The organism is Ensifer sp. GW821-FHT05G01 (genome assembly GCF_059419585.1).
Genome location: NZ_JBWKSC010000015.1, coordinates 1 through 220555 on the forward strand (window position 1 = coordinate 1; position 220555 = coordinate 220555).

At 61.0% G+C, this 220555-nt stretch carries 197 protein-coding genes and 11 pseudogenes; 122 read left to right on the forward strand and 86 right to left on the reverse strand.

The genetic code is table 11. The features are described 5' to 3' along the window. The 4 genes from AC07UR_RS28730 to AC07UR_RS28745 all read right to left on the reverse strand — a co-directional run. The coding region (locus AC07UR_RS28730; RefSeq protein WP_494700218.1) for a recombinase family protein at positions 1-1623 on the reverse strand (1623 nt) is incomplete at its 3' end. An 89-nt stretch (positions 1624-1712) separates the two neighbouring features. Next, complete coding sequence (locus tag AC07UR_RS28735) at positions 1713-2549, reverse strand: recombinase family protein (protein WP_209792228.1); 837 nt, start codon at positions 2547-2549, stop codon at positions 1713-1715. Positions 2550-2757: 208 nt separating this feature from the next. Next, complete coding sequence (locus tag AC07UR_RS28740; protein ID WP_234942017.1) at positions 2758-3687, reverse strand: hypothetical protein; 930 nt, start codon at positions 3685-3687, stop codon at positions 2758-2760. A gap of 624 nt (positions 3688-4311) precedes the next feature. Next, positions 4312-4647 carry a hypothetical protein gene (locus AC07UR_RS28745; protein ID WP_209792225.1) on the reverse strand — a complete coding sequence of 112 codons (336 nt, stop codon included), beginning with the start codon at positions 4645-4647 and terminating at the stop codon, positions 4312-4314. An 844-nt stretch (positions 4648-5491) separates the two neighbouring features. Here AC07UR_RS28745 and AC07UR_RS28750 point away from each other — a divergent pair. The 5 genes from AC07UR_RS28750 to AC07UR_RS28770 all read left to right on the forward strand — a co-directional run bounded on the left by AC07UR_RS28750 (position 5492) and on the right by AC07UR_RS28770 (position 11515). Beyond that, positions 5492-6703: a hypothetical protein gene (locus tag AC07UR_RS28750; RefSeq protein WP_209792222.1), complete on the forward strand. Its 1212-nt coding sequence runs from the start codon at positions 5492-5494 to the stop codon at positions 6701-6703. 333 nt (positions 6704-7036) lie between these two features. Further along, positions 7037-8101, forward strand: coding sequence for a hypothetical protein (locus AC07UR_RS28755; protein ID WP_209792219.1), 1065 nt, complete (start codon positions 7037-7039; stop codon positions 8099-8101). 117 nt (positions 8102-8218) lie between these two features. After that, positions 8219-8752, forward strand: coding sequence for a hypothetical protein (locus tag AC07UR_RS28760; RefSeq protein ID WP_209792217.1), 534 nt, complete (start codon positions 8219-8221; stop codon positions 8750-8752). Continuing rightward, on the forward strand, positions 8745-10742 hold the full coding sequence (locus AC07UR_RS28765; RefSeq protein WP_209792215.1) for an AAA family ATPase: 1998 nt from the start codon (positions 8745-8747) through the stop codon (positions 10740-10742). Before AC07UR_RS28760 ends, AC07UR_RS28765 begins: the two co-directional genes overlap by 8 nt. After that, positions 10739-11515, forward strand: a complete 777-nt coding sequence (locus tag AC07UR_RS28770) for an ATP-dependent metallopeptidase FtsH/Yme1/Tma family protein (RefSeq protein ID WP_209792213.1) — start codon at positions 10739-10741, stop codon at positions 11513-11515. Before AC07UR_RS28765 ends, AC07UR_RS28770 begins: the two co-directional genes overlap by 4 nt. 577 nt (positions 11516-12092) lie before the next feature. Here AC07UR_RS28770 and AC07UR_RS28775 read toward each other — a convergent pair. From AC07UR_RS28775 to AC07UR_RS28815, 9 genes are all read right to left on the reverse strand, one after another. Then, positions 12093-13355 (reverse strand): benzoate/H(+) symporter BenE family transporter, encoded by a 1263-nt coding sequence (locus tag AC07UR_RS28775; protein WP_173422321.1) that lies wholly within the window; start codon positions 13353-13355, stop codon positions 12093-12095. Between the two features lie 78 nt (positions 13356-13433). Continuing rightward, positions 13434-14240 carry an enoyl-CoA hydratase/isomerase family protein gene (locus AC07UR_RS28780; protein ID WP_209792210.1) on the reverse strand — a complete coding sequence of 269 codons (807 nt, stop codon included), beginning with the start codon at positions 14238-14240 and terminating at the stop codon, positions 13434-13436. 38 nt (positions 14241-14278) lie between these two features. Beyond that, complete coding sequence (locus tag AC07UR_RS28785) at positions 14279-15796, reverse strand: AMP-binding protein (RefSeq protein ID WP_209792208.1); 1518 nt, start codon at positions 15794-15796, stop codon at positions 14279-14281. Further along, entirely contained in the window at positions 15789-16301 is a 513-nt protein-coding gene (locus AC07UR_RS28790; protein WP_173422318.1) for a (2Fe-2S)-binding protein, read from the reverse strand. The genes AC07UR_RS28785 and AC07UR_RS28790 overlap by 8 nt, the downstream gene beginning before the upstream one ends. Then, positions 16289-17116 carry an FAD binding domain-containing protein gene (locus AC07UR_RS28795; protein ID WP_173422317.1) on the reverse strand — a complete coding sequence of 276 codons (828 nt, stop codon included), beginning with the start codon at positions 17114-17116 and terminating at the stop codon, positions 16289-16291. The genes AC07UR_RS28790 and AC07UR_RS28795 overlap by 13 nt, the downstream gene beginning before the upstream one ends. Then, entirely contained in the window at positions 17113-20088 is a 2976-nt protein-coding gene (locus AC07UR_RS28800; RefSeq protein ID WP_209792205.1) for a xanthine dehydrogenase family protein molybdopterin-binding subunit, read from the reverse strand. The genes AC07UR_RS28795 and AC07UR_RS28800 overlap by 4 nt, the downstream gene beginning before the upstream one ends. A gap of 90 nt (positions 20089-20178) precedes the next feature. Beyond that, on the reverse strand, positions 20179-21045 hold the full coding sequence (locus AC07UR_RS28805; protein WP_173422315.1) for a helix-turn-helix transcriptional regulator: 867 nt from the start codon (positions 21043-21045) through the stop codon (positions 20179-20181). A gap of 54 nt (positions 21046-21099) precedes the next feature. After that, a complete protein-coding gene (locus AC07UR_RS28810; protein ID WP_209792203.1) occupies positions 21100-22131 on the reverse strand; it encodes a substrate-binding domain-containing protein in 1032 nt (343 codons plus the stop codon). Positions 22132-22141: 10 nt separating this feature from the next. Next, positions 22142-23494 (reverse strand): ROK family protein, encoded by a 1353-nt coding sequence (locus AC07UR_RS28815; protein WP_209792201.1) that lies wholly within the window; start codon positions 23492-23494, stop codon positions 22142-22144. A 182-nt stretch (positions 23495-23676) separates the two neighbouring features. Here AC07UR_RS28815 and AC07UR_RS28820 point away from each other — a divergent pair, with 182 nt between their 5' ends. The 10 genes from AC07UR_RS28820 (at position 23677) to AC07UR_RS28865 (ending at position 32218) form a co-directional block, all read left to right on the forward strand. Continuing rightward, the gene (locus tag AC07UR_RS28820; RefSeq protein WP_173422312.1) at positions 23677-24489 is read left to right on the forward strand and encodes a sugar phosphate isomerase/epimerase family protein; all 813 of its coding nucleotides are present in this window, start codon (positions 23677-23679) and stop codon (positions 24487-24489) included. Positions 24490-24537: 48 nt separating this feature from the next. Then, complete coding sequence (locus tag AC07UR_RS28825) at positions 24538-25656, forward strand: substrate-binding domain-containing protein (protein WP_412728405.1); 1119 nt, start codon at positions 24538-24540, stop codon at positions 25654-25656. A 110-nt stretch (positions 25657-25766) separates the two neighbouring features. Beyond that, entirely contained in the window at positions 25767-26933 is a 1167-nt protein-coding gene (locus tag AC07UR_RS28830; RefSeq protein ID WP_209792198.1) for a levoglucosan dehydrogenase, read from the forward strand. Beyond that, positions 26930-28504: a sugar ABC transporter ATP-binding protein gene (locus AC07UR_RS28835; RefSeq protein ID WP_173422309.1), complete on the forward strand. Its 1575-nt coding sequence runs from the start codon at positions 26930-26932 to the stop codon at positions 28502-28504. Before AC07UR_RS28830 ends, AC07UR_RS28835 begins: the two co-directional genes overlap by 4 nt. Then, positions 28497-29432, forward strand: coding sequence for an ABC transporter permease (locus tag AC07UR_RS28840; protein ID WP_077967017.1), 936 nt, complete (start codon positions 28497-28499; stop codon positions 29430-29432). Before AC07UR_RS28835 ends, AC07UR_RS28840 begins: the two co-directional genes overlap by 8 nt. A gap of 4 nt (positions 29433-29436) precedes the next feature. After that, a complete protein-coding gene (locus AC07UR_RS28845; RefSeq protein WP_209792190.1) occupies positions 29437-29742 on the forward strand; it encodes a putative quinol monooxygenase in 306 nt (101 codons plus the stop codon). Next, on the forward strand, positions 29703-30278 hold the full coding sequence (locus AC07UR_RS28850; protein ID WP_209792188.1) for a winged helix-turn-helix domain-containing protein: 576 nt from the start codon (positions 29703-29705) through the stop codon (positions 30276-30278). Before AC07UR_RS28845 ends, AC07UR_RS28850 begins: the two co-directional genes overlap by 40 nt. 144 nt (positions 30279-30422) lie before the next feature. Then, the gene (locus tag AC07UR_RS28855) at positions 30423-31649 is read left to right on the forward strand and encodes a sensor domain-containing phosphodiesterase (protein ID WP_209792186.1); all 1227 of its coding nucleotides are present in this window, start codon (positions 30423-30425) and stop codon (positions 31647-31649) included. A gap of 63 nt (positions 31650-31712) precedes the next feature. Further along, positions 31713-32069 (forward strand): FAD-dependent oxidoreductase, encoded by a 357-nt coding sequence (locus AC07UR_RS28860; protein ID WP_234902780.1) that lies wholly within the window; start codon positions 31713-31715, stop codon positions 32067-32069. Then, positions 32066-32218, forward strand: a complete 153-nt coding sequence (locus tag AC07UR_RS28865) for a hypothetical protein (protein WP_291159301.1) — start codon at positions 32066-32068, stop codon at positions 32216-32218. Before AC07UR_RS28860 ends, AC07UR_RS28865 begins: the two co-directional genes overlap by 4 nt. Before the next feature lie 274 nt (positions 32219-32492). Here AC07UR_RS28865 and AC07UR_RS28870 read toward each other — a convergent pair whose 3' ends face one another. Next, a complete protein-coding gene (locus AC07UR_RS28870; protein ID WP_209792184.1) occupies positions 32493-33563 on the reverse strand; it encodes a LacI family DNA-binding transcriptional regulator in 1071 nt (356 codons plus the stop codon). 227 nt (positions 33564-33790) lie between these two features. On the opposite strand from AC07UR_RS28870, the gene AC07UR_RS28875 reads away from it, so the two are divergent. The 21 genes from AC07UR_RS28875 (at position 33791) to AC07UR_RS28975 (ending at position 56556) form a co-directional block, all read left to right on the forward strand. Further along, positions 33791-34627, forward strand: a complete 837-nt coding sequence (locus AC07UR_RS28875) for an ABC transporter substrate-binding protein (protein ID WP_209792182.1) — start codon at positions 33791-33793, stop codon at positions 34625-34627. Positions 34628-34687: 60 nt separating this feature from the next. Beyond that, on the forward strand, positions 34688-36196 hold the full coding sequence (locus AC07UR_RS28880; protein ID WP_173419424.1) for an amino acid ABC transporter permease/ATP-binding protein: 1509 nt from the start codon (positions 34688-34690) through the stop codon (positions 36194-36196). 21 nt (positions 36197-36217) lie between these two features. Continuing rightward, positions 36218-37225 carry a Gfo/Idh/MocA family protein gene (locus tag AC07UR_RS28885; RefSeq protein ID WP_209792180.1) on the forward strand — a complete coding sequence of 336 codons (1008 nt, stop codon included), beginning with the start codon at positions 36218-36220 and terminating at the stop codon, positions 37223-37225. Between the two features lie 42 nt (positions 37226-37267). Continuing rightward, positions 37268-38395, forward strand: coding sequence for an NAD(P)/FAD-dependent oxidoreductase (locus AC07UR_RS28890; RefSeq protein WP_173419426.1), 1128 nt, complete (start codon positions 37268-37270; stop codon positions 38393-38395). 302 nt (positions 38396-38697) lie between these two features. Then, positions 38698-39525, forward strand: coding sequence for a transporter substrate-binding domain-containing protein (locus AC07UR_RS28895; RefSeq protein WP_173419427.1), 828 nt, complete (start codon positions 38698-38700; stop codon positions 39523-39525). Positions 39526-39586: 61 nt separating this feature from the next. Next, entirely contained in the window at positions 39587-40867 is a 1281-nt protein-coding gene (locus AC07UR_RS28900; RefSeq protein ID WP_173419428.1) for an NAD(P)/FAD-dependent oxidoreductase, read from the forward strand. A gap of 30 nt (positions 40868-40897) precedes the next feature. Beyond that, entirely contained in the window at positions 40898-41869 is a 972-nt protein-coding gene (locus tag AC07UR_RS28905) for an amino acid ABC transporter permease (RefSeq protein WP_209792178.1), read from the forward strand. A gap of 7 nt (positions 41870-41876) precedes the next feature. After that, on the forward strand, positions 41877-42746 hold the full coding sequence (locus tag AC07UR_RS28910) for a DMT family transporter (protein ID WP_327795886.1): 870 nt from the start codon (positions 41877-41879) through the stop codon (positions 42744-42746). 353 nt (positions 42747-43099) lie between these two features. Beyond that, positions 43100-43831, forward strand: coding sequence for a GntR family transcriptional regulator (locus AC07UR_RS28915; RefSeq protein WP_173419431.1), 732 nt, complete (start codon positions 43100-43102; stop codon positions 43829-43831). Positions 43832-43939: 108 nt separating this feature from the next. Beyond that, entirely contained in the window at positions 43940-44962 is a 1023-nt protein-coding gene (locus tag AC07UR_RS28920) for a LacI family DNA-binding transcriptional regulator (RefSeq protein WP_209792176.1), read from the forward strand. Positions 44963-45131: 169 nt separating this feature from the next. Then, the gene (locus AC07UR_RS28925) at positions 45132-46145 is read left to right on the forward strand and encodes an SIS domain-containing protein (RefSeq protein ID WP_173419433.1); all 1014 of its coding nucleotides are present in this window, start codon (positions 45132-45134) and stop codon (positions 46143-46145) included. Positions 46146-46229: 84 nt separating this feature from the next. Then, positions 46230-47555: an ABC transporter substrate-binding protein gene (locus AC07UR_RS28930; protein WP_209792174.1), complete on the forward strand. Its 1326-nt coding sequence runs from the start codon at positions 46230-46232 to the stop codon at positions 47553-47555. Positions 47556-47568: 13 nt separating this feature from the next. Further along, positions 47569-48534 carry a carbohydrate ABC transporter permease gene (locus AC07UR_RS28935; RefSeq protein ID WP_173419435.1) on the forward strand — a complete coding sequence of 322 codons (966 nt, stop codon included), beginning with the start codon at positions 47569-47571 and terminating at the stop codon, positions 48532-48534. Further along, on the forward strand, positions 48531-49391 hold the full coding sequence (locus AC07UR_RS28940) for a carbohydrate ABC transporter permease (protein ID WP_209792172.1): 861 nt from the start codon (positions 48531-48533) through the stop codon (positions 49389-49391). Before AC07UR_RS28935 ends, AC07UR_RS28940 begins: the two co-directional genes overlap by 4 nt. 11 nt (positions 49392-49402) lie before the next feature. Then, entirely contained in the window at positions 49403-50170 is a 768-nt protein-coding gene (locus AC07UR_RS28945) for a sugar phosphate isomerase/epimerase family protein (RefSeq protein WP_209792170.1), read from the forward strand. Further along, positions 50167-51030 carry a PfkB family carbohydrate kinase gene (locus tag AC07UR_RS28950; RefSeq protein WP_173419438.1) on the forward strand — a complete coding sequence of 288 codons (864 nt, stop codon included), beginning with the start codon at positions 50167-50169 and terminating at the stop codon, positions 51028-51030. Before AC07UR_RS28945 ends, AC07UR_RS28950 begins: the two co-directional genes overlap by 4 nt. Before the next feature lie 2 nt (positions 51031-51032). Next, on the forward strand, positions 51033-52436 hold the full coding sequence (locus AC07UR_RS28955) for an NAD(P)/FAD-dependent oxidoreductase (RefSeq protein WP_173419439.1): 1404 nt from the start codon (positions 51033-51035) through the stop codon (positions 52434-52436). 48 nt (positions 52437-52484) lie between these two features. Then, on the forward strand, positions 52485-53612 hold the full coding sequence (locus AC07UR_RS28960; RefSeq protein WP_209792168.1) for an ABC transporter ATP-binding protein: 1128 nt from the start codon (positions 52485-52487) through the stop codon (positions 53610-53612). A gap of 1165 nt (positions 53613-54777) precedes the next feature. Then, complete coding sequence (locus AC07UR_RS28965) at positions 54778-54897, forward strand: hypothetical protein (protein ID WP_486599032.1); 120 nt, start codon at positions 54778-54780, stop codon at positions 54895-54897. 245 nt (positions 54898-55142) lie between these two features. Continuing rightward, positions 55143-56150, forward strand: coding sequence for an alpha/beta fold hydrolase (locus AC07UR_RS28970; protein WP_173419441.1), 1008 nt, complete (start codon positions 55143-55145; stop codon positions 56148-56150). Then, positions 56137-56556: a DoxX family protein gene (locus AC07UR_RS28975; protein ID WP_209792166.1), complete on the forward strand. Its 420-nt coding sequence runs from the start codon at positions 56137-56139 to the stop codon at positions 56554-56556. The genes AC07UR_RS28970 and AC07UR_RS28975 overlap by 14 nt, the downstream gene beginning before the upstream one ends. Positions 56557-56601: 45 nt before the next feature. Here the strand turns inward: AC07UR_RS28975 and AC07UR_RS28980 are convergent, their stop codons facing one another. Further along, the gene (locus AC07UR_RS28980; protein WP_173419443.1) at positions 56602-57390 is read right to left on the reverse strand and encodes a DUF4394 domain-containing protein; all 789 of its coding nucleotides are present in this window, start codon (positions 57388-57390) and stop codon (positions 56602-56604) included. Positions 57391-57587: 197 nt separating this feature from the next. On the opposite strand from AC07UR_RS28980, the gene AC07UR_RS28985 reads away from it, so the two are divergent. The 3 genes from AC07UR_RS28985 to AC07UR_RS28995 all read left to right on the forward strand — a co-directional run bounded on the left by AC07UR_RS28985 (position 57588) and on the right by AC07UR_RS28995 (position 60123). Further along, a complete protein-coding gene (locus AC07UR_RS28985; protein WP_173419444.1) occupies positions 57588-58139 on the forward strand; it encodes a sigma-70 family RNA polymerase sigma factor in 552 nt (183 codons plus the stop codon). After that, positions 58136-58840: an anti-sigma factor gene (locus tag AC07UR_RS28990; protein ID WP_173419445.1), complete on the forward strand. Its 705-nt coding sequence runs from the start codon at positions 58136-58138 to the stop codon at positions 58838-58840. The genes AC07UR_RS28985 and AC07UR_RS28990 overlap by 4 nt, the downstream gene beginning before the upstream one ends. Positions 58841-59814: 974 nt before the next feature. Beyond that, on the forward strand, positions 59815-60123 hold the full coding sequence (locus AC07UR_RS28995) for a substrate-binding domain-containing protein (protein ID WP_494700224.1): 309 nt from the start codon (positions 59815-59817) through the stop codon (positions 60121-60123). 194 nt (positions 60124-60317) lie between these two features. Here the strand turns inward: AC07UR_RS28995 and AC07UR_RS29000 are convergent, their stop codons facing one another. The 4 genes from AC07UR_RS29000 to AC07UR_RS29015 all read right to left on the reverse strand — a co-directional run bounded on the left by AC07UR_RS29000 (position 60318) and on the right by AC07UR_RS29015 (position 63443). After that, complete coding sequence (locus AC07UR_RS29000; RefSeq protein WP_173419446.1) at positions 60318-60698, reverse strand: c-type cytochrome; 381 nt, start codon at positions 60696-60698, stop codon at positions 60318-60320. 109 nt (positions 60699-60807) lie between these two features. Then, entirely contained in the window at positions 60808-62379 is a 1572-nt protein-coding gene (locus AC07UR_RS29005; RefSeq protein WP_173419447.1) for a GMC family oxidoreductase, read from the reverse strand. Between the two features lie 80 nt (positions 62380-62459). Beyond that, a complete protein-coding gene (locus AC07UR_RS29010) occupies positions 62460-62990 on the reverse strand; it encodes a gluconate 2-dehydrogenase subunit 3 family protein (protein WP_173419448.1) in 531 nt (176 codons plus the stop codon). A gap of 57 nt (positions 62991-63047) precedes the next feature. Then, positions 63048-63443 (reverse strand): VOC family protein, encoded by a 396-nt coding sequence (locus AC07UR_RS29015; protein ID WP_173419449.1) that lies wholly within the window; start codon positions 63441-63443, stop codon positions 63048-63050. Here AC07UR_RS29015 and AC07UR_RS29020 point away from each other — a divergent pair. Both AC07UR_RS29020 and AC07UR_RS29025 read left to right on the forward strand, forming a co-directional pair. Beyond that, positions 63430-63591: a hypothetical protein gene (locus AC07UR_RS29020; protein WP_494701962.1), complete on the forward strand. Its 162-nt coding sequence runs from the start codon at positions 63430-63432 to the stop codon at positions 63589-63591. The two genes, AC07UR_RS29015 and AC07UR_RS29020, sit on opposite strands and share 14 nt — an antisense overlap. A gap of 62 nt (positions 63592-63653) precedes the next feature. Continuing rightward, positions 63654-63962, forward strand: coding sequence for a ribbon-helix-helix domain-containing protein (locus AC07UR_RS29025; protein ID WP_173419451.1), 309 nt, complete (start codon positions 63654-63656; stop codon positions 63960-63962). Positions 63963-64130: 168 nt separating this feature from the next. Here the strand turns inward: AC07UR_RS29025 and AC07UR_RS29030 are convergent, their stop codons facing one another. The 5 genes from AC07UR_RS29030 to AC07UR_RS29050 form a co-directional block, all read right to left on the reverse strand. Continuing rightward, positions 64131-65108 (reverse strand): winged helix-turn-helix transcriptional regulator, encoded by a 978-nt coding sequence (locus AC07UR_RS29030; RefSeq protein ID WP_234942016.1) that lies wholly within the window; start codon positions 65106-65108, stop codon positions 64131-64133. 114 nt (positions 65109-65222) lie between these two features. Then, positions 65223-67619, reverse strand: a complete 2397-nt coding sequence (locus AC07UR_RS29035; protein WP_209792163.1) for a xanthine dehydrogenase family protein molybdopterin-binding subunit — start codon at positions 67617-67619, stop codon at positions 65223-65225. Further along, positions 67616-68377, reverse strand: coding sequence for an N-acyl homoserine lactonase family protein (locus tag AC07UR_RS29040; protein ID WP_209792162.1), 762 nt, complete (start codon positions 68375-68377; stop codon positions 67616-67618). Before AC07UR_RS29040 ends, AC07UR_RS29035 begins: the two co-directional genes overlap by 4 nt. Then, positions 68374-68853 (reverse strand): (2Fe-2S)-binding protein, encoded by a 480-nt coding sequence (locus tag AC07UR_RS29045; protein ID WP_173419454.1) that lies wholly within the window; start codon positions 68851-68853, stop codon positions 68374-68376. Before AC07UR_RS29045 ends, AC07UR_RS29040 begins: the two co-directional genes overlap by 4 nt. Continuing rightward, on the reverse strand, positions 68846-69733 hold the full coding sequence (locus AC07UR_RS29050) for an FAD binding domain-containing protein (RefSeq protein ID WP_173419455.1): 888 nt from the start codon (positions 69731-69733) through the stop codon (positions 68846-68848). The genes AC07UR_RS29045 and AC07UR_RS29050 overlap by 8 nt, the downstream gene beginning before the upstream one ends. Before the next feature lie 235 nt (positions 69734-69968). Here AC07UR_RS29050 and AC07UR_RS29055 point away from each other — a divergent pair, with 235 nt between their 5' ends. Next, the gene (locus AC07UR_RS29055) at positions 69969-70778 is read left to right on the forward strand and encodes an SRPBCC family protein (RefSeq protein ID WP_173419456.1); all 810 of its coding nucleotides are present in this window, start codon (positions 69969-69971) and stop codon (positions 70776-70778) included. A 56-nt stretch (positions 70779-70834) separates the two neighbouring features. Here the strand turns inward: AC07UR_RS29055 and AC07UR_RS29060 are convergent, their stop codons facing one another. From AC07UR_RS29060 to AC07UR_RS29075, 4 genes are read right to left on the reverse strand one after another with little or no spacing between them, the layout of a single operon-like run. Further along, on the reverse strand, positions 70835-71806 hold the full coding sequence (locus tag AC07UR_RS29060) for a branched-chain amino acid ABC transporter permease (RefSeq protein ID WP_173419457.1): 972 nt from the start codon (positions 71804-71806) through the stop codon (positions 70835-70837). A gap of 2 nt (positions 71807-71808) precedes the next feature. Continuing rightward, positions 71809-72696 (reverse strand): branched-chain amino acid ABC transporter permease, encoded by an 888-nt coding sequence (locus AC07UR_RS29065; protein WP_173419458.1) that lies wholly within the window; start codon positions 72694-72696, stop codon positions 71809-71811. A 33-nt stretch (positions 72697-72729) separates the two neighbouring features. Beyond that, positions 72730-73437, reverse strand: a complete 708-nt coding sequence (locus AC07UR_RS29070; RefSeq protein ID WP_209792161.1) for an ABC transporter ATP-binding protein — start codon at positions 73435-73437, stop codon at positions 72730-72732. Continuing rightward, positions 73430-74188, reverse strand: coding sequence for an ABC transporter ATP-binding protein (locus AC07UR_RS29075; protein WP_209792160.1), 759 nt, complete (start codon positions 74186-74188; stop codon positions 73430-73432). The genes AC07UR_RS29070 and AC07UR_RS29075 overlap by 8 nt, the downstream gene beginning before the upstream one ends. A 279-nt stretch (positions 74189-74467) precedes the next feature. Between AC07UR_RS29075 and AC07UR_RS29080 the strand changes: the two genes are divergently transcribed. The 10 genes from AC07UR_RS29080 to AC07UR_RS29125 all read left to right on the forward strand — a co-directional run bounded on the left by AC07UR_RS29080 (position 74468) and on the right by AC07UR_RS29125 (position 84066). After that, positions 74468-75664: an ABC transporter substrate-binding protein gene (locus tag AC07UR_RS29080; protein ID WP_209792250.1), complete on the forward strand. Its 1197-nt coding sequence runs from the start codon at positions 74468-74470 to the stop codon at positions 75662-75664. Between the two features lie 96 nt (positions 75665-75760). Next, the gene (locus tag AC07UR_RS29085) at positions 75761-76528 is read left to right on the forward strand and encodes an enoyl-CoA hydratase-related protein (protein WP_173419461.1); all 768 of its coding nucleotides are present in this window, start codon (positions 75761-75763) and stop codon (positions 76526-76528) included. Between the two features lie 85 nt (positions 76529-76613). Beyond that, the gene (locus AC07UR_RS29090; RefSeq protein WP_234902783.1) at positions 76614-77357 is read left to right on the forward strand and encodes an SDR family NAD(P)-dependent oxidoreductase; all 744 of its coding nucleotides are present in this window, start codon (positions 76614-76616) and stop codon (positions 77355-77357) included. A 21-nt stretch (positions 77358-77378) separates the two neighbouring features. Next, positions 77379-78908: a class I adenylate-forming enzyme family protein gene (locus AC07UR_RS29095; RefSeq protein ID WP_173419463.1), complete on the forward strand. Its 1530-nt coding sequence runs from the start codon at positions 77379-77381 to the stop codon at positions 78906-78908. A gap of 26 nt (positions 78909-78934) precedes the next feature. Continuing rightward, entirely contained in the window at positions 78935-80095 is a 1161-nt protein-coding gene (locus AC07UR_RS29100; protein WP_209792159.1) for an iron-containing alcohol dehydrogenase, read from the forward strand. Next, entirely contained in the window at positions 80095-80538 is a 444-nt protein-coding gene (locus tag AC07UR_RS29105) for an acyl-CoA thioesterase (RefSeq protein ID WP_173419465.1), read from the forward strand. The genes AC07UR_RS29100 and AC07UR_RS29105 overlap by 1 nt, the downstream gene beginning before the upstream one ends. Beyond that, complete coding sequence (locus AC07UR_RS29110; RefSeq protein WP_209792158.1) at positions 80495-82021, forward strand: NAD-dependent succinate-semialdehyde dehydrogenase; 1527 nt, start codon at positions 80495-80497, stop codon at positions 82019-82021. Before AC07UR_RS29105 ends, AC07UR_RS29110 begins: the two co-directional genes overlap by 44 nt. A gap of 2 nt (positions 82022-82023) precedes the next feature. Next, positions 82024-82608 carry an adenylate kinase gene (locus tag AC07UR_RS29115; protein WP_173419467.1) on the forward strand — a complete coding sequence of 195 codons (585 nt, stop codon included), beginning with the start codon at positions 82024-82026 and terminating at the stop codon, positions 82606-82608. Between the two features lie 44 nt (positions 82609-82652). After that, positions 82653-83585, forward strand: a complete 933-nt coding sequence (locus AC07UR_RS29120; RefSeq protein ID WP_173419468.1) for an XdhC family protein — start codon at positions 82653-82655, stop codon at positions 83583-83585. 124 nt (positions 83586-83709) lie between these two features. Continuing rightward, positions 83710-84066 (forward strand): hypothetical protein, encoded by a 357-nt coding sequence (locus tag AC07UR_RS29125; RefSeq protein ID WP_173419469.1) that lies wholly within the window; start codon positions 83710-83712, stop codon positions 84064-84066. A 78-nt stretch (positions 84067-84144) separates the two neighbouring features. Here the strand turns inward: AC07UR_RS29125 and AC07UR_RS29130 are convergent, their stop codons facing one another. Beyond that, positions 84145-86010, reverse strand: coding sequence for a sigma-54-dependent Fis family transcriptional regulator (locus AC07UR_RS29130; RefSeq protein WP_209792157.1), 1866 nt, complete (start codon positions 86008-86010; stop codon positions 84145-84147). A gap of 232 nt (positions 86011-86242) precedes the next feature. On the opposite strand from AC07UR_RS29130, the gene AC07UR_RS29135 reads away from it, so the two are divergent. The 6 genes from AC07UR_RS29135 to AC07UR_RS29160 all read left to right on the forward strand — a co-directional run bounded on the left by AC07UR_RS29135 (position 86243) and on the right by AC07UR_RS29160 (position 92847). Then, entirely contained in the window at positions 86243-87295 is a 1053-nt protein-coding gene (locus AC07UR_RS29135) for an NAD(P)-dependent alcohol dehydrogenase (RefSeq protein ID WP_173419471.1), read from the forward strand. Between the two features lie 36 nt (positions 87296-87331). Then, positions 87332-88888: an ABC transporter substrate-binding protein gene (locus AC07UR_RS29140; protein WP_173419472.1), complete on the forward strand. Its 1557-nt coding sequence runs from the start codon at positions 87332-87334 to the stop codon at positions 88886-88888. Between the two features lie 90 nt (positions 88889-88978). After that, entirely contained in the window at positions 88979-89860 is an 882-nt protein-coding gene (locus AC07UR_RS29145) for a carbohydrate ABC transporter permease (RefSeq protein WP_173419473.1), read from the forward strand. After that, the gene (locus tag AC07UR_RS29150; RefSeq protein WP_209792155.1) at positions 89860-90693 is read left to right on the forward strand and encodes a carbohydrate ABC transporter permease; all 834 of its coding nucleotides are present in this window, start codon (positions 89860-89862) and stop codon (positions 90691-90693) included. Before AC07UR_RS29145 ends, AC07UR_RS29150 begins: the two co-directional genes overlap by 1 nt. A gap of 10 nt (positions 90694-90703) precedes the next feature. Further along, positions 90704-91786, forward strand: coding sequence for an ABC transporter ATP-binding protein (locus AC07UR_RS29155; protein WP_209792153.1), 1083 nt, complete (start codon positions 90704-90706; stop codon positions 91784-91786). Beyond that, positions 91786-92847 (forward strand): ABC transporter ATP-binding protein, encoded by a 1062-nt coding sequence (locus AC07UR_RS29160; RefSeq protein WP_173419476.1) that lies wholly within the window; start codon positions 91786-91788, stop codon positions 92845-92847. The genes AC07UR_RS29155 and AC07UR_RS29160 overlap by 1 nt, the downstream gene beginning before the upstream one ends. Positions 92848-93433: 586 nt before the next feature. Here the strand turns inward: AC07UR_RS29160 and AC07UR_RS29165 are convergent. The 4 genes and pseudogenes from AC07UR_RS29165 to groES all read right to left on the reverse strand — a co-directional run. Continuing rightward, positions 93434-93684: pseudogene (locus AC07UR_RS29165) on the reverse strand (transposase); the annotation flags it as partial. A 76-nt stretch (positions 93685-93760) separates the two neighbouring features. Further along, a complete protein-coding gene (locus AC07UR_RS29170) occupies positions 93761-94063 on the reverse strand; it encodes a DUF982 domain-containing protein (RefSeq protein WP_173419478.1) in 303 nt (100 codons plus the stop codon). Positions 94064-94202: 139 nt separating this feature from the next. Further along, entirely contained in the window at positions 94203-95831 is a 1629-nt protein-coding gene (groL, locus tag AC07UR_RS29175) for a chaperonin GroEL (protein WP_209792148.1), read from the reverse strand. A 55-nt stretch (positions 95832-95886) separates the two neighbouring features. Continuing rightward, on the reverse strand, positions 95887-96201 hold the full coding sequence (gene groES, locus AC07UR_RS29180; RefSeq protein WP_173420985.1) for a co-chaperone GroES: 315 nt from the start codon (positions 96199-96201) through the stop codon (positions 95887-95889). Between the two features lie 282 nt (positions 96202-96483). Between groES and AC07UR_RS29185 the strand changes: the two genes are divergently transcribed. The 4 genes from AC07UR_RS29185 (at position 96484) to AC07UR_RS29200 (ending at position 98045) form a co-directional block, all read left to right on the forward strand. Beyond that, positions 96484-96756 (forward strand): usg protein, encoded by a 273-nt coding sequence (locus AC07UR_RS29185; protein ID WP_173420986.1) that lies wholly within the window; start codon positions 96484-96486, stop codon positions 96754-96756. Positions 96757-96908: 152 nt separating this feature from the next. Continuing rightward, positions 96909-97385 carry an Hsp20 family protein gene (locus tag AC07UR_RS29190; protein WP_173419480.1) on the forward strand — a complete coding sequence of 159 codons (477 nt, stop codon included), beginning with the start codon at positions 96909-96911 and terminating at the stop codon, positions 97383-97385. Positions 97386-97454: 69 nt separating this feature from the next. After that, positions 97455-97754 (forward strand): DUF982 domain-containing protein, encoded by a 300-nt coding sequence (locus AC07UR_RS29195; RefSeq protein WP_173419481.1) that lies wholly within the window; start codon positions 97455-97457, stop codon positions 97752-97754. Positions 97755-97766: 12 nt separating this feature from the next. After that, a complete protein-coding gene (locus AC07UR_RS29200) occupies positions 97767-98045 on the forward strand; it encodes a hypothetical protein (protein ID WP_209792146.1) in 279 nt (92 codons plus the stop codon). Positions 98046-98253: 208 nt separating this feature from the next. Here the strand turns inward: AC07UR_RS29200 and AC07UR_RS29205 are convergent, their stop codons facing one another. Continuing rightward, positions 98254-98832 (reverse strand): SOS response-associated peptidase family protein, encoded by a 579-nt coding sequence (locus AC07UR_RS29205; RefSeq protein ID WP_173420987.1) that lies wholly within the window; start codon positions 98830-98832, stop codon positions 98254-98256. A 616-nt stretch (positions 98833-99448) separates the two neighbouring features. Between AC07UR_RS29205 and AC07UR_RS29210 the strand changes: the two genes are divergently transcribed. Further along, a complete protein-coding gene (locus tag AC07UR_RS29210) occupies positions 99449-99793 on the forward strand; it encodes a response regulator (RefSeq protein WP_412728404.1) in 345 nt (114 codons plus the stop codon). Positions 99794-99875: 82 nt separating this feature from the next. Here AC07UR_RS29210 and AC07UR_RS29215 read toward each other — a convergent pair whose 3' ends face one another. Next, complete coding sequence (locus AC07UR_RS29215) at positions 99876-101261, reverse strand: HD-GYP domain-containing protein (protein WP_209792144.1); 1386 nt, start codon at positions 101259-101261, stop codon at positions 99876-99878. A 225-nt stretch (positions 101262-101486) separates the two neighbouring features. Continuing rightward, positions 101487-102839: pseudogene (locus AC07UR_RS29220) on the reverse strand (ISKra4 family transposase). Between the two features lie 337 nt (positions 102840-103176). Here AC07UR_RS29220 and AC07UR_RS29225 point away from each other — a divergent pair. Continuing rightward, on the forward strand, positions 103177-104154 hold the full coding sequence (locus AC07UR_RS29225) for an AraC family transcriptional regulator (RefSeq protein WP_209792142.1): 978 nt from the start codon (positions 103177-103179) through the stop codon (positions 104152-104154). Position 104155: 1 nt separating this feature from the next. On the opposite strand, the pseudogene AC07UR_RS29230 reads toward AC07UR_RS29225, so the two are convergent. Beyond that, positions 104156-104446, reverse strand: a pseudogene (locus AC07UR_RS29230) (IS630 family transposase); the annotation flags it as partial. 752 nt (positions 104447-105198) lie between these two features. On the opposite strand from AC07UR_RS29230, the gene AC07UR_RS29235 reads away from it, so the two are divergent. Together AC07UR_RS29235 and AC07UR_RS29240 are read left to right on the forward strand one after the other, a co-directional pair. Next, positions 105199-106155 carry an alpha/beta fold hydrolase gene (locus AC07UR_RS29235; RefSeq protein WP_173419485.1) on the forward strand — a complete coding sequence of 319 codons (957 nt, stop codon included), beginning with the start codon at positions 105199-105201 and terminating at the stop codon, positions 106153-106155. A gap of 69 nt (positions 106156-106224) precedes the next feature. Continuing rightward, positions 106225-107022: an IclR family transcriptional regulator gene (locus tag AC07UR_RS29240; protein ID WP_173419486.1), complete on the forward strand. Its 798-nt coding sequence runs from the start codon at positions 106225-106227 to the stop codon at positions 107020-107022. Positions 107023-107192: 170 nt separating this feature from the next. On the opposite strand, the gene AC07UR_RS29245 is transcribed toward AC07UR_RS29240, so the two are convergent. Next, positions 107193-107990, reverse strand: a complete 798-nt coding sequence (locus AC07UR_RS29245; protein WP_173419487.1) for an IclR family transcriptional regulator — start codon at positions 107988-107990, stop codon at positions 107193-107195. A 167-nt stretch (positions 107991-108157) separates the two neighbouring features. Here AC07UR_RS29245 and AC07UR_RS29250 point away from each other — a divergent pair, with 167 nt between their 5' ends. From AC07UR_RS29250 to AC07UR_RS29265, 4 genes are all read left to right on the forward strand, one after another. Then, entirely contained in the window at positions 108158-108547 is a 390-nt protein-coding gene (locus AC07UR_RS29250; protein WP_173419488.1) for a hypothetical protein, read from the forward strand. A 28-nt stretch (positions 108548-108575) separates the two neighbouring features. Then, a complete protein-coding gene (locus AC07UR_RS29255; RefSeq protein WP_173419489.1) occupies positions 108576-109424 on the forward strand; it encodes an alpha/beta fold hydrolase in 849 nt (282 codons plus the stop codon). Between the two features lie 194 nt (positions 109425-109618). After that, entirely contained in the window at positions 109619-110389 is a 771-nt protein-coding gene (gene attM, locus AC07UR_RS29260) for an AttM family quorum-quenching N-acyl homoserine lactonase (RefSeq protein WP_173420989.1), read from the forward strand. 42 nt (positions 110390-110431) lie between these two features. Then, positions 110432-111598, forward strand: coding sequence for an ABC transporter substrate-binding protein (locus AC07UR_RS29265; protein WP_173420990.1), 1167 nt, complete (start codon positions 110432-110434; stop codon positions 111596-111598). A gap of 69 nt (positions 111599-111667) precedes the next feature. Here the strand turns inward: AC07UR_RS29265 and AC07UR_RS29270 are convergent, their stop codons facing one another. After that, positions 111668-111865 carry a hypothetical protein gene (locus AC07UR_RS29270; RefSeq protein WP_234902915.1) on the reverse strand — a complete coding sequence of 66 codons (198 nt, stop codon included), beginning with the start codon at positions 111863-111865 and terminating at the stop codon, positions 111668-111670. Between AC07UR_RS29270 and AC07UR_RS29275 the strand changes: the two genes are divergently transcribed. The 10 genes and pseudogenes from AC07UR_RS29275 (at position 111780) to AC07UR_RS29320 (ending at position 123466) form a co-directional block, all read left to right on the forward strand. Continuing rightward, positions 111780-113504: a sugar ABC transporter ATP-binding protein gene (locus AC07UR_RS29275; RefSeq protein WP_494700225.1), complete on the forward strand. Its 1725-nt coding sequence runs from the start codon at positions 111780-111782 to the stop codon at positions 113502-113504. The two genes, AC07UR_RS29270 and AC07UR_RS29275, sit on opposite strands and share 86 nt — an antisense overlap. 44 nt (positions 113505-113548) lie before the next feature. Further along, on the forward strand, positions 113549-114898 hold the full coding sequence (locus tag AC07UR_RS29280) for an ABC transporter permease (protein ID WP_327795882.1): 1350 nt from the start codon (positions 113549-113551) through the stop codon (positions 114896-114898). Next, the gene (locus tag AC07UR_RS29285; RefSeq protein ID WP_173419491.1) at positions 114898-116259 is read left to right on the forward strand and encodes an ABC transporter permease; all 1362 of its coding nucleotides are present in this window, start codon (positions 114898-114900) and stop codon (positions 116257-116259) included. Before AC07UR_RS29280 ends, AC07UR_RS29285 begins: the two co-directional genes overlap by 1 nt. 47 nt (positions 116260-116306) lie before the next feature. After that, a complete protein-coding gene (locus AC07UR_RS29290; RefSeq protein ID WP_173419492.1) occupies positions 116307-117059 on the forward strand; it encodes a bacteriorhodopsin in 753 nt (250 codons plus the stop codon). Then, on the forward strand, positions 117056-118729 hold the full coding sequence (locus tag AC07UR_RS29295) for a flotillin family protein (protein WP_173419493.1): 1674 nt from the start codon (positions 117056-117058) through the stop codon (positions 118727-118729). The genes AC07UR_RS29290 and AC07UR_RS29295 overlap by 4 nt, the downstream gene beginning before the upstream one ends. Positions 118730-118791: 62 nt before the next feature. Continuing rightward, on the forward strand, positions 118792-119220 hold the full coding sequence (locus tag AC07UR_RS29300; protein ID WP_173419494.1) for a hypothetical protein: 429 nt from the start codon (positions 118792-118794) through the stop codon (positions 119218-119220). Positions 119221-119387: 167 nt separating this feature from the next. Then, entirely contained in the window at positions 119388-121133 is a 1746-nt protein-coding gene (locus AC07UR_RS29305; protein ID WP_327795881.1) for a hypothetical protein, read from the forward strand. 67 nt (positions 121134-121200) lie between these two features. Next, a complete protein-coding gene (locus tag AC07UR_RS29310; RefSeq protein ID WP_173419496.1) occupies positions 121201-122361 on the forward strand; it encodes an iron-containing alcohol dehydrogenase in 1161 nt (386 codons plus the stop codon). A gap of 300 nt (positions 122362-122661) precedes the next feature. After that, positions 122662-123117 (forward strand): annotated as a pseudogene (locus AC07UR_RS29315) (aldehyde dehydrogenase family protein); the annotation flags it as partial. 76 nt (positions 123118-123193) lie between these two features. Next, on the forward strand, positions 123194-123466 hold the full coding sequence (locus tag AC07UR_RS29320) for an aldehyde dehydrogenase family protein (RefSeq protein ID WP_234942014.1): 273 nt from the start codon (positions 123194-123196) through the stop codon (positions 123464-123466). Positions 123467-123689: 223 nt separating this feature from the next. On the opposite strand, the gene AC07UR_RS29325 is transcribed toward AC07UR_RS29320, so the two are convergent. Next, entirely contained in the window at positions 123690-123803 is a 114-nt protein-coding gene (locus AC07UR_RS29325; protein WP_234902867.1) for a PDDEXK nuclease domain-containing protein, read from the reverse strand. Positions 123804-124007: 204 nt separating this feature from the next. Continuing rightward, a pseudogene (locus tag AC07UR_RS29330) lies at positions 124008-124219 on the reverse strand (DUF1016 N-terminal domain-containing protein). Between the two features lie 180 nt (positions 124220-124399). Between AC07UR_RS29330 and AC07UR_RS29335 the strand changes: the two are divergent. Then, positions 124400-124585, forward strand: a pseudogene (locus AC07UR_RS29335) (ABC transporter permease); the annotation flags it as partial. A 4-nt stretch (positions 124586-124589) separates the two neighbouring features. After that, complete coding sequence (locus AC07UR_RS29340; RefSeq protein ID WP_209792138.1) at positions 124590-124871, forward strand: putative quinol monooxygenase; 282 nt, start codon at positions 124590-124592, stop codon at positions 124869-124871. A gap of 88 nt (positions 124872-124959) precedes the next feature. Here AC07UR_RS29340 and AC07UR_RS29345 read toward each other — a convergent pair whose 3' ends face one another. Further along, the gene (locus AC07UR_RS29345) at positions 124960-127791 is read right to left on the reverse strand and encodes a hybrid sensor histidine kinase/response regulator (RefSeq protein WP_209792136.1); all 2832 of its coding nucleotides are present in this window, start codon (positions 127789-127791) and stop codon (positions 124960-124962) included. A 204-nt stretch (positions 127792-127995) separates the two neighbouring features. Here AC07UR_RS29345 and AC07UR_RS29350 point away from each other — a divergent pair, with 204 nt between their 5' ends. Beyond that, complete coding sequence (locus tag AC07UR_RS29350; protein ID WP_173424097.1) at positions 127996-128382, forward strand: hypothetical protein; 387 nt, start codon at positions 127996-127998, stop codon at positions 128380-128382. 110 nt (positions 128383-128492) lie between these two features. Further along, on the forward strand, positions 128493-129194 hold the full coding sequence (locus AC07UR_RS29355) for a response regulator transcription factor (RefSeq protein ID WP_173424098.1): 702 nt from the start codon (positions 128493-128495) through the stop codon (positions 129192-129194). On the opposite strand, the gene AC07UR_RS29360 is transcribed toward AC07UR_RS29355, so the two are convergent. Beyond that, positions 129186-129416 (reverse strand): hypothetical protein, encoded by a 231-nt coding sequence (locus AC07UR_RS29360; protein ID WP_209792134.1) that lies wholly within the window; start codon positions 129414-129416, stop codon positions 129186-129188. The two genes, AC07UR_RS29355 and AC07UR_RS29360, sit on opposite strands and share 9 nt — an antisense overlap. Here AC07UR_RS29360 and AC07UR_RS29365 point away from each other — a divergent pair. Beyond that, complete coding sequence (locus AC07UR_RS29365) at positions 129333-130559, forward strand: sensor domain-containing phosphodiesterase (RefSeq protein ID WP_494700226.1); 1227 nt, start codon at positions 129333-129335, stop codon at positions 130557-130559. The genes AC07UR_RS29360 and AC07UR_RS29365 overlap by 84 nt on opposite strands. A gap of 517 nt (positions 130560-131076) precedes the next feature. Next, a complete protein-coding gene (locus tag AC07UR_RS29370) occupies positions 131077-132744 on the forward strand; it encodes a cation:proton antiporter domain-containing protein (protein WP_494700227.1) in 1668 nt (555 codons plus the stop codon). An 868-nt stretch (positions 132745-133612) separates the two neighbouring features. Here AC07UR_RS29370 and AC07UR_RS29375 read toward each other — a convergent pair. From AC07UR_RS29375 to AC07UR_RS29385, 3 genes are read right to left on the reverse strand one after another with little or no spacing between them, the layout of a single operon-like run. Further along, complete coding sequence (locus AC07UR_RS29375) at positions 133613-137128, reverse strand: DEAD/DEAH box helicase (RefSeq protein ID WP_209792130.1); 3516 nt, start codon at positions 137126-137128, stop codon at positions 133613-133615. Further along, positions 137112-137891, reverse strand: a complete 780-nt coding sequence (locus AC07UR_RS29380; RefSeq protein WP_173423424.1) for a Hachiman antiphage defense system protein HamA — start codon at positions 137889-137891, stop codon at positions 137112-137114. Before AC07UR_RS29380 ends, AC07UR_RS29375 begins: the two co-directional genes overlap by 17 nt. A gap of 14 nt (positions 137892-137905) precedes the next feature. After that, positions 137906-138220: a restriction endonuclease gene (locus tag AC07UR_RS29385; protein ID WP_209792128.1), complete on the reverse strand. Its 315-nt coding sequence runs from the start codon at positions 138218-138220 to the stop codon at positions 137906-137908. Between the two features lie 438 nt (positions 138221-138658). Between AC07UR_RS29385 and AC07UR_RS29390 the strand changes: the two genes are divergently transcribed. From AC07UR_RS29390 to AC07UR_RS29405, 4 genes and pseudogenes are all read left to right on the forward strand, one after another. After that, positions 138659-140419 (forward strand): ATP-binding protein, encoded by a 1761-nt coding sequence (locus AC07UR_RS29390; RefSeq protein ID WP_173423423.1) that lies wholly within the window; start codon positions 138659-138661, stop codon positions 140417-140419. A 409-nt stretch (positions 140420-140828) separates the two neighbouring features. Further along, positions 140829-141110, forward strand: a pseudogene (locus tag AC07UR_RS29395) (transposase); the annotation flags it as partial. A gap of 1 nt (position 141111) precedes the next feature. Beyond that, positions 141112-141390, forward strand: a pseudogene (locus AC07UR_RS29400) (LysR substrate-binding domain-containing protein); the annotation flags it as partial. Positions 141391-142001: 611 nt separating this feature from the next. Further along, positions 142002-144305 carry a rhodanese-like domain-containing protein gene (locus tag AC07UR_RS29405; RefSeq protein ID WP_209792127.1) on the forward strand — a complete coding sequence of 768 codons (2304 nt, stop codon included), beginning with the start codon at positions 142002-142004 and terminating at the stop codon, positions 144303-144305. A gap of 300 nt (positions 144306-144605) precedes the next feature. On the opposite strand, the gene AC07UR_RS29410 is transcribed toward AC07UR_RS29405, so the two are convergent. The 10 genes from AC07UR_RS29410 to AC07UR_RS29455 all read right to left on the reverse strand — a co-directional run bounded on the left by AC07UR_RS29410 (position 144606) and on the right by AC07UR_RS29455 (position 155731). Next, positions 144606-146027, reverse strand: coding sequence for an FAD-binding oxidoreductase (locus tag AC07UR_RS29410; RefSeq protein WP_494700220.1), 1422 nt, complete (start codon positions 146025-146027; stop codon positions 144606-144608). Positions 146028-146082: 55 nt separating this feature from the next. Beyond that, entirely contained in the window at positions 146083-146664 is a 582-nt protein-coding gene (gene gfa / locus AC07UR_RS29415) for an S-(hydroxymethyl)glutathione synthase (RefSeq protein WP_209792125.1), read from the reverse strand. A 116-nt stretch (positions 146665-146780) separates the two neighbouring features. Then, positions 146781-147908 (reverse strand): S-(hydroxymethyl)glutathione dehydrogenase/class III alcohol dehydrogenase, encoded by a 1128-nt coding sequence (locus AC07UR_RS29420; RefSeq protein ID WP_173421616.1) that lies wholly within the window; start codon positions 147906-147908, stop codon positions 146781-146783. A gap of 47 nt (positions 147909-147955) precedes the next feature. Further along, positions 147956-148642 carry an ABC transporter permease gene (locus tag AC07UR_RS29425; RefSeq protein WP_209792124.1) on the reverse strand — a complete coding sequence of 229 codons (687 nt, stop codon included), beginning with the start codon at positions 148640-148642 and terminating at the stop codon, positions 147956-147958. A gap of 3 nt (positions 148643-148645) precedes the next feature. After that, positions 148646-149353 (reverse strand): ABC transporter permease, encoded by a 708-nt coding sequence (locus AC07UR_RS29430; RefSeq protein WP_209792123.1) that lies wholly within the window; start codon positions 149351-149353, stop codon positions 148646-148648. 99 nt (positions 149354-149452) lie between these two features. Beyond that, on the reverse strand, positions 149453-150250 hold the full coding sequence (locus AC07UR_RS29435; RefSeq protein ID WP_209792122.1) for a transporter substrate-binding domain-containing protein: 798 nt from the start codon (positions 150248-150250) through the stop codon (positions 149453-149455). Between the two features lie 78 nt (positions 150251-150328). Next, complete coding sequence (locus AC07UR_RS29440) at positions 150329-152293, reverse strand: DUF2817 domain-containing protein (RefSeq protein ID WP_209792120.1); 1965 nt, start codon at positions 152291-152293, stop codon at positions 150329-150331. Positions 152294-152408: 115 nt separating this feature from the next. Beyond that, positions 152409-153518: a histidinol-phosphate transaminase gene (gene hisC / locus AC07UR_RS29445; RefSeq protein ID WP_327795879.1), complete on the reverse strand. Its 1110-nt coding sequence runs from the start codon at positions 153516-153518 to the stop codon at positions 152409-152411. A 53-nt stretch (positions 153519-153571) separates the two neighbouring features. Next, a complete protein-coding gene (locus tag AC07UR_RS29450; protein WP_209792118.1) occupies positions 153572-154672 on the reverse strand; it encodes a 2Fe-2S iron-sulfur cluster-binding protein in 1101 nt (366 codons plus the stop codon). Positions 154673-154684: 12 nt separating this feature from the next. Next, complete coding sequence (locus tag AC07UR_RS29455; RefSeq protein ID WP_173421622.1) at positions 154685-155731, reverse strand: aromatic ring-hydroxylating dioxygenase subunit alpha; 1047 nt, start codon at positions 155729-155731, stop codon at positions 154685-154687. A gap of 124 nt (positions 155732-155855) precedes the next feature. On the opposite strand from AC07UR_RS29455, the gene AC07UR_RS29460 reads away from it, so the two are divergent. Continuing rightward, a complete protein-coding gene (locus AC07UR_RS29460; protein WP_209792238.1) occupies positions 155856-156803 on the forward strand; it encodes a LysR family transcriptional regulator in 948 nt (315 codons plus the stop codon). Positions 156804-157719: 916 nt separating this feature from the next. On the opposite strand, the gene AC07UR_RS29465 is transcribed toward AC07UR_RS29460, so the two are convergent. The 5 genes from AC07UR_RS29465 to AC07UR_RS29485 all read right to left on the reverse strand — a co-directional run bounded on the left by AC07UR_RS29465 (position 157720) and on the right by AC07UR_RS29485 (position 163671). Continuing rightward, positions 157720-159012 (reverse strand): amidohydrolase family protein, encoded by a 1293-nt coding sequence (locus AC07UR_RS29465; protein WP_209792116.1) that lies wholly within the window; start codon positions 159010-159012, stop codon positions 157720-157722. After that, complete coding sequence (locus AC07UR_RS29470; protein ID WP_173421624.1) at positions 159009-159950, reverse strand: ABC transporter permease; 942 nt, start codon at positions 159948-159950, stop codon at positions 159009-159011. The genes AC07UR_RS29465 and AC07UR_RS29470 overlap by 4 nt, the downstream gene beginning before the upstream one ends. Before the next feature lies 1 nt (position 159951). Further along, a complete protein-coding gene (locus AC07UR_RS29475) occupies positions 159952-161001 on the reverse strand; it encodes an ABC transporter permease (protein ID WP_209792113.1) in 1050 nt (349 codons plus the stop codon). Beyond that, on the reverse strand, positions 160991-162520 hold the full coding sequence (locus AC07UR_RS29480; protein ID WP_209792111.1) for an ABC transporter ATP-binding protein: 1530 nt from the start codon (positions 162518-162520) through the stop codon (positions 160991-160993). Before AC07UR_RS29480 ends, AC07UR_RS29475 begins: the two co-directional genes overlap by 11 nt. A 125-nt stretch (positions 162521-162645) precedes the next feature. After that, positions 162646-163671 carry a BMP family protein gene (locus AC07UR_RS29485; protein WP_209792108.1) on the reverse strand — a complete coding sequence of 342 codons (1026 nt, stop codon included), beginning with the start codon at positions 163669-163671 and terminating at the stop codon, positions 162646-162648. Positions 163672-164239: 568 nt separating this feature from the next. Here AC07UR_RS29485 and AC07UR_RS29490 point away from each other — a divergent pair. Further along, positions 164240-164446 (forward strand): annotated as a pseudogene (locus AC07UR_RS29490) (oxidoreductase); the annotation flags it as partial. A gap of 126 nt (positions 164447-164572) precedes the next feature. Here the strand turns inward: AC07UR_RS29490 and AC07UR_RS29495 are convergent. Genes AC07UR_RS29495 through AC07UR_RS29525 form a run of 7 tightly spaced genes read right to left on the reverse strand, consistent with a single transcriptional unit; the run spans position 164573 to position 172042 of the window. Then, positions 164573-165880, reverse strand: a complete 1308-nt coding sequence (locus tag AC07UR_RS29495) for an NtaA/DmoA family FMN-dependent monooxygenase (RefSeq protein WP_209792106.1) — start codon at positions 165878-165880, stop codon at positions 164573-164575. A gap of 15 nt (positions 165881-165895) precedes the next feature. Beyond that, the gene (locus tag AC07UR_RS29500) at positions 165896-166546 is read right to left on the reverse strand and encodes an NAD(P)-dependent oxidoreductase (RefSeq protein ID WP_209792104.1); all 651 of its coding nucleotides are present in this window, start codon (positions 166544-166546) and stop codon (positions 165896-165898) included. A gap of 22 nt (positions 166547-166568) precedes the next feature. Further along, positions 166569-167819 carry an FAD-dependent oxidoreductase gene (locus AC07UR_RS29505; RefSeq protein ID WP_209792102.1) on the reverse strand — a complete coding sequence of 417 codons (1251 nt, stop codon included), beginning with the start codon at positions 167817-167819 and terminating at the stop codon, positions 166569-166571. A gap of 2 nt (positions 167820-167821) precedes the next feature. Further along, complete coding sequence (locus tag AC07UR_RS29510) at positions 167822-168715, reverse strand: NmrA family NAD(P)-binding protein (RefSeq protein ID WP_209792100.1); 894 nt, start codon at positions 168713-168715, stop codon at positions 167822-167824. Continuing rightward, positions 168712-169746, reverse strand: a complete 1035-nt coding sequence (locus AC07UR_RS29515) for an ABC transporter substrate-binding protein (protein ID WP_209792098.1) — start codon at positions 169744-169746, stop codon at positions 168712-168714. Before AC07UR_RS29515 ends, AC07UR_RS29510 begins: the two co-directional genes overlap by 4 nt. A 10-nt stretch (positions 169747-169756) precedes the next feature. After that, positions 169757-170989 (reverse strand): acyl-CoA dehydrogenase family protein, encoded by a 1233-nt coding sequence (locus AC07UR_RS29520; protein WP_209792091.1) that lies wholly within the window; start codon positions 170987-170989, stop codon positions 169757-169759. A 12-nt stretch (positions 170990-171001) separates the two neighbouring features. Next, complete coding sequence (locus AC07UR_RS29525; protein ID WP_173421634.1) at positions 171002-172042, reverse strand: ABC transporter substrate-binding protein; 1041 nt, start codon at positions 172040-172042, stop codon at positions 171002-171004. A 293-nt stretch (positions 172043-172335) separates the two neighbouring features. Between AC07UR_RS29525 and AC07UR_RS29530 the strand changes: the two genes are divergently transcribed. From AC07UR_RS29530 to AC07UR_RS29550, 5 genes are read left to right on the forward strand one after another with little or no spacing between them, the layout of a single operon-like run. Further along, positions 172336-173322, forward strand: coding sequence for an ABC transporter permease (locus tag AC07UR_RS29530; protein ID WP_209792089.1), 987 nt, complete (start codon positions 172336-172338; stop codon positions 173320-173322). Then, positions 173322-174326 carry an ABC transporter permease gene (locus tag AC07UR_RS29535; RefSeq protein ID WP_209792086.1) on the forward strand — a complete coding sequence of 335 codons (1005 nt, stop codon included), beginning with the start codon at positions 173322-173324 and terminating at the stop codon, positions 174324-174326. Before AC07UR_RS29530 ends, AC07UR_RS29535 begins: the two co-directional genes overlap by 1 nt. Before the next feature lie 2 nt (positions 174327-174328). Continuing rightward, positions 174329-175327: an ABC transporter ATP-binding protein gene (locus AC07UR_RS29540; RefSeq protein ID WP_209792084.1), complete on the forward strand. Its 999-nt coding sequence runs from the start codon at positions 174329-174331 to the stop codon at positions 175325-175327. Further along, positions 175305-176249 carry an ABC transporter ATP-binding protein gene (locus tag AC07UR_RS29545; protein WP_209792082.1) on the forward strand — a complete coding sequence of 315 codons (945 nt, stop codon included), beginning with the start codon at positions 175305-175307 and terminating at the stop codon, positions 176247-176249. The genes AC07UR_RS29540 and AC07UR_RS29545 overlap by 23 nt, the downstream gene beginning before the upstream one ends. A 14-nt stretch (positions 176250-176263) precedes the next feature. Next, positions 176264-177325, forward strand: coding sequence for an aldo/keto reductase (locus tag AC07UR_RS29550; RefSeq protein WP_173421639.1), 1062 nt, complete (start codon positions 176264-176266; stop codon positions 177323-177325). Positions 177326-177413: 88 nt separating this feature from the next. Here the strand turns inward: AC07UR_RS29550 and AC07UR_RS29555 are convergent, their stop codons facing one another. Both AC07UR_RS29555 and AC07UR_RS29560 read right to left on the reverse strand, forming a co-directional pair. Beyond that, the gene (locus tag AC07UR_RS29555) at positions 177414-178367 is read right to left on the reverse strand and encodes an amidohydrolase family protein (RefSeq protein WP_209792080.1); all 954 of its coding nucleotides are present in this window, start codon (positions 178365-178367) and stop codon (positions 177414-177416) included. Continuing rightward, positions 178364-179464, reverse strand: coding sequence for an LLM class flavin-dependent oxidoreductase (locus AC07UR_RS29560; protein ID WP_209792078.1), 1101 nt, complete (start codon positions 179462-179464; stop codon positions 178364-178366). The genes AC07UR_RS29555 and AC07UR_RS29560 overlap by 4 nt, the downstream gene beginning before the upstream one ends. 450 nt (positions 179465-179914) lie before the next feature. Here AC07UR_RS29560 and AC07UR_RS29565 point away from each other — a divergent pair, with 450 nt between their 5' ends. Together AC07UR_RS29565 and AC07UR_RS29570 are read left to right on the forward strand one after the other, a co-directional pair. Then, the gene (locus AC07UR_RS29565) at positions 179915-181540 is read left to right on the forward strand and encodes an ABC transporter substrate-binding protein (RefSeq protein WP_209792076.1); all 1626 of its coding nucleotides are present in this window, start codon (positions 179915-179917) and stop codon (positions 181538-181540) included. Between the two features lie 112 nt (positions 181541-181652). Further along, a complete protein-coding gene (locus tag AC07UR_RS29570) occupies positions 181653-182876 on the forward strand; it encodes an acyl-CoA dehydrogenase family protein (RefSeq protein ID WP_209792074.1) in 1224 nt (407 codons plus the stop codon). Between the two features lie 136 nt (positions 182877-183012). Here AC07UR_RS29570 and AC07UR_RS29575 read toward each other — a convergent pair whose 3' ends face one another. After that, positions 183013-183270 carry a hypothetical protein gene (locus AC07UR_RS29575; RefSeq protein WP_209792072.1) on the reverse strand — a complete coding sequence of 86 codons (258 nt, stop codon included), beginning with the start codon at positions 183268-183270 and terminating at the stop codon, positions 183013-183015. Positions 183271-183375: 105 nt separating this feature from the next. Continuing rightward, positions 183376-183636, reverse strand: a complete 261-nt coding sequence (locus AC07UR_RS29580; protein WP_173421645.1) for a hypothetical protein — start codon at positions 183634-183636, stop codon at positions 183376-183378. An 862-nt stretch (positions 183637-184498) separates the two neighbouring features. Between AC07UR_RS29580 and AC07UR_RS29585 the strand changes: the two are divergent. Beyond that, positions 184499-184781, forward strand: a pseudogene (locus AC07UR_RS29585) (alcohol dehydrogenase catalytic domain-containing protein); the annotation flags it as partial. On the opposite strand, the pseudogene AC07UR_RS29590 reads toward AC07UR_RS29585, so the two are convergent. Further along, positions 184781-185095, reverse strand: a pseudogene (locus AC07UR_RS29590) (IS66 family transposase); the annotation flags it as partial. The pseudogenes AC07UR_RS29585 and AC07UR_RS29590 sit on opposite strands and share 1 nt — an antisense overlap. Positions 185096-185150: 55 nt before the next feature. Beyond that, a complete protein-coding gene (gene tnpB, locus AC07UR_RS29595; RefSeq protein WP_234942012.1) occupies positions 185151-185570 on the reverse strand; it encodes an IS66 family insertion sequence element accessory protein TnpB in 420 nt (139 codons plus the stop codon). A gap of 107 nt (positions 185571-185677) precedes the next feature. Between tnpB and AC07UR_RS29600 the strand changes: the two genes are divergently transcribed. The 3 genes from AC07UR_RS29600 to AC07UR_RS29610 all read left to right on the forward strand — a co-directional run bounded on the left by AC07UR_RS29600 (position 185678) and on the right by AC07UR_RS29610 (position 189162). Next, on the forward strand, positions 185678-186826 hold the full coding sequence (locus tag AC07UR_RS29600; protein ID WP_173421646.1) for a mandelate racemase family protein: 1149 nt from the start codon (positions 185678-185680) through the stop codon (positions 186824-186826). A gap of 19 nt (positions 186827-186845) precedes the next feature. Then, complete coding sequence (locus AC07UR_RS29605) at positions 186846-187475, forward strand: SGNH/GDSL hydrolase family protein (RefSeq protein WP_209792070.1); 630 nt, start codon at positions 186846-186848, stop codon at positions 187473-187475. An 88-nt stretch (positions 187476-187563) separates the two neighbouring features. Beyond that, positions 187564-189162 carry an ABC transporter substrate-binding protein gene (locus tag AC07UR_RS29610; RefSeq protein WP_209792068.1) on the forward strand — a complete coding sequence of 533 codons (1599 nt, stop codon included), beginning with the start codon at positions 187564-187566 and terminating at the stop codon, positions 189160-189162. Between the two features lie 700 nt (positions 189163-189862). Here AC07UR_RS29610 and AC07UR_RS29615 read toward each other — a convergent pair. From AC07UR_RS29615 to AC07UR_RS29655, 9 genes are all read right to left on the reverse strand, one after another. Continuing rightward, complete coding sequence (locus AC07UR_RS29615; RefSeq protein ID WP_209792065.1) at positions 189863-190624, reverse strand: ABC transporter ATP-binding protein; 762 nt, start codon at positions 190622-190624, stop codon at positions 189863-189865. Next, positions 190624-191460, reverse strand: coding sequence for an ABC transporter ATP-binding protein (locus tag AC07UR_RS29620; protein WP_209792063.1), 837 nt, complete (start codon positions 191458-191460; stop codon positions 190624-190626). Before AC07UR_RS29620 ends, AC07UR_RS29615 begins: the two co-directional genes overlap by 1 nt. A 5-nt stretch (positions 191461-191465) precedes the next feature. Beyond that, positions 191466-192353: an ABC transporter permease gene (locus AC07UR_RS29625; protein ID WP_209792061.1), complete on the reverse strand. Its 888-nt coding sequence runs from the start codon at positions 192351-192353 to the stop codon at positions 191466-191468. After that, the gene (locus tag AC07UR_RS29630; protein WP_494700221.1) at positions 192353-193375 is read right to left on the reverse strand and encodes an ABC transporter permease; all 1023 of its coding nucleotides are present in this window, start codon (positions 193373-193375) and stop codon (positions 192353-192355) included. Before AC07UR_RS29630 ends, AC07UR_RS29625 begins: the two co-directional genes overlap by 1 nt. A gap of 108 nt (positions 193376-193483) precedes the next feature. Beyond that, entirely contained in the window at positions 193484-193798 is a 315-nt protein-coding gene (locus AC07UR_RS29635; protein ID WP_209792059.1) for a cupin domain-containing protein, read from the reverse strand. 62 nt (positions 193799-193860) lie between these two features. Then, on the reverse strand, positions 193861-194610 hold the full coding sequence (locus tag AC07UR_RS29640) for a FadR/GntR family transcriptional regulator (protein WP_173421654.1): 750 nt from the start codon (positions 194608-194610) through the stop codon (positions 193861-193863). A gap of 82 nt (positions 194611-194692) precedes the next feature. Further along, complete coding sequence (locus AC07UR_RS29645; protein ID WP_209792057.1) at positions 194693-195430, reverse strand: FadR/GntR family transcriptional regulator; 738 nt, start codon at positions 195428-195430, stop codon at positions 194693-194695. Between the two features lie 82 nt (positions 195431-195512). Further along, positions 195513-197030 (reverse strand): aldehyde dehydrogenase (NADP(+)), encoded by a 1518-nt coding sequence (locus AC07UR_RS29650; protein ID WP_209792055.1) that lies wholly within the window; start codon positions 197028-197030, stop codon positions 195513-195515. A gap of 4 nt (positions 197031-197034) precedes the next feature. Next, on the reverse strand, positions 197035-197829 hold the full coding sequence (locus AC07UR_RS29655) for an NAD-dependent epimerase/dehydratase family protein (protein ID WP_209792053.1): 795 nt from the start codon (positions 197827-197829) through the stop codon (positions 197035-197037). 256 nt (positions 197830-198085) lie between these two features. On the opposite strand from AC07UR_RS29655, the gene kduI reads away from it, so the two are divergent. The 4 genes from kduI (at position 198086) to AC07UR_RS29675 (ending at position 201828) form a co-directional block, all read left to right on the forward strand. Continuing rightward, positions 198086-198910 (forward strand): 5-dehydro-4-deoxy-D-glucuronate isomerase, encoded by an 825-nt coding sequence (gene kduI / locus AC07UR_RS29660; protein WP_209792051.1) that lies wholly within the window; start codon positions 198086-198088, stop codon positions 198908-198910. Beyond that, positions 198907-199650: a 2-dehydro-3-deoxy-D-gluconate 5-dehydrogenase KduD gene (gene kduD / locus AC07UR_RS29665; protein ID WP_209792049.1), complete on the forward strand. Its 744-nt coding sequence runs from the start codon at positions 198907-198909 to the stop codon at positions 199648-199650. The genes kduI and kduD overlap by 4 nt, the downstream gene beginning before the upstream one ends. 105 nt (positions 199651-199755) lie before the next feature. Further along, the gene (kdgD, locus tag AC07UR_RS29670) at positions 199756-200667 is read left to right on the forward strand and encodes a 5-dehydro-4-deoxyglucarate dehydratase (RefSeq protein ID WP_209792046.1); all 912 of its coding nucleotides are present in this window, start codon (positions 199756-199758) and stop codon (positions 200665-200667) included. 24 nt (positions 200668-200691) lie between these two features. Then, positions 200692-201828: a mandelate racemase/muconate lactonizing enzyme family protein gene (locus AC07UR_RS29675; RefSeq protein ID WP_209792044.1), complete on the forward strand. Its 1137-nt coding sequence runs from the start codon at positions 200692-200694 to the stop codon at positions 201826-201828. 126 nt (positions 201829-201954) lie between these two features. On the opposite strand, the gene AC07UR_RS29680 is transcribed toward AC07UR_RS29675, so the two are convergent. After that, positions 201955-202887, reverse strand: a complete 933-nt coding sequence (locus tag AC07UR_RS29680) for a helix-turn-helix transcriptional regulator (protein WP_209792043.1) — start codon at positions 202885-202887, stop codon at positions 201955-201957. Between the two features lie 202 nt (positions 202888-203089). On the opposite strand from AC07UR_RS29680, the gene AC07UR_RS29685 reads away from it, so the two are divergent. From AC07UR_RS29685 to AC07UR_RS29745, 13 genes are all read left to right on the forward strand, one after another. After that, entirely contained in the window at positions 203090-203971 is an 882-nt protein-coding gene (locus AC07UR_RS29685; protein WP_173421663.1) for a carbohydrate ABC transporter permease, read from the forward strand. A gap of 6 nt (positions 203972-203977) precedes the next feature. Next, a complete protein-coding gene (locus AC07UR_RS29690) occupies positions 203978-204859 on the forward strand; it encodes a carbohydrate ABC transporter permease (protein WP_173421664.1) in 882 nt (293 codons plus the stop codon). Between the two features lie 2 nt (positions 204860-204861). After that, positions 204862-205959: an ABC transporter ATP-binding protein gene (locus AC07UR_RS29695; protein ID WP_209792042.1), complete on the forward strand. Its 1098-nt coding sequence runs from the start codon at positions 204862-204864 to the stop codon at positions 205957-205959. Between the two features lie 40 nt (positions 205960-205999). Further along, the gene (locus tag AC07UR_RS29700) at positions 206000-207268 is read left to right on the forward strand and encodes an ABC transporter substrate-binding protein (RefSeq protein WP_209792041.1); all 1269 of its coding nucleotides are present in this window, start codon (positions 206000-206002) and stop codon (positions 207266-207268) included. 77 nt (positions 207269-207345) lie between these two features. Beyond that, positions 207346-208899 (forward strand): polygalacturonase PglA, encoded by a 1554-nt coding sequence (gene pglA / locus AC07UR_RS29705; RefSeq protein WP_209792040.1) that lies wholly within the window; start codon positions 207346-207348, stop codon positions 208897-208899. Between the two features lie 9 nt (positions 208900-208908). Next, positions 208909-210009 (forward strand): glycoside hydrolase family 88/105 protein, encoded by a 1101-nt coding sequence (locus tag AC07UR_RS29710; RefSeq protein WP_209792039.1) that lies wholly within the window; start codon positions 208909-208911, stop codon positions 210007-210009. 180 nt (positions 210010-210189) lie between these two features. Then, positions 210190-210894 carry an IS6 family transposase gene (locus tag AC07UR_RS29715; RefSeq protein WP_209792038.1) on the forward strand — a complete coding sequence of 235 codons (705 nt, stop codon included), beginning with the start codon at positions 210190-210192 and terminating at the stop codon, positions 210892-210894. 242 nt (positions 210895-211136) lie between these two features. Further along, on the forward strand, positions 211137-211754 hold the full coding sequence (locus tag AC07UR_RS29720; protein WP_494700222.1) for a helix-turn-helix domain-containing protein: 618 nt from the start codon (positions 211137-211139) through the stop codon (positions 211752-211754). A 248-nt stretch (positions 211755-212002) separates the two neighbouring features. Then, entirely contained in the window at positions 212003-213589 is a 1587-nt protein-coding gene (locus AC07UR_RS29725) for an ABC transporter substrate-binding protein (RefSeq protein WP_209792034.1), read from the forward strand. Positions 213590-213675: 86 nt separating this feature from the next. Next, positions 213676-214725 (forward strand): ABC transporter permease, encoded by a 1050-nt coding sequence (locus tag AC07UR_RS29730; protein ID WP_327795878.1) that lies wholly within the window; start codon positions 213676-213678, stop codon positions 214723-214725. 9 nt (positions 214726-214734) lie between these two features. Continuing rightward, positions 214735-215637 (forward strand): nickel transporter permease, encoded by a 903-nt coding sequence (nikC, locus tag AC07UR_RS29735; protein WP_209792032.1) that lies wholly within the window; start codon positions 214735-214737, stop codon positions 215635-215637. After that, complete coding sequence (locus AC07UR_RS29740; RefSeq protein ID WP_209792030.1) at positions 215634-216485, forward strand: ABC transporter ATP-binding protein; 852 nt, start codon at positions 215634-215636, stop codon at positions 216483-216485. Before nikC ends, AC07UR_RS29740 begins: the two co-directional genes overlap by 4 nt. After that, entirely contained in the window at positions 216482-217252 is a 771-nt protein-coding gene (locus AC07UR_RS29745) for an ABC transporter ATP-binding protein (protein WP_209792028.1), read from the forward strand. The genes AC07UR_RS29740 and AC07UR_RS29745 overlap by 4 nt, the downstream gene beginning before the upstream one ends. A gap of 375 nt (positions 217253-217627) precedes the next feature. Here the strand turns inward: AC07UR_RS29745 and ocd are convergent, their stop codons facing one another. Together ocd and rocF are read right to left on the reverse strand one after the other, a co-directional pair. Further along, on the reverse strand, positions 217628-218689 hold the full coding sequence (gene ocd, locus AC07UR_RS29750; RefSeq protein WP_209792026.1) for an ornithine cyclodeaminase: 1062 nt from the start codon (positions 218687-218689) through the stop codon (positions 217628-217630). Positions 218690-218717: 28 nt separating this feature from the next. Continuing rightward, a complete protein-coding gene (rocF, locus tag AC07UR_RS29755; protein WP_209792024.1) occupies positions 218718-219638 on the reverse strand; it encodes an arginase in 921 nt (306 codons plus the stop codon). A 118-nt stretch (positions 219639-219756) separates the two neighbouring features. Here rocF and AC07UR_RS29760 point away from each other — a divergent pair, with 118 nt between their 5' ends. Further along, on the forward strand, positions 219757-220194 hold the full coding sequence (locus AC07UR_RS29760) for an Lrp/AsnC family transcriptional regulator (RefSeq protein ID WP_209792022.1): 438 nt from the start codon (positions 219757-219759) through the stop codon (positions 220192-220194). 155 nt (positions 220195-220349) lie between these two features. Then, the coding region (locus AC07UR_RS29765) for a hypothetical protein (RefSeq protein ID WP_494700223.1) at positions 220350-220555 on the forward strand (206 nt) is incomplete at its 3' end.

Here is a 220555-nt window from a genome sequence, read left to right on the forward strand (position 1 = left end):
AACGGATGGCCCGCGCAGGATATCGACGCTCTGATGCCGTGGAACTTCGAGCCGAGCGTGATCGGCTAACCGCTTACGGATGAACTGGCGCACGATGTTGATAAAGGGCTGCTTCGTCTCCGTGTCGGCGTGCTCGCGCAGGTAATAGAAGGCAGAGTTGAGGACCAGCTCGACGGCTTCCGGACTGACTTCCGCCTTCAGCTTCCTGATCTTCTCGCCGAAATCTTCCTCCTTTGGGGCTTGCTTCAGCCGGTTCTCGAGCCCCGCTCGGCGTTCCTCGAGTTGATCGAGCATGTCGTCGTAGGCGGGCAGACGCGGCCGGCCTTCTGCTGCACGATCGCTGATCTGCTGGATGATCTGGCGCTGCTCCTGTTCGGCAGCCTTCAACTCCTCGGAAATCTGTTGGCGCTCGTCGGGTTCGTTCCTGGCGGACCTTGCGATGTTGCGGCGCGCCTGTCCGGCGACGTCGTCGAATACACCCATGCCGAAGAAGGCGGCGGGCAGGCAGGACAGGACGCGATCCTCGAGGTTCTTGCGCAGGATGGTCTTCTGGTTGGAACAGCAGGCGCCGTCGAGGCCATTGATCGGCAGCTTGTTCTTGTGGTTGGTGCAGCCGTAGCGGTCCTTGGCCATGATGGCGTAGGATCCGCCACATTCGGCGCATTCCAGCATGCCGCTCAGCAGGTAGCTCGGCCGGTGCGTCCTGTTCAGCCTGTTGGTCATCGTCCGGGAAAAGTTCTCAAGCGTCGTCAGTTGCCGTTCCTTCACGCGCGCCCAGAGTTCGTCGCTGACGATGCGTAAAGACGGGACTTCCGTAACGACCCATGCGCTCTTGTCGTTGAGGCGGGCGGTGCGGCGTTCCGTCCCCGGGTTCTTGCGATAGTTCTGTTTGTTCCAGATGATCCGGCCGACATAGAGCTCGTTGTGGAGGATGCCGGCCTGGCGCTTGCCATCTCCGCGGATGGTGTCGTCCCGCCAGTGCTCCTCCTGCGGTGCGGGAACGCGGCGCGCATTGAGGCTCTGAGCGATTGCTGCCGGGCTAACCCCATCCGCATACTGTTCGAAAATCCAGCGGACGATCTCGGCCTGGGTTGGCTCGATCTCGCGCAGGCCGCGGATACGGTCGCCGTTGGCGTCGCGCTGTTGGCCGAGGCGGTAGCCGTAGGAGAGGCGGGTGGTTGCCTTGCCCTTGCGCGCCGCTGTCTTCATGCCTTCTCGCGTGCGGAAGCGGGTCTGATCAATCAGTTCATGGCTGAGCGTGGAGCGCAGATGCAACTCCATTTGACTGACCTCTTGGCCGGCCTGGACCGTCCAGATAGCTGTATCGTGGTAGGCGAGATCTTTGAGGATCTTGGAGCTGTGCTCGACGTCACGGGAGAGCCGGTCCACGGTGACGCACAAGACGACGTCAATGCGCTCACGCTTCACATGCGCCAGAAGTTGCTGGATCCCGGGGCGCGATGTGAAGGACGTTCCGCTGATCGCCGAGTCGGAATAGATCTCGAGCAGCTTCCAGCCCCTATCGGCGACAAAGGACTTGCCAAGTTCGATCTGTGTTTCGATCGATACCTCGTTCTGACGGTCGGTGGAGTAGCGGGCATAAAACAGCACGGTCTTGGTCATGTGTAGACTTCCATCTCAAACAATCTCTTTGGTGAACATTGGCCGGCTTCGCCGGCCAATGTGATGCGAATGTGCGCGCTGGGCTGCCGCTATTTTGCAACGCCCCGTGCGGCCATATGCTGACGCTGCTTCACGCGGTGCCAAAGGTCCTCTGCGACGAGCTGAAGTGCCGGCACGAAGTCGAAACAGTCACGGCCGGGGACCCAGGATCGACCGCGATAGAGCTCGTCGTTGAGAATGCCGGTTCTTTGCGTGCGGTCACCACGGATCATGCTGTCACGCCACGGCTTGCCGTGCGGACCGACGACACCCAGCGTATTGAAGAGTGCCGCAATCTTTGCCGGCGACATGCCCTCGGCATACAACTGGAAAATCTGCTGAACCGCATTGCCGGCGTCTGCATCCACCTTCCTGAAGCCGAAGATATATTGGCGATCGGCATTGAAAGCGCCCGTATAGCGGTAGCCATAGGAAAGAGGCGCAAGGTGTTCGGCCTCGTAGAGTTCGTCCGGCATCGGCGCAAGAGGATTGCCGCGTCCGAACATGCCGCGCTGATCATCGCAATAGTATTCGATCAGGTCATTGGCCTTGATCTGAACGCCCGGATCGGCCGCCCAGACTTCGATGCCTTTTGCGCGCAGGTCATGCAGCAGCCGTTCCGCAACGGCATGTCTCGAGCACAAACGGTCCAGCGTATGGCAGAGGACGACATCGATCGCCTCCTCTTCGATATGGCCAAGGAGTTTGCGGGCACCCGGCTGCGCCGTGAAGACGACTTCGCCGATATCTTCATCGCGGCAGACAGCGTCCAGCGACCAGCCGTTCTGCTTGATGAAGCGCTTCGCATAATGGAGCTGTGTCTCGAAGCAGGCGCCGAGATGGGGTGTGGTCGAACTGCGTGCATAGAACAAAACGTTCTTCGTCATTGTGGACCCTTGAGATGAAAACCTTCCGTGGGGGACATGGTAGCCGGCGGCGGGAGAGCTGAGAGCCCCCCGCAGCGCTGCCAGGCCATCATGGCCTGGCGCGAGTGATGGATGGAAATCTACGACCATCCATGGGAACTGCCGGAAGTGTGAGGTGATTGCCGACGGCAATAATTGCCGCGATCACGCTTCGCCGGCGCCGGTGTAGCTAGTAGCCCATAGCGGAGCGGTAAGCCGCCGCCTCGGCGGAGTTGCCACGAAGGCGGCCGTCGCGCTGGGGCTCGAGGATCTGCTGCTGGATACTGTCGCGGGCGCCGAGCCAGTACCAACCGCTTTGATCGGGCAGGATGACGAACACCTCGTTCGGGGTGATCCTGATGCGGGTTGCTCCGGTCTCAGCCTTGATCGCCTCACGAAAGAGCTGGTCGCGTTTGCTGTTCGCGTCAGTCTTCTTCGCCTTTGATACCGGCTTCCTGGAGGCGATCGTCGAGGGGGCGATGCGCTTGGTCAGAACCAGTACGCGGCTGACCTTCTTGCGGCGCCCCTCTGCCTCGTCGATGTCGATCACAATACCGCGGCTGAAGATGTCGCAGAGAACGCCGCCGCTCACGGCAACGCAATACCCCCGGAGGAATACAACGCAGGGATGATCGCGCTCAACGCCGATTCGGGCGTTCAGATAGGCAGCGAGTGTCGGCTGGTCAGGAAGACGGCGCCAGTGTCCTTCATATCCCAACAGTCGGAGTGCCCCCTCAATCTCCCCGTCGTGGGCTCCTTTGATCGTAGGGGTGCGTGGGAAGTCGAGCCACCGCGAGCCGTAGCGGACCTGGCGGATTGTGTCTTTCGCTTTAGACAAACTTACGCCGGTGATCGACGCGATAACGTCCGGCCCGGGATAAACCCGGGACTTGGTGTCGTTGTCGACATCGTGCAGGTGACGCAATTTGACTGTTCCGGCAGACGGAGCAGTTTGAATCACCTTGGCTTTTACGAGACCTTTCGGGCGCGGAGCGGCTTCCGGTGGATTGCGGACAACAGCGTTCAAGTCGCCAAAGGGGAGAGCCAGAACATCCTGGGGATCCCCTTCAGGCTGGAAGAGCTTGAGTGCGTCGTTCTTGTGCTGTGCTGTACGAGACATGATGAGTCCTTTCTCTCGTGGTTCGCCTTCGTCGTCGAAGGAAAACCACGCGAAGGACCTCTCCGCGCATGCGGCCGGTGCAGATCGTGAAACCAGGATCTTTCTTGCACTCAATGTCCCGGGACGGCTGGATCGTGGCGCCATCGGCATGGGTTTGGTGATCCATGGGCGCCTCCTTTCCGTTGCGGGTTGGCCTGTTGAACACTCGTTGGCGCCAATAGCTCATAAAGCGCGGGACTTCTCAAGTGTCTGTATCTGCGTGGTTATCGATGCAAATCTGCCGAAACTTGTCGCGAATCTCGAAATGAGACAGCGAGAGCGACTGAGCGGTCTGAACGTGCGCGCCCGTGCGGGAATGACAATAAGCCATTGTTAAGCATGAATTTATCAAAGTGCTGTTGTAAATGAGCAACGCATTGATTGGGTGATGAGCTATCTGGCAATCAGGCCTGCTTGTCGGCCCGTGGCTCCCCGCGAAAGTGCTCGAAACATTCGATTCAGGACAAACGGCGTTTAACCGAGTAATGGGGGGAGGTATCGTAGGGTTTGCAAACGCCGTTAGGTGTTCCAGTGGCCGCGCAGGGTGAACAGGCCGGGATCGCAGGTGGCAGTGAACGAAACCGCTCAGCCGCTTTCGTCGGCACCGTCAGGATAGAGCAGATGGGGCTTGCGGCGGAAGGGCCAGTCGCCATCCTCGTACTTCTCGACGAGCTCATCGAAGACGGCGCGGGACGCGCGTCCGTCGAAACCCTGTCGAATGAGCATCGAGATAACGACAGACCGAAAGGCTTCCAACGCATCGTGGTTCCCCTTCGCGACCATGCTCGAAATCGACATGAACAGCGCCGTTCGGGCAACGTCGTCGCGTCCGGGCCGCTTCGCCTTTCTATTGGCATCGCGCATCGTTTGCTGCCGTTCGCGCTGTTTGCGGTTGCGGATCTCCTCGGACTTCGCTGGCATGCACGCTCTCCATCAGGTCTGCGGCTACCGATGCCAGACCGCATTCCTGTCGGCAACGTCGTTTGCGGGGAATCGGCAATCCCGGTTTATGAATCGTTTGTCTCGAGTTCTGAATCAAATGAGCGCAACTTGAGATGCCTTGCGGGCACGTCGAGGCAGGTCGAGATGACTTGGCGAGCGGCAAAACGCGGTCGTGAATCAAATGACCAGCGTTCGGAATCAAAAATCTCGAGGCTGGAATCAAATGAGCGCAATTTGTCTCAATGTCTGGGCACGTTGAGATGACGTGTCGGCAACTTGGCTGAACTCGCGAGCGGTTTGCGGCTATCGCTTGTACATGACAGCGTCCTCTCCATTGCGCCCCGCCGCCGACCGAGCCCTTTCCGGTTCGGTTTATCCACGGGTCGGGTGTCGTAGCCCCTGCCGTTCATGCGGAATCTGACCTCTCCGGACAGCAATCGGACGTTCCGCCCGGGGCGGTGAGACGGTGGCCTCGCGGATACTTGGCTGCCCGATTTTTGGTCGCGAGGACTTCTTTGCGGAGACCGCAAATGCGCGCTGACGCTTTGTTCGGCTCGATGTTTTGTTTTTGACAGAAGTAAAAGTAGTTTATATTAAAGAGAAAATATTTATTGATGCCGTATAGTTTGAATTAATAAGGTTAATTTACGATAAATCCGAAAATACGGTATATGAAAATGCGGATAAAATAAAGAATATAGATCAACCTATACTGAAATGTTGCTTTACTTGAATTTGCGTACCTGACGATATGGTGCGATCATATAGTAATTCGATGAGTTTATCACCGGATGTATGAGTAACGCGTTGCCAGGAGCACGACATGACGACCAAGACCAGCAAGACGTCCGCCTCTTTCTCTTCTTCTACCTCCACTTTCTCTTACTCCTACGAGGAGCACGGGATCCGCGACCAGGCGCTGCGCGAGCAGCTCGAAACCAGCGCGGCCCATATCTTCGACCTTGGCCGCCGCACGACCGAGCAGACCTTTGAGCTCGGCGACCACCTGGCCCAGGCTGCAGACTTGCTGGCGGACGGACGGTTCGACCGCTGGGTGAAGATGCGCTGTGGGCTCTCGGCGCGCAGCGCCCGCAATAATATGGCGGTGTTCCGCAATCTCGGCCAGTTTCGAGACGATCTGGTCGACCTCTCGATCGGAGCGACCGTGCTGTACCACCTGAGTTCGGCAACACCTGACCAGGTCAAGGCGGCCATCGCCTTCGCCGAGGAGAACAAGCGGCTGCAGGTGGCGGACGTGAAGGCCATTCTGAACGGCGGAGAAGAGGGGGAAGACAAGCCGGAGAAGGACGACCAGTCCGACATCGGCGGCATCACCGGCCTGAAGGCGCTGATTGCCGCCAAGTTCCGCGAGGGTCTGAAGGCGTTCATCGCCCACGTCGTCGCGATCTGCCAGGCGATCGAGGCTGCGCTGGCCAAGCCGCGTGTCATCAAGGAGGCGCTGGCGAAGGAGATCCAGGACATCGCCCGCGTCGCCCGCCAGGAACTCGAAAGCCTGGCCCTGTTCATCGAGCCTGAGCTTGATTGGGGGCGCAACACCAAGCCCACCAAGTTCCCGAAGAAATCGGGTTGGGCCGAGGTCAATGACACGCTTTATACGTTGGGCGGCATCGATAGCTGGCCGAAGTCGAAGGAGATGCGGGACTGGCTTGCCTTGCATGTGCTTCCGGTTCTCGGCTGGGCAGTATCGAAACAGCGGAAACCTGAATGGCCGCTCGTGGCAGCGAAGACTTCGGCTCCTGAACCGGCGGTACCCGTTGAGGCGGCCAGCGTCGCTGACCGGTACGTCGCCGACCGGCACGATGTTGCACCGGAAATGTCGGCTGAGGTCGCGACTGGCGCCGATGTCACGGAGGATGGGATCGCCCGGTTTGGCAAGGCGCTGGAAGAAGCGACGGGCGGCTTCATGACTGTCACTCGGGAAGTGCCGCGGAACCGCAAGCAGTTTGCCAAGGTGCCGCCGCTTGCGGATGACGCTGTGGTCGAAGCCGAACCGATGCCCGCGGTGACGCCGTAAGGTTCAGCTTGCGCGAAGGCCGGTGATCCAGCCTTCCCACCAAACTCGAGAGGGCCGCATGTCGGCCCTTTTCTTTTTGCCTTCGGATGCCGAGTGAAAACGCACTGGCGAATGGTGCCGATCGCCGTAAGCGTTCACCGGTCTCGGGCTTCGTGAGCCCGGCATTAACCTTGTACCGGCTTTGTTCCTTTTTGTTGGTCCGGGTCCTTGAGCCCGGTCGCCGGTCCTGCCAGGTTAGGGGCGTTCGGATGACCGGACACAAAACGGCCCAAGGCAGCGCGCCAACGCTACCAAGGGCCTGACCCTCAAGCCTTCTCAAAAAGGAATCGGGCTATGACCACGCATACTCTCTCTGTCCCCGCCGGGGAAGTTCTCCGTTCGACCGCCGCCGCCGCTACGTTCTCGAAGCGCTCGATCGGCCATGGTGCCAACAGCATCAGCGAACCGGCTGCGTTGCGCCGCCATCCGCATCGCGTTCGCTTCGCCGAGGTCGAGGCCGATCTCGACCTGCTGATCGATCGCGCTATTGCAGCCATCGCCGATGGCGAGCCGCTCGAGGACGAGATCCTCGGACACTACGTCCACATCGCCTCGCTCGTTCGCGCCGTCTCGTTCCGCGAAGGCAAGCTGCTTGAGCAGGCGGTCGAGTGCCTGGCGAAAGCCAACCCCAATGTGACGGTGCTGACGCAGTCGCTGAAACTGCCGCTGGTAAAGGCGGCGCTCGAAGCCGTGTCCGGAAACGACTGGTCGAACCTCGATGGTGTGAAGCTCGATTGCGAGGCACCGGCCAAGGGCAGCTACACGCCGGACCTGATCGTCGTAAACCGCGCGCGGCATACCGCCTACATCCTCGACGTCAAGCGTTCGCTCGCCTCCTACGGTGACACCAGCCGCCTCGAAGAATTGAAGTTCAAGATGATGGCCGGCGCCATGGTGCTGCCCGACTGGCTCTACAAGCATCACAAGCGAATGATGGTCGGCACGGTCGAGGTTGCGATTGTCGATGGCGCCAGCCGTCCGAGCGATCACGCGACCGGCATCTGGGCGCTTTCCGAGATCGACGACTTGCTGGAGATCGACGGTGTTGCCGCCTGCATGGCCGAACTGCGTCTGCGCTTCGGCCGCCGCGTGCAGCAGCTTCTCGAAGCGGAAGCGCGCAAAGCGCTTGGTGTTCCGGAGGCGACCGTCGCCAACACGGCGCCTGCTTCGGCCATCGCCGACAGGCCGCTCATCGCCCTGAACGGTCCGGCGCTGAGCTATGAAGAAGAGCAGGCGATGGTCGGGCCGAAGGAGGACGATGGCTACTACGATCTCGGCTGCTTCGGCAAGGAGCAGGATGACGAACCCGCACCGGTCCGTATCAGGGTCGGCTTTGCCCGTCGTCCTCGTCCGCACTGACGGGCCGCCAGTCCGACGTCACTGATTGCGGCCGCGCCAAATAGCGCGTGGCCGGCTTCCCTCACCCTTCCATTCCATGAACGCCGGAGGCGCACGCGCTCCGGCGAGGAGACAGTCATGTCCATCGCGACCCACAGCCCGACTGTGGCCGGCTTCCATTGCGAAGCGGTCACGACCGACACCATCGCGTCGGCCTGCACCCACAGCAGGCTGGCGACTTTCGCCCATGCCAAACCCGCCGGCATCGATCGCTGCGCGGATGACCCCGCCGTTTTGATCGGCCTGGCACTCGCCTTTGCGCGGCAAAGCCCTCTGCTGGATGGTCCTGTGCCGGCGCCTCTGATGCGTCGGCTGCATGAGCTATCAGACGGTGGCAACGCGGCTTGCCGCTTGCTGCTCGACTGGTTGCGAAGCCGCAACCGGAATCTCGGTTGGTCCCGGAACGAGCATCTGATCCCACCGACCCCGGTAGCGGTGGCGGCTGACATCCATCTGCCGCGCCGTTCGCCGCGCGAGCGTGTGCTGGCGGCTTCCGCGAGGTCCGGCCCCAGGGGCGAACGGCGGCGTGGTCGGACGCGTCCGCGCGATCCGGTGCAAAACCTCGAAACGGCAATTATTGCCGCGGAGACGGGAGGGCGCGTCGATGGATAAACTCGCTCGTCTGTTCATCCGCCGCCTCCGGCATCTTGCCCGCCGCGACGCGCGCCGGACCGCGCTGCGCAATGGTCTGCTGGAAGGGAAAGTCGCCGATGTCGATGGTCATCTGCTTTGCTGCTACAGCCCGGCTTTCGACACGACAAGGCTGACCGGCGATCCGGTTCGCGATGGTCTCTGGTTCCGGCGCAATTTTGGCGGAGGGCTTATCGCACCGAAAGAGGCGAGCAAGCCAGGTTCCGGCGCCGGTCCCGGCGGAGACGGCGGCGGTGTCGTGACGATGGAGGTCATCGACATGACGCCCGTCTCGCAGTTGCTTGCCTTTCCCCGGAAGCGTTGCGGTGCAATCGCGCAAGATGCGGTGCTGGGTAAAGGCTTCGATCGCCGTGCCTACATTGTTCGTCTTGTGGACAGCGCAGCAGCGCCGCCGCTGGTCAGCCATGTCGTGGCGACCCTGGTGTTGGCGCGCGCGGCGCGCAGTAGCGGACGGTCGCTGCGGGAGATTGTTCACACGCTGATCCATGTGACACCGGTCATCACGCTCCATGCGCCGCTCGATGGCTTCGAACGGGAGGCGTTGAGGCTCCTGGAAAAATCCCGGCTGGTGCCTGGCGGTCCGTTCGCCATCATCGATGCCGACCATATGTTCGATGATAACCACTTCGACGTTTATGAAGGAGAGGTTCGCAAACGTCTTGTGGCATTCTCAGGCGCTGGCGTGCATCGTGTAACCGGCAATGCCCTGCGTCGGCGAATGATCAGCGCGCTGTCCCGCGACTTGCCCATCCTTGCCATCGCCGAGAAGCGATCGGACATTCCCTCGCTCTTGCGCATCTCCGCCGACCTGTCGCTGGAAACGGGAAAGCTTGACCGGAGGTTTGTCGCTGACCTGATCGAGGTGCTCTATCCGGACACGGCAATTGAAAGCGTTCCCCTGCCATCGGATTCGGATGCGCGGTGGCTGTCGCTGGAGGATCTGGTCCTTGCGTTTCGGCCGGGACGGCATATCAGGGACGCGCTGCATGTGCTTGCCACGCTCATCGAACGCAATCGCAGCGACTTCGAAGAAGGCGATGGCGAGGAAGGTGGGGGAAGCGAGAAGACAAAGGGATCTGGATCCAAGCCTGCCACCGCCTCCACCGAGAAATCCTCGGGGTCGGACGAAAAGCCGAAGGCTTCCGATAGTGACAGCAACGGCCGCTTGAAGAAGGACAAGCCGTCGGGTGCCGAAGTGATCCAGCCGGAGCTATTGCCGACCACCGGCGGGACTGGCGACAGGTCACCGATGACCGTCGAGACCCTTTCCGGATACGGCCGCGCAAAAGACTGGGCGCTCGATCTCAAGGCGGATCTGGACGATTACCGCGCCAGCATCCTCACCTGGTCGGAGATGAGCACCAAGCTGTTGCTGTCCGGACCGCCCGGCACAGGCAAGACGACGTTTGCGCGGGCGCTGTGCAACAGCCTGCAGGTTCCACTGGTCGTCACGTCCGTGTCCACCTGGCTGCAGGGCGGTCATCTGAATGATGTCATTGACAAGATGTCGAAGACCTTCATCGAGGCTCGCGCCATGGCACCGGCAATTCTGTTCATCGACGAGATCGACGGCATCGGCAAGCGGCAACCGGCGGAGCGGGAGCATGCGGACTATTGGAACGCCCTGGTCAACAAGGCGCTGGAACTGCTCGATGGCGCCGTGAAATCCGAGGGCTTGATCGTCGTCGGCGCGACCAACCGCCCTGACCATATTGACGAGGCCATCAAGCGGTCCGGAAGGCTGGAAACGCATATCGAAATCCCAAGGCCCGATGTACCGACCCTTGCGGAAATCCTCGCCCATCATCTGGGTGATGACGTGACGGCGCTGATCGGGGAGCCGGTATCGGGTGTCGGGTCGGAAACCAACGACGGATTCTCGTTGAAGAAGATCGTCGCCGATCATCTGAGAGAAGAAGCGGAGAACGAACGGAAGGAGGCAGACAGATGAACGAGCCGCAGAGCAGCAACACGACGGAAACGCTGGCGGTCACTCAGCAGGGCAATCCTGTCGACGCGATCCTGCGGCGCCTCGCCACGCGGGCCATGGGACTGACGGGCGCCGATATCGAGCGCATCGTCCGGGAGGCGCGATTGAAGGCGCGCCGCGGCAAGCGCGCGATCCGCTATGAGGATATCGAAGAGGGCATTCGTGGCAATCGTCCGCCCGTGCCCATCGATTTGCGCTGGCGCTACGCATTCCACGAGGCGGGGCATGCCGTCGTACATCATGCTCTCGATCTCGGCCCCGTCCGAGGTCTCTATATCGACACCGGGGAGGGCGCCTATAATCTGCTCGGCTTCCATGCATCCGGAACCAATACCCACATCTGGTACGAAAACATGCTCACCGTGTTGATGGCCGGGAGGGCCGCCGAAAAACTGGTGCTGAAGCGGGTATCCAGCGGCTCGGCGGGCGCTGACGAAAGTGATCTGGCGCGGGCCACGCGGGTCGCGTTCGACATGGAGCGGACGCTTGGCTTCGGCACCGAATATCCACTGCTCTATCGCCCGCATCGTGATCCGGGCGCGGCTCTCGATCGTGATGCTGAACTCGCGGCACGCGTTCATGGCAGGCTGGAAGCGGCACTCGACCGGGCCGCCGCGATCCTCAGGAGGCGCAGGCCGGCCTTCTATGCCCTCGCCAAGGCGCTGTTCGATGCACAGGCGATGGATGAAAAGGCGGTGATGCATATACTGAAAGACGATGATCTGCCGCCCTGAAGCTGATAGTCATGCGGCCGATGAGGAGAAGCCGAGTGCAGGATGAGTGTCGCAGTCGTAGCCCATCGCGATTGGAGCATGGACCACAAGAAGCGCAGGATGACCGTCGCCGACACTGATAGCGTATTCAGTCTCCAGTGGGTCGGACGTGCAATCCATAAAGAAGTTCACCCATAAGAGATGTCGGTGCAGGCGGTCATACCGTTCACGCACGAGCGACCATCGGCGATTGACGGCTGGAGTAGAGTTTGGTTCTCCAACGCTGCTCGAGACTTTGCCATTGACGAAGAGACACGCCTCGCCAGGGCCATTTATCGCGTTTGCCCACGCGATGCTGAACACGATGTCGAAACCAACGTGGGCGGCGCGCGAGCCTCTTCACCTGTCAAGCCGCGCGCTAAGGGGCTCTGGCAGCGTTGCTACCGGCGCTGACACGCTCCTTGATATCGCTATCGGGATTCAACGGCTAGAACCCACTCAAAAGCTGGAAATTCGACTGCCCCGGAGGGTCCAATACGGATGCACCGGGGCAATGATTTGCTCTTTATACCGCGACCGCTCAGCGCTTGACGTCGCGTCACGCAGCCTGTTTTGCCTTGAGCGTTCCGGCCTCGACCACGGCCGAGACGAGGACGCCGGCGACCAGGGCCCAGAAAGGCGCGCTGATACCGAGAAGCGAAACGTTTGACATTGCGACTGCAAGCGCCACGAAAGCGCCTGTCTGATTGCCGAGCGACTTGCCGAAAGCGTTCTGGAAGGCGGACAGGAGCACGCCGATCATCGCAAGGCCGGCGACGGTGCCGATGAGGGCCGACGGTAGGCTGAGCACGATCGGAACAGCGGCGCCGGCGAGGAGGCCGAAGGCGGCGAAGAGCACGCCGTTGACAACCGTCGCGGCATAGCGCCCCTCCTTGTTCTCGCCGGCCTGTTCGGACGAACATATGGCTGTCATCGGGCCCGCGATATTGGCGTTGTGGCCGCCGAGGAAGCCGGCCGCAACGCCGCCGATGCCGGAAATGATCGTCATCGCATTGACTGGCGGCCGGTAGCCTTCGGCCATGAGCACGCCGGTCGCCTGCGCGTTTTCGGCGCCGATCACGAGAAGGGCGAGCGGGATTGCGATCGCGAAGAAGGCATCGATGGAGAACACCGGCATTGTGAATTCAGGCGCTGCGAAGGCGATGTTGGCCGCGCCGCCTCCGACCGCACCGGTCGCGAGTGCCGCGATCAGGCCGGCGACGAGGGCGGCCAGCACCGGCGGGATGGTCCTGGACAACCGCATGGAGACGAAGAAGGCGAGGATCGCGGCGCCGGCAATCAGCGGTGCTGTGCCGAGCGCAGTCACGGCGCCTGTCGCAAAGCGGATCAAGGCGCCGGCGATCATCGCCATGACGATCGGCATCGGCAGCCAGCGCATCACCTTGCCGATGAGCCCGGTGACGCCGAGCAGCAGGACGAGCAGGCCCGCCAGGATGAAGGCGCCGACGGCTTCGTTGAACGGAATGGTCGCAAGCGAGCCGGCGACGAGGGCAGCACCCGGGATCGAGTAGGCGCCGTTGACCGGCTGCTTGTAATAGAGCGCAAGCAGCAGGCTGATGAGCCCGCCGAGCACGTAGATCGCAAAGAGCCAGGCGACGGTCTGCCCGTTGGTCAGATGGCCCGCCTCGGCGGCGCCGATGACGATGAGCGCCGGGCCGGAGCAGCCGAAGATGGCGGCGACGAGGCCGGCGCTCATGGTCTTGATGCCGAGATGCTTCGGCAGGTCGCGCAGACCCGACGCAAGGCCGGGTCCCCGTTCGACAAGGCGTTTTTCCTGTGTCGTCTGCTTTATCTTGTTCATTTTTCAATCCTCCCGAAGCGGATCCATGGCCGCTCCCTCCTCGTGGAACTGGGGCCGGGTTCCCGCCCGGCCGATGGTTCAGCGGCCGACGAAGGCCGGCGCGCGCTTTTCGTGGAAGGCGAGCACACCTTCGCGGAAATCCTCCGATGTGCGAAGCCGGCTGTAGCAATGGCCCTCGAGTTCGATGGCCGTCGACAGCAGCGCGTCGTCGGTGTCGTTCAGGAGCTTCTTCGCCGTGCGCTGGGCAAGCGGCGAAAAGCCGATCAGTTCCTCGACGAGCGCATCGACGGCCTTTTCAAGATCGGCATCCGCAACGATTTCCGAGGCGATGCCCCAGTCGTAGGCCTCCTGGCCGGTGATCCGCTTTGAACGCATCACGATGTTCTTGGTGCGGGTGACGCCCACCATCTTCTGCAGGCGGGCCGAGCCGCCGGAGCCGGGGATCTGGCCGAGCTTCTGCTCGGGCAGTGCGTAGCGCGTGGTATCCGTCGCGATGCGGAAGTCGCAGGCGAGCGACAGTTCGAAGCCGACGCCGAAGCAATAACCGCGGTTGGCCGCGATCACCGGCTTGGAGCAACGGGCAGGTGCCGCAATGTTCCAGGCTAGGTGCGAGACGTGCTCCGGGCTTGCCTCGAGGAAGCCCTTGATATTGCCGCCGGACGAGAAGTGCTCGCCCTTGCCGGCAACGACGATGATGCGTACGCGATTGTCCTCGTCGAGGGCCTCGAAGACGAGGCGCAACTGGTCGCGCGCCAGCATGGAGACGACGTTGTAGGGCGGACGGTCGAGCGTAATGTCGGCGCGCTGGTGGGCCACATCCATCGTGACGGTGAATCCGTCGAGTTCGGCGAGGCGCGGGTCCTGGAATGCGGCTTGTTCGGTCATGGATTTTCCTTTCGTTGGTCTGGCGGCGCTCTGGCCGCTCACTGATGTTCGGGAATGCGTTCTTCGGTGTACTCGCCGGCCACCAGAAGGCGGCGCAGCAGCTTGCCGACAGGGGATTTCGGGATAGCCTCAACGAAGACGAAGCGGCGCGGCCGGCGGAAATTGGCAAGGCCGGAAGCGCGGCAATGGTGGTCGAGGTCCTCAGCCGTAACAGTGCCGCGCCGCTTGACGAAGGCGACGACGATCTTGCCCCAACGCTCGTCGGGCAGGCCGACGACGGCGACTTCGGCGACGCCCTCATGCAGCGAAAGACAGCTTTCCACCTCGACCGGCGAAACATTCTCGCCGCCGGTGATGATCATGTCGTCGGCCCGCCCGGTGACGAAGAGATCGCCGTCCTGGTCGACGAAGCCGGTGTCGCCGGTGAAGTACCAGCCGCGGTGCAGCGCCTTGGCATCCGCGTCGGGCCGGTTCCAGTAGCCCTCGAAGGCCTCGTCGCTCTTCATCAGCGCGATGATCTCGCCTTCCTCGCCGACGGCCGCTCCCTCGTCCGGGTTGCGGCCGCCCAGTTTGACGACACGGATCATCTGGTTGATGCCGGCGCGGCCGGCGGAGCCGGGCTTGCCCGCCGCCTTCTGCTCGATCGTGAAGGTGTAGATTTCCGACGAGCCGTAATGATTGACGAAGAGTTCGGGCTCGAAAGTCTGATCAAGTCTTTTCAGCAGCCCGTCGGTCATCGAAGCGCCGGCATAACCGAGCTTGCGGACGGAAGCGACGCGCTCGGGCGAAAAGGCCTCGTGATGCACGAGATCGTGGTAGAGCGTCGGCACCAGATAGAGGTTGGTGATCTTCTCGCGCTCGATGAGATCGAGCGCCTTTGCCACTTCGAAGCGCGGCAGGCAGACGAAGGTCCCGCCGATCAGCGCGGAAGCGATCAGCGAACGCACGCCCATCGTGTGATACAGAGGCATGACGCCAAGTGTGCGCTCGCCATGCCGGTAGAGGTTCTGCGCGACGTGGGCCAGGGCGCCGGCGCGCTCGGCCCGATGCCGTCGAGGCACGCCCTTCGGCTTCGACGTCGTGCCAGATGTATAGAGCATAAGCGACCAGTCCGCAGCGTCCGCCAGGGGCACCGCATCGCGGGCGCTGCTATCCATTATGCCGGCGAGCGCATCGGCGGAGAATTGCGGCAGGTCGCGCGCGAGGCGCGACAGGCGCACGGCCTCTTCCGTTGCGACCTCGTAGAACACGGCCCTTGCGCCGGCATCCGCGATGCCGAAGTCGATTTCGTCGGTCTTGGCCCGCCAGTTGAGCGGCGTGACGATCAGGCCGAGGAATTGGCAGGCCCAATGCAGCGACGCGTTCTCCCAGCGGTTCTGCATGGCGGTGAGCACATGGTCGCCCCGCTTCAGGCCGGTCTCGTCGAGAGCTGCGGCAAGCGCCGAAACCTTGCCGTACCAGTCGCGATAGCTCAATCGCACCTCCCCGTCGACGATCGCGAGCCGGTCCGGGTCGCGCTCGACGCTTGCGAGGAAACTCGTTCCAAGATCAAACATTCGGTTTCTCCTCCTTCCGTTGTTCCTCAGCGGCGGCGAGCGCCGCCTCGACGATGGTCGCGTAGCCCGTGCACCGGCAGAGATGGCCGGAGAGGTGCTCGCGAATCTCTTCCCGGCCCGCGTCGGGACGCTCACGCAAAAGGACGTCGAGCGACATCAGGATGCCGGGCGTGCAGAAGCCGCATTGCAGGCCGTGGTGGCGGCGAAAGGCCGCCTGAAGCGGGGAGAGCTCGGCCGGGTCGGGCGAAAGCGCTTCCACGGTCCTCACATCGCTGCCGCGCACCTGCTGGGCGAGTGTCAGGCAGGCGCGGGCCGGCTTTCCGTCGATCTGCACGGTACAGGCCCCGCAGACGCCGTGCTCGCAGCCGACATGGGTCCCGGTCAGTCCGATCTCGTGGCGAAGCAGGTCCGAGAGCAGCATGCGATTTTCGGCCTCTGCGCGGACCGTTCGGCCATTGAGGGTGAAGTCGACCGGGTGCTTCCGGGCAGCATTCATGCGCGGCATCGGCTTGCCTCCTTCAGGGTCTCGCGGCCAAGGCTGCGGACCAGTTCGCGCCGGTAGCGCGCGCTTGCGTGAATGTCGTCGCGGGCGTTCAGCGACCAGGCGATGTCGTTGATGGCATCGTCGAACTGGTCGTCGTCGAGCGCCGGCAGCGGGAAGACGCGGGGCCGGTCGTCGACGCCGGCAATGCCAAGGCGCAAGCCCCTGTCATCGGCGACGGCGGCGCAGGCGACGATGGCGAAATCGCCATGCCGGCGGCCGACCTCTCGAAAGGCATAACCGCTGCCGTGCCGTGCCTTCGGGAAATGCACGGCTTCGATCATCTCGCCCTCGGCGAGGTCGGTGGCCATCATGCCGATGAAGAAGTCGTCCGCCTTGACCACACGCTTCTGCTTGCGGCTGCGCAGGCTGACCGCGCCGCCGAGCGTCACCAGGGACAGCGGCAGCTCCGCGCTCGGGTCAGCATGGGCGATCGAGCCGCAGACTGTGCCGCGAGCCCGCGTCTGCACATGCCCGAGCCACGGGAAGGCGGCGGCCAGAAGCGGCAGGTCGCGCAAAAGGCTGGGCCAAGCTTCCAATTCCGCCTGCCGCACGCCCGCCCCGACGACGATTTCGTCGCCGGATGTCTCGATCCGGCGCAGCGCTTCAAGCCGCATGATGTCGACGAGCAGGGCAGGGCGGGCGAGCCGCATGTTCAGCATCGGTACCAGCGACTGTCCGCCGGCGATCACGCGCGCTTCGCCGCCGCCCTCGGCGAGCGCGGCCAGCGCTTCCTCGATCGTTTCCGGACAGAGGAAATCGAAGGATGCGGGTTTCATCGGCGCCCCCCGAAGAGTTTGAAAAGCCGCTGGATGAAGCCGGCGGCGGCGCTGGGAGGCGCGCCGCCGCCGGCATGACGGGCGAGCGCCTGGAAGAACTGGCCGATCACCACGCGCGCCGCGCCGTCGAGTAGGCGTCCGCCGACCGAGGCGACCTTGCCGCCGATCGCCGCCTCGTAGCGATAGTCGATGCGGGTGCCGGTGGCGGTTTCGGTCAGCGTGACGCGGCCCGTGCCGCGGCCGGAGCCGAGTGCGCCTTCCGTGCCGCCGGAGAGCGTAACGGCTTCCGGCTCGACCATGTCGGACAGACGGATGTCGGCGCGGTAGCGGCCCTTGACCGGCCCGATGCCGAGTGTGACCTCGGCGCGGAAATGCGTGTCGGAGACCTTCCGGACCTCGTGCGCACCGGGGATGATCGCCTTCAGCGTGTTCGGGTCGAGCAGCATCGCCCACACCGAAGCGCGGGTGGCGGTGACCTCAGCCGAGCCTGAACCGGTCAGCATCCGCTCACCCGAGGCCCCGGTGGCGACCGGGGTCGGATCTCGCGGCTTCGACGGAGGTCGCTCCTCGCCATAGAGCCATTCGCTGACCCGGCTTGGCGACAGTGGCAGCCGGATGTCCTCGACGCCGAGCGCATCGGCGACGGCGTTGGCGATACAGACGGGCGTCGACATGCAATTGCCCTCGCCGACGCCCTTGGCGCCGAGCGGTGTGAAAGGCGACGGCGTCTCGTGATGGAGGATCAGCGGCTCCGGTGTCTCCATGACGGTCGGGATCAGGTAGTCGGCGAGCGTTCCAGTCAGGAAGCTACCGTCGCCGCCATAGGCGTACTCCTCGTAAAGCGCAGCGCCGACTGCCTGGGCGAAGCCGCCGCGCACCTGGCCATCGACCATGCCGGGATGCAGGATGCTGCCGCAGTCGTGCATCGTCACGTAGCGGTCGATACGCACCTGGCCGGTCTTCCGGTCAATTTCCACGCCGCAGAAGTCAAAGATGAAGCCGTGACAGAGTGACGAGTTGATGCCGTCCGCCGCTGTCGGCGCCTGCAGCTCGTCCGGCGTCCAGAAGACCGTCTCGCGGATCGTCTGGCCTGTACCCTCCGGCAGGGTGCCTGGTGCCCAGTGGCTTGCCGCCGCGACGCGCCCGAAGGAGACGGCATTGTCCGGATTGTCGCGATCGAGGAGCTTGCCGGCCCTGAAGTCCACGCGGTCAGGCGTGATGTTGAGCTGGCGAGCGGCGATCGTTGCAAGTCGGGCCCGGATGCGGTCGGCCGCAAGTGCTGCAGCGCCCGCGACGGCGGGAGCGAAGCGGCTTGCATAATTGCCGGACGCGATCGACCAGGCGTCGCGCGCCGTGTCGAGTTCCGTGTTGACGCGCACCGTCTCCATGGCAAGCCCGAGCCGCTCGGCAACCACCTGTGCCAGGACGGTGCGGTGACCCTGGCCCTGTGGCACGGAGGCCACCTTGACGGTGACGGAACCGAGCGGATCGATGGCCACCGTCGCGACGGCCTGGGCGCCGTTCTTCGGTCCCGCCTTTGCCCGCTCCTCCGGCGTCAGCACGGTCGTGATGTAACCCATGTTGGAGACGCTCGGCTCGACCACCGCCGCATACCCGATGCCGTAGAGCCGCCCTTCGGCGCGGGCTGCGTCCCGTTGCCGCAGTAGCGCCTTAAGGCCGCCTTCCGTTGCGGCGCGATCAAGAGCAGTCCTGTAGTCGCCGGAATCGAGCAGCCCGCCGGTCGCCGTGCGGTAAGGAAAGGCATCAGCCGGTACGAGGTTGCGGCGAATGACGTCGAGCGGGTCAAGGCCGAGGTCGTCGGCGATCTTGTGCACCAGCCGTTCAAGCGCGAAATAGATCTGCGGTCCGCCGAAGCCACGGTTCAGCCCGGTCGGCGTCTTGTTGGTGAGCACGACGCGGTTTCGAATGGCGACGTTTTCGATCGCATAGGCGCCGGTCATGTTGCCGTGCATGCGGTAGAGCGTTGCCGGCTCCGGTGCGCGCAGATGGGCGCCGCAGTCTTCCAGTTGATCCCAGCAAAGCGCGGTGATGCGGCCGTCGGCGGCAACGGCCGCCTCGATCGTCGAGACGCGGTTGGTCGCCGAGACGGATGCCGTCAGGTGTTCGAGCCGGTCTTCAATCCATTTTACCGGCCGTGCGGAGACGCGGGCGGCGACGGCCGCGAGAATGACATAGGGAAACACGCCCTGCTTGATGCCGAAGGAGCCGCCGGAATCAGGCGGCGTGCGCAGCCGCATACGGTTGCCAGGCACGTTCAGGGCGCGGGAAATCACCGCATGGATCGAGAACGGACCCTGAAAATTTGCCGTGACGTCATAGGCGTCCTCGCCTGGATCGTATTCCGCGATGACGCCGTAGGTTTCGATCGGCGTGCAGGAATTGCGCGGATAGGCGATGCGGATGGAAACGCGGTGGGCGGCCGCCGCGAACGCTGCTTCCGGGTCGCCATAGCGAAAGGCGCGCTCGTTGATAAGGTTGGTGCCGAGCGACGGATGCAGCACTGGTGCGTCCGCCGCTACCGCCTTCTCGGGATCGACGACGGCGGCCAGCGTCTCGTATTCGACCTCGATCAGGTCGAGCGCGTCTTCGGCGACATAGCGGTTTTCGGCGACGACAAGGGCAACGGGCTCCCCGACATAGCGCACCCGATCGCGGGCAATCGGCCAGCATTCGACATTGGCCTTTACTCCCACCGTCATGCTGCGGGTGAGCCTCGCCACGTCCGCGCCGGTCATGACGGCAAAGACGCCGGGCAGCGCGCGGGCGGCATTCGTATCGATCGCCCTGATCTCGGCATGGCCATGCGGCGAGCGCAGGATCGCCAGATGCGCGGTGTCGCGCCGGACGGGCAGGTCGTCGATGTAGCGGCCGCGGCCGGTCAAAAGTCCGGCATCCTCGACACGTTCGACGGTCCGGCCGATCAGGCCTCCCGTCGTTTCCAATCTCGTCATTCGCTCCTCCCGCACCCGTTGGTGAAGGGTGCCGTGGAACCAAGAGTGGAGAAGGGGTCGCGATCGGGCGATACCGATGCGTATCAGACCTTACCGAGGAGTCTCAAAATCTTGATCCGAGAGCCGAGTGACGCTGCGAAAGATACTCGGCGACGACCCGGCATGATCGTGGAAGAAGCGTGAAAAATGCGCCGGCACGGAAAAGCCGAGTTGGTCGCCGATCGCGGCGAAGCTCTCCGTCCCGTCGGCGACGGCCGCAACCGCCCGTTCGAGCCGCTGCACGTTGAGGAAGACGCGCGGCGTCACCCCCATCGAGGTTTCGAATAGCCGGAAGAAATGTGCCCTTGAGAGGCCGACATCGATCGCCAGCCGGTCGAGGTCGGAGATCTCGCCCGGTGCCGCCTTCATGCGCTCGACGGCCTTGCGGATGCGGAAGTCGAGCATGGGGCGCGATGTGAGGTCGCGAATCGAATTCGGCACCGCGCGCCAGTCGGCGAAACGCTCGATGACGGCAATCATCAGTTCGCCGAGAAGCACCTCGTGGACTTCGGTGCTGTTCGGCTCCTGCACCATGGCCTCCGCAAGCGTGCGCGTGCGCGAACGGATGTCGGGGGTGATCGAGCCCACATTGCAGGCGAAGAAGTCGGGCGCGTGGCTCGTCGCCCAGTTCGGCCGGAAATGACCGAGCCATTGCGGTTCGATATAGAGCGCGAGGATCACCGTCTTCGGACGCGTCTGGTCGTGCGCATAGGCATGCGGTTCCCACGTGTTGATGAGAACGGCGCTTTCGTCGGTGAGGGGCACGAGCCGATCGCGCACCGAAAACTGCGTATCGGCCCCCTCGACCTTCAGCAGGACATGGCAATGCGGGTGCGCGTGCCGCACCAGGGGCCGATCCATATCCAGCAGCGCCACCCTCCCAAAGCGGCCACGTGCGATGCGCAGAGCATTCGACATCGCTTAAATATTGTCCATTTCGTAGAAACCGCAAGCCCGGCAGTGTTTAAGCCCTCAGGGCAGATGCCGGTCCGATCTCTTCAGGCCGACGAGGCTGAGCTTGCGCAGAACTTCATGTGGCGCAGGCATGCGCCACACGGTTTGAAAGCACTCCACGACATTGCGTGCCGTCACGGCAAGGCCTGGAAGGGCGACCCAGGCCGGGGCGAGGCGACCGAGCAGGGCGGTGACGGTGATGGAAGCTGCGGTTTCGCCCTGGCGGAACGGCTGTTGGGCCGCAATGGCCATAAGCGGTTCGTTGGCCGCAAGGCCGATTGCGGCCTCCTGGCCAAGATCCACCGTCGTCATCGGAATCTTGCGTCCCATTGTTTCGAGAACCCGGGCGGCAGTCATTGCCGGCGTGTCCCAGACGACAAAGAGGCCGGCAAGTTCGGGATGGGCTTCGGCAAGCGTCCGCGTGGTTGCTGCGACCGCCGACAGCGCCGGAAAACGCTGTACGCGGAGCGAAACGTCCGGGCGGTTGACCTGCATCCATTTCACGAACGCGATCTCGCGTTCATTGGTCGCGAAGAAATCGGCGTCATAGCCGAGCACGCCGACCTCGGCACCCTCGCGCAGATGCGGCGACAATCCTTCGGCCGCGATCTTTCCGAGCCCGAAATTGTCCGCCGAGACAAGCGAGATATAGTCCTTGCCCGGAAGCAGGCCGGTCGGCACGTTGTCGAGCAGGACGAGCTTGATGCCGGCCGCTGAAACGCGCGCATGCGGTGCCGCGACTTTCGAGTTGGCGACGGGCAGCGATATGATCGCATCCGGCGCCTCGAGAGTCAGGCGCTCCAGTGCTTCGATCTGCGCCTCCGGGTTGAAGGCGCAATCGACCACATCGATGACCGCGACCCCGCAATTGCCGAGCGTGCCGACGATGCCCGAAAGCTGCTGCTTGGCCCAGTCGCTCTCAAGCGTGTGCAGCACGATCGCGACGCGGAAGCCGCTTGCCCGCGCCCGCTCCATGTCCTCGGGCAGCAGCAGAACCCGTTCGGGAGCCGACGCGCGCTCGCCGTGAGGGCCAAGACCAGTAATCGCCATTCAATCCTCCTCACATGTCCGGTGGCCGGACAATGTCTCCCTCGATGACTTTCCGCTGGGCGATCTCGTTTTGCATCTGCTGGAAAAGAGGATGCGCCTGGGGTTGGCCCGACATGATCCAGTCTCGCAGCATGGGTGCTGCGAACAGACCTTCGGTCGCGACGATGGCGGCCCCGACAAGCCCCGACGAACTGCCCATCTGGGAGCGGATGATCTGCAGATCGCGGCTGACGAGCGGATGGCAGGCGCCGTAAATTGCCTCCCGCGCGGAGGCGAGAAGAATGTCATTGGTTTGGGCGATCGAGCCGCACAGGACGATGAGCGCCGGGTTCAGCATGTTGGCGAGCGTCGCGACCACCTGGCCGATCAGCCGGCCACTCTGCGAAAGAATCTCGATTGCCGCTGCATCGCCCATCTGGGCGGCCTGCGCGACTTCCAGCGCCGTGATGTCGCCGCCGCGCCGCACAAGCTCGGCGAGGACCGGGCTCGCTCCGTTCTGCGCCGCAAGCCTGCCGTCCTGGGCGATGTGGTCCGATCCCGCCATCGCTTCGAGCGTGCCGGTCCTGTCGCCAATCGTCACCGGTACGGAACCGATGAGGCCGACGGTACCCTGCGCGCCGCGAAACAGCGTCCCGTCGCTTGCCAGCCCGGCGCCGATGCGTTTGCCGACCTTGACCAGCAGCATCGTGCGTTGATTGCGTCCGGCGCCGGCGTGGAGTTCGCCCATCGTCATCGTTTCGACGCTGGAGCGGAGCCAGACTGGAGCATTGAAGGCGGCCACCAGTGTCTCGACCAGCGGAAAGCTCTCCCAACCCGGGAGGACACCCGGCGTGGCACGCTGGAAGAGCGCCTCGCCACCGTCGGACACGGCGCCGGGAACGGAGATGGAAATGCCGTAAAGCTGAGGATTTGACTGCCGCTCGAGAATCCAGCGGAAGAGCGTCACCAGCCGTTCGGCTAGGGCGGAGACCGGCTGGGTGAGTTCGGTCGCCTCGTGATGTTCCATGAGCAGCGAGCCGGCAAGATCGGCAATGCCGACGCCGAGTGCGGTCTGATCGAGCGTGGCGACGAGAATGCGTCCGCGATCCGCCGAAAACCGCACAAGGCGCGGCGCTCGGCCACCGGTGGCGGTGCCGAGCTCGCTTTCATCGACGAGGCCGAGTTCGCAGAGCGTTCCGAGCCGATCCGCGACGACGGCGCGCCCAAGCTCGCTGTACCGCTCGATTTCCTGGCGGGTGGTGGCCTGTTCAGTGCGGACAAGGTTGAGGATGTCGACGAGGCTGGGTGCAGCGGTTTCTGAAACGCGCGGACGGCCTTTGCGCCGCGGATGCCCATCAGTTTGTACGCTCGCCGTCGTCGGCATGGTTCTTCCTTCCTGGCAGCTTCGCCTTCCTTGCTTTGATAAAGCCGCTCGTTTCGACTGGCAACCTCATACTTTTGTATTAAATCAGCAAAAGTTATAGCTGATATGCTTGTAAATATTTGACATCGATTTTTTCTCGACGTAAGACTGTCTGCAACGACGGTCACTGGGAGGAGGCGCTGATGTCGAATTTCAAGCTCGCTTATCATGCGAATTGCTGGGGCAGCCTTGGCGGGGATGCGGTCGGCGTCACGTCGATCACCAATCTCGCCTATCGGACGTTTGGCGACATGCGCCGTGCCTTTGCCGACATTGCGGCGGCGGGCTACGAGGGGGTCGAGCTTTTCGACGGCAACCTTCTCGATTTCAGCATCGAGGACATGCGTTCCCTGCTCGCCGACAACGGTCTTGCGCTCGTTGCGACCTATGCCGGCGGCAATTTCATCTTCGACGATATCCTGCCGGAGGAGCTTGCCCGGGTCGTTCGTGCTGCCGATCGCGCCGCCCAACTCGGCGCGCCGCATCTCGTCGTCGGTGGCGGTGCGAAGCGCTTCGATGGCATCCGCGAGGCGGATTATCACAAGCTCGCCGCAGCGCTTGACCGGGTGAAGGAGATCGCCGAAGCGCGAGGCCTTACCGCCCACTACCACCCGCATCTTTCGACGATTGTCGAGGGACCGGCGGAAGTGCGCAAGATTTTTGCACTCACCGGTATCGATTTCTGCCCGGACACGGCCCATCTCGCGGCTGCCGGCGGCGATCCGGCGGCGCTTGTCCGCGAGCATGCGGCGCGCATCTCCTATGTGCATCTGAAGGGCTTCCAGAAAGAGCCCTTCGCCTTCACGCCGATCGACCGTGGCGACGTGCCAACGGACGGGATCATCGCGGCCCTTCGGGAGACCGGCTTTGCCGGCTGGGTCTGTACTGAACTCGATTCCTGGCCTGATCCGCTTGAGGGAGCAAAGGCGAGCATGGCCTATCTTAAATCGGCCTGACGGCCGCGACCGGGGCGGGAGCCCCACTTTCGGGAGGAGAAAGTGATGATGAAAAGACGAACTCTGTTGGGCACCGCCGCCGTTTTGGCGCTCGCTCTTGGTTATGCCGCACCGGCCTCGGCCGATCCGGACACCGCGCTGGCGGAGCTTCAGAAGACGGTTCTTTCCAAGGGACCTTCAGGCGAGGATCCGTCGCCGGCCGCCGATGTGACGCTGACCGATGAGGAGCTGGCGAAGATCAAGGCGATGAACGCGACGGCGGCGATCGTCATGCATTACGGCGGCAACGACTGGTCGCGCGCCCAGATCAACGGCCTGCAAACACAGTTCGCCGCCATGGGCATCAAGGTCCTTGCTGTGACCGACGCCGGATTCAAGCCGGAAAAGCAGGTCTCCGACATCGAGACGATCATGGCGCAGAAGCCGAGCATAATCGTTTCGATCCCGACCGACCCGACAGCGACCGCCGGGGCCTACAGGGCGGCGGCGGAGGCTGGCACCAAGCTCGTTTTCATGGATAACGTGCCGACCGGTTTTGTTTCCGGCAAGGACTACGTGTCAGTCGTGTCGGCAGACAACTACGGCAATGGCGTCGCTGCGGCACATCTTATGGCGAAGGCGCTGAACGCGGAGGGCGATATCGGACTGGTCTTCCATGCTGCCGACTTCTTCGTGACCAAGCAGCGCTACGATGGCTTCAAGGCAACGATCGCGTCCGACTACCCCAATATCAAGATCGTGGCCGAGCAGGGCATCGGCGGACCGGACTTCTCGGGTGACGCGGAAAAGGCGGCGTCCGCGATCCTCACCTCCAACCCGAACATCAAGGGCATCTGGGCGGTCTGGGATGTTCCGGCCGAAGGCGTGATCTCCGCAGCGCGAGTTGCCGGCCGCGACGATCTCGCCATCACCACGATCGACCTCGGCGAGAACGTAGCGATCTCGATGGCCCAGGGCGGTTTCGTCAAGGGGCTCGGCGCGCAGCGGCCCTACGACGCCGGTGTGGTCGAAGCCAAGCTTGCCGGTTATGCGCTGCTCGGTAAACAAGCGCCCGCATTCGTCGCGCTGCCGGCTCTACCGGTGACGCGGGAGACGCTGCTCGACGGCTGGAAGGCGGTTTATTCCACCGAGGCCACGGACAACATCAAGTCAAGCCTCGGACAGTGACCGACCAGGCACGGGGCGACCACCGTGCCCCGTGCCGAATGACATGATCCGGCTCCGGCCGGCAGATGGAACGCGGCTCGCTGCAGCCGACCTCTTTCAGGAGAAAACTGATGACCAAAGTGATGAACGTCGCCATGATCGGCGGCGGCTTCATGGGCAAGGCGCATGCCATGGCCTATGCCTCCATGCCGATGTTCTTCTGGCCCGCACCGGCCATTCCCCACCGTAAGGTCGTCGTCGACGTGACAGACGGTATGGCGGAGGAAGCGCGCCGGCGCTACGGCTTCGAGGAGGCGTCCTCGGACTGGCGGGCCGTCGTTAATCGACCGGATATCGATGTCGTCGATATCTGCACGCCGAACAACGTGCATGCCGAAATTGCCATCGAGGCGGCGAAGGCCGGAAAGCACATCATCTGCGAGAAGCCGCTCGCCCGCACCGTCGAGGAAGCTAGGGCGATGCTCGACGCGGTGAAGGCCGCGGGCGTCATCCACATGGTCGCCTTCAACTATCGCCGCACGCCGGCCGTGGCGCTCGCCAGGAAATATATTGAAGAAGGCCGCATCGGCCGGATCCTGAATTTCCGCGGCACCTATCTGCAGGACTGGTCGGCAGACCCGGATTCACCACTCTCCTGGCGCTTCCAGAAGAAGATCGCCGGGTCCGGTTCGGTCGGCGACATCGCCACGCATGTGGTTGATCTTGCGCACTATCTCGTCGGCCCGATCGCCGAGGTAAATGCCCTAACCACGACCTACAACAAGACGCGGCCCCTCCAGCAAGGAGGCGTCGACAAGCTTGGCGCCGCGGAGAAAGCGAAGGATGCCGAACGCGGTGAGGTGGATGTCGACGACGAGGTCGTCTCGATGCTGAAATTCGAGGGCGGTGCGATCGGAAGCCTGGAAGCGACCCGCAACGCCTATGGCCGCAACAACTTCATCACACTGGAAATCCACGGCACCAAGGGCTCGATCCACTTCAACTACGAGCGCCGCGACGAGCTGCAGGTGATGTTTGCCGACGATCCGGCAGATGCGCGCGGCTTCCGCACTGTCTATACCGGCCCGGCGCACCCCTATGGCGATGGCCTCTGGCCGATCCCCGGTCTCGGCATCGGTTATTCGGAGACGAAGATCGTCGAGTGCTACGATTTCTTCTCGGCCATCGCGAAGAACCGGCAGCCGAGCCCTAACTTCGAAGATGGTTTTTTGACCGAACTCGTCGCCGACGCCCTTATCCGCTCCGGTGAGACGGGCCAATGGGAGAAGGTGGGATGACTGTTAGCGCCACTGCCGTCCGCATGACCGGCATTTCCAAGGCTTTCGGGGGGGTACGCGCGCTCGACGGCGTATCCTTGGAGGTCCTGCCCGGTGAGGTCCATGCGTTGCTTGGCGGCAATGGCGCCGGCAAGTCGACGATCCTCAAGGTGCTGAACGGGGTGCATCGCCCCGACCAGGGCGCAATCGAGGTCGGCGGCTTGCCCCTGACGACGCATACGCCGGAGGCGTCGCGCGCGGCCGGCATCGCGATGAACTACCAGGAAATGAGCCTGGTCCCGACGTTGACGGTCGCGCAGAACATCTTCCTGACACGCGAATGGCGCGACGGCACGGGGTTTATCGACGACCGGGAAGCCGAGCGGCGCGCGGCGGACATTTTCGCGCTGCTCGACGTCTTCGTCGATCCGAAGGCCGTGGTCGGCGATCTCGGCGCCGGCCAGAAACAGTTGACTGAGATCGCCAAGGCGATCTCGCAGGATGCCAAGGTGCTGGTTTTGGACGAACCATCGACGGCGCTTGCCGTTTCCGATGTCGAGCGGCTCTTCATCTTCCTGCGCAAGCTGAAGGCGAAGGGGGTGGCGATCATATATGTCAGCCACCGCATGGACGAGATCGCCCGCATCGCCGACCGCGCGACGATCCTGCGCGACGGTCGCCACGTCATCACTGCGCCGCTGAGTGAATTGCCAATCGACACGATGATCGAGCATATCGTCGGCCGGCGCTCGAAAGGGCTGTCGGACGTCGAGCGCGGCGAGGCCGTCAAGGGCGAAGTGCTGCTGGAACTCGCGAATGTCAGCGGCCTTCACAAGCCGGAGAACATTTCCCTGACGCTGCATCGCGGCGAAATCCTGGGGCTCGCGGGACTGCTCGGCTCGGGCCGTTCGTCGCTTGCGCGGGTGATCGCCGGCATCGACCCGGCGGTCAAGGGCGAGATATACATCAAGGGCCGCGCCGTCGCGATCCGTAAGCCGGGCGACGCGATTGCCGCGGGTGTCGCGCTGGTGCCGGAAGCGCGTGCCACGCAGGGCATAATCCCCGCCCATTCGGTTGCCTCCAACATGATACTCGCTGTCATCGATCGGCTTTCCACGGGCGGCCTCGTTGATGCGAAGGCGGCAAACGACCTGACCGACGCGCAAATCGAGCGCCTGCGCGTGAAAACGGCGAGCCGCGACCACGCCGTCTCGACGCTTTCGGGCGGCAACCAGCAGAAGGTGGTTATAGGTAAGTGGCTCGCCACCAATCCGGACATCCTCATCCTCGACGAGCCGACGGCAGGCATCGATATCGGTTCGAAGTCCGAGATCATCCGTCTGGTTCGCGAGCTTGCCGCCGCCGGCAAGGGCATCATCATGATCTCATCCGAACTCTCCGAGCTTTTGACCGCCTGCGATCGCATTCTCGTCATGTCCGAGGGACGCGTGCACCAGGATCTGGCGCGCGAGGCGCTGGAAGACCCGTCTGTGCCCGCCGATGACCTTGCCCACCGTCTCCAGGCGGCCGAACAGCGGCTGCAAATCGAAATCCAGAAAGCCCTTGCGGTTCAAGAGGTATCCAATGGCTAACGCCTTCTTCGCCAACTGGCGCCAGAACATCATCTATATCGGCTTCGTCGCAGTCTTCCTCGTCTTCGCGGTGACTTTGGCCGACAAGGGGTTTCTCAATCCCAACAACCTGCTCAACATCGTGCGGCAGACGGCGATGATCGCCGTCATGGCGATCGCCATGACCTTCGTTCTGTCGGCCGGTGAGATCGACCTTTCGGTCGGCGCGGTCGCGGGCCTTTCGACCGTCACCGTGGCCATGGCAATCGCCGCAGGCGGGCCGATCGTCGGCGTCGGGGCCGGCATCGCCACGGGTCTTGCGGTCGGCATGTTCAACGGATGGCTGACCACCCGCATTGGCATTCCCTCATTCCTCACCACGCTTGCCATGATGGGTATCGCCAAGGGCGTCGCCATGTGGATATCCGCGACGGCGGCGGTACCGATCCTGTCGCCCGGCTATTCCTGGCTCTTCGGCGGTGGCAATCTCGGGCCGGTGCCGGTGTTGCTCTTCTGGATGGCGGTGCTCGGCGGCATCGGCCATATCGCGCTGCGGCGCTCGGGCTTCGGCCGGCGGGTCCTGGCGACCGGCGGCGGCGAGACGGCGGCGCACTATTCCGGCATCGACACGAAGGCAATCAAGTTCAAGGTGCTGGTCATCTCGTCGCTCGCGGCAGCGCTCGCCGGCATGCTCTATGCGGGGCGTCTACAATCCGGCCGCTTCCAGCTTGGCGAGGGCGACGAACTCTCGGTCATCGCGGCTGCGGTGCTCGGTGGCACGAGCCTCTTCGGCGGCAAGGGAACGGTGATCGGCACCATCGTCGGCGCCCTGATGATCGGCCTCATCAACAACGGTCTCATTCTGATGGGGCTCGAATTCAGCCAGCAACTGATCGCCCGCGGCGGCATCATCATTCTTGCCGTCGCGCTCAGCCAGAAGCGGAGCTGATGCCATGATCGTTTCGCTCATTGCAACGCTGACAGCCCGACCGGAAACGCGAGAAGAGCTTTTCCGCCTTCTCGTCGATCAGGTCGGGCCTACCCGGGCTGAAAATGGCTGCATAGACTACAACCTTCACGTCGATGCCATGGATCCCCACGTCTTCGTGTTCTACGAGAATTGGAAGAGCCAGGCGGATCTCGACGCGCACATGGAAATGCAGCACCTGAAGCCGCTGCTGAGCCAGATCGACCGCTTGCTGGCAAAACCGATCGACATATGGCGGCTGCGGCCGGCGGAGCCCACGGGCAACGGGTGATCGGACTGCGCCTGACGAGGACGGCTATCAGCGCTGCCGGCGAAACGGCTTGGTCGGTCCCCATTCGACTAATCTCCGACACAGGCGCTCATCGATTGTCTTGCGATGCGTCGATAGCCCTCCGCAAGCTGTCGTCGGGTATAGGGTTTTGCAAGTGGCCGGAAACGGTACTGCGCGCCCGCGACCATCGCCTGCATGGGGCGAGGATCGGCCGCAGGGCTTTGCGGCATTGCGACATCGGACGCCTGTCGATGGATTTCGACGGCGTCAGTCAGCCGCTGACCGCACTCGAAGGAAGGATACTGCAGGTCCTTTTCAACAGTGTGGGAGAAGACTGCTCAAAGTCGTGCATTGCACGCCAGGCGCTCTTTCGTGAACACGACCTGCGCGACAAGACGATCGACGTCTACATCAAAAGGCTGCGTTACATCAAAAGGCTGCGCGGCAAGCTTGCGGAACTCGATGCCGCGAGCGGTGAGGTCATCAAGACGATCCGCGGCGTGGGCTATCGCCTGAGCGAAATCCAACAACGGTGAGAGTAGAAGAGCCATATGCCTGAGTGTGATGACCGTCATGTGCTTTCCGTGGAATCGTTCGGACCCGAAGGCCCACTGCCGGACGAAGCGGCTCGCCTCAAACGTCTAAGAGAACTGTCCGTTGTTTCGTCCGGCCCGGATCCGGTGCTCGATGCACTGGTCGATGCCGCCTGCCTCGCGGCCAATACACCGATCGGTTCCATCACTTTGCTGGATGGCGAACGCCAATGGTTCAAGTCAAAGCGGGGCATGGAAGGGGATGGGTGCTACAGAGCGGACGCCTTCTGCGACCACACGATCCGGTCGTCGAGGCCTTTCGTGGTGCCGGATGCCGCTCGCGATTTCCGCTTTGCCGAAAACCCTTTCGTTACCGGAAGCGACAGGATCCGTTTCTATGCCGGCGTGCCGCTGGAGATCGAACCGGGGCTTCGGCTCGGCTCGCTCTGCGTTCTCGATCGGGTGCCGCGACGTCTAGGCGCCGACGTGCGCGGTTTGCTGGATCGGCTGGCGCGTTGCGCCGTGGAACGTCTCCTGCAATCCGAAGACCGCTATTTGTTATCTCGGATCGACTCTGGCCGGCTGGGTCGCGCAAATGCCGACAAGGCGGCGCTGGCGCTTGCCGAAGAAGCGCTCCTGCAGGGTTGTTTTCTGCTCCACTACCAGCCGAAGATAGCGCTCGATACGGGAAGGCGCATTGGTTTTGAGGCTCTGCTGAGGCTAAAGAAGCCCGATGGATCGATAGTCGGTCCTACGGCATTTTCCGCGGCCTTCGACGAGCCGATATTATCCAGACGTATTGGCAGCCATGTTCTGCGGTGCGCCGTCGCTCAAGCCAAGGCGTGGGCGACGGCCGGTGTCGATTTCGGCCACATTGCGATCAACGTTTCGTCGTCACAGTTTATCGGGTTGCCCGGCAGCCCTTGCCTTGTGGATGAAATCATTGGCGCAACCCGCTCAGCGGGACTGTCGCCTGGTCATATCCAGATCGAGGTCACGGAAGGGGTCATGCTGTCGGAGCAGGGTGGCGATATCGGCACACAGCTTGAGGCGCTGCGTACGGCCGGCTTTATCGTGGCTTTCGACGATTTCGGTACCGGCTTTGCTTCACTCGTGCATCTGAAGGAATTTTCCTATGACCAGATCAAGATCGACGGTTCCTTCGTACGTGCGATGACCGGCTCGAGCGCCGATCATGCCATTGTGAAGGCCATCATCGATATGGCGAAGGCACTGGGAAAGCAGGTCGTCGCCGAGGGGGTTGAAACGGTGGCTGAACTCCACGCACTACGAGAGCTTGGCTGTAACTATGGCCAAGGGTTCCTTTTCGGCCGGCCCACGAGCGCATCTGATTTACGAGTTTTGCCCGATTAATGGACCGCCGATGTTGAGACGGCGCGATATGCGGTCGATGCGGGGTTGGTGGATATGGTCGGTATGACGCGGGCTAACATGGCCGATCCGCAGATCGTCAACAAGCTGCGATCGGGCAGCGAGGAGCAGATCCGTCCCTGCGTCGGGGCTTCGCACTGTCTCTATCGCCCGGTGCATTGCATCCACAGTCCGCCAACAGTTCGAGAGACCCGGTTGCCGCAGGTGATCGAGCGTTCGCCGCAGGCGGCGGGTCTGGCGGCGGCGGAAGTGCTGGCCGAGCGGGGGCATCGGGTCGCCCTGCGGGAGGCTACCGATCGGCTTGGCACTCGTTCTGGCCGTGAAAGCCCGGCTTCATCGCGACCGGACGCCACCCAGCGCCCTCGGTTACCGCGGAAATCGCGGCGGCTGGCAAGGCAGTGACGTTCGTTACGGGCGATCCCTCCATCGCGCCGGAAATGGAGCATCGTTTGAGCATTACCTACCGGAAAGCGCTCGCCGAACATGGTGTGCGGGTTCTGCTGGAGCACGAACTGGTTTCGGTGAGCGCGCACGAGGGCGGCGCGAGGTAGTGTTGCGTCATTTGCTGACTGACCGGGAACCACGCGAAATCCAAGCGCAGGTCATTGTCGAGCATGGGGCGATGCCAGTGAACGACGTCTTCGACGAATAGCGGCCGCTCTCGGTGAATGCTGGCGTCACGGAGATCGAAAGACTGGTCGGTTCAACGCCTCTGCGTGCCCGGCCTCCTCTGGCTTCGAACTGCACAGGATCGGCGACGCGGTCAGAAGGCGATGGGCTCATGCGGCCTGCGGCTTGGGGTCCATTTCTGACGGCGCCGAATGTCTATGCGGGCGCGGTGGCCACGGAGGCGCGCTCGACGATTTCCGTCTTCAGGACCACGCGCGTCGCCTCCGCGCTGTTTCCGTTAAGCCGCTCGACCAATAGCTTGGCCGCCGCTTCGCCAAGGCCGTAGACGGGCTGGCGCACGACCGTGACGGGCGGTGTCGTGACGGACGTCCAGTCCGCGTCGTGAAACGACACCAGCGACAGGTCAGTTGGAATAGTGAGGCCAAGTTCGCGACAGACCTTGAAGACTTCAAGGCCGATCACGCTGTCGGATGCGATGACCGCTGTCGGACGCCGCGAGGATTTGAGCATGACGGTGGCGATACGGTAGGTGTGTTCCGGCGTCACGGCGCCCACATGCACCCAGTCTTCCATTCGCTCGAGGCCAGCCTTCTGGCAGACATCGAGAAAACCCTCGATCCGCCGGCGCACCGAGCCGGTATTGATGTCGGTCGGCGCACGGAAGCGGTGATCGGGAGTGTCGCAGGCGGTGAGATAAGCAATACGCCGGTGGCCGAGCGCGATGAACCGGCGTGTGATGTTTTCTGCGGCGTGCCGGTCGTCGGCGATCACGGTGTCGATGTCGAGCGTTTCGCTGCCGCGGTCGAGCAGCACGAGCGGCCGGCCGGAGCGGGCGGCTTCACGCAAATGGTCGGCATCGCTCTCCTTGGCCGGCGAGACGATGAGGCCGTCCACCCTCTTTGCAAGCAGGGTTCGAATTGCGGATTTTTCCGCATCGGCGTCTTCGCCAGAATTGATCAGGATGACGGTGAAGCCGGTCTGCCGGGCGACATCGGTGATACCGCGCATCGCCAGGCTGAAGAACGGATTCTCGATATCGCCCACCACCACGCCGATCGTGCCGGAACGCCCCGTCGTCATACTGCGGGCCAATTCGTTCGGCTGGTAGTTAAGGGAACGGGCAGCGGCGGTCACGGCATCGCGCACATGGTCGCTCACGGTTCCATAGCCTCCCAAAACCCGCGCGGCGGTGGCCTTCGAGACGCCCGCCTTGCGGGCGACATCGGCGACCGTGACAGAGGAGGATCGGGGCGGGCTTTGGTCCATGGAAGTTAGCCATACAAGAGATATTGACGACTGGCAAATGCGAAGATAACAATTGAGAAAAGTCAAAGAGACCGGTCTCTTTTTGCTTGAGACCGGTCTCATAGTGAGAATAGCGAAATCCCGGCATGCGATGGCATGGGCCGGACGAGCGGGTCGTACCGTCGTCCGGGTGGGACCCGTGCGGCTTGAAAACATCGCAGAGAACACCACCAGAGGAGACGAAATCGATGAAACTATCAGACGCCATCACTTCCCCCCTTGCCTGCATGCGGGCGACCGCCGTCGCAATCGCCCTCGGCGTCATTGCAGGCGTAACGGCACCGGCCGTAGCGCAGGATAATTCCCTCGGTCTGATCGATCCGGCCGTGATCAGCGTCGGCACGATGGGCGATGCCAAGCCCTATGCCTTCACCACCGCCGACGGCAACTTCACCGGCTTCGACATCGAGCTTTTCCTCAACGTTGCCGAGCGCATGGGCTTCAAGAAGGAGCAGGTGATCTTCACCGGCCAGGAATTCTCCGCCCTGATGCCTTCGGTTGCCAACAGCCGCTTCGATGTCGCGGCGGCCGCCATAGGTACGACGGATAAGCGCAAGCAGACCGTCGATTTCTCGGATGGCTATCTCGCTGGTTTCCTCACCGTGCTGACATCGGATGCCGGCATCACCGACGCTGCTGGCCTCAAGGGCAAACGCCTTGGCGTCGTCCAGGGCACGCTGCAGGAAATCTACGCCGAGAAAAATTTCACCGGTGCCGACCTCGTGAAGTTCCCGGACAATAATTCCGCCGTCTCCGCGCTCAACAACGGCACGGTCGATGCCCATTTCCTCGACTACGAAGCGGCCAAGGACTACGCGGCACGCTATCCGGAGCTGAAGGTTGCGGTCAACATTCCGAGTTTTGACGCGCCAGCCGGCTTTGTGATCCGCAAGGGCAATGACGCACTGCGCGGCGCGCTTAACAAGGGGCTCCAGGCAGCCATGCAGGACGGCACTTGGAAGACGCTGCACGAAAAATGGTTCCCGGGCACGCCGATGCCGGATCAATACCTTCCCAAGCAGTGATGCCGACTTCCGGTCCGGCCTTTCCCGGTCGGACCGGCCTTTCTTTCAAGGGATCCCCTGATGAACTGGCTTGAAAACCTGCGCCGTAGCTTCCTCGACTGGAACGCGATGGCCGAAGTCCTGCCGACCATGATCACGGTCGGGCTGAAGAATACCCTGATCCTTGCGGCGGCCTCCACAGTGCTCGGCGTCGTGATCGGAATGGTGCTCGCCATCATGGGCATTTCGCGCTCGGCCTGGCTGCGCATACCGGCCCGCATCTATACCGATGTCTTTCGCGGTCTTCCCGCTATCGTCACCATCCTGCTAATCGGCCAGGGATTTGCGCGCATCGGCCGCGAACTGTTCGGCCCTTCGCCTTATCCGCTCGGCATTCTGGCGCTCAGCCTGATTGCCGGCGCCTATATCGGTGAAATCTTCCGCTCGGGTATCCAGAGCGTTGAGCGCGGCCAGATGGAAGCCTGCCGGGCGCTCTCGATGAGCTATGGGCAGGGCATGCGGCTCATCGTCGTGCCACAGGGCGTGCGCCGCGTGCTGCCGGCGCTTGTCAACCAGTTCATCGGCAACGTGAAGGATTCCAGTCTCGTCTACTTCCTCGGCCTGCTGGCCTCCGAGCGCGAGATCTTTCGCGTTGGCCAGGATCAAGCCGTCGTGACCGGCAATCTTTCGCCGCTGCTGCTTGCGGGCATCTTCTACTTGGTCGTCACCGTGCCGCTCACCCACGTTGTTAACGCGATCGACAATCGCCTAAGACTCGGCAAGCAGCGGCCGGCAATCATCACCAGCGGGCTGGAAGAAGTCAGCGAGCTCGATGCTGCGAGCCGTACCTCCGGGGCGAGCTTCAAGGGCGGTAGCCTGGACGTCCGCCAACTCAGCATGGCCTATGGCGAGTTGGACGTGCTGAAGGGTGTCGATCTTTCGGTAAAGCCCGGCAGCGTCACCTGCATCATCGGCCCGTCCGGTTCCGGCAAGTCGACGCTTCTGCGCGGCCTCAACCGGCTCGTCGAGCCGAAGAGCGGCGATATCCTGATCGACGGTGAAAGTATCCTCGCCATGAAGCCGGAGCGGCTGCGCCGTCGGGTGGGCATGGTCTTCCAGCACTTCAACCTCTTCCCGGACCACACTGCGCTCGAAAACGTCATGCTGTCGCTGACGAAGATCAAGGGGCTGCCGAATGCCGAGGCCGAGCGCATTGCCAAGGCGCGGCTCGCCGATGTCGGCCTTGCCAGCCGTCAGCATCACCGGCCGGGCGGACTCTCGGGCGGCCAGCAGCAGCGTGTCGCCATTGCCCGCGCGCTGGCGATGGAGCCTGAGGTCATCCTGTTCGACGAGGTCACGAGCGCGCTCGATCCCGAACTGGTCAAGGGCGTACTCAACCTCATGGCCGATCTCGGCAGCCGTGGCATGACAATGGTCGTCGTCACGCATGAAATGGGCTTTGCCCGCCGTGTCGCCGACCAGGTTGTCTTCATGGACGAGGGACGTGTCGTGGAGGCTGGAACGCCCGAGGCGATTTTCGACAATCCGCAAAGTCAGCGCCTTCAGCGTTTCCTTGCGGAAGTGCTCTGAGCCCGGCGCAAGGAGAAGACCATGACACACACGATACGATGGGGCGTGCTGGGTTGCGCGGGGATCGCCGTCAAGGCGGTAATCCCGGCCATCCAGTCGAGCCGGCTGGGGAGGGTTGCTGCCATCGCCTCGCGCGACCTGAGGAAAGCGGAAGAAACGGCGGCGGCGTTCGGAATTCCCAAGCCTTATGGGAGCTACGAAGCGCTGTTGGCCGATCCCGAGATCGATGCGATCTACAATCCGCTACCTAATCATTTGCATGTGCCGCTGACGATCAAGGCGCTGGAAAACGGCAAGCCGGTACTCTGCGAAAAGCCGATTGCGCTCGATGCCGCAGAAGCCATGACGCTGGCGGCAGCGCAAAAGTCGGCCGGCCTGCCGGTCGCCGAAGCTTTCATGGTGCGTCATCATCCGCAATGGAAGAAGGCCCTAGCCCTTGTCGCACAGGGACGGCTTGGCGAGGTGAGGGCGATCCAAACGATCTTCTCCTACTATCTCGAGGATCCGGAGAACGTGCGAAACCAGGTCGATATCGGTGGTGGTGGGCTGTTCGACGTCGGGTGCTACGCCATCAATACGGCCCGCTTCCTATTCGGTGCCGAGCCGCTCCGGGCGATCGCCCTGATGGACCGCGATCCGGTCTTCGGCACGGACCGGCTGACGAGTGGACTCCTAGCGTTCCCCGGCGGACGGCAGCTTGCCTTCACCTGCGCGACGCAACTCTCGCTGACCCAGAAGGTGACGATCCTCGGCACCCGCGGCCGGATCGAAATTCCGATCCCGTTCAACGCACCGACGGATGCGGCGACCGTGATCATGGTCGATGACGGCCGCGACCTTTTTGGCGGCGGGCGCGAGGAGATCGCCATCGAGCCGATCGACCAGTACCGCCAACAGGCTGACGCCTTCGCTGCGGCTATTCTTTCCGGTGAACCGCTTTCCTTGAGCCTGGACGATGCCATCGCCAACATGAAGGCGATTGACGCCCTCATTCGGTCGACGGAGAGCGGGCGCTGGGAGTCGCCCTGATTTTCTCGGATCTACATGACCAACAGATTGAAAGACATGACCATGAACGACAACACCATCACCTCGGCGGTGATCATCGGCGCCGGCATTTTCGGCGTTTCTACCGGCCTGCAGCTCGCCCGGCGCGGCATTCGCGTCACGATAATCAACGACGGCCCGCCGGCCAATGGCGCGTCAGGCCGCTCGCTCTCCTGGCTGAATTCGGCGCGGATGCGCTCGGAGCCGTATCATCGTCTACGCATGGCCGGCATTGACCGCTACCGCACCCTTTCCGCGCGGCATCCTGATGCGGACTGGCTTCGTTTCGACGGCGGCCTTACCTGGGATGCAGACGACGAACGAAACGAGGTCGATGCTGCCTACCGCCACGAGGTTTCGCTCGGCTACGATGCCCGGCATCTGGCGGCAACTGATGTCACAACAGTGACGCCAGGCCTTGATGCGAGTGCGATCACGCCACAGGGCGCGATCTTCAACCCGGGCGAGGGCTGGGTCGACTTGCCGGTCCTGATCGACCTGCTGCTCAAGGAGTTTGCCTTGTTCGGCGGCGCGCTTGTAACCGATCAGGGTGCGGCACGGGTCGTGATCGAGGGCGGTCGGGCAGTCGGCGCGGAAACATCGACGGGCGGCCGCTTCCTGACGGATGCTGTGGTCCTTGCCACCGGTCCGGCTGTGCCGAAGATGGCATCTGAAGCGGGGCAGACAATTGGCGACGGAACCCCGACTGCCCTGCTGGTGCAGACCAAACCACTCGCCCATCCCCTGCGCGCCGTCCTCAACACGCCGCGCGTCGCCGTGCGTCCGGCGCCGGGCGGCACCTTCTCGGTGGACGCCGACTGGGCGGCCGACGAGGGCGTGAAGGTTCGTGACGATGGTGGTTACGAGATCGACGAGGCGGTGGTTGAGGCCCTTTTGGCGGAGGCATCCAAGGTGATGGAGGGCAACCCACAGCTTGAGGCTGCTTCCATCGGCGTCGGCGGCAAGCCGATCCCCGGCGACGGCGAACCAGTGCTGGGAGCCCTCAAGGCCATCCCTGGCTATTACATCGCCTTCAGTCATAGTGGCGCGACGCTCGGCCTCATCGTTGGCGAACTGCTTGCTTACGAGGTCGCGACCGGCGCTGAGCACCCCATGCTCGCTCCCTTCCGCCCGGATCGGTTCAAGTCATAATACGAAGGCCGCGATACAAATCAGACCCCGTACCAGGGTGCGCGTTTTGTCGTCATGAGGCGCGACGATTAACCGGTATGCGTGTCCTGCCAGTTCACACTCGATCGAAGTAAATGGTTTGATATGAACTGGCCGATCGAAAGATCGGCCAGTTCATATCTATGAGACATGTGTTGATCTCGTTCTTTCATGAATCGGAAACGGTGGCCACTTGACTCGCGGTAGCGGCTGTTGAGACTCTTTTGTTGTCAGACATCTTACATAAACGGGGATCCAAACTGACGGATCACAAGGAGGACCACATGAAAAAGCTCTTCATGCGACTGACCGTAGGTGTTGCCTTTGTCGCTGCCGCCGTATCGGCCCATGCTGGCGAGACGTTGGATCGCGTCATGGAAAAGAAGGCGATGGTCGTCGCCACCAACAGCGGCTGGCCGCCCCAGAGCTATCTCGATGACAGCAACGAGATGGTCGGCTTCGACATCGACGTGTCGCGCGAGATCGCCAAGCGCCTCGGCGTCGAGGTGAGCTTCGAGACGCCGGACTGGGCGACGCTCACGGGCGGTCGCTGGCAGGGCCGTTACGACCTCGGTGTCGGTTCGGTCACGCCCACTAAGGCACGCGCCCAAGTGATCGATTTCGTCGGCATCTATTACTACAGCCCTTATGTGTACGTCGTGCACAAGGACAGCGATGCCAAGATCGTCACCGACCTCAACGGCAAGGTGATCGGCGTCGAAACGGCGACGACCTCGGAAGATTTCATCAACCGGAAGCTGGAAATCGACGCTCCGGGCCTGCCGCCGATCGAATATAAGCTGGAACCGGGTGAGGTCCGCACCTTCGCCGATTCCATGCTGCCCTTCGACGACCTTCGCCTCGGCGCTGGCGTTCGCCTCGATGCGGTAATCGCACCCGAGCAGACCGCCATGAATGCCATGAAGAATGGCTATCCGGTCAAGGTTCTCGAAGGCGAATATGCCTTCCGTGAGCCGCTGGTCGTTATCGCCGAGAAGGTCGACCCGGAGTGGACGGCCAAGGTCGGCGGTATCGTCGAAGAGATGAAGAAGGATGGCACGCTCGGCCAGCTCACCACCAAGTGGTATGGCAAGGACTACAGCGCCGACTGATAAACACCGGTGCGGGCGTCTTTTCGCCCGCACCCTTTCATTCGAAGGGGGGCGCATGCCGATGACTTATCCAGACACCTACTATAAACGAACGATGGCGGACCGGACTGCGCGACCAGCCCTTTCGGGTACGGTCGAATGTGACGCGGTCATCGTCGGCGGCGGCCTTGCCGGCCTTTCGACGGCGCTGCAGCTTGCTCGCGCCGGCAAGTGCGTCACGGTGCTGGAGGCCGAGAGCGTGGGCTTCGGAGCGTCCGGCCGCAATGGCGGGTTCGTCAGCCCCGGTTATGCGACCGGCGGCGGCGACATTGCCCGCGTAACGGGCAAGGATGCGGCGCGCAAGCTGCACCTTCTCTCCGTCGAAGGCATGGAATTCATCCGCGAGAACATCAAGACGCTCGGCATCGATAATGCGAAGCCAGAGCCGGGCATCGTGAGCGTTCTGCGTTACGACGATAGCGCGAGCCTCAAGGCCTATGCCGAGGATATAAGCCGCGAATACGGCTACGAGCTCGAATACATGGACCGCGACGCCGTGCGTGCTGTGCTGAAATCGGAGCGCTACTTCCAGGCATTGCGCAATCCGACTGCCTTCCATATGCACCCGCTTAACTATCTGCGTGCCATCGCGGCGGAGATCGAGCGGCTTGGTGGGCGCATCTGCGAGCAGTCGCCGGCGACTTCGGTCGATTCTTCCGGTTCCGAAAAACGTGTGAAAACCGCACGGGGCGAGGTGAAGGCCCGTGACGTCGTTTTCACGACGGGTGGTTATACCGGTTCGCTGAATGGCAAGTTGAAGCGTTCCTATCTGCCGATTGCCACCTATGTGATGGTCAGCGAGGAGGCGCCGGAGCTGATCGCCACGGCGATCGCCACGAAGAACGCCATCGGCGACAACCGCCGGGCCGGTGACTACTACCGTCTCGTCGACGGCGGCCGCCGGATCCTCTGGGGCGGGCGTATCACCACACACGCTGCCTCGACCGCTGGCCTTGTCAAGGAACTGCGGGCCGAAATGGTCGATACCTATCCGCAACTTGCCGGACTCAAGACGGAGCTCGCCTGGTCAGGCCTGATGTCCTATGCCCGTCACCTGATGCCTCAGATCGGACGTATGAGCCCTGGCGTCTGGTACTGCACCGCCTTTGGCGGTCACGGCCTCAATACCACGGCGATCGGCGGCAAGGTCATTGCCGAGGGCATATTGGGGACAAGCGAACGTTACAAGCTTTACGAGCCTTTCGGTCTCGTCTGGGCCGGCGGCCTTGCCGGGCTTGCGGTGGCACAGCTCACCTACTGGAAACTCCAGGCGCAGGACTGGTGGCGCGAGCGTGCGGCTTAAGCAGCTTCTACATTAAAAAGGGGGCGGAATATGATTGGTCGACTGATACTCACCTATCCCGAAGCGTCGCGCAGGGCCGGCGGCCTGCTAATCCTTGCGATCGTCGTGGCGATCCTTTACGCCCTCGGGGTCAGTTCCGCCTGGATCGGCCATGTTCTGCCGTCCTCGACAGACTGGCTGAAGGCGAACCCAGCGATCAGCCGCGTCGTCTCGTCGGTGCTGATCGCGCTCATCGTCGCCGCCAACTGGAAGGCGTTGCGCCAACTGTCACGCCGCCAGCAGATTGTCGCCGTCTGGCTCGAGCTGTTCGCGCTCCTGATGCTGTTCTTCTACTCCTTCGATCTTTCCTTCGCCTTCATCGCCAAGAAGATCGGCTTCCTCATCACGCAGGGCGTGACGACGACGCTCTTCATTTCGGCGATTTCGATCGTCATCGCCACCATCATCGCGCTGGCTGGCGCCATCGCGAAACTCTCCAACAATGGCGTGATCTACGGGCTTGCAACGTTCTATACGTCGCTTTTCCGCGGACTGCCGCTGCTCATGCAAATCTACATCATCTATCTCGGCCTACCGCAGGTGGGGTACGTGATCGGCGCCGTACCGGCCGGCATTCTCGCGCTCTCGCTCTGCTACGGCGCCTACATGACGGAAATTTTTCGCGCCGGCATCCAGAGCATCAATCGCGGGCAGACGGAGGGCGCGACCGCGCTCGGTCTCAGCCCGGCGCAGACGATGATGCTGGTCATCTTGCCGCAGGCCATGCGCGTCATCATCCCGCCGACCGGCAACCAGTTCATCGCAATGCTGAAAGATTCCTCGCTGGTCTCTGTCGTCGGCGTCTGGGAAATCATGTATCTCGCCCGCACCCAGGGCCAGACGGAATTCCGGCATATCGAGATGCTGATCACCGCCTCCATGATCTACTGGACCCTTTCGATTTGCCTGGAATATGCCCAGTCCCGCATCGAGGAAAGGTTTGGCCGCTTCAATGTCCGCTGAGGCATCCGTGGCAGACAGCGACGGCACTCCGGTCGTGCCGTCGAACGGTCGTGGAGCGCTGCTCGTGCTCGCCGCCTTCTTTGTGTTCTCCGCAACCGATGCGATCGTCAAGATCATGGCCGGAACGATGCCGGCGCCACAGGTGACCTTTTTCGTCACCATTGCAGCTCTCCTTCTGCTCCTGGTCCATGCACTCGCAACCGGCCGTCTTCGCCGCCTCATCCCCCGCCAGCCGTCGCTCGCTTTCTGGCGAGCGCTGCTGCTGGCGTTCGATACGCTGCTGATCCACTACGCCTTCGCCAAGTTGCCGCTTGCGGAAGCCTATCTTATCGCCTTCCTGACGCCGATCCTGGTGGCGATGCTGAGCTTCGTCTTCCTCAGGGAGCGGCTGTCGCGCATCGGCTGGGCCGGTGTACTGATCGGCTTTGCCGGCGTCGTCGTGGCGCTGAAACCGGGCGTCGCGCCACTCAATCTCGGCCATCTCGCCGCCTTTGGGTCCGCCGTGTTTTTTGCGCTGTCGTTGATTCTGCTGCGCCGGGCGAAGGTGGCGGAAACGGATGAAGCGCTGGTTGCCAGCCTGCTCGTCGTCATGACGCCTGTCGCCTTCGCGGTTGCGGCTGTTTCGGGCGAGCCAGCTCCGCTCGGCCTTTCCGATCTTGGCTTCTCAGTCGCAGGCGGTGCCTTGATGCTGGGCGGACATGCGTTACTGGTGCGCGCTTTCCGTGTTGGCGAGGCTTCGGTCGTTGCGCCGTTCCAGTACAGTCAAATCATCTGGGGCTGCTTCTACGGTATGTTCCTCTTCGCAACGCCGTTAGAGCTGTACACGCTGCTGGGCGCGGCAATCATCATCCTGTCCGGCTGGCTTGTCCTGAAATAGCCTTGAGGGCAGTGGGTTTACTGAGGCTGTGCCGGGCAAGCAGATGTTTCTGCGCCCGCCGAAAGGCAGGAGACAATCACCGTTTCGATCCAGTTCTGCAGGCCGAGACGCCCGACTGGATGCGCAGGGAGCACTGTTCGTCGAAGTTCAGCATGGACATGTCTTCATCGCCATGGATGAAAAAGTTGTAAGACAACGGACATTGTGGATGTCGCCTGTCAAGACGACCCTTGGAGATCCGGCGGCTGGAAGTGCAACATCTTGAGCACGGTTTCTGCATGCGCCATACACTTGACCATCCCGGATTTGTCAGACAAGGAAGTTGCAACGACAATGAATGACGAGGCACGCCGGTGGAGGAACCCCTTCGCGATTCACGCACCCTCGCTGTCCAGCTCCGGGACCGGATCGCCGATCTTATCAAAGATAAAGGGTTGAGGCCGGGCGACAGGTTGCCGACCGAAGCACAGCTGACGCAGCGGTTCAAGATTTCCCGGCCGGCGCTGCGCGAGGCGCTGAAACTGCTCGAACAGGACGATGTGATCAATGTCGAGCACGGCCGCGGCCGGTTCGTCTCGGCGCTCTCGGCCGTGCAGGTCGATCGACCGATCACCGTCTTCGAGAGCGTCACGGACATGGCGCGGCACTACGGCTACCGGACGGTCAACAAGGTGCTTTCGATCTCCGAGGAGGCGCCGGACGCGTGCGTCGCCGAGAGCCTAAGGCTTGGCCCGGCTGACCGCGTGATCCGTATCGAGCGCATCCGCCTGCACGAGGACGAGCCGATCCTCTACTGCATCGACTACATGCCGCGCAGCCTCATTGAAGGGCGCCTCTACGACATCGACTGGAGTGGCTCGCTGATGCAACTCATGGAGGAACACGGCAACCGCCCGCGCATGTCGGCGGCCAGCGTTTCCGCCGTCATGCTGCCGGACGACGTGGTCGAGCGTCATGGTCTGAAGGACTTCGGCCCGGCGCTTCTCATCACCGAAACTTGTTTCAACGCCGCCGGCGCGCCGGTGAACTACGCCATCGACTACCATCGCGGCAGCCATTTCTCCTTCAGCCTCGTTCGTAAATGACATCGCTGTAGGGGCAGGAACCGTGCGTCACTCGCATGACTAGGCGAACCGGCTGCCCGAAGCTACAAGGGGATCGCGAAGCGTCCTGCTCGTACGATTGGAGGTGACATGGTTCGGAAACCGGCGACTTTGAAGGATGTGGCGGCGCTGGCCAATGTGTCGCGCGCAACGGCCGCCCGGGCTCTCAACAGTTACGGATATGTCGGCGGCGAAACCGCCCAGAAGGTCCAGGCGGCCGCGGAAAAGCTCGGCTATCGCGGCAACCGCCTCGCCCAGGCGCTGCGCAGCGGGCAATTGCCGATCGTCGGCTGCATCCTTGGCGATATCCAGAACCCGTTCTTCGCCCGCATCGCGCACGATATCGAGGTCCTCGCCCGCGAGTGCGGGCACAATCTCGTCATCGGCAGCAGCGAGGAGGAGTTGGCGCAGGAAATTTCCCTTCTGGCGAGCCTCCAGTCGCTCAGCATCCGCGGCTTCATCGTCGCGCCGACCTCGGAGGGCAACAACGCCCACCTCCAGGGTCTGATCGACGAGAACGTGCCGCTGGTGCTGATCGACCGTGTCGCCGAGGGCGTCGATTGCGACAGCGTCGTCGTCGACAACGAGGGCGGCGCGCGCAAGGCCGTCGAATACCTGATCGGCATGGGCCATAACCGCATCGGCCTGTTGCAGGACGACATGCGTATCTTTACCTCACGCGAGCGCAGGAGCGGCTATAGGTCGGCGCTCGCCGCCGCCGGGATCGCGGCCGACGACCGTATGGTCGCCGTGTCGCAATCCACCGTGGAGCATGCGGTCGATGCGACCATACGGCTCTTCAGCCAGAAGTCCCCGCCGACGTCGCTTTTCACCGTCGACAGCCTGATGACCCAGGGCGCGCTCCTGGCCTTCCGTTCCATGGGCGTTTCCATCCCGCACGACGTCTCGCTCATCGGTTTCGACGACTTCAATCTGGCGACTTTCACCGATCCGCAGATTACCGTCGTCTCGCAGCCCGTCTCCGAAATCGGCCGCGCGGCCGCCCGGGTGCTGTTCGAAAGGCTCGCCGGCAAGGACGGGGCGCCGCAGAAAATCCGCTTTGAAACCAAGCTGATAGTACGCGGCTCTGTCAGCCGCCGCAGCGTCATCTGAGCGCCGCAACCCCCGCCTCAAAAAAATCGAGACGCCCACTTGCCAGCGCGAAAGTCTTATGCGTTAAATATATGTGAGATCGATCTCACATCGTCTCAAAGTTTATTCGCGCAGGCACGTCACCTCGCTTCGAAGGCGATTTCGCGCAGCGCAAAACGGGAAGGTACAAATGCTCAACTTTGATAGAGATCGCTTTGTGAAGATACAAAGCGGCGCAGTCGCAATCGCCGACGACATGCGCGCCCTGATGCGCGGTATGCTCGACGACGGTCTGGAACGCATTTTCTTCATGGGGACCGGCGGCGTGCAGTTCCTCACCCAGCCTGCCATCGAGCTTGCGCGCGCTTTGACGGTATTCCCGGTTTCGGCGGCCTATTCGGCGCAGGTCGTGCTGGAGCCCCCGGCCGGCCTGAACGAGAAGGCGCTGGTCGTCCTGCCCTCGCTGTCCGGCACCACCAAGGAAAGCGTGCAGCTTCTGTCCTTCCTCAAGGAGCGTGGCGTCAGGACGCTGTCGCTCACCGGCCATAAGGACACGCCGCTCGGCCGTGACGCCGACCACAACTTCACCAATTTTGCCGAGGACGATACCTCCTCGGAATCCTTCTATCTGCAGACCCTGATCATCGTCCTAGCGCTTTTGGCCGAGCGCGGCGAATATCCCGATTTCGATGCGACGGTGACAGAACTCAAGCTGCTGCCGGAGCTGCTGGTTTCGGTGAAGGAAGGCTATGAGGCGGATGCCGCGGCTCTCGCCAGGGACATCAAGGACGAGACCTACCACATCTTCACGGGCGCGGGCGCCGCGTGGCCGGAAGCCCACTATTACGGCATGTGCATACTCGAAGAGATGCAGTGGATCCGCACCCGCCCGGTCCATGCGTCGGACTTCTTCCACGGCACGCTCGAACTGCTGGAGCCGGGTGTCAGCCTGTTCATCTTCAAGGGCGAGGATGCTTGCCGGCCGCTCGCCGAGCGTGTCGAGAATTTCGCCCGGCGCTACACCGACAAGGTGCGTGTCCTCGATGCGGCGTCCGCCAGCCTGCCGGGCGTTTCCGCCAAGACCCGCAGCGTGATCTCCCCGGTCCTCCTTGCGACCATGCTGGAGCGCCTAAGCGCCCACCTGGAAGTCCTGCGCGATCATCCGCTGACGACGCGCCGCTACTACAAGCGCGTCGAATACTGAGGTTCGCCCGGTCCGGCGAACGCGCCGGACCGGGATGCCGTCTTGCATGCCCCAGGTAACGAAAGAAGAGAGAGGAACTGCGAAATGAAGACCAACACGTTCTTGAGCACGACAAGCCTCGGGTCGCTTGTCGCGGCCGCATTCGTCATCGGCGGCGTCAGCGGTGCGGGCGCGGCCGATCCCGTCATTGCCGATCCCAATGCCGCGGTCGAATATTCCGGCACGGTCAGCGTGCTGACGAAATTCGGCCTGCAGCAGCTCTCCCCCTTCTTCGTCAATGCCGCCCAGGAATACGAAAAGCTGCATCCCGGCGTGAAAGTGGAACTCATTCAGGAGAGCGACGACAGCGTGAAGGGCAAGACGAAGGCGCTGGTGGCGTCCAATTCGCTGCCCGACGTCTATTTCACCTGGACGGGAAGCTGGGGTGAGAATTTCGTGCGCGGCAACCGCGCCGTCGACCTGACGCCGGTCATCGGGCCGGAAACCGAATGGGGCAAGACGCTCGCCAACGCCGCCGTCTCCGCCTTCCAGTACAACGGCAAGCTTTACGGCATTCCGCTTTATCTCGACGCCAAGTTCATGGGCTACAACAAGAGCCTGTTCGAAAAGGCGGGCGTTTCCGAGCCCAAGACCTTCGACGAGCTCCTGGGTGCCTGCGCTGCGCTGCGCAAGTCCGGCGTCACGCCGGTTTCCTTTGGCAACAAGGAGGGCTGGCCGGGCGTGCACTATGCGGGGCAACTGCTCGCATACAACGTGCCGCAGGCGACGCTCGAAAAGGACTTCGTCCCGGCCACGGCGGAATTTGCCGATCCCGGCTACGTCGCCAGCCTGACGCAGTTCAAGAAGCTGATCGACGAATGCTCAGACGGATCGGGCACCAACGGCTCCTCCTATGCCACGGCCCTGCAGCAGTTCAGTAACGGCCAGTCCGCCATGTACTACCAGGAGATCATCGAGTTCGACCAAGCGACGGCCGACGGCGCGCTGAAGCGCGGGGACTTCGGCTTCTTCAAGCTGCCGGCGCCCGCCGACGCCAAGGGCGACGTCAAGTCTATCGAGGGCGCGCCCGAGGGATACATGATCAGCGCCGCCTCGAAGAACATTCCGCTGGCGATCGACTTCATGCGGTTCGTCACCTCGGCCGACAACGGCAAGGTGCTTTCGGCGCCGCCCTACGGCCAGCCGAGCGCGACGATCGGCGGCTATTCCGCCAATGCCATGAACCCCGCGGTCGTCGACGGCCTGAAGGTGATCGCCGATTCCTCCTATCTCATGCCCTGGCTCGACACGGCCAATCCGCCGCGCGTGGCGGCAGCCTGGCTTTCGGGCCTCCAGGCGCTGATCGGCGGCACCATGACACCTGAAGAGGTCATGGGACGGGTCAAGGAAGCGGCGGCTTCGTCCAAGTAGGAACAGGCCGACGATGACTGTCATGAAGCAAGACTACAAAGGTGGAGCCGTCAAAATCGGCTTCGCCGGGCCGGGCCGGCCTGAAAAAGACCGGCTCGGTCCGATCGCCGGGATCCTGTCCTTCCGCTGGGTCCTCATCGCCTTCGTCCTGATCCTCTGGTTCGTCTATTACCCGATCATCGACAACTTCCTCGTCAGCACGCGGAACCAGGACATCTTCACGGGGCAGACCGACTTCGTCGGGCTCGACAATTACCGGCGCTTGCAGGACGATCCGGTCGTATTGACGGCGATCGTCAACAACACGCTCTATGCGGTCATCTCCGTCATTTTTCAGGTTTTCGGTGCGTTCGTGCTCGCCGCGCTCATCGAGGGACTGAGCGAAGAGAGATGGCGCCGGTTCTGGCGCGCCGTCTATTTCATACCCTCGGCCATCTCGATCACCGTCACCGGCCTCCTGTTCTACTTCATCTACCAGCCCGATATCGGCCTTCTGGATTCGGCGCTGACGCAGATCGGGCTTGCGGACTGGTCGCGCGCCTGGCTCGGCGAGGAGGGAACCGCGATCTACGCCATCATCGCCATGAGCCAGTGGCAGGGCTTTGGATATTCCACGCTGCTGTTCGCCATCGCGATCCAGAAGATCCCGCGCGAACTCTACGATGCGGCGATCATGGACGGGGCAGGCACCTGGCGGCGCCTGTGGAACATCACCTTTCCGCTTACCCGCGAAATGACCGGCCTCATGGTGATCGTCACGATCACCGGCGCCTTCCAGGTCTTCAACGAGGTCATGGTGATGACCGGCGGCGGGCCGAACAACAGCAGCCAGGTGCTCGGCACATGGCTATACCAGCAGGGCTTCATCGAAAACGACTTCGGTTATGGCGCGGCCATCGCAACGGTCATCTTCGTCATCACGCTGATCACCGGCTTCGCGCAGCTCTGGTACACCAAGAGACGGAGGGTCGACCTGTGAGCGTCTCTTATCAGCCGCGGGAAACCGAGCGCACCGACTTCGCCGCCGTGCTGGCGAAGACCTGCCTCGTCACCTTCCTCGTCAGCCTTGGCTTCGTCGTGCTCTATCCGTTGTTTTGGATGGCGATGAATGGCTTCAAGACCAATGCTGAAATCTTCGGCAACCCTTTTTCACTGCCGAGCGGCTTCAGCATTGCGAACTATATTTCGGCCTGGAACCAGGGCATCCGGAATTACATCGCGACGAGCGTTATCGTCACGCTCGGGTCGGCCGTCTGCACGGTGCTGATCAGCGCCTGGACAGCCTATGGCCTGACCCGCTCGAAACTGCCGGGAAAGCCGCTCTTCGTTGGCATCGTGCTCGGTGGGCTCATGCTGAGCCCGACGGTCGCGGTCATCCCGCTCGTGCGCATGATGCAGGAGCTCGGCCTCTACAACACCTACTGGGCGCTGATCATCCTTTATACCGCCTTCCGCATTCCCTTCACGACCTTCCTCATCCGCGCCTACATGCTCGGACTGCCGCGCGATCTGGACGAGGCGGCCATCATGGACGGGGCGAGCGAAGGCCAGATCTTCTGGCGGGTGACGCTGCCGCTGTGCAAGCCGATCCTGGTCTCCTGCGTGATCCTGCATGTGCTCTTCGCGTGGAACGAATATCTCTTCGCCATGATCTTCACCAGCGGCGCGGACCTCCAGACGCTGCCCGTCGGCCTCACTTCTATCATGGCGAAGCACGGAACGAACTACGCCGTCGTCTTCGCGGCGATGACGCTCTCGGCGCTTCCCATCGTCGTCACCTTCTTCGCGGCCCAGCGCTTCTTCATCCGCGGGCTTGCCGAGGGCATCGGAAAATAGGGCAGGGCATCATGTTGAACCGCAAACAGCTCATCGGTGCGAACTTCTCCTTTCAGCACCATCCGTTCCGCTGGACTGCCGAGCACCTGTGCGCCATGGGGTTCGACCGGATGGAACTGTGGGGGATCGCCCCCCATCTCGACCTCTTCCACGACAGCCGCGCGCAACTGGCGGAGGTGAAGGCGATCCTCAGCGACAACGGGCTCACGGTCCGTTGCTTCACCCCCGAGCAGGTTCTCTATCCGGTCAACATCGCCTCGGGCCATAGGTCCAATCGCGAGGCGAGCGTCGGGCGTTTCCTGCACGCCGCCGACATCTGCGCCGAGCTCGGCGCGACTTACCTCTTCCTAACGCCTGGCCGTGGCTTCGAGTGCGAAAGCCGGGACATCGCCCTTGCGCATTCGGTCGCATCCATCAACCGGATTGCGGCGCATGCCAGAAACCTTGGCGTGTCCTGCCTGCTGGAGCCGCTACAACGCGTCGAAAGCAATATCGTCACAAATGCGAACGAGCTTTACGCCCTGTGGCGTGCGCTCGACGACGAGCATATCGACGTGGTTCTCGATCTTGTCGTCATGGCGACGGCGGGGCATCTCGCCTGGGGTGACGGCGACCTGCCGCTGGGCGACTATCTCGCCGAACTCGGCGCGCATGGTTTTACCGGCACGCTGACGTTCGAGCCCTTCGGCAACGGAAGCTCTGCGCTCGATCCCGTTTCCAACTGGCGGCGGTGCCTCGACGCGGTTGCCCCTCATTTCAATCAAGCGGAACAAGCATGAAGAACGCCAATCCTACCCTGATCGCCATCGGCGACAATTGCCTCGACGCCTATCTGAGCAAGGGCTTCGTCACTGTGGGCGGCAATGCCCTCAATGTCGCCGTGCAGTGGCGCCGGCAGGGTTTGAATGCCCGTTATTTCGGCGCGCTCGGACCGGACGAGGAAGCGCAGATCATGTTTGGCGCCATTGAGGATGCGGGCCTCGCCCGGGCCGATGTCGAAATACGCCCGGGCGCTTCGGCCGTGACGCTCCTGAGCGACGATGCCGGCGAGCGGCGCTTTCTCTTAGAGTCGCTCGGCGTCGGCGAGGACTATTTCCCGAACGCGGAACGCTACGCGGCGCTGTTGCAGGCCGACTGGGTGCATCTCGGTACCAATTCGAGCGAGCGGCTGGTCCGCCGCCTCGTTGCCGATGGCGTGACATTCAGCATTGATGTCTCCACGCGGCATTTCGACCTCCCGCTCGAAGGTGTGCCGCTGGTCTTCGCTTCCGGCCCTGAAGACCCTAGCGAGCCGGTCGAGCCGCTGATCGCGCGGTTCAAGGCGGCGGGCGCGCGCCAAGTTGTGATCACCTGCGGCAGGCGCGGTTCCTTCCATGACGATGGCGGCACGCTGTTTCAGGCGGGCTCGGTGCCGGTCGCCGTGGTCGATACCTGCGGCGCGGGGGACAGTTTCATCGCTACCTTCCTCGTGTCGCGCTTCTTCGAGACGCTTTCCGGGGAGGCGGCTCTTGACCGTTCTGCCGCGAGGGCAGCGGAAACCTGCACGCATCTCGGTGGGTTTCCCCAGCCGATCCAGGCAATTCCCCAATGGTTGCTGGACAAGTACGACAGCGTTATCCGCACGACACAAAGGGCTTGAGCATGAACGTCATCAAGATGAGGCCGCCTGTGGCAGCAGCAAAGGGGGACCGCTCCTACTGGCTGCAGAGCATCGATGCGGACGCCGTCACCGCTCCGTTGCACGGCAGCGAGGTCTGCGACGTGGCGATCGTCGGCGGCGGATATGCCGGTCTCTGGACGGCTCTCCGCATAAAAGAGGAAGCCCCACAGGCGCGCGTGACCGTTCTCGAGGCTGACTTCTGCGGGTCGGGTGCTTCGGGCCGAAATGGAGGCCAGGTTCACAGCTGGTTTGCGGAAATCGACATGCTGCGGGCGCTTGTGGGTGAAGATGAAGCGCTCATGCTGTGCCGGGCGACCACCGAGGCCATCGAGGAACTGAGCGGTCTGCAGGCCGCAGGCACCATCGACATGGATCTGCGGCTCGATGGCTGGCTGTGGACGGCAAGCTCGACAGCGCAGGAAGGCGCCTGGGTGCAAGCTTGCAACGTGTGCCGTACGATTGGCGAAGAGCGCTTCCGGCCACTCCAGAGCACAGAAATCCTGCTCCGCACGGGCTCCGCCTCCTCCTATGCCGGCATCGTCGAGGAGAGGGCGGGGACCGTTCAGCCTGCAAAGCTTGCCCTCGGCCTGCGCCGGCTCGCCCTTTCCAAGGGCGTCGTCATTCGCGAGCAAAGTCCGGTGCTCGAAATCGTGCCGGGCGACAGACCGCAATTGCGCACAGCAAAAGGCGTTCTGTCTGCTGGCAAGGTGATCCTTGCCGCCAACGCCTGGCTGTCGGCAATTCCGGAACTGCACCCTTATCTCTATGTTGTCAGCAGCCAGGTCATTGCCACCGCACCTGCACCTGATGTTCTGGACGAAATCGGCTGGACCGATGGCGCCTCGATCTGCGATGCGCAGCATCACGTGCTCTATTATCAGCGAACGCCAAGCGGCGAGGTCATCTTCGGGCGTGGCACGGGCGGCATTTCCTTTGGTGACCGCATCGACCATCGATTCAACCGCAGCGGGGATGCGGGGGTGGACAATATCCGCGAAATGCATAGGGTCTATCCGCAACTCAAAGGGGTGCCAGTCCTCTACGATTGGACTGGACCAATCGACTGCACGGCGCAGCACCTGCCGGTTTTTGATCGCCTTAGGGACCACCCGAACATCTTCTATGCCATGGGTTTCAACGGCACGGGCATCGCGCAAGCGCCGGTTGCCGGGAAGATCATGGCAAGCCTTGTCCTCGGCCGCGACGATGTGTGGAGCCGGTGCGGACTGGTTGGCATCGACAGACGGACGCGGCTGCCGCCAGAACCCCTGCGTTACGCGGGGGCCAGGGTCGTCCGTCGGGCCATACGCCGGAAGAATGACCTCGAAATCCAGAACAGGAAGCCGGATCGGATAACGCGGTTCCTGGCCGGGCTCGCGCCCTGACGGTGCGGTGTCCTCGCGGGTGAAATCAATAAAAATGGAGCGGGAACGATGGCTGATCTGACGCTGAGAAACATACGTAAGTCTTATGCCGATTTTGAAGTGCTGCACGGGATCGACCTCGATATAAAGTCGGGGGAATTCATCGTCTTCGTCGGACCATCCGGCTGCGGAAAGTCGACACTGCTGCGTTCGATCGCGGGTCTCGAGACGGTGACCTCCGGCGACCTTGTCATCGATGGGGAGCGTATGAACACTGTGGCGCCTTCCAAGCGTGGCATTTCCATGGTGTTCCAGTCCTATGCTCTCTATCCGCATATGACCGTCTATGAAAACATGGCTTTCGGATTGCGCATTGCCGGCGTGTCGAAGGCGGAGATCGAAGTGCGGGTTCAACGGGCGGCAGTAATCCTGCAACTGGGCAATTATTTGAAGAGGTTGCCGAAGGCGCTGTCTGGTGGACAGCGCCAACGCGTTGCCATCGGCCGCGCCATCGTCCGCAATCCGCGGGTCTTCCTCTTCGACGAACCGCTTTCCAATCTCGACGCGGCGTTGCGTGTAGCAACACGGATCGAGATCGCCAAATTGAAGCAAAGCATGCCGGCTGTGACTATGATCTATGTGACCCACGACCAGGTAGAGGCGATGACCTTGGCCGACAGAATTGTCGTGTTCAAGGACGGGAGCATCGAGCAGGTTGGAACGCCACTAGAACTCTACAAGCGACCGGCCAACCTTTTCGTTGCCCAGTTCATCGGCTCGCCCGCGATGAACATTCTCGAAGGCACCGTCGTCGGGAAGTCGGAGGGCGTCACGCACCTCATGCTCGAGTGCGGCACGGCGCTTGACGTGTCTGCCGATCGCGGGGCGCTGTCAGTGGGCGAAAGGATCAGCATCGGCATTCGCCCCGAAAACACGCAGATCACCACGTCAAGGGCAAGTGGTCCGGGGCTTACCGGCACGGTCGATTTGATCGAGCATCTGGGCGAAGTTCAGATTCTCTACGTCGATGTGGCCGGTTCTGCGCAAAAATACCTGATCAAGGCGGCGGACGACAGAGCATACGCAAGAATGGACACCATCCGGTTCACGGCCCGGGCGCCTGACATCCACATTTTTGATGCGAAAGGCTGCTCCATCGCCAGGCGGGTCCTGGAGGCACACGCGCTCGAACAATAGTGCACTTGCCACACCTTATCTATCTGAAGATCGGGTGGCGGTTGCGCACGGCTTCAAATGTTATTGTCCATTCCGTCAGCGTTACCGCTTGATCGGCCACGTGCCGTACAAGCCCCAAACTCCCTGTGATGGCGATTGTTCTTGCTGACGTGCATGCCGGGCGTGCAGCGGCTCTCGGCTTACACGGCGCCGGTTCAAGGGAGGCTGCAACCAGGCGTTCCTTCCGTTTGTGAATATCGCCATCACAAGACTGACCCAACGATAGGGTTACATTCCTACCTCGCTCGATATGCGACATTCCGGGGTCGAGGTATGAAGGCAAGCTCGATAAACGAACTTTACACTTTGCGCGGCGAGTGACGTGGTGGAAGCATTCTATTTGCATCTAAAGGACAGCAGTTCGATTGCCATCAAGGCGCTTTCGCATGAGTTTCCAGAAAGTTCGTTCTGTTTTGAACTCCCATAACACAAAGCGCTGCCGGGCGGTCGGCGGCTGCTGCCATTAGGTCCCGTCATTGAATCACCGCGGGATTTTCTGCGACGATATTCACTGACTTTAGCTTGTGGTCTACCGCCGAGAATTCCTTCGAGTATGAATTGCGGTCCATCCCTTAGCCGACGCTCCAGTTATCCGTGCCGCGGTAGGCAGCCGTTTGCTGCGCCGCGCCAAGACCGTGGGTGTCAACATATTCAACTTGATCCGCGAAAAGCCGGCCAACGGGCATCGATCCGATCTCGATGGCCCTCCAGCGTTGCCATCTGATGAGCTGCCCACACCCCGCTACCGACAGACACGCAGGCTTTCAGGCGGCCAGTCTTGATGCCGCATTCGGGCGGTTCTAACGCCAATCGATCTGTCGAGTGAACGGACCGTCTCGAAAGCGTTCGCGCAACCAGCGGCCCGTTCTTTCGAGACGGGCGTTTCTTGCGTTCGCCGACACGGGTGGGCTGAAGAGAGCCGTCTTGGCAGCGCGGTGCTTCCACTTGAAAAAAAAGGCGGAGGAAGCGATCAAAAGGACTTCTGTATTCGACCAAATCGTCCATATGGCGGATGCCTAAGGTGCGAGCCCTGCGCATTGCGCGCTATTGCGAATATGGGCTTCCATTTCCAGCTTCGCCTTCGCGCCATTGTTCGTCGCGAGCGCCGCGATGATGGACACAGACCGTGGCGATTTTGGCGGAATTTCCCAATCCGGATCATCTGCTGCGGCCGGGTCTGCAGGTCAGGCTGCAGTCGGAAATCAAACCCCGCTGCGCAGTGAATGACAGCCTGGTTGCTGGCTAAAACAGAACGGCAACGTACGTCGAGCTAAAGCCCCCCGCTCTTCCTCGCGGCGGGCCGAGAGGCAGACGTGGGCTAGGATCGAGCGAAGGAGATGTGTGTTTTCATGTGGCGCCAATCAATCGGAGTTTGAAAAGAACAAGCCCGATCGGGCTTTGATTTCGGTACCTGCTGATGAAACCATTTGCTGTGCAAAAGCGTATCTGTTGGCGATCGAGCCGCCCGGCTTGGCAAATCCATGAGGATATATGTCCAATCATTTCCTGCCGTCCGCTCGTGTCGTCTTGCTGATCTTGATCTGTATTGTCGGCTCTCCCGGAATTTCGACAGCGGACGACCCGTCGGCGCGTGCCGTTCGCATTGACGTCGGTGGATACAAACTCAACAGCATCTTGTTGGACCCCGCCCGCAACGCGGATCTGCCTCCCATTGTTTTCCTTCACGGGGCCAGCACCAGCCTATACGATCCGATATTCTCCTTTCTGGACAAGCTGAATGGAAGAGCAAAGCTCCTTTTCGTCGATCGCCCTGGACACGGAAAGTCGGACGTAGGCGGTTCCCAGAACATCCTGCCGGATGGGCAAGCAGACGCCATAGCGGTTCTGATGGAAAAGCGCGACATCCGGAAGGCGATCGTTGTCGGACATTCGTTTGGCGGCGCTATTGCGGTTGCCCTGGCAGTTCGCCACCCCGAGATGGTTTGGGGGCTGGTATTGATGTCGCCAGCCGCTTATCCGTGGGAGGGCGGGGTGGCCTGGTACTACGATGCCGCAACCATGCCGGTCGCCGGTTCGATATTCAGCGCGTTGGTAGCACCTCCATTCGGCCTCATGGTGATAGACCGTGCGACCAGGGAAGTCTTCGCTCCCAATCGACGCCCTGACGATTACATAGAAAAAACGAACGCCTGGCAGGCATTGTCGCCGATTGCGTTTCGGCACAACGCACAGGAAGTCTCGGCGCTGAGCAACTGGGCCGAGACAGCGTCTTTGAAGTATAGCAGCATCAGAACTTCGACGGTGATAATCACCGGAAACACCGACGAGGTTGTTTCCCCGGAGATTCACGCCCACCAACTCGCGCGCAACATTCGTGGTGCAAGACTGATCGTCGTCCAGAACCTCGGACACAAATCGGATTTCGTGGCGGCCGACCTTGCCATCGCCGCCATCGAAAAAGTCGCCGGACGAAAAGTAAACCTCACGTCCATTGCAAATTCCATCGAGCGGCGGATCGCAGGGGATGGCAACGACTGAGACTTGGCGCTCGCGAAGTCGGATCGTGTTGGCGGTGTTCTACGCAGCTGCGGGCATCCTGCACATCGCCCTGCCCACCCCCTTCTTGAGCATCACACCCGCCTGGGTGCCCGACGCCCCGAACGTTATCCTGCTGACGGGCGTGTGTGAGATTGCCGGTGCGATTGGGTTGCTGGTCCCGGCGGTTCGCCGCTGTGCCGGGATCATGCTGGCGCTCTACGCGATCTGTGTCTTCCCCGCAAACATCAAGCACGCCCTCGACGATCTCGGCGGTATGGTCGTTTCGACGTGGCAATGGCTCTATCATGTTCCGCGCCTGGCACTCCAGCCGTTCATCGTCTGGCTGGTCCTGTTTGCAGGAGGTCTGCTCTCCTGGCCATTTCGCCGGTCTGATCCCGAGCCGTAAGTGGAGAAGGCGGGCCATGCAAAGCCCGACCTCCTCCGATCGGCTTTACATCGCCGGGAGAACGGCGATGTCGCGGACATCGTCTTCGAGACCCGCTATCGCACCGACCTCGGTGGCGGCACCTGTTTCTAGGTTGACGGTGTAGAGGATCTTGCCGGCGGCAAGATAGGCTGTGTTCTTGCCGTCCTCCATGCCCTGGATATCGAAGGCGTAGGTTGCGGGCTTGTCTGCAAGCCCAAGCTTGCCGATCGCCTTCAGCGTGCCATCGTTCGGTTTCGTCTGCTGGATGAGCGCGCCGATGGTGGCATCGATGTTGTACATCGCTGTCTTTTCGGGCTTGCCGATCGAGTTCGTATACGCAGCAGCAACGATGTTCGGCGTTTCACCCTTGTGCATATCGCCGTCTTCGAAGGCGAGCGTGCCGTCGACGGTCACCGCACCGGTGTCGGGGTGGACGCGATGATTGGTCATTCCAGTCATGAACCGCAACCTATCGGCCATCGGGTTGAAGTCCACGACGACCGGAGCCTCAGTCACCATTAGCGTTTTATCCATCTTGCCGACCTCGGTCGCTGCCCCGGTTTCAAGATCGATGGCAACGATGCGGTGGTCGGTGGTGACGCCAATAACGGTCTTGGTGCCGGGCCGAAAGTCGATGCCGACGAGCGTGTCGACGCCTGTCACGTCGATTTTCTTGGTCACTTCCGGTTTTTCCGTATCGAACACCATGAGCGTCTTTGCACCGGTCAAGCCCAGCACCGGAGCAGAGAGGGCGCCGGTTGCGGACAATACGAGAACTGTAGTGGCAATTAGAGCGGAATGGATGGTCTTCATGTCTATCTCCCATGCGTTGATCCAGCGGAAGTCATCCGGCAATCGGTTCCTGACGCTTCCATTCTTGAAGACACCGCAAGAACTGTATTTGGATGCAGGAGCGCGAAATAAATCTGCTTTGCATCCATAAGCGCTTCTCAAGCGTATAGAGGTCGTAGCAACGCCGTTTGCGTGGCGCGGAGGGGGAGAGGCGTGAAATGTTGGTGGACGTCCGGGTGAATGATCTCGACAAGGCACTTGCTGCCTGCGCCAAAGGAGACCGCATGGCGTTGCGCTCCATTTATGATCGCGAGGCGGGCCGATTGATCGCCTTGGCAGAGCGGATCGTTCAGCGACGGGAGCTTGCCGAGGAAGTGGTGCAGGAAGCCTTCATCCGCATCTGGACCCATGCCCACCAGTACAGTCCTGATCGCGGCTCCGCACATGGCTGGATCTACGCGATCGTGCGCAACCGGGCGCTCAACCTTTTGCGTGATGGAAAGCGCGAATATACGGTCGAGGACGTGGAGGCCTTGCGAGAGAGCGAGCAGGTGGACGAGATCATGGCCACGTGGCAAAAGCTTGATCGCAATTCGCGCCTCTACGAATGCCTTGCTGCGCTGGACGAAACGAAGCGCCGCGGCATTCTCATGGCCTATGTTGGAGGCTATTCGCACGGAGAAATCGCAGGACGGCTGCGTATTCCGCTCGGTACGGCAAAATCCTGGATCAGGCGCGCGCTCTCGGCTCTTCGGGGGTGCATGGCATGATGTACGAACGAAGAGACATTCCAGAAATTGCCGATGAATACGTGCTCGGCCTGATCGGGGCCTCCGAGGCGGCCGAAATCGAGGCCGAAATGGAACGGGACGCCGAACTTAGGGCTGCCGTTGCGGCAAGCCGTGAACGGTTTTTGCCGCTGGATACCACAGTCGAGCCCGCGGCAGCGAACGAGGCCCTGTGGCGAAAAATCGAGGTCAACCTGCCTCCGCAAGCCGGGACTCCAAGTTCGATCCAGTTCCCACCGGTCAACGACAACCAAACAAACGGATGGCGTGTTGCCGCGCTTTCAGCGATTGCTGCGTCCGTGATGCTCGCCGTTGGCTTGGTCTTCAGTCTCACGAGAACGGCTGAGCCGCTTGTCATTGCCGTGCTTGTCAATGAAGCGGGAGAAGTTCAAGCAGTTGTTGAGGACTTCGGCAACGAGAATGCCAGGATTCGGTTGCTAGCAGACATCGAGGTCCCGACGGACAAGACAATGCAGGTTTGGACACTGCCTTCTCGCGAGATGGGACCAATTTCGCTCGGCCTGATAGACGGTGTGCACTCCGCTCGCCTCGAGGGGCCAGCGCTGCCATCGCCACGCGACAGTCAGCTTTATGAAATCACACTGGAGCAGGCTGGCGGCTCACCGACGGGCCGGCCAACGGGACCTATTTTGGCAAAGGGCCTGGCACAGCGTCCTCGTTGACGCTGCCCGGATGAACAGTGTTGGGCGGGCAGGTGAGGGTACGGCCATATCTTTTGCCGGATCATCGTGGCCGGTGCGGATCATGGCTCCAGTTGCGGCAGAGGGAATGAAACTCGGGTCAAAGGTTGCCGCATGAAGAGTGAGACTATGCCAAAGACGGTCGCCGACGCCTGCCGCTACGAGTTTCGCGAAATGAGCCCTGAACATTCAGCTCAAGGGCGTGGCCGGTTGCGAGCGCCCGAAGTCGCATGATGGTGGGGAGGCCCGACTGAACAATCGGCAATTGTCACGGCTGATTTGAATGATCCGCTGGTGCGCGATTGGATCGTTATCCTTGACGGGTTTGCCCTTGAATATGTTCGGACCCATCCCGTACATGCGCAGCCGCAGTCTCACTTGACCGATCGTCGTGAACGCAATGAAGCGATCGATGTATGTATCGGTGAACCGTCAACGATTGGCGGAGGATGCGGTCACGCCCTGTTAAACCAGTTTGCTTGCATGCTGATGCCCGAGAGGGTGGCCTGCATTCCTGGTCTGGAGAGACTTCCTGAAACGGCATTCCTCGACGTACCTTAGCAATGTTCGGGGCGGGCGCGTCAATCTATCTACCAGTTTATCGGCTTGCCGTCGTAGGCAAGGAATCGCCCCGTATCTGCCGGATCAAGCTGGTCAAGAACGCTGAGCATCGCACTCGCGCTCTCATCGGGGCGCATCCGCTCTTGGCCAATCGTATCCCAAGGCCGCCGTTCGGCGCGGGCCGTCGTCTCCGCGAACCACTCGAGATGGGCAGCGTTCGAAAGCAATCTGATACAGCACGGTCGCAAGCACTTGCTTTTTCTTGGCGCACGCATGCAGGAAGACCGGCGTGCAGCACTGCGCGCGGACGGTATCGCGCCGACCGCCCGTGCCGTCCGCATCCACGCGGACGTCATTCAGCAACCCGCCCCTCCAATGCCGCGGTCGGTGCAATCATGCTAGAGGAAGCCATGCGACGCTTTCCGGAAGTCGACGGAATCGCCTGCTCGAACGACCATCTTGCGCTGGGCGTCCTGTTTGAATGCCAACGCATGGACATCGAGATCCCCGAGCGTCTTGCCGTCGTGGGGTTTGTCGATCTCAGCTTCAGTTCGGCAAGCAATCCCGCCTTGACGACAATCAAGCCGCCAGGCGCATTGATCGGCACCGAGGCCGCCCGCATGATCATCGAACGCACTGCCGGCAAATCGGTGTTGCGAGGTCGGCAGATCCATACGCGCTTCAATCAAAGGCAGACAAGCTAGCCCCGGGTAGGCGCGGTCAGGTCGTCGGCGATCCCGAGCGGCAGAATGTCATCCCGTCAACTGGTTTGACAGGAATGTGCGCAATCTTTCGCTGTGTGGCCGCACAAGAATATCTCTTGGATTGCCCTCTTCAGCGATCACGCCCTGGCTCAGGAACACCACACGATTACCAACGTCACGCGCAAACGACACCGCTATTGTCCATTCAGGGATTTGAGATAGGCCATCACATCCGCGATGTCCTGCGCGGACTTGAGGCCCGAAAAGGCCATGCGCGTCTTCGGGATCATGGTCCTTGGGCCGGCTAGAAATGTTGCGAGCGCTGCTTCATCCCATTTCAGCCCCTTACTGGCCTCCTGCTTCAGAGCATCTGAGTAGTTTTTGTAGTCAGCAATGGATGCTGCTTGTCGATCGATAATTCCTACCAGATGCGGGCCGACCTTGTTTATAGGCTCATCGACGTTATGGCAGGCTGCACACGTCTTGAAGACCATGGCGCCGGTCTCGGAGCTGCCATCGGCCGAGTGACCAGCGGCAGGGAGAGCCAGAAAGAGAATGGCCGCAGCAAATTTCATTCGGATCTCCATAAAAGGTGGCCGGCTAAAGCCGGCCAGAGGTGGCGCGGCTTGCCTGACGCGCGACCGCCGGCCGCCCAGGAGCGGCCGGGGAGGATCACAGTAGAGGTCAGATCGTACCGGCTGCCATCTCTTTCGCGATGTAGTCGGCCTGACGGATTGCGAGTGTGACGATCGTCAGCGTCGGGTTCTCTGCACCCCCCGTCGTGAACTGGCTGCCGTCGGACACGAAGAGGTTTTTCATGTCGTGCGTCTGGCCCCATTTGTTGACGACGCCGTCCTGTGGCTTTTCGCTCATGCGGTTAGTGCCGAGATTGTGCGTCGAGGGGTAGGGCGGCGTGGGGAAGCTACGCGTCGCGCCGACGGCTGCATAAAGCGCCTCGCCCTGTGTGTAGGCATGGTTGCGCATCGCGACATCGTTCGCATGGTCCGTGAACCAGACGTCAGGGATCGGCATGCCGTACTTGTCCTTCATTTCACCATGCAGCTTCACCGCATTCTGTTCCTGCGGCATGTCCTCACCAACGATCCAGAGACCCGCCATGTTGGCATAGCTGTCCATGGCAGAGGCGAAGGACCGACCCCAGCCGCCCGGATCGAGGAAGGCGGCCATGAAGGGTACGCCGAGCGCTAGGGTTTCCAGCTCATACCCGCCGACGAAGCCGCGCGCCGGGTCGTGTTTCGCCTCGTCCCTAATGATGCCGGCCATGGTGGTGCCGCGATAGAAATGGACGGGCTTTTCGAACACGGCATAGACTGAACCCGTTGTGTGGCGCATATAGTTCTTGCCGACCTGACCGGAGGAGTTGGCGAGACCGTCGGGAAATTTGCTCGAGGCCGAATTGAGCAGGAGGCGGGGACTTTCGATGGAATTGCCGGCGACGCAGACGATGCGAGCCTTCTGGCTTTGCAGCTTGCCGTCTTTGTCCGCATAGACCACGGCCGTGACCTTGCCGCTGTCGTCATGCTCGATCTTGACGACATGCGCGTTCGGCCGCACCTCCAGCTTGCCGGTTGCCTCGCCCTTCGGGATTTCCGTGTAGAGCGTCGACCATTTGGCGCCCCATTTGCATCCCTGGAAACAGAAACCCGTCTGCTGACAGCTCATACGGTCATCGCGATCGGCGGAGTTGATGGCCATGCGACCGGTGTGACATTCTTTGTAGCCAAGCCTGTCAGCGCCGGCTTTGAATACCTTGAAGTTATTGTTGCCCGGCAGCCCTTCAATGCCGTTGGTGCGGGTCACCCCCATCTTGTCTTCCGCCCTGGCATAGTACGGCTCGAGCTCAGCCAAGGTCAGCGGCCAGTCGAGCAGGTTGGCGCCCTCGACCTCGCCATAATGTGTCAGCGTCTTGAACTCGTGCTCCTGGAAGCGCAGGGATGCGCCGGCCCAGTGTGTCGTCGTGCCGCCCACCGCCTTTACGATCCAGGCCGGCAGGTTGGGAAAGTCCTTCGAGACGCGCCAGCCGCCGCCGGTCGTGCGGTGGTCAAGCCAGGCGAGCTGGGCGAAACTGTCCCATTCGTCGTTGATGAAATCCTCGTGTTCAATACGCGCACCGGCCTCGAGCACGACGACGTCGATGCCCTTTTGCGCCAGCTCGTTGCCGAGCGTGCCGCCGCCGGCACCTGAACCGATGATGACGACCACGCTGTCGTCGTTGAGATCATAAGGAGCTGTCATGGTTTCCTCCTGAAACATGGACGATCGGCGCCATGCGCCTCGCAGCTGCGCCTCCTCCAGCGCCGGCCGTCAAATCGTCGTCAAAGCCATTCGATGTCGTCGAAACCGCGGGCGATATAGCCGCCTTTTGAATAGGATTCGCCCTCGTAGCCGAAATGTGGCCAGAGCTCCTTCTGGTTATAGAATGAGACGACGAGGTCGCCGCGCACCGCCTGGAAGAATGGCGTTGTCTCGATCTCGCGCAGGATCTCGACGCGGTCGTCCTCCCAACCGAGGCCACGGTAGCCGCCTTCACCGGCCCGCTTGTCGAGATCGGCAATGCCAGCCTCGATCAATTCCTTATGTTGCCCGTCCGTGCCTGCCTTGGTGTCATGCCCCTTCACGGCGATGGCGTAGAAACGGTCGGCGATAGAATCGTGCGGATAGATATCGCGGGCGAGCTTGATCAGCGTGGCCATGGTGTCGGGCTTCAGCGCCGTCGTCGCCATCCCCCACGCCCTGTCCGGGCTGATCACCGCACTGCCGGTAATTATGAGCGCGGCGCCGATCGTGCCGCGCTTCAAAAGCTCGCGCCGGGAAAGACCGGGACGCTGCTCGTAGATGGTGGTCATGTTGCATTCCTCCCATTGCGTTTGAAACCGGCGGCTCTCCTCAGGCCGCCGATCCGTTCATTTGAAACGGCCGTGCCGTTGCAGGACCTCGATCTTGTAGCCATCAGGATCGGTAACGAAGAAGAAGCGGGCGACAGCGCCGCCATCGCCTTTGAATTCCACTATCTTGCCAATGGTGAAACCGAGCGCCGAAAGGCGGGCGTGTTCGCTATCGAGGTCGGAAACCGACACGGCGAAATGGCCGTAGCCGTCGCCGAGATTGTAGGGCTCCGCGCGGCCCTTATTGATCGTCAGCTCAAGCTCGAATTCGCTTTCGGCGTTGCGCATGTAAACGAGAGTGAAGGTCTCGAAGTCGAGCCTGTCGGCGACGGCAAGGCCGAAGGCATCCTTATAGAAGGCGACGGACCGGTCTTCGTCCAGAACGCGGATCATCGAGTGGATGGATTTCGCCATGCTGTCTTTCCTGCTTGGAGTTCGAAGTGTTGCAGTGAATGTGCGCCTGGATTCGCCGTTGCGGGTAGCAGCCTGTTACCGCACGCTGATTTTCATTTCTGGAGTTGCAGAAGAAGGATATTTTGCGTTTTCCGGCGTGGAAGGATGATTTGACCAGGCGCAGGCCGCGCCGCATAATCACATCATAAAAACAAGACTGGAGGATATGCCATGTGTGAGGTTTTTGCGGGCCAGGACCCGCAACGCTACCGCCCCGTCAACCGTTCGGTGCGGATTGGTGGGCACTCGACGAGCATTCAGCTCGAAGCTGCTTTCTGGGTGCTGATCGACGAAATTGCGGCCGGCCAGGGCATGTCGACGTCGCGTTTTCTCTCAACACTCTACGACGAGGCGCTGGAGATCAACGGCGCAGTATCGAATTTCGCATCGCTTCTGCGCACGAGCTGTCTGATCTACCTAATGGGCGGCGCCGAAAAAAGCGACGTCGGCAGTAAGTTTCATATTGTTGCTGCTGAGTAGCAGGCGAAAAAAGGCCTTCTTTTTTAAAGTGTGCGGCCGCCGCGGCAGGGCGAGCATGGCAGGCGCCCCTGTTTCGATGTTCGCAGTGCCCTCTGGCCTCCGAAGCTCTTGGTCGCAAGCGGTTTGTTGGCCAAGTTCGACTTGAGAAAAGGTGCCGACAGCTTCAACTCATAGATCAAACTGATAGCGAAGAACGTAATCTGTATCCTTGGCCTCGATCGGCTTCTTGCACTCGGAGCAAGCCACGATCGCTGAAAAATCCTGTCCGCAGGCCTTATGGCGCAGTCGCAAAGGTGGCTTTCCATCGGCAAGCCACCGGTCTCCCCATGCCATCATCACGAGCATCGGCTTGTAGAGGTCCAGGCCCATTTCAGTGAAGCGATACTCAAAGCGATCGCCAGAATTGTAAGGGACCTTTCGCAGGACGCCGGATTGAACGAGCCGGGCTAGCCTATCCGCAAGGATGTTCGTCGCTATGCCCAGGTTTTCCCGCATTTCTTCGAAGCGTCGGACGCCGTACCACCCCTCGCGGAGAATAAGGAAACTCCACCGGTCCCCGATTATGGCGAGGGTGCGAGCCACCGAGCAGGGTCGTACCCGCTCAAGAAGGGTTGGGTCAGAGCTGCGGCGGGAGGTTGGGCGCGCTTCGACAGGAGCGTAGCCGGCACCCGGCCCATCGCGGGGCGCAACCTCTCGCGCTGTAAAGGGTTCAAGGCACTCGCTACAAACGGTCACGGGATGGCACTCGCAACCACATCCCTTGTGTACCAATTGGAGCGGGGGCTTGCTCCCCCCGGTCAACCATTTGTCGCCGAACTCCATCAAGGACAACATGGTGGGAAAGAGGTCCTTGCCCCGAGGTGTTAGAAAATATTGCTGACCGGGCTCGTTCGGCCGCTTCCCGAGACTGAAGATTTCGTTTGAGACCAAAGCTGAAAGCCGCGACGACAAGGTCTGACGGGGAATCCCCAGGCGCTGATGAAATTTGTCAAAACGTCGGACGCCGAAATAGGCTTCGCGGAGTATCAGGAAGTTCCAGGTATCGAGGACGATCTCCATCGTGCGACGAACGGACGATTGCCGTTGCAGCAGCAGAGGAGGCTGCGGGGAACCCGCTGCGGATTGAATTTTGTTGATCTTGTTCAAGGCGATAACAGTCGTTTTCCGGCCAAAGCGAAATCACACTTCGTGACTATAAAATGCCAAGTCTAATATTGAAAGTTTCCTAGTCGTCTTTCTCCATCTAATTGCAGGCGAGTCTCAGGCGCCGTCGCCTTGATCACCTGCCGCCTTCCGGGGGCGCAGCATCTGGAATATTCTCTCAGGCGTCACAGGCAGGGTCTCGACTGAAACGCCCAGATGGGACAGCGCGTCGGATACCGCGTTTGCGATTGTCGCTGGCGCACCGATCGTCCCTCCTTCACCCATGCCTCGGAACCCGCCGACATTGTTAGGCAGGTCTGCCTCAATGTGGACAATCCCGATGTCGGGCACATTGCTTGCAACGGGGACCAGGTAGTCGGCAAGGCTGGCGGCGACCGGTTGTCCCTGGTCGTCGTGAATGACTTCCTCTAGTAGCGCCGCGCCTATTCCCTGTGCGACCGCGCCGTGTACCTGTCCATCGACGATCATCGGATTGATGATCTTGCCGCAGTCTTCGGCGACCACGTAACGCAGGATTTTCACGCCATAGGTTGCTGGGTCGACCTCGACCATCGCGAGATGTGTCGACGAACAGGCGGTGCCCAGATAGGGATCGTACGTTTCCGATGCGGTCAGGTCCTCGCGCTGGTCGCGCGGGATGCGGCCCATTTGCGTGTAGACAGCGGACGCGACCTCCTTGAGTGTCATCGTGCCGTTCGAACTGCGGCTCGCGATGATCCCGTCGTGAATGTCGAGGTCTTCGACGTTCTGCTCCAGAAGGTAGGCGGCCGCACGCAACACCTTTCCCTTGACCACGCGGGCCGCAAGGGTCGCCGCGCCTCCGCCAAGCACCGCCGAGCGGCTGGCGTAGGTCCCGCTCGACATGGGTACCAATGCGCTGTCGCCGTGCCTGACCTCAATGTCCTCAAGCTTGCAGCCGAGTTCGTCGACGATAACCTGCGCAAGCGTGGTTTCCAGACCCTGCCCGTGAGAGGAGATTCCGAACGCGGCAGTGATGGCCCCCGTCGCATCGATCTCGATTCTGGACGTCTCAGTCCCGGTATTGATCGGCATTCCCGGCGCGACCGAGATGCGCGAACCAATGCCGGTGAGCTCCGCGTAGCTCGCAAGGCCGATGCCGACCCAGCGGCCGCTCTTTTTCGCTTCGTCTCGTTCACGGACGAGGTTGGGATAGTCGATGTGATCGCACGCGCCCTGGAGGCATTCCTGGAAGGCTGATTTGTCCCATATGATGCCAGATGCGGTGCGGTAGGGAAATTCGTCGGCTCTGACCAGGTTCTTCCTGCGGAATTCGACGGGGTCCATCCCGAGCTTTCGGGCGGCCATTTCGACGAGCCGCTCCATCGCGAACGTCGACGAAGGTCGGCCGACCCCGCGGTAGGGTCCTGTCGGCGGCTTTGGCGTGAGGACGCCTCTGATACGACCGCGGTAGTGTTCCATCCGGTAGGGCCCAGGGAGGAAGCTGACCACTTGCACGGTTTCGAGCGCAGCGGTCCACGGATAGATGGAGTACGCACCGACATCGCCGATGACATCGGCTCGAAGGCCGATCAGCATACCATCCCTGGTTACAGCGAGTTCCGCCTCGATCAGTTCGTCGAATGCCTGGCTTGTCGCAGACAAATCCTCGAGGCGATCGCTGACGAACTTGACAGGACGCTTCAGTTTCCGGGCGAGGGCGCAGACGAGAATTTCTTCTCCGTAGAGAGATCCCTTGCCACCGAAACTTCCACCGACATCCGGAGCGACCACCCGCAGGCGGGTTCCCGGCAAGTCGAGACAGCCGGATAGGACGTCCCGGATTACGCCGGGGATGTTGGACGAAGTGTAAAGGACAAGCGATTGCTTCCGGCCGTCCCATTCGGCGAGATAGGACCTGTTCTCCATCGCGACCGCCGTCTTTCGGGTCATCCGGAAACGGCCCTTGACTGTTACCGCTGCATCCTCGAAGGCCGCATCCACGTCTCCTCGCTTGAACTCACGTCTGATGATCGTGTTCGTTCCAGCTTCTTCATGCAGAAGCGGGGCATCGTCCTTGACGGCGTCTACCTGCCGGATCGCAAAAGGAAGCGGTTCGTATTCGATGTTGATGTGTTCGAGCGCGTCCTCGGCGGCATAGCGGCTTTCCGCGACGACCGCGACGACTGGCTCGCCCACATACCGCACCTTCTCACGTGCCAGGGGCCAGATCGGAGTCGCATAGTATCCGGGCATGCGCGAGGTTGGAACGGCCGGATTGATCTCTCCTTCCAGATCGCTTGCGTCATAGATTGCGACCACGCCTGGTACGGAAAAGGCGTCGCCAACGTCGATGCTCAGAATGCGGGCATGAGGTTGGTCTGAGCGTCGCAGGGCGACATGCAGCATACCTGCGGGAGCCATATCGTCCACATACTGCCCGACGCCCGCGAGAAGTCGCGGATCCTCCGTGCGCTTGACGCGCTTGCCGACCAGCTTTGGGCGAAGTTCAACGGAATGATCGCCATGGCTCATTCATAATACTCCAATCCCTTGCGCAGATCCTGCCACTGGCCATCGTCGTGTCCGGAGATCACCGTGTCGCCCCTGTCCCGGAATGACTTGAGTTCGGCGAGTGCTTTTGCCGCAAGATCCAGATCCCATGTGTTCTTGGGAGCGATGCCCTCGTCGATGTTGATCTGCAGCGGCGCTGCGTCGGAGGCCAGAACGAAAGCGCCGTCGCGTTGCAGCGATACGCGCGCGACCGTCATTCCTGGCGTGTGCCCGGGCATGGGAAGCAGGACGATCCGCCCGTCGCCGAAGACGTCATGCTCGGCCTTGAACGTCTGGAACCCTTGAGGCTGGTCCCATTCGTGGCGAAGGTAGCCCTGGTTTTCGGCTCCGCCAGCCTGCGCTGCCGCGACCTCCGCCTCGTGACAGAGGATCGTGGCGGAGCGGAAATAGGAATTGCATCCGCAATGGTCCGGATGGAGGTGAGAGCAGATCACGACGTCGATGTCGTCGGGCGTCAGCTCAAGATGCTTGAGCTGTTCGACGACCGTTTGCTCAGGCGCGAAAATTGGCGTCATGACCTTGCTCAGCCCGCCCCAGCGAGCCTGTGGATCTTTCGCGGCTTCCGGACTGCAGCCGCTGTCGAAAAGTACGTTGCCCGTTGGGTGTCTTATCAGCGCCGAATGGACAGGCAGTTCGATCGTTTCTTCCTTGGCCGCGCCGGGAACGTAGATGGAGCGACGCATGCGCAGGCGCCCCCCTTCAAGAAAATGCAACTTCATTTCAGGGGTCCTCTTTCATTGGCGAGTTCGCGGACGGCGTTGACAATGTTCTCGTAGCCGGTGCAGCGACAGATGTTGCCAGAGAGCGCTTCACGGATCTGCTCATCGGTATCGAGCGGATGGTGGCGCAACAAATCGGTTATCGCCATGATGAAGCCGGGCGTGCAGAACCCGCACTGCAGGCCGTGGTGCTGCCGGAAGGCTTCCTGGATCCGGCCCAAACTATCGACGGTGCCTTGTCCCTCGACCGTCTCGATCTCCATTCCGTCGGCCTGGACAGCGAGCGTCAGACACGACCTCGCACTCCTGCCGTCGAGGATGACCGTGCAGGCCCCGCAGACACCATGTTCACAGCCGACATGGGTGCCGGTCAGGCCGAGTTCGCAGCGTATGAAGTCGCTGAGCAGCAGACGCGGCTCTATCGATCTCGTATGGCTCACGCCGTTTACGCCGACGGTGATCGTCTTCTTATCCATGCGTTCGTCCTCCACGGGTCTCGGCTCGGGTCCACGCGTCCCGCAAAGCACGTCGGGCAAGCGCGCCGGAAAGGTGCCGCCGGTAGTCGGCCGAAGCGTGGATATCCGTGTTCGGGGTGAGAACGCTGCTCAGTGTCTCCCCAACCCGGTCCAGAACCTCATCGGAGAGCTTGTTGCCCTCGACCAGTTCCTGGATTTCGACAAGGCGCAACGGCGTTTCGCCAACGCCCATCATGCCGAAGCGTACATCGCATGCCACGCCGTCAACAACGCGCATCGTCGTCGCGACGCAGGCCAGTGCAAAGTCGCCCTGGCGTTTGGAAAATTCCTCGAAGCCCCAGCCTGTGTCAGACGGAAGCGTGTCGATCTCGACCGCCGTCACGAATTCATCCGGTTCAAGCGAATTCATCAGGGAGCCGACGAAAAACTCGGGGGCGGGAATCTCCCTTTCGCCGCGAATGGAGGAGGCGATGATCGTCCCGTCGAGCAACAGCGTCATCATCGGCATCTCCGCTGCAGGATCGGCATGGCATACGCTTCCGCAAAAAGTGCCTCGATTGCGTACGGTCATATGTGCGACGTGGTGCATGGCGTCGCGCAGGATGGGGACGTGCTGTTCGATCAGGCTGTTCGTCGCAGTCATGTAGTGACGCACTGTGGCGCCGATCTTGAGGCGCGCTCCGCGCAGCTCGATACGGTCGAGGCCGGGAATTCTATTGATGTCGATGAGGACCGTTGGTTTGACCAGACGAAAATTGATCATTGGCATGAGGCTTTGCCCGCCTGCGATGATCTTGCCATCCCCTCCCGCCGCAGCGAGTGCCTCTGCCGCATCATCAACAGTGCTTGCGGCGAAATAGTCGAACGATGCAGGCTTCATGTCGTCACCATGACATGGATGGAACGAATTTGGTGCGGTGCCGGCTGAACTCCGCCGCTGGGATGAAAGTCACTTCCTTCAGGTCTGTCATGCGGTCTCCTCCGGCGTCCTCACTGAGGGGCTTGCCTTCGTATATTTCACTTGCATTATTAGACTTAAGATAGGAATGTCAAGCTATCCTGCTGGTCCCCGGTCGTCGGGGCGAGCCTCAATCACACGAGAGGAGGAAATAGATATGGATATGACCGGCCAACAGCACATTGCCGCCACGAAGGAAGAAGTGTGGGCCGCACTTAATGATGCAGATGTTCTCCGCGTCTGTATTCCGGGGTGTCAGGAACTGACAAAGTCGTCCGACACAGAGATGTCGGCGGTTGCGGTCATGAAGGTTGGTCCGGTCAAGGCCCGCTTCCAGGGGGTTGTCACACTTTCCGACCTGGATCCGCCCAATGGCTACAAGATCACGGGCGAAGGGCAGGGCGGAGTGGCGGGCTTTGCAAAAGGTGTCGCGACGGTGCGACTGGAGGCGGCGGAAGGCGGCACGATATTGCATTACACTGTCGAGGCGCAGATTGGTGGGAAGCTCTCGCAGTTGGGAGGTCGCTTGATCGATGTCACGGCGAAACAAATGTCCGGGCAGTTCTTCAAACGTTTTGCGGAGGAGATCCAAGCGCGTCAGAACCTTTCCAGTCGCTCCCAGCCGGGTGAGGCTTCGGTAGCGTCGAGGGAGGATCCGCCGACGAGGGTCCCGCCGTCGTCTATCGCTGAGAGTGCAAAGATCTCGGCGGTGCCCCGTCCTTCCGCTGACCCGGTGGGTATGTCCCCGGCAAGTGCGCCGGCTGGCCTGATGTCCCTCACGGCCGTCGTGTTTGCTGCGGTGCTGGCGGCGATGTGGCTTGTCCATGGCGGCGTCCTGCCGAGCCTCGCGCCTACCACCGCGGCGGGTGCCGGTCACATGTCGCCTGACGCCGCCAGCGTTGTTCAGATCGTCATGGCGGTTGCAATCGGCTATCTGTTCGGCACTCGTTCGCGCACGCGTATCTGACAAGAAAGCCGGGGTCTAATGACCCCGGCTAATAACTTGCACAACGAGACTTTATTCTAAGATTTCGGCCGTTCCAGCAGAGCTTTCAGTTCGCCAAACAGCCCACGCCTGAACATCATCACGCACACAACGAAGAACAGGCCGATTATGAATGTGATCGGCAGGCCGCTGGTTGCCAGGAAGTGCTCCAGCCCGACCACGATGCTCGCACCGACGATCGGGCCAATGAGCGTGCCCATTCCGCCGAGCAACGTCATGAGAATGACCTCGCCCGACATATGCCAGGTCACGTCGACCAGGGACGCAAGCTGGAACGCGATGGCCTTTAGTGCGCCGGCAAAGCCGGACAACGCTGCGGAAAGCGTAAAAGCTATCAGCTTGTACTGATCGGGTTTCAGTCCGAGCGAGGTGACGCGGACTTCGTTCTCACGGATTGCCGAAAGCACGTGGCCAAACGGAGAGTTCACGGCACGCCAGATGATCAGAAGGCCGATGGCCACACCGCCGAGCACGGTGTAGTACATCGCCGTGATGTTCGAGAGGTCCACGGTTCCGAGCAGATAGCCGCGCGGTACGGCCTGGATGCCGTCCTCGCCGCCGGTGAACGGCATCTGCACGGCGAGGAAGTAAACCATCTGCGCCAGCGCCAGGGTGATCATTGCGAAGTAGATTCCGTGGCGGCGGATTGCCAATGCGCCGAACGCAAGACCGATCATGGCGGCGAACGCAGTGCCGGCAAGGATCGCCAGTTCGAACGGCAGGTGCCAGACTTTCGCAGCATGCGCCGCGATATAGGCTCCGCCACCGAAGAATGCGGCATGTCCGAACGACAGCAGGCCTGCGTAGCCAAGCACAAGATTGAATGCCGCCGCGAACAGGACGAAGCACAGTATCTTGATGAGAAAGAGCGGGTACACCAGAAGCGGCGCGCACAACATGAGAGCGGCGACCGCCGATATCAGGAGTATGCCCGTCGTGCGTTGCAAGCTCGCAATCGGGGTAGAAGTGGAGAGAGTTGCGCTGCCCATGATCATGCCTCGCGATTGAACAGGCCTGACGGCCGAATAAGAATGACGAGCACCATGACCACGAAAACGGCGATCGAAGATGCGGCGGGGTAGAATGTCTTGGTCAAGCCCTCGATGATCCCGAGCCCGAGTGCCGTGACGATCGCTCCGCCGATCGATCCCATGCCGCCAATGACCACGACGGCAAATACGACGATGATGATGCTGGATCCCATGCCAGGGCTCACCTGGTAGAGTGGTGCGGCAAGTGCGCCTGCAAAGCCGGCCAAACCGACGCAAAAGGCGTAGGTGAGCGTGAGCAAAAGCGGCACATTGATGCCGAATGCCTGCACGAGGGCCGGGTTTTCAGTGGCGGCGCGCAGGTAGGCGCCGAGTTTCGTGCGTTCGATCGCAAGCCAGGTCAGAATACAGATGACCAACGAGATTACGATCACCCAGCCGCGGTAAAGCGGCAGGAAAATGAAGCCGAGGTTGATGCCGCCCGTCAGGGACGGCGGTACGGGATATGGCATGCCGGCCGATCCGAAGATGTGGCGGAAAAGGCCCTCCACCATCAATGCGATGCCGAAGGTCAGGAGGAGGCTGTAGAGATGGTCCATCCGGTAGAGGCGCTTGAGAAGCAAGCGCTCCACAAGCACGCCGAGAGCTCCGACCATGATGGGGGCCGCGAGCAGCGTCCCCCAGTAGCCAAGGCCCAGTCGAGAAAGCAGGAACCAGGCGGCAAATCCGCCCAGCATGTAGAAAGCGCCGTGCGCGAAGTTGATCACATTGAGCATGCCGAAGATAATCGCCAGGCCCAGGCTCAGAAGCGCATAGAACGAGCCGTTGATCAGGCCAAGCAGCAGTTGACCGAGAAGCACGGCCACGGGAACCCCGAAGATTTCAGTCATGGGTCTCTACCTGTTTGAAAAGATGAACCACCGTCAGACACCGAGGTATCGGTTGAGCCGATCCATGTTGGCATCGAGAGCGTTGTTGGAAATTTCGTCGACCACCTTGCCCTGGTCGAGCACGAAGTGACGGTCAGCCACGGAGGCCGCGAAGCGAAGGTTCTGCTCGACCAGGATGATCGTCATTCCACGCGCCTTAAGAATGCGAAGCGCCGCCCCGATCTCGTCGATGATAACGGGCGCGATACCTTCGGTCGGCTCGTCGAGCAGAATGAAATCGGCGCCGGTTCTTAGAATTCGGCCAATCGCCAGCATCTGCTGCTCGCCCCCCGAGAGACGCGTTCCGGGGGTGTGGTCGCGACCTTTCAGGTTCGGGAAGAGACTGTAGATCTCGTCGATCTCCATGCCGCCGGCCTGCCAGGCGGGCGGAAACATCAGATTCTCGATGACGCTCAGTGTGGAGAATATGCCGCGTTCCTCCGGAACGTAGCCAATCCCCAGGCGGGCGACTTTGTGCGGTGCGACGTTCAAGAGGTCGACGCCCTTGAAAAGGCTCGTGCCGCGCCGTTTGCCGACCACGCCGATAAGGCTGCGCAGCGTCGTTGTCTTCCCGGCGCCATTGCGGCCGATCAATGTGACGACTTCGCCCTTGCGTACGTCGAACGAGACGCCGTGCAGGACATGGCTCTCACCATACCAAGCCTCGAGGTTGTTGACGTTAAGTAGCGCGGCTTCAGCCATGTGCCCCTCCCAGGTATGCTTTTCGGACTTCGCTGTCGGCGGACACTTCAGCATAGGTTCCCTCGGCGATGATCTCGCCCCGCCGTAACACCGTGATTGCGTCGGAAAGATCCGCTACAACGCCGAGGTTGTGCTCGACCATCAGAATGGTCCGCCCGTTTCCTACCGAACGGATCAAATTGGCGGTTCGCCCGATGTCTTCGGTTCCCATGCCTGCCATCGGTTCGTCCAGGAGCAGAACTTCCGGATCGAGCGCCAAGGTCGTTGCCAGTTCCAATGCGCGTTTGCGGCCGTAGGAAAGTTCGCTTGCCCTGGTTTGAGAGCGGTCAGCCAGGCCGACGCTCTCCAGCAGGTTCGAGGCTTCGTCGTTTAGGCGTCGGAGCGTGCGATTGGATTTCCAGAAGGCGAAGGTCTCGCATTCGCGGGCCTGCAGCGCGACCCGGACGTTCTCGTGGGCGCTGAGGTGCGGGAATACGGACGAGATCTGAAACGATCGCACAAGGCCGAGCAGGGCGATGTCGGCTGGCGCCATATGCGTCACGTCGCGCCCCTTGAAGAAGATACTTCCGCCGCTCGGGGACAGAAATTTCGTCAACAGATTGAAGAGCGTGCTCTTGCCCGCGCCATTGGGTCCGATGAGCGCATGAATGGTCCCGCCGCGAACCTTTAGGTTGACGTTCTTTACGGCGATGAAGCCACCGAACGCGCGTGTCAGGCCCCGCGCCTCGATGATGGGTGCTGAGTCCGGCATTTGTCCTCCCGACCGGCTTAATGTGTTCCTCCAGCGGGTGCCGAACGGACGGCTCCGCATCCTTTCCAGGTTTGGGAAGGTGAAGCAAGAAAAACACACAAAGTCTAATAATGCAAGCTTGCGTGCTTCCGAATTTTCTGCTTACCATAAGGCTCATTCGCCAAAACACCGCAAAAAATTACAGCGTTGCAAGGCGAATGAGTATGATAACGCAAGTTAAAAACTGGCGCGATGGAGGAGACCGCGCGCCGTGCAAGGGGAGGTTTAATCGTGAAGTTCATGAAGATCTTGATGGCGAGTGCCGCAGCGATAGGCGCCATGTCGGTCGGCGCTTCTGCCGAGAATTCCGGCCCTGTTCGCATCGGCGTTCTGACGGACGTCAGCGGTCAGTTTTCACACGAGTCCGGCGACGGTGCGATCACGGCGGTGAAGATGGCGGTCGAGGATTTCGGCGGGAAGGTCCTTGACCGCCCGCTCGAGGTTGTTGTCGCCGACCACCAGAACAAGCCGGAAGTGGCCGTGGCCACGGCGCGCGAGTGGTACGAATCGCAAGGCGTGACGATGATCAACAATCTGATCAATTCCGGTATCGCGCTGGCCGTTACTCAGGTTGCGAAAGACGAGGACAAGATCGCGATCGTCAACGGCTCCGGCTCTTCGCGTCTGACGAATGACGGCTGCACGCCCAACAGCATCCACTACTCATATGACACCTACGCCCTGGCGAACGGCACGGCCAGTCAGTTGATTTCCCAGGGGATGAAGAACTGGTTCTTCCTCACGGCCGACTATGCCTTCGGTCATGCGCTCGAGGCTGACGCCACGCAGATCGTCAAGGCCGACGGCGGCGAGGTCTCCGGTTCCGTGCGCTATCCGATCGAGACCTCGGACCATAGCGCCTTCATGCTGCAGGCGCAGGCATCGCCGGCCCAGGTCGTCGCGCTGGCGGGCTCCGGGACGACGTTCGTCAACGCGGTGAAGTCGGCTTCGGAATTCGGTCTGGGCGCGTCCGGCAAGACCGTCGCAGGTCTGCTCGTCTGGGACACTGATGTACATTCTCTGGGTCTCGACACGGCGCAGGGGATGATTCTGACGAACGCCTTCTACTGGGATCGCGACGACGAGACGAGGGCGTTTGCGAAGCGGTTTCAGGAACGCGTCGGCCGTCCGCCGCACATGGGCGATGCGGGCGATTACTCATCCACCATCCACTATCTGAAGGCCGTGCAGTCCGCTGGCACCACCGACACGCAGCAGGTCATGGCGAAGATGCGCGAGACGCCCGTCAACGACTTCTTCGCGAAGAACGGCAAGATCCGCGAAGATGGCCGGATGGTGCACGACATGTACGTCTACCAGGTCAAGACGCCGGCGGAATCCGCCGGCGAATGGGACATTCTGAAGCTTGTCACGACGATCCCCGGCGACAAGGCGTTCAGGCCGCTTTCCGAAAGCCAGTGCCCACTTGTGAAGTAGTAAGCCAGGGGCGCGCGGCTCTCATGGTCGGGCGCCTTTCCAGAAAACACCCCTACGCCTGCGCATGCAGGCTCCAGGACCCCAGATGAGCAGGCCATGAGTGAAATCATTGTTGAAACCGCGAATGGTGTCGCCACCGTCACATTGAACCGGCCGCTCCAGCGCAATGCCGTCACCTACGACATGTGGCAGCAGCTGGCGCGCACCTTTACAGAGTTTGACCGCGACCCAAAGGTCCGCTGCGTCATCCTGACCGGCGAGGGCGGCGATTTCTCCGCGGGCGCCGACATCAGCGAATTCGATAAGGTCCGCGAGGGGCTCCAGGAAAGCAAGCGATACGAGGTGGCAGTCGACGCGGCGGGGGATGCGATCTACGCGATCTCCAAGCCAACGATCGCAGCCCTGCGGGGCTATTGCCTTGGGGGGGCGGCACATCTGGCCATGTCCTGCGACTTCAGGATCGCCGCTCGAAGTGCTGTCTTTGGCATCCCGGCCGCCCGTCTGTCCATCATCTACGGCGTATCGGCTACGCGAAAGCTCTTCTCCCTGGTGGGTGTCACGGCCGCAAAGCAGATCCTTTATACCGGGAAGCGTTTCGGAGCCGAGGAAGCCCTTGATATCGGATTCGTCGACCGGGTCGCCGACGACCCGTTGCTCGACGCCGGAGCGCTCGCGGCCGACATGGCGCAAAACGCGCCGCTCACCATCCAGGGTGCCAAGTTCATCTTGAATGGCTGCGCACGCGGGAAACTCGATCGAGAGGCCGCCGAACGCAAGATCGATGAGGCGAGCGCGAGCCTCGACTACATCGAGGGCCGGCAGGCCTTCAAGGAGAAGCGCGCGCCGCGCTTTGTCGGGAAATAGCGATCACCCCCCGCGGAGATCGTCTTTGAATTCGCTGCGTTGTCAGCAAAACCAAAAATCATGGAGCATTGTAATGGAGACCAACTTGAACGGAAAAGTCGCGCTCGTCACCGGTGGTGGGCGTGACGTCGGCGGCGATATCGCCCGTGCGCTTGCTGCAGAGGGTGCGATTGTCGCCGTTAACTACAGCCGCTCGGAAGCAGAAGCCCAGGCGGTCGTCGAGTCGATCAAGGCCAGCGGAGGGCGTGCGGAAGCCTATCAGGCCGATATCAGCGACAATGGTCAGGTGAAAGCCATGGTCGCAGCCGTCAAGGCGGACTTCGGAACAATCGACGTTCTCGTTAACAACGCGGGTTACGTCAAATATCAGCGGTTTGTAGAATCGACGCCGGAGGAGTGGAAGAAGCAGATCGACGTCTGCCTCTACGGCGCGATCAATTGCTGCCACGAGGTCGCGCCGTTGATGATCGGACAGAACGCGGGCCGCATCATCAACCTCGTCGGTGACAGCTCGCGTATCGGTGAGGCGAACCTTGCCATCGCTGCGGCGGCGCGCGGTGGCACTATTGCGCTTGGCAAGTCCCTTGCCAGGGAGTTTGGCCGCAACAACATCACCGTCAACACCGTGTCGCTCGGTCTGATCGAGACGTCGCATTCCGATGCGGAGTTCCTGGAGAAGAACCGCGAGAAAATCGTCAAGGCCTATCCGTTGCGGCGCATTGGAAAGCCGGATGACATCGCGCCGATGGTGACGTTTCTGGCATCGGACGCCTCGTCCTGGATCACCGGGCAGGTGGTCAGTGTCAATGGCGGTTTCTGCATGGTGTAGCCGGAGGAGCGGGAGGCATCAATGATACACTTCGAACTTATAGCACCCGTCGGAAAAATCCTCCAACGGAACGATCGGCTGTACCCGAACAAGATGGCGTTTGAGGACAGGAGGCGTTCCGTCTCGTATGCTCAACTCAACAAGGAAACCGAGGATCTGGGCGTTCATCTCGTCGCACTCGGCCTCAGGAAAGGTGAAGCGGTCGCGATTTTTCTGCCTAACTCGGTCAACTGGGTCGTGGCTTGCCTGGCCGTCGTTCGGGCGGGAGGCGTCGCCGTTCCGGTGAGCATCGACTCGACGGAAGCAGAGCTAGGCTACCGGATCGCCGATGCGTCGTGCTCGGTGTTGATCACCTTGCCGGAAAAACGGCCGATGGCGGAAGCGCTGCTGCAGGCGCTGGAGAAGCCTGCCGTGCTGCTTTGCGCCGGCGAGGACGGCGGCTTCGAGACGCCGCAACGAAGAGAGGGGGCGGTTTTCGAGGACGACGAAGACGTCGATCGTCCGGCCTACATCGTTTATACGTCCGGCACGACAGGCCAACCTAAGGGAGTGTTGCTTTCTACGCGCTCAATGCTCTGGGTCACTTCGGCATGCTGGGCGCCGATCGCAGGCCTCACGCACAAGGACGTCGTTCTCAACACACTGCCACTTTACCATTCCTACGCCCTGAACATCGCGGTTCTTTCGATCGTCGCGACGGGCGCGAGCGAATACATCATGGAGAAGTTTTCGACTTCTCATGCGACTGAACTGCTTCGAAGCGGGCGCTTCACGTTCATGCCGGGCGTGCCGACTGTCTTCCACTATTTCCTCTCGGCGTGCCAGGCGAGCGGCGAGAAACTGCTCTCTTCGGTCCGGCTTTGCGTCTCTGCCGGCGCCATCCTGCCGGGAACCTTGAACAGCGACTTCGAGGAGTTTTTCGGCGTTCCGCTGCTCGACGGATATGGGATCACCGAAACGTCGACGATGGTTACGATGAACTGGCCGGGAAGGTGGCGCGTTGCCGGCTCCTGCGGACTGCCTCTGCCTGGCCTGACTGTCAGGCTCGTCGATCCGAAGACCGGGCAGGATGTGCCGAGCGGGATTGAAGGCGAACTGATCTGCAAAGGCCCTAATCTGATGCAGGGCTACCACAACAAGCCTCAGGAGACCCAGAAGGCCGTCGTGGACGGATGGTACCACACCGGCGACCTCGCAAAAGCCGATCAGAATGGCTTCCTTACGATCACTGGACGGCTGAAGGAGTTGATCATCCGGGGAGGGCAGAACATCGCGCCGGCGGAAGTGGAGGAGACGATACTGCTCCATGATGCGGTGATGGATTGCGCGGTCATAGGTCTCCCCCACACGATGCTGGGAGAAGTTCCCGTCGCCTGCGTCGTTGTGAAGGACGGGCAGACATTTAATCAGGACGACTTGATCAGGCACTGCCGAGACCGCCTCTCGGCCTACAAGGTGCCCGATTGCGTCTACGTGGTCGCCGAAATTCCCCGCACCGGATCCGGGAAAATCCTTCGCGTCAAGCTTCGCGAGAGCCTGCCTGCAGCATGACGCGGGAGCATACACAGGAGATTACAATGCAACCCTTTGTCTTTAGCACGACCAGCCAGATCGTCTTCCGGCCAGGCGCGTCTGCGCAGATCGGCGGCCTCGTCAAAACCAAGGTTGGAGACCGCGTACTTTTCGTAACCGATCCCGGCCTACGGGCGCTCGGGCTTTGCGAACCAGCCCTGTCGTCCTTGGCGGAGGCGGGGATCCGGGCAACCATCTTCGACGGGGTGGAAGCGGATCCCTCGCTGACGACCGTCGAGGCGGCTGTAGAGGCGGCGAAGGTCGCAGCCGCTACCGGCGTCATCGGCTTTGGCGGCGGGTCCTCACTGGACGTGGCGAAGGTCGTGGCCCTGCTTTGCGGATCCGGCGAGGATATCGACAGCGCATGGGGCGTCGGTAACGCAAAGGGCCCACGTCTTCCCTTGGTGCTTGTCCCGACCACGGCCGGAACCGGCTCTGAAGTCACGCCGGTCTCCATCATCACTGTGGGTGGTGACGAAAAGCGGGGGGTGTCGTCGCCGATCATCCTGCCTGACATTGCCGTTCTCGACGCGGATCTGACCTTGGGACTTCCGCCTGCCATCACGGCCGCGACCGGCGTCGACGCAATGGTTCATGCGATCGAAGCCTATGCCTCCAAGAACCCCAACAACAATCCCTTGTCAAAGATGTTGGCTCGGCAGGCGCTCCAACTCCTTGGTGCCAACATCGAAAAGGCAGTTTTCGAGGGGAGGGACCGTGCGGCGCGCGGCGCAATGCTGCTCGGTTCGATGTTGGCGGGGCAGGCTTTCGCCAATTCTCCTGTCGCGGCCGTCCATGCATTGGCCTATCCGATCGGCGGAACGTTCCATGTTCCGCATGGCCTTTCGAACGCTCTCGTGCTGCCGCATGTCTTACGCTTCAACGCACCGAATGCCGCGTCCGACTACGCCGAAATCGCCGCGGACGCCTTCCCGGACCTGGCCACTGAACAAGGGGTCCAGGGCCGCAGCGCGGCCTTTGTCGAGCGGCTCGCCGAACTCTCTGCGAAGCTCGGATTGCAGTCCAGGCTAAGCGATGTGGGCATTGGACAAGAGCATCTGCCTGGGATGGCTCGCGACGCCATGAAGCAGACAAGGCTGCTCGGAAACAATCCGCGTGAGGTGAGCGAGGAAGACGCTCTTTCTATCTACAAGGCGGCCTGGTGATGACCGAGCGTAACCTTCCCGGCACGCGGTCTGACTACAAGGTGTTCCGCACCATCGGAACGCGTTGGTCGGACAACGACACTTACGGGCACATGAACAACGTCGTCCACTACAGTCTGTTCGACACGGCGGTGAACGGCTTCCTGATCCAAAACGGCGTGCTCGAAATCAAACGGGGATCGGAGATCTTCGTCGTCGTCGAAACGGGTTGCCGCTACCATGCGGAGATGACGTTTCCAGACGTCGTCACGGCTGGCATCAGGGTCGCAAAGCTCGGTAATTCCTCTGTTCGCTATGAGATCGGGCTCTTTCGCAACGAAGACGAGACCGCAGCGGCCGAGGGCTTTTTCGTTCACGTGAACGTCGACCGTCTGGCTCGACGCCCCGTTCATTTCAGCAATGCCGCTAGGCGCGTGCTCGAGCCTTTGTTGGTTCAGCCGTGATCGCATAAGGCTGGAGGATGTTTCAGTGACTCTTTTCACTCTAAAAGACCCATCGCTGGTGCGCAACCAATGTTTTATTGGAGGCGAATGGCAGAGCGCCGACGACGGCAAGGTCATCGCGGTAAGCAACCCGGCCAACGGGACCGTGGTCGCCACCGTCCCGCGGATGGGGCGATCAGAGACGAGACGCGCGATCAACGCGGCCGAACAGGCGCTTGGCGGATGGCGGTCGCTTTCAGGCAAGCAGCGCGCTGCGATCCTGCGTAGATGGTTCGAACTGCTCATGCAGAACCAGGATGACCTTGCGGCCATCATGACTGCCGACCAAGGCAAGCCTCTGGCCGAATCGAAGGGCGAGATCGCTTACGCTGCTTCCTATATCGAGTGGTTCGGCGAGGAGGCCAAGAGGGTCTACGGCGACACGATTCCGGCGCCGACGTCCGACAGGCGCATCGTCGTCGTCAAGCAGCCGATCGGCGTTTGCGCCGCGATCACTCCGTGGAATTTCCCGGCGGCGATGATCACCAGGAAGGCGGGACCGGCCCTGGCTGCGGGTTGCACCATTGTGATCAAGCCGGCTAGCCAGACGCCGCTATCTGCGTTGGCGCTGTGTGTGCTTGCGGAGCGGGCCGGCGTGCCGAAAGGCGTGGTCTCTTGTGTGACCGGATCAGCCAGCGAGATCGGTGAGGAACTGACGTCGAACCCGACCGTGCGCAAGTTGAGCTTCACCGGTTCAACCGACATCGGCAAAGTGCTGATGGCGCAGTGCGCCGGGTCGGTGAAGCGAACATCGATGGAACTCGGGGGCAATGCGCCATTTATCGTTTTTGATGACGCCGACATCGACGCCGCAGTCAAGGGCGCCATAGCGTCCAAGTCCCGCAACGCCGGCCAGACTTGCGTTTGCGCCAACCGCTTTCTCGTCCAGTCCAGCGTCCACGACGCTTTCGTAGAGCGTCTGGCGGAGGCTGTTTCTGAACTGAGCGTCGGTGACGGCTTCGGCGAGGGCGTTCAGATCGGGCCGCTGATCGATGACAAGGCTGTTGCGAAGGTGGAGGAACTCGTGCGCGATGCCGTGGAGCGCGGAGGTCGGGTTCTGACAGGTGGTGCGCGGCACGCGCTCGGTCACGGTTTCTATCAGCCAACGGTCATTGCCGCCGCGTCGCCGGACTCGCAGATCTTCGCCGAGGAGATTTTCGGGCCTGTCGCTCCGGTGTTTCGGTTCGAGACTGAAGAGGACGCAATCAAGCTCGCAAACGACACCCAATTCGGGCTCGCCGCATACTTCTATGGGCGGGATATCTCCCGTGTGTGGCGTGTCGCCGAGGCCCTCGAATACGGGATAGTCGGCATCAACGAAGGCATCATCTCCACCGAGTTGGCGCCCTTCGGCGGTATGAAGGAGAGCGGCAACGGCCGTGAGGGCTCCAAATACGGCATGGATGACTACCTCGAAATCAAATACATGTGCATGGGAGTTTGACAATGGTGAACCTCGTTCTGCTGGGACCGCCCGGCGCAGGGAAGGGAACTCAAGCTGAACGCCTCGTGGGGCGGCATGGCCTCCTCCATGTTTCGACAGGCGACCTGCTTCGCGAAGCCATCAAGGCGCAAACGCCTCTCGGTCGAGAGGCCAAGGCAGCGGTCGACGCGGGGGTCCTGGTGCCGGATCAGGTCGTGATCGGCCTCGTACAGGAGCGGCTTTCCTCCGGGGCGCGCGACAGAGGGTTCATCCTTGACGGCTTTCCTCGGACAGTCGCCCAGGCGAACGCTCTGGAACGACTTCTCTGGGATCTGGGTACCCCTCTCGACCACGTCATCCTCTTTGATATCCCGATCAGCCTTCTCGAACAGCGCGTCAGCAAAAGAGCTGAGCAATTTCGCGCGATGGGTGCGGCGGCGCGCTCCGACGACAACCCGGAAGTGCTGAGGAAACGCGTCGAAGAGTTCGTCCGCGCCACGGAGGCGTTGTCGCCTTTCTATCAGCAACGCAAGCTCCTGCGTCGCGTCGACGCTTCCGCCGACGTCGACGAAGTCGGCGCTCAGATTGCGGATTTGTTGGAGCGGTAGTGAGATCGTTTAAGGTCGCAGTGCCTGTGCGCGAAGGGGTTGAAATGGCTTCTGAGAGAGTTGTGCCGGAGGGCGTAGAGCCGGTCGTTGCGATCGCTACTGACAAGCCAGCAAACATCCTGCGCTACGCCTACGATTCTCTCCTTGCCGGAATACCAGTCGCCTTGGTCACACTGGTCGACATCCATGGAGGTACCGCTCGCTCTCTTGGAGCACATATGGCCGTGCGAGCCGATGGCCGCTACTGTGGCTTTGTCTCGGGAGGGTGCACTGAGAACGCAGTGGCGGCGGAAGCGCTTGAAGCATTGTCTTTGGGGCGTGACCGCTTCCTGAAGCTTGGCGAGGGCTCGCCTTTCTTCGACATCGTTCTTCCGTGTGGGGGAGGTATAAACCTTTCGATCCACATTCTCAGGGACGCAGATCCAGTGAGGCAGGTGTTGTTTCACCTCGCTTCACGGCGTCCTGCTACTCTCAGATACCTGCCTGGCTCGCAGACGATTGAATTCGAGGGACCAACCGAAAGCGAAACCGGCTGGCAAGACGATGTATTCCTGACTTCATATCAACCTCCAACGCGGTTGATACTCTGCGGCCGATCCATTGAATTGACGACAACCGTGCAGGTTGCCCAAGCGGCGGGTTATGAAGTCCTGCAAATTGATCAACCAATGAACAGCATCGACTTTGCGTCGAGGATCGATGAGTATTCGGCCGTTGCGCTGCTTTTCCATGATCTGGACCGCGAACTGCCCCTGTTGCAGGGCGCACTCACTTCGAAGCCATTCTACATCGGCGCGTTGGGAAGCCGCAGGACGCACGAGAAGAGGAGCGCAGCGCTTCGCAGGATCGGCTTTGGCGAAACCGATATCGCGAAAATCAAAGCGCCGATTGGTGTCTTTGACAAAGCTCGAGATGCGTCGTCTATCGCGCTCTCCGTCTTGGCGGACATTGCTGCTGCAAGGCTCCGAACTCAATGAGCATTTGGAAAGCTTGAACGAATAGGGAACGGCTCTATCCCTTCCAATTGCGCCCCAGCAGCCACAATTCCATGAGAAAGTCTTGCGCTGAACTTGCCCTTGGCCCTCGGATTATCCGCTCCTGGTGATCGGCAAATCGGTTCTTGAGCTCCGCAGGTGTTGCGTGGGGCACGACGGAAACTTGCCGGTTGTCAGCATTTCTCCCAAGGACAACACGACGTCGGACAACCTCGGCGCTCTCTTGCCTGGTGCTGCAATCAAGTTTGTACCGAGTGAGGACAAGTTCGAACTGCGCTTGCGCGGACCGATGGTCACGCCGGGGTATTGGCGGCGTCCGGAGATCAACAAGGAAGCCTTTGACGAGGAAGGCTCTTATTGCATTGGCGATGCGGGCAAGCTTCTCGATCCGGCCGTTCCAGAGAAGGGAATCCTGCTCGATGGATGCATCGCCGAAAACGTCAAACTCGTAATCGGCACGTAGGTTCAGGCCAACGTAATCAGGCCAGACAACCTCAGCGCTCGAACCTTTGTCTACAGCGTGGTAGCATCCGACACGCACCTAACGAACGTGCTTGTAGACCGTCGTTCGCGATAGGTTGAGCACCCGGGCCGTCTTTGAGATGTTCTCGCCGGACATCTGGAAAATCGAACGGATCTCGCGGCATTTGCTGCGGCTCAGCGGGTGGGGGCGGCAGCTATCGCAGCTGTCATCAACATTTTTCTCTCCTGTGTTGATATCCTCGAAGGAATCTTCATCAAGGTAATCCATCCGGCGGCGCACAAGCGCACGCTGCAGCGCGGTTTTCAGTTCACGGATATTGCCAGGCCAGGAGTGCAGTGCGAGACGCGCGATCGCCGCGTCGGTGACCGCTGTATCAGGCGCCATGGCCTGCATTAGGTGTCTGACGACGCCGGCAAAATCGCTGCGAGCCTTCAGGGCCGGCAGCCGAATGGTGAAGGCATTGAGGCGGTAGTAGAGATCGGCGCGAAACGCCTTGGTGGCAACCATCTCCTGCAGGTTTCTATTTGTTGCCGAGACGATCTGCACATCGACCTTTAGCGTCTTCTGTCCCCCGACGGAGCGCACTTCCATGCTGTCCAGAAACCGCAAAAGCGACGTTTGAGCTGCTAGGGGAATATCCGCAACTTCATCGAAAAACAGCGTGCCCTTGTCGGCTGTGCGCGCCAGCCCGGGCGAGCCTTCGTCACGGGCATTGGTAAACGCACCGCGCTCGTGCCCGAAAATTTCGGCGATGAAAAGGTTTTCCGGCACGGCGCCACAATTGACCGGCACGAACTGGCCCTTGCGACCACTTAGCGTATGGGCATGGCGAGCCATCAGGTCTTTTCCGGTGCCGGTCTCGCCGGTTATGTGTACCGGCATACGCAACGTCACCGCATCGGCGATATCAGTCATCGACCGCTTAACGATCGGGTCGTCGCAAACAAAATCAGGTGCATTCGATCGTCGCAGAAGCGCCGGCAAAGCGGGCGCGGGCTTCGCCATAGCGTCAGCCCCCCGCTGACCGATCTGCCGACAGACCATAAACACACCACTTCCCGCCCGGTCGCGGATGCGGATGACGCCGCCGTTCAGAAGTCCGTCCATTGCCGATCCGAATCCGGCCTCGAACAGATCATCGAAGTGACTGCCGATCGCCGCCGGCAGACCGGCCAGCAAAGTGGTGCCCGGCCGGTTCAACGAAATGATGCTGCCGTCGGGCGAGACCGACAGAAGTCCCGCCGACAGCGTATCGAGATACTCGACGCGCGGGTGGAAAGCGAAAATGAAGCTCTCGGAGCATTCCTGATAGATCAGGCCGTTTTCGATCTGCGCGGCCGCCATTCGCACCAGTGCGTGCGTGTGCTCCTGCCGCGCTTCGAAGGCGCAGGAAGCGTCAAGCAGGCCGAGGGTTTCGCCGCGCGAGTTCAGGATCGGCGCGGCCATGCAGCTCAGATGGCCGTGGCAGGAAAAATAGTGCTCGCGGCCGTAAATGGCGACTGGTCTGTGGGCCATCGCAGCCAGCCCCAGAGCATTGGTGCCGCGCAGATCTTCGTTCCACAGGCTTCCGGGTATGATGGAGCGGCCAGCAGCGCTGTCGGCAAAGTGCTGATCGCTGATCGTGTCCAGCACGACCCCGTCGGCATCGCCGAGTGCAATCATGAAATTGGAGCCGGCGATCTGCGAATGAAGGAGCTGCATTTCCGCGAGCGCCAGCCGTCGCAGGGCAGCATTCTGCTCCCGCCGCTGATTGACCTGGGAGAACGGCACGACGCTGTTGCGCGGCGCAGCGCGCGGATCAAGACCAAGATCGCGGCATCGCTGCCAACTGTCGGCCACAACCGACGGCAGGCTGCCGACCGGCAAACGACCACCATTCTCAAGCGCGTTGCGAGCGCGCTCGATGCCTGAAAGATGCTGCATGTCTCCTCCTCATGCATCACGAATTGCGCAAAGTAGCGTTACGTCGTCGTCCTTTGCAATAGACAGAAACTGAACAGTTTTCAGTTGGCATCCGTTCAGGGAATGGACATTCCCTGCCGTGTGGTATCTGTGTAAACTATTGATATGATTGAATGTAAATATCTGGCACAGCCTTTGCAAACCTTGTCTGATGAATGCGGACCGACTGTTCGCAGAAGCAGGAGAGACAGGAATGAAGGCACAGGTACTCACCCAATATGATGACCACCTGAAGGCGGACCAGTGGGTCTCGCTTCAGGACGTACCGGATCCGAAGATTACGAAATCCACCGACGTGATCGTGCGCATCGGCGGAGCTGGGGTTTGCCGAACCGATCTACACATCATCGAAGGCGTTTGGCGGCCCCATATGGATCCGAACGGCAACAATCTACTGCCGCTAATCATGGGCCACGAGAACGCAGGCTGGGTGGAGGCCATCGGCAAGGAGGTCGAGGGTATCAAGGTCGGTGATCCGGTGATCGTACACCCGAAGATTTCCGGCGGGACCTGCCTTGCCTGCCGGCGCGGTTTCGACATGCATGGCCCCGGAAAGTTTCCGGGTCTCGACTGCGACGGCGGCTATTCGGAATATCTCTGCACGTCGGAGCGCAACATCGTGCCCTTGCCGAAGACGCTCGCGCCCAAGGAGGTAGCGCCCTATGCCGACGCGGGGCTTACCGCCTATCGCGCCGTCAAGAAGGCGACACGCCATCTGCTGCCCGGCGAAAGCTGCGTCGTCATCGGTGCCGGCGGGCTCGGCCATATTGGCATCCAATGCCTGAAGGCGATGTGCGCCGCTGACGTGATCGTGGTCGATATTTCCGAAGCCTCGCTGGATCTGGCTGGCAAAGTCGGCGCTGACAAGCTGATCAAGGCCGATGGCAACGAGGTCGAGGCCGTACTCGAATTGACGGGCGGGCAGGGTGCCGAGGCGGTTATCGATTTCGTAGGCGAGAAGGGCACGACCCTCAAGGGGCTCGCGATGACGCGGCCAATGGGTAGCTACTACGTCGTCGGCTACGGCGAGGATATCCGCATTCCGACCGTCGATATGGTCATCACCGAAAAAAACATCATCGGCAACCTTGTCGGCACATGGGCCGAGCTCACCGAGTTGATGGCGCTGGCTGACCGCGGGCTCGTCGATCTGAGGACCGTCGAATACAGGCTCTCCGACGCCAACCAGGCCCTCAGGGATCTGCGGGACGGCAAGATCCACGGACGCGCTGTGCTTGTTCCCTGATTTCAGACTTCAACAACCCGTGGGAGGAAACCACATATGACACGCAAGAACTTTCTGCATGCGTCGATCTGCGCACTGGCGATTACAATCGCATCCGGCGCTCAAGGCGCGGACGTCAACTACGACCAGTATGGAGACTACGCCAAATACGGCGCCGCGGCCGACGTGCCGGGCGCCTGTTCCTATCAGGCGATCGACCAGAAGGACTATTCAGGCAGAACGCTCAAGGTCATCAGTCATGCCGTGCCGGTCATCGGCGAGCCGACCGATCTGCACGCCAGGCAGTTCGAGGCGCTGACGGGTGCGAAGGTGGATGTCGTGCACATTCCTTTCGGCGATCTCTATCAGCGCATCATGATCCCGTTCCAGACGCAGCAGGCAGCCTATGACGTGCTGTTCTATCCGTCGCTCTGGATCGGCGACCTGCACGGTTTCCTGGCGCCGGTTCCCGCGGCGTACAAGGAGGTGAGCGGGATGAAGGACGTCACGCAGAACTACAAGGATGTGGCGACCTGGGGCGAAGAAATGGTGCAATACCCGGTCGACGGCGACCGGCACTATTTGAAATACCGGTCCGACATCTTCGACGATCCCGACATGCAGGCGAAGTACAAGACCGAGACGGGCAAGGACCTCAAGGTTCCGGCGACCTGGGAAGAGTACAACGCCGTGGCCAAGTTCTTCTCCGGCTGGGACTGGGCAGGCGACGGACAACCGCATTTCGGCAGCGCAGAGGTTACCAAGCGTGACGACTTGATGTTCTCGGCCTTCATCAGCCGGGTTGCCGCCTACGCCAAGAACCCGAACGTGAAGGGTGGCTTCTTCTTCGATCTCGAAACCATGGAGCCACAGGTCAACAATCCGGGCTGGGTCAAGGCGCTGGAAATGTTCATCGATGCGCAGAAAGCCTTCCCTCCGGGCGGCGCAAACTTCGGCCTCGGCGACGAAATATTCTCGTTCGGTGGCGGTCAGGCGCTGATGAGCTATTCCTGGGACGACGCCTTCATCCAGGCGCAGGAAAAGGACAGCCCGATCCGCAACAAGGTCGCAGCCGCCCCGCTTCCGGGCGCCAGCGAAGTCTGGAACCGCACGACGAAGAGCTGGGACAAGTTCGAGACGCCGAACACACCGCCCTACATCACCTGGGGTTGGACATCGGCAGTCACGAAGGCCTCGAAGAACCAGGACATGGCTTTCGATTATCTCTGCTTCTTCTCCAACGAGGCAAACACCACGCTCGATCTCCAGATCGGCCGCTTCGGGGTGAACCCTTACCGCACGACCCATTTCGATCCGAAGTTCTGGCAGGACAAGCTCGGATGGGAGCCAAAGGTGGCGGAAACCTACGTCAAGACGCTGAGCGGCATGGACGATAGCACCAACCGCGTCTTCGACCTGCGCGTTCCGGGCGTCAACCAGTTCATGTCGTCGCTGGCGAATGGCGTGGCGGAAGCAATGGCGGGGCAGAAAAACGCTCAGGAAGCGCTTGATGGCGTCGCTGCGCAATGGAGCGAAATCATCGACAAGATCGGTACAGAGAAGGTGCGCGACGCCTACGCCAACGTCGTCGCGCTCGAAGATCACGGTCGATGAACCGCCGCCGATGACGTCAGACGAAGGCGGCACGGCATGTGTGCCGTGCCGCCTGTTCCAAAGCTGCTACCAAAGGAAACAGGTCATATCATGGGCCAGACAGGGCTTCGGTTCTACAAATTCTCTTTCCTACTGCCGGGCTTTCTTGTGCTTCTGGCAATCATTCTCTTTCCTCTGCTCTTTACCATTCGCGTTTCGCTCTCGGGATGGGATGCAATCGCGCCGGGGCTCAACTGGGCGGGTCTGACGAACTACGCTCATGTCTTCAGCGATGGGCGCTTCTGGGAGGCGATGCTGCGACTGTCGGCCATGGCCGTCGGCACCGTGCTGGTACAATATGTGTTAGGCTTTGCACTTGCGCTGCTCGTCTGGCGAGACATCCTGTTCCGGCGGATATTTCGGGTGCTGTTTCTCATTCCGATGATGACGACGCCGGTCATCATGTCGGTGATCTGGCGCACGATCTTCCACGAATCCCTCGGCCCCGCCAATGATGTCCTCGGTCTCATCGGACTTGGTCCGTATCCGTGGCTCACCTCGGCCAATTTCGCCATGGCCGCTGTCATGCTGGTGGAAATCTGGCAGTGGACGCCGTTCATGTTTCTGCTTCTACTGGCGGGTCTTCTCAGCCTGCCGCGCGAACCGTTCCTCGCCGCGGCCATCGACGGCGCGGGGCCGGTTCGCACCTTTTTCAACGTGACTTTTCCGCTGCTGGTTCCGGTTTCGATCGGCGCGGTCGTCATCCGGCTCATCGAAGCCTCGAAAATCATGGAAACCGTCTATGTGCTCACCTCGGGCGGGCCGGGAACGGCAACGGAAACTGCCGGCTACTACATCTACATCAAGGGCCTTCGCGATTTCGAGATTGGATATGCCGCATCGCTCTCGATCACCTACCTGGTCATCATGATCGTGCTTCTGACAATCATCGCCAAGCTCCTCGTTCGCATTTTCATCGGAAGGAGTGCCTGATGCTCTCAACGCTAAAATATATCGCCGTGGTGCTTTGGAGCGCGTTCGTCGTGGCGCCACTGCTATGGGCGCTAACAACCAGCTTCAAGACGGCCAATGGCGTGACCGGCGGTCCGACCTATCTTCCCTATATCGGCTTTGAGCCTTCACTCGACGGCTGGCGCAGCCTGTTCGGCGGAGCAGGCGGCATCGACATCGTGCGCCCCTACATGGACAGCCTGATCGTCACCAGCAGCGCCAGTCTGATCTCGATCGTGCTTGGCACCCTTGCCGCCTATGGCTTGTCGCGGTTCGACTACCGGGCGGGCTTCGTCAAGAACACCGACATCATCTTCTTCTTCATCTCCCAGCGCATCATGCCGCCGATCGTTCTTGCCATCCCATTCTTCCTGATGCTGCAGTTTCTGGGGTTGCTCGATACGAAGATCGGTCTGATCCTTGTCTATGTGGCGCTACTGCTGCCGATCGCGGTGTGGATCATGGTCGATTTCTTCGATGGCGTACCGCGCCAGATCGACGAGATGGCGATGCTCGACGGCTGTACACCGTTCGAAGCCTTCTGGCGTATCGTCCTGCCGAACTCCATGCCGGGCATTCTGGTCGCAAGCATGTTCTGCGTGATCTTCGGCTGGAACGACTTCTTCTTCGCCTTCACGCTGACCTTCACCGACACGCAGCTTCTGCCGGTCGCGGTCGTTTCGCTCAATTCTTCGGTTACACCCTGGTGGAGCCTGTCAGCCTCGGCGCTGGTATCGGTGGCCCCTCTCATCCTCATTGCAATTTTCGTCGAGCGGCTCCTGTCGCGCGGCACGCTTGCCGGCGCGATCCGGTGAGGAAACAGATATGAGCCTCATCCTCGATACCCTACACCTTTCGCACAACGGCGAAGCCCATCTTGACGGCCTTTCGGCAAGTTTCGCCCGTGGAAGCTTGACAACCGTACTTGGGAGAACGCTGGCCGGCAAAACCACCCTAATGCGTGCGATCGCTGGTCTCCAGCGTATTGACAGCGGCACGATGGAACGAGACGGTCAAGCATTCGGCACGCTTCCAGCTTGGCAGCGCGATGTTGCGATGGTCTACCAGCAGTTCATCAACTACCCGCATCTCAACGTTTTCGACAACATTGCTTTTCCACTGCGAAAACGGCGCCTGCCGGAGGTCGATGTACGCCAGCGTGTCGAATCCGTCCTGTCGATGGTCGGACTCTCGAATTTTGCGGGGCGCAAGCTGTCGGCACTTTCTGGTGGCCAGCAGCAGCGCGTCGCGCTCGCCCGCGCACTGGTGCGCAAGGCCGATATCCTTTTGCTCGACGAGCCGTTGGTCAATCTCGACTATAAACTGCGTGAACAGTTGCGCGAGGAATTCCGCGGCCTGCTCACCAGCCAGAGCGACGGCACGGTGATCTACAACACCACGGAGCCCGCCGAGGCGATGATGCTGGGCGACCGGATCATCGTCATGCACCAGGGCCGAATCCTGCAGACGGGCACCCCGGCTGAGGTCTTCGAAAGACCTGCCAACACGCTGGTTGCCGGTATTGTCAACGATCCGCCGATGACGATCCTTTCGGGTCGCTTGGACCATGGGCGTATCGTGTTCGACGGCGGTGTGGAGCTTGCCGCTTCGGCACATCTGAAAAATCTTCCGCACGGCCTCTACCGTTTCGGCATCAGGGCAACCGAGATCGAGCCTTCGGAAGGCAGAGGCATTCCAGGGCGCGTCACATTCTCGGAGGTATCGGGATCGGAGACATTCGTGCATGTCGAGACGCCGTTCGGCGAGGCGGTGATGCAACTCGAGGGCGTTCATCAGGTGACAGATGGATCGCAGATCGGTCTGTCGCTTGCACCGGAGCGGTTGTTCGCCTTCGCCGCCGATGGGGAAGGCGCACTTCTGCGTGCGCCAGGACAGGGAGAAAACTGATGGCCTCGATACATTTGGACCAAATTGGTCATTCCTACGGCACGGCCGTCTACGCGCTGGAAAAGACCGACATGCACTTCGAGGACGGCAAGACATATGCATTGCTCGGCCCGTCCGGCTGTGGCAAGACGACGATGCTCAACATCATCTCCGGTCTGCTCACCCCCTCCGACGGCCGCGTGCTGCTCGGCGGCACGGATGTGACGAGAACCAGAACAGCCGAGCGCAACATCGCGCAAGTCTTCCAGTTTCCAGTCGTCTACCAGTCGAAAACTGTTTTCGAGAATCTTGCCTTTCCGCTGCATTGCCGCGGCTGGGATCGGTCGCGGATTGCCACACGGGTCGCCGAGATTGCCGATCTTCTCGGCCTGACGTCGCGCCTTAGCCAATCGGCGCGACGGCTGACGGCGGATGAGAAACAATTGATCTCGCTTGGGCGCGGACTTGTGCGAAACGATGTCGCTGCGTTGCTGATGGACGAACCTTTGACCGTTATCGATCCGCACATGAAATTCGATCTTCGCCGCCGCATCAAGCAGGCCAATGATCAGACGCGCCATACCGTGGTCTATGTCACTCATGACCAGAACGAAGCCATGACCTTTGCCGATGAAGTCCTCGTCATGAGCGCCGGCCGCGTCGTCCAGCGTGGAACGCCGCAGCAATTGTTCGAGGCACCCCGCAATCTCTACGTCGGGAACTTTATTGGCTCGCCGGGCATGAACTTCGTTCGGGCAGAGCGCTTAGATGGTGATCTCCGGCTTGATGGCGTCCCCCTCGTGGGGGCGGATCGCTGTCGTGGTATCGCGCCGGATGCTGAAATCGTCCTTGGTATCCGTCCCGAGCATATCGCCTTCGCGCAAGGTGAGGAACTGGGCGTCCCCGCATCGATCGTCTCTGCGCAGGACCACGGCAGCCTGCTTGTTGTCGACGTCGCTGTCGGCTCTGACCGACTTAGGATGAAGGTACGCCGTGACGTTTCCTTTCCCGCTGGTCAGGCGCGTCTCCGCGTTTCATCCGATCAGGTCCGTCTCTATGTCGACGGCGTTCTGGTGAACTGATCGCGGGTATGCGACGGGGGCTTTGAGCGGGCGTTCCGCTGCCAACTGGATGCCGTCCAAACGTGTACAGTGCTTCTGGACGGCATCCAAAGTGGTTATGATAGAGAGGCGAGGCAATCGCATGAAGGCGTTCGCATTTCAGATTTCTCCAAACGATTTTTCGTAAAAGATTAGGCCATTGTGTATGTCGCGGCGGCCGTTCACTGCGAGGCTATGCCTGGCTTCCTGACATCGCGGTCCACGCCCGGTGGTCGCCAATGCTTTTGTGCATGGTCACTTGCCCCGTTCGACATCGCTTGAATCGGGAAGCCCATGATCTGCTGGGGCCGCGACCGCAACGCATTCAACGCGCGCTTACCATTGAATCGAAAGCGATCGGAAAAGCGTCCACCATGGCGTGAAGGCGGCGCGTTTCAATTCCATCACGTGCTTGGACCGAAAGGCCGTGCAGCAAGGTTGCGCAACAATCGCCTATGGCAACCTCATCGACATGGGCCGGAATTTCCCCCGACTGTTTGCCCGTGTTCACCCGATCAATGATCGATTGCGTCCTCGCCTTCCGATGCTCGGCCAGCCAGTCTCTTATGGCCTCATTCTGCTGGATCTTCTCGCGGTCACATCCATTGCACCGATAGTCCTTCCATCGGAAGGCAACATGGTCGTCGTCAAGTTCGACGACGCGGCTGTTGGCGATAGCGACGCGATCGGTGAAACGGCCGAGATAGGCGAGCACGGGTCCGGACCGCTGAAAGGCGGCTTTGCATCGACGGCCCATTCGATACGCCGAGCCTGTACGAGATGGCGGCTGAACACGGCGTTGTCGTTGAGATGGGAAAGGTGGCATATTTGATATCGTCGGGAACGACACGGGCGGAGAGGCCGCGAGTGCGGCCGCTCACTCTTCACGCATCGTTTACAGGGAGATCCGACCGCCGCCCGATTTCGCCTTGACCATCCATGGCGCAACCACGGGAGCCTTCACAAGGATGCCCTTTTTGCGTGCAAAGGAGCGAAGTGCGTCTTGTGCCACCTGAACGGGCTTGTGTCCGTCATGTGCCAGGTAGCACGTCTTCAGGGTCGCGTCGTGAATGATGTCGCGATCTCCTTTGGACCATTCCTCAAGGAAATCGATCGCATCGTCCAGGTTTGTGATTTCGAGGACCAGATCCTTCCTTTCACGCAGGTAAACTGGTCGATCAAACATCTTCGTGCGCATTTCTACCTCACTGAATAGGTACGGCACCAACCAATCTGGGGAGCCAGTTAGCCAGGGGGGTACCCCGGGCCCAGTCGGCGGGGCCGATCGGTTGAGTCTGTCAGACCCGTCCTCGGGAGAACGGGCCTGAACAATCGCGTTAGAAGTCCATGCCCGGGCCGGCCGGCAGGGGCGGAGCCGGGTCTTTCTTCGGCTTTTCTGCAATCATCGCCTCGGTCGTCACCAGGAGACCTGCGACAGAGGCAGCATCCTGGAGTGCGGTGCGCACGACCTTGGCCGGGTCGATGACGCCCTGCACATAGAGGTCGCCATATTCGCCGGTCTGGGCGTTCCAGCCGTAGGAGAAGTCCGTCTTCTCGCGAAGTTTGCCGACAATGATCGAACCTTCGGCACCAGCATTCTCAGCAATCTGGCGAACAGGTGCCTCGACGGCGCGCCGGACGATCTCGATGCCGACCTTTTGGTCCTGATTGGCCGTCTCCACATGATCCAGCGCTGTGATGGAACGCAGTAGCGCGACACCGCCGCCCGGAAGAATACCTTCTTCAACGGCTGCCCGGGTGGCATGCAGTGCATCGTCGACGCGGTCTTTCTTTTCCTTTACCTCTACCTCAGTCGACCCGCCCACGCGAATGACGGCAACGCCGCCGGCGAGCTTGGCAAGACGCTCCTGCAGCTTTTCGCGATCGTAGTCGGACGTGGTCTCTTCAATCTGGGCGCGGATCTGCGCGATGCGCCCGTCGATATCGGCCTTGGCGCCGACGCCGTCGATGATGGTCGTGTTCTCCTTCTCGATTGCAACTTTCTTTGCCCGGCCGAGCATGTCGAGAGTGACGTTCTCGAGCTTGATGCCGACGTCGTCAGAGACAACGGTGCCTCCTGTGAGAACCGCGATGTCTTCCAGCATGGCCTTGCGCCGATCACCGAAGCCTGGTGCCTTGACCGCAGCGACCTTCAGACCGCCGCGCAGCTTGTTGACGACGAGGGTCGCGAGCGCTTCGCCCTCCACATCTTCAGCGATGATGAGCAGCGGCTTGCTGGATTGAACCACCGCTTCGAGCACTGGCAGCATCGCCTGAAGGTTGGAAAGCTTCTTCTCGTGAATGAGGATGTAAGGATCGTCAAACTCGGTCCGCATCTTGTCGGCATTCGTCACGAAATAGGGGCTGAGATATCCCCGGTCGAACTGCATGCCTTCGACGACTTCGAGTTCGGTCTCTGCCGTCTTGGCCTCCTCGACGGTAATGACGCCTTCATTGCCGACCTTCTGCATCGCCTCGGCGAGATATCGGCCGATTTCCTCGTCGCCGTTTGCCGAGATCGTCCCGACCTGAGCAATCTCAGAGTTGTTGGAGATCTTTCGCGCTTTGGTCTTGAGTTCCTTCACGATCGCATCGACGGCAAGATCGATGCCGCGCTTCAGATCCATCGGGTTCATGCCTGAGGCAACCGCCTTGGCACCTTCCTTGACGATGGCCTGCGCCAACACAGTGGCCGTGGTCGTCCCGTCACCGGCGAGATCGTTGGTTTTGGAGGCGACTTCGCGCAGCATCTGCGCACCCATATTCTCGAACTTGTCTTCTAGCTCGATTTCCTTGGCAACCGACACGCCATCCTTTGTGATGCGCGGGGCACCGAACGACTTGTCGATGACGACATTGCGCCCCTTCGGTCCGAGCGTGACCTTGACGGCGTTTGCAAGGACATCGACCCCACGCAACATGCGTTCCCGGGCGTCGAGGTGGAATTTGACTTCTTTCGCAGCCATTTCTGTAACTCCTCAATAGGCAGCTATCTGACTGATGGACTTATCGCTGGTTTGTTCAGGCCGCCTGCTTGCGCACGGCCGGGGCTTCAATGACACCGAGGACATCGCTTTCTTTCATGATCAGCAAATCTTCCCCGTTGACCTTGATCTCGGTACCGGACCATTTGCCGAACAGGATGCGGTCTCCCGCCTTGACGTCCAAGGCCTGGATCTGGCCCGCTTCGTTGCGGGCGCCGGTGCCGACAGCGACAACTTCGCCCTCCTGCGGTTTCTCTTTCGCCGTGTCGGGGATGATGATCCCACCCCTGGTCTTTTCTTCCGATTCAATCCGGCGGACGAGAATGCGATCATGCAGCGGTCGGAAAGACATGTTTTCCTCCAATGGACAAACAGTAGTGACGTTGTTCCCCATCACCGGACCGGATGACCAGTCCGGACGGGTACAAGACCTCAAACGAGCGTCTTGCGCAAAATCATCTGGTTTCACGGTTTTTCGAATTCAAGAGGTCAACCCAAAAAAATCAGCACTCGCATCGAGCGGCTGCTAACATGCTGTAAAGGAACAACAAAAGCCTACTTTACGTTTAGAAATCCGTTGATGACCGCGAACAATTGCGCCACCTTAGCGCTTGTTGATAAACGGAGGTTAAGCATGCGAGAACCATCGGATTTTGAGCGTCAGATAAACGGCTACGGACTGACCACCGCGCATATCCTTTACCGTATTCCCGATTTCGTATCCGTTCTGCAGACCTATGTCTGGCAGGATTACGATCTTGCTCCCGACTTTCCTAGAATGCAGCAATTCCTCGATTTCTGGCAAACCAATCTCGACGGTCCGCTGCATTCCGTTCGGTATACGCATCAGCGCCTGATCCGACCCAACGAATGGCGCCGCATTGAAGGTGAGTTCACGCTGAACTGAGATTTGCAAAAAAATCTCCAAGGCAGCACTTGAAGCCGGATTTCTCAGATACCAGATCATCTTCCTCCAGCCGCTGACAACAGGGCTGGAAAATGCTGGAAGCGCCGTCATTCGGCGCTCCATACCCATGTTGCTTTTAGGAGGATATGGCTATGGCAACATCTTACGACTACACACCTCTCTTCCGATCGAGCGTCGGCTTCGACCGGCTCTTCAATCTTCTGGAAAACGCCCAGCGCGACCGTTCGACCAGCGATTGGCCGCCGTATGACATTGTCAAGACGGGTGACGACAGCTACCGCATCTCGATTGCGGTCGCAGGTTTCGCCGAGGGCGACCTCGACATAACGTTCCAGTCCAATCTGCTCACCGTTATTGGCAAGAAGCAGGACTCTCCGTCCGAAGCTTATCTGCACCGGGGCATCGCCGGCCGCCCGTTCGAACATCGTTTCGAGCTTGCGGACCATGTCAGGGTGAGTGGAGCGGGATTGAGCAATGGTCTGCTGACCATCGATCTCGTGCGGGAGATTCCGGAGGCATTGAAACAGCGCAAGATCAGCATTGAAAGCGGTTCCACGCTTGAACGGCCGGACGCAGCGCCGCAGATCGACGCACAGAGCGCCGCCTAAATGAAGCATTGGATATGGGCGCCGTTTCGATGGCGCCCATGAGCACACCGGGTTGGAAAGGAGAGCGCTATGAAACCCGATATGTTCAAGAAACCTGTGCGTATTCTCGTCGGCCTTGGATTTCCGACGGAAGTGAGAAGCGTTATGGACGCTTACCGACACCTGGTCGAGTGGCCGATATCGCTCAGGGATGGTCCGCATTCGGTTGCACTCAAGGCATGCCACGCTGCCTTGCGTGGCGAGATCGAAGCTGAGACCGCACGTGGATTGTTTGCCGCCTTCGCGGAAAAGCACGACCTGCTTGCGCCGGAAGCTGACTCCATCATGGCGGACCACCCGAGGTGGAGTCGGGATCCACACGTGAGCTGAGGTGAACCGAGCATGGACGATATGTTTAGGCAGATTGCCGCAACTGCCGCGAACATCGGACCGGAAGTTCTCGCCTCTAACTGGTCGCCGTTTCGACGTCCAATGGATGTGGTGAAGGCTCCTGCACTTTCTGTCGATGACAAACGGACCATCCTCGCCGCATGGGCCTCGGACTTTTACGCGATAGATTCGAAGCCGGCTCTCCGTCATATTCCAGGAACGCCCGAGCCGGTTTCAATCGATGAGGTTCAGTCTGCCCTGCGAGAACTCGATTCGCGGTACGATACCTGACGGGGCTATATACCTCTTCTCTAACGCCTTGCCGGCTTTCCGACGGGCCGTCTCGATATCAGGCGGCACGTCGAAGCTAATTCGAACTGGGAGTTCACTTCAAATCGAAAGAATGCCGTTCCTCGAAGGCGAGATACCAGCCTTCGCTTTTCCTTATCGCTCGGCTACCCTTTGAAGTGTTGGAGGTCAACTAGCCAGTCGACCCGTCTCAGCGGGTCTCCACCCTTAGCGAGCCGACCGGAAGTGGCCGCAGCAATTCTTCCTCTGGCTTGGTAAGGTCGATCCACGCCTGCCAATCGATCGGATGAAGAACAGCGATCTGGCGATTGTGAAAAGGCTCCACATCCGGTCCCGGCTCCGTTGTCAACATCGTGAACGCCGCGGGCTGGCCTTTCTGGCTGGGCTGCCAGATTGCGGCGATCGCCATCAACGGCGCCCTCACGAGCGTGAAACGGTGTTTGGCCTTCGGGTATTTCCTCCGCGTATGTTCAAAGAACGCGCTGGCTGGAACAAGACACCGATGGCTGTCGCCGAAATGCTTTCCCTTCGATCGAAGGTTGAATACGGGGCCGCGCGTCCGGGTTTGGGGAAACCCGAACTTCATTTGCGTCAACTCGAGGATATGATCGCCCGCAGCCCGGATTACCGGGGCCATATCGCCCGTCTTGATCTCGTTGGCCGACGGCATATCCAGTTCCGTCTGATGCGTGGGGATGCCAAGAGCGAGATCCTGCATCACCTTGCAGTATTCGGTGTAGCCAATCTGTTGCTCGTACTCGCTGCACATAGGGAACGCCTGAGTGTTTGGCACGCCGTCGTTGCGCACAGGGCCATCGATCATGCTGACGGTTGCAACTGCCGCTTTGACCCTGCAGTTCCTTTGCCGACGCGACCACCATCCGATGTGTCTAGCAACGCCTAACGTAACCCTTGGGGTCGCGGTCAGCAATCCTCGAAGTCATCAGGGGCACGCTCAAGCGACTGCTCAGGAAAGCGGCAGGCTCGCATATCCGTAGATACTACTGTGTTCCGGCGTGACCACCTTGTAGACTGCGCCCCTGAGGGTGGACAAGGCTCATATCAGTAAGCATGTGGTTGAATACGAATTACTATAATTTAGGGTTGCGGCATATGGCGGCGGTCCACCGCCGCCTGCGGACACAACTAGGCACTCGGCGAGGGATTCAGCTCACAAGGGATTGACGCAAAAACCGTTACAGAAGCTCGAACGTGCCCACCGAGGGACCGCACACCGGTTCTCCTCGAATTCGCAGATAAGCGTTTGCTCTCTCCTTCGACATTTTTTCCGTGGATCGCATGTCGGTACAGCGGCCTCTGCCCGACTTTGATCCCGTCCAGTTTCTTCGTGCTGACCGGTCTCATGATCTCGAGGCTGGTTTCATGTGCTTCTCGTCGAAGGCGAGTTCCTGATCGCCATGGACCTCAAGCTGCTGCTGGAGCGACAGGGCTGGATCGTCATCGGCCCAGCGGCAACGGTGGACGAAGCACTGGCACTGCTGGACGAACAACTGCCATCTGTTGCTATTCTCGATGTAACACTGAAGGACAGCACGGTGACGCCAGTGGCGGTGGCCCTTCGGGTAATCAACGTACTCTTTGTGATAGCCAGTGCCTATGGGGCACCCGCCGAGGACGGCGGATGCGTCCTAGCGCAGGCTCCCAATGTTGGTAAGCCGACAGTCGAGCGTGACCTTTTTAACGCCCTCGAACACGTCGTTTCCTCATAGGTCTTGCCGGACGACACCCGCGTAGTCAACAAGGACAAGGCAAAAGGTTCGAAGCCCTGTGAAATCGCTTCGATATCAGCGCTCAGGCCGCCCTTGAAGCTTGTCTATCAATTCGCAAGAGCGCTCTCTTGAGCGCTGCCAGGCAGATGCTGTCAATCGCGGTGCCCTCGACCTCCTCCATGATCGACAGTGCTTTGTCGACAGGCATCGCGGATCGATATGGCCTGTCGGCTGTCAAAGCATCAAAAAAGTCTGCTGTCGTGATAATGCGGGTTTCGAAAGAGATATCTTTTGCAGTTAGACCGCGTGGGTATCCTTTGCCATCGAGGCGTTCGTGGTGGGCGCCACCAATCCGTGCAATCTCCCCAAAGGCCGAGATGCGTGAAAGGATGTCCTCGCTGTAGACGGTGTGCTGCCGCATTTCCACCCACTCGGCATCATCGAGCTTGCCGGGTTTGTCGAGGACGCTGTTGCTCACGCCGAGCTTGCCGATATCGTGAAGGAGGGCGGCGCGATTGAGCCATCGGCGATCGATGGCGGAGAGGTCGAGCTCTTCGGCAATCATGTCCGTGAACAACGCGACGCGGTCGCAATGACCTGCAGTGTATGGGCTTTTAGAATCGACGACTTCGCCGAAAGCAGCTGCGATATCATCGAGGTAGTCGTCGTCTAATGCTGCGGCGTTGCGGGCGGGTGGAAGTGTCAGGATGAGGCGAGGCAGATCGTCATCGGCGAGGGCGTCCCAGAAGCCGTCTCTGGCAGAAACGGCGATGAAGGTGTGTACCAGCGCCGGATCAAACCATGTTCCGGAGCGCCGTTCGATTTCGGCGAGCGCTGCTGCCCGTCCGCTTGCATGGTGGAACACGTCTATGACCTGTGCCAACAGTGCAATTCGCGAAAACAGTGGAATCTGGTCCCCCATAAGACCTTGCGGCTTGCCGGCGCCGTTCCAATGTTCGTCGAGATTCTGGATGCCGCCAGCAACGGTCTCGGAAAAGCGTAGTTTGCGAGCGATTGCCGCGCCCCGGTGGCAGCGCGTTTCTATGAGTTCGCGCGCGATCGCGCCGCCATTTTGAAGAATGTTGATTATTGCGCGAAAGCGCTCGGCCATCCCAGCCTTCAAGCCCGTGTGGCTTAGAACGAAACGCAGCACCTGTGGCAAGCTATCGCCAACCGTTTTGAAGTCGTTCTTGAAGGTCAGATCGTCCGTTAGATAGAGTTCACAGATGCGTGCCGCATTGCTCGAACAACCAAGATCCTTCAGAAGCAGCGTGAAATATAGGTCACGCATTTCCGAGTTTGAGAGGGCGAGTGCTTCGCCGACCCGCATCCCGATGAAGCAGCATCGAGAACAATGTCCGGCAGGCTGCCCCTCCGTGATGTCGAGCGCTTGACTGAGTGCGGCAAGCAATTCTGCCAAATTGAGGGCAGAGACATCTGGCCAAACTGCCGACCTTATTTCGCTCATACACGTCGCTCCGTCCTGTGCGAGGCGAGCATATTTGGCAAATGTCAAGAAGCTCTTATGCCGACGCTTTCGGCCGCCGATGCGACTGACAGGACCGGCTGCCTGAAAGAACGGGGCGATGAGTCGGCCTTCAAACGAGCCTTGTCCCCTTGAGTTGACCGCGTGGCCAAGGCGGTTACCGCCGCGAGATCCATCAGACATTAAGGGAGCGGCCAAAGCTGGGGGTTAGGCTGCTAGGTCGAGCTTTGCCTGTTTGAGACGGCCGTCCGCGACGGCGGCTCGGACTTGAAGAACCCCATGAGCACCGATCGGTGTCCAACACATCTGCCGCTTCTTATTCATACGGGCATTGACGAGGCTGTTGGCGGCACTTTCGGCCGGCGAACTGGATATCGGCTGACCGGACCAGTATCGCCGACAGTAGTTGACGATCGAAGCTGCGTTCTGCCCCAGGTAAGTGCCGAGATTGTTGATCAGCTCGTATAGGCGCCTGATTTTGCCGGGGGCGTCGCGAAAACCGCGATGCTGATCCAATTGGGCGAGCATCTGCTTTACGGCTTCGCTTGCCTCTCGGACATATCCGCTCCAGAGGAGATGCCGAAGCCTGGGCACATGCACTGCGACGTTTTGCAGATAGACATCCAGATTTTGCAGATGCCCTCCCAGGCCTGTTCGATGTGCCGCAGCCGTATCGATAGATGAAACCAGTCGAGAATATGCGTGACGGGCTGACGTGTTGCACTGACGACGATGCTCTGCAGCCCGACCTCTCCGTCGCTAAAGACAGTGATGTCTCGGCCAGGCAGCCATCCTTGCGCGCGCATCGCCGCGCGAACGATATCGTGTTTGCCGGTAGCGATATTCGGCGCACCGGCAAACTGACGCGGTGCTCGGCCTTGCGCAACAACGCGTCCCATCGCGATCTCGAAATGCCGGCTTTGATAGCCGGGAACCGCGCGAATATAGGCGCCATCAATGAAAACGGAAACGGGAGACTTGCCGGCGCGACTGATTCGATAGGGTCTCGCGAGACATCCCACTTTTCGATCTGATCGGCAGCCTTGCCCAGCCGGTTGCTCACGGTTCGATGATTATGAGGCCGCGTGGCCGGCACAAAGATATCAAGTACACGCGCTGCTTCTCGAAATGCCAACCGGGAGCCAGTTCGGCTTGGATGCACTCCAACTCCGGGGTAGCTCGGCCATTCAACAGGGTCTCGACGCTTCCCGTTCCCAACCTCGCGGTCGATCCGCATGCACAGCTGCACCACCGCGGGACACGCACTTGGCAAGATCCAAAGAGCGAATGGATCGTGCGGTACCTACTATCATGCACCGAGCGACGGCGGTTACAGTCTTGGCACTTCCGATCTCGCTGGGCGGCTTAATCCGTCTGAAACTGCGTCAGCTCCTGTTGGAGGCGCCGCTGTATCTCCTTGGCTTCTTCGAGGGAGAGGCCAAAATCGTTGAGACGGGCCCCATCGAGAGACCGGTCGACCTTGGCAATTTCGCAACGCTGTGACACGCCGTCAATGGCAACAAGCTCGGCCGAGATGATCATCTTTAATTGCGATGCCAACGAATGCCCCTTCAGAAAAGGCAGCTGCTTACCCGAAATTTCTTACCCCTACCATTTTCCCACTCCCCCCAATTCTTCGAGGCAGAACTAGTCGTCCGGCGTTCCGTGGCTACTCGGCACGATAGTCGGAGTGACTTAAATACCCCTGGATCGCGTCACAATGACCGCGCTTCTTATCGCGACCCGGCTATCTCGACTTCCTGAAAGCGTTCCCATATGAATATTAGAAAGAGGCAATCATCGATGCTATGCGCCTCGTTAGAGTCGGTTTGAGGGGGCTCTGAGACAGGAATGGATGACAGATTGTCCGTCAGCCTACGGGGAGGAGAAGTTGCCTATGCTTAGCAACCACCATTCGAGTAACATTGCGGCAAAACCAGCGACTGAAACTGGACTGTTAGGCAGCGGAAACCAGGCCGGCGTGTTACTCGGAAGCAAATATGAGCTAGGTGGAAGCAAGCTGCTCGCGTCGTCTGTTAATCGGGGATGGGGCAGCAGCATTACGGCCGAAGTCCGTCGACACGAGGATCTGCACTGCACAGCATTCGTGCAGCAGGTAAACGAAGTTATCATCGCTCTTTCTGGTTCTGCCAAGATTAAGCGGCGCGCCGATGGGCCGGAGCAGAAATTTCTTTCTCGACCAGGCTCAGCGTGCATTTGCCCGCGCGGCGTGGCGGTCAAATACCTGCATATCCATTCCGGTTCCCTGGAGATGCTCCATCTTTACCTTCCTCAGGACCTGTTCGGAAATTTGGAAAGCTTGGACGGCAGCTCGGTAGATTCCGGTCTCATGTATACCGGTGGGTTTTACGACCCATTAGTTCAGCATATTGGCTTGGCAATAGCAGAAGAACTTCAAGCGGAGCAGTCCGCTGGCCGAATCGTCCTCGACTCACTAGCACTCGCGCTCGCAGCAAGAATGCTTCAACACTATACACGCCAAGAGCCGAATAAATTATCCGGACGCTTTATCGATGGAAAAGCATCGGGTGCCTTAGATCACGCACGGCTGAACAGAGTGCTTGAATTCATGTACCAGAACCTAGGGGCCGATATAACCTTGGACGAGCTTGCGGGTGTTGCATGCTTGAGCGTCTATCACTTTGCGAGAGCGTTCAAGCTGGCGACCGGAAGCGCGCCCGTTCAGTACTTCACGGATTTGCGTGTCGCGCGAGCAAAAGCCCTACTCGCGGATCCTACCATCACGGTTGAAGATGTTGCGTTGTCGACCGGGTTTTCATCAGGAACGAATTTTGCACGGGCCTTCAAAAAGTCTGTCGGCTTGTCACCGACCCAATACCGCAGCCAACACTAGGCTAGTGGTCTGATGCCAACACTTGGTGCCCCCGTTTGACGGCGGCCATGATTTCCTCGGGACCTGCCTTCCAGACGAATGGGCGCGGTTCTTGGTTGTGCTCTTTGATGACCCGATCGATGGCCGCCTGCAGGTCGACGACGGAGTGAAAGACGCCGTGCGTCAACCGTCGGCGTGTCAGTTTTGCGAGGAAGCCCTCGACGGCGTTCAGCCATGAACATGATGTTGGAACGAAGTGGAAGGTCCATCGCGGAAGCCTTGCCAGCCAGGGGCGGACCTTTGGCTGTTTGTGATTCAGTTGCCGCCATAATGGCCACTGTTCCCAAGCCTTCGTCGCTCATCACGTGATCCTGGCCCGCCACGCATGCTTTTGCGGCGAACCGCGATTTGCAACGACGGCTTCGAGCCGGGCCCTGTCGGCGGCGGTGAGGTCAAATGTAGTGCCGGAGCGCATGGTGAACCGTCGCAAATTCGACACCGATCGGAATCCAAAATCGGACTCTTTTGTCGCGATCAATCCACCAGCAACAACGCTCACGCGCCTTAGCGTAACGCAGCGTTGAAAGCGGCAGGAAGCTTCATGGTTCGCGCGCGCCATTCCTCGTCACCTATATGCTTCAACTTCGATGGGTGCGTCGCCGACCTTTCGCCACTGGGGAGCAGTCGCTCCCGCGATTGGCGTGACCCTGCAGGTTAGTTTGGCTGTCAAGATGAGTGCAGATACAGAGGACGCGATTGCAGCGTGTGACCTCGGTCTGCAGTCGCTCTCTGGCCACCTTCGGCCGGCGTTGCAAGCATGTTCACAAGACAGCAAGAATTGCCTTTTGCAGAGCAATTGGCGAATGGCGGCCTTCGCCGTTCGCCATATACTCCTAGACTAGTAGCCAACAACAGGCCGGTGGAGCTAACAGAGAACAAATTCTCTGGAAAGAGCTAAAGGACCAGTTGGCGTTGACCCTGCCTATGAGGAGAGGAACCTAGGTGGGAAGGGAGAGACAGCAGGGTCTGTCGCAGGAGAATCCGACGAAGTTGGGAGGCTACGTCATGAGACAAGATCGCGCAAATGCGAGACGACACACCGAGTACGAAACATTAACCGCGCCGAGAATGATCAAGACCCGCGCTGGTGACGTCGAAGCGGTCGAAATTGGCAATCCCTCCGGGCAAGCGCTGATATTCCTGCCCCATGGGCTCGGCGATTGGTCGGCGCTCTTGGACATTGCTGTTGATCTCGCGATGTTAATGCCGGACCTGCGGTTGATCGCATTGTCTCGCCCAGGATGCGGGGGTACGCAATGCTTGGAACCAAGCGTTTCTGACCCCTTGTTTTTCGAAGCGAGCGTCGTTCTGCCTGCTTTGATGGATGCGCTTGATATTTCTTCTGCAGACTTTGTTGGACACGCCGATGGAGCGTCTGTCGCTTTGATCTTGGCCGGGCTCTTCCCGGAAAGGGTCCTGGGTGTCGTCGGGCTGGCCGCCTACTGCTTTGGCGATCAATACCTTTGCGCAACCCTTGAGGCTATTTCCGCGCTGGGGGATGCGCCGGAGTCATTGTCAAACCTTGTATCCGGCAGCCACGAACCCGACATTTTCTTTCGCCGTTGGCGTGAGATTCGCTTGTCGGAGTGCCAGAGACGATGGAATGCTACAAAGTTTTTCGAGGGGATTTCAGTGCCGGTAACGCTTATTCAAGGAGCGCGTGATGAATTTATCAGCCTCGATCAGGCCGCCGCCATTGCTGCTCGAATACGCGGTGACGTCTGCTGGGTCACGTTGAGAAACGCGGGTCATTTCGTTCATCTTGAAAACCCAGAACAGGTCATCACACTTGTCCGGCACCAGCTCGACCAAAGCCGCGGTCGCAAGCCCGCAATGCAGAGCGCAATTGATCCAGCGACGCGTCGTAAAGCGAAAGGAACGAAAAAGATCCCGTGTCTTTTGCCAATTCAGCCGCAGTTGACCGGTGCGGACGACAAACCAGCCTGTTTGCTTGTCGCCTAGGCCAATTCATGCCGGTTGTCTTGAGTGCCGTTGATACCTATAGCTGGGTGAAACGGATACTGGTGCGCTATGGATCAAGACAAGTCCCTACAAAAGCTGGTCCCGGCAGTCGAGCGGGCTGCCGAGATTTTGGATCTCGTGAGTTCCTCAAGGCGGTTCCTAACCGTTTCCGAACTGGCACGGGAGACAGATCTTCCCAAGAGCACTGTGCATGGTCTCTGCGGGACGATGGTGCAACTAGGGCTCTTGGTCCGACGACCGGATCAAACCTTTGTTGTCGGGCCGCATGTGCTTCGGTGGTCCAACGGCTTCGACCGTCAGACGGATGTCGCGACTGAATTCGCGTTGCTTTGCGATGAGGTTTCCATTCCCGAGCACGCGACTGCTTCACTTTCCGTGCCCGAAGAGATGGATATGGTCTTTATTGCCGCTAGGCAGGCGGCTGCGGGCAATCGCTTTGCGGCGCGTCCGGGGATGCGGCTTCCGGCCGTTTTCGTTGCTTCCGGCAAGGCGGTCCTCTCGCTGTTGCCCGATTTCGAAATCCGTCGATCGGTGGCCAGCAGCTTTCCAGCGCCCCTCACCCACAAATCCGTACTAGGTGTTGACGAACTTCTTCTGGAGCTGAAGGAGGCGCGGACAGAAGGAATTTTCACCGATGTCGGTCAGTGCATCGACGGCGTGACGAATATCAGCTCTCCGGTGATGAACGCAGTCAACAAGCCCCTTGCAGCGGTGATGCTAAGCGCCCCAAGCGAACTTGTGGAAGGAACAGCGTTGCACAACGTATCGTCTGTCGTCGCGTCACTTGCCAGTCGCCTATCTCGACGGATGGGCGCCGACGTACAGAACCGGAGTTCCAACCCATAGCGATCCGTCGCGGCCCTACCTACAGGGCAACGTTCAGGAAAGCAGTAAACCTCGCTAACCTTTCGAGCGCAGAAGTGAACGGTGGCCGCGAGCGTGTCCGTCCAACCAGTAAATCCTAAAAATAGTGGCGACCATGTCGTCAATGAATTGCGGTCCTACGTTCACGGACTCTACGGGCCGACGGTTCCGTGTAGATCCGCGCCCATGCGATGGGAAAGCTGCGTTGCGATGCGTTTCACGTTGGCGATTGCCTTTTGCTGGATGCTGTCATTGACAGCCTCGTTCGGTAAGCTGACTGCAACCCCGGCGATGGGTCGATTTCGGGAATCGAGCACGGTGGCCCCGAAGCACACGATTCCTTCCGCGACCTGCTCGTCATCGCAGCTATAACCCACCCTGCGAACTTCCTGCAGTTCCTTGAGCAAGTCGTCAACGTCCTGAACGCTCCTTGGCGTGCGCACAGGCGGTAGCCCTTCCGGATACAGTCTGCGCACTTCAAAGTCGCTCATGTGGCTGAGAAACGCCTTCCCGGTAGCTGTGAACGCGGCCGGAAGGCGCATACCGGTTCGGAAGTCGATGCGAGTGTTGCTCAACTCCGAGTTTCGGGCGGCGATGTAGACCACTTCTGCTCCCTCGAGCACCGTCAGGGTGATGGTGGCACCAGGTAACTCTGTCTCCTGGTCCCAGATGGACGCGAATTCGGTGGCGACGTCCGACTGAAGGGTAAACGCGTTCGACCACCGCATCACATGCGGCCCGAGTTGAAAGGTCTGATCATTCCGTCGGATCAACAGCTCAAGATTGATTAACGTATGGCACAGCGTGTGCACCGAACTTCTCGCGATCTTCAGTTCACGAGAAAGATCGGAAAGACTCAGAAAGCTCCTGGACCGGGCCACCAGGTCGAGAATCCGCGCGCCACGTTCAAGCGCTGGCACATGTTTGGCTTTGCGCGTCTGTGGATCCATGAGCCCTCCCGACTTTGTCTCTTCCGGCGCCGCTTTTCCTCTTGACAGTCGTATAACCTGGCGATTAGCGTCCCGTCTACTGAAAAGTGTTCAGCATATTGAACGGCAGGCGAAGGGGAGGGGCGAGTTCCCGTCCATTTCGGGTCGTGCTTCTTTGGGAGGTTTGCATGGCATTGAACGTCCGCGACTGGGCTGTAAAGTTCGGGGAGGCGACCGATCGCGACCCGACAATAGGGGCAATGGCGCGCTATTACACGTGCACGTTCCTCTGGGACATGGGCACGCAGAAGATCATCGTGGAGATGGTCGACGGCAAAACCTACAGAATCAACACGGATCCCCAGCCGCTCGACGCCTATGACTTCGCGTTGAAGGCAAGCCCGGCGACCTGGCGTGAGTTCGCCAAGCCTATCCCCGACCCAATGTATCACGGAATCTGGTCGGCGAGCTTCCGACGCGATCTGAAGATCGAGGGCAACATCCTCGTGATGATGCAGAACCTGCGCAACTTCACCGTCCAATTTGAACTCTTGCGCAAAGTCGGTGTGCCGGTCTGAGCAGAATTCGATCTGAAGGAACATTGGAATGGCAAAGCATTCTCCAGTCATCGGCCGTTACGTGACGATCAACGTGGATGGCTATGAATACAAGGTTTTCTATCTGCGCAACGGGACGGGCGTTCCGGTGATGTGCCAGCACACGGCTGGTTGCCACAATCACCAATGGCGCGGACTCCTTGAAGACGAATCCATCACCAAGGATTACGACATCATTGCCTACGATCTGGCACGTCACGGCAAATCCGACCCGCCGTTGAACCGCGAATGGTGGAAGGAGGAATACACCCTCACCGCCAGCCACTACATGAACTTCATCATCGCGCTGTCGGAGGCGCTGGAACTCGACCGCCCGATCTTCATGGGATCGAGCTTCGGCGGCAACGTTGCTCTCCAGCTCGCTCTGCATCATCCCGACAAGTTCCGCGCCGTCATCCCGGTGGAAGCCGCGGAACATGCGCCGGGCTTCTACCTTGATTGGTGGCGCCATCCGCACGCCAATGCTGCCCAGGTCTGCGCCAGTGGCGTGTGGGACTTGATGGCCCCCCAGAGCCCTGACATGGACCGCTGGTTGACCTGGCACTACTACAGCCAGGGCTCCGAAGTTTTCAAAGGCGATCTCTACTTCTACTCCATCGATCACGACCTACGCGGCAAGCTGGAAAACATCGATACCAAGCGCTGCCCCGTGATCATGATGACCGGCACGTACGACTATCTGACCCCGCCCGAGGCGACGGAAAATACGGCCAGACAGATTCCGGGCGGCATCTACATCGAGATGGAAGACATCGGCCATTTCCCGATGTCTGAAAACTACCCGTTGTTTGCGGTGTACCTCAAAGAGGCTCTCCGCATCATCGACGAGCGCACCTGATCGATGAACAGCGACAACGAGGCTTACCTATGAAAATCATCGAGTTTGATGAAAAAGGGCGCCGTGTCGAGGCCGAGGGAAAATCGGCGTCGCCGAGGAGCAGCGGCTCGGCTCTGGCCCCCCGTCCCCAATTCTCCCCGGCCCTGAAGGAAGCGCCACGTTCCCGGCGCAAGTCTTCGGGGATCGAATTGCATATGTTCCAAACCGGAACTCTTCGAACGAAGGTGAAGTACATCAAGATGAACCAGGGCGATGGGGACATCGAGATCCCCGTGCCATGGTTCCTGATCAAGCACCCGCAAGGCAATGTCGTAATCGATGGCGGCAACGCGGTAGAGGCCGCCATCGACAAGCATGGTCATTGGGGCAAGGTCGTCGAGACGTACGATCCTATCATGGCGGTCTCGGAGAACTGCGTCGACCAGCTCAAAATGGTCGACGTGGCGCCGCATGATGTCCGCTACGTCTTGCAGTCGCACCTTCATCTGGACCACACCGGCGCCATCGGTCGGTTCCCGCGCGCTCAGTACTACGTTCAGCGAAGCGAGTACGACTACGCTTTGAAGCCGCACTGGTTTTCAGCGGGCGCCTACATTCGTTCTGACTTCGATCGCCCGGGATTGAACTGGAAATTCCTCGGCGGAGAAGTCACCGACAATTACGACCTCTTCGGCGACGGAACGGTTCGGATGATCTTCACGCCGGGCCATTCTCCCGGGCACCAGTCTTTTCTAATCAATCTGCCGAAAAGCGGTCCGATCCTGCTCACCATCGACGCAGCCTACACAAAGGACCACTGGGAGAATCGGGCTCTGCCCGGACTCGTGGTCTCATCGGCGCAGGCGGCGGATTCAGTCGCCAAGCTCCATCGGATCGCAGCCTCGACCGGGGCGACCGTCATCACCGGCCACGATCCGCAGGCCTGGGCAGGCGTCCGGAAGGCGCCGCACGACTTCTATGACTGACGCATGAATCGCAACGACAGCATATCAACTGGAGGAGGACGTATGCTTAAGACTATCGCGTATGCAGCAGCAGTTCTGGGCGCGCTCACGACGAGCACGCTGGCGGAGGGGCTGGACGAACTCAAACCCGACGTCGTCGAACGTCTCTATAACAAAGATATGCTTGATCCCGCGCAACCGATCGGCGCGAGCAAGTGGCGGGATTTCAAAGCGAAGAAGGGACCGCCTTGGAAGATCGGATACGCGTCGTCCTATGCCGGAAACACCTGGCGTGCCGCGGCCATGAACGAACTGCAGAACGAGATCGTTCCCGAGTGGAAGGAACTTGGTCTCCTTTCTGAACTCGTCGTGACACAGTCCAATCTCAACGACTCCACACAGATTCAGCAGATTCGCCAGCTCGTCGATCAGGGCGTGGACGCCGTCATTCTCTGCTGCTCGAATCCCACCGCGTTGAACGCATCCGTCAAATACGCGGCTGCCAAGGGTGTTCCGGTGTTTTCCATGACCGGCTACCTGACTTCCGAATATGCGATCAACTCGTCCGTCAACTACCACGTGGGCGGCTACGAGATCGGCAAGGCGATGGTCGAACAGCTCGGCGGCAAGGGAAATGTTCTGGTCGTCGAAGGCATTCCGGGAACGTCGGGCTCGGACAGCCAGAACCGCGGTGTTCTCGCCGGCCTTGCAACATCGTCGGACATCAAAGTCGTTGGCTCTGTGGCCGGCATGTGGACCGACCAGGTCGCCCAAGGCGAAGTCCAGAAATGGCTGGCGACGAATCCTGGAAAGCTCGACGGCATCGTGGTGCAGTCGGCGGCTGAAATGGGCGTGCTGCGCGCGGTGCAGCAGGCTGGTCGCGGAGACATCCCGGTCGCAATCGGAGGCGAGCTGGGCGCGCTTTGCTACTGGCGGCAGAACCCGAACTACATCAACACCTCGTTCCAACTGTGGCCCCCGGCCGACGACATGGCACTGATGTGGCACGTCATGATGCGCACGCTGCAGGGGCAGGGGCCGAAGGTCCAGTCGATCCTTGTGGATCCGGTCAAGATTACGTTCGATGACCTGAAGAAGTTGATGAACGAAGATTGCTCGGTCGACAGCGCAGAGTGGCTGAAGGTCGGTGCGAAAGGCTGGGGTTACGACCCCTCGTATCTGGACGATTTCTTCCTTCGCCCGGCGGATCCACGCGCTTACAAGCCGTGAGGCGAAAGGGGCCGCGCGAATGCGGCCCATCCTCTCTAGTCCACAATTGAATCCTTTTGGTCGTCGCTTTCAGCGGACGGGATGAATCATGACGTCTTCCGCCACAGAAACTACCCAGATCGCATCTCGAGACACCGTCGTCGTGCGTGGTGTAAAAAAGTACTTCGGCCCGACGCGGGCCTTGGACGGCGCCTCCTTCTCGGCGCGCGCCGGGGAAATCCACGCGATCGTAGGCGGCAACGGATGCGGAAAGAGCACGATGGCCAAGGTGGTCTCCGGTGTTCTTCCTATCGATAGCGGGACCGTATCCATTCTGGGCGAGACTCCCTCCACGCCGGCGGAGAGCCGAGCCCTCGGCATTTCGACGGTCTACCAGGAAGTCCTGGTCGCCGACGAAAGCTCGATCGTCGACAACATTTTCATGGGAGCAGACCACCTCTTTACCAAGACCCTCTCCCAGGAGCGGAAAGTTAGCCGCGCCGCCGAGTTGATGGAAGAGCTCGCCGGAGAACCGGTCGATCCTCACGCACTTGTCGGAACGCTGCCACTCGGACTGAAGCAGTGGATCACGATCGCCCGCGCCCTGCTTTCAGAACCGAAGATCCTCATCCTCGACGAGAGTTCCGCAGCGCTCGACTTCGATTCCACCGAGCGGCTCTTCGCCAAGATGAGGGCGCTTCGCGACAGGGGGACGACGATCCTGATCGTTACACACCGCATCGCGGAGCTTGTCCGGATTTCCGATCGCGCCACCGTGTTCCGCGACGGTCGCGACGTCGGGATCCTGGAAAAGGCGGACATCACCGAGAAGAACCTTCTCGCGCTCATGACCGGCGAAGACCGCAGCGGGCACAGCGCGACGACCGCCCCAATCCCAAAGACAAACGAACGCGCACTGAAGGCACGCAACGTCGCTGTCTGGCGAAACGGCAGGACCTTCGATTTCGATCTGCGACGTGGCGAAATCGTCGGCGTCGCCGGACTCGACGGCCAGGGCCAGGATGCCTTCGTCCGAGTTCTTGCAGGCGTGATCCCCGCGTCCAACGGGGCGGTCCAGGTGGCTTCCCGTCACGGAACCTGGTCGCCAGTGCGGAATCTGCCCGAGGCCGTCAAAGGCAAGATCGCCTACGTGTCCGGCGATCGCAAGCGCGAAGGAATTTTCGCGTCGCTGTCGATTTTCGAGAACATGGTGATGCCGCTCTACCGCGAGAAGAAGCGGGGCGGCATCCTTGGATTCGTCGATCGTGGCCCCCTCGGCACGATCTTCAAGCGTGAAGCCGAGAACCTCCTTATCAAGTTCGGTGCCAAAGAGGACCGGATCACCTCCCTTTCGGGTGGAAACCAGCAGAAGGTTCTGATCGGCCGTGGCTTTGCAATGCGGCCCGACGTGATCATCCTGAACGACCCGGCGCGAGGCATCGACGTCGGTGCGAAAACGGAGCTCTACAAGCACCTCCGGACGTTCGCTGAAGAGGGCAGAGCCGTCATCTATCTCTCTTCCGAAATTGAGGAGTTCCTCGGCTTCGCCACCAGGGTCGTCGTCTTCCGGGACGGAGCCCCATTCGACGCCTTTGATGGCCGGAGTCTCGATCCCAAGCGAGTGCTCGAGGCCATGTTCGGCCAAACGGCGGGCCATGGGCTCACCGGTCCGTTCGGTCTTTCGCCACATCGAGCGTCGGGGCTGATGCCCGTCGCCGCGGCCGGCGATGGCGTCCGAGTTACCGTGCAGATTCCACCGGAAATAAAGGCCACACTGAGAGTCGGGGACACGCTTCCGACGTTCAGCGCGACGCCAACGGAGCGGTTCGTGCCGCTTCCCCGCTCCGAAGACAAAATCGCCCCTAAGTCAATTCGGGTCGTCGAATTCGACGATCTCGGCGCCAAACGTCAAGGGAGCCGGAAATGAGCGCTTCGGCTATAAATACCATCACCGCTGCGACAAAATCGGTCGTGGCCGAAGCCCAAGGGGGACGGTCGAATCCCTTCCTCCTTATGCCGATCACCCTCTTCTTCGCGCTCCTCTCGGTCGCCGTGCTGAGAGCGCCGAGCCTCATGAGCGCGTCGGGTATCGGCGCTGCGATCATCGTGGTTACGCCCCTCATTCTCGCCACCTACGCCCTGATGGCATCGACCATCGCGGGACGAGGCACCATCGACCTGTCGGTCGGCCCGCTGATCGGCTTCATCAACGTCACGATGATCCAACTCCATGCGGCGGGACTGCTTGAAAGTCCGATTCCGGTCTTCCTGTACTGCATGGGAGTGGGCGCTGCCTACCAGCTCATCTTCTCGCTGATCGTCATCTATGTCCGTGTCCAACCGATCATCGTCTCGCTCTCCGGATATCTTGCGCTGACCGGGATCAACCTTGTCATTCTCCCGCGGCCGGGTGGGACGGCTCCTGCTTTCATGGAGGAGTGGGGCTTCGGGATCGAAATCTTCTCTCCCATTCTGGTCATTCTGCTACTGGCCACCACTGCCTGGCTCCTCTTCACCGCGACGGCCTTCTACACGCACCTGCGTCTGATGGGTTCCGATGAACGCGCCGCCTACACCTCGGGCGTTCCAATCACGATTGTACGCATCGGCGCGCATCTGATTTCCGGGTGCTTCGCCGGGCTCGCATCTATCTGCTTTACCGCTCTGATCTCATCGGGCGATCCTTCGCAGGGGACGACCTACACGCTCATCGCGGTCACGGCCCTCGTGCTTGGTGGCGCATCGCTTGGGGGCGGCCGGGGCGGCGTATTTGGTTCGGCCCTCGGCGCACTAAATCTTTACCTGATCACCTACGTGCTTTCGTCGTTCAACTTCGGATCGGTCCAGAGCTTCGTGACGAATCTGGCCTACGGCGTTATCCTGGTGATCTCCCTGCTGATGACGCTGCTCATTCCCGTGATCCAGCGCTACATCCGCAACTTCTCGCCACTTCTCTATTTCGTTGCGCTGTCCGTCGTCGTTCTCGGTATCATCCTTCATGCGACCTTCGATTATGGCTCGCTCGGTGCGGTCGGCGTGTATGTCCCCGGTCCTTTCAGCCTGCAAGCGGCGCTCACCGCGCCACTGGAGACGGCTTCGCTCACCACCGAGACCGAGGCCCTGCGTCTTGCGGCCGCTCCGCTCGTGTTTTCATCGATCATCCTGATCATCGTCGCGGTTTTCCTTCGACTGGCCATCGGTCAATCAAGCAGACGGACGATCGGACCCGCTGTCGCTGTCGTCGTGGCCGCCCTTGCGCTTGCCGGAGCTTACGTGATCGCCGAGGGCGCTAACACCACGCAGACTGAGGTGATAAAGTAATGGACAAGCTGCCGCAACTCAGCCTTCCGGCCAGAATTCTCGGCCTCGTCATTGGCATCATTCTGACCGTTATCGGGATCGGGTTCGGGTTCGCCCAAGCGATTTCCGTCCAAATCATCATTCTGTCGGCTATTGCCACCCTCGTGCTCTTCTACTGGGCTTGGCGCTATCTCATCGGCCAGTTCATCGACGGCGAGGCGCGGCACACGGACGGGCTCAGTCCGCTTAGGCAAGCCTGGACCCAGTACCGTTGGCCGCTGCTGGGACTCGGGCTCATTCTGCTCGCTTTCCTGCTGCTGTCGCTGACGGTCGAGGCATTCTTCAACATCTGGAACGTGATCTCGCTGATCATTCTGCTGGTGATACTCGTTCTCACCAGAACCCTCGGGCGGCAGTTCCAGCAGAACCGTTCGGCATTTATCGGCATCATGGTCCTCGCGGGCCTGTTCTCAGTCGGATCGATGAACATCGAGGGCTTTTCGTCCGGCAACAACATCAAGTCGATGCTCCTGTTCGCCTCGTTCCTCGGCATAGCCTCGGTCGGCCAGACCCTTGTGGCGCTGCTGGGCGGACTCGACCTCTCGATCCCGTTCATTATCGGCGGGGCGAACGTCGGTCTCCTGTACCTCATCGGCCTGGGCGTTCCCCCGTGGCTGGCCGTGATCATCGTCCTCACGATAGGCACGCTGCTCGGTGTGATAAACGGCCTGCTGAGCTATCGGCTTCAGGGACAAGCCCTCATCGTCACGCTCGGAACCGGATTCGCGATCTCGGGTGGCGTGCAGATCATCACTTCGATCGGATCGGCCTACTCGGGCAACGTGTTCGGGACGGTTCCCGCCTGGCTCTCCAACTTCTCCGCGATGAACGGATCGACCTTCGGCCTTCCGTTCCCGCCCGTGATCGCTATCTGGGCTCTGATCGCGATAATCTTGATCATTGGTCTCAGAACCACGGTTTATGGCCGCTACCTGTACGCTCTCGGTGTCAACCGCACGTCGGCCAGCCGCATCATGATCTCCGAGATGCGCTACTGGGTCGCCGTCTACGCGTTGTCCGGCTTCTTCGCAGCGCTCACCGGCGGACTTTTGCTGGGCTGGTCGGGCGGCGGCTTCATCGGTGTCGGCGATCAGTATCTCTTCTTGACCTTGGCCGCGGTGGTCGTGGGGGGAACCTCCCTCCTCGGCGGCGCAGGGGGCTACGGCTTTACCGTAATCGGGGTGCTCGTCCTTCAGGTGCTCTCCAGCTTCCTGGTCGGCATCGGCCTCGATTTCAAGTGGCAACAGTTCATCTTCGGCCTGCTCATTCTGCCGATGGTAGCGCTTTACGCCCGTTCCCCACACATCCGAACGCAGATTTGAGGAGGTTTGCATGAAACGTACGTATTTCCGCGAAGGGAGACTTTAAAATGGCCGTCTATCAGACCACGGACCTCACGGCGGCGAGCTATTCCGTAGCCCTGTTCGGCCTGGCCGCCACCGCAATCCTGTTGCTCCTTGGAACCGCCTGGGTGGGGCGCAACTGGCGCCTTCCTGTGGCGCTCTGCGCAATCGCAGCGCTCGTCGGAATACCGGCGGCATTCGAGGCGAGAAACGCCTGGCTCGCAGGCGGCGGCGTTCCCGTCGTTTATCATTACGTCGGTTGGGCCATCTCGATGCCCGTTCAAGTCATGGCTTTGTATTTCTTGGCAAAATCAGCAGGAAAGCTGGGCGCAGGACTCTTCTGGCGATTGATTGTGGTCGCCGTGCTGATGGTTTTCGTCAGGTATCTTGGCGAGGCCCAGTACATGCATCCGACGCTCGCCTTCCTGATCGGACTTGTTTTCTGGCTCTACATTCTTGGCGAGCTCTACTTCGGTCGCATGGACGACGTCGTGCGTGCTGCCACGGGTGACCATCTTCGCCGCGGATATTTCTGGTTGCGGCTGATCGTGACGATTGGCTGGGCGATCTATCCGCTCGGCAACTTCCTGACCGCCTTCGCCGGGATGACCGACGATGGCAGCCTGTCGGTGGCCTACAACGTCGCTGACATCCTCAACCGCATGGCCTTCGGTGTCGCCGTTCTGGCGACCGGTGTCCTCGTCTCCGAGGAGGCCAAAAAGACTGAAGCCCATCATTTGCCCGTAACCCCTGCTCATTCTGAAGGAAGACGTCCATGAAGGGTGCAGATGTAATTGCCATTATTATCCTGGCCGCGATCATAATCGCAGTCGCCGCTTATCTTCTGCACTGGCTGTATCGCCGTTCCACGAAGGACGTAAGCTTCGTGCGCACCGGCTTCGGTGGTGAGAAGGTTGTCATGGGAGGCGGTGCGCTCGTGCTGCCGATCCTCCATGACCTGACGGAAGTCAACATGAATACGCTGCGGCTCGAAGTCTCCCGAGCCAGAGAGAAATCCTTGATCACCAAGGACCGCATGCGCGTCGAGCTGACGGTCGAGTTCTACGTCCGGGTGTCTCCTGAGATCGCCGCCGTGGCTACCGCAGCCCGAAGCTTGGGCAACCGCACCATGAATGCCGAGCAGCTCAAGGATCTGATCCAGGGCCGGTTTGTCGACGCCATGGGTGGCGCCGCTGCGAAAATGACGCTCGAGCAGATTCATGAAAATCGTCAAGCCTTCGTGAAGGAGGTGAAGCAGGAGGTGGCGGAAAGCTTGGCGCTCGACGGCCTGGAACTCGAATCCGTGTCGCTGACGTCGCTCGATCAAACCGACATCAAGCTCTTCAATGCGTCCAACACCTTCGACGCGGAAGGTCTGACCTGGCTCACCGAGCAGATCGAGACTCGTAAGAAGAAGCGCAACGACATCGAGAAGGACACGGAGGTCGCGATCCGCGCGAAGAACCTGGAAGCCGAGAAGAAGAGTCTCGCGATTCAGCGGGACAGCGAATACGCACGGCTTGCGCACGAAGCCGAGGTGTCGGTCGAGCGGGCGAACAAGAAGTCCGTCATCGCCGCAGAAAACGCGACGAGAGAGCGAGAAATCGAGTCCGTTAAGCTGCGCGAGCGGGAAGCCGTCGAGCGCGCGCGCATCGACATGGAGCGGCAGGTGGAAATGCTCGAGATCAAGCGTCGCGAAGTGACGCAGATCGAAGAGCAGGCCCGCGAAATCGCCGTGTCCGTCAAATCGAAGGAGCGTTCGGAAGCGCAGGCGCAGGCCGAGGTAGCCCGGGCGGCCATGGTCGAGGCGCAGGAGCGCGTCCAGACCATCCGCGACACCGAAATCGCCAACCGCCAGAAGGCGATCGAACTGATCGACGCGCAACGCGCCGCCGAGTCCGAAGCGGCAAAGGTTCGCATCCTCGCCGAAGCCGAAAAGGCGGCTGCTCAGGATCGCGCGGACGCCGACCGTATCGCGGTCGCGGCCCTCGAGGAGCGGTTACGCGTCGAAGCACAGGGCAAGGAAAAGCTCAATGCCGCCGAGAATCTGCGTTCCGACGCTGCTCGCCGTTCAGCCTTGCACAAGTCGCTTGTCGAGAACCTTCCCGCGATCATCCGCGAAAGCGTCAAGCCAATGGAGAAGATCGAGGGCATCAAGATCATGCACGTCGAAGGACTCCCAGGCCTGTCCGGCACTGTGAACGGAACCGGCCTCACTGTCGGGGCGGATGGTGTTCCGCCGCGCGACGGCAATCTCGCCGAGCAAGTCGTCAGTTCGGCACTCCGCTACCGGACGCAGGCGCCTTTCGTCGACACGCTCCTCGGTGAGATCGGTTTGCGTGGGGACACGGTTCACCGCGCTCACGCGCTCAACGACCTCTCCAAGATCGTATACACGGAGCCTTCCGCGCCTGAACCAAGGGCTAGCGGCAAGAGCCGGGCCAACTAAGCGAATGGGGGACCGGGTTTCCTCCCGGTCCCCAACTTTCCGTCGGAGCGCAGGAAAACCAAATGAAGTCGCCAGTTCCCATCGTTGAACGTTCGATCCTGATTTTCGCAGTCTGGGCCGTGCTCGGATTCCTTGGTCTGGGCATTTTTCTCGAAGGATTGAAGCAGGATTCCTGGCTCCTTTCCGCCGCGGGTGTCGCAGTCATCGTGCTGGCGTTCGTCGCTCACATCATTGTGAACGGTGTCTTCGATACGGGCTTTACTCCAGGAGAGACTGCGCTCGGCATCGGGGCTTACGGGGTGCTCGGCCTTGTCTTCGTCGCTGGCGCCGTCGGCGGCTCCCTGACGATGACGAATTACTATTCGGGCCTGACCCTTTTCGGGGTGCTGGCGGCCGGATTCCTCGCCTACCTGCTCACCCGACATGGGCTGCGGGGCGCCTTCTCCCGCTTCCATATCAAGCCGATGACTGAAAGGGAGCCAAGCAAATGATGTGGTTGCCGCTCTATATCCTCTTCTACGCCGCCGTCACTCTCTACTGGGCTCGCATGGCTGCCCGCGCGAACAGGAACTACCAGACCTACTTCTCCGCAAGCCATTCGTTGCCGCCATGGGTCTCGGCGCTCGTCCTTTCAGGGGCCAGCATCTCGGGATGGATCATGCTTGTCGGCGCCGAGGAAATTGGCCGCAACGGCTTCGGACTTGCGGCGATCCTGCAGGCCGGCATCGCGCTCTCTCTGCCGGGCGTATTCTTTTTCAAGCGGCTCTGGTTGTTGGGGCAGCGGCTCCAACTGTCGTCGCTGAGCGAACTCCTGCGCGCCTACTGGAGTTCTGAATTCCTCGTGGCGTTCTCGACCGTGGTGGCGACTTTGTTTGCGGTCGCATTCGCCGGGGTCCAGATGGCAGCGCTGTCCCGGCTCGTCGTTCTGCTAACCGATCAGACCGTATCCATGCCGGCAGCGGCGATGGTCCTCTGCTTCATCCTCTTCGGCTATGTCGTCATAGGAGGAATGAGGGCGGTTGGATATCTCGGGGCGGTCCAGACCGTTCTCGCCGGCGCCGCGATAGTGGGTTTTGCAGGATGCGCCGTTCTGCAGCTTGGTGGGTTTGGCGCTCTGAACGCCGGGCTTCTCAAGCTTGCCGCCGACCCTGCCGCCGCCGGAAAGTTTATCGTTTCGGGCGTAGTTCAGTTCACTGCGGGTGGCGGCCGGCAGGCTGCGGCCGCCCACGAGGGAACGGCTCTTGCCAGCCTAGCGATGGTGTTCGCCCTTATGGGTTTGCAATCCAGCCCCATGGCGATCAAGGTCGTTCTCTCGACAAATAGTCCAAGGGCGATCGCGGCGGGCCAGACCTGGGTGATGGCCGGCGCTTTTGGAGCAATGATTGCCCTTTGCGTTGCCTGCTTCGGCGCGGCGTCCCTGATCGATCCGTCCAAGGACTTGTCAGGTCTGCTGACGTTGATCTCCCCTTGGTTCGCCGCCTGGCTCTTCATCGGGCTGCTGGCCGGCGTACAACTGATGGCTGGTCTCGCGCTTCTGACGGCCGGCGAGTCGCTGATTCGGAACGTCTACAAGCCTTGGTTCCATAGCAGCCTGTCGCGGGGCGATACCGTCACCGTTACGCGTGTAGCCATCGGCCTCCTTGTGCTCGCTTCGGGCCTGATGCAGGTGTTGACCCCTGTCACGTTGTCGATGCTTGCCTCGCTGGCGCTTCCGCTTGCATTTCAGCTGTGGACTCCGCTTCTGGGAATGACCTGGCTTCGCTGGTTCACGCGGCCCGGCGTCGTGACAGGCGTGGGCTTCGGCATCGCTGGCGTGCTGCTCACCGAGCCATTCGGGATCGCCGTTCTGTCGGCCTTGGGGCTTGAGCTGCCTTGGGGCCGCGCGCCTTGGACCATGTCTTCCGCCGCTTGGGGAATGGTCGCGAACCTGCTGGTCACAATGCTGGTGTCGGCGTTCACCCAGCGACGGGCGTTCGGGGGCGAGGCGGCCCAAGAGGCGCGCAGCTTTCTCTACGGCATTCTCCGGCCTGCATCGCGGGTCAGAGCACTTCGCTCCACGGCTTGGTCAATTTCGCTTGCCTGGCTCTTCTTCGCCGTAGGCCCAGGTCTGATCTTGGGTAACTACGCCTTCAACAAGCCGGACGGCGGTTGGGCACTTGGCATGCCCTCACTCTGGGGTTGGGGCTTGGTGTCATGGGTGACCGGCCTGGGCATCGTCTGGTTCTTGTCCTACAAGATGGAGATGGCGAGCCCGCATGTCGGGGCCATCCCCGACTATCAACCGCCACCCCGTCTGCGTCCGGATCAGCGTGCAGCCGAACGTGAGCGTCTTCGGGCATTGTTCGTCACCGTTGCGGTCGCCTTCGGCATCGTTGTCCTGATAGTCCTGAGCTTTGGCCACTAGGTCGGGTTGCCGCCCTCTTCGGTGGGCGCGGCCATTGCCAGCAGCGTGAAACTTGAAGGAGAGTGGAATGGATTCCTTTGTCTTTAGCACGACCGGCCAGATATTTTTCAGGCCGGGCGCGTCAACAGAGATCGGATCTCTCTTAGGCGGCCGAGTCGGCGGCCGAGTCCTAGTCATCACCGATCCGGGTTTGCGAAAGCTGGGCCTCTGCGAACCCGCACTAAACTCGCTGCAGTCAGCGGGCATTGCAGTCACAGTCTTCGACCGCGTCGAACCGGATCCATCGCTCTCGACCGCAATGTCTGCCGTTGAACTCGGCCGCGAGAAGGCCATAACAGGGGTGATCGGCTTTGGCGGGGGCTCTTCTCTCGACGTTGCCAAACTGGTGGCGCTCATCTGCGGATCGAACGAAGAGATCGAGGAAGCCTGGGGGGTGGGAAACGCAAAAGGCCCGAGACTTCCCCTAGTGCTGGTGCCGACGACGGCTGGAACAGGATCCGAGGTCACCCCCGTTTCAATCATCACCGTCAGTGGTGATGAAAAGCGGGGCGTTTCGTCGCCGATCCTTTTGCCGGATGTCGCAATTCTCGACGCGGATCTAACTCTGGGTCTCCCGCCGCACGTAACGGCGGCGACCGGTATCGACGCGATGGTGCATGCGATCGAATCGTTCACGTCGAAGAACGCGAACAACAATCCCCTGTCGAAGATGCTGGCACGGAGCGCGCTAGCGCTGCTTGGAGCCAACATCGAACGCGCGGTCGAGGTTGGGAGCGACCGCCCTGCGCGCGGCGCCATGCTTCTAGGTTCGATGCTTGCCGGACAAGCCTTCGCAAACTCGCCGGTTGCAGCCGTTCACGCGCTCGCCTATCCCATCGGCGGGTCCTTCCACGTTCCGCACGGATTGTCGAACACGCTGGTCCTCCCGCACGTGCTTCGCTTCAATGCACCGGTGGCGGCCGGAGCCTACGCCGCCATCGCGGCCGACGCGTTTCCTCATCTCGTCGCCATGCAGGACGAAGCCGAGCGCTGCTCCGCTTTCATCGATAACCTTGCGGGACTATCAGCGAAGCTGGGCCTACAGCAGCGGCTTCGTGACGTCGGCGTCCGGCAGGAGGACGTCGGAGGGCTCGCGCGAGACGCGATGAAGCAAACCCGGCTTCTCGTGAACAATCCTCGCGACTTAAACGAGACGGATGCCCTGGCGATCTATCAATCGGCCTGGTGAGTTTCCAAGGTCACGTCGCTGACCGCCGAAGCCCACTTTTGAATTATCAAACAAGGGAAATCAACATGGCAGTGCCCGCCTTGAAGGATCAAACGCAATAGCGTGCGGAATTCTATATCGGCGGCAAATGGCAGGGCGCGGAAGATAACGAGGTAACCAGCGTCTACAACCCTGCGGACGGTTCGCTCATAGGATCGGTTTCCAAGGCGGGAAGAGCGGAAACGCAGCGGGCGCTCAAGGCGGTGGAGAAGGCGCTTCCCGCCTGAAAGAGCGTTGGCGGGGAAGGAGCGCTCAGCCATATTGCGCCGGTGGTTCGAGCTGCTGATAGTCCATCAGGAAGATCTCGCTACCATCGTGACGGCGGAACAGGGCAAACCTCTCAGCGAGGCGCGAGGCGAGATCGCCTATGCGGCATCCTACATCGAGTGGTTCGGCGAAGAAGCAAGCGCGTGTAAGGTGTCACTGTTCCCGCGCCGACTTCAGGCAAGTGTACCGTGGTCTTGCGTCACCGGAACGCCCAAGGAAACCGGGTTGGAACTGACCGCGAACGCGATCGTTCGCAAGCTAGGCTTCACCGGATCGACTGCGGTGGGAAAGAGCTTGATCGCGCAATGCGCCTACACGGTCAAGCGCACCTCCATGGAGTTGGGAGGGAATGCGCCGTTCATCGTCTTCGACGACGCCGACGTCGACGCGGCAGCCAAGGGGGCGTTCGCTTCGAAGTACCGGAACACAGGCCAGACGAGCTTCTGCGCGAACCGGCTTCTCATTCAGTCGGCAATCCACGATGCGTTCGCCGAGCGACTGGCGAAGGCGGTCTCGGAGTTCTCGGTTGGAGAAAGGGTTCTTCCCCGGGGTTCAGATCGGCCCCCTTATCGACCACAAGGCTATCAACAAGGTGGATGCGCTGGTGTCCGGCGCCGTGGCGCGCGGTGCAAGGACACTCACCGGAGGGCGCCGGCGTTCGCTCGGTGGGACCTTCTACGAGCCGACCGTCATGGTCGACGTTCCGCCGCAGGCGGAAATCTTCAGCGAGGAGATATTCGGTCCCGTCGCCCCAACTTTCCGCTTCGAAACCGAGGAGGAAGTGACGTTTGGCACTTAAATGTAAGAATGCCGCCGTTTCTTTTTGGGTTGGCATTTAATTTGAGATTCCGTGGGCTGAAAATCTCGAATTGAATGTAGCTGCGAAGACCTCCGCGACTCGTGCCCGCAGTCCACCATCTCTTCCATGGCGTTGCCGAAGCGGCTTTATTCTTACCCAATCATATTGCCACGCAGCATGGAAAGCATCTCCGACCCAGCTCGCTGTGCGATGGCCGCACCCGCTAAATGAGCTGGCCGCAAGTTTGGCTGCCGACGAATGCAAAGCCTTTGCCAAGCTCCAATATCAAGGAGCGCTGGTGTTCGATGAGGCCTTGCTCAAGTTCGTGCTCGGACATCGCTGGGCCGAGAGCGAGAAAATCGAAGCTTGATGGGTCTTTGATCAATTCCTGCGCCAGGTCTGACTGGGGGCTGGCAATCTTCGACCAAAGTTGGTCAGCGCTTTTCCTTGCCTCTGGCCGAGACCGCTTTCGATATGATGGACGAGAACGTTGCGGCTCTACCCATTTTCAACGGCTTGGCGCGCATATCACAGCCTTTCTTCATCGCTTTTCAGGGCTTCGACGCGTTTCACGTTTTTCCCAGGGCAATTGTGCAACAAGCTGTTGCACAATTTGCTTGTCAGGGAACGCCTCAGCAAAGGCGCGCATGTACTTGAGGTTTCGTGGCGAAAGCCCCGATCGATGACGCGGCTGCCCCATCCCTCAACGTTCTGGCGCGCCAAGATCTCGCGGCCGATGCCCCAATAGAGCAAAATGAGTTCTCGGTTGACTGCAACGGCCGCCTTGAGGCGGGCTGATCGGATTCGCTCCTTAAGCTAGGAAAGGAGAGAGGCGTATCCGCGACGGCGGCGGTACCGATACTGTCGCCCGGCTATTCCTGGTTCTTTGGCGGCGGCAATCTCGGGCCGGTGCCGGTGCTGCTTTTCTGGATGGCGGTGCTCGGTGGCACGAGCCTCTTCGGCGGCAAGGGAACGGTGATCGGCACCATCGTCGGCGCCCTGATGATCGGCCTCATCAACAACGGTCTCATTCTGATGGGGCTCGAATTCAGCCAGCAACTGATCGCCCGCGGCGGCATCATCATTCTTGCCGTCGCGCTCAGCCAGAAGCGGAGCTGATGCCATGATCGTTTCGCTCATTGCAACGCTGACAGCCCGACCGGAAACGCGAGAAGAGCTTTTCCGCCTTCTCGTCGATCAGGTCGAGCCTACCCGGGCTGAAAATGGCTGCATAGACTACAACCTTCACGTCGATGCCATGGATCCCCACGTCTTGGTGTTCTTCGAGAATTGGAAGAGCCAGGCGGATCTCGACGCGCACATGGAAATGCAGCACCTGAAGCCGCTGCTGAGCCAGATCGCCATATGGCGGCTACTCCCGGCGGAGCCCACGGGGAACAGGTGATCGGACTGCGCCTGACAAGGGCGGCTATCAGCGCTGCCGGCGAAACGGCTTGGTCGGTCCCCATTCGACTAATCTCCGACACAGGCGCTCATCGATTGTCTTGCGATGCGTCGATAGCCCTCCGCAAAGTCTCCGCAAGCTGTCGTCGGGTATAGGGTTTTGCAAGCGGCCGGAATCGCGACGTGGTGCCGATGCGTTCGACATCCGCGTAGCCGGTGGCCAGGACAACCGGGACGTTCGGATACAGCGTCATGATCTTGGCCGCCATAGCGTCGCCGTCAATTGGGCCGGGCATGACCACATCGGAGAAAACTAAATCGAACGGTCCGTCTGTCTTGAGTAGCTGCAATGCTTCCGTTGCGTCGTCCGCGCATGTGACGGAATAGCCAAGCGAAACGAGTGTGCCCGCGGCGAATTCACGGACCATTGGATCATCCTCCACGACGAGAATGCGCTCACTGCCACCTTCCAGCACTCCGTTCGAGATGGGCTCCGCGGTTATTTCCGTAGACGCCAGTCGAGGAAAGGACAGGAAAATGGTTGTTCCCTTGCCCGGTTCTGATTCAATTTCGATCCGGCCCCCTGATTGCCGCACGAACCCATACACCATGCTGAGACCCAATCCGCTGCCTTTGCCGAAGGGCTTCGTCGTGAAGAACGGCTCGAAGGCCTTTGCCCGCGTCTCCGCATCCATTCCGAAGCCGTTGTCGGAGATTCGGATCACCGCGTCGTCATCGCTTAGCGTCGTCGAGATTGTCACCCTGCCGCCATCCGGCATTGCATCGCGTGCGTTGATGCAGAGGTTCATTATGGACGCTTCCAGTTGTGCAGCATCCGCTCTGACGTGACCTGCCGCCGGATCAAGTGCGAGGTGCAGGATGACGGTTTCGCCGAAAGCCGTAGACAGCAATCCCTCCATGGCCCGGATTGTCCTGTTGATGTTCAGGGACGCCGGCTCTAGGGGTTGCCGTCCCGCGAAGGTGAGTAGCTGGCGTGTGAGGGCGGCGCCTTGCCGCGAGGCCTTGTGGTTCAACTGTGCGATTGCAGAAAGTCGCGGATCGGCAACTTCGTCGGCCAGCGTCTCGGCTGTCCCGATGATGACCGTCAACAGGTTGTTGAAATCATGGGCGACGCCGCCCGTCAGTTGGCCTATGGCTTCAAGCCGCTGTGCCTGCAGCCGTTTTGCCTCGTTCAGCCGTGTCTCGGTGACATCGCGGACACCACCGACCATTCGGGTTGCCATGCCTGCGGCGTTGCGGATGATGTGCCCCTGATCGAGAACCTCGGCATAGGTCCCCGTTCCCCGACGGAAGCGGTATTCTTCCAGCCACGTGTCGACCTCATCTTCGATCGCGGCAAGCACGGTGGACACGACACGTTCGCGGTCGTCCGGGTGGATCTTGGATGCCCATTCCCGAAAACCATCCTCGATCGGCACGTCGTCGTGCCCGAAGACGGATTTGATGTTGCTGTTCCATTGCACACGGCCGGTCGCAATGTCCCAGTCCCAGACCGCGTCCGTCGTCATCATGGCAACAATTGCGAAGCGTTCCTCGCTTTCCGTCAGCCGTTCCGCCGCTCGCTTTTTTTCGGTGATGTCGCGACCGGTTGCGACGAAATGGCTCGCGCGTCCATCGGAACCGACAATGGGTGCGATGCTCATGTCCACCCAGTATTCGCGGCCGTCCTTGGCGTAGTTCAGAAGTTCGACCCGGATCGCCCTTGACCGCGTGATCGCGCGATCAATCGCTTCAATGGTGGCGAGTTCGGTGCCGTGACCCTGAAGAAAGCCGGGAGATCGGCCGAGCGCGTCAGGCCGTGAATAGCCGGTGATCCTGATGAAGGCGTCGTTGACGTAGACGATCGTTTGCCTGCCCCCGGGCTGCGATGCTGTCTTTGTGACTATGACGAAGTCCTCGATTCTCGAGATCGCCATTTCCAGCAGATGTAAGTGCTGATCGGCCGCATGCCGCTTCGTCACGTCCCGGAAATAGACGGTCAGCCCTCCCGGCCCCGGATAGGCGGTGACCGAGAACCAGGCGTTCAGGGACTCGTAAAATACTTCGAAATCGGCTGTCTCGCTTTCGCGGACGGCACGCTCGTAGTGCTGCCGGATGATCCCCGAGGATGCCTCCGGGAACTCCTGCCAGATCAGGCGGCCCATAAGCGCCGATCGCGGGCGCTCCAGCAGACGTTCGGCCTGACGGTTGAGGTAGGTGAAGCGCCAATCGGTATCAAGCTGGAAAAACGCATCGCTTATGTTCTCCATCGACTCGGCCAAGCGCCGCTCAAGATCCCTGGCGGTATTCTCCAGCCGCTTGCGCTCATCGATATCCTGGAGGGCGCCCTGTATTCGGAAGATTTGGCCCATGTCGTCGCGGATCGCCACGCCGATTGCGCGAACCCATTTCCGCCGACCTGTGCCATCAATGATCTTCACCTCGATATCGTAGGGCAGACCGGTGGCAACGCAGGCTTCGAAATGCCGAGTGATCGCATCTCGCCACTCCGGCGCAAAATAGCCGATCCCCTCCTCGAAGGCGATTGTCTTGCCCCTTGGTCTCTCGTGGATCGCCCAGGTTTCATCCGCCAATACGATTCTCCGATCGGGCAGGTGCACCACCCATCCACCTAGCTTCGCGGCCTTGCCGGCGATCTCGATAAGAGCCTGGTTTCCATAGAGATCTTGCGACTGTCGGCGAGCGTCGCGAGGTACGACCCGATCTTGATGGAGTCGCCAAGCGATGATCAGCGTTGCGCCGACGACCCAGAGCCATGCAGTTGTCGGGAGCCAGGCGACGATGAAAGCGGAGATGCCGCCGACCAGAATTCCAGCGGAAAACCGATCCGTCGCACGTTGCCTGAGACCGGTCACCAGGATGCGAAAGCCATTGCCAGCATTTGCGTTTTCCCGTCGCATGATTTGCATCGTCCTCAGCCGCCGTTGATTTCAACCTCGATAGTCTCAAGCGATGCCGCAATCCATGAGAGATCGCTTAATTTTACCTTATTTAAATTTGGCGCCGCGGTCGCTTAACGGTGCGCCGGTTTAATCGATGCATCCAACTGCCGCGTTCCTGCCCTACCGATGGGGTGGGACCTCGGCAAGCATCGAGGTCACCCTGTGAAAACCACAAAGAGAACGACCTATCTGAGCCGTGTCGAATCCGACTACTTCAGCCGTCAATGGTGCCGCCGAAGCGTCACGCTTTTCTGCAATCTGCTCTTCACCGGGAAATGGATGCGCAAGACGCAGATCGTACGCTGTCTCGTTGTGGAGATCAGCGAAGGTGGGGCGACCGTGCGCATAGGAAAGTCGTTGATTCCAGATCACGCTTACCTTGTTTTCGGTAAGTTTGATGTCGTGGTCGGCAGCATCGTCGTTCAGCGCGATCCGGGGCACCTGCATCTTTGCTTTGTAAAACAGTTGAGACCGGACTTCGTCAATCGGCTGGCACACATGAGCTCCCCGTTTGCCACCTTGGAAAGTCTCAATCCGAGAACCATATAAGTTGGCGAAAATGTGCAGCCAATGCTGCGCCCAATGCCATCCCCGCTCTATGGCGCGCAGGAAAGGGGCTTGGGCCACCCCGCCAAACAATCGAAGAGACTATGAACATAATGATCATCGAAGATCAGCGAGACGTCGTTGATATGTTGCGGCTGAACTGGTCGGATTCTAGGGACCGGTTGGATTGCCTTGCATCCGTAAGGCAAGCGAACCGCTTCATTCACTCAAACGAGCTCGCTGCCTATGACTGCATCCTCATCGACATCAACCTGACAGACGGTAGCGGGCTGGAAGTGCTTCGCGAGGCGCGCTCACGCTCGGACGTTCCTATCATCATGATCTCGGGCGCTGGAGACGCGGATAGCCGGGCGGACGCCATCAGTGTCGGTGCGGACGACTATGTGATGAAGCCGTTCAGCGTGAAGGAACTGCGCGCCCGGGTCCATCGCCTGCACGAGGCGCGGATGGGCCGCAGGGCCTTGCGGCGGAGTGTTGCTTTCAAGATCGGCAATATCGATTGCGACATCGGACGCCTGTCGATGGATTTCGACGGCGCCAGTCTGTCGCTGACCGCACTCGAAGGAAGGATATTGCAGGTCCTTTTCAACAGTGTGGGAGAAGACTGCTCAAAGTCGTGCATTGCACGCCAGGCGCTCTTTCGTGAACACGACCCGCGCGACAAGACGATTGACGTCTACATCAACAGGCTGCGCGGCAAGCTTGCGGAACTGGATGCCGCGAGCGGGGATGCTATCAAGACGATCCGCGGCGTGGGCTATCGCCTGAGCGAAATCCAACAACGGTCAGAGTAGAAGAGCCATATGCTTGAGTGTGTTGACCGTCATGTGATTTCCGCGGAAACGTTCGGGCCCGAAGACGCCCTGCCGGGCGAAGCGGCTCGCCTCAAACGTCTGAGAGAACTGTCCAGTGTGTCGTCCGACCCGGATCCGGTGCTCGATGCACTGGTCGATGCCGCCTGCCTTGCGGCCGATACGCCGATCGGCCTCATTACCTTGCTTGATGGCGAACGCCAATGGTTCAAGTCGAAGCGGGGCATCGAAGGGGACGGGTCCTGCAGAGCGGACGCCTTCTGCGACCACACAATCCGGTCGTCGAGGCCCTTCGTCGTGCCGGATGCCGCTCGCGATGTCCGCTTTGCCGAAAACCCTTTCGTTACCGGTAGCGACAGGATCCGTTTCTATGCCGGCGTGCCGCTGGAGATCGAGCCGGGGCTTCGGCTCGGCTCGCTCTGCGTGCTCGACCGGGTGCCGCGACGTTTAGGCGCCGACGTGCGCGGCTTGCTGGATCGGCTGGCGCGTTGCGCCGTGGAACGTCTCCTGCAATCTGAAGACCGCTATTTGTTATCTCGGATCGACTCTGGCCGGCTGGGTCGCGCAAATGCCGACAAGGCGGCGCTGGCGCTTGCCGAAGAAGCGCTCCTGCATGGTTCTTTTCTGCTCCACTACCAGCCGAAGATAGCGCTCGATACGGGAAGGCGCATTGGTTTTGAGGCTCTGTTGCGGCTCAAGAAGCCTGATGGATCAGTAATCGGTCCTATGGCGTTTTCCGCGGCTTTCGACGAGCCGATATTATCCAGACGTATTGGCAGCCATGTTCTGCGGTGCGCCGTCGCTCAAGCCAAGGCGTGGGCGACGGCCGGTGTCGATTTCGGCCATATTGCGATCAACGTTTCGTCGTCACAGTTTATCGGGTTGCCCGGCAGCCCTTGCCTTGTGGATGAAATCCTTGGCGCAACCCGCTCAGCAGGGCTGTCACCTCGCCATATCCAGATCGAGGTCACGGAAGGGGTCATGCTGTCGGAGCAGGGTGGCGATATCGGCGCACAGCTTGAGGCGCTGCGTACGGCCGGCTTTATCGTGGCTTTCGACGATTTCGGTACCGGCTTTGCTTCACTCGTGCATCTGAAGGACTTTGCCTATGACCAGATCAAGATCGACGGTTCCTTCGTACGTGCGATGACCGGCTCGAGCGCCGATCATGCCATTGTGAAGGCCATCATCGATATGGCGAAGGCACTGGGAAAGCAGGTCGTCGCCGAGGGGGTTGAAACGGTGGCTGAACTCCACGCACTACGAGAGCTTGGCTGTAACTATGGCCAAGGGTTCCTTTTCGGCCGACCCGCCAGCGCATCTGATTTACGAGTTTTGCCCGACTAGCGGACAGGAACAAGGGTCGCCTCACCACGCATTTTTGATGCGAGGTGCGGATGTTCATCTATGCATAGCCGGCGTCGTGTTCGTCGGATAGCCACTCGATATCCGCTTGTTCGTGTGCTGTTGCGTAACCGGTCCTGTCTGATTCCGTCGTCAGAATCTCGTGATGAAGAAGCAGCGCTCCAAGCTTCGGCTTATGTTGCCCGCCGGCTTCGTCAGCATGTGGCCCGAAGGCAGCGATAGCGGGCATTCTTCGAAACCGCCGCGCGGCTCAAACGAAGATCTCAGACGCCTCGCGCCGGCCCGAACCTCAACGAAAATAGACGACGACCCGCTGCGTAACTCTCCACAATAACCACCCCGGCAGACCTCACATAGCAGGAAAGCCTCACATTGCGTGTGTGTTACTCCGCCACATCAGGCAATGCGGCGTTCATGTGGTAGACTTTGCCGACGCCCGCCCGCTCCGCCGAGGCATACGATGACCGACCACCTGCTGGTTCAAAGTCTGTCTATGATCATGGTTTCGGCCGTTGCTGTCGGACTTCTCGCTGCGCTGCGAATGCCTGCCGCCATGGGCTACCTCCTGGCGGGACTTGCGATTGGTCCTTATGGTCTGAATCTCGTGGCACTCGGTGACGATACGCTCTTCCTCGCCGAACTCGGCCTGATCTTCCTGATGTTCATGGTCGGGCTGGAGTTCTCGCTGAGCACCCTGCTTGCAGCGCGCACCGACGTCCTCTTGGCAGGCAGCCTGCAGGTGGGCGGGACGCTTACGACGATTGCCGTCGCGCTCTGGTTGCTCGGGCTTGATCCTCGCATCGCCATTCTGCTTGGTGGCGCTGTGGCGATGTCATCGACCGCCGTTGCCATGAAACAACTCGCCGAACAGGGCGAGATTTCGAGCCAGCATGGACGCTTTGCCCTCGGCATCCTATTGTTTCAGGATATCGCGACGATCCCCCTTCTCGTCGCCGTGGATAGCTGGTCGAGGCAGGCATCTGTCGATCCGTTCGATCTCGTGGGGCGTCTCGGGCTTGCGGCGATCGCACTCATCGCGGTCTCCATCATCGCCCGCCCGCTCGTCCGTACTGTTTTTGCCGGTGCTTCCAGGTCCCGCTCGAACGACCTGTTTCTCCTGGCGGCGCTTTTCGTTGCTCTCGGGGCCGCCTATCTCGCCCATCTCGCTGGTCTGGCTTTGCCGATTGGCGCCTTCATCGCCGGCATGGTGATCGGCGGGAGCGACTTTCAGCACCGCGTCGAGGACGATGTACGACCATTCCGCGACGTCCTTGTCGGCCTGTTCTTCGTCACAGTGGGCATGCAGATAGATCTCCGGCTGATGGTGGTATTTCCCTACGCGATCCTCGCGTGGTGTGTGGTCTTTCTGTTCGGCAAAGCGCTCGTTACCTTCGTTGTCGGGCTCATGCTGCGCAGGTCCGCCGCGATCGCCCTCCACGTCGCAGTCATCCTTGCCCACGGCGGAGAATTCGGCCTGCTATTGTTGACCATGGCCATGAACAGCGGTCTGCTGCCCTCCGAGGTCGGTCAACCGGTCCTCATTGCCCTTGCACTCACCATGGGCCTGGCCCCAGTGCTGATTCAGCACACCGCGTTTGTCGAGCATCTCGTTGGGAATCGGCGGACCCGCGTGGCCGCAACCGAGAATGCGATTCGCGCAACATGCGCGTCGCTCGACCGACATGTTGTGCTGTGTGGATGCGGACGTGTCGGACGCCTCGTTGCGACTGCGTTTGAGGCGGCGAAGATACCGCACATCGCCATTGAGTCCGATCTCGCGCGCTTTAAGGAAGCCCAACGAGAGAGCCACATGATCGTCCACGGCGATGCCGCGCATCGCCGAATACTGTCTGCCGCAGGCCTCGCAAAGGCCAGGCTGGTCGTCATCACTTTTGATAGGCACTCCGCCGTCGAACGGATTCTGAAGTTTGCGAGAGAGCAGCAGATGGCCATTCCCTGTGTTGTCAGTACGGCCGATGATCGCGATATCACGGCCCTTGTCAAAGCTGGTGCAAATGTTGTTTTTCCTGAAAATCTTGCGGCCGGTCTTGCGCTCGCCGACCAATCGCTTCTGCTGTGCGGCCTCACACGGGAAGAGGCAGGGCGGATCGTTACCACTCTTCGAGCCGAGCTTAATCCGGAGCTTCGGGAACGGGTCGGCATCTGATGACCGTGCAGTGCAAGCTCGTCGACGGAAGCTTTTGTAACGCGCTGATAGTGCGAGGCGCTCGCGAAAGCGAACGAGGGGTTTGCTTCTGCTCAACGGCTTGTTCGGGAGCCGATCTCACTTTGCTGCTGGTTGAACGCCTCGTCGGCCCTCGCGAAGAGATGGACGAACTGAGTGAGTGCATTTGCAAGGCATACGAGATGGGCTGGTGAATAGAATCCCTGCGATACCGCTAGGCGTGTTGATAGGCGCTCGGTCTGGCGAGTCGAATCTCCCAAGTCTTGCGCTGAAGGGGTGAAGGCGAAAGAGTTCCGGTACTTCGCAACGGCAGAAATGCCACTGGTGCTCCCGGGTTCGATTTTCGCGGGCGCCTGTCAGGCACAGCGGGGCGAACCAAGAAGATGTCCGCTCAATACGTTATCCCGCCTCAAAAGTACCCCAGCGAAATCGACCGCTGTAGCGCAATTACGAGAGCGGTTTCTGGGCGGGATGCGGAGCGGTCGCAGGGCAGAGGCGTGAGGCGGAGGACTTGCAAGTGTCCGTACAGTCATGCCCGAGCTCTGAGCCTGGGACCATTGCGCGTGCCTGGAAGTTATTCCGCTGCCGGTCCGAGACTATGTTCCCACGTCGGATTTTTGAACGCAGCTTTGCGCCCCGATGCACGAACCCGCATCGCGGGAGGGTGCGCGCGGGGAGGTTGGCGCGATTATTTGGAGTTCTAGGCAGGCTGTAGGTGTGGCCTGACCATGGAGTTCCCTTCAACGAGAGGAACGTTCAATGGCCAGCTTCTCCAACGACACCCCGACCACACCGCTTCGCCAGCGTATGCAGGAAGACATGGCGATGCGAAGGTTGGAATCTCACACATCTAGGCGGCAGACAGGTCCGCCGGCCCAAGGTAGCTGATATCGATCCTGTTGACGTCTTGAGCCACCTGCGCGCGCACCAACCCCGCTCGGGCCGGATTGAGCGCGGCCTGTACCATGCCGAGCGGCGCACCATCGGCCGACAGCACGAGTGACTGATCAGCCCAGTGGTGAAGCTGAACGGGCGTTCCCGGAGGCGGCGGCACGCCGAGCCATGTCGCATTCGCCCAGTATCGCCGATCGGCCCAAGTCCGGTTTTCCGGTGGAATGAAGCTTTGGGTAAATTCCGTCCACATCGCCTTCGTCTCTGCCGTCGGCCACTCCGGCTGGGCGCTCATTGCGGTGACCGCTTCCGAGTTCAACCATTGACGAAGCTCTGAGCCCGTCTGGAAGATCGCACCCGTATCGGTGACGGCCTTGATGGCCGCTAGCCTTGAGGTGAAACCCGCCTGAATCAGGATGGAGGCCGATCGGTTCAACGTTCCTGTCTCGACGGCAGGAACAGCGAAGCCAACCTCATGGTCTTCGAGCGCGAGACTAAAGACGCCAACCACATCGCCGTTCGCGGCCGCGCGAACGCGGAGTGCCTCCATTGCCCACGGAAGGCGATAGACTAGGCCCCCCTCGATGAACTGCAGTGTTTCGGACTCCTGACCGGCGGCGATGCCGGCAAGAGGTTGGCCGAGGAGCCAGGTGCGCAGAATATCGCGCCAGTTCACCGGCCAGGGATCAGGGGTGAAGGGATAAAATGCGAAGACGCGCTCAGCCAAACCCGTGATCGCCGCAATTGTCGCCTCGTCATCGCCTTCCAGTATCCCAGCGTTGGCCTGGATGAGGAGGAGGTTGGCATCTTCCGCTATGGCGTCCAACGCATGCCCAGTCGTCAGCCCAACCCCCGCCAGGAAGTAACCTCGACGGCGCGCTGCTGTCGACTGACTCCAGATAAGGCGGCTGCGGGACACAATGCCCGCCTTCAGAGCCTGCTGCACCTGCTTGTATTGACGTAGCAAGCGACGGTGCCAAAGGGACGATTGCAGGATGTCGTCCAGTGCGGCCTCGATGCCGCCGTCAGGGATATCATTTTCGCCGATGAGGCTGAGGATCGCCGTGTCGAGCGTAGCGACATGCCGCTCCCAATCGGCGAGTGCACGCTCGCGGTCGTCGGGCTTTTCGTGTGCGATCTCGGGAAACGTCCAGGCGGCGGCATTGTTGGCGACGTAGTCGACGACCTGATTCAGATCGCCGCCAATTCGTGCGTGCATACGAGACAGAAGCGTCCAGACGAGAAGCACCAGCCCGCTTTCCATGTTTCGCGCGCCAAGATCGCTGATGAGAGCTTCCCAATTGCGCCGCTTCTTCCCAATATCGTCGAACATCGGAAAAAGGACCATGCCTTCGACGTCGACGTACGCGCGGCCGGCGCGGCCGATGACATTCTTGAACTCAGAGATGTCGATCCTCTCCCCACTGCGGTGGAGAGAATGCATGATGACGGCCGTGGCCGACAGATTGAGGCCCTGTGCCAAGGTTGGCGAGGAGATCGTCACCTTGAGAACACCGTCGCGCAGCAGGCGCTCCACTTCTTTGCGGTAGGCCGTCGGAAGGGCGCCGTGATGCAACGCGACGCCCAGGCGCAGGCATTTCAGGATTGCGCTGTTCGGGCCCAGCCATTCCTCGCCAAGCGCGATTGCGGTGCGGAGGACCGCGGGATCAGCTTCGAGCAGCGTCCGCAGCGCCCCACGCTCATGAAGGTCAACGATTACGTCGGCGAATGGCTCGACGCTTCGCCGGACCGGGCAAAAGATCAGGACGGTCTGCCCATCCTCGATCAGCCGCCAGGCTGTTGCCAGGCAGAGCTCGCGCTGATCGTCGGGGAAGAGCCGCGTTCTCTGACGCTTTGGCGGCACCCAGTTGGGCGGCGCCGTTCCCGTGAGGAACCGCTGGACCCAAGGCCGCTCGTCGCCGACGCGAAGGTTCAACCGCGCATTTGGCGACGTCCATACAACCTCACCGAAGCGCAGCCGGGTCGGTCGCCAGTCGTGCTTGATCACGCCACCCGGATGATCGCGCCGCAGCCAGCCGGCGAAGTCGTCGAGTTGGTCTCCGTCAGGCAATATGGCCGACAGACACACAATCCGCCGTGTATGCGCGTCCGCGCGCCGAAGCAGTCGCTGGATTTGCACCTCGTAGCGCACTTCACGCTCATTGAGTCCGATCATATGGCCTTCGTCGAAAACCAGCAGGCCGACGTCATCGAGAAGAGACGGATCGTTGCGCAATGCGAAATCGAGCTTCTCCGGCGTCGCCACAACAATATTCCGTTCACGGATCGCATCCTCGTCGAAGCCGCTTACCCCGATGCTGCCATAGAGCGCCGAGATAGTCTTGCCGAGCGGACCAAAGGTCCTCTGTAGTGTCGTTTCAGTCTGTGCCGACAGCGCGCGAAGCGGCGTGACGAAGACCACGCGCTTGCCGCCGGCCAGGCAGCGCAGGATGCTAAGCTCGGCAATACGGGTCTTGCCCGCGCTGGTGGGCAGCGAAACCACGAGATCGTCGGACTGGTCGATCGCGCGGGTGGCCGCTTCGATCTGCGACGGCCACAGGTCGACCTCAGCTCTCGGCCGCCGTTGCAGCAGGGCGATGAACAGCTCACGTAGTCGAGGCCAATCGGCCGCCTCGCCACCGGCTGGTTGGAGCGGCACCTTTTCGTGGAAGGTACTCGACCAGAGATCCGACAGGAGGTGGAGCGCGATGCGATGTGCCCACCATTGCGGTAGCATGTTCATCTCACTGCAAATGGAAAGGCTCGTGCGCAGCCGCTCCAGCGCCTGATCGAGCAGCGGCCGCTCACCGCGTTCCAATGCGAGGAGGAACAGCGACATGGCCGCCATAAATGCGTCGGTCAGCGCGGTGTCGAGACCATCGAAGAGGAAATCGTTGCCGTCCGCGGGGTTGCCCGCCGCCTCGGCCTGGTCGAGGTTGGCCTGAATGCCGGCAGTAATTCGGGCATCACTGCCTTCGCCGGACGCCCGATAGTCGAGAACGCTGCTGCGAAGCGTGCTGAAGTTTCGTCGCATCAGCAGGGCAAGTGCCTGTTCGATAGGCGCGAAATTCTCGTCGGCTTCGACGATCGCGAGCAGCGAGTAGGCGCGGGCCGAGAGATGGGCGAGATGATAGCTCGCCGCCGCCATGACGAAATGGAAGTCGCGATCGGCCTCAAGGCGGTCTCCTTTGGCGATCACCGCCTCGAGGGCCGTAGCAGCCTGTTCGAAGGCGGTGCGCGCCTGTGCTGCATCGCCGCCGAGCTCACGAAGGCGAAGGCCGAGCCCGAGAAGACCATACCCATGCGAATGCAAGTCGTAGCTAAGTTGCGGCGCAAAGGCCGGTGCGTCCGGCGGAAGCGCGCCGTCCCGCCAGATGATCGCTCGCGCCTGACCGCGTGCGATGAGACGGCCGCGGAAGCCAGCAGTAGCCGCTTCGGCAATGTCCGCCGCGATTGCTTCAGGTGTTGTTGGCATCGGCGATCACTCGATCATAGACCGCGCCGATGAAGGCGGCGTGTCCCTCCACTCGTAGGCCGACACCCCATTGGTTGATAGGTCCAGGGTAGGCTTGCAGCGAAGCGGTTAGCAGGGCGTCCGGCGCATTGCCGGAAAACGTGAAAAGCAGGTGCTTGACATTTTGCACGGGAATGCCGTGCTTGAGCAGCGCATCGTCAATCGCGTCGGCGAGCGGCAAATTGTCCAGTTCCAGCAGGCGTGCCGAGATGAAGGACAGCGCGTGAGCGGATGGCAGCCCGCCATCCTTGTCCAGGCCCGCGCGCGCGTCGGTGAGAACCTGACCGGTCAGCGCCACGCGGCTCTTCGCTTCGGTTTTAAGAAAGAGCAAGCGTTGGCTGGCGGCATCTTGAAGGATGCCGATAACGTCATCCCCGCGCATCGCCATGTTCCGATGATCCTTCCAGCGCAAGCGTTTGATCGGCGCGCGATATCCACCGCTGTGTGCGTCGATCCACTCCGTCGCGTAGATTTCGCCGAGATCGCCGGAACGGATATTCTTCGTTGTCGGCAGCTTGCCCTCGATGAGCGCGGCGGCGGCCGGCTTGCCGAGTCGGTTGAGCGCCCTGGCAACCGATTCTTCCGACGCATAGTGCCCCGGCACAATGGCCGCCGTCGCCTGGATCCCCGTAGCAAGGCTCGCGGCCTGTCCGGTCATCACCCGACGGACGTGGTTACCGACGGGCTCGTCCACCGAAAGGCACCAATCATTAAACTGCGTCATACCCTTCCTCCCGGTCACCGAGAAAAGAGATCGCGGACGCGAACAAAGGCGGAGCCGGTTTCCGCAGCCCGGCGAATCTTGAGTTCGAGAACGTGTGTGAGCGGCAAATCTCGCTCCAGCATCTCGTAGAGGTCGAGACCGTCCATGCAGATGACGCGGTTGCCGCGTCCGAAGGCGACAAGGCCGTCATCGGTGAATCCGCTGTTGCTGACGAAAAGGCCGCGCGTCCAAGCCGCCTTCTGCTCGATCTTGCCGTGGAAGGTGTGCAGCTCGGCGACCCCGATTGGCTGTCCGTGCCACTTGGCCTTGAACGAAGTCGACGAGGTCATCAACGAGACGCAAATCTATGGATCGTATCGAGCTAATGTTAGTCTTGCCCTACTACAGCGTGTTTTCGAATCGATAAGCAACCACTTCGTCAAAGAAATCTAGCTAGCGTATCTCGTTTTATCTACTTGAACTTCGGCTTCTGTTGTCTGATCGGGCGTTTTAGATCTCGTGATCGACAGCAATCCATAAGTCTGCGATCTGGACAAAGATAAGATCAGCACCGTCGTAACAGGTCAGGAGGTGCGGACAGGCGCCATGGTCGTCCAGCAGAAACAGGATGCCGAGTCCAGTTTCAGATAACGGTCGACGTCAGGGCCAATTTACTTGCGTGGCTTTAGTCGCGTCGCGTTGTTTCCTGTGGGGCGTATCGACGAAGGTATCAGAGACTTATTTCTTCTGCTACCTCTGGTTTACGTACGGGTTGAGGAACGCGTTTTATGGATGACGTGCATTTTTCGGTTAACACACGACTGACAAGACTGCTGGGTGAAGCCTATCGATCGAGCGAAGCAGCCTTGAAGGAGCTGGTCGACAACGCATGGGACGCTGACGCCAAAAATGTCTGGATCACATTGCCGACGCCTTTGTCGTCTGATCCGATTATCGTCTGCGACGACGGCTCGGGAATGACATCTCTGGAAATGAGGAACGAATACTTGAACATCGCCAGCGATAAGCGGGCACGCACAGGCGAACGGACCCCTCTACTCAAGCGGAAGGTTAAGGGTCGAAAGGGCATCGGTAAGTTTGCTGGCCTGTCATTGGCAAGCCGGATGGATGTTTCAGCGGTCGCCCGAGGTCGGAAATGCAGCCTGACGATCGACAAACTCGTCCTGGCCGAGAATGAGAATGACCTGGAATCTGTGCCTCTACCATTCATCGAGGAGGATGCAGGCGAAGCTCATGTAGGCACGACAATCATCCTGTCCGGTCTTGATAGCCGATTGAATTTCCCTACGCCTGATCGTTTTCGAGAAGTCCTCGTGCACGAATACGGCCGGGAGGATGCCTTCAAGGTATTCGTAAATGAGGCGCAGTTGTCGGTCGACGATGTTCCGGGCGTATTAAGGGAAGTCGAGACGACCCTTACAGAGAGCGGCTCAGTTCGATTGAGGTTTACGATTGCAGACGGCAAGAAAGCACCAAAATTACCTGGTATAGTGCTGAAGGTGGACGGGAAGGTCGTCGGGAAGCCGATGATGTTCGGCCTAGATGACGACGAGGAAATTCCCTTCAAGCTTTCGAAACGAGTCTACGGAGAGGTGGAGCTCGAGGGTAACGACCATTTCGTAACTGCCGATTGGGGCGGGGTGGTCGAGAACAGCAAGGCGTTCCAAGAAATCCAATCCTACGTGAAATCGATCGTCAAAGAAGGGCTTAGGGAGAGCCACTCTCGCGATATGAGCCTTCAGCTAGCTCGATTGAAGAAGCAGTTGGACGCTAGGCTGAAAGACCTCCCAGAACACCGCCGACGCTACGCTGAGGAAGCCCTCCACCGGATCCTGCAGCGATTCTATCGGGAAAGCGAAGACCGCATTGCGACGATAGCAGAGGTCGCGCTCGACGCCATGGAGCATGACGCCTACTGGGCCGTCTTCGAGCGGATAAATGCCACCGACCGGACAGATGTCAGTTCCTTTGCAGCGGCGCTCGAAGATTTTGGTATGGTTGAGCTCTCTGGGATCGCTGCTCAAGCGACCAGACGGATGAGATTTCTGGACTACCTCCAGGAGCTTATCGACAACGAAGCGACCCTCGAAAAAGACGTCCATAAGGCCTTCGAGACGAATTTGTGGCTTCTTGGCCGCCAATACGCTCTGATGTCATCGAACATCACACTGAAACGGGTCATCGCGAACTATAGTGATAAGAAATTTACGGGCGAGCGGGCCTCGAAACGGCCTGATCTTCTGTTGTCGCAGGATCTTGCTGACAGCTATCTGCTCATTGAGTTTAAGCGCCCCAACCATCCGATTTCTCGGGAAGACATCGCTCAAGCTGAGCAATATCGTGATGACCTGTCAGGGACCATCACTTCAAGCAGCCCGTTGAGGATCTTGATGATCGGCAAGGGTTCCGCAGCCTCTATGGACAAGAGATACGGGACTGACATGACGACCGTCAATTCCTACGCGAGCTTACTCTCGTCCGCTCGCACGGAACTTGACTGGCTGGTTTCATCGCTAACCCGTCCGTAGATCGCCCGTTCGTTGAAGGTTTGGACGGTCATCGGGCCCATTTCCGCGAATTCTGCTTCGCCCCAAGCAGCTTCGCATTAGAATATACAAGTCTCGGTGTGCTCAGGCCCCCGCAACCAAATCAAACAAAAGCCCGCTAGACCAAGAAGGTCGGCGGGCTTTTCTGTTGGTCTCGTAACGGGGCGAGGACTTAATGCCTCGTCAGCAGCCCGCAAGCCGGCGAAGGCCGATGCACCGGGACAGAAAACAACAAAACCGGCCAACGAAACCAAAGCAAAAAAGCCCGCAAGGTGAAAACCGGCGGGCTTTTGGCGTTTAAGCGTTAGGTCCGATCGACATTCAGGATTCCCAAATCGCTTGATCGCCGATTCATAGAGCATGGTGTTGGTCACGGAGGTCGATGATGGCAATTAGGCGTTATGAGCTGAGCGACGCCCAATGGCTCCAGATTGCATCCCTATTGCCTGGTAAGATTGGAGATTCTGGGCGCAGTTCGGACAACCGTCTGTTCATCGATGGCTGCCTATGGGTTTTGCGCTCCGGCGCACATTAGCGCGACTTGCCAGAACGCTATGGCAAATGAACGGCGGTGCATAAGCGCTTCAGCCGCTGGTGCCATGCCGGCATCTGGGAGCAGGTGTTCGATGCGCTGACGGCCGATCGGGACAATCAATATCTGATGATCGATAGCATATTTCGCGGAGAAGTTCGAAGAGCATGATCTGTCAAAGAGCGTCGCCTATACTTGTGACGACACCTTCCCATTAGTGAAGCTGGTCTCGGCCGGCCTTGGCATCGGCTTTGCGCCGGAATGTACGCTGGATCTGCCCAACCGCAATTTCGAGTTCCGGAACGTGAGGGGTGTCGACTTCCGCATCGGGCTTGGCGTGGCTTGGAGCAAGGATGATCCTACTGCTGCCCGCGACGACATCAGCGAAATAGCGCGGTCGCTGGTCAGGGCGGGAAGGTGAGGGCAGGGCACGACGAATTTGCAAGCAGAGGGGCTTGCCGGGGCTAGTCGGTCCCGGTTCCGGCTGGTCGCCGGCGCTATGCTGAACCTCCTCCGGCGACCCTTTGAACAGGTCAAGCCGCGCGCGAACGGGCTCTGGCAGCGACGCTGCCGACGCATGGTCCGCTTAGTGACTGGTTCACATGATCTCGACAATCCCCGAGAAGCATCGAGGGTTGGGTCCCCATCAAGGCGAGGGATCGGAATCGACATCCTGGACTGGCGGGGGTCGCCTTGGCCCAAGGACGACCCGACGGCATCATCGGTATTGCGCGTTCACTGGTCAGAGCAGGCAGGTGAGGGCGAGTTGCCGAGGGTGTTCGGTCCCGGCAACGCTTCTCTAATCGGCGTGTCATGGTCAAGCGCTTTTCGAGCTTTTCCCTGGCCAGGACGAGATAACATCGTCGTCGGAAGTCAGCGCTAAGTGGCCATTCCGGCACGGTCCCAAGTCAGGCAATAAATCTGGCACGAGCGCGGAAACAAGAGTAGCTTGCGAAGGCTATGAGGCTGGGAAATTTCCCTCCCTGAACCAACGCAAAAGTGAGGCCTTCTATACCTTTGGGAGAGGCGGCCATGGGAGCGGTTCGCGCCGAACGGCGGCTGGTCGCAATTCTTGCCGTCGACATTGTTGGCTATTCGCGTCTCATCGAAGCCGACGAGGCCCGGACCCTGGCTGCGATGAAAGCGTTGCGTTCCGAAATCTTCGATCCCCTATTAGAAGATTATCACGGGCGCATCGTGAAACTCATGGGCGACGGCGAGATCGTGGAATTTAGCTCCGTCGTCGATGCTGTGACATTCGCCGTCGCGTCACAAAGAGAGGTCACCGCGCGCCAGGTAGATGTTGCACCCGAGCTTCGCCTTCTTTTCCGCATGGGTATCAATCTCGGCGATGTCGTCGTGGACGGCGATGATTTGCTGGGCGACGGTGTCAACGTTGCGGCCCGCCTTGAGCAGATATGTGAGCCGGGAGGACTTTTCGTGTCCGGCACCACTTTCGATCACTTGCAAGGCAAGCTCGAATTGCCACTGGAATTCATCGGCGAGCAACATGTGAAGAATATCGAGCGGGCGGTGCGTGTCTATCGGGTGAGGTTCGAGGGGGATGCGCAGCATCGGCGGTTCAACGTCAGGAGCCTTCGCAATTGGGGAATTCCAGCCGCTTTAGCCCTCCTCCTCTTGATAGGCGTTCCTGCAATGTGGCTGGCCCAGAGGAACACGAGCGCCGACACGTCGTCCGTCGCGCGGACGGTTTTTCCGCTGCCAGAAAAGCCGTCGATCGCCGTCCTGCCGTTCGACAATCTTAGTTCCGATGCCGAGCAGGGCTATTTCGCCGACGGAATGACTGACGACCTGATCACTGAACTTTCAAAACTGTCCGGCATTTTCGTGATCGCGCGCAACTCGACCTTCACTTACAAGGGCAAGCCCACCACGGCGCAGCAGGTGGCCGAGGAATTGGGCGTCCACTACATCCTCGAGGGCAGCGTGCGTCGAGAAGGAAACCATGTTCGAGTCAATGCCCAGTTGATCGACGCGATCGAAGGACACCACCTCTGGGCAGAGCGCTATGATGGTGAAATGAGCGGCGTGTTTGGGCTGCAGGACAGGGTGATAGGACAGATCGTGTCGACGCTCGCCGTGAAGCTGACAAGTGCGGAACAGAAAGCCTCAGTTGCGCTGGAGACAGCCAATCCGCAAGCCTATGATCTGCTGTTGCAGGGATGGGATCACCTCCGCCGGGACACCGAGTCGGAAACGGTCACGGCTGCCGCTTTCTTCCAGAAGGCTATCGTACTCGATCCGAACTATAGTCGCGCCTATGCATCGCTGGCGGCGGCAAACTGGAGGATTACCGTTTCAACCTGGTATGGCAGGGAGAACGCTTCCCAGAACCTGAACCGAAATCTTGCAAAGGCAATGGAGAGGCCGACGCCGCTTGCCTATGCGATAACAGCGCAGCTGCTCGCGCAGCAGGGGCGCTACGACGAAGCGTTCTCTGCCATCGGCCGGGCGATGAACCTTGCGCCGAATGATCCCGACAACCATGTCAGCATGGCGCGGATTCTCAACGCGACGGGACAAGCGGTAGAGGCTGAACAGCAGGTCCGCCAGGCGATGCGATTCGATCCCCGTTTCTCGCCTGCAACACTGCGCATGCTCGCAATCTCCCTCTTCTCCCAGGGAAAGTACGACGAAGCTGCCGGAAACTTTGAACGTGTGATGGCAAAAAAATCGGATGTCCTTGCGGACTACACCACATTGATATCGAGCTACGGCCACCTCGGACGTACTGAGGGCGCTCAGGCACTCGTCGACAAGTACAATAAATTGGCGGAGTCTTCCCTATGCGATCCGCTCACGATCCAGGAAAGTGCATTTGATTGGTACGGTAGTGCGTTCGCCTACTATAGACCTTACATAACGCGCCTGCAGGACGGTCTACGGAAGGCCGGTGTGCCCGATGGGGCCGGTACCGACCTCGCCCTTGACGACTATCTCAAGTTTATAACGACAACGAACGGCGAACCCAGTGTCGACGGCACGATGAAAGTCAATGTAGCAGGCGCAAAGGCGCTGCTCGCCCGCGGCGTGCCCTTCATCGATGTGCGAGCCCCGCTCAGCTACGAAAACGGCCATATCCCCAAGGCCATCAATTTATCGCTGGTTACCGGCCTGTCGAAGGAAAGCCTCGCTAAGGTGGCGGGCAAGGACGACGAGGTCGCCTTCTATTGCCACGGCAAGCATTGCCACTATTCCGCCTATGCTTCGGCCAAGGCGGTTGCCTGGGGCTACACGCACGTGCTCCTTTTTGCGGGCGGGTTTTCGGAGTGGGAGGACGAGGGCTATCCTCTGGTGATTGAGGTCAAGAACTAGCTTGGGCGGGAATTGCCACATGAAACCATCTGGGTTGCCAAACGCCATCCGCGATCTCAGTGACTGCAACTGGCGCATCCCTGCCAGGGCCGAGTTCGGCCCTAAGCGGCCACTAAACTGACCCTGAAATTTGCGCCGTGCAAGCCGTTGAATTGGCAGTGGCCGAAAAGTAAGTCGTACGAAATGGCGATGCCGTCTGGTATCGGATAGGTATGCACCACTAGCCCACGCTCCAGCCACAACTGTGGGGCGTCCTGTTCCACAAGACCGATCCGTTGGCCGCCGCGGGCGTGCCGTCCGTTACAACGATGCCTCCCGTTTGCCTGCGCGCAGCACTTTTCCTGGATTGAGGATTGCGGATGCATCGAGCGCGTCCTTGACCCGACGCATGAGCGCCACTTTCACCGGGTTCGAAATGGCTGACAGGGATTCTACCCTCTTGAGGCCGATCCCATGCTCGGCGGAGAATGATCCGCCGATTACAGCGATGTCCCGGTACAGCACCGTTTCGACGGCTCTCGCCTTTTCGCCTGGAACCTCTCGACCGGCCGCATTGAGGACGATGTGGAGGTTTCCGTCGGCAAGGTGGCCAAAGACAAAGGGATCAAAGGTCGCATCGACCTCCTTCAATCCCGCAAGACAGCGATCAAGGTACGTCCCGATTTCCGAAAGAGGGACCGAGACATCATAGGACGGCGCACCAGGGTGCTTTCGGTAGATGAGGTCTGTGTCCTCGCGCAACCGCCAAAGATCCGCCTCCTGTGCGACGGACGACGCGATCACTGCGGAAGCGTCGGGGTGATCCTCGACGAGGTCTTCGTAGATACGTCCAAGTTCCGATTGCAACGCTTCTTCCTCGGCCCCACCCAGCGAGACCAGAAGGTTTACCGGATGATCGGCACTGTAGTCCGTGACCGACCAGCGATGATGGCCTGATGTCAGGCGGAAATAGCCGTTCCAGATCGCTTCTGCCGCACGCAGTTGACCGTACTTTGCGTCGAGCCCTCTGCGGACCGTCTCGAGCGCGGCGTCCACAGACGGTAGGCCAAAGAGGACCGTGGCGTTGGCAAGGGGCTGGGGTTCGAGCTTGACGGCAACACGCGTGATGATGCCGAGTGTGCCTTCGGCTCCCACGAACAGATGCTTCAGATCATAGCCGGCGGCGTTTTTCACCATCCGTGTCAGGTCGGAATAGATGGAGCCATCCGCAAGCACGACCTCCAGGCCAAGGATGCGATGCCGCATGACCCCGTGCCGGAAGGCCGCGATGCCGCCGGCGTTCGTTGACGCCATTCCTCCGATCGTTGCGGAACCACGTGACGGCAAGTCGATCCCCGTTTCAAGTCGATGCTCACTGGCCGCTGCCTGCAGCGCCTGCAGCGTGACACCGGCTTCCACCACGGCAACGCGCTCGACGGATGAAACATGCAGGATTCTATCGAGGCGGGCGGTCGAGAGCACAAGCTCGCCTGGTCTCGACATAGCGCCGCCGACAAGGCCGGTTCGTCCCCCATGGGTAACGAGCGGAACTCCGTTGGCAACGCAGCATTTGACAACCGCCGAGACCTCGCCGGTTGTTCTCGGAAGGACCACGACGCCGGCCCCGAGATTTTCCGGTGCGACGCCGTGGTCGATCGAGGAAAGGGCCTCGCCGTCCTTGAGATTTCCGTCACCAACAATCTTGCGAAGTTCGTCTTTGAATTCAGGCCTTAGGCAGTCCATTCGATGTTACCTGTTAGTGGCGTTGAGAACGGAGAGAGGTTGTGCACCGGCCTGATCAGGCCGCCTGCGTCTTCAGTGTGCCACTCTTCTTGGCCGTCCAGGTGGCGATAACGTCCATCAGAACGGGGTTGAGGCAATCATAAGGTTCCAGGCCAAGCTCCCTGAGACGAGCGCGCACGCCGTCCATCCTTGCCGGATCGTAGCCGCTTTCGATGATCGAGGAGACGAAGGCAGCAAAGCCGGGCTTAGCCCATCCCGTTTCCTGGAACCGCTCGGGATGCAGGAAGGAAAGCCCCTTGAACGCATGATCGCGTTCCACGGGTCCATACATGTGCACGCCGCAGTCCTTGCAAGCATGCCGCTGGATCAGCGCGCCTGGATCCACGACTGCAAGTTTGTCTCCGTTCTGAAGGACTTCGACGTTGGCGGTCGGTGCCACGGCAACGACTGAGAAGACAGCGCCGTCAGGTTTCCAGCACTTCGTGCAGCCGCAGGCGTGGTTGTGGGCGATGTCGCCCTTGATGCGGACCTTCACCGGATTGCTAGTGCAGTTGCAGGCAAGCGTGCCGCCGGAAAAGGCAGCGTCGGTCGCCTTGAAGCCGCCGTCGAGGGACGGATGTATGGCAATGCTGGGCATGGGCTTCTCCTCCTTCATGGCCGACGCTTGATGCGCGGCCGATCACTGGCGCAGTCGGCCGGAGGCCGACGATGCGATGCACGGATTGCATTCGGAATGCGGTCTTGAACCCGCGCTCAGTATATCACGACCGAACGGATGCTTTCGCCGGAATGCATCAGCTCGAAACCCTTGTTGATGTCTTCGAGGGCCAAGGTGTGGGTGATCATCGGATCGATCTCGATCTTGCCTTCCATGTACCAGTCGACGATCTTCGGCACGTCGGTGCGGCCGCGCGCGCCGCCAAAGGCGGTGCCCATCCAGCTGCGTCCGGTGACGAGCTGGAACGGACGGGTGGAGATCTCCTGGCCGGCACCGGCAACGCCGATGACGACCGACTTGCCCCAGCCGCGATGCGATGCCTCGAGCGCCTGGCGCATGACCTTGGTATTGCCCGTGCAGTCGAAGGTGTAGTCGGCGCCGCCGATCTGGTCGGCACCACGCTTCGTCATGTTGACGAGGTAGGGCACGATGTCGTCGCCGACTTCCTTCGGGTTGACGAAATGGGTCATGCCGAAGCGCTCGCCCCAGGCCTTCTTGTCGTTGTTGAGATCGACACCGATGATCATGTCAGCACCGGCGAGACGCAGGCCCTGGATGACATTGAGGCCGATGCCGCCGAGACCGAAGACGATCGCGGTCGCGCCCATCTCGACCTTTGCGGTGTTGATGACGGCGCCGATACCGGTGGTGACACCACAGCCGATGTAGCAGATCTTGTCGAAGGGGGCGTCAGGGTTGACCTTGGCGACGGCGATCTCCGGCAGCACGGTGTAATTGGCAAAGGTCGAGCAGCCCATATAGTGATGGATCTTGTCCTTGCCGATCGAGAAGCGCGAGGTGCCGTCCGGCATCAGGCCTTGCCCTTGCGTCGAGCGGATCGCGGTGCACAGGTTGGTCTTGCGTGACAGACAGGACGGGCAGGAGCGGCACTCAGGCGTGTAGAGCGGAATGACGTGATCGCCCTTCTTCACCGAGGTTACGCCCGGGCCGACGTCAACGACGATGCCGGCACCCTCGTGGCCGAGGATTGCCGGGAACAGACCTTCGGGATCAGCACCCGACAGCGTGAAATCGTCGGTGTGGCAGATCCCAGTGGCCTTGACCTCGATCAGCACTTCGCCAGCCCGCGGGCCTTCGAGCTGAACGGTCATCACTTCCAGCGGCTTGCCTGCCTGAACGGCGACGGCGGCGCGTACATCCATTTTGTGTCTCTTTCTCTTAAGGTTTTCAGCCGATCAGGCGGCGAAGCCTACCGGGGCAGGTAGCGTGTAAGATGGGCTTCCAGGAGCCGGACAAGCGTGATCAGCACCAGGTTGATCAGCAGGTAAAGCAGACCAGCGATGGCGAATATTTCGAGGATCGCATAGGTCTGGCTCATCAGCCGCTTCGCATGGCCGGTGATCTCCAGGACGGTGATGGTGGAGGCGAGGCTCGTTCCCTTGACGACGAGGACGAGCTCGTTGCCGTAGGCCGGCAGCGCTTGCCGGATGGCAAGAGGAAACGTGATCCGGCGAAAGCGCAGCAGCCGCGACATGCCGCAGGCCTGTGCTGCTTCGACGAGCCCTCCCGGGATGGACATGAGGCCACCGCGCAGGATCTCCGACGTATAGGCCGCCGTGTTGAGCGCGAGTGCCGTCACCGCGCAATGGGCACCGTCGCCGACGATCCACCAGAGCACGGGGTTGTCCCTGACGAAGGAAAGCTGGCCGAGGCCGTAGTAGAAGAGAAAGAGTTGCACCAGCAGCGGCGTGCCGCGAAAGACAGTGCTGTAGCCTTTGGCAAAGCCGCTGAGCACCCTGTTGTTCGACAGGCGCATGACCGCAAGCGCCAGGCCAAGGTTGAAGCCGATGGCGACAGAAGCGACCGTGAGCATGGCGGTCAGCCACAGTCCCTTGGCGAGGGTCGGAACCGCGAGGAAGACGAGCTCGAAATTCATGACCTATTTCCTCGTACGGGGGCGCAGAAGGCGTTCGATCCAGTCGAAACCACCCTGGCTGACCAAGGTGATCGCGAGATAGACGAGAGCGGCGATGAAGTAGAAAATGAAGGGATGGCGGGTCGAACCGGCCCCGACGAAGGCGACGCGCATCAACTCCTGCAGGCCGACCACCGAGACGAGCGCGGTGTCTTTGATCGTGGTCTGCCAGACATTGTTCATGCCCGGAATGGCGATCCGCAGCATCTGCGGCGCGATAATGCGGCGAAAGATCCGCCTGCCCGGAATCCCGAGTGCCCGCGCCGCCTCGATATGCCCGCTTGGAATGGCAGCGAGTGCCCCTCGCACCACTTCGGTCGAATAGGCCCCCGATATGGCGGCGATCGCGACGACCGCGATGGTGAAGGCATAACCGTTGCCGGCCAGTCCCTCGTAGCCGAACGCCGCGGCCACTCGGGCCACGAACTCGACGGAGGAAAAAAAGAGGAGATAGATGATCAGAAGTTCTGGCACGCCCCGCACGACCGACGTGTAGAAGTCCACGACAAGCGTCAGCGGAAAAATCCGGGCCCATTTAATCAGGCCACAGCCAACGCCGATGACGGCGCCAAAGGCCATACTCGCCATGCCGAGGGCGATGGTGATTGCCGCCCCGCGCAGGATTGCCGATATCCAGCCACCTTCCCACACCTGCCAAAGTCCAAGTTCCATCGAACACGCCCAACCTATGCTTTGTCCTGTCGGATGAAGCCTCCCGAGAAAGGAGAGACCTGCCGGTCTTTCGCCTTCCCGGGAGGGGTGCGGTTGCCGTTACTGGCAGGGACGGGAGATATCCGTCTTGAACCAGGTCTGGCTTGCCTTGCCGATAGAGCCGTCGGCGACCATTTCGCAGAGCGCCTTGTCGATACGGGCCTTCAGTTCGGTATTCTCCTGCGCGATGCCGACGCCGATACCTTCGCCGAGCGTCGGGTCGAAAGTGCTCAGCACCTTGACGTCGACGAACTGGAAGTCTTTGCCGTCCGGGCGCCCGAGAAAGTCTTGAAGGGCGGATGAATCGGCAAATGCCGCCTCGACGCGGCCGCTGGCGAGGTCGATCTGCATCTGGTCGAGCGTGTCATAGGTCTTCAGGACGGCGGACGAGGCACGCTTTTCCATGAAATGCGCATGGGTGGTGCCGGCCTGGACGCCGACCGTACGGCCGTCGAGCGATGTCAGCAGCGTCTCGATGTCCTTGACGCCGGCAAGATCTGAATCCTTTTTGACCACGAACATGTTGGCGAGCTCTGCGTAGCCGACCGAGAAGTTGATCTGCTTCTTGCGCTCGGCGGTGATCGACATGCCGGAAATGATGATGTCGAAACGTTTGGCCTTCAGCGCCGGAATGAGGCCGTCGAATGCCTGAACGACGAAGTGACACTTCATTTCCAGTTTGGCGCAGAGCAGGTTTCCGACATCCGCGTCAAAACCGGTAACGTTGCCGGCGGCATCGGCCATGCTCCACGGCGGATATTCGCCCTCCGTTCCGATCGACAATTCTCCCTCGGCTGCGTGGGCCGCAGTAAGGCCGGTGGCGAAGAACGTGGCGATCAATAGACTTTTCAACTTCATGTTTTGGTTCCCCTTGTTGAGCATTCTTGTTGGCTCCCGTTCCGGGGTGAGTCCCGGACGGGTAATGACGGCGGGTTGTCAGAGCGTGCGGGCCAGGAACTGGCGCATGCGTTCGGAGCGCGGGTTGGTGAAGACATCCGCCGGGGCACCCTCCTCCTCCACCTTTCCCTGGTGGAGGAAGAGGATCTTGTGCGAGACCTCGCGCGCGAACTGCATTTCGTGCGTCACGAGGATCATCGTGTTTCCTTCTTCGGCCAGCTGCCGGATGACGCGCAGGACCTCGCCGACCAGCTCGGGATCGAGCGCGGAAGTCGGCTCGTCGAGGAGGATCAGCTTCGGACGCATGGCGAGCGTGCGGGCAATGGCGGCGCGTTGTTGCTGGCCACCGGACAGCTGCCCGGGATACTGGGCATGTTTGTCGGAAAGGCCGACCTTCTTCAGGAGCGCATGGGCCTGATCGACAGCTGCTTGTCGTCCCTCCTTCAGGACGTGTATCGGCGCCTCTATGATGTTTTCGAGGACCGTCATGTGTGGCCAGAGATTGAAGTTCTGGAACACCATGCCGACGCGTGAGCGGATGCGCTCGACCTGCCGGATGTCGGCCGGTGCAGCACTGCCGTCCGGCGTTTTCTTCATGCGGATTTCTTCACCGTCGATGATGATGCTTCCGTCGTTCGGCTGCTCGAGCAGATTGATGCAGCGCAGGAAGGTGCTCTTTCCCGAACCGGAAGAGCCGATCATCGACACGACCTCACCCGGTTGTGCAGAGACGCTGACGCCGTTGAGCACCGAGAGGGGGCCGAAGCGTTTGTGGATCTCGTGCACCTCGATCGCCGGTCTTTCGCCAAGCCTTGGGCCGCTGGACTCCGGATGGGCGACGACGATGACCGCGGCTGCTGTAGGCACGGATTTTTCGGGTCGCGCGCCGCCTATTGCCTTGAGATCGGCAAAGGCACGGTCGAAGTGGCGCAAGGATGCCTCAAGACAGGCGCGCTGCCAGTCGGCGTCTTCCGGAACGAAGGCGGCGCACAGATCCTTCTTGATCCGGTCGCCGAGCGGCGTATCGATCTTGCCGAACAGGTGAAGCCAATTGTCCGCTTGGACGGCATCCGAGACGGTTGAACCGTCCAGAGTGCCACATTCGACGACGAGCGGCAGGACGCGCGCCTTCGGTAGCGCACCACGTACAGCGGCCGATACATAGCCGGTGGCGGTCGCGGCGATGCCGGTATCTGTCGTCGCGTCCTCCCCGGTCAAGACGACCGAGAGCGCGGGACCGAAGATGCGTCGGCCCCATTCCAGACCGGGGTGCTCACTCTCGGCGACCGAGAGGAGGGCGGGATAGCCGTAAGGCCCGGCGCCGGTGTGCAGGTCGAAGACGACAACCTCGGCCGCCTTCTGTGCGAATGTCGACAGGATCTCGATCAGGGTTCGGTTGGACCAGACCGGACCGTCGCCGCCATAGAACAGACCGTCCGGAAAGTCGTATTGTCCCGCTTCCACGATCGGGGCGATGCCGGCGTGGCCACCAAACCGCCGCTTGGCGTCTTCGTATGCCTCGATGGCTGCGTCACGCTCCGGGCCGTCCCAGGCGCGACAGACCAGGGCCTGATGCAATGCGGCATAGCGTTCGTTGTTCGGCGGCACCTTTCGCCAGTCGATGAAATTGCGGTTGAGATCGACATTGTCTTCATTCACCCGGCGTGCCCATGCCGTGCCCCAGGGGTTGATGAGGTGGATCGCCAGAACGGCGGTATCATCTGGAAGTTTCCAAGGGGAGTTTTGCGAAAGCCACGCTGTCTGGCAGGCCGAGCCGAAGGGACCTTCGACGCCGTGCGTCCCGGAGATCAGCACCATCAGCTTTTCGGCATCGTTGCGCCCGAGATAGGCAACGTCGGTCGCCAGCCGTTCCCCCTTCGGGCCGTGCAACGGGTGCAGGTACTCGACCAGGCTGGCGCCCGCGGTGCGGGCGGCAGCGAGAAAACGGGCGCGCAAGGCGGAAAAATCACCGGAGAAAAGGCCGGATGGCGCTGAAGGGGACATGCGATGGGGCTCCCGGTTTGCTCTGTGCAGGCTTGCGTTTCCGCTCATTTGCTCGTTCCCGTGGGGCCGTGCCGCGACCCCTTGTTGTGTTTTGGCTTGAAGGACGCCGCAGCCATCACGTCCTGATGAGGTCGCGAAGCGCATCGAGGAAGCGGTCGTTTTCCGAGGGGGTGCCGATCGTCACGCGGATGAAGGTGTCATAGCCTTCCTCCTTCCATGGCTTGACGATGATCCCCTGCGACAGGAAGTGATCGAACACGATCCGGCTTTCCCGCCCGACGTCGATGAACAGGAAATTGGTCTGCGATCTGCCCGCCGAAAGTCCCATGTCGGCGACGGCACTGGCGACCCGCGCCCGCTCGCGTTTCAGCCTTGCAACCGAGGACCGCATCCATGATTCGTCCGCAAGGGCGGCGACGGCTGCCACCTGCGCAGCGGCGTTGACGTTGAATGGCGTCTTGGCGGCGCTCACGGCCCGCGCCAGCCGGACATCGGAGGTCACGGCATAACCGACGCGCAGCCCTGCAAGCCCATAGGCCTTGGAAAAGGTCCGTAGCACCACCCAGGACAGGTCCGTCGCCGAGAGCGCGGCAAGACCGTGGGGCGTGTCTTCGTCCGTGAACTCGAAATAGGCCTCGTCGAGCACCAGAAGCGTTTCATGTCTCACCGCCGCGAGAATGCGCGCCAGTCCCTTGCGATCGAGCGCCGGACCGACCGGATTGGAAGGGGACGAGAGGAAGAAAATCGCCGGTGCGCGCTCGAGCATGGCGATAATCGCCGGTATGTCGAAATCGAGATCTGGCCGCATGCCGACTTTCTCGACCCTGGCGCCATTGGCAAGCGCCTCGATCTCGTGCAATCCGAAGCCGGGACAGACGGTTGCCGCGAGAGTGCCGGGGCGCAGCACCGCGCGACAGATCGCGGCGATCATTTCCTCCGAGCCGTTGCCGGCGACGATCCGGTCGGTATCAACGCCGAGCTTTTGGCTGAGCGCCGCCCGCAGCGCCATACAGGCAGGATCGGAATAACGCGAGGGGCTGAGGCCTACGAGTGCGGCTGCGGCATGTGGTGAACAGCCGTCCGGGTTCTCGTTGCTGGCAAGTGCTGCAATGTCTTGCCGACCGCTCTTTTGCTGCGCATCGGCAATGTTCATGCCGGCATTGTAGGGCGGAAGGCCCGCCACATGCGGATTGAGCGGGAGTTCGGTATGAAGCGGTTTCGTCACGGATCTTCCTTCAAGGCTTGGACATCTGGTTGAAACGGCGCCTTTTTGGGCGGTCAGAGATCGAGCACGATCGAGGATTTCGGTCTGGTGCAGCACAGGAGCACCCGGTCGGCCGGCAGTTCGTCGAGAGGTTCCTCGAAGTAGTCGACCTCGCCCGAGACCAAACCCTGTTCACAGGTCCCGCAAACGCCGGCCCGGCAGGAAAACTCGGGCTCGATGCCCTGCGCCTCCAGGAAGGCGAGGATGGATTCGCTCGTTCCATCCCAGGCGAGACTGCGGCCCGACTTCCGCAGAACAATGCGTGGACCATCCGCATTGGTGGCCGGCTGGGCGGTTGTTGTTATTGCGGATCGCGCCGTCGTCTGCCCAGGCTCCGTCAACAGGCTCGCCGGCCCGAAGAACTCGTAGGCGATGCGTTCCTTGCGCACCCCGAGGCCGGTCAGAATGCCGTAGAGCGCCTGCATGAAGGGCGGCGGCCCGCACATGTAGATCTCGTAGTCGTCGAGCGACAGAAGGCTCTGAAGCGTGGTGCGGGTCAGAAAGCCCGTGGAGTGGCAGCGGGCAGCTTCCAAATCTGCACCTTCGGCAAAGCGGTAGCAGAAATGGATGGCGATGCCGGAACGCAGCGCCGCGAGACTTTCCACCTCTTCGCGCAGCGCATGCACGCCTGCATTGTCGCAGGCATGGATGAACCAGACAGGGCGGTCGCTGTCCCTCGCCAGCACATCGAGCATCGAAACTGTCGGCGTCAGCCCGACGCCGCCGGAAAGAAGGACGACGGGTCGGGAGCTCATGCTGTCGAGCTTGAAGGCGCCGCGCGGCGGGTCGATGTCGATAACGGCGCCAGGCTCGATCTCGTCATGCAGCCAACAGGAGCTCAGGCCATCCGGCACGTCGCTCGACGGTGCGGCCTCACGCTTCACGGTGATCCGGTAGGTTCCCTCCTCTCGTGGGGAAGACGAGACGGTGTAGTTGCGCAGGACATGTCCTCCCTTGCGGTCGGGAACACGCATCGTCAGGAACTGTCCCGCCTCGAATGGCCGCCAGTGTTGGCGTTCGAGTGGGGCAAGGCGGAACGAGGTGATGGTGGCGCTTTCGCGTACCTTCGAGATGACTTCGAAGGGAAGGAAGCGCGAGGCAGCTGCATCGAGCATCCGGAACGCTCCCTACTCGGCTGCGACGCTGGCGGGATCGGTTTTCGTCTCGGCGGCGATCAACTGAGCCAGCTTGCGCCGGAAGCGCATCGGGCCGACGTCGATTTTCAGGTCGAGGTTCGGCGTCTGCTGGTTCGCCATCCCGTGATGAACGGCTTCCAGAACGACGCGGTCCTCTTCGAAAGCGCCGCGCACGGACTTGGCAAAACTCTCGGAAACCTTGACGTCGTCAGGCGCAAAGTTGCGCATCTGGAACCAGTAATATTTGGTCCGGTTTTGATCGACCGGCGTCATGAAGTTGTAGCTGTCCATCAGAAAGGTATTTTCCGGCAGCGCCCGGCCTTCGCCGCCAGTGTGGGCGGGCGCGAAGATCGCCTTGATGATCGCGTTGCTCGGATAACGCACTTCGTAGTGCTGCTTGCGGTCCGTATTGCCCTCAAATTGCAGGAAGGGCGCATAGAACGGGGCCGGTTCAGAATCGATCATCCAGCGCCAGACGGTGACGCCGTCATCTTTGACGGTCGTCTCAAGCGGCGTTTCCTCGCAGGCGGAGCTGGCGAAGGATGACTGGTGGACCCAGGCGACATGGGACGGGTCGAGCAGGTTGTCCGTCATATAGAGGTAATTGCAGTTCAGCGTCATCGACTCGCCGCGATTGACGCCCCAGGCCGGGTCGCCGAAATGCTCGACTTCGAAGATATCCTTCGGGTCCGCCTTGTCGACATCTCCCATCCAGACCCAAAGCAGGCCGTAGCGCTCATGCACCGGGTAGGAACGCACCTTGGCGACATGCGGGATCCGCTCAGCCCCCGGAACGCGCGTGCAGATGCCCGAACAGTCGAAGGTGAGGCCATGGTAGCCGCATTCGACGTCGTCGCCCTTGATGCGCCCCATCGAGAGCGGCAGCTTGCGATGGGGACAGGCATCCTCGAGTGCCGCGGCACTGCCGTCCTGCTTGCGGTAAAGGACGATGTTTTCGCCGAGCATCGTCACCGGTTTCAGCTCGCGGTCGACCTCGTGATCCCAGGCTGCGACATACCAGGCGTTCTTGAGAAACATTTCGCTCTCCTTGCGTTTTGTTAATTCAGTGTTCGGCTTTTTCTTCGTGCCAACAAGTTGCCAGCGCCTGCATTCTTTTTTAGATTTTCTAAATTGGAGCGACTGGCAGAAGGAGTGCTTTACGATGCCGAACCCGTCCTTGCGCGGCTTGCAGGCCTTTGAGGCGATCGGGCGATGTGGCACTGTCAGCGCTGCGGCGGAGGACCTCGGGGTATCGCCCGGTGCCGTCAGTCAGCTGGTACGAAACCTGGAGCAATGTCTCGGGCTGACGTTATTGGAGAGGCGCGGGCGGCGTGTGGAGCTTTCTTCCTGGGGCCGGTTGTACTACCGGGAAGTCGCGAAAGGCTTCCAGCAACTCTCCCATGCCGCCAACGTTCTTACCCGCGCCCGCAACGAGACCGGGATCGTTCTGAGCGCCCTGACGTCGGTCGCCAACAAGTGGGTCAACCGCAAGATTTTCGACTGGCAAACGCTCTGTCCGGAATCGAGCGTCCGCATTCTCGGGCAGGAGCAGGAACCGCGCATTGGTGCCGATCAAGTGGATTTCCGAATTACCTACGGTCGGCGCTCTTACGTGCATGAGCACGTGGCCACCCTGTTCACGGACTGGATGGTCCCTGCCTGCTCGCCGATGCTGATTGCCGGACGCGGCCTTGAAACGCCGCGCGATATCCTGAGCTTTCCCCTTCTTAACGTGGAGTGGGAGGCAGACTACAAAGCTTCCCCGCAATGGAATGACTGGGCGGCGCTGGTGCACGCCGATGGCGGCCAAAAGTTCTCAGGTCTCTCCTTCACCTTGTCGAGCAGTGCGATTGACGCGGCCGTGAACGGTAGGGGATTTGTTCTCGCGCAGGTTTCCATGATCAAGGATGAGATCGCCTCTGGATCTCTGGTTGTGCCCTTCGACATTCGTATGAAACTGCCCGAAAGCTACTATCTCGCCTGGGATCGGGCCGCCCTCGAAAAACCATTTGGGCAGAAGTTTCACAAATGGTTGCTTGGCGTTGCTAGACAGCAAGATCAAATGTCAGCTCCAGGCTCCTCGTTCGACCCGGCTAACATGAAGAATTAGTCTCAAGAAGAGTCTTGTCTGCGCTCGGCTGAGGCGTGGTGGGCGATTCGTGTCCCATCAAGGCGAGGGATTGATAGTCGGCTCTCGGGCCGAAAGCGGACGGGCAATTCAGAGAGATAGATGCCGCATAGCTGCTGTTGAAAGCTGCGGTCCTGGGATTTGATTGTACTACCGTGGAGACGCATCAAGACCCCGTTGGCATGGGTGAAATTAGCGAGCTGATCCTGGAAGTGGCATGCCCATTTCTCGCAGTGAAAGAGGTTATTGCCGAAGCGCCAGACGATGATCAGCACGGTGACCAGCCAGTCACGTGGATCGTTGTCGCTGCCCTCGAGAACCGACTAGACAACAGCGGGTTTGGTCCACGCCGATCCTAGGCAAGCTGTGTTCCGGCGAGTAAACGGCCCGCTTTGGGGACACCCAGGTCAATGGCCAATCCCCATTGAGGCAGCCTTCAGGGGGAGCTGTCACGCGAGCGATAGTGGACATGGCGACTACCGGACCCGATACCTGCCTGAGCTGCGGGGGCTGCGTCCGAAATCGTATTTCCAAGTCCGAACATTTCGATCCTTTGAACCAGTCGCCGATGTCGAGAGGCTGGCTTGCGCTAGCTCGATTTGAGGGTGGCAGTTCGCTTTCGGCCCGCTCCGTGGGTGACAACCGTAGTTACGCGGAAGGACAGCTTTCAGGAGCTTCAACCGGTGTTACGAATGGCCAGAATGAGGGGCAAGGCGGCCATACGATGTGCCGCTCGTGAAGGTCAGCAAGGGGTCAGAACTCCCGACTCAGGCTTTGCGCAGGAAGGGCAGAGAAGGGTCAAGGGAGTCATTCTTGACCCATGAAAACGGCCGCCTGCATCACTTTAAAGATCAAGACCGCCGATGGCGGTGCGGCTGCTCTGCATTCTCCCAGTCGTTCAACGCGCTTGTGGCGCCACGACGTGGCGGCGGTTGATGGTCGCCGGACGGCCCTTGATGGAGAGGGACGTATCGCGCTTCTCCCGCTCAGCCACGACCTTTCCCTTCGCGACGACACAGAGCCGCTCGGCGCGCAGGCGCACCGCCTCGATCGCGTTGCCCGCGTCGAGCACCACGAGGCTTGCAGACTTGCCGACGGCCAGCCCGAGGTGATCGAGACCCATGATCGCGGCATTGACCTTGGTGACCATGTCGAAGCAGGAGCGCATGTCCGCTGGCGAGGACATCTGGGCGACGTGCAATCCCATGAAGGCGACGTCGAGCATGTCGGCTGTGCCGAGGGAGTACCACGGGTCGAGCACGCAATCCTGACCCCAGCCGACGCGGATGCCGGCCTTCAGCATCTCGGGCACGCGCGTCATGCCACGGCGCTTGGGATAGGTGTCGTGCCGCCCCTGCAGCATGATGTTGATCAGCGGATTGGGGATCGCCGAGACGCCGGCTTCCGCGATCAGCGGCAGCAGCTTCGAGACGTAGTAGTTGTCCATCGAATGCATCGAGGTGAGGTGCGAGCCGGCAACCCGGCCTTGCAGGCCGAGCCTCTGGGTTTCATAGGCTAGCTGCTCGATATGGCGCGACAGCGGGTCGTCGGTCTCGTCACAATGCAGGTCGACCATCAGGCCGCGCTTGGCCGCGAGCTCGCAAAGTTCGGTCACGGACCGCGTGCCGTCGGACATGGTCCGCTCGAAATGCGGGATGCCGCCGACGATGTCGACGCCCATGTCGAGCGCGCGGATGGTGTTTTCGCGCGCATTCGGCGAGCGATAAAGCCCATCCTGCGGAAAGGCGACGAGCTGGAGATCGATATAGGGCGCGATCTCCTTCTTGACCTCAAGCAGCGCCTCCACCGCAAGGAGACGGTCGTCGCAGGTATCGACATGGGTGCGGATGGCGAGCAAGCCCATCGAGACGGCCCAGTCGCAATAGGCCAACGCACGCTCCTTGACGGCTTCATGGGTCAGGATCGGCTTGAGTTCGCCCCACAGCGCGATGCCTTCGAGCAGCGTGCCCGAGGCATTGATGCGCGGCAGGCCGTAGGACAGTGTAGCGTCCATATGGAAATGTGGATCGACAAACGGCTGGCTGACGAGGTTGCCCGAGGCATCGATGACACGACCAGCCTCTGCATCGATGCCTGGCTCGATGGCCGCGATCCTGTCACCTTTGATGGCGATATCGGCGATGGTTCCATCGGGCAGCGTTCCGCCCTTTACGATCAGATCGAAACTCATCTTTCGCCTTTCTGGTACGGGATCATCAGAGCTTTGGGGTAGGTCGCGCGCCGCGCGACCAGGATCAGCGCCAGGATCGACAGCGCATAGGGCATCATCAGGAAAACCTGATAGGGCACGATGCCGCCGGATATCTGCTGCAGGCGAACCTGATAGGCATCGAAGGCGGCAAACAGGATGGCGCCGATTAGCGCTTTTCCTGGCCGCCAGGAACCGAAGACGACCAGCGCGATACAGATCCAGCCGCGGCCATTGATCATCTGGAAGAAGAATGAATTGAAGGCCGAGATGGTGAGGAAGGCACCGCCGACCGCCATCAGCGCACTGCCGACGGCCACCGCACCCATGCGGATGCCGGTGACTGAAATGCCCTGCGCTTCGACCGCCGACGGGTTTTCGCCGGCGGCGCGAACGGCGAGGCCGACGGGCGTGCGATAGAGAATCCAGGCGACGGCTGCGACCGATACGAATGCGAGATAGGTCAGCGGCGTCTGGGTAAACAGCGCCTCGCCGACGACGGGAATCTCGGACAGGCCCGGGACCGCCAGGGGTTGGAACGGCTCGATCTTCGGCGGCGAAGTCACCTCGGGCAGGACAAGCCGATAGGTGAAATAGGTCAGGCTCGTGGCAAGCAGCGTGACGCCGATGCCGACAACGTGCTGGGACAGGCCGAGCGGGACCGTGAGCGTGGCGTGCAACAGCCCGAACAGGGCGCCGACAAGGGCTGCGACCAGCACGCCGGCCCAGAGATCGCCACCGGAATAGACGGTGAACCAGCCGGCGAACGCGCCTGCCGTCATGATCCCCTCAATGCCGAGGTTGAGAACGCCGGCGCGCTCGCAGATCAATTCGCCCATGGTCGCGAAGATCAGCGGGGACGCTATGCGGATGGCTGCAACCCAGAAGGAGGCGGTGAAGAGGATTTCAAGCGCGTCCATGTCACCTCCACTTGATCCGGTAGCGCGTCAGAAGGATCGCGACAACCATCGTCAGAAGCGAGGTGGCGACCATGACGTCCGCTATGTAACTCGGCACCTTGGCCGCACGGCTCATGGCATCGGCGCCGACGAAGATGCCGGCGACGAAGATGGCCGATGCGATGACGCCGAGCGGATTGAGCATGGCGAGCATGGCGACGACGATGCCGGTGTAGCCGTAGCCCGGCGACAGATCGAGCGTCAGGTTGCCCTTGAGCCCCGAGACTTCGGAAAAACCGGCGAGTGCCGCCAGACCGCCCGAAAGCAACGCCGTCTTCATCAGCGTGCGATTGACCAGGATACCGACGAACCGCGCGCCTTCCGGGTTATGGCCGACGGCGCGCATTTCGTAGCCGAGAACCGTCTTTTTCATGACGAGCCAGACGAGAACGGCCGAAACGATGGCGATGACGAAGCCGTAATGCAGGCGCTTGCCCTGGATAATGCGCGGCAGCTGGGCCTCGGCGATGACCTTCTGCGATTGCGGCCAGCCGAGCCCCATCGGATCCTTGAGGACACCTTCAAGCAGCATCGACACGAACAGCAGCACGATGAAATTGAGCAGCAGCGTGGTCACCACTTCGTCGACGCCGAAGCGGGTCTTCAGCACGGCCGGGCCGAGCAGAAGAGCCGCACCTGCCGCCATGGCGGCGATCATGATCACCGGGATCAGGATGACCGAAGGCAGCGGCAGTGCGCCGGTTCCCAGCACCACGGTGACGACACCGCCGATGTAGAGTTGGGCTTCCGCGCCGATATTCCAGAGCTTTGCCCGAAAGGCGACGGCGATCGCCAGGCCAGTGAAGATCAGCGGTGTTGCGCGGGTCAGGGTTTCCACGAGCGCGAACTGCGAGCCGGCCGCGCCCTTGGCAACGAGATAAAAGACGGAGAGGGGAGAGGCGCCAGCGGCAAGCACCAGCATCGATGTCAGGAAAAGCGTCGTGGCGATGGCCGCCAGCGGAAACATCAGGGTGACCGCCAGGGACGGTGCCGACTTCGGCTCAAGCCGCATGGTCGCTGTGCTCCCCGCTATGGCCTGCCATCAACTCTCCCAGTTCCCGAATGCTCCGCTCGCCGCGCGAAGACGGCGTCGAAAGGCGTCCCTTGGACATGACGATGATGCGGTCGGACAAGGCCAGGACTTCCTCGAGGTCTTCCGAAATCAGCAATATTGCCGCGCCCCTGTCGCGTGCTTCGAGCAGCATGCGGTGGACATAGGAGACGGCGCCGACATCGAGGCCGCGGGTCGGCTGGCTTGCCAGGATGACCGTCGGGTCTGGGTCAAGGGCCCGCCCGAGGATGAGCTTCTGCATGTTGCCGCCCGAGAGGAGCCGTATCCTTGCCTCGGGCGAGGGACATTTGACCTCGTAGTCGGCGATGAGTTTCTCGGCGAACTGGCGGGATGCCTTCCAGTTCAGGAAGCCCATGCGGCTGAACCGTGGGCTCCTGTAGCGTTCGGCGATGACATTCTCCGTCACGCTCATGTCGCCGATGCTGCCGATGGCGTGGCGGTCTTCCGGAATTCGGGCGACGCCATGGGCGAGGGCTGCGCGGGGTGACCAGTCGGCGACGTCTTGCCCGGCGATGGAAATGTTCCCGCGCACCGGGCGCCGGATGCCGGCGATGAGGGCGGCAAGGACGGCCTGGCCATTGCCGGCAACGCCGGCAAGCCCTGTGATTTCTCCGGCTGTAAGCGTGAGCGACACCTCGTCGAGGCCGGACCCGTTATAGGGCGCTGTGGACACGCGTTCGAGCGCCAGCAGCGGTGCACCCCGTTTCATCGGGCTGACCTTCGCCGACTTGACCTCCTGGCCGACCATGAGGGCCGCCAGTTCCTTTCGGTCGGTGGAGGCCGTGTCGCGCTCGCCAACAAGCTGGCCGGAGCGAAGAACCAGCACACGATCGCTGACCGCCATCACCTCGTGCAGTTTGTGCGAGATGAAGATGATCGACAAACCCTTGGCGACGAGTAGCTTCAGCGTCCGGAAGAGTGCGTCGGTTTCGGCGGGTGTCAGAACGGCCGTCGGCTCGTCGAGGATCAGGACGCGGGCGTCACGGTAAAGCGCCTTCAGGATCTCGACGCGCTGGCGTTCGCCGACCGAAAGAGTGGCGACGGTGACTGCGGGATCGACGGCGAGGCCGAAATCGCTGGAGAGTTGCTCTATGTGTCGTCGCGCTGCGGTCCGGTCGAGACGCATGCGCCAGAGGCTTTGCGTGCCAAGCGCGATGTTTTCCTGCACCGTCATGTTGTCGGCAAGGGTAAAATGCTGGTGGACCATGCCGATGCCGGCATCAAGGGCAGCGCGCGGATCTCCGGGCGGAAGAGGTTTGCCAAAGGCCTCCACGGTCCCTTCGTCGGCGACGTAGTGACCGAAGAGAATGTTCATCAGCGTCGTCTTGCCGGCGCCATTCTCGCCGAGAAGCGCTATGACTTCGCCCCGCTTCAACTCGAAGGAAATGGCATCGTTGGCCCTGAGCGGGCCGAAACGCTTGCTGATGCCGGACAGACGAAGGGCAGGGGTGCTTGACACGGCGGTGACCGGAAGTGGCGTTGCGGGAAGGCTCCTTTCCCGTCCAGGGAGGTCATGGTCGCTGTCGACGGAGGGGAGTTCCTCGCCCGCCACGGCCATCACCGTCCCATGAACGGGGGGACAGGCTAGCTCGACTTCGGCTCGGCGTCGTTGACCTCGACGGTGAAAGAGCCGCCCTTGATCGCCTTTTCCTTCTCCGCGACCTTGGCCTTGACGTCGTCGGGAACCTTGCCGTCGAAGGTGCCGAGAGGTGCGAGCGAACAGCCGCCGTTCTTCATGAAGGAATAGACGCCGTAGTCGTCCGCCTTGAACGTGCCGGCCTTCACTTCGGCGATCGCCTTGTCCAGCGTCGGTTCGAAGTGCCACAACGCGGAGGCGACAACCGTGTCGGGATAGTCCGCCTGGGTATCGATGACATTGCCGATGGCCAGGATCTTCTTTTCCTTGGCGGCATCGGACACGCCGAAACGTTCGGCATACAGGAGGTCTGCACCGCCATCGATCTGGGCGAATGCGGTCTCCTTCGCCTTGGGCGGATCGAACCATGAGCCGATGAAGGCAACCTGGAACTTGGTATCCGGTGCCACTTCCTTAACGCCGACCATGAATGCGTTCATCAGCCGGTTGACCTCCGGGATCGGATAGCCTCCCACCATGCCGATGTTCTTGGACTTGGTCATCGCGCCAGCGATGAGGCCGGACAGATAGGATGCGTCCTGTATGTAGTTGTCGAACACCGAGAAATTGGGCACGGCGGCATCGGGCTTGAAGCTCGAGCCCATCAGGAAGGCGACATCAGGGTAGTCCTTGGCGACGGCGCGGGCGGCATCCTCAACGCCGAAGACCTCGCCCAGGATCAGCTTGTGGCCGGCCTCGCAATATTCGCGCATGACGCGCTCGTAGTCGTTGTTCGCGGTGTTTTCCGAATAGACGTATTCGATGTCGCCGCGTTCCTTGGCGGCGTTGGCCGCCTTGTGGATGCGGCTGACCCACTGTTGCTCGACCGGTACGGTGTAAACGGCTGCCACCTTGATCGGGTCAGCAGCCAGCAGACGACCTGGTAGACCCGCCGTAGCCACTGCGGCAGTAGCGCCGGCAATTTTGATCAGGTTTCTTCTGGAAATGGCGAGATTGAAGGAATTGCTATGCATGAAATTCCCCTCTGATTGATTGCGCGTTTTGGAACGCGTCTTTTTACCACTTGGTCAATGTAGGTGAAGTTGAAGATTGCAGCAATTGGACGCCGCGGAAAGTTCACCTCACGCTCAGGTGATGGAAATAAGCCATCGGAGCACAACGGCGAAGGCGCACCTATGTCGCGTTGTGCACAATCTATCCATAAAGAAGAGCGCCCATTCCAACCCGGCCCCGCCCGTTAAATTGATGAGTGCCTCGGCGTGAGCTCCAGTCGGCATACTTGCGCCAGGCTCAATGGGGATATTGGTGTCGCCTGATAGGATGGTCGGAATTGAACGCGATTTAAGATCATCGGCAACACGTGCGGGATCTTGCTAACGATATCGGGCGAAAGCGAAGCCCGGGCGTGATCAATTGCGTCCGATGAGTGTCTGTCTTGCCGGCAGGGTGCGCAGTCCAATGCGCATTGTACAGGTATTGGGACGATCTTTGTTCGCGCCGGCAGTCAACGTGTCCAAGGATCAGAACTGATCGCATTCGGGCCGAGCGGATGGTTCGACGCGCCGCAGCATGGAGATCTCTATGCCCTTGTTCATTGTGCATCATCAGCACTCGCCCGACACCTGCCCCGCGCGCGATCCGGCCAAGGGAACGATGCTGTTGAACCACTTGAGCCGATCGGGCGCCGCTCGCCACGGTGTTCTGATCAAGGCCGAGGCCGTCGCTCGGGCCTCACACTCACTGTTCTTCATTGCGGAGGCGACGGATGAGACCGTTCTAGAAGCGTTTCAGGTGCGTTGCACAGTCGACAAGACGGCGCCGCTTGCCCTTCGACGCGACGGGTTCTTTTAAAAACCTGTCGCGCACTTGCTCGCCGCCTCGTCGTCGTCTGCCCTTGCAGCTGTCCTGTATCTATCAAACTGGAAAAGGCAAACCGTAGCGCTCCCTGACTGTTCGCTCCTCATATCGGCTGCGATAGACACCGCGGTCCTGGAGAATAGGGACGACTTTCTCGACGAATTCCTCGATGTCATCAGGTGCCCGTGGCGGCTGAAGCGTGTAGCCGTCGACGGTGCCGTCAGACCAGAGGTCGATGAGGGCGTCCGCCACTTCCTCCGGCGTGCCGAGCAGCAGGCGGTGATGGCCCTCCGAGCGGCGCACCGCCTGTCGCGCCGTCAGCTTTTCGTGTGTCAGCAGATCAAGGAGCCCGAGCCCCATTCCGACCGCCTGAAGCCGGTTGGGGTCGGGCACGAAGCGTTCGGGATTGAGAACCGCATCCGGATCGAAGCCATCCGGATCGATGCCATTCTCCTTGATGAATCTGGCGATGAGCCCGTCCGAAGAGCCGGCGCCGCTGAACAGTTCGTGCTTGCGCAACGCCTCTTCACGGGTCTCGCCGAGGATGACCACGAGGCCGGGCACGATGCGGATGCCGGTCGGATCCCGGCCAAGAGCCGCGGCGCGGCTTTTGACTTTCGCACCGAAAGCCTGGCCGGCCGGGCGGGAGAGGATGTTGCAATAGATGATTTCGCCGTGGCGCGCGGCGAGATCGATGCCACCCTCCGAAGCGCCGGCCTGCGCGATCACTGGATGGCCTTGGGGCCCGCGCGGCACGTTGAGCGGTCCCCTGACGGAGAAATGATCGCCGTCATGGTCGATCGCCCGGGCGCTTGCCGCATCCCAGAACCGGTCGTCCGGGATGCTGCCTTCCCAGGCCGGATCCCAGCTCGCCCAGAGTTTCTTGGTGACATCGAGGAATTCGGACGCCTTGGCGTAGCGCTCGCTGCGGGGCGGCAGCGGTGCCGAGCCGAAGTTGGCGGCAACATTGGGGTTGAAGGACGAGACGATGTTGATGATCAGCCGGCCGCCGGAAATGATGTCCGTCGACTGGGTGCGGCGCGCGAGATTGTAGGGCGAATTGTAGGTGGATGACATCGTCGCGACGAAGCCGATGTCGGGCACCTGCGCGGCCAAGGCGGTACAAAGGATCAGCGGGTCGATCGTATGGAACGGCCGGCTGTTCGGGTCGGTCATCATCGCCGGGTGATCAGAAAAGAACACCGCGTCGAACAGGCCCCTGTGCGCCAGTTCCGTCAGGCGGCGATAGTAGCCGGGATCATAGATGTCGTGGCGGTCGCCGGTGCGGTACTTCCAGGCGGCCGGCAGATAGCCCGTGGTGTTGATGCCGACATTGAGGTTGAGCTTGCGCGTCTTGCGGGGCATGCCGATCACGGTCCTTCAGTAGGCCGCAGTGAAGCGGCGGCCGATGAACTGTCCCTTCTCGAGTTCATCGAGAATGGCGATGGCGAAGTCGGCCTCCGAAATGCGGCTTTCGCCCGTGTCGTCACGCAACAGCCTGTCTTCGCCGAGCCTGAATGTTCCAGTTCTTTCGCCGGCCTTGATCGACAGCGGCGGCGAGACATAGGTCCAGTCGAGATCGTGTTCGCCGCGCTTCAGGCTGCGCAGGATCTCGCGGTTGCGCAGCGTGTGAGCCTTGTGCTCGGCCGGATAGAAATCGCTGTCGACCACATCGACGCCAGGGCTCGCCTCCAGGCTGCCGACGCCGCCGACGATGATGATGCGGCGCACACCCGCCTGCTTGACGCCTGCAAGCAGCGACGCGTGCGCCTCGCGGATCAGCTCGGCGGCGTCCTCCGCGGAATGACGGCGCAGACCCGGACTATAGGCGCTGATGACGGCGTCGTGGCCGGCGACGATGTTTGCGACCTCGCCCGCGTCGGCGATGTCGGCCTTGCGCACGGTGAGACCCTCTTCGGGCTCGATGTCGGTCGACCGGGTGACGGCCGTCACGCGGCGGCCGCGGGAAAGCGCCTCCTTGCGGATGTTGCTGCCGATGTTTCCGGAGGCGCCAAAGACGACGATGGACATGATCAGATCTTTCCTGAGGTTTTTAGAGTGCGGGCACCGACTTCAGCGGACGGTTGGCCCCGACGTTACGTTGCATGGCGGAGAGCGAGGACCGGACGGCCTCATAGCCGTGTACGCGCATGGTGTTTTCATAGTCGTTGACGGCCGCAAGCAGCGGCTTGCCCTGATGCCGCGCGGCAACGAGCTCGCGAACCAGAAGGCCGGTGTCGTAGAGCGCGGTGTTACCGCCGAGCGCGCGGAAATAGGTCATCGCGTGGATCGCATCGCCGAGCAGCGTGACAGGACCCGTCTGCCATTGTGCGCCGGGGGTCGAGCTCTTGACCTTGAGAAATGCCACGGTCGACGGATCGCTGTGACGGATGAGCTTCAGGATGCGTTCGTCCCAATGGCCGATACGTTGAAGCAGCGTCTGCAGCAGGCCCGTACCGTCGAGCTGTTCAAGCACATCGTCCGGGCCAAGCTCGTCGGTGTCGTAGGCCGTGTTCCACCAAGTGTAGCTGGTGGAGTTGTTGAAATGAAAGCCGGGGATGTCGCGATGACCAGGGTCTTCTGCGCCAATAAAGTCGTGCCGGGCATGGGCTGATGGATCGACCCGGTGGCTGGTGATCATCAGACCGCGGCCGTCGCGCGGGCGGATATTGGTGTTGAACTCGGTCAGAAGCGGCGAGATGTCATGGCGTGCGGCCACGTCAAGGCTGATTTTGCCGGCCAGGCGCCGCACACCGGTGTCAATGCTCTTCAGATCGGGCAGCAACTGCCTGCGGACCGCAGAACCCGCACCGTCGGCACCAACCAGGAGATTGGCCCGCACTGCCGATCCGTCCGTGAAATGGGCGACAACCGTGCTATCCGGCAGCGCCTCGTAGCGCTCGAAGTGCTTGCCCGTGTGGAGAATATTATCGAGCCCGGAAAGAAGGATCTGCCGCAGCGTGATCCGGCTCACCGATTTTTCAATATGGGTGTCCTCGGGCTCGCGACTGGCCTGCCCGATATCCTCCAGCCGTTCGAAGCTTTCGTCGAGGATCAGGCTTTCGGTCGGAGCAAGTCCGAGCGTGTCTAGGAACGCTTGAAATAGGTAAGGCGGCAGGTTGGCCTGAAGTGCGTCGATACCGCGTTGGCGGATGCGCATGCGAAAGCCCTGCACATAGTCGGCGCGGACCGGATCGCGTTCGAATACGGCGGTATCGATGCCGTTCTTCTTCAGACCCTGGGCGAGCGCGAGGCCACCCGGGCCGCCGCCGATGATGGCGATATCAACGAAGGGGATGCTCATGGCTATGACTCGGCGAGCGCCGCCTCTGCGGCGACGTGTTCGGAGATGAAGGCTGCGACGCTGCGCGGTGGTCGGCCGAGCAGCGACCTCACGACATCGGTGGTCGTGGCTGCGCGGCCGGCGGCGATCAGCCGGACGAACTGCGCGATTGCACGGTGCTCGAAATCGGCGTCCTGGGATGCCGGCAAAGGAGCCTTATCGACAGCAGAAACCGGTCGCTTCAAGACCGTTGAAAGCAGCTCGGCCACCTGGCGCGCCGTCACGATATCAGGACCGGTGAGATTGAGCGTTCGCCCACTGACGCGTTCGGCCAGAAGCTGATGGACCGCGACGTCGGCGATATCCCGTGCATCGATGTAGCCCACGCCTGCCTCGATCTTGGCCGCCGCTACCGTATTGTTGGCGATTGCGTGACGGATGGTATTGGCGAGCGAAACCTGCATCCAGGCATTCGGCCGAAGCGAAACTGCGACCGCGGGAAGGCTGGCGAGGTGTCGTTCGACGGCGGCGTGCGCGTCGCCCGAGATGGAATTGCCGGGTGGATCGATGGTCCAGTCGGAGCCCGAGATCTTGACGATGCGCTGGACGCCCGCCGCGACGGCGGCGTCAGCGACGCCGATCTGGTCCGTAACGAGCCTGGCGCTTATCGGCGACAAAAGCAGCAGCCTGTTGGCGCCGTGCAGGGCAGCGTCGAGTGACCTGCGATCACCGAAGTCGCCGGCGGCGACGTGCACGCTTTCGCCAAAGAGCTTCCGTGCGACATCGGGCCGGCGCGTGAAGACGCGAACCGGTTGCTTCAGTGCCAACAGTCGTTGGACGATCAATTGGCCCAGTTTGCCGGTCGCACCGGTGACGACGATTGGCGCACCGGTGACAAGAATTGGTGTCGTGCTCATGCGGCCGCCTTCCGTGATGCAGCATCCAGCGGGCGGCGGTCGATCCAGTCATGGACGTCGAAGTCGGCCGGAATGAACCCCCATTCGAGCAGAAACTGCTTGAAGTGGTCGAATGCTGCCACCTGGTCATCGTCCAGGGTCAGCGTGAGGTGGCGATGGACATCTGGGCCGTTCGCAGCCCAGATTGCATCTTCGCCGACGCCGATTTCGTTGGCGATGAAGCGCACGGCGTCTTCCGGGTTCGCATCCGCCCAGTCGGCGACGCGCGCGACCGTTGCGACAAGGCCGGTGACGAGGTCGAAATGTTCGTCGAGAAATTTGAGATCGACGGTCAGCGGCCGCGGCGTGCCGTTGTTGATGCGGATCTTGGCGTCGGGGTGGAAGCCGAATTCCGAGACGACGACGGCGCCGATCTGGTTGGCGAGCACCAGCCCCTCGGCCCCCTTGACGAAGAAGGCATCGATCTTGCCGGCGGCCAGCGCCAGAAGCTCGTCGCCATAGGGGTAGCGACGCTTCAGGCCGAGGAAGGCCGCGTTGCCCCGCTCGATCAGGTTCGCCTCCTTGCTGTCGAGATAGACCAGCTCGACTTCGCCATGATCAAGCTCCGCAAGCGACAGCGCCGAAACGATGCCCTTAAGCGCAGTGGCCCGCTGGAAATCGACGATGGCTTCATTCGGTTTGCGCGGCACGCCGATGCGCCGGCCTTTCAGGTCGGCGCCCTTGGCGATGCCAGAGCCGGGAAGCGCGATGATCGCCTGAAATTCGTCCGTGGTGGTGATGCCAACCACCCGGGTCTGGCGCCCACCCGAGCGTGCCCAGATCGGCGGGATGTTGCCGCCCTGCCGGAAGGAATGGTCCAGCGCATGGGTGAAATGGCTTTCGCGGACGTCCTTGTCCTTGCTGTCGCGGATCGAGTGAACGGCAACACCGGCAGCTTCGAACTGCCGGTCGATCCAACCGAGTTGATGGGCGATCGACAGGGGTGTCGGGGCCGGGCAGCGGGTGTACCAGACGGAGGAGAGGGATGACATCGCGAAGCTCCTAGCTGCGGCCGACAACGGCGAGGCGGGGTTGTTGATGGGTGCGCATGGGCACCGGCTCCAGCGGTTCGGCAGGGGCGGCTGCATGCCGGCTGAGCGCCGCCTTAGCGAGCATCGTTCGGATCAGGTTGTTCTGCGGGGCATGCGCTTTGCCGGACAGGGCGTCGCGATGATGGCGCTCCAGCGGATTGTCGCGGCTGATGCCTGGATTGCCGCCGAGTTCCAGCGCCAGCGTGGTCACGGCAATCGCATTCTCGATGACGGTGTGCTTGACCGCGGCCGCATCCGGACCGAACGATCGGCCGGCGTCGAAATCCTCGGCAATCGAGCGCAGCAACCGGCGATTGACGGTCAGCAGCACCTCGATCTGGCCAAGCCCGTCCTGGATGCGCGGCACGGTCGAAAGCGGTGCACCGAGGCTTGCCGGTGCCCGCGTGGTGGTGAACTCGATCAGCCAGTCACGGGCGCCGCGTGCGGCACCGTCGTAGATTGACGGCACGAGGCTGAAATACCAGGCGCCCATGCGCTCGTCGCGCTTCAGGCCTTCGTTTGCCGGTGCGATATCGAGCACGTCTTCCAGCGGCACGGCGACGTCGTCGAGGATCAGATCGTCGCTGTTGGTGGCGCGCATGCCCGTGGCATTCCAGGTTTTTTCGACCCGGATACCGTCCGCCGATGTCGGCACGAGAAACGACCCGAGCCGCGGCACCGGCTCGTCGGTGACGGCGAGCACGGAAACCCAGCGCAGGAGCGGAATGCCCGTCGCATAGGTTTTGTGGCCGGTGATCCGCCAGTGGTCGCCGACCCGGCGTGCGATCGTCTCCGGCAGCGAACCGTGCGATGGAGAGCCGACGCGTGGTTCGACCTGCGCGGCGTTGATCAGCGCCACGCCGTCGCGGTTGGCCCTGGTCACGCGCTCGACGAGATGTGCCGGCCACTTGCCCGACGTGCGCAGCGAATAGTGCTGGTTGTAGTGCATGGAGAGGACGAGCGCGGTGGACGGCTCGCCACGGGCAATGGCGGAGACGACGACAAGCGCTTCGGTCAACCCGCCGCCGAGGCCGCCGTGTTCCCTCGCGGTCACAAGGCCGAGCAGCCCGGCCTCGTGAAGCGCATCGAAATTGGCGAAGGGAAACTCGCCGGTTTCGTCATAGTGCCGGGCGGTCAGCGCAAAACGCTTTCCCAGTTCCTCAGCCTTTTCGATCGCCAAGGCGATGTCAGTTTCGGCAGTCATCGGTTTCTCCGGTCAGGCAACGGCGCGTGTTTCGAGATCGGCCCAGGGGCGACGGTCGACCCAGGCTTCGATGTCGAAGTTCTGGGCAAGGAAGCCCCATTCATGCAGGAAGTCCTTGTAGTGTCCGATCGCATCGACGAGTTCGGGCTCGAGCCCAATTCCGAGGTGGCGATGCAGGTCCGGGCCGTTGGCGGCTGCGACGACCTCTTCCGATGCCCCGACTTCGCGGGCAACGAAGCGGCGCACCTCATCCGGGTGCGCCTCGGCCCAGGCACTCGCGCGCTTCAGGGTCTCGATCAGCTTCACCACCAGGTCGGGTCGATCCTCCGCCAGCCGCTCGTCGACGGTGAGGATGCGCGGCGAGCCCGAATTGATGCGGATTTTCGGATCCGGGTGGAAGCCGAATTCGGCCACAGTGTGGGTGGCGAAGAGGTTGGCGACGCTGATGCCGGGCGTGCCCTTGACGTAGATGGCATCGACTTCGCCGCGAAGCAGCGCTGCGACCTCCGGGCCATAGGCCTGCCGGTTGCGCAGGCCGTAAAGTTGCGGCCCGTCGCGATTGTCGAGCACCGTGTCTTCAAGCGGGATATCGACGATCTCGACGTCGGTGTGCGTCAGGCCCTCGAGCGACAAAGCGGAGACCAATCCCTTCAGTGCGGTCGCCGCCATGAAGTCGACAATGCCCGGCGGGCGTCGGGCAATGCCGAAGCGACGGCCGACCAGGTCCCGCGTCGTCCTGATTCCCGTACCTGGCAAGGTGATGATCGCCTGGAACTCGTCGGTCCAGGTAATGCCGACGAGTCGTGTCGGATTGCCTTCCGAACGGGCCCGGATCGGCGGGACGTTGCCGCCGTGGCGAAACGAGTAGTCCAGATGATGGTTGAAGTGGCTGGACCGGATCGTCCGGTCCTTGCTGTCGATGATGGAATTGAGGGTGATACCCTCGCTGGCGAAGGCTTCGTCGAGCAGGCCCAGCTGGGTCGCAAGGCCGACCGGGGTCGGCACCGGGCAGCGGGTATACCAGATTTGTGAGATGGCGTTCTTGCGCGTCATGGATCCTCTGCCGTCCTTCACGTTGGTATCAGGAAGCCTTTTTCACTCCGAAGGGACTTTGTAGTGCGCTGTTGCTGCGCGCTCCGAATTTGGAGAAATATCTCCTTCATTCGGCGCCTTATTGCCCTTGTGTGGGAAACTGGTTCCTATATGCCGGGGTTATCGAGTTGAAATTACCAAAACAGGTTTGACAAAGCCTATAGAGTTAGTCAACAATAAAATCATCGGCTTCGGGAAACCGGGTCGATGACACGTTTCGCTTTGTGCGAGTTTCCAACTGAGAGACGACAGGCATGCCGGCTTTGGTCAGAATTGTCAGAACACTGCGACGCACGCTGTTGCAGGCAATTCCGACCCTGCTCGGGATCATCATCCTCAATTTCTTCCTGCTGCAGCTGGCGCCGGGCGACGCTGCCGACGTGCTGGCCGGCGAGGCGGGGTCGGCGACCGAGGAAAGCGTGGCGGCGCTGAGGGCCCGCTTCGGGCTGGACAGTCCGGTGCTGGAGCAGTTGGCGACCTACCTCAACAACCTCGCGCATTTCAGCCTCGGATTTTCGCCGCGCTACGGCATGCCGGTTGCCGACCTGATCGCCCAGCGCCTGCCGGGAACCCTGACGCTGATGGCGGTGGCACTCATCATCGCGATCTTCCTCGGCGTCATCCTCGGATCACTGATGGCGACGTTTGCGGGCCGCATACCCGACCGGCTGCTCTCAGTCTTCTCGCTGCTGTTCTATTCGATCCCGAGCTTCTGGATCGGGCTGATGCTGATCGTTTTCTTCTCGGTCAAGCTCGGCTGGCTGCCAAGCGGCGGCTCGGGCACGATCGGTTCGCGGCTGACGGGCTGGGCCGCTCTGGTAGACGCGGCGCGCTACATGGTGCTGCCGGCAACGTCGCTCGCGCTTTTCTATGTGGCGATCTATGCGCGACTGACGCGAGCCTCGATGCTCGAGGTCAAGAACCAGGACTTCGTTCGCACCGCCTATGCCAAGGGGTTGACGCCGTTCGGCGTGACCGCCCGCCATGTGCTGCGCAACGCGCTGATCCCGATCACCACCATGGCCGGCATGCATATCGGCGGCATGCTCGGCGGCGCCGTCGTGGTCGAGACGGTCTATAGCTGGCCCGGCCTTGGCCGGCTCGCCTTCGAAGCAGTGATGGGCCGCGATTTCACGGTGCTGCTCGGCATCCTCCTGTTGTCTTCGCTTCTCGTCATCCTTGCCAATGCCGCCGTGGACCTCGTTCACGCCTGGCTCGATCCCCGAATTGGAGCACGCTGATGTCCACCACCGGTGTCGGAGCACTCCGCAACATTTCAAGCGCCTATGCACCTGCCACTGAAATTGAGCAGCCTACCGCGGTTGTCGCGACGGAGGGGCCTGCCTGGTCCAACGTCAAGGCGCCGGACGCGCGCTCCCAGCAGAGCGCGACGATCGCGATTACCAACGGGCGCCGGGCGCTGAAGGTCTTCTTCGCCAATCCGAACGCGCTGTTCGGCACCGGTTTCCTCTGTCTCGTCATCGCTGTCGCACTTCTGGCCCCAGTGTTCTTTCCCGAGGACCCGCTTTCGATGGTCGGGCGTCCCTTCTTGTGGCCGGGACAGGATCCGGCCTTTCCGCTTGGCACGGATTCCCTTGGGCGCGATGTGCTCGCCGGCATCCTGCACGGCTCGCGCATTTCCCTGTTCGTGGGCCTGACGGCAACGGCATTGGGATTGACGTTCGGCGTGCTGGTCGGCGCTGTCGCGGGCTATTTCGGCGGCTGGGTCGACGATATCCTGATGCGGCTCGTCGAGATCTTCCAGACGCTGCCGAGCTTCGTGCTTCTGGTCGTTCTGGTGGCCATCGCCCAGCCCTCGGCGACGACGGTGACGCTTGCGATCGCCGTTATCTCCTGGCCGACCGTGGCGCGGCTGACCCGCGCCGAGTTCCGTGCGATCCGCGAGAAGGATTTCGTCATGGCCGCCCGCAGCCTCGGCTACGGCCACGGCCGCATCATTTTCCGCGAAATCCTGCCCAATGCCCTGCCGCCGATCATCGTCACGTCATCGGTGATGGTGGCAACGGCGATCCTGATGGAATCGGCGCTGTCCTTCATGGGGCTCGGCGATCCCAATGTGGTCAGTTGGGGGTCGATGATCGGGACCGGCCGCGAGCTCGTCAGGACCGCCTGGTATCTGACGGCGCTGCCCGGGCTTGCGATTGTCTTCACGGTGCTGGCGCTCAACCTCATCGGCGACGGGTTGAACGACGCGCTCAACCCCCGCTTCTCTGGGGATCGCTGACGATGGCTCCTTTGCTTCAGGTCGAAAACCTCACCATCGGCTTTCCGCGCGCCGAGCCGGTCCGCAACCTCTCCTTTGAAGTGGCTGAAGGCGAGACGCTGGCGATCGTCGGGGAATCGGGCTCGGGAAAATCGCTGACGGCTCTGGCCCTGATGCAGCTCTTGCCGCGGGCGGCAAGAGTGAGCAGTGGCCGTATCACCTTTGACGAACAGGATCTGCTGACACTCGATGCCAGCCAGATGCGGCGCCTGCGCGGGCGCGAGATCGGAATGATCTTCCAGGAGCCGATGACCAGCCTCAACCCGGTGATGACGATCGGCAGGCAAATCTCCGAAGTATTGAAGGTCCACGAGAAACTCTCGGGGCGCGCGGCCCGCGCACGCGCAATCGAGCTGTTGCAGCTGGTGCGCATCCCCGGTGCCGACAAGCGAGTGGATGATTATCCGCACCAGCTGTCCGGCGGTATGCGCCAGCGGGTGATGATCGCGATGGCTGTGGCCTGCCGGCCGAAACTGCTGATCGCCGACGAGCCGACGACGGCCCTCGACGTCACCAACCAGGCGCAGGTGCTCGATCTGCTCGACACGCTCAGGCGCGAGCTGCAGATGGCGGTCGTGCTCATCACCCATGACCTCGGCGTGGTGGCACAATGGGCAGACCGGGTGGTGGTGATGTATGCGGGGCGCAAGGTGGAACAGGCGCTGCCTGACGACCTCTTCAAGGACCCGCTGCATCCCTACACGCGTGGCCTGCTTGCCGCCTCGCCGCGATTGAAGAACGACTTCCATTACCGCGATGGCGCGCTCACCGAAATTCCGGGATCGATCGTTTCGGCCGTCGGCGAAGCGGGCTGTCCCTTCAGGCCGCGCTGCACCCAGGCGCGCGCGAGCTGCGGCCATCACATTCCGCCACTGACCGTGCCGGCGCCCGATCGCCTCGTCGCCTGCCCCTTCACCTCGTCGATCAAGGCCGTGCCCGATGCCGTTGCTCTCCGTTACTGACCTCAAGACCCACTACCAGAGTCGCGACGGGCTGCTGCGCTCTCTCGATGGCGTCGATCTCTTCGTTGAGCGTGGCGAGACGGTTGGGCTAGTCGGCGAAAGCGGTTGCGGCAAGTCGACCCTCGGCAAGACCTTGCTTCGCCTCGTCGATCCGACCGCGGGGCGGATTGAATTCAAGGGCGAGGACATCACGCGCGTCGACCAGCGGCGGCTGAGGAGCGTGCGCAAGTCGATCCAGATGATTTTCCAGGATCCCTTCGCATCGCTCAACCCGCGCCACACGATCGGCGAAATTCTCGAAGCACCGCTGGTGGTTCACAAGGCAGGCGACAGCGCCGAGCGCCGGAGGATCGTCGCCGGCATCGTGTCGAAGGTCGGCTTGCCGGCCGATTCCATCAATCGTTATCCGCACGAATTTTCAGGCGGGCAACGGCAACGGATCGGCATCGCCCGCGCTCTCTTGCTCAATCCTGAGCTGATCGTCTGCGACGAGCCCGTTTCGGCGCTCGACCTGTCGATCCAGGCGCAGATCCTCAATCTCCTGGTCGAGATGAAAAAGGAATTCGGCCTTTCCTACATCTTCATCAGCCACGACCTCTCCGTGGTTCGCTATTTCTGCGACCGGGTGATGGTCATGTATCTCGGCCGGATCGTCGAGAGTGCCGACAACGAGACGCTCTGGTCCGATCCGCGCCATCCCTACACGCGCGCGCTGATGGAGGCGGTGCCCGATCCGTCGCGGCCGCGTCATGCAGCCCCGCTTGGCGGCGATCTGCCGAGCCCCAGCAACATTCCTTCGGGCTGTCGGTTTCACACCCGCTGCCCGCTCGCGACAGACCGCTGCCGCGCCGAAGAACCGGAATTCCGCTCGATTGCACCCGGCCACGAGGTGGCCTGCCATTTTGCGGACAGCATCAACTGAAATGGAGATTTTGAATGGTTGAGTATCGCTATCTCGGGCGCAGTGCCCTGAAAGTGTCGCCGCTGACGCTCGGGTCCATGATGTTCGGTAACCAGACGCCTGATGATGTCGCCTTCCGCATCATCGACAAGGCGCGCGAACAGGGCATCAACTTCATTGACACGGCCGACGTCTATCACGACGGCAAGTCGGAAGAGGTCGTCGGACGTGGCATCAAGGCCCATCGGGATCACTGGGTGCTGGCGACCAAGTTCGTCAATTCGCACAAGAAGGGGCCCAACCTCGGCGGCTATTCGCGCAAGTGGGTCTATCAGACGGTCGAGAACTCGCTGCGCAATCTCGGCACCGACTATATCGACATCCTCTATTTCCACCGCTCCGTCTTCGATGCGCCGCTGGAAGAGCCTGTCCGGGCGATCGCCGACCTGATCAAGGCCGGCAAGCTGCGCTACTTCGGCGTCTCCAACTTCCGCGGCTGGCGCATCGCCGAGATCGCGCAACTGGCCGACGAACTCGGGATCGACAGGCCGGTCGCAAGCCAGCCGCTCTACAACATCGTCAACCGTACGGCGGAAGCCGAGCAACTGCCGGCCGCTGCCGCCTACGGGCTCGGCGTCGTCACTTATAGCCCGCTGGCGCGCGGCGTTCTGACCGGCAAATACAATGTGGGCGAGGCACCTGGCGCCGACACTCGAGCCGGCCGCGGTGACAAGCGCATGCATGATGTCGAGTTCCGCGATGAATCGATCGCGATTGCCAAGCAGATCGCAGCCCACGCCCAGGCCAAGGGCATCGCTGCCGCAGACTTCGCGCTCGCCTGGGTCCTGAACAACCGGCTGGTGACCTCGACCATCGGCGGGCCGCGCACCGAGGAACAGTGGGACGGCTACATCCGTGCGCTGGACGTGAAGATCGATGCCGAGGACGAGGCCCTGGTCGACCGGCTGGTTGCCGCCGGCCACCCGTCGACACCGGGCTTTACCGATCCGGGCCATCCGCTGGAGGGTCGATTCCCGCGCTCGGGCGCTGCGGAGGCAGAGATCATTCCGCTCGCGCGGGCCCAGCGCGTCGCCTGAGGCGGTTTTGCCCGGCAGTCTGTCGAGCCGATTGTGATCGAGACACGAAGCCCGGGATCATCGATCCCGGGCTTTTTGATGTCGGCGTTTACTCTGCCGCTTCGGCTCTTGCCTCTCGCAGGGAGAGCAGGCGTCTGGCGTTGCCGCCGGCGACAAGGCGTGCGTCTTCCTCGCTGAGGCCGGCCTCCGCCAAGCTGTCGTTCAGGCTCCTGCGGTCAATTGCTGCAAGGATCGGCCAGTCCGTTCCGGCCAGCACCCGCTCCGCGCCGAAGAATCCGGTGAGGGTGCGAATGATTGCAGGATCGTGCCCCATCGTGTCGAAATAAATGTTGGGACGCTTGCCGGCCGCACGCTCGGCGCGGCTGTAGATGTCGCCGCGTGCCGCCTGGACGATGGCGCCGAGGCCGAGTGTCGCAAAGATCAGGTGCAGATCCGGGAGTTCGTCGAGCACCGGTGACTGGATCACCGACAGGAAGGCGACGCCGTTCATCAGCCCGCGGCCGAGCGAATTGCCGAGCGTGCCGGCACCGTCGATCAGCACATGCGAATGGGGATGGGCAACCGGGTGGACGAAGACCGGCACCTTGTGGCGCGCGGCAACCTCGAGCGTTGGGCGGACCGCGGGATCGGCGAGGAATTTGCCGTCACGTGCGGAATCGATGACGAGACCGGAAAGCCCGAGTTCGACGATGGCACGCTCGGCTTCGCGAGCGCCTTCCTCGCCTGAGAAGGCGTTGACGACGCCAAAGCCGGCGAGTGTCGAGTGGTCGCGCGAAAGCGTCGCCAGCCAGTCGTTGGCTTCCCGCAAGGCAGAAAGCGGCACTGGCCCTTCGAGGCCGAACAGGCTTTCGATGGTTGCAGTCACGATCGCCAGCGACACGCCGGCGGTCTCGCATTCCTCGACCAGCGCCTGCGGAGTGGTGATCTTGCGATAAATCTCCGGCGTGAAGCTGCCGGCGGGCCTGGCGTGTTTGCCGTCAGGCCTCCAGGCCGGCGGCCAGAGATGCACATGGATGTCGACGATATCGAGGGGCGCGGTCATTCGGCGGCTACCTTTCTGGCTTCGCGTTCGGCAATGCCGGCCTTGACGAGCGGCACCACGTCCCGTCCGTAGGTCACGGTGTCTTCGGTCGGGTAGAAACCCCGCACGAGGAAGTTGGAAACGCCGGCGTCGTAGTAGTCGAGGATGGCGTCTGCCACCTGCTCCGGCGTTCCGACCAACGCGGTCGAATTGCCGCCCGCACCGCTTGCCTCGGCGACCTCGGTCCAAAGCCGCTTGTCGAGCACCTTGCCGCGGCTGGCGGCCTCGCGCAGGCGCACGGAGCCGACATTCGACGGCAGCTTCTCGCCATTGCCGCCGGCCGAACGGGCGACCTGCGATTTTACCTTTTCGAGGATATCGGCGGCCTTGGACCAGGCGGCGTCCTCGGTTTCAGCGACCACGGTGCGGAAGGCGAGGGTGTAGCGGATATCGCCCGCCGCACGGCCGTTGGCGACGGCGGCGGCCCGCACCTTGGCGATCGTCTCCTTCGCGCCGTCGAGTGGTTCGCCCCAGAGCGCATAGATATCGGCATGTTTACCGGCAACCGCGATCGCTGCGTCCGACGAACCGCCAAAGGAGATCGGGATTCGCGGCTTCTGGTATGGCTTGACCTGGCTGAAGGCGCCCTTGAACCTGTAGAAGCGCCCTTCGTGATCAAACGGCTGGTCGCTTTCCCAGACTTTCTTCAACACGGTCAGATATTCGTCGGTGCGGGCATAGCGGGTGTCGTGATCCTCGAAATCGCCGTCGCGGGCCTGGTCGGTGTCGGAACCGCCGGTGATGATGTGCACCCACAGGCGCCCCTCCGAGAACTGGTCGAGCGTTGCGAGTTGGCGGGCGCCGAGCGTGGGTGCCATCAGGCCCGGCCGATGGGCAAGCAGCGCACCGATGTGCTCTGTCTGGGAAAAGACGAAGGCTGCGATCTGGTTGTTGTCGGGCCACTGTGCGAACTGGCCGATCAGCAGCCGGTCGATGCCGGCAGCTTCCGCCGCCTGCACGTGGTTGCGGATATAGGCCTTGTCGATCACAGGGCCGGTGGTGGGCACGATATCGGATCCCTCCCTGTTGGAGGTGTGACCGATGAATTCGGATGGCATGGGAAACTCCTTGAAACGTCGCGCTCAGCGCCTCGCATTAGTCTATTTAATAGGTAGATAATGTCGATTGCGTTTTGCGCGCTGATCTTGGGATGGCTTTTCAAGGGTTCGCCGATGTCGGGATTTTTCGTTCGCTTTCCTTCTGCTTGCGCCGGAACAAGGCGCCCGATGCCAGGAATTGAGGTGGCCGTGCCATTTGGTGGCGGCGGCTGCCGATCATCGAATTCGGCGAAATGCTGGAAATTTGAGAGAACATGGTTGTGGCGAGAGATATTTCGGCCCCGGCACGGCGGCCATGCAGCATTTTTTACAAGCGACGCTGACTTTAGAAATCTATTATCACCATAAATTTAGTGGAGTATCTATTCTGGCGTAGATCACCCGATGATGGGTGCGCGAAATCGAACCAGCGCTTGCCTCCTGATGCTGCGCCTGCTTGGGGACTTCAACATGACATCGAGACAAACCGGGACACCGAAACCGACCCGCCGCGCCTTCCTGCTTTCGAGCGTTGCGCTGGCAACCGTTCTCGCCGTCGGGGCCATCCCCGAGATTGTTCTCGCCGCCGAAGAGCCGACGCGCGGCGGCAGCGTCTCGATCAATATCGGCACCGAACCGCCGGTCCTGGTTTTGATCGCTCATAGCGCAGGTGCAGCCTACTATATCAGCGGCAAAGCCACCGAGAGCCTGCTGACCTATGACCGCGACTTCAACCCGCAGCCGCTGCTGGCGACCGAATGGACGGTCAGCGAAGACGGCCTGCGCTACTGGTTCAAGCTGCGCCAGGGTGTTCGCTGGCACGACGGCAAGGACTTCACCGCAGAGGATGTTGCTTTCTCCATCCTCGCATTGAAGGAAAACCACCCGCGCGGGCGGGCGACATTTGCGCATGTGCAGCAGGCAAACGTGCTCAACTCGCATGAGGTAGAGCTGATCCTCTCCAAGCCTGCTCCCTATCTGCTGACCGCCTTTGCAAGCTTTGAAGCCCCGATCGTGCCGAAGCATCTCTATGAAGGCACCAAGATCGCCGAGAACCCGCACAACGTCGCGCCTGTCGGCACCGGACCCTACAAGTTCGTCGAATGGGTGCGCGGCAGCCATGCGCTGTTTGTTCGCAACGAAGACTACTGGGGTTCGCCGAAGCCCTATCTTGACCAGATCATCTTCCGCTTCATCATCGATCCGGCGGCGGCCGTTGCCGCGATCGAGACCGGCGAAGTGCAGGTCTCGACGGCCAATCTGCCGCTCACCGATATCGATCGGCTGAAGGCAAACCCCAATCTCGTCGTGGATACGGATCCTGCGCCCTATTCGCCGAGCATTGCCCGCGCGGAATTCAACCTTGAGAACAAGTATCTCGCCGACATCAAGGTGCGCCACGCCATCGCCCATGCGGTCGACAAGGACTTCATCGTCAACACCGTCTATCTCGGCTACGCGACACGTCTCGACGGACCCGTCAGCCCGGATCTTGTGAAATTCTACACGCCGGATTTGCCGAAGTACGAATTCGATCCTGCCAAGGCCGAGGCGCTCCTGGACGAGGCCGGCTACGCCCGCGGTGCCGACGGCTTCCGCTTCAAGCTGTTCATCGATCCGACGCAGCCCTCCGGCCCGCCGAAGCAGACGGCGGAGTATATAGCCCAGGCGCTGGCCAAGGTCGGCATCAAGGTCGAGCTGCGTACCCAGGATTTTGCCACCTTCGTGAAGCGGGTCTTCACCGACCGCGATTTCGATATCGCCATCGAAGGCATGAGCAATCTCTACGATCCGACGGTCGGCGTGCAGCGCCTCTATTGGTCGAAGAACTTCAAGCCCGGCGTGCCGTTCACCAATGGCTCAAAGTACTCCAATCCGGACGTCGACCGCCTGCTTGAAACCGCGGCCGTCGAAATCGATCCGAAGAAGCGGCTGGAGCTCTTCAACGCGTTCCAGAAACAGGTGGTCGCGGACCTGCCGACGCTCGATATCGTCACTCCGGCGGTCATCACCGTCTACGACAAGCGGGTTAAGAACCTGAAGCTGGGTGTCGAGCATCTCTGGAGCAACGGCGCCGACATCTATCTCGATGAGTAATCGTCGATGACTTCGGCGATCTCGCGTCGATGGCATCGACGTGAGATCGCCGCGGCGCGGCGCAGCCGGTGGGGACCAGGCTGCGCCGTCTTTCCCCCGTTGGAGTTGATGCGTGACCATAACCAGAGTGCAAAGTGTTTCACGCCCGACGCGCACGGAGCTTCTGGCCCGCGTTCCGGGCTTCGTGGCCGAAGTCGCCAAGGGTGCTTCCGAGCGTGACCTCTCGCGCGAACTTCCCTTCCAGGCCTTCGTGCTCTTTCGTGAACTCGAATTGGGAACGCTGCGCATCCCGGTGGCACTCGGCGGTCCGGGTGGTTCGGTTGCCGACTATATCGAGATGATCGCTGCGATTGGAGCTGCCGATTCCAACGTGGCGCACGCGCTCCGCTCGCACTTCAACTATGTCGAAAACGTCATCCTCAGCGAGCCGCGCGAGCGGGATGCCGGTGCCGTCGAGCTGATCCTTGCCGGCAAGCTGTTCGGCGGCGCCCACACGGAGCAGGGCACCGCCCGGCCCGGGCAGGTGACGACGACGATCACACGGCAGGGCGGCACCTACAGGCTCAATGGTCGCAAATGGTATGCGACAGGAACCGCCTTTGCCGATTTTGCCTCGTTCAGCGCGCTCGACGAGGACGGGCAGGCGGTCGGCGTTCTCCTGCCGGTCGACCGTGAGGGCATCACCATTCTCGACGACTGGGACGGAATGGGGCAGCGTCTGACCGCCAGCGGCGGAGTCATCCTAGACAATGTCGAGGTGTTCCCGCACGAATTTACCCGGCGCGCGCTTGACAATCTCGTCGGTCGCCACTGCTCGACCTTGCGGCAATTGCATCTCGCTGCCAGCGCGGCCGGCGTCGTGCGCAATGTTCTGTCCGACGGGCTCGCCTACGTTGGCCGTCAAGCGCGATCGGCCGCTCACAGCATGGCGGAAACTGCTAACCAGGACCCCTTCGTGCAACAGGTGATCGGCGAAATCGCCGCCAATTCCTTTGCCATCGACGCCGTCGTCGCCGCGGCGGCCAGCGCCCTCGACCGGACGATTGCAGCGCTCGGCCGGGGCAACGAAACAGAGATCGAGGATGCCCTGATAGCCAGCGCGCTTTCGACTGCCCGCGCACAACTGGTTCTCGGTCAACTGGGCCTGCGCAGCGCCGAGCGCATGTTCGATCTGGGCGGTGGATCGGCGACGTCCCGCAACAACAATTTCGACCGACACTGGCGCAACATCCGCACCGTGCTCAATCACAATCCGCTGCTGCACAAGTCACGGGTGCTGGGCGACTACCTGCTGAACGGCACGACCACGCATCTGAAAGAAGGCAAGGTGTTTTGAGGCGGCATCGCGAGCATGACCTCTCAAAACAGGACACCACAGACTCTCCCATGATGAACGCGAATACTTTGTGATGTTCGGGCTCGGCTGGCGATGCCCTCGATACATTTTCCTGTTGCCCTTAGTCGCAGAATGCCTAGCGCACCAATCGCGGGCTGACGCTCGCCAGCATCCGGATAAGGTCGTCCTCCAACTTCTGGCAGAGTTCGTCATACTCATCCACCGATGCGGGTTCTGGCATCAGTTGCTCACGCAACTCATCGCGCTTCATTGCGGCAAGGCCATAGGCTTCCAGCAAATCGTTGATGGCAAGAAAGTTGGCATCTGAAATCTGTTTGCGGTGTCGTGGCAGCCGCATCATCATGCGCGCTCGCCCAATCTTTTCGAAATCCATCGCCTTGCTCCTAGGGCTGCCAACCGGGAAGATAGCTCCTGACACCGTGAAATCAGCAACATGGCGGCCTATCGACAGAACATGCATGCGTCTGCGCCTAACGTTCTAGCTCCGTAGCTGCTTTACGTTCGGTGTATGGAGCAGACGGTCGACATCTCGCTCGATTTCGACGCTGACGATCTCCAGATCGGAGAGTTCGGCGGGCTTGTATTCGACTGTAGCGCCCAATTGGCCACGGGCCATGCCGACAATCGCATACTCTTCACACAAGGCGCAAAAAGCGGGGGTCTGCTGCGCGTCAATCATCGCTCGTAACGCAGGAAGCCTCAATTTCAAGCGGGATCTACCGATCCTTTCAAGGTTCATAATGGCCCCTCCTGACCTAGCCTTGCCGCATCTCAACTATCGCATGTTTCCCTGAAAACAAAAGGGGTTAACGCCTATGGCACGGTGGGTCTGGATGTCGTCCACCCAGTAAAAAAGCAGAGCGCAGCTTCAGATCTCTCTACCAGGCGGAGCAGCTTTGATGAAGCTCGCCGCTTGGCGTCAATGTCGTCGCGAGGGGACGCCGTTACGTGCTCGATGACGCAGGTGAAAGGCAGTTCGGTTTTGAGAACCCGCTGCAACCACAACGCTTCGCGCGATAGGCCGGTGGCCGTGTTCGCGACGCGCTCCTGAGAGGCGACTTTGAATCGCGCTCGAAGGGCTGAAGCGAACAACTCAGTGTGGTCGATTGTCATTGGTGGAAGTCGCGCTTTCCAGGACAACTATACCTGAGTAGAGCACCGGCGTGCCTTTGCGATTGCGGAAACATCGTCCGAAGGCAACGAGATATGGCGACTACCACGCGTCCTGACGCGATAGGCAGACTGTACGCCAGTCCGCCAACGATTGTCTCGGTGATCTGCTTGGCCAAACGTGGCTGGTCTGCCGGATGAACGCGATCGAGATACGATTTGAGGGGCAGTCCGCAAATGGTTTCCTCCTGAGACAGGCCGAAAAGCTCGGCTAGGGGGCATCCCCATAAACAAGGTCCTGGACGATGCCCCAGGTTTAGATACCGGAGTCTGTCGTATCCGCGTCGGGCAAATCAACAGCGAACGTGCGCTCTCGACCCTCTGCCATCACTCCTCCGTCATGCTCTGCTTTTCGATCGCGGCATGTCGGCACTGGATATCCCGGAACACCAATCTCGATAGTGAGACCAAAACAGGAAACGAGGATCATTATGAAATCACGTGCCGCTGTCGCATTTGCGCCTGGCGAACCACTGGAAATTGTGGAGCTTGATGTCGCTCCGCCTCAGAAAGGCGAAGTCCTGGTGCGGATCTCGCATGCGGGGGTTCTGCCACACCGATGCCTTCACGTTGTCAGGTGCGGATCCGGAGGGCATTTTTCCCGTCGTCCTCGGTCAAGAAGGTGCGGGTGTCGTCATCGAGGTGGGGGAGGGGGTAACGAGCGTCGCGCCCGGCGATCATGTCATTCCGCTCTATACGGCAGAATGCCGCGAGTGGGCACCGATCCTTTCACTCAGGATCTTCAGCAGCACCACCATCACCCCGACCCATCCGGCAAGCGTCAAACGATCAAGGTCGATGCCTTCTCGAGCATAGATGTCGCTCTGGCGATGCAAGGGAAGATGGTCGCAGTATTTGGAGACCAGGACATGGGCAAGCAGGTTGGGGCCAGGACGGCCGCGCTCGATCGGCAGCGACGGCATTGGCACCTGCACGATCATCTCGCAGGCCCGGCAACTCATCTTCGGTCGAAGATGCACGACCCGCTTGAAGAGCGAAGGCAAATATTCCAGCACTTCGCGCTCATCCGTAGCACAAGGAGCCTTGTCCTGTTACGATTTTATCCGCAAAAACAATTCATTACTACGCCGTCGCCGGCTTCGGCAGAGTGTCAGGCATCCGCGTTCGCCGCCAGTCCATCCCTTCAACGAGCAGCGCAAGTTGGGCCGCCGACATCTGCGGAACACCATCGATGATCGACGGCCAAATGAACCTGCCGTGCTTCAGTTGCTCGGCAAAATGGCACATCCCAGTTCCGTCCCAATACAGAGCCTCTAAATAGCCGCCTCTTTTCCCCCGAAAGAGGAAGAGATGGCCACTATAGGGATCGGCATTCAGCGTGTTGACGACCTCCGCCGACAGACCATCGAACCCATGGCGCATATCGACCGGCTGGCGCTGGCGCTGCAGCCAAGCTGTAACCCTTTGGCCGAACGGAGAGCGGTAAATGTCGCAGGCGCGGTATTCGCAAGGCATCTCCCGAGAGCAGATCTTGTCAGTCATTTTCAGAAACTTGTTATACAGATTTGACAAGCGGATGATGATCTGTCTAAGTATGTGTTATACAGGATGGCGCGGGAAGCCGGCCATATCAGCATACCGGAGGAACAATGATCATCACCGACGTCGAGGTGCGGGTCTTCCGCACGACCACACGCCGCCATTCCGATAGTGCTGGTCACGCGCATCCAGGCCCGCCGCACCAGGTTGAGCAGGCAATGCTCACCGTGCGCACGGAGGATGGGCAGGAAGGGCACTCCTTCACAGCGCCCGAAATCGTTCGCCCGCATCTGATCGAGAAATTCGTGAAGAAGGTCCTTATCGGCCAGGATCACCGCGATCGCGAAAGGCTGTGGCAGGATCTCGCCCACTGGCAGCGCGGATCGGCGGCGCAATTGACCGACCGTACGCTTGCCGTCGTCGATTGCGCCTTGTGGGATCTGGCAGGCAGAACACTCGATCAACCCGTATACAAGTTGATCGGCGGCTATCGCGACAAGGTGCTGGCCTATGGCTCCATCATGTGCGGTGACGAGCTGGAGAATGGCCTGGCAACACCGGAGGATTACGGTCGGTTCGCCGAGACGCTGGTCAAGCGCGGCTACAAGGGCATCAAGCTGCACACCTGGATGCCGCCGGTCAGCTGGGCGCCTGACGTGAAAATGGATCTCAAGGCCTGCGCGGCCGTCCGCGAGGCCGTGGGTCCGGATATCCGCCTGATGATCGACGCCTTCCACTGGTATTCCCGCACCGATGCGCTCGAACTCGGGCGTGGCCTTGAGAAGCTTGGCTTCGACTGGATCGAGGAGCCGATGGATGAACAATCGCTTTCTTCCTACAAGTGGCTTGCGGATAATCTCGACATTCCCGTGGTCGGTCCGGAAAGCGCTGCAGGCAAGCATTGGCACCGCGCCGAGTGGATCAAGGCGGGCGCCTGCGACATACTGCGCACCGGCGTCAACGACGTCGGAGGCATTACCCCCGCGCTGAAGACCATGCATCTGGCCGAGGCCTTCGGCATGGAATGCGAAGTGCATGGCAACACCGCGATGAACCTGCATGTGGTGGCCGCCACCAAGAACTGCCGCTGGTACGAACGCGGCCTGTTGCACCCGTTCCTCGAATATGACGACGGCCACGATTATCTGAAGTCGCTTTCCGATCCGATGGATCGCGACGGGTATGTCCACGTGCCGAATAGGCCAGGGCTCGGCGAGGACATCGATTTCGACTTCATCGAGAACAACCGCGTACGGTGACGAGCGAGGTGATTGGGCAATGAAGACCGTTCTCGCCTTCGGCGACAGTCTGACCTGGGGTGCGGATCCAGCGACGGGTCTGCGCCATCCGCCGGAGAGCCGCTGGCCGGACGTTCTCGGTCGGGAACTTGGCGGCGCAGCAAAGGTCATATCGGAAGGGCTCGGCGGGCGCACCACCTGTTACGACGACCATGCCGGACCCGCTTGCCGCAATGGCGCCAAGGCGTTGGAGGTGGCGCTTGCCAGCCATATGCCGCTCGATCTGGTGATCGTCATGCTCGGCACGAACGACATCAAGCCTGTGCATGGCGGGCGCGCAGAAGGGGCCGTTTCCGGCATGCGCCGCCTGGCGCAGATCGTGGACACCTTTCCTTACAAACCGAGCGGGCCGAAGCCGAAGTTTTTGATCGTCGCACCGCCGCCTTGTTCCGCCGGTCCAGGCGGGCACCCGGCAGCCGGCCGGAGCGTGGCGGAATCCGAGCGGCTCTCACCGCTCTACCGCAAGCTCGCCGGCGAACTCGGCCACGCGTTCTTCGATGCAGGTGCAGTCGCGCGTGGATCCGAGATCGATGGCGTGCATTTGGAAGCGGCCGCGACCGCCGCCATCGGCCGTGCACTCGCGGTCCCCGTCGGCGCAATTCTAGCCTGATCCGTTTCAACGCCTGCGGAGGAGCAGGCGGGCGGGTTGTCAAACTGGTAGGCCGAAATCCGCAAGGATGGCCGCAAAAGGAGGAAACATGAGACACTTTTTCATAAAAGCCGTGCTCGGCGTGCTTCTCGCCACGGCCGCACCGATCGGCGTGCTGGCCGAGACACCGGCCGACCAACTGGTCGTCGCCACGACCATGAGCAACATTCTGACGCTCGATCCTGCTGCCATCACCGGCCGCGAGACCGTGCAGGTGCTCAATAACATCTACGACACGCTGGTCATCCTTTCGCCGCAGGACCGTAGCGTCCAGCCGCGTCTTGCCGAGCGCTGGGAAATCGCCGAGGATCGCAAGTCGATCCGCTTTCACCTGCGTGCCGATGCGAAATTTGCTTCCGGCAATCCCGTTACGGCCGGCGACGTGGCCTGGAGCCTGAAGCGTCTGCTCGCCCGCAACCTGGCGCAGTCGTCCTTCCTCAAGACGCGTGGGTTCACGCTCGAGAATGCCGACAAGGCCTTTGTCGCCGAAGACGACCATACCTTCGTGATCAATCTGGCGAAGCCCGATGACCCGAACCTGTTGCTGATGATCCTGGCACAGAATGGCCCCGGCTCCATACTCGACAGCAAGACGGCGCTCGAGAACGAGAAGGACGGCGACCTCGGTGCCGCCTGGCTGACGCTGAATTCTGCCGGTTCGGGACCTTTCACGCTCACCCAGTGGAAGTCGAACGAATACATCATCCTGACGAGGAACGACGACTATTGGGGTGAGAAGGCGGCGATGAAGCGCGTTCTGATGCGCCATCTGCCGGAATCCCAGTCGCAGCGTCTGCTTCTGGAAAAAGGCGACATAGACGTTGCCTATTCCCTCCAGGCGCCGGATCTCAAGTCGCTTGAGGCCGACAAGGCGATTACCATCGCATCAACGCCGGGTTCGGGCTTTTATTATCTCAGCGTCTCGATGAAAGACGAGCGCTTTGCCAACAAGAAGGTACGCGAGGCGCTGCGCTACCTCATCGACTACGAAGGCCTCGACAAGGCCGTTATGCCCTACTACGGCAAGCTGCATCAGCGGCCGCTGTCAACAGGCGTTATAGGCGCGCTGCCGGATGAGGGCTACAAGCTGGACGTGGAAAAGGCCAAGGCGCTGCTGGCCGAAGCCGGCTACCCCGACGGTTTCAAGACCACGCTGCGGGTCCTTTCCGAAGACCCCTTCATGAAGGCGGCGACCGCCATCCAGAACACGCTCGCCCAGGCGGGGATCCAGGCGGAACTCATCAGCGGTTCAGGTGACCAGATCTACGGTGCGATGCGCGAACGAAACTTCGAACTGTTGCTTGGTCGCGGCGGCGGCGGTCAGCAACCGCACCCGGACAACAACCTGCGCTCCATCGCCTACAATCCTGACAATTCAGACGATGCGAAGCTCACCAACTACCAGAGCTGGCGCACCAGCTTCTACGACGAAAAATTGAACAAGCTGATCGAGGAAGCGCTGGTCGAGCGCGATCCGGCCAAGCAGGCCAAACTCTATGAAGGCGTGCAGGCCTACATGGACGAGATCGTCATGTCGATCCAGCCGTTCTCGGAAGTGGTCGATACTGCTGCGTTTCGAAGCGATGTGAAGGGCATGATCGTCAGCCCCTGGCTTTCCCGTTTCGAGGGTGTCGCCAAGGAGCGCTGATCCTTCAGGTCTTCTTAGCGAGTTCGGACAAGGCGCGTGGCAACACGCGCCTTTTCACGTTGGCCAGACAAAAGCTGCGACAGCGATCCGAACCGGCACCTCGTCGGCACACGCGAAAACATGGATCGCTGTCCACGTGAGCGAGAGCGGACATCTGCGAAGAGTGCTGTTGCACGCTGGTCTCTGGCTTCACATCGCAGTTCCCAAGGGAAACGAACGACGCGCCCAATTCACGTCTGGCGTTACTCTACGCACTTACTACAAGTCGACCTCTGAAGGACAGACGCACAAGGTGGGGCCCTTGGAGCGCGTTCCGCAATGCCGAGCGGATGTTGGCCAGGACGGCGCGTCAGATACCATTGCACAGCCTCGGTGCAGTCGAGAATTCCAGTCAAAGGGATCGGTGTCGAACGGCGCCGCGTGGAAGGCAGCCGTTTTCGGAAGACCTCGTAGCATGGCGTTTCGACGCAGACGCCCGCGATGGACTTTGTTTGTTGTTCGGATAGGGCTGGGTGATCCGGAAAGCCCGCCGCGATCCCTGCCTTGCAGTTGGCGACAAAGTTGCCGCGGACGTTGCCGCTATTTTCTGGTCATTTCACACATCGGTGACAGGTCCGTTGGATCGCCCTGATGTTAAAAGGCGCCCCCGTGATTCAGAGGCGCCTTGTTGGGATTACCGGACCTAACGTGGTGAGGGCGATCAATGCGCCCTTTCGTATTCAAGTGAGGCGCCGATGAGTTCTCGAGCGTAAGGATGCGTGGCGCCGTTTGCGGGGATCGCTTCGCGCGGCAGCACTTCGGTGATTTCTCCGTGCAGCATCACGGCAAAGCGGTCGCACATATGGTCGACCACGGCCAGATCGTGCGTGACCATGATGTAGGTGAAGCCTCGCTCTTCACGCAGGCGCTGGAGCAGGTTCAGGATCTCAGCCTGCACCGAGACATCGAGCGCCGACGTCGGTTCGTCCAGAAGCAGAAGCGAAGGCTCCAGGATGAGCGCGCGGGCAATCGCCACCCGCTGCCGCTGGCCGCCGGAGAGCTGGTGTGGAAAGCGATCGAGGAAGGAAACGGGCAGGCCGACATCGGTGATCGCCTTGCGCATGCGCTCCTCGCGGTCGCCGAGCTTGTGGATCACCAGCGGCTCGTTGAGCACAGTGCGCACCGACTGGCGCGGATGCAGCGAGCCGTACGGATCCTGGAACACCATCTGCAGCGTGCGGCAGCGCTCGATAAGCGGCATGTCGCGTACCGACTTGCCGTTGAGGAGAATGTCACCCGTCCAGATGTCGGTCAGCATCGAGATGCAGCGCAGCACCGTGGATTTGCCCGAGCCGCTTTCACCGACGAGCCCGAAACATTCGCCTGGGCTGACCGAGAAGCTGACACCCGGCAGGACCCTGACCGCGGCAGGGCCGACGCCGAAGGTGATCGATACGTCGCGCGTTTCGACGGATACGGACATCAGGCTTTCTCCTCCAGCCATTCGGGTTGGCGGTCGAGCACGGCAAGGGGCGCACGCCCTCCACCGATCCGCGGTTGGGCCGCCAGCAGGCCGCGCGTGTAGGGGTGTTCGGCCCTGTCGAGGTCTTGGGCGGCGAGCGTTTCGACGACGCGACCGGCATACATGATAAGAACGCGGTCGCAGAAATTGCGCACGAGGTTCAGGTCGTGACTGATCATGATGAGGCCAATGCCGCGGTCGCGCACGAGGCCGTCGAGGATGTTCAGCACTTGAAGCCGGACGGTAACGTCGAGCGCCGAGGTAGGTTCGTCGGCGATGACGAGGTCCGGGTCGGCCAAAAGCATCATGGCAATCATCACCCGCTGGCCCATGCCCCCGGATATTTCATGTGGATACTGCTCGTAGACCCGCTTCGGGTCACGGATCTTGACCGCCTCCAGCATGGTGAGCGCCTTGTCGCGAGCCTCTGCCTTCGAGCACTTGAAGTGGCGCAGATAGGTCTCCGCCACCTGGTCGCCGACCCGGCGGATCGGGTTGAGCGAAAACTTGGGATCCTGGAGGATCATCGACATGCGCCGGCCGCGGACTTTCAGCATCTCCCTTTCGGAGAGCGTCAGGAGATCGAGGTCTCCAAACCGCAATTCGTCCGCGGTGATCGTCGCGCCGGGCAGAAGGCGCAGCAGCGCGCGCCCGACGGTCGACTTGCCGGAACCGGATTCGCCGACGATGCCCAGCCGTTCGCGGCCAAGGGTGAAGGAGACGCCACGGACGGCTTCTGCCGAAGCGCCGCCATAGCGGATGCGCAGATTGTCGACTTCGAGAATTGACTTGTCCATCGGGCTCACCTCCGGTTCATCTGCTTGGGATCGAGCGCATCGCGCAATCCGTCGCCGAGCAGGTTGAATGCAAGGCTGACGGTCAGGATCGAGATGCCCGGGAAGGTGACGAGCCACCAGCTGTCCAGCATGTAGCGGCGGCCGGTCGCGATCATGGCGCCCCATTCCGGCAAGGGCGGTTGGGCGCCAAGGCCGAGGAAGCCGAGGCCCGCTGCCGTGAGGATGACGGTCGCCATGTTGAGCGTCAGGCGGATGAGGACCGACGGCAGGCACATGGGCATGATCGACTTGACGATGATGCGCGCCGGGGACGCGCCCTGCAATCTGGCGGCGGAGATATAGTCCGCCTTGCGGAAGGTCATGGCTTCGGCGCGGGCCAGCCGGGCGATCGGCGGCCAGGAGGTGAGCGCAATGGCGATGATGGCGTTGTTGAGGCTTGGGCCCAATGCTGCGACGAAGGCGAGCGAGAGGATGAGGCTCGGAAACGACAGGAATATGTCGGTGATACGCATCATCACCGTATCAACCTTGCCGCCGAGATAGCCGGCGGTGGTGCCGATGATGAGGCCGATTGGGCCGACGACAATCGACACGAGGAAGATGATCGTCAGCGTGATGCGGGCGCCCCAGACTAGGCGGCTGAAGATATCGCGGCCAAGCTCGTCGGTGCCGAAGAGATGCCCGTTGCCCGGCGCCTGCAGCGTCAGGGCAAGATCCTGCGCGTAGGGGTCGTGCGTGGCGATCAGCGGCGCGAAGGCGGCGACGAGGATGAGCAGCGTCAGCACGGCAAGGCCGAAGGCTGATGTCGGGCTCTTCAACAGGAACAGCACGATGTTCTTCAGTGCAAGCAGCGGTGCCGGCAGGCGGCGAGCGGTTTCGGTGCGGGTCGACATCAGCGTGTCCTCGGGTCGAAGATGCGGTAGAGAACATCGGAGAGAAGATTGAGCCCGATGAAGATGACGCCCACGATCAGCACGCAGGTCATGACGGCGTTCATGTCGCCGGTGATGAGGTTGTTGGTGAGATATTGGCCAAATCCCGGCCAGGCAAAGACGGTCTCGATCAGCACTGCGCCTTCGAGCAATGAGCCGTAGGCAAGCGCGATGATCGTGACGAGCTGGACCCGGATGTTGATGAAGGCGTGCTGCCAGATCGTCTGGTTGCGCGAAAGTCCCTTCACTCTGGCCGTCGTCACATACTCCTGGCCGAGCTGGTCGAGCATGAAGCTGCGGGTCATGCGGGTGATGTAGGCAGAGGAGGAGTAGCCAAGCAGGGTCGCAGGCAGGATGATGTGGTTCACGGCCGACCAGAACACATCCATTTCGCCGGCGATCAGGCTGTCGATCAACAGGAATCCGGTGCGCTCGTGGACAAGGCCGATGTAGAACTGGTCCATCCGCCCGCTGCCGCCGACCAGCCCGAAATGGGCGTAGAAGACGATGAGAGCAATCATACCCGTCCAGAAGATCGGCATCGAATGGCCGAAAAGGCTGAAAACGCGCACGACATGGTCCGGCCAGCGGTCCTTGTTGACGGCGGCGAAGACGCCGAGCGGCACGCCGAGCCCCGCGCCGATGAGAATAGCGAACGTGGCGAGCTCGATCGTCGCCGGCATGACATGCAGGATATCCTGGATGACGGGTTGGCCGGTGCGGATGGACGTGCCGAAATTACCGGTGAAGACATCGCCGAGATAATAGAAGAACTGTTCCCAGAGCGGACGATCAAGGCCGAGCGAACGGTACACCTGCTCGTAGGTCTCGCGGGTCGCATCTTCGCCGACGATGGCGCGCACGGGGTCGGCCGGCATCAACCGGCCGATGAAGAAGGTCAGGAGAAGCAGGCCGAGCAGCGTGACCGCAATGGTCCCGATCTGCCCGGCCGCGCCATAGAAGCGTATGCGACGGTGTGACATGATTCCTCCGTTTGTCATTCGCCAGACGGTGCGGCGGTACAGGCTCCTATCCTGTATGACAACTTAATGAAACCTGTCACAGGTTGTCGATACTGTCAAGCCAATCGATCAGAGGAAGTCGTCGCGACGGGGCGTGAAGCAGTCGATAAGCTCTCCCGCCTCCAGGCATTGGCAGCCGTGCTCGGTGTTTCCCGGGATGACGAGGCTGTCGCCGGGATTGAGCTCATAGGCGACGCCATCGCGAAAAAAGCGGAAGCGGCCGCGTGCGACATAGGTCGATTGCACGTGCGCATGGCTATGCAGCCGGCCTTCGGCGCCACTTTCGAAGCGGAAGGACACGACCATGATTTCAGGTGAATGAGACAACACCTGACGGATGATGCCGGTGTCGGTCGGGGTGGCGGGAAAGACAGGAAGGGACATGAAGGCCTCGTTGATGGTGTGTGACATCATCAACATACATGTACTAATATCTGTATGACAAGCTACGACAGGTTTATATCTTCCGGCGACAGGGTGCGTGAGCGCAGCAAGACCTTGTAGCGATCGAGGCTGCCGCGGAGATGGGCGCGCATGCGCTCGCGCGCTGTCTCGGCGTTGCCTTCGATGATGGCATCGACGATCAGGCCGTGTTCTTCCTGAAGATGGAGGTTGTAGTCTTTCGGGCGCGAGCCGGGGGCGGAGCCCTGCAGTTCGCCGCGCGGGATGATGCCGGATCGGATCAGCTGGAGAAATTCCGGGAAGCGGCGATTTTGCGTGGCCTCGGCGATGGCGAGATGCAGCTCGAAATCCGCGTCTCTGGTAGGGCTTCCTGTCGCCAGGCATTCGCCAACGTGATGATGGGCCTCGAGGATCGCTTCAATCTGCGCGGCGGAACGGCGTGACGCCGCAAGTCCCGCCGATTCCACCTCGAAGACCGTCCTGAGTTCCAGAAGCTCGATCACCGAAGAAATCCGTTCGGTGGTCAGATCCTTGAACGGCTGTTTCTTTCCCTCTGAGGTCTGGAGCGCGAAGATGCCCGCACCCTTGCGTGCCTCCACCAGGCCGTCGGCGCGAAGGATGGCGATCGCCTCACGCACCACGGTGCGGCTGACGGAGTACTCGCGGGTCAGCGCACTTTCGCTCGGAAGCCGGTCACCGGGCTTGAAGACGCCATCGGTCAGCTCGCGACGCAGGTCGGTGCTGATCTTTGCAGCCAGAGACGTGCCTCTGGCGTAATTGTTCTCGGCTTCCATGTCTGCTTCACCTGCATTGAACCTGTCTGGCATGTTATCGGTTATCTGTCCGAATGCAAGTGCAGGCTGTTTTCGGCGATGCTCAGCGAGGCGTTCGCAGCATGGAGCGGTAGCGCATCTGGCTGTTTTTCAGGTGAGCGCGCATGGCGGCGCGAGCCGCCGTCTCGTCGCCATTCTGAATGGCGATGAGGATCGCTTCGTGCTCCTCCACGAGCCGCTCGATGTCGGCCGGAGGCAGAGCCGTCTCCTCACCGCTCTCGGTCACTGCCCGTCGGGGGATAAGCGTCGGGCCGAGCATCTGCAGGAATTCGCCGAAGCGGGGATTGTTGGTCGCCTGGGCGATTGCGAGGTGAAAGGCGAAATCGGCCTCGGCGCTCGGTCGGCCCTCGGCCGAACTCGTGCGGAAGGCGTCGAGGGCCTCTACGATCTTTTCTTCCTGTCCCGGGGAACGCCGCAGCGCGGCAAGCCCTGCGGCATCGCCTTCCACGGCCGTGCGAAGTTCGAGCATCTCGATCAGCGACGAAACGCGCGCGAGGTCGACATTCTGGAACGGACGACGTTCGGAAAGGGTTGGATCGAGAACGAAGACGCCAGCGCCCTGGCGCGGTTCTACCAGGCCATCGGAACGAAGTGCTGCGATCGCCTCGCGCACGACCGTGCGGCTCACGCCGAATTCCTGCGTCAGCTGGGCTTCGGAGGGAAGCCGGTCGCCCGGTCTGTGATGCCCCTTGGAAATGCGCCCGCGAAGCGCATCTGCAACCTTGACCACCAGCGTCGTGGTTTGCGGGGGAGCAGTATCTTGGGCTGTCGCTTTCGTCATACACTTGGCCATTCGATGCAAGAGGCGGTAATCCGCAGTTGGTTGTGGATACGCCACTGTCGGGCAATGGCGCAATCCGTTGCTAGCTCGATTTGAGATCCTCGAACTGCAGTGCCTCCGGAATGTTCTGGTAGGAGACCGGCCTCAGGAACCTTCGGATAGAGAGGGTTCCGACGGATGTGGCGCCGAAGTTGGTGGATGCGGGGTAAGGGCCGCCGTGCACCATGGCGTCGCAGACTTCGACCCCGGTCGGGTAGCCATTGGCCAGCACGCGACCCGCCTTGCGTTCAAGGATTGGAAGCAGACTGCGCCCCAGTGACGTATCGGCTTCATCGAGATGCAGCGTGGCAGTGAGTTGACCGACAAAGCTTTTTGCGACCGCCAGCATCTCTTCGATCGTCTCGACGGTCACGATAAGACCGAGCGGACCGAACACTTCTTCGGCAAGCACGTGGTTTGCGAGCCACTCCGTGGCGCAAACCCTGAAAAGGTAGGGCGTGGCGTTGCGAAGATCGCAGGCGGTGGCAAGCAGCTCGCGCACGCCGGCACCTGCGGCGATGCGCACGCTTCCCTCGCGATAGGCCTTGGCCATGCCTTCAGTCAGCATGACCTGCGGACCGACTTCGCCAAGTGCGGCGCGGGCCGCTTCTGCGAATGCGTCGGCGTGGTCGGCAAGGATCACTGCGATGCCTGGATTGGTGCAGAACTGGCCGGCACCCATCGTCAGCGAAACTGCCCAACCCCGTGCGATCTCGGCGCCTCGGGCCTTCGCGGCTTCCGGCAGGATGAACATCGGGTTCACCGAACCGAGTTCGCCGAAGAAGGGAATGGGTTCGGGGCGGGAGACGCAAAGATCGAAGAGCGCACGGCCACCGGCCAGAGAACCGGTAAAGCCGACCGCTTTGATGAGCGGGTGCGTGACGAGCGCAGTGCCGACATCTCGGCGGCCCCCCTGGATCAGCGAGAATACGCCCGGGTGCAGCCCGCTTTTCCGGATGGCGGCATCGGCGGCCTCTGCCACGATCTCGCTTGTGCCGGGATGGGCCGAGTGCCCCTTGACGACGACCGGGCAGCCGGCGGCGAGCGCCGAGGCAGTGTCGCCGCCCATGGTCGAGAAGGCGAGCGGAAAATTGGACGCGCCGAAGACGGCGACGGGGCCGATCGGCCGCTGCATGAGGCGGATATCGGGGCGGGGCAGGGGCGCGCGGTTCGGCAAAGCCTCGTCACGGCGCCGGTCGAGATACTCGCCTTTGCGAATGTGGGACGCAAACAGGCGCAATTGCCCCGTGGTGCGGCCGCGTTCGCCGTTCAGCCGGGCGGCAGGCAGACCGGTCTCGGAGGTGCCGATTTCGGTAATTTCGGCACCGCGGGCTTCGATCTCGTCGGCGATGGTGTCGAGGAACGCGGCGCGCGTCTCTCGGGATGAGTAACCATAGGACGAGAAAGCCTCTTCTGCGGCGTCCGCCGCCCTGTTCACCAACTCGACCGTGCCGACGGAGAATTCGAAGGCGTCGCCGTGGGAAGGCTCGCTGCGGAACGTAGGCTGCGTTGCAAGCCATTCGCCCGCAACCAGATGCTTGCCATGCGGCACATATGTCATTTCTCTACTCCTTGAAGATCGGATTGTTGACGAAGCCGCCGCCCTGGAAGCGGACCATCGGGTCGCTCGGGTCGGGCTTCTGCGTGTGTGTGGCAATGTTCGCCCGATGGATCTCGGCATTGTCCTTTGGCTTCCAGCCCAGCCAGCCGACATGCGAATTGTCCCACCAGCCGGCGTCGTTGGCCGAACTGCCCCAGATGACCGGGCAACCGAGCACCGGCACGCGGAAGATGGCCTCGATCATCGAGGTGAAATCGTCGTGGGAAAACCAGGTCGACAGCATGCGGTAGTTGGTGGGTTCCGGCGTGCAGGAGCCGATGCGCACAAGTGCAGTCTCTTGCTCGAACTTGTCGAAATACATGCGGGCCAGCGCCTCGCCGAAGCATTTCGAAACCCCATAGAGCCCATCGGCGCGAAAGGGTGCGTCCGGCCCGAGGCGCTCGGTCTGTGAATAGTAGCCGACGGTGTGGTTGGAGCTGGCAAAGACGATCCGCGGTCGGCCGTGTGCGCGGGCGGCCTCATAGAGATTGTAGAGACCGACAATATTGCCGCCAACGATCTGATCGAACGGCCGTTCGACAGAAATGCCGCCGAGATGGACGATGCCGTCGCAGCCCGAGACCATCTCATGCACTGCGGCGGCATCGGAAAGATCGCAGGTCATGCACTCCTCATTCTCCTCAGGACGATCGAGAGGTGCGAGATCTGCGAGGCGAACGGTCTTTGCGAGTGGCGCAAGGCGTTTGCGCATGACCTGGCCGAGCTGGCCTGCGGCGCCGGTGATCAGAAGGCGTCTCAATTCCGTTTTCCTTTTACAAATCGCGGCACTGCCCAGTGCAGGCATACGCCGATGTCAGACGACGCCTTCGGCAGGAGCGACGCTGCTGCGTGCTTCGAGCTGGCCGTGGCTAAGAGCGGTTGACCCTGGCGAAACGCCGGCCCCGGACCACCGTCATTTTCGCATCGCTCCGGCTGGCATCTTGACCTCGACGAACATATCATACAATAACGGTAACATATATGATATGTAGTCTACAACGTGATGGAGGAAATTTATGCTGACCGTTGAAACAAGGCAGGCCGTCAATCCGGAATACGCCAAAACGCTCGATACGTCGGGGCTTCGCAAGCATTTCTTAGCGCAGGAGATGTTCAAAACCGGAGAGATCCGGCTGATCTACACCCACTATGACCGTTTCGTGATCGGGGGCGCCGTGCCTGGCGGCAAGCCGCTGACGCTCGACAAGGTGGAGGAGACGAAGACCCCGTCCTTCCTCGATCGCCGTGAAATGGGCATCGTCAATATCGGCGATGCCGGAACGGTGACCGCCGGCGGGCAGGTCTACACGTTGAACCGCGGCGATGTGCTCTATCTCGGTGCCGGGACGGGGGCCGTGACCTTTGCGGGCGAAGGTCGCTTCTACATCACGTCCTGCCCCGCGCACCGTAGCTTGCCGGCGCGTCTCGTCACTGCTTCCGAAAGCAAGGAAGTGAAAATGGGCGCGTCGGAAACCTCGAACAAGCGCACCATCAATCAGTTCATCCACCCGCTCGTGATGGAGAGCTGCCAGTTGGTTCTTGGCTACACGACCCTGGAGGACGGCTCCGTCTGGAACACCATCCCCTCGCATATCCATGACCGTCGCATGGAAGCCTATCTCTACTTCGGCATGGATGAAAAGTCCCGGGTTCTGCATTTGATGGGCGAGCCCCAGGAGACCCGTCACCTGTTCATTGCGAATGAGGAGGGTGCTCTCTCTCCGCCCTGGTCCATCCATTCCGGCGCCGGTATCGGCTCCTACACCTTTATCTGGGCCATGGCTGGGGACAATGTCGACTACACCGACATGGACTTCATTCAGCCGAAGGATCTAAAATGATAAATTCCTTTTCGCTTCAAGGACGTAAAGCTCTGGTCACTGGCTCCAACACCGGCCTTGGCCAAGCGATTGCGGTTGGGCTTGCCGCTGCAGGAGCGGAGGTCATCTGCGCTGCCCGTCGTGCGCCCGAAGAGACATTGGGTCTGGTCGCGAAGGCGGGCGGCAAGGCGAGTGGCCTTTCCCTCGATTTTGCCGATCCCATGGCCGCGCGCGGCGTATTTCAGGATCAGGGCATCGACATCCTGGTCAACAACGCCGGCATCATCCGGCGCGCTGACGCGGTCGATTTTACCGAAGACGACTGGGATGCGGTGATCGATGTAAACCTGAAGGCGCTCTTCTTCACCACGCAGGCCTTCGCAAAGGAATTGCTGGCCAAAGGGCGACGCGGAAAGGTGGTCAACATCGCGTCGCTGCTTTCGTTCCAGGGCGGAATTCGGGTCCCATCCTACACAGCTGCGAAACACGGCGTTGCCGGTCTCACCAAGCTGCTTGCAAACGAATGGGCGGCCAAGGGCATCAATGTCAACGCGGTCGCGCCCGGCTACATTGAAACCAACAATACCGAGGCGCTTCGCGCCGACGCGGACCGCAACAGGGCGATCCTCGATCGCATTCCGGCCAATCGTTGGGGTCGACCGGAAGACATTGCGGGTGCGGCAGTCTTTCTGTCTTCGGCGGCGGCAGACTACGTGCACGGCGCCATTCTCAACGTGGACGGTGGCTGGTTGGCGCGGTGATCCGCCAGGCGATGCGGTTATCATATAACTTGTATGATAACTTATTGACAGATGTAGTATGTATGACTACGTTTACATCTGAAGCACGCACAGAGGAAAACACAAATGAACCCTGAACAAATCAAGGCTGCCCTCGGCTCCGGCCTTCTTTCCTTCCCGGTCACGCATTTCGACGCGCAAGGGCGTTTCGCGCCGGAAAGCTACAAGGCGCATGTCGAATGGCTTGCCGGCTATGACGCTCCGGTGCTTTTCGCAGCCGGCGGTACCGGGGAATTCTTCTCGCTGAAGCCGGACGAGATTCCTGGTGTGGTCGCGGCGGCCAAGGAAGCGGCAGGCGACACCGCTATCGTGTCGGGTTGCGGCTACGGAACCGATATCGCCGTGGATATCGCCCGTTCGGTCGAAAAGGTTGGCGCTGACGGTATCCTGCTTTTGCCGCACTACCTGATCGATGCGCCTCAGGAAGGTCTCTATGCGCATATCAAGAAGGTCTGCCAGTCGGTCGGTATCGGCGTCATGGTCTACAACCGTGACAACTCCGTACTGCAGGCTGATACGCTTGCCCGTCTTTGCGACGAATGCCCGAACCTGATCGGCTTCAAGGACGGCACGGGCGACATCGGCCTTCTGCGCCAGGTCACCGCCAAGATGGGCGATCGCCTGATGTATCTGGGCGGCATGCCGACGGCCGAGATCTTCGCCGAAGCCTATCTCGGTGCCGGTGTCACCACCTATTCGTCAGCGGTGTTCAACTTCGTGCCGGGTCTTGCCAACGAGTTCTACGTTGCACTTCGCGCCGGCGACCGCGCCACCTGCGCCCGCATCCTGACGGATTTCTTCTATCCGTTCATGGCGATCCGCAATCGGGTCAAGGGCTACGCCGTCTCGGCAATCAAGGCGGGTGTGCGGCTGCAGGGCTTCGACGCCGGCCCGGTGCGCGCGCCGCTCGTGGATCTGACGGATGAGGAGCTCACGATGCTCGATACCCTCATCGGTTCGCACAAGCGCAAGGCCTGACACGGCGATAGCAGGAGGAACTCGATGAAGATCACCGCCGTTCGCACCCATCTCCTGGAACATCGGCTTGGCACGCCGTTCGAAAGCGCCTCGATGCGCTTTGACCGGCGCGCCCATGTGCTGGTGGAGATCGAATGCGATGACGGAACGACGGGCTGGGGCGAATGTCTCGGCCCGGCCCGGCCCAATGCGGCGGTGGTCGCAGCCTATTCCAACTGGCTGATTGGTCAGGATCCGCGCCAGACCGAGAAGATCTGGGCGGTGCTCTACAATGCACTGCGCGATCAGGGACAGCGCGGTCTGACGATCACTGCGCTGTCGGGCGTCGATATCGCGTTATGGGATATCAAGGGCAAGCACTACGGCGCCTCGATCTCCATGCTGCTCGGCGGGCGCTGGCGCGAAAGCGTGTGCGCCTATGCGACGGGCAGCTTCAAGCGCGACGGCGTCGACCGGGTATCCGATAATGCCAGTGAAATGGCGGAGCGACGCTCGCGGGGGTTCCATGCCTGCAAGATCAAGATCGGTTTCGGCGTTGACGAGGATCTGGAGGTCATCCGCGCAGTGCGCGAGGCGATCGGCGCCCACATGCGGCTGATGATCGACGCCAACCATGGCTACACGGTCACCGAAGCCGTTCGGCTGGGCAAGGCGGCAGCGGAATATGGCATCGACTGGTTCGAGGAACCGGTCGTGCCCGAGCAACTCTCGGCCTATCGGGATGTCCGCACATCCCAGCCGATCCCGATTGCCGGCGGCGAGACCTGGCATACGCGCTTCGGCATGTGGTCCGCGCTCGAGAGCCGCGCGGTCGATATTCTCCAGCCCGACCTGTGCGGCTGCGGCGGCTTTTCCGAAGCCCAGAAGATCGCGAGCCTAGCGACGCTTTATGGCATTCGCATCGTACCGCATGTCTGGGGAACGGGCGTGCAGATCGCGGCCGCGCTGCAATTCATGGCGGCGATGGTGCCTGATCCGGTTCGCGTCAATCCGGTTGAGCCGATCATGGAATTCGACCGCACGGAAAACCCGTTCCGTCAGGCAGTGTTGAAGACGCCGCTCGAAGCCGTCAACGGGGTGGTTGCCATTCCAGACGGGCCAGGCCTCGGGATCGAGGTCAATCGCAGTGCGCTCGTCGAATTCAAGATGCCGGGAACCTGACGAGGGCCGCGTTCATCGCTTTCGGCGTCCAGAGAATGCCCGCTTCACACCTCTGGGAAAGTTTGCCATCCCCGCAGCCGCACTTGTTGTCTTCAGAATGTAAAGTCGATCCGGTCGTAGAACGGCCTACGACCGGCGCTTCTCCATTGCGCGGGTCGTGGCAAGGCGGGTTTCCTGTTCCGGCTCGTCCAGTTGCAGCAAGCCACCGTGTCGGCTCTGGTGAACCTTGTTCATATGGCCGCGGGGGCTGAGGCCAAGCGTGCGCTTGAACATGCGCGAGAAGTAATAGGGGTCGGCATAGCCGACTTCCGCAGCCGCCGCCGCAACGGAAAGCCCACCTTCGAGAAAATGCATGGCGCGCTCCATGCGCTTGAGCTCCTGGTACTTGCGCGGCGTGCGGCCCACCCGCTTCTGGAACTCGCGCAGGAAATAATCGGCGTTGTAGGGTGAGGTGTCGACGGCCTTTGCGGCAATCTCCGGATCGAGCGGATGGGCCGAGATCATCGTTGCAGCCTTCATCACCGCGAGATCGATCGCGTCTGCTCCCTCCGGCTGGTAGGTGGCATGGTCGCGCCAGCCGAGAAAGGCATCCTCGATGAAGGCGATGAGCAGAACCATGAAAAGGTGATGCTGGCCGAGCGAGACGGACGAGGGCTGCGCGCTCTGGCGATAATGGCGCGCGATCGGCTCGAGAAACGACCAACGGCTCAGTTGCAGTTTCGGTCTCAGGTTCATCTGCGCGATCAGGTTATGACGACCGTAGATGTCGAGGGTGAAATGCTGCGCGACGCCGATGTATGTTTCACGCCCCTCGTTCCAGCCGACGAAGCGTTGGCCGCCGCGGATCAGCATCGCATCGCCCGGTTCCATGACGCATGGCTCGCCGTCGATCAGATAGTGGCCGCGGCCCTCGAGGCAGATGACGAGATCGTCGACCGGGTTGGATTTGTCGATCCTCCAGGTTTGCGAATGCTCCATGCGGATCGCCGCGCGCGTCAGGTTGAGCGTCAACGCGGCGGGCGGGATCGCTGAAAGAATTCCACCTTCGATTTCGTCCATCTTTTTCCTTCTCTTTGTGAATTCATTCTGATCTGAAAATACGAGAATGTCACCGCATAAACCGCTTCTTCTGGGGAGGAGATCGGTTCACGGGATAGGTTGAGGCGTTGCCGTCCACGTTTCCTGCGCCGAATTGGGAGCCTGATTTGTACAAAATTGCATCTACGTTCACTGCGCTCAGGTGCTGCCCGGGAGGGAGGCCATGAAGATGCAGCGTCTTTTGGGGCTGGGCTATCTCACTCCCTACATCGTCGGACTTCTGGTCTTTACGGCGATCCCGTTCATCGGCTCGCTTTATCTGAGCTTCACCAACTATGACCTGATGAGCGAACCGCGATGGACAGGGCTTGCCAACTACGAGCGGCTGTTCACACGCGACCGAACCTTCATCAAGTCGCTGAACGTCACGCTGCTTTACGTCTTCCTGACGGTGCCCCTGAAGCTCGCCTTCGCGCTCTTCATCGCGGCGATCCTGAACTACAAGCTGATGTTCATCGGGCTGTTCCGGACCGCGTTCTACGTGCCTTCGATCCTCGGCGGCTCGATCGCGATTGCCGTTCTCTGGCGCTACATCTTCGCCACAGAAGGCCTTGCCAACATGGCATTGGCGACGCTCGGGCTTTCCCCGGTCGACTGGTTTGGTGATCCGACCAACGCGCTTTTCACCATCACGCTTCTGCGCTGCTGGCAGTTCGGTTCGGCCATGGTGATCTTCCTCGCGGCCTTGCAGTCGATCGACAAGTCGCTCTACGAGGCGGCGGCCATCGACGGCGCCGGCAAGGTGCGGACCTTCTTCTTCATCACCCTGCCGCTGCTGACGCCGGTCATCTTCTTCAATCTGATCATGCAGATGGTTCAGGCGTTCCAGGAGTTCAACGGTCCTTACATCATCACGCAGGGCGGCCCCCTGAAGTCGACCTATCTCCTGCCGCTCTACATCTATGACGAGGCCTTCAAGAAGTTCAACATGGGCTATGCCTCGTCCATCGCCTGGGTGCTCTTCACCATCATAACCGTGCTCACCCTCGTTGCCTTCTGGTCTTCCAAGAAGTGGGTTTTCTACGCCGGCGACAAGCGGAGCTGATCTGATATGACCGATCTTACCTTCAACGACCGCCAGGCCGCACGCCGCGCAAGGCTCAACCTGATCTCGACGGCGATCCGCTACATCCTGCTCTTCGCGGTCGGCTTCGTGATGCTCTATCCGCTGATCTGGCTGGTCGGCGCGAGCTTCAAGACGAACTCGGAAATCTTCGCAGGAGCGGGCTTTCTGCCGAAGAACCCGACTGCCGATGGCTACATCAAGGGCTGGCAGACATCGACGCCCTACACGTTCGGCCGCTTCTTCTGGAATTCGTTCCTGATCATTCTGCCAAAGGTGATCGGCACCGCCATCTCCTGCACGCTGGCGGCCTATGCTTTCGCGCGGTTCGATTTCCCCCTGAAGAAGATCCTGTTCGGTTCGGTGATCGCGATCCTGCTGTTGCCCAATGTCGTCACCCGCATTCCGCAGTATATCCTGTTCCGCGACCTCGGCTGGCTCGACAGCTTCCTGCCGCTCTGGGTACCCTCGGCACTCGCCGGCGACGCCTTCTTCGTCTTCATGCTGGTGCAGTTCCTGCGCTCGTTGCCGACAGACATGGAGGAGGCAGCACGGGTCGATGGGGCCAACAGTCTCCAGACGCTGGTCTACATCGTTGTGCCGATGCTCGCTCCGGCACTGATCTCGGTGTGCCTGTTCCAGTTCATGTGGACCATGAACGACTTCCTCGGGCCGCTGATCTACTTGTCCTCGGTGGACAAGTATCCGGTCAGTCTCGCTCTCAAGCTTTCTATCGACACGACGGAGGCTTTCGAATGGAACCGCATCCTCGCGATGTCGGTGCTGACGATCGCCCCCGCGTTGATCGTCTTCTTCGCTGCACAACGCTACTTCATCGAAGGGATCTCCTCCGGGGGGATCAAGGGCTGAACATGGCTAAGGTTCAACTGAAAAATCTCGAAAAGGTCTATGGCAACGCCTTCAAGGCGGTCCATGGCATCAACCTCGATATCGACGACGGCGAGTTCATGGTTTTTGTCGGCCCGTCCGGCTGCGCCAAGTCGACCACACTGCGCATGGTGGCGGGTCTGGAGGAGATTTCCGGCGGGGAGGTCGTCATTGGCGATCGACGCGTTAACGATCTGCCGCCCGGCAAGCGCTCGATCGCCATGGTGTTCCAGAACTACGCGCTCTATCCGCACATGAAGGTGAGGGGCAACCTCGCCTTCGGGCTGAAGATCGCCGGAAAACCGAAGGCGGAGATCGACGCCGCCATTGAACAGGTCGCCAGGATTCTCGAGATCGAGCCATTGCTCGACCGGCTGCCCAAGCAGCTCTCGGGCGGTCAGGCCCAGCGCGTGGCACTCGGGCGTGCACTGATCAAGAAGCCGGGCGTGTTTCTGTTCGACGAGCCGCTGTCCAACCTCGACGCAAAATTGCGCGCTTCGATGCGGGTGCGCATCACCGACCTGCATCGCAAGCTGAAGGCTGATGGCCTGTCGTCGACGGTCATCTACGTGACGCATGACCAGACCGAAGCCATGACGATGGGCGACCGCATCTGCGTCATGCAAGCAGGACACATCATGCAGGTTGCGACGCCGAAGGAACTCTATGAACGTCCGGCGAACCTGTTCGTCGCCGGTTTCATCGGCAGTCCGGAGATGAACCTCATCGATGCGAAGCTTGACGGTTCGTCCTTCTCGATCGGCAGCCGGAGCCTGCCGCTCGGAGCGCAGCTGGAGGGCCGGCTTTCGGCCCGCCCGGTAGAGGCCGTGGTCGGCATGCGCCCGCAACACCTTTCGCTCGTCGCCGACGGTCCCGCTGCGTTCACGGCGAAACTCGCCAACGCGGAGTTCATGGGCCACGAAGTCTATCTCCATGCCGACCTGGAAGGTCACAGGGTTGTGAGTGTCGTTGGCGCAGCCGATTTCGAGACGCTGGGGCGCTCGGAGAAGATCCGCCTGCGTCCCGACCTGGACCGATTGCACATTTTCGACAAGACCGACGGCCGCAACGTCTCGCTGTGAGGAGGCGGCGTTGAGCCCTGTATCAAGAAGGAGGAGAACTATGAAGACTGCGAGAACCTTGGCTGCATTGACCGGCGTCGCCTACGGCGCGCTTTCGCTCTGTGCACCGGCTGCTGGAGCGGCCGAACTGCGCATGGCCTGGTGGGGCGGCGACAGCCGTCACGTGGCCACCCAAAAGGCGACCGCCGCCTGCGGCCAGAAATACGGCCATACGGTCAAGGGCGAATTTACCGGCTTCGACGGCTATCTCGAAAAACTGACGACACAGATGGCTGGCAGGACCGAGGCCGACATTATCCAGGTCAACTGGCCCTGGTTGCCTTTGTTTTCCAAGAACGGCGAAGGTTTCGCTGATCTGCGCCAGTTGAAGGCGATCGATCTGGCGAACTGGACGGAGGGAGATCTCGCCGCCGGCTCTATGAACGGCGTTCTGCAGGGGCTTTCGGTCTCGACGACGGGACGTGTGTTCTTCTTCAACGCAACCACGTTCGAGAAGGCCGGTGTCAGTATCCCCAAGAATTGGGACGAGTTCTTTGCCGCGACCGCGACCATCAAGGAGAAGCTCGGCAAGGACCATTACACCTTCAATGCCGTCAAGGAGACCGCGCAGCTGCTGGTAACCCTTGCCGTCGTGCAGAAGACCGGGAAGGATCTTGTCGATCAGACGAACAATCGCGTCGCCTGGACGCCCGAGGAGCTCGCCGAAGGCATTTCCTTCCTCGGCAAGCTGGTGGAGACCGGCGCAATCCGTTCTCAAAAGGAAGAGGCAGCCGACGGCAACGTCAACCTGTTCGAGAAGCCTGCCTGGGCTGAAGGCAAGGTCGCTGGTTCCTATGAATGGGATTCCACCTATTCCAAATACGCCGATCCGCTGAAAGACGGCCAGGTGCTGAAACCCGTGCCGATGCTGAAGCTGGCGGACGCCGTGACCGAAGGCGTCTATCGCAAACCGTCCATGGTGTTCTCCATCTCCAGGAACTCGAAGAACCCGGAGGCCGCCGCTGAGATCGTCAACTGCCTGCTGAACGAGCCGGAAGGCATCGACGCTCTTGGCACATCGCGCGGGCTTCCCGCGTCGAAGGCCGCCGCAGCCCGGCTTGGCGACAAGGGTGAGGCTGAGGTTCGTGCTGCCAACGCCATCGTCATGGCCTCGACCGGGCCGTCGGTCTCGCCCTTCAACGAGCATCCGGAAATCCGGGCCGCCTTCATCGATACGCTCGAAGAATATGCTTACGGCCAGATCACTGCAGAAGAGGGTGCCCAGCAGATCATCGACACTGTGAACGACGTTCTCGCCGAGTTCGACTGACCGCCAACACTGCCCCGCCGCGGGCGACCGCGGCGGGACTTGCGCCCGTCTGACGGGCACGGAACACGAGGCAAGATATGATCCAACCTTCCATCATCGCGCGCTCGGCGCGAACGGCGGCGCTATGCCTGCCGGGGCCCGGTGCGCTTTATTGGCTTTGCGAAAAAGCGGCCTGGCGGTTGTCGTCGCCGGATGACGACCGGGACTTGCAGCAGGGAGTGGCCGATACCGCCGTCACCCTGCTGCATGGACTTCACCCTGCGCGCCGCTACGTCTTCGAGGCGGAAGGGTTTCTGCCGGTGGTTTTCCAAACCGCGCCCTGCGCAGGTCTCGTCGATGCCGCCGATTTTGGTCTCGTGCCCGATATCGCGCCCGACGATCTCGATGGCGCCGTCGCCAATGTCAAAGCACTTGCGGATGCGATCGCAACAGTCCCGAGCGGCGGTACGCTTTATCTCGGGCGAGGCCTATGGACGGCGTTCCCGATCACGCTCAAGGGGCAGATGACCCTGCATCTCGCTGAAGGAGCGACCTTGCGAGCGCCATCCGGGCGTACCGGTTGGCCCATCCTGGCATCGCGCGATCATTGCGGCCGCATGCTCGGTAGCTGGGAAGGGTTGCCTGCTGCCTGTTTTGCCGCGCCCGTGCATGCCGCCTCGGCGGAAAATCTGGTGATCGAGGGCCGTGGTGCCCTCGATGGCTCCGGTGACAGGGGCGACTGGTGGAGCTGGCCGAAAGAAACGCGAGACAGCGCACGGCGCCCACGCGGCCTGCATCTGATTTCCTGCCGTGACGTAACCCTGCTCGGATTCACCATCCGCAACGCGCCGTCCTGGACCATCCATCCGCAGGGTTGCGAGCGTCTGACGGCTGCCGGACTGACGATAATCGCGCCACCAGACAGCCCGAACACCGATGGTTTCAACCCTGAAAGCTGCCGCGATGTCACGATTACAGGTGTGCGTTTCTCGGTCGGCGACGATTGCATCGCGGTCAAGGCCGGCAAGCGTGGTCCGAACGGCGAGGATGATCACCTGATGGAAACACGCAACGTTCGCGTCAGCCATTGCCTGATGGAACGCGGCCATGGCGGGCTGGTGATCGGCTCGGAGATGTCCGGTGGTGTGCATGACGTCTGCGTCGAGGATTGCGAGATGATCGGCACGGATCGCGGCCTGCGGCTGAAGACCCGTCGCGGTCGCGGCGGGTCGATCACCAATATCGCCATGTGCCGTGTGCGTCTGGATGGCGTCGAAACCGCGCTCTCGGCCAACGCCCACTACCATTGCGATGCCGACGGCCACGATCCCTGGGTGCAGAGCCGTGAGCCGGCAGCCGTCAGTTCCGCGACACCGGTCATCGATGGCGTAGCCATAGAGGACGTCGAGATCCGTGGGCTCGCTCACGCGGCAGGCGTGTTTCTCGGTCTACCCGAAGCCCCGATCCGCAACATCAGCATCCGCCGCCTGCAGATCGTCTCGCATGACCCCGATGCAATCGCGACGCCGCCGATCATGGCCGATCGCGTCAGGCCCATGCGTCACGAGGCGATCGTCGCCGAGCGAGCCGAGATCGACTGCGACGACCCCGCCTTGCTCAGTGCCGCATCAATCTCCCTTTCCTTTGAATGAGATCTGCCCGTGAACCCGACAGACTATTTCGATGAATTCGCCAAGCGCTACACCCGCTACAAGGGGGGTAGCTGGTGTTACGAGGATGGATGCGTCTATCGCGGCCTCATTCACCTCTTCGAGGCGACAGGCGATGCGCGCTGGAAAGCGCATCTGCACCGCCTTGCAGATCCGCAGATCGCACCTGACGGTGCACTTTCGGGCTACGATCCTCATGAATACAACATCGACCACATTCTTGCCGGACGCTCGCTGTTCGCGCTCGCCAAAGAGGCTGACGATCCGCGCTATCGTCTGGCCGCGGACCGTCTGGCCGGGCAATTGCAAAGCCATCCCCGCATCGCTGCCGGCAACTACTGGCACAAGAAGCGTTATCCGCATCAGGTCTGGCTGGACGGGCTCTACATGGGGCTGCCGTTCCAGATCGAGTACGGCAAATCGACGGGCCGCGCCGGCCTGATCGCCGACGCGCTGCAGCAGTTCTCGACGGCTATGGCATTAACGGCCACCTCGGGCGGCCTCTACGTCCATGGCTATGACGACAGCCGTCAACAGCGCTGGGCGGACCCGGCGACCGGTCAGTCTCCCGCCGTCTGGGCGCGCGCGGTCGGCTGGCTGGCGATGGCACTGGTCGATTCATTGGTCATGCTGCCGGCCGACGAGGCCACCGCTTCCCTGCGCCAGCGCACCGGCCGTCTTCTAACGGAGATCACGAGCCGACAGGTGACTTCCACCGGTCTCTGGCTGCAGGTGCTCGACGCGCCGGACCTCGAAGGCAATTATGAGGAGAGTTCAGCTTCGGCGATGTTCGCCTATGCGCTCATGCGCGCTGCCCGCCATGGTCTGCTCGAGCCGGATCGGACTGAAGCCTCGGCCGCGGCGGGCAGACAAGCGCTCGATGCCCTTCAGAATACCCGGATCGTTGCGGATGTTGAAGGCATCACTCGTTTCACAACCATCGTCCACGTTGCCGGTCTTGGCGGTTTCGAGGGCAACTATCGCGACGGTTCCCCGGGTTACTATCTCACTGAGCCTGTCGTTGCCGATGACGCCAAAGGTGTTGGTCCGCTGATGATGGCCTATGCCGAAAGCCTGATGGCAGCGTCCTGAAGGGGAGCGGGAAAAAAGCTGGGGGTTAGGCTGCGAGGTCGAATTTTGCCTGTTTGAGACGGCCGTCCGCGACGGCGGCTCGGACTTGAAGAACCCGATGAGCACCGATCGGTGTCCAACACATTTGCGGGTGTTGTCACATAAATCTGCTGTCAGTGAGTGGGACGTAGAGATGGTGGGATGAAGAATTCAACCATTAGCTACAAGCGTCACCGTTTCCCGCAACAGACCATCGCCAATGCGGTCTGGTTGTACTTTCGGTTCCCGCTGAGCCTGCGACTGGTCGAGGAATTGCTGCTGGAGCGCGGGATCGTCGTCTCGTATGAAGCGATCCGGCGATGGGGTCGGAAATTCGGACCGGCCTACGCGAAGCAAATCCGTCGCCGGCGGCCGTCGCACCGGGACGTCTGGCATCTGGACGAGGTGGTGGTTTCCATCGCTGGCCGCAAATACTGGCTTTGGCGTGCCGTTGACCAGGACTGTTCTGTTCTCGACGAGATCGTTCAAAGCCGGCGCGATACGAAAGCCGCGAAGCGATTGCTGATCAGGCTACTGAAGAAAGCTGGCATGCCGCCCAAGCGGATCATCACCGACAAGCTCCGTTCGTATGGCGCGGCTAAGCGTGACGTTATGCCGGCTATCGAGCACCGGGCCCACAAGGGTCTCAACAATCGAGCGGAAAATTCTCATCTGCCGCTCAGAAAACGAGAACGCACCATGCAGGGTTTCCGATCAGCCGGCAGCCTGCAGCGGTTCATCTCGATCTTCTCGGCGCTCCGAAATCTCTTCGTCACCCCGCATCACAAACTATCCGCCCTGGCCACTCACATTCACCGCATCCGCGCAATGGCGCATTGGAAAGTCGCGACGGGCGCGGTTGCCTGATCTCAGAGCGCCGCGGGGGGTAGGTCGATCACCGCTCGATAACGTGACAACTCCGCTGACGCTAATGCCATCACCCCGCTAGCGGCAAATCCACCCGAAACATTCCCAAATCGCGGCATGTCTCTGCGCCAACCCGGGTCAGCCGTCGGCGTAAATCAACACCCCGACCACTGTTTTGCCTTGCACAGGGAGCTTTAGTTGCACTAAAGTTTTGCCGGGCCAGAAAAATGCGGACATACAAGATGAGCTTCAACGATCGGGAGGCGCAGCAGAATGCCTCGCAGGGATCCCCTCTTTTTCCACCTGCCGTTTCACTCGGGCGTGCGCTTCGACAGCGGCGCAAGGAAATCGGCAAGACGATGAGGCAGGTCGCGCGCGAGGCAGGTCTTAGTGAGGGTTTTGTCAGTCAGGTAGAGCGCGGTCTTTCGACGCCCTCTTTGATCTCGCTTTGCAATCTCGCCTCCAGTTTGGATGCGAGTGTCGAGGCCTTTCTGCCGCAAGCGCCGCAGCGTACTCATTCCGTAGTCTCGCATGCGAGCGAGCGCCACAATTACAGTCTCGAGGCGGAAGAGCGGGTGTACCAACTTTTGCAGCGCGGTTTCCCCGGTGCACTTCTCAACAGCTGTATCACGCACATGCCTCCCGGATACGTCTCGGATGTAACACGCCACGAGGGCGAAGACTTCCTCTACGTCATTGAGGGCGAGATGCTCTATGAGGTCGGCGATCGCAAGTATCAACTCACGGCAGGGGACACGCTACACTTTCCTGCATCGTTGCCGCACCGTGCACGCAATGTCGGGCAGGGCGAGGCGCGGGAACTTTGGGTTGGCACGACGCGGATCATACCGGAGCGGTGATGGGGTCGCAGAAGCCACCTCAGTTCTCCCAGAAATTATCACGAGAGCGATTGACAAATGCCCTCGATAAACTTTAGCCTGACTAAAGTTTCAGGATGGAGTGGTGGAGGCCGCTCCGACGGGAAGCCGCTTCGTCGGTGCGGTGTCTGTGTCACAGGACCGGGCCGGAAAGCGGACTAGCATTTCAAACAACTCAACGCGGGGGCAGGCGGTGAAAGGTGAAACCCTTCACGCCTGAAGGAGGAAAAATGCGCGTGAAAAAATTGATCAATGGCGCGGCGCTTGTGCTGGCGTTGGCGGCTGGCCAGGCCCTGGCCGAAACGCCGAAGAACACGCTCGTCGTGGCCGATGCCATCGACGACATCATCACGCTTGATCCGGGCGAGGTCTCGGAGGTTGGCGGCGTGCTTGCGGCAAATCAGATCTACCAGCCGCTTCTGACTGCAGCGACCGACGATTCCAGCAAGATCATCGGCGTGCTCGCCGAAAGCTGGACGGCGTCGCCGGACGGCAAGACCCATACCTTCAAGATGCGTCCGGGGCTGAAATTCGCCTCCGGCAATCCGGTGACGGCGAGGGATGCGGAGTATTCGCTACGCCGCGTCGTGCAGATGAAGTCGCGCTCTGCCTTCATCCTCACCCAGTTCGGCTTCACGCCTGAGAACGTCAAGGATCGCATCAAGGCGACCGACGACATGACGTTGGTCATCGAGATCGGTGACACCTATGCGCCGTCGTTCCTCTATTACTGTCTGTCTTCCTATGTCGGCGGCATCGTCGATTCCAAACTGGTGCAGGAGCACGAGGTCAATGGCGACTTCGGCAATGGCTGGCTGAAGGTCGACAACTCCGCCGGTTCCGGCCCGTATGTGCTGACGCGCTGGGAGCCCAAGCAGTCGATCATGTTGACCCGCAATCCCAACTATACCGGCGAGACTGGAGGCCTGGAGCGGATCTTCCTCCAGCACATTCCCGAAAGCGCCGCACAGCGCCTGTTGCTCGAAAAGGGCGACATCGACATCGCTAACAAACTCGGGCCGGATGATTTCGGCGCAATCGAGGAGAACCCGGACGTCGGCTTCGTCGACGGTCGTTCCGGAACCATCTACTACATGGGCCTGAACGTCAGGAACGAGCACCTGGCCAAGCCCAAGGTCGTGCAGGCGCTGAAGTATCTGGTCGACTACCAGGGCATCGCTGACACGATTTCGCGCGGCACGGTGGAAGTCCACCAGACGCTGGTGCCGAAGGGTTTCCTCGGCGAAATCGACTACAATCCGTACAAGCTCGATATCGAGAAGGCGAAGGCGCTGTTGGGCGAGGCCGGAATTTCGGGTGAGCTCACGCTGGACACCGTTGTCTGGAACACGCCGCCCTACACGGACTTCGCCCAGGCGATCCAGGCGACCATGGCGCAGGCCGGCGTCAAGCTGAACCTTGAAGTGGTCGACGGCCAGCAGTGGCTGGAACGCTATCGCTCGTCAAACCTCGACATCTGGCTCGGCTTGTGGGGCCCGGACTATCCCGACCCGCACTCCAACGCCAAGGCCTTTGCCGTGAACAAGCAGGACGCGCCGGACGGTTCCGCCGGCCTTGCCGATCGATTTGGCTGGGCGGCCGGAAGCCTGTCGCAGGATGCGATGGCGGCCGTGCGCGAGCAGGATACGGACAAGCGACGGGCGATGTATGAAACCCTGCAGAAGGCACATACCGACACCTCGCCCTTCCTCTACATGTTCCAGCAGGTCCGAAAGGTCGGCGTGCGCAGTTCGATCAAGGGTGTCGTCCTCGGGCAGACCTTCGCCGACGACCGATACTGGAACGTAACCAAGTAACCGTCCGAACCCATGTTCGGCCGCGAACGGTGCTCCTGCGCCGGTCGCGGCCGAGGTCAATCCCAGCAAAGCAGACGGAGTGGTTCGTGCCGGCAGTTTTCATCAACCGGGTTCTCGGTGTCACCGGCCGGATCCTCACGCTTCTCCTCTCCGTGGGCATCACGCTCATTGGCCTGGTGGCACTCACCTTTTGCATCGGTCGCGTTGTGCCGATCGATCCGGTCCTGTCGGTGGTCGGACAGAAGGCAAGCGAGGAGGTCTACCAGCGCGTCTTCCTCGAAATGGGCCTCGACAAGCCGCTCTGGCAGCAGTTCCTCGCCTATGCCGGAAAGCTCGTTCGGGGCGATTTTGGCACCTCTTTCGTCACCAACCGGCCCGTGCTCTCGGACCTTGCCGGCTTCTTTCCCGCGACGTTGGAGCTTGCGACGCTCGGCCTTCTGGCCGGCACGCTCATCGGCGTGCCCGCGGGCGTGGCCGCTGCCTATTGGCACGACAAATGGCCCGACTACCTGATCCGCTTTGTCGGCCTCATCGGCTATTCCGTGCCGATCTTCTGGCTTGGACTGGTCGGTCTCTTCGTCTTTTATTCCCGGCTCGACTGGGTGTCCGGTCCTGGCCAGATCGACGTCTTCTATCAGGGGATCGTCAAACCGGTGACCGGCTCGCTGTTGATCGATTCGCTTCTGTCAGGCGAGTGGGAAGTCTTCGGCAATGCCTTGAGCCATATCGTGCTGCCGGCAGCGCTGCTCGGCTATTACAGCCTCGCCTACATCTCGCGCATGACGCGTTCGATGATGCTCGACCAGTTGTCGCGGGAATATGTGCTGACGGCCCGCCTCAAGGGGGCGACCGAATATCGCGCGGTGATGCTGCATGCGCTGCGAAATGCCGCCATCCCGCTCGTCACGGTGATCGCACTTTCCTACGGCGGCCTGCTGGAGGGCTCCGTGCTCGTCGAGACGGTCTTCGCCTGGCCGGGTATCGGCAACTACATAGCCTCATCGCTCTTCAGGGCCGACATCAACGCCGTGCTCGGCGGTACGGTGCTGGTCGGCGCCGTGTTCATCCTGCTCAACATGGTCTCGGACGTCGTCTACCAGATGCTCGATCCGCGCTCCAACCTTCGCCGCCGGTAGGAGGCCGCCATGACCGCCATCAATCTCACCCATGCCGAGACCCGCCGCCAGCTTCGGCGCGCGCGCCTCGGTGAATTTACCAAATTCGCGCGCCGTTTTGCCGGTAATCCGCTCGGCATGATCGGCCTTGCCATCCTCGGTGTGCTGCTAGCGAGCGCAGTCTTCGCGCCCCTCCTTGCGACCCATGATCCCTACCTGCCCGATCTCGTGCATCGCCTTTCGCCGCCGAGCTTCGAGAACTGGCTCGGCACGGACGAGCTGGGTCGTGACATCTTCACCCGCATCCTCTACGGCGCCCGGCTGACCCTGCTTATCGTGGGGCTGGTGGTGGCGACATCCGCTCCGATCGGCCTGATCATCGGCGCGGTGGCGGGAACGTCGGGCGGCTGGGTCGATGCGGTGTTCATGCGCATCACCGACGTATTTCTTGCCGTTCCGAAACTGCTGTTGGCACTTGCTTTCGTGGCCGCGCTCGGGCCTGGCATCGTCAATGCGGCGCTGGCGATCACGCTGACTGCGTGGCCGCCCTATGCGCGGCTGGCGCGGGCCGAAGCGTTGATCGTGCGCGACAGTGACTATGTCAACGCCGTGAGGCTGGCCGGCGGCTCAGAGTTCCGCATCGTCTTGCGCCATATCATGCCGATGTGCCTCTCCTCGGTGATCGTGCGCATGACGCTCGACATGGCGGGCATCATCCTGACGGCCGCTGGCCTCGGCTTCATCGGGTTAGGCGCTCAGCCGCCGCTGCCGGAATGGGGCGCAATGATCTCGACTGGCCGCAAATTCATCTTCGATCAGTGGTGGGTAGCGACCATGCCCGGCCTGGCGATTTTCATTGTCAGCCTAGGCTTCAACCTTCTGGGCGATGCCATGCGCGACCTGCTCGACCCGCACTTAAGGAGGCGCGCATGAGCGAGACGCTTGTCACCGTGGAAAACCTGCGCATCGCCTTTGCCGGCGAGGGCGGCACAATGATCGAGGCGGTCAAGGGCGTCTCCTTCGAAGTCGGCCGGGAAAAGCTCGGTATCGTCGGCGAAAGCGGTTCGGGAAAAAGTCTCTCCAGCCGCGCCCTGATGGGCGTTCTGCCGGAGCATGCGCGCGTCTCGGCCGATGTCATGTCCTTTGCCGGTATCGACCTGCTTTCGGCCCCGCCACGGGTACGTCGGCAGCTGCGCGGCAATCGCATGGGCATGATCCTGCAGGATCCGAAATTCTCGCTCAACCCGGTCATGCGGGTCGGCAAGCAGATCGCCGAGGCGATCCGGCTCGGTGCCCGATCTCTGCCGCCAGCAAAGGTGCGCCAGAAGGTGCTTGAGGTGTTGGAGGCGGTGCATATCCGAGCGCCGGAGCGGGTCTACGACCTCTATCCACACGAACTCTCTGGCGGCATGGGCCAGCGGGTGATGATCGCCATGATGGTGGTGCGCGAACCGGAACTGCTGATCGCTGACGAACCCACGTCCGCCCTCGACGTCACGGTGCAGGTGCAGGTGCTCGAGATCATGGATGAACTGGTCAGGCGCCGCGGCATGGGCCTTGTCTTCATCAGCCACGACCTCAACCTCGTCTCGCGCTTCTGCGACCGGGTACTGGTCATGTATGCCGGCCGGATCGTCGAGACGCTGGATGCGCGACGCATGCACGAGGCGGTACATCCCTATACGCGGGGGCTGCTCGCCTGCCTGCCAGCCATCGATGGGCCGCTGACACCACTGCCAACTCTCGCGCGCGACGCGAGCTGGGGAAAGGTCCGCCTATGATCCGCATCGACAATCTCAGCGTCCATTTCGGCAGCGCCGTCGCGGTGCAGAACGTCAGCCTCTCGGTGGAGAGCGGCGAGAGCTTCGGTCTCGTCGGCGAAAGCGGCTCGGGCAAATCCACCGTCTTGCGCACGGTCATGGGTCTCAATCGCCAATGGACCGGTGATATCCATATCGGCGATATCGATCTACGCAAGGGAAGGCGGCGCGATCTCGTGCGCGTGGCGCAGATGGTGTTCCAGGACCCCTATGCCTCGCTGCATCCCCGCTACACGATCGGCCAGGCCATCGCCGAGCCGATGCTGATCAACCGCATGTCGGATGTCGATGCCCGCACGGCCGAGCTTCTGGAGATGATCGGGCTGACGGCGGCACACCGGTTTCGCTTCCCGCACGAATTGTCCGGAGGCCAACGCCAGCGCGTGGCGATAGCCCGCGCCCTGTCGCTGTCGCCAAAGGTGCTTCTGCTCGACGAGCCGACCTCGGCGCTGGACGTCTCGGTACAGGCCGAAATCCTCAACCTCCTCAACCGCCTTCGTCGTGAGCTTAACCTGACCTTTGTCATCGTCAGCCACGACCTCGCGGTCATCTCCTATATGTGCGATCGATTGATGGTGATGCAGAACGCCCGCGCAGTCGAAACGCTGACGCGCGCACAATTGCGCGCCGGCGACATGCAGCACGACTATACCCGCACGCTCTTCCGGGCGAGCCATCGCGATCGCGCGGGCGCTGGTGCTTCGGCCGAAGCTGTTCGTCATGGATGAGACCTCGGCGGCGCTTTCGCCAAAGCTTATCCAAAATGTGTTCGCACTTATCCGGACGTTGGCAGCGGACGGCATTGCCGTACTGTTACTCGAACAAAGAGCGAGAGAGACCCTGGAGTTTAGCGATCTTGGCTACATCCTAAGCGCAACGTCGGCATGCTTGCGCTGTCTTGGGGCAACTTAAATGTAAAGTGAGTGCGCGGCCTAGCCGCCGATATGCGTCGACATCGTACCCATGAGATTCAAAAACTGCAGGAGCCGCGGGTTCGTATCCCATCAAGGCGCTCAATTGGCCTCTATCAGGCTGCTTAGAGCCTGCTGGCGTTCCCCGGTTTGACCGTCGACAACCGGGGAACGTGATTGCTTCGCGTCAGTCTATGCCGCTTCGAGCTTCTTCTCGCAGCGAAGCAGCATGCCGTAGAGGTCGCGCGGTTCGTCGGGATCAGCGAGGAGGTCGAGTTCTGTGAACATACCGTGTTCGGCAATCTGGTCCCGCACGTAGCGGAGGGCGGAGAAGTCCTCGATCGCAAAACCGACGCTGTCGAAGAGCGTGATCTGATCCGGGCTCTTGCGGCCCTCTGTCTCACCGGTCATGACCTGCCAGAGTTCGACGACGGGGTGCTCGGCCGGCAGCTGCTGGATTTCGCCTTCGATGCGTGTCTGCGGCGGATATTCGACGAAGATGTCCGAGCGCAGCAGAATGTCCTTGCTGAGCTCGGTCTTGCCGGGGCAGTCGCCGCCCACCGCGTTGATGTGGACGCCGGGGCCGACATGGTTGTCCGAGAGGATCGTCGCGTACTGCTTGTCCGCTGTGACCGTGGTGATGATGTCCGCGCCCTCGACCGCCTCTTCAACCGACGTGCATTCCTCAATGGTGAACCCGAGGCCCGCGAGGTTGCGCGCGCATTTCCTGGTTGCAGAGGCATCGATATCGTAGAGGCGAAGCTTGTCGATGCCGAGCAACGACTTGAAGGCCCGAGCCTGGAATTCGCTCTGTGCGCCGTTGCCGATGATGGCCATGGTGCGAGCGTTCGGCCGGGCCAGATATTTCGCCGCCACCGCCGACGTTGCGGCGGTGCGTAGCGCGGTAAGGATCGTCATTTCGGTAAGTAGCATCGGGTAGCCGTTGCCGACATCCGATAGCACACCGAAGGCCGTCACGGTCTGGCGGCCGTCACGCGTGTTCTTCGGATGACCGTTGACGTATTTGAAGCCGTAGAGCGTTCCGTCGCTGGTTGGCATCAGCTCGATGACGCCTTCCTGCGAATGGGAGGCGACGCGCGGGGTCTTGTCGAAGGCCGGCCAGCGGCGGAAGTCTTCCTCGATGGTGGTCGCCAGTTCCGTTAGGAACCGGTCGATGCCTACCTTCAGAACCAGTTTCATCATGTGGTCGACGCTTACGAACGGAACCACGTTCAGTTTTGGATTAGTGTTCATTTTCCCTCCAACCAAAGAATAACCGAAATCAGCCAGTAACAGTTGGGCGATCCATCACCCTCTTGCCCATCAGGCTGGCGATGAGATCGACGAGCAGCCGTGCGGTCTTGCCGCGCTCGTCGAGGAACGGATTGAGCTCGACGATGTCGAGGCTGGTCACCAGGCCGCTGTCATGCAGCATCTCCATGATCAGGTGCGCCTCGCGGAAGGTTGCTCCTCCCGGTACCGTGGTGCCAACGGCTGGCGCGATGTCCGGCTCGAGGAAGTCGACATCGAAGCTGACATGTAGAAGGCCGTTTGCGGCCCGGACCCGTTCGATGAAACTGCGGACGAGGACGGCCACGCCATGCTCATCGATTACGCGCATGTCGTGTACCGTAATGCCCGTCGTGCGAATGGCGGCCTTTTCGGCGGTGTCGACGCTGCGGATACCGATCATGCAGACGTTTTCTGCGGCAACGGGATGGGCGAGGGCAGGGAAATAGCCATCGAAACCCGTCTGGCCGGTATAATACGCGACCGGTGTGCCATGCAGGTTGCCGCTGAGCGTCGTTTCGAGAGTATGGAAGTCGGTATGGGCGTCCAGCCAGAGCACGAATAGCGGCCGCCCGAGTTCGGCGGCTCGGCGTGCGAGACCCGGAACGGTGCCTGCAGAGATGGCGTGGTCGCCGCCGAGGAAGATAGGCATGCCCGCCTTGCTGTGTTCGTAGGCAGCAGCCGACAGCGCTTCGACCCAGGCGACCGTTTCGCCGAGGTGATGGACGGCCTTGTTCGGGTGCGGCATCTCATCGAACGCACGTGGGCTGAGATTGCCATTGTCCTTGACCGTATGGCCCAGTTCTTCCAGTGCCGTTCGAAGGCCAGCGATGCGCAGGGCGCTCGGCCCCATCTCGCAGCCAAGCTGCCCTGCTCCGATTTGCAGGGGCGCGCCGATGAGCGTGCATTCCATAGTGTACTCCCGTTTGTTTTCACGAGTTTAGAAGCCTTGGGTGGCGGATTGAACATTGAATTTTGGCATATCGAGATGCTATTTTGACCAGATTGATAATAACGGAATCCAAATTGGTATGGATGCTCTCGACCAGAAGATCGTGACGCTATTGCGCGGCAATGGGCGTCGGAGTGTCTCGGATCTCGCGCTGGAAACGGGTGCCTCGCGGGCGACCGTGCGGGCGCGCATCGAGCGGATGGAGCAGGACGGGACCATCCTCGGCTACACGGTGATGCTGCGTGCTGATGCGCTTGAAGATGTCGTTCGTGGGGTGATGATGGTTGAGATCGAGGGCCATGTGACCGATCGGGTGATCCGCACGCTCGGCGGCTTTCCTGAAATCTCGCAGATTCACACGACGAACGGACGGTGGGATCTGCTGGTGGAACTCAGCGCATCGAGCCTGGCCAACTTCGATGTCGTGCTGCGCAAGATCCGTCTCGTGCCCGGCATTATGGGCAGCGAAACGAGCCTTCTTTTGTCCACGCCGCGGTCGACGAAGGCGAAGCTCTAACTTAGCGTCGGCCTGCGAGACTCGCTTCGACAGTTTGTCGGTGAGCTGGGCGCGTCGCGTTTTCCGCAATGGCGGCGAGCTCGGCCGGAGCATCGGCGTCACCACTGCCGGCGACGATCATCCGGCACTTTGAGGCCTTGAGGATTGCGACAGCTTTGTCGGTGGTGGCGGCGCGGCCGGCTAGCGTCCGGACCTCGGCCGACAAATCGGCCGGGGTAGCGAAGACATCGAGCGGATTTCGACATGGAACGCGCGCGCGGAAAGACGCAACGGATGTGTTTCGTCTAGTGCAGGATCTGGCTGAGGAAGAGCTTGGTGCGCTCGTGCTGCGGATTGTCGAAGAACTCGGCGGGCGAGTTCT

What these genes read in the sequence shown, in the direction of transcription:
- AC07UR_RS28735 (WP_209792228.1), bottom strand. Translation starts at nt 2,549, where the DNA reads ATGACGAAGAACGTTTTGTTCTATGCACGCAGTTCGACCACACCCCAT.
- AC07UR_RS28740 (WP_234942017.1), bottom strand. Translation starts at nt 3,687, where the DNA reads ATGTCTCGTACAGCACAGCACAAGAACGACGCACTCAAGCTCTTCCAG.
- AC07UR_RS28745 (WP_209792225.1), bottom strand. Translation starts at nt 4,647, where the DNA reads ATGCCAGCGAAGTCCGAGGAGATCCGCAACCGCAAACAGCGCGAACGG.
- AC07UR_RS28750 (WP_209792222.1), top strand. Translation starts at nt 5,492, where the DNA reads ATGACGACCAAGACCAGCAAGACGTCCGCCTCTTTCTCTTCTTCTACC.
- AC07UR_RS28755 (WP_209792219.1), top strand. Translation starts at nt 7,037, where the DNA reads ATGACCACGCATACTCTCTCTGTCCCCGCCGGGGAAGTTCTCCGTTCG.
- AC07UR_RS28760 (WP_209792217.1), top strand. Translation starts at nt 8,219, where the DNA reads ATGTCCATCGCGACCCACAGCCCGACTGTGGCCGGCTTCCATTGCGAA.
- AC07UR_RS28765 (WP_209792215.1), top strand. Translation starts at nt 8,745, where the DNA reads ATGGATAAACTCGCTCGTCTGTTCATCCGCCGCCTCCGGCATCTTGCC.
- AC07UR_RS28770 (WP_209792213.1), top strand. Translation starts at nt 10,739, where the DNA reads ATGAACGAGCCGCAGAGCAGCAACACGACGGAAACGCTGGCGGTCACT.
- AC07UR_RS28775 (WP_173422321.1), bottom strand. Translation starts at nt 13,355, where the DNA reads ATGAACAAGATAAAGCAGACGACACAGGAAAAACGCCTTGTCGAACGG.
- AC07UR_RS28780 (WP_209792210.1), bottom strand. Translation starts at nt 14,240, where the DNA reads ATGACCGAACAAGCCGCATTCCAGGACCCGCGCCTCGCCGAACTCGAC.
- AC07UR_RS28785 (WP_209792208.1), bottom strand. Translation starts at nt 15,796, where the DNA reads ATGTTTGATCTTGGAACGAGTTTCCTCGCAAGCGTCGAGCGCGACCCG.
- AC07UR_RS28790 (WP_173422318.1), bottom strand. Translation starts at nt 16,301, where the DNA reads ATGCCGCGCATGAATGCTGCCCGGAAGCACCCGGTCGACTTCACCCTC.
- AC07UR_RS28795 (WP_173422317.1), bottom strand. Translation starts at nt 17,116, where the DNA reads ATGAAACCCGCATCCTTCGATTTCCTCTGTCCGGAAACGATCGAGGAA.
- AC07UR_RS28800 (WP_209792205.1), bottom strand. Translation starts at nt 20,088, where the DNA reads ATGACGAGATTGGAAACGACGGGAGGCCTGATCGGCCGGACCGTCGAA.
- AC07UR_RS28805 (WP_173422315.1), bottom strand. Translation starts at nt 21,045, where the DNA reads ATGTCGAATGCTCTGCGCATCGCACGTGGCCGCTTTGGGAGGGTGGCG.
- AC07UR_RS28810 (WP_209792203.1), bottom strand. Translation starts at nt 22,131, where the DNA reads ATGGCGATTACTGGTCTTGGCCCTCACGGCGAGCGCGCGTCGGCTCCC.
- AC07UR_RS28815 (WP_209792201.1), bottom strand. Translation starts at nt 23,494, where the DNA reads ATGCCGACGACGGCGAGCGTACAAACTGATGGGCATCCGCGGCGCAAA.
- AC07UR_RS28820 (WP_173422312.1), top strand. Translation starts at nt 23,677, where the DNA reads ATGTCGAATTTCAAGCTCGCTTATCATGCGAATTGCTGGGGCAGCCTT.
- AC07UR_RS28825 (WP_412728405.1), top strand. Translation starts at nt 24,538, where the DNA reads ATGAAAAGACGAACTCTGTTGGGCACCGCCGCCGTTTTGGCGCTCGCT.
- AC07UR_RS28830 (WP_209792198.1), top strand. Translation starts at nt 25,767, where the DNA reads ATGACCAAAGTGATGAACGTCGCCATGATCGGCGGCGGCTTCATGGGC.
- AC07UR_RS28835 (WP_173422309.1), top strand. Translation starts at nt 26,930, where the DNA reads ATGACTGTTAGCGCCACTGCCGTCCGCATGACCGGCATTTCCAAGGCT.
- AC07UR_RS28840 (WP_077967017.1), top strand. Translation starts at nt 28,497, where the DNA reads ATGGCTAACGCCTTCTTCGCCAACTGGCGCCAGAACATCATCTATATC.
- AC07UR_RS28845 (WP_209792190.1), top strand. Translation starts at nt 29,437, where the DNA reads ATGATCGTTTCGCTCATTGCAACGCTGACAGCCCGACCGGAAACGCGA.
- AC07UR_RS28850 (WP_209792188.1), top strand. Translation starts at nt 29,703, where the DNA reads ATGGCGGCTGCGGCCGGCGGAGCCCACGGGCAACGGGTGATCGGACTG.
- AC07UR_RS28860 (WP_234902780.1), top strand. Translation starts at nt 31,713, where the DNA reads ATGACGCGGGCTAACATGGCCGATCCGCAGATCGTCAACAAGCTGCGA.
- AC07UR_RS28870 (WP_209792184.1), bottom strand. Translation starts at nt 33,563, where the DNA reads ATGGACCAAAGCCCGCCCCGATCCTCCTCTGTCACGGTCGCCGATGTC.
- AC07UR_RS28875 (WP_209792182.1), top strand. Translation starts at nt 33,791, where the DNA reads ATGAAACTATCAGACGCCATCACTTCCCCCCTTGCCTGCATGCGGGCG.
- AC07UR_RS28880 (WP_173419424.1), top strand. Translation starts at nt 34,688, where the DNA reads ATGAACTGGCTTGAAAACCTGCGCCGTAGCTTCCTCGACTGGAACGCG.
- AC07UR_RS28885 (WP_209792180.1), top strand. Translation starts at nt 36,218, where the DNA reads ATGACACACACGATACGATGGGGCGTGCTGGGTTGCGCGGGGATCGCC.
- AC07UR_RS28890 (WP_173419426.1), top strand. Translation starts at nt 37,268, where the DNA reads ATGAACGACAACACCATCACCTCGGCGGTGATCATCGGCGCCGGCATT.
- AC07UR_RS28895 (WP_173419427.1), top strand. Translation starts at nt 38,698, where the DNA reads ATGAAAAAGCTCTTCATGCGACTGACCGTAGGTGTTGCCTTTGTCGCT.
- AC07UR_RS28900 (WP_173419428.1), top strand. Translation starts at nt 39,587, where the DNA reads ATGACTTATCCAGACACCTACTATAAACGAACGATGGCGGACCGGACT.
- AC07UR_RS28905 (WP_209792178.1), top strand. Translation starts at nt 40,898, where the DNA reads ATGATTGGTCGACTGATACTCACCTATCCCGAAGCGTCGCGCAGGGCC.
- AC07UR_RS28920 (WP_209792176.1), top strand. Translation starts at nt 43,940, where the DNA reads ATGGTTCGGAAACCGGCGACTTTGAAGGATGTGGCGGCGCTGGCCAAT.
- AC07UR_RS28925 (WP_173419433.1), top strand. Translation starts at nt 45,132, where the DNA reads ATGCTCAACTTTGATAGAGATCGCTTTGTGAAGATACAAAGCGGCGCA.
- AC07UR_RS28930 (WP_209792174.1), top strand. Translation starts at nt 46,230, where the DNA reads ATGAAGACCAACACGTTCTTGAGCACGACAAGCCTCGGGTCGCTTGTC.
- AC07UR_RS28935 (WP_173419435.1), top strand. Translation starts at nt 47,569, where the DNA reads ATGACTGTCATGAAGCAAGACTACAAAGGTGGAGCCGTCAAAATCGGC.
- AC07UR_RS28945 (WP_209792170.1), top strand. Translation starts at nt 49,403, where the DNA reads ATGTTGAACCGCAAACAGCTCATCGGTGCGAACTTCTCCTTTCAGCAC.
- AC07UR_RS28950 (WP_173419438.1), top strand. Translation starts at nt 50,167, where the DNA reads ATGAAGAACGCCAATCCTACCCTGATCGCCATCGGCGACAATTGCCTC.
- AC07UR_RS28955 (WP_173419439.1), top strand. Translation starts at nt 51,033, where the DNA reads ATGAACGTCATCAAGATGAGGCCGCCTGTGGCAGCAGCAAAGGGGGAC.
- AC07UR_RS28960 (WP_209792168.1), top strand. Translation starts at nt 52,485, where the DNA reads ATGGCTGATCTGACGCTGAGAAACATACGTAAGTCTTATGCCGATTTT.
- AC07UR_RS28970 (WP_173419441.1), top strand. Translation starts at nt 55,143, where the DNA reads ATGTCCAATCATTTCCTGCCGTCCGCTCGTGTCGTCTTGCTGATCTTG.
- AC07UR_RS28975 (WP_209792166.1), top strand. Translation starts at nt 56,137, where the DNA reads ATGGCAACGACTGAGACTTGGCGCTCGCGAAGTCGGATCGTGTTGGCG.
- AC07UR_RS28980 (WP_173419443.1), bottom strand. Translation starts at nt 57,390, where the DNA reads ATGAAGACCATCCATTCCGCTCTAATTGCCACTACAGTTCTCGTATTG.
- AC07UR_RS28985 (WP_173419444.1), top strand. Translation starts at nt 57,588, where the DNA reads ATGTTGGTGGACGTCCGGGTGAATGATCTCGACAAGGCACTTGCTGCC.
- AC07UR_RS28990 (WP_173419445.1), top strand. Translation starts at nt 58,136, where the DNA reads ATGATGTACGAACGAAGAGACATTCCAGAAATTGCCGATGAATACGTG.
- AC07UR_RS28995 (WP_494700224.1), top strand. Translation starts at nt 59,815, where the DNA reads ATGCTAGAGGAAGCCATGCGACGCTTTCCGGAAGTCGACGGAATCGCC.
- AC07UR_RS29000 (WP_173419446.1), bottom strand. Translation starts at nt 60,698, where the DNA reads ATGAAATTTGCTGCGGCCATTCTCTTTCTGGCTCTCCCTGCCGCTGGT.
- AC07UR_RS29005 (WP_173419447.1), bottom strand. Translation starts at nt 62,379, where the DNA reads ATGACAGCTCCTTATGATCTCAACGACGACAGCGTGGTCGTCATCATC.
- AC07UR_RS29010 (WP_173419448.1), bottom strand. Translation starts at nt 62,990, where the DNA reads ATGACCACCATCTACGAGCAGCGTCCCGGTCTTTCCCGGCGCGAGCTT.
- AC07UR_RS29020 (WP_494701962.1), top strand. Translation starts at nt 63,430, where the DNA reads ATGGATTTCGCCATGCTGTCTTTCCTGCTTGGAGTTCGAAGTGTTGCA.
- AC07UR_RS29015 (WP_173419449.1), bottom strand. Translation starts at nt 63,443, where the DNA reads ATGGCGAAATCCATCCACTCGATGATCCGCGTTCTGGACGAAGACCGG.
- AC07UR_RS29025 (WP_173419451.1), top strand. Translation starts at nt 63,654, where the DNA reads ATGTGTGAGGTTTTTGCGGGCCAGGACCCGCAACGCTACCGCCCCGTC.
- AC07UR_RS29035 (WP_209792163.1), bottom strand. Translation starts at nt 67,619, where the DNA reads ATGAGCCATGGCGATCATTCCGTTGAACTTCGCCCAAAGCTGGTCGGC.
- AC07UR_RS29040 (WP_209792162.1), bottom strand. Translation starts at nt 68,377, where the DNA reads ATGAAGTTGCATTTTCTTGAAGGGGGGCGCCTGCGCATGCGTCGCTCC.
- AC07UR_RS29045 (WP_173419454.1), bottom strand. Translation starts at nt 68,853, where the DNA reads ATGGATAAGAAGACGATCACCGTCGGCGTAAACGGCGTGAGCCATACG.
- AC07UR_RS29050 (WP_173419455.1), bottom strand. Translation starts at nt 69,733, where the DNA reads ATGAAGCCTGCATCGTTCGACTATTTCGCCGCAAGCACTGTTGATGAT.
- AC07UR_RS29055 (WP_173419456.1), top strand. Translation starts at nt 69,969, where the DNA reads ATGGATATGACCGGCCAACAGCACATTGCCGCCACGAAGGAAGAAGTG.
- AC07UR_RS29060 (WP_173419457.1), bottom strand. Translation starts at nt 71,806, where the DNA reads ATGGGCAGCGCAACTCTCTCCACTTCTACCCCGATTGCGAGCTTGCAA.
- AC07UR_RS29065 (WP_173419458.1), bottom strand. Translation starts at nt 72,696, where the DNA reads ATGACTGAAATCTTCGGGGTTCCCGTGGCCGTGCTTCTCGGTCAACTG.
- AC07UR_RS29070 (WP_209792161.1), bottom strand. Translation starts at nt 73,437, where the DNA reads ATGGCTGAAGCCGCGCTACTTAACGTCAACAACCTCGAGGCTTGGTAT.
- AC07UR_RS29075 (WP_209792160.1), bottom strand. Translation starts at nt 74,188, where the DNA reads ATGCCGGACTCAGCACCCATCATCGAGGCGCGGGGCCTGACACGCGCG.
- AC07UR_RS29080 (WP_209792250.1), top strand. Translation starts at nt 74,468, where the DNA reads ATGAAGATCTTGATGGCGAGTGCCGCAGCGATAGGCGCCATGTCGGTC.
- AC07UR_RS29085 (WP_173419461.1), top strand. Translation starts at nt 75,761, where the DNA reads ATGAGTGAAATCATTGTTGAAACCGCGAATGGTGTCGCCACCGTCACA.
- AC07UR_RS29095 (WP_173419463.1), top strand. Translation starts at nt 77,379, where the DNA reads ATGATACACTTCGAACTTATAGCACCCGTCGGAAAAATCCTCCAACGG.
- AC07UR_RS29100 (WP_209792159.1), top strand. Translation starts at nt 78,935, where the DNA reads ATGCAACCCTTTGTCTTTAGCACGACCAGCCAGATCGTCTTCCGGCCA.
- AC07UR_RS29105 (WP_173419465.1), top strand. Translation starts at nt 80,095, where the DNA reads ATGACCGAGCGTAACCTTCCCGGCACGCGGTCTGACTACAAGGTGTTC.
- AC07UR_RS29110 (WP_209792158.1), top strand. Translation starts at nt 80,495, where the DNA reads ATGCCGCTAGGCGCGTGCTCGAGCCTTTGTTGGTTCAGCCGTGATCGC.
- AC07UR_RS29115 (WP_173419467.1), top strand. Translation starts at nt 82,024, where the DNA reads ATGGTGAACCTCGTTCTGCTGGGACCGCCCGGCGCAGGGAAGGGAACT.
- AC07UR_RS29120 (WP_173419468.1), top strand. Translation starts at nt 82,653, where the DNA reads ATGGCTTCTGAGAGAGTTGTGCCGGAGGGCGTAGAGCCGGTCGTTGCG.
- AC07UR_RS29130 (WP_209792157.1), bottom strand. Translation starts at nt 86,010, where the DNA reads ATGCAGCATCTTTCAGGCATCGAGCGCGCTCGCAACGCGCTTGAGAAT.
- AC07UR_RS29135 (WP_173419471.1), top strand. Translation starts at nt 86,243, where the DNA reads ATGAAGGCACAGGTACTCACCCAATATGATGACCACCTGAAGGCGGAC.
- AC07UR_RS29140 (WP_173419472.1), top strand. Translation starts at nt 87,332, where the DNA reads ATGACACGCAAGAACTTTCTGCATGCGTCGATCTGCGCACTGGCGATT.
- AC07UR_RS29145 (WP_173419473.1), top strand. Translation starts at nt 88,979, where the DNA reads ATGGGCCAGACAGGGCTTCGGTTCTACAAATTCTCTTTCCTACTGCCG.
- AC07UR_RS29150 (WP_209792155.1), top strand. Translation starts at nt 89,860, where the DNA reads ATGCTCTCAACGCTAAAATATATCGCCGTGGTGCTTTGGAGCGCGTTC.
- AC07UR_RS29155 (WP_209792153.1), top strand. Translation starts at nt 90,704, where the DNA reads ATGAGCCTCATCCTCGATACCCTACACCTTTCGCACAACGGCGAAGCC.
- AC07UR_RS29160 (WP_173419476.1), top strand. Translation starts at nt 91,786, where the DNA reads ATGGCCTCGATACATTTGGACCAAATTGGTCATTCCTACGGCACGGCC.
- AC07UR_RS29170 (WP_173419478.1), bottom strand. Translation starts at nt 94,063, where the DNA reads ATGCGCACGAAGATGTTTGATCGACCAGTTTACCTGCGTGAAAGGAAG.
- groL (WP_209792148.1), bottom strand. Translation starts at nt 95,831, where the DNA reads ATGGCTGCGAAAGAAGTCAAATTCCACCTCGACGCCCGGGAACGCATG.
- groES (WP_173420985.1), bottom strand. Translation starts at nt 96,201, where the DNA reads ATGTCTTTCCGACCGCTGCATGATCGCATTCTCGTCCGCCGGATTGAA.
- AC07UR_RS29185 (WP_173420986.1), top strand. Translation starts at nt 96,484, where the DNA reads ATGCGAGAACCATCGGATTTTGAGCGTCAGATAAACGGCTACGGACTG.
- AC07UR_RS29190 (WP_173419480.1), top strand. Translation starts at nt 96,909, where the DNA reads ATGGCAACATCTTACGACTACACACCTCTCTTCCGATCGAGCGTCGGC.
- AC07UR_RS29195 (WP_173419481.1), top strand. Translation starts at nt 97,455, where the DNA reads ATGAAACCCGATATGTTCAAGAAACCTGTGCGTATTCTCGTCGGCCTT.
- AC07UR_RS29200 (WP_209792146.1), top strand. Translation starts at nt 97,767, where the DNA reads ATGGACGATATGTTTAGGCAGATTGCCGCAACTGCCGCGAACATCGGA.
- AC07UR_RS29205 (WP_173420987.1), bottom strand. Translation starts at nt 98,832, where the DNA reads ATGTGCAGCGAGTACGAGCAACAGATTGGCTACACCGAATACTGCAAG.
- AC07UR_RS29215 (WP_209792144.1), bottom strand. Translation starts at nt 101,261, where the DNA reads ATGAGCGAAATAAGGTCGGCAGTTTGGCCAGATGTCTCTGCCCTCAAT.
- AC07UR_RS29225 (WP_209792142.1), top strand. Translation starts at nt 103,177, where the DNA reads ATGCTTAGCAACCACCATTCGAGTAACATTGCGGCAAAACCAGCGACT.
- AC07UR_RS29235 (WP_173419485.1), top strand. Translation starts at nt 105,199, where the DNA reads ATGAGACAAGATCGCGCAAATGCGAGACGACACACCGAGTACGAAACA.
- AC07UR_RS29240 (WP_173419486.1), top strand. Translation starts at nt 106,225, where the DNA reads ATGGATCAAGACAAGTCCCTACAAAAGCTGGTCCCGGCAGTCGAGCGG.
- AC07UR_RS29245 (WP_173419487.1), bottom strand. Translation starts at nt 107,990, where the DNA reads ATGGATCCACAGACGCGCAAAGCCAAACATGTGCCAGCGCTTGAACGT.
- AC07UR_RS29250 (WP_173419488.1), top strand. Translation starts at nt 108,158, where the DNA reads ATGGCATTGAACGTCCGCGACTGGGCTGTAAAGTTCGGGGAGGCGACC.
- AC07UR_RS29255 (WP_173419489.1), top strand. Translation starts at nt 108,576, where the DNA reads ATGGCAAAGCATTCTCCAGTCATCGGCCGTTACGTGACGATCAACGTG.
- attM (WP_173420989.1), top strand. Translation starts at nt 109,619, where the DNA reads ATGTTCCAAACCGGAACTCTTCGAACGAAGGTGAAGTACATCAAGATG.
- AC07UR_RS29265 (WP_173420990.1), top strand. Translation starts at nt 110,432, where the DNA reads ATGCTTAAGACTATCGCGTATGCAGCAGCAGTTCTGGGCGCGCTCACG.
- AC07UR_RS29285 (WP_173419491.1), top strand. Translation starts at nt 114,898, where the DNA reads ATGGACAAGCTGCCGCAACTCAGCCTTCCGGCCAGAATTCTCGGCCTC.
- AC07UR_RS29290 (WP_173419492.1), top strand. Translation starts at nt 116,307, where the DNA reads ATGGCCGTCTATCAGACCACGGACCTCACGGCGGCGAGCTATTCCGTA.
- AC07UR_RS29295 (WP_173419493.1), top strand. Translation starts at nt 117,056, where the DNA reads ATGAAGGGTGCAGATGTAATTGCCATTATTATCCTGGCCGCGATCATA.
- AC07UR_RS29300 (WP_173419494.1), top strand. Translation starts at nt 118,792, where the DNA reads ATGAAGTCGCCAGTTCCCATCGTTGAACGTTCGATCCTGATTTTCGCA.
- AC07UR_RS29305 (WP_327795881.1), top strand. Translation starts at nt 119,388, where the DNA reads ATGCTTGTCGGCGCCGAGGAAATTGGCCGCAACGGCTTCGGACTTGCG.
- AC07UR_RS29310 (WP_173419496.1), top strand. Translation starts at nt 121,201, where the DNA reads ATGGATTCCTTTGTCTTTAGCACGACCGGCCAGATATTTTTCAGGCCG.
- AC07UR_RS29325 (WP_234902867.1), bottom strand. Translation starts at nt 123,803, where the DNA reads ATGTCCGAGCACGAACTTGAGCAAGGCCTCATCGAACACCAGCGCTCC.
- AC07UR_RS29340 (WP_209792138.1), top strand. Translation starts at nt 124,590, where the DNA reads ATGATCGTTTCGCTCATTGCAACGCTGACAGCCCGACCGGAAACGCGA.
- AC07UR_RS29345 (WP_209792136.1), bottom strand. Translation starts at nt 127,791, where the DNA reads ATGCGACGGGAAAACGCAAATGCTGGCAATGGCTTTCGCATCCTGGTG.
- AC07UR_RS29355 (WP_173424098.1), top strand. Translation starts at nt 128,493, where the DNA reads ATGATCATCGAAGATCAGCGAGACGTCGTTGATATGTTGCGGCTGAAC.
- AC07UR_RS29370 (WP_494700227.1), top strand. Translation starts at nt 131,077, where the DNA reads ATGGTTTCGGCCGTTGCTGTCGGACTTCTCGCTGCGCTGCGAATGCCT.
- AC07UR_RS29375 (WP_209792130.1), bottom strand. Translation starts at nt 137,128, where the DNA reads ATGCCAACAACACCTGAAGCAATCGCGGCGGACATTGCCGAAGCGGCT.
- AC07UR_RS29380 (WP_173423424.1), bottom strand. Translation starts at nt 137,891, where the DNA reads ATGACGCAGTTTAATGATTGGTGCCTTTCGGTGGACGAGCCCGTCGGT.
- AC07UR_RS29385 (WP_209792128.1), bottom strand. Translation starts at nt 138,220, where the DNA reads ATGACCTCGTCGACTTCGTTCAAGGCCAAGTGGCACGGACAGCCAATC.
- AC07UR_RS29390 (WP_173423423.1), top strand. Translation starts at nt 138,659, where the DNA reads ATGGATGACGTGCATTTTTCGGTTAACACACGACTGACAAGACTGCTG.
- AC07UR_RS29405 (WP_209792127.1), top strand. Translation starts at nt 142,002, where the DNA reads ATGGGAGCGGTTCGCGCCGAACGGCGGCTGGTCGCAATTCTTGCCGTC.
- AC07UR_RS29410 (WP_494700220.1), bottom strand. Translation starts at nt 146,027, where the DNA reads ATGGACTGCCTAAGGCCTGAATTCAAAGACGAACTTCGCAAGATTGTT.
- gfa (WP_209792125.1), bottom strand. Translation starts at nt 146,664, where the DNA reads ATGCCCAGCATTGCCATACATCCGTCCCTCGACGGCGGCTTCAAGGCG.
- AC07UR_RS29420 (WP_173421616.1), bottom strand. Translation starts at nt 147,908, where the DNA reads ATGGATGTACGCGCCGCCGTCGCCGTTCAGGCAGGCAAGCCGCTGGAA.
- AC07UR_RS29425 (WP_209792124.1), bottom strand. Translation starts at nt 148,642, where the DNA reads ATGAATTTCGAGCTCGTCTTCCTCGCGGTTCCGACCCTCGCCAAGGGA.
- AC07UR_RS29430 (WP_209792123.1), bottom strand. Translation starts at nt 149,353, where the DNA reads ATGGAACTTGGACTTTGGCAGGTGTGGGAAGGTGGCTGGATATCGGCA.
- AC07UR_RS29435 (WP_209792122.1), bottom strand. Translation starts at nt 150,250, where the DNA reads ATGAAGTTGAAAAGTCTATTGATCGCCACGTTCTTCGCCACCGGCCTT.
- AC07UR_RS29440 (WP_209792120.1), bottom strand. Translation starts at nt 152,293, where the DNA reads ATGTCCCCTTCAGCGCCATCCGGCCTTTTCTCCGGTGATTTTTCCGCC.
- AC07UR_RS29450 (WP_209792118.1), bottom strand. Translation starts at nt 154,672, where the DNA reads ATGCTCGATGCAGCTGCCTCGCGCTTCCTTCCCTTCGAAGTCATCTCG.
- AC07UR_RS29455 (WP_173421622.1), bottom strand. Translation starts at nt 155,731, where the DNA reads ATGTTTCTCAAGAACGCCTGGTATGTCGCAGCCTGGGATCACGAGGTC.
- AC07UR_RS29460 (WP_209792238.1), top strand. Translation starts at nt 155,856, where the DNA reads ATGCCGAACCCGTCCTTGCGCGGCTTGCAGGCCTTTGAGGCGATCGGG.
- AC07UR_RS29465 (WP_209792116.1), bottom strand. Translation starts at nt 159,012, where the DNA reads ATGAGTTTCGATCTGATCGTAAAGGGCGGAACGCTGCCCGATGGAACC.
- AC07UR_RS29470 (WP_173421624.1), bottom strand. Translation starts at nt 159,950, where the DNA reads ATGGACGCGCTTGAAATCCTCTTCACCGCCTCCTTCTGGGTTGCAGCC.
- AC07UR_RS29475 (WP_209792113.1), bottom strand. Translation starts at nt 161,001, where the DNA reads ATGCGGCTTGAGCCGAAGTCGGCACCGTCCCTGGCGGTCACCCTGATG.
- AC07UR_RS29485 (WP_209792108.1), bottom strand. Translation starts at nt 163,671, where the DNA reads ATGCATAGCAATTCCTTCAATCTCGCCATTTCCAGAAGAAACCTGATC.
- AC07UR_RS29495 (WP_209792106.1), bottom strand. Translation starts at nt 165,880, where the DNA reads ATGCCCCGCAAGACGCGCAAGCTCAACCTCAATGTCGGCATCAACACC.
- AC07UR_RS29500 (WP_209792104.1), bottom strand. Translation starts at nt 166,546, where the DNA reads ATGTCCATCGTCGTCTTTGGCGCCTCCGGAAACATCGGCAGCAACATC.
- AC07UR_RS29505 (WP_209792102.1), bottom strand. Translation starts at nt 167,819, where the DNA reads ATGAGCATCCCCTTCGTTGATATCGCCATCATCGGCGGCGGCCCGGGT.
- AC07UR_RS29510 (WP_209792100.1), bottom strand. Translation starts at nt 168,715, where the DNA reads ATGAGCACGACACCAATTCTTGTCACCGGTGCGCCAATCGTCGTCACC.
- AC07UR_RS29515 (WP_209792098.1), bottom strand. Translation starts at nt 169,746, where the DNA reads ATGTCATCCCTCTCCTCCGTCTGGTACACCCGCTGCCCGGCCCCGACA.
- AC07UR_RS29520 (WP_209792091.1), bottom strand. Translation starts at nt 170,989, where the DNA reads ATGACTGCCGAAACTGACATCGCCTTGGCGATCGAAAAGGCTGAGGAA.
- AC07UR_RS29525 (WP_173421634.1), bottom strand. Translation starts at nt 172,042, where the DNA reads ATGACGCGCAAGAACGCCATCTCACAAATCTGGTATACCCGCTGCCCG.
- AC07UR_RS29530 (WP_209792089.1), top strand. Translation starts at nt 172,336, where the DNA reads ATGCCGGCTTTGGTCAGAATTGTCAGAACACTGCGACGCACGCTGTTG.
- AC07UR_RS29535 (WP_209792086.1), top strand. Translation starts at nt 173,322, where the DNA reads ATGTCCACCACCGGTGTCGGAGCACTCCGCAACATTTCAAGCGCCTAT.
- AC07UR_RS29540 (WP_209792084.1), top strand. Translation starts at nt 174,329, where the DNA reads ATGGCTCCTTTGCTTCAGGTCGAAAACCTCACCATCGGCTTTCCGCGC.
- AC07UR_RS29545 (WP_209792082.1), top strand. Translation starts at nt 175,305, where the DNA reads ATGCCGTTGCTCTCCGTTACTGACCTCAAGACCCACTACCAGAGTCGC.
- AC07UR_RS29550 (WP_173421639.1), top strand. Translation starts at nt 176,264, where the DNA reads ATGGTTGAGTATCGCTATCTCGGGCGCAGTGCCCTGAAAGTGTCGCCG.
- AC07UR_RS29555 (WP_209792080.1), bottom strand. Translation starts at nt 178,367, where the DNA reads ATGACCGCGCCCCTCGATATCGTCGACATCCATGTGCATCTCTGGCCG.
- AC07UR_RS29560 (WP_209792078.1), bottom strand. Translation starts at nt 179,464, where the DNA reads ATGCCATCCGAATTCATCGGTCACACCTCCAACAGGGAGGGATCCGAT.
- AC07UR_RS29565 (WP_209792076.1), top strand. Translation starts at nt 179,915, where the DNA reads ATGACATCGAGACAAACCGGGACACCGAAACCGACCCGCCGCGCCTTC.
- AC07UR_RS29575 (WP_209792072.1), bottom strand. Translation starts at nt 183,270, where the DNA reads ATGGATTTCGAAAAGATTGGGCGAGCGCGCATGATGATGCGGCTGCCA.
- AC07UR_RS29580 (WP_173421645.1), bottom strand. Translation starts at nt 183,636, where the DNA reads ATGAACCTTGAAAGGATCGGTAGATCCCGCTTGAAATTGAGGCTTCCT.
- tnpB (WP_234942012.1), bottom strand. Translation starts at nt 185,570, where the DNA reads ATGACTGACAAGATCTGCTCTCGGGAGATGCCTTGCGAATACCGCGCC.
- AC07UR_RS29600 (WP_173421646.1), top strand. Translation starts at nt 185,678, where the DNA reads ATGATCATCACCGACGTCGAGGTGCGGGTCTTCCGCACGACCACACGC.
- AC07UR_RS29605 (WP_209792070.1), top strand. Translation starts at nt 186,846, where the DNA reads ATGAAGACCGTTCTCGCCTTCGGCGACAGTCTGACCTGGGGTGCGGAT.
- AC07UR_RS29610 (WP_209792068.1), top strand. Translation starts at nt 187,564, where the DNA reads ATGAGACACTTTTTCATAAAAGCCGTGCTCGGCGTGCTTCTCGCCACG.
- AC07UR_RS29615 (WP_209792065.1), bottom strand. Translation starts at nt 190,624, where the DNA reads ATGTCCGTATCCGTCGAAACGCGCGACGTATCGATCACCTTCGGCGTC.
- AC07UR_RS29620 (WP_209792063.1), bottom strand. Translation starts at nt 191,460, where the DNA reads ATGGACAAGTCAATTCTCGAAGTCGACAATCTGCGCATCCGCTATGGC.
- AC07UR_RS29625 (WP_209792061.1), bottom strand. Translation starts at nt 192,353, where the DNA reads ATGTCGACCCGCACCGAAACCGCTCGCCGCCTGCCGGCACCGCTGCTT.
- AC07UR_RS29630 (WP_494700221.1), bottom strand. Translation starts at nt 193,375, where the DNA reads ATGTCACACCGTCGCATACGCTTCTATGGCGCGGCCGGGCAGATCGGG.
- AC07UR_RS29635 (WP_209792059.1), bottom strand. Translation starts at nt 193,798, where the DNA reads ATGTCCCTTCCTGTCTTTCCCGCCACCCCGACCGACACCGGCATCATC.
- AC07UR_RS29640 (WP_173421654.1), bottom strand. Translation starts at nt 194,610, where the DNA reads ATGGAAGCCGAGAACAATTACGCCAGAGGCACGTCTCTGGCTGCAAAG.
- AC07UR_RS29645 (WP_209792057.1), bottom strand. Translation starts at nt 195,430, where the DNA reads ATGACGAAAGCGACAGCCCAAGATACTGCTCCCCCGCAAACCACGACG.
- AC07UR_RS29650 (WP_209792055.1), bottom strand. Translation starts at nt 197,030, where the DNA reads ATGACATATGTGCCGCATGGCAAGCATCTGGTTGCGGGCGAATGGCTT.
- kduI (WP_209792051.1), top strand. Translation starts at nt 198,086, where the DNA reads ATGCTGACCGTTGAAACAAGGCAGGCCGTCAATCCGGAATACGCCAAA.
- kduD (WP_209792049.1), top strand. Translation starts at nt 198,907, where the DNA reads ATGATAAATTCCTTTTCGCTTCAAGGACGTAAAGCTCTGGTCACTGGC.
- kdgD (WP_209792046.1), top strand. Translation starts at nt 199,756, where the DNA reads ATGAACCCTGAACAAATCAAGGCTGCCCTCGGCTCCGGCCTTCTTTCC.
- AC07UR_RS29675 (WP_209792044.1), top strand. Translation starts at nt 200,692, where the DNA reads ATGAAGATCACCGCCGTTCGCACCCATCTCCTGGAACATCGGCTTGGC.
- AC07UR_RS29680 (WP_209792043.1), bottom strand. Translation starts at nt 202,887, where the DNA reads ATGGACGAAATCGAAGGTGGAATTCTTTCAGCGATCCCGCCCGCCGCG.
- AC07UR_RS29685 (WP_173421663.1), top strand. Translation starts at nt 203,090, where the DNA reads ATGAAGATGCAGCGTCTTTTGGGGCTGGGCTATCTCACTCCCTACATC.
- AC07UR_RS29690 (WP_173421664.1), top strand. Translation starts at nt 203,978, where the DNA reads ATGACCGATCTTACCTTCAACGACCGCCAGGCCGCACGCCGCGCAAGG.
- AC07UR_RS29695 (WP_209792042.1), top strand. Translation starts at nt 204,862, where the DNA reads ATGGCTAAGGTTCAACTGAAAAATCTCGAAAAGGTCTATGGCAACGCC.
- AC07UR_RS29700 (WP_209792041.1), top strand. Translation starts at nt 206,000, where the DNA reads ATGAAGACTGCGAGAACCTTGGCTGCATTGACCGGCGTCGCCTACGGC.
- pglA (WP_209792040.1), top strand. Translation starts at nt 207,346, where the DNA reads ATGATCCAACCTTCCATCATCGCGCGCTCGGCGCGAACGGCGGCGCTA.
- AC07UR_RS29715 (WP_209792038.1), top strand. Translation starts at nt 210,190, where the DNA reads ATGAAGAATTCAACCATTAGCTACAAGCGTCACCGTTTCCCGCAACAG.
- AC07UR_RS29720 (WP_494700222.1), top strand. Translation starts at nt 211,137, where the DNA reads ATGAGCTTCAACGATCGGGAGGCGCAGCAGAATGCCTCGCAGGGATCC.
- AC07UR_RS29725 (WP_209792034.1), top strand. Translation starts at nt 212,003, where the DNA reads ATGCGCGTGAAAAAATTGATCAATGGCGCGGCGCTTGTGCTGGCGTTG.
- nikC (WP_209792032.1), top strand. Translation starts at nt 214,735, where the DNA reads ATGACCGCCATCAATCTCACCCATGCCGAGACCCGCCGCCAGCTTCGG.
- AC07UR_RS29740 (WP_209792030.1), top strand. Translation starts at nt 215,634, where the DNA reads ATGAGCGAGACGCTTGTCACCGTGGAAAACCTGCGCATCGCCTTTGCC.
- AC07UR_RS29745 (WP_209792028.1), top strand. Translation starts at nt 216,482, where the DNA reads ATGATCCGCATCGACAATCTCAGCGTCCATTTCGGCAGCGCCGTCGCG.
- ocd (WP_209792026.1), bottom strand. Translation starts at nt 218,689, where the DNA reads ATGAACACTAATCCAAAACTGAACGTGGTTCCGTTCGTAAGCGTCGAC.
- rocF (WP_209792024.1), bottom strand. Translation starts at nt 219,638, where the DNA reads ATGGAATGCACGCTCATCGGCGCGCCCCTGCAAATCGGAGCAGGGCAG.
- AC07UR_RS29760 (WP_209792022.1), top strand. Translation starts at nt 219,757, where the DNA reads ATGGATGCTCTCGACCAGAAGATCGTGACGCTATTGCGCGGCAATGGG.